Origin of the sequence: Niallia tiangongensis (assembly GCF_044704065.1) — a bacterium.
Taxonomy (GTDB): domain Bacteria; phylum Bacillota; class Bacilli; order Bacillales; family Cytobacillaceae; genus Niallia; species Niallia tiangongensis.
On sequence record NZ_CP162613.1, the window covers coordinates 1,149,556 to 1,380,241 of the forward strand.

Below are 230,686 nucleotides of genomic sequence, written 5' to 3' on the forward strand. Positions count from 1 at the left end.
ATTATATATTGGAATTATGGCTCATATGTATGAATAGTTGAATTATAGATCTACTTAATTAGCATATAAAAAAGATTTTGTTCTAGTTATAAAAAAAACAACAAAAAGGAGTGTATTCCATTTTAAAAAGGAAGCACTCCTATACAGTAACCAATAGCGGCAAAAAAGGTATATTTTGATAGATTCATGCCAGAAACGCCTGAAAAGGAGGAGGTTAATCTTCTGACACCTGGGATGAAATTAGCAATGACAATCGTCCAGGGACCATATTGATCGAACCATTTTTCAACTCGTTCTAATTTTGCAGGGGTAAGCTTTACCCATTTTCCGTGTGTGAGCAGAAATGGTTTTCCTATTTTCCTGCCTAATGTGTAATTAATGACCATGGCACTAAGAGCACCAATAAAGCAAATGATATCTGCAAGAAGAAAATTCATCATGGATATGGAGGTAAGATAGCCTACAAAGGTTAATAAGGCTTCATCTGGTACAGGAATACCAAGACCGCTTAATGCAAAAAGAACGAATATGGCAATATAACCATACTGAGATATGAATTGAATAGATGGACTCATTTATTTACTCCATTCTTTATTTCTAGAAAACTAGCAAATTATAACTGTATAAAGATTTTAAAACTCAAGCGAGTTTCAGAGCATTCAATTGTTTACCTTTTTAAGAAAAATACAGTAATTATAGTAGTTAAATTCAAAAAAAGCACTTATTTATAGGACAAAAGTAGTTAAGATGTTTTGCGCATTTTTTATCATACAGGGAAATAAATAAAAATGGGAGTATTTTTTAATAAATAGCTGATTGGAATTAATAGTTAAGAATAAGATAGCTAATTACAATGAAAACAAGAATCAATGACTGTGTCCAGATTACTTTATTGCTTAGGCCAGCTTTTTTTCTAGAAAGAAAATATAGCCGTTCATGAAGGTTATTCCTAAAATAAGAATTGATATGGAAAATGGACGATAATCGGAAAAGAGAGCATTTGCGATAAATAGGAACACTATAAGCATCCCGATGGAACCAAATACTAGTTCAAGATATAATTTTCTTTTTTCCTCCAAATTAAAACCCCTCCAATATAAAAAAACACCATTATTTATATATCTAAGCATATCATAAATATGTTGGCACTAGTGGAGAAACTACTCTCGTATGATTTGACTTTACGCTTTATTTGGATTACTTTAATCACAAATAGAAAAGTAGTCTAAGGGAAAATGAATTATTCTAGAAAGAATATAAGGAGGTTTTCGGAGGATGAGAACAACAATTGAAAAAGCACTTTCCTTAGGTTTAGGTTTAGCGATTGCAGGTAAAGAACAAGTAGAGAAAACAGTGGAAGAGTTAGTTAAAAAAGGAGAGGTAAGCAAAAATGAGTCAAAGGATTTAATCAATCATTTGATTCAAAAGGGAGAGGAAATGAAGAGCCAGCTGGAAGCAGTTGCGAAAGAAAAGGTTAATGCGGCATATGGAGAATTGAAGTTAGCCACTTTAGAAGATGTGAAGAAATTAGAAAAAAGAATAGAGGCATTAGAAAGAAAAAATCTCGACGAATAAAGTGGGTTTGTAAATGGGTGTAAGTAAACGTATTAGACAGATGAAACGATATCGGAAAATTACGTCTATTCTCGCCCGAAACGGAATAGGCTTTTTTTCCAATAAAATAGGATTAGAGGAGAAGTTTTTTTTTCATAAAGAACATCCTCCAAAAAGTACGGGACGTCGCATACGCTTAGTTCTAGAAGAATTGGGAACGACCTTTATTAAGCTTGGGCAAATTGCCAGCACACGTCCAGATTTGATTCCCCCAGAAATAATAAATGAGCTTAAGGAGTTGCAAGATCAAGTTCCGCAGTTTACCTATGATGAGGCTGTTCAGATATTAGAAGAAGAATTAGGAAATTCCATTGATAATCTGTTCCGGCAATTTTCTGAAACTCCAATAGCAGCAGCTTCCATTGGTCAAGTGCATAAAGCAATTCTTCAAGATGGCACAAAGGTTGCTGTAAAGATTCAACGTCCTAATATTTATGCCTTGATTGAGACGGATTTAGAAATTATCGCTGATTTAGCTCGTATTGCGGAAAATACTTGGGCTTGGGCGAAGCAATATCATCTTCGGGAAATAGTGGATGAACTAGCAAAAGGGCTGCTTACAGAATTAAATTATGGAATAGAAGCAAGAAATATGGAGCGCTTTTTCGAGCATAATAAAGCTTTAGGGTATGTTGTCATTCCCTCTGTTTATTGGGATTATTCCACAAAGAAAGTGTTGACGATGGATTATATAGAGGGAATAAAGCTATCCGATCATCAGCGCCTAGATGAGGCAGGGATTGATCGTGAATTATTGGCTGAAAGATTAGCCTATACTATTTTCTATCAAATTTTAGAAGTTGGCCATTTTCATGCAGATCCTCATCCGGGAAATGTACTAGCTTTGCAGGATGGAAGAATCGTTTTATTAGATTTTGGAATGGTGGGGCAGCTTTCTTCCTATACGAAAAAGAATTTTACTTCCTTCGTAATTGCTCTTCGAAATAAAAGCACAAAAGGAATCATTCGAGCTATATCTGATTTAGGAATGATTCCAGAGAATGTTGATATAAAAAAATTAACGGCAGATGTGGAAGAAATGCGCGATAAATATTACGATATTCCCTTAAAGGAAGTGAGCGTTGGGGAAGTGATTAATGATTTATTTATCATTGCATTTCGTCATAATATTAGAATTCCATCCGAGCTAACGCTTTTAGGAAAATCGTTAATGACAATGGAAGGGGTTGTCGTTTCCTTAGACCCTAGTTTCAGTGTATTTGATGTTGCTGAGCCTTTTGGAAGAAAGCTGTTTTTAGACAAGCTTAAGCCTTGGAAAATAGTCAAAAGCGTAGCAGAGGAAATACCAGAGTATTTCGCTTCTATAAAAGACATTCCATTGACAGTTAAACAGTTTATGGGAATCATTCGAAAAGGAAAAGTAGAGGTAGAATTTACATCACCACAATTGGACTTATTAATCAAAAAGATGGATCGATTTAGTAACCAGATAGCTTTTAGCATTGTTTTACTTGCTTTAAGTATTGTTATGGTTGGTTTGATTATTGGAGTTGCTCTCAGTGGGGTACAAACGGTTCTCTGGAAATTTCCGATTATTGAAATCGGTTTTTCGATTGCAATGCTAATGGTTGCTTGGCTTATTTACTCGATTTTTCGGTCGGGCAGGTTTTAGCTATGAGAACCTTACCATTTATAATAAATTAAAAAGTGCCAAAAACTCTTTAAAGAGTTTTTGACACTTTTCTTATGGATGAAAGGAAGTGTTTCTCTACCTAAACGGATACCATTCGTTTTTCTTAATAGTTATCCTTTTTCATGGCGATAAATAAGAAGATAACTACCTCCACCAAGTATTAATAATAAGAATCCAAACAGTAAGAGGGAATAATTAGTTGTTGCTGTATCAGGTAGTCGGTTTCCTGTTGCTTGAACCTCTAAAGAATCATTAGTAGCGTCATTACCTTGGGAATCTTCAGGGGAATTTATCGCATCGTCTGCAACATTTTCATTATTCTTACCTGGTACGACTTCCGAATTTCCCTCATCTTCATCTATTGATTCAGCTGGCAATTCTTCCATATTGTTGTCGTCAGGTGTATCTACTGGTGTTTCTTCTTCAGCTACTTGTTTCTCGTTTATAGTAATACTTGCTTCGATTCGATTTTTGGTATCTTTTGTTTCTACTAGTATAGATGCTGATCCTTTTGCTCTTCCAGTTACTAACCCATCTGCATTTACGGTAGCGACATCTGTATTAGAGCTAGTCCAAATTAGTTCTTTGCTATCCGTAGTATTCTCTGGCAGAATGGATGCTTCTAACTGGAAGGTCTGTCCAACTTCTATGCTGATAGTTGTTTGATTCAGTTCAATCGACTCGATTGGAATCAAAGGATCAACTTGGTATTCATTAACAGCAACCGTACCACTCACTTCATTCCCAACTAATACCAATGGTTTCTTAGTGGGGCTTTCTTCTGCCGGAATAAAGGCAAGGCCTTCTGGACTAACGTCACCACTGATAGCATTTGAAAAATCTCTTGTATTAATATAATTAGCGAATGTTGCATTTGATGGATTTGTGATATTGTACGTCATGACACCACTAATACGTTCTAAGCCAATAAATGCATAAAGCTCGTTGCCAATAGTACCTACTTTTACCTCTTCTGGTTCAGGGCCTTTTTTGGCACTTCTTTTTTCAAATACATCATCATCGTTTGACCAGTTGAAGTAGTCTGGATATCGCTCTGCTGTAATCTTTTCGAATTCACTTCCACTATCAAATACTAGTTCCATTGTGTCAGCATTCCAAATCGAGAAAGACCGTCCACCTAGAGTATAGATTGCATCGTTTCCGCGGTCTGTCAGTACTTCTAATTTGTCATAATCACCAGAGTTTTTCATCTGTTCAAATGCTGCTTCTGCCTCTTCTATAGTAAATCCTTTAAATAGAGAAGAATCTAGTTGGATTGAATCTTTGACCTTTTTGAAATCTTCTATGTTAACAAATTCTTCCCATTCTGTTGCATCGCCTTCATTTGCTGTCAATAAATAAGTAATGCCATCCTTTTCAACTACCTCAATCGAATCTGGCATATACACGCCTAATATTGGCAAGGATTCGACTTCAATTTTATCGTTTCTTGCTGCATCCAAACCATTTTCCGGTAATGAATGATCTTTGAATCCTAATGACTTTACAGAAAGAACTTTACCTGTTTCTACATTAATTCTTGCGATGGCATTATTTTCTTGGAGAGAAACGAATGCTGTTTTTCCATCTGTGGTAAGTCCGATATATTCAGGTTCTAAATCACGAACTGCATCAGCTAAAGTACCATTGTTTCGGATATGTACATCTGAGTCTATTACAGTAGTATCATCAAATAGAATGGTATTTGCTTGTTTCGTTTCATAGTTAATGATTGTAACAGAGCCTTCTGGATCAACACCGTTTTCTAAGCCTAATCTTGGTTCTCCTTCATTTGCAGATAGAATATAGTTGCCGTCTTTTGATATAACGACATTATCAGGCTGAATCCCAGCTTCAAATGTATGTAGAATATTCCCATCATAATCCATGATAACGATACGTCCATTTTGGGAATAATTTTCATCTTGAACTGTAGCTGCGACAATTTGTTTCTCCGTATTAATGTCAATGCTAGTTAAATCCCCATATTGAAAGCTATCACTGTTAAGTAGTTCTGCTATATTAATAGATTTCTCTTTGGACAAATGTTGAAGTGTATTGGATTCTAAAGATGATAAATCTACAATATCGATTGTTTGTAGCTTTCCATTAATAACGTAGAATTTATGAATTTCTGGGTTATACTTTACGATTTCCGCTACACCACCATCTTTATCTGATAAGCCAGTACTGTAAGAGGCAATTTTACTAACATTGATTGAATCTGAAAAGGTTGCAGCGCTTACAGATGATGGTGCAGCGACATAGTTAGACAATCCAAGTAAGCATGTAACTGATAAAGCACTAATCGTTTTTGTGAATGTATTCTTCATTTTCTCCTCCTCATAAATTGTAGATATTTGTAAAACATACTTTGTATAGTAAAGGGTAATTTTTTGATGTTGATGTCAGAATTGTAATTTTCTTGTTTAGAATATGTAAAGATAATAAGGATTATCCGGAAATATTTGGATGTTTGCTGTGTGCGTTCAGATTGGTATAGGTAAACAATTTAAAAAACAGGAGGAGTGTGCAAATGAAAGCTGTCACTTTTCAAGGAACAAAGGATGTTCAAGTTAAACAAGTGGAAGATGCAAAGCTCCAAAAGAAAGACGATATAGTTGTGCGAATTACCTCAACAGCTATTTGTGGTTCAGATTTACATATATATCAAGGAGCTTTACCTACTGAAAAAGACTATGTAATCGGACATGAGCCAATGGGGATTGTAGAAGAGGTAGGTCCGGAAGTAACGAGAGTTAAAAAAGGAGATCGCGTAGTTCTACCGTTTAATATTTCTTGTGGACATTGCTACTATTGTGAGCATGATATGGAAAGTCAGTGTGATAATGCGAATCCAAATAAGGATATTGCCGATACTGGAGCCTATTTTGGTTTTACAGAGCGATATGGTGATTATCAAGGAGGACAAGCTGAATTATTACGTGTCCCATACGGGAATTTTGTGCCCTTTGTTATCCCAGAGTCCTGTGAATTAGAGGATGAAGCCCTGTTATTTATGTCTGATGTTCTTCCAACTGCTTATTGGAGTGTTGAAAATTCAGGGGTAAAGGATGGCGATACTGTTGTTGTATTGGGCTGTGGTCCTGTTGGGTTAATGACCCAAAAATTTGCTTGGATGAAAGGAGCGAAGCGGGTCATTACCGTCGATAACATTCCTTACCGCTTAAACCATGCACAAAAAATGAATCAAGTAGAAATTGTTAATTTTGATAATCATGAGGATACAGGTAACTATATAAAGGAATTATCTTCTGGTGGTGCAGATGTAGTAATAGATTGTGTAGGAATGGACGGAAAGAAAACTCCTATGGAAGCAATCGGGCAAAAATTGAAGCTTCAAGGAGGAACACTTAGTGCGATTGAAATTGGTATGAATGCAGTGCGCAAGTTCGGCACTATACAATTAACAGGAGTTTATGGCTCGAAGTATAATATGTTTCCATTGGGTAATATTTTTGAGCGAAACATTACAGTAAAGACTGGGCAGGCGCCAGTTATTCATTATATGCCAATGCTATTTGATTGGATTACGAGTGGAAAAATTGATCCAACGGAAATCATTACACATCGCATTTCTTTGGATGACGCAAGTAATGCCTACCAGATGTTTAATGATCATGAGGATGAAGTTATTAAGGTTGTTCTAAAACCTTAATTGTGAGTATGCTATCGAACGAGTTCGATGGCTTTTATATGTTTAGCTGCTGACTAAACATATGGCAATTTATCGACGATTTGTCTCTATCCATATGTTTCTACTATAAAAACCTTTATAATAAAAATGTATATTAGCTGATAGAGAGGGAAGTTTTCGATGAGAAAATACTCTAAGATGATAAAATCCTTTGATATTATAATGGTCGTTATCCTCCTAGTCATTTCATTTGTCCCAATGGCTGTATTTGCGATGAATCAAAGTAAGGAAGACGAAGGAAATAAAATCATCGCCATTATTACACAGGACGGTAAAGTCATTCGTGAAGTAGAATTAACTGGCCATACGGAAAATGAGCAATTCATGATTAAAGGAAAAGGCAAACAATATAATCTAATTGAAGTGGAAAACGAGCAAATTAGAATTAAAGAAGATAATAGTCCAGACCAGATTGGAGTGAAAATGGGTTGGAAGGGTATGCCTGGACAAACCATTATTTGCTTGCCGCATAAAGTATTAATAGAAATTGTCGCAGAAAAACCAGAAGAGATGGAAGAGGATGGATTGATCTTATCTCATTGATTATCAATCATATTTTCATTAATATTGTTTTTATAAAAAGAGCATGGAAAATTGTTTTCAACAAATAATTTCCATGCTCTTTATCATTTTTCCATTTCATTTACCTTATCTAAAATAGTAATGGTATCAATTAAATGATTGTTAAAGATTTTTTTTGCAACAGAGAGAAGTTCAATGATTGCTGGGTCTCTTAGAGAATAAATGACTCGATTGCCTTCTTTGTTCCCAATAACAATATTTTTAGAGCGCAGGATACTTAATTGTTGTGACACTGCTGAACCTTCTAGCTCTAAAAGCTCGAGAATTTCATTCACACTTTTATCGCCTTGTGCTAGAATTTCTAATATTTTGATTCGTAAAGGATGGGCTAGTGCTTTAAAAAAATCTGCTTTAAATTGTTGAATATCTAAATTCAAATGCCTTCCTCCTTTTCTTACCTTACTTCAAAGCTATCGCTGTTTTCTTCTTTATTCCCTGTTCTTGTTGATTGGAAAATGTTTCGCATTCTTGAAAAGCAAAATGTTTGCAGCCATCGCATTGCTGCTTATTTACAAGGAGTAAGCTATAGTCAATCGCTTCACCTGTGTGCATAAAGAAATGATTTACTCCAATTTTTTCATATAATCCGGTTTTCCGAAGGATGCTTTCTGGTTGAGGATTAATTCCACAGATTAGAACCTTGCCATGCTTGGAAAAGCTTTGAATGATATTGGCGAAATAAGCCTCTCCAGTTAAATCCATGAATGGAACCTTTCCCATCCGAAGAATTAATATCTCAGGCTTGCGATGAATGGAGCGCAATAGGGTTTGTTCAAATGCTTGGGCAGCACCAAAAAATAATGGTCCCTCTACATCGAAAATACTAATTTGCGGACAGCCATGCGAGCGTTTTTTATCGATTTTTTCTAATTTGTTCAAATGACTAGGCAGCACTTGAGATGTTTTCATTATATCACTCATACGTTTAGTAAAGATAATAATAGCTAAAAATAAGCCTATTTCTACTGCAGTTGTTAAGTCGAAAAAGACTGTTAGCAGAAAAGTAACGCTTAAAACAAGGGAATCTCCTGTTTTTGTTTGAAGAATTGTACGAAATGATTTTTGTTCACTCATATTCCACGCTACTACCATTAATAAGGGAGCCATGCTTGCGAGTGGGATTTTTCCTGCAAAAGGTGCAAGAACCAATAAAATTACAAGGACTACGATACCATGAATGATTCCAGAAAGAGGGGAAACGGCACCGCTCTTTATATTTGTGGCAGTACGGGCAATTGCGCCTGTAGCTGGAATACCGCCAAATAAAGGTGCAATCATATTAGCGATTCCTTGGCCAATTAATTCTTTATTGCTATTATGCTTGCTGTTTGTCATACCATCTGCCACAACAGCAGATAACAGGGACTCAATGGCACCAAGAATTGCAATGACAAAAGCCGGTTGAATTAATAATGTAATCCTGTCCCAAGTTATAGCAGGAAGATGGAAGGATGGTAATGTATTCGGAATGCCACCATACATCGAATCTATAGTCGCAATTTCACTAGGATAAAAAATGGCTGCAATAATGGTGGAAATAATTAACCCCATTAATGGTCCAGGAAGTTTTGGAAACAATTTGGGTGACAATAGAATGATCACAAGGCAAATAACAGCTGTAAAAATACTATAGGGACTAATTGTCTCGAAATGCTGGAATATTTCTCTCATATTACTAAGAAAGGCTTCGTGTTTTTCTATATCCTTCATGCCTAAAAAATTGGGAATCTGGCCAGTAAAAATGATTACCGCGATTCCTGAAGTAAAGCCGATGGTTACAGATCTAGGAATATATTTAATAAGGGAACCAAGTTTAAATACGCCAAATAAAATTAAAATAATACCAGCTAGGAAACCCGCAATTAACAGATTTTCAAATCCATAACTGAGTACGATGCCAAGCACGATAGGGATAAAAGCACCAGTGGGACCGCCAATTTGAAACTTAGATCCTCCTAATAAGGAAATAAGAATGCCTGCGATTATTGTTGTATAAATTCCATATTCAGGCTTTACACCTGATGCAATCGCAAAAGCCATCCCTAAAGGAATTGCAATAATACCAACAATGATGCCAGAATTAATATCTTTTCTTAAAGATGCAAACGAGTAGTGAGCAAATCGATTGTCAACCAAACTCCATTTCATAATAACCCTTCTTCTTTTGAATATTTGTATATCTGATTATTTGAATATACTATTAAAATTTACGCTTTGTCTGGGAAAAAGTCAAAATGAATTTTTTTGTGTTTTATGAGGGGTGATTTTTTTTAGTTGAAGGGGTGGGTTTGGATCATAAATGCGAATTTTGGATCATAAGGGTCTTGTTTTGGATCATAAATGAAAAGTTTGGATCATAAGTGCCTTGTTTTGGATCATAAATATAAAATTTGGATTATATGTGTGATGGGGGCATTAAATTCAACTATATTACGTACTACCACTCCATTAAAAAAGTCCTAAATATTAAAATTACATATGTACTAATACCAAAATCAAGCCAAAAAACCGATACAACACATGGGATGCATCGGTTTTTTGTATTTTTCTTATTCTTCATCCATAAATGGTTTGTTTACGTAATAGTACATTACGCCCATGAATCCGACTCCGCCTATTAAATTTCCTAATGTTACGGGAATTAAGTTGCGAATAATTGCTGGAATCGTAATTGCTGGGTTTTGATCTAGTACATAAGAAATAGAGAATGTTGCCATATTGGCAATGCTATGCTCATAGCCTGAGATAAAGAAACAGAACACGAATAAAATCATGACTGTAATTTTTGCAATATCTTCTTTTAAAGACATAGGGATAAAGAAAGCTAAACAGACAAGCCAGTTACATAAAATACCTCGAAAGAAAAGCTCGCTTATTGGTGCTTCCAATTTAGCTTCTGCAGCATGGAGCAAAAAGTCATTTACACTAGGAGACTTAAATAATCCAGTTAACAAGATAAATATGGCAAAGAAAATGGCTCCAATAATGTTCCCTGCATAGCTTGTTCCCCAAATTTTTAAGACATCTGACCATTTGATTTTTTTTCTTAGTGCTGCGTAAGTATAATAAAAGGTATTTCCTGTAAATAAATCTCCACCACCATAGGCGATAAGAATAATTGCTGCCCCGAATACTAAAGCTGCCATTGGATAGGCAAGCGGTGATTCCACTGCATAAAAGAAATTCCCGGTTTTAAATGCAACAATTACACCAAAGCCAATAAACATACTTGCGACAACGGCACGCATAAAAAAGCGAAACTTACTTTTTTTATAAATTTTTAATTTTTTTAAGGCTAATTTTTCTACTTCATAAAGAGATGCGCCTTCCATAGTTAACCCTCCTGAACAAGGTTTTCTTATTTGCCACTGTAGTTATGTTTCTTACCCTGTTATTATCATGTTGATTCTTTATTAGGTCAATAATATTTTGTGAAAAAATCACAATAAAAATGTTTGTTCGAAATTTGTTCACAATTTAATCATGCTTCCAGTTATTTCTTTAGTATTCCCAAAAGTATCACTTTAAAATATACAAATATCATGCAAAATTTTTCTGAAAATACAGTTAATAATAGATTATTATGTATAGGAAAAGCAGATAATAACGCATGATAACAGCATGGAATAATTTGTCGAAGAATTCATGTTATATTTTCTTACAAATGTATAGACTTTATATTTATTCAATCATAAAATAGAAGATGGAAACTAACAAGGGAGTGAAGAGCTCATGACTTCAGCATATCGCATTTCGATGCTTGTAAACGATCAGCCGGGAGTTCTGGCTCGTATATCCAGCTTATTTGGAACGCATCATGTAAATATTGAAGATATAAAAACCAAAAAATATAAAAGAGAGGCAACAACAAGAATACAAATTTCTAGCTCTGCAGAAGAAAAGCAAGTACAAACTCTCGTATTTGGATTACAGGGATTAATGGATGTAGTAGAAGTAGATGCAGATGCTATCCATAAATCTGCTTTTCAACAAAAGCTGATTCAAAGTACGGATACGATTCAGGTACTAAGAGAGCAAAAAACATTAAGCAAAAAACTATCTTACTGGCTGGTAGCCTGCAGTTTGTTTTTAACCTTATTTGGAACGAACATACCAGCTTCTCTTTATTCGCTTTATCGCATGGAATGGGGACTTACATCGGGGATGATTACCCTTGTGTTTGCAATTTATGCTTTTACAGTTATCCCAGCAATTATCATTGCCGGACAATTATCTGATCAGATTGGGAAAAAGAAAGTGTTAATTCCAGGGATTTTCTTCTCCTTGATAGGAACATTTTGTTTTACTATTGCAAATGGTTTGGGAATGCTTCTTATCGGTCGATTATTCCAAGGATTGTCGGTTGGTATTTTAAATGGAGTAGCGGTAGCTGCTTTAACGGAACTTGATGAGAAGAAAAATACGAAAAAAACCGCCTTAATATGTGCCCTTGCCGTCACACTCGGTAATGCATTTGGGCCAATTCTCTCCGGATTACTAGGGGATTTTGCACCACTCCCATTAAGATTATCTTACTATGTGCATTTATTATTTATTATTCCGTGCTTTATCCTACTTTTTTTCATAAATGAAAACATTAGACCAGGTTTGAAGCCTGTTCAATTAAAGAAGCCATTTGTTCCAAAAGAAATCATGAAGCCTTTCTTATTAGCTTCCTTTACTTCTTTTGTTGCTTGGTCGATTATAAGTATGTTTATGTCTTTAATCCCATCTAATCTGTCTAGTTTTACAACAGTTACTAGTTTAACGATATCAGGAATTGTCGTAGCACTTGGATTAATTGCTGCAGCATTAAATCAAATTTTATTAAAACAACTATCATTAATGAAATTGATTTCAATCGGTTATGTCTTTCTTGCAGTGGGGCTTGTGCTTCTAGTTATAACGATTTATACACAATCCCTAACATTATTGCTGATTTCTGCCGTACTTATTGGGGGTGGGAATGGACCCGCATATGCGGGAAGCTTAGCGCTAGTAAATGAAGTTGCCCCAAGTAAAACAAAAGGAAATATTGTCTCTACCTTCTTTGTCATTACTTATCTTGGCGTGAGCCTTCCAGTAATCGGTCTCGGGTATTTATCACAGGAGTTTGGAGTTGCAGGGACAGTAACCACGTATGTACTAATCATGGGAGCACTCATATTGCTTATCTCAGGCTTTGCTTGGAAAGAAAGAAAAACCATTTTTACAAAATAAATTTTGTCTAAAGATCAGTATTCCCTTTTTGAAAGGAAGGCTGATCTTTTTTTGTTGATGAAGAAATGAAGGAAAGTAAAATAAATGTAAAGAAACAAAAAAGTAATAATAAATATTAGACAATTGAATACAATGGTGATGTAGTATTTTTAAAAAGAAGTCTTTGGGAAGGGAATCTGCTTAGATATTTCCATAGATACTAAATTGGAAGGCCCCGTAGACAGAGACGATCTAGGAGGCTAAAGTGAACATGTATAAAAAGAAAGTAGATTCCCTAAACCAATGAAAAAGTGAACACTTAGAGTGATAGAATGAACAAAATAAAAAAAATGTCGAAAAGAGGTTGCTTTTTTTACACTATGGTTATATAATAAAAAACGTGTTAAAAATAAGTAAAAAAACAGTTAAGAAAAATTAATAAATGCGGGTGTAGTTTAATGGTAAAACCTCAGCCTTCCAAGCTGATGTCGTGGGTTCGATTCCCATCACCCGCTCCATACATAAGCTCACAACGCAGTGTTTCGTTTCATTAAGAACGAAGCATTGCGTTTTTTATATTTTACGAGAAAATAATATAGCAATAGGTAGGAGAGGATCTATATTAGAAACTCTCCTGCTAGGTTTATTCTACAATGGAAAACGATGCTTCTCCTCCATGAACTTGCACAAACATGTTAAGTAATGATTCCACCATTTGCTCTGCTTTTTCTCTTTCAATGGATGGGGAAAGATAAACAATTTGAATGGCGTTTTTCGTAGATGATTGGACAGGAGCTCTATCTGAATCGACAAATGGGCTGCCAAATGGACCGAGTTTATCTTCTGATACGATTAAATTTTCGATAGAATTCATTCTTCCATTAAGTCCAGCATATTGTTCGCCTTCTTTTCCGATACGGATGTTTATATTTCCTTGAAGATTGGCACAATCATAAATACCGATCGGAACACTGTATTGAAGGGAAAAGAAGTTGTTAATATCAATACTGCTATTAATAGGCTGTAAGTAATTTTGTTTTTTGATTCGTCTAAGAAGACTTTCCGCTGAATGGCGATAGCGATTTGGATCTTTGCCTGTTTTTTTGAAGATGGCTCTCCATTCCTTTACAGAAGGAATATCGGTTATATTGCTATCTTCCAAATCAAAAAAAATAGACTCTTGAAAAAGTTGCATGCGCCCTTTAATCATTTGGGGCGTGTCCATTACTTCCATTCCTTGATAGTGAATGAAGCCAATTTTAAAATTAGGGATTAATTGTTTAATCTGTTCTGATATAGAAATATCCAATATATGCACCTCCACTATAGTTGTTGTCTATGTTATTCTATATTTTAGCGTAATCTATATGAAAAACCAATGAAAAGAAGGGAGGGAGACCTTATGGATTATCATGCATTAAAGAAAGATATTATAGACTATAGTAAAACAATCGGGATCGACAAAATTGGATTTACAAGTGCTAGCACCTTTGAAGAAATGAAAGTACGTTTAATAAGACAGCAAGAATTAAACTATCAATCGGGCTTTGAAGAGAAGGATATTGAGAAGCGAGTAGACCCCTCCCTTCTATTAGATCAGCCGAAATCGATTATTTCCATCGCTCTTGCTTATCCTTCTAAAATGAAGGAAAGAGTTGTTAGCAAAAAAGGAGAGCGCAGAGGTATTTTTTGTCGTGCTTCCTGGGGAACGGATTATCATATTGTTTTAAAAGATCGCTTGCAGAAGCTTGAGGAATATATACAAGAGCGAATGCCAGATGCATTGTGTAAATCAATGGTAGATACTGGTGAGTTAGTAGATCGCGCTGTGGCACAGCGAGCGGGGTTAGGCTGGTCTGGAAAAAATTGTGCTATTATTACACCGGAATTTGGTTCTTATGTTTATTTAGGAGAGATGATTACCAATCTACCTTTAGAACCTGATAAGCCAATGGAAGATCAATGCGGCACATGTAATAAATGCATTGATGTTTGTCCAACAGGTGCCCTTATTCAAGGTGGGCAGTTAAATGCCCAGAGATGTATCGCTTTTCAAACACAGACAAAAGGATTTCTGGCAGAAGAATTTAGAGAAAAGCTCGGTAACCGAATATACGGCTGTGATACATGCCAAACCGTCTGTCCGAAAAATAAAGGAATTGATTTTCACAATCATCCAGAAATGGAGCCAAATCCAGAAATCGCAAAACCATTGCTTCAGCCCCTACTTTTTATCAGCAATAAGGAATTTAAAGAAAAGTATGGTCATATTTCTGGTTCTTGGCGTGGAAAAAAACCAATTCAGCGTAATGCCATCATTGCACTTGCTCATTTTAAAGAAGAAGGAGCAGTTGGTGATTTAATTATGGTGATGAAAAAAGACCCGAGACCAGTCATTAGAGGAACGGCTGCTTGGGCATTAGGGAAAATTGGCGGCGATGACTCAAAGACTGCCCTACAAACAGCAACACAACAAGAAGACGATCAAGAGGTTTTACAAGAAATTGAAGATGCGTTACAACGATTATCGCATTCATTATAAGATTGTGGTGGATGAACACTTGTTTTGTGTGGTAAGAGGAAAGTGGTTTTCATCGGGAGAAAGAACGCCACATTTTCGTAGAGGAAGAGGGAAAGTGGTTTTCATTGGGAGAAAGAACGCCACTTTTTCATGGAGTAAGAGGGAAAGTGGTTTTCATCGGGAGAAAGAACGCCACATTTTCGTAGAGGAAGAGGGAAAGTGGTTTTCATCAGATGAATGAACGCTAATATTTCTCCGAGATTAAGGGGGAATTGCTTTCATCCAATGGATAAGCACACCTAAGTTACCATCATGCTTGAAAAAAATGTTTTTCATCATGTTTTTAATAATTAATACGAGACAAAAAGAAGGAAATTCATCGCCTTCTTTTTTTTGTACAGTTCTCCTCCTTTTAAACATATTTATTAAGGAAGGGAGTAGATGGAATGAAACAACAATTAATGGAGCTCATCGAAAAAAGGATTCAGCAGTGTGTTGCAAAAGAGCGAACAATTATAGAAGATGAAAAGTTTGCGCGAAAAAGAGAATGTTTCCATAGAAGAAATGCTGAAATCATTCATGTGAAGGCAAAAGGGAAAATTGAAGATATTCAGAAAAAGGCGGATGAGACGGAGGAATTGGTTTATACGGTTCATCTTCAATATTTCATTAAGCAAGGAGAGTTATTTTTCGTAGAAGAAGAAGTGGAAAATAGAAAGGGGATTTTCTATAAAGGAGTCTTAATTGAGGATAAAGAGATTGCTCCTGCCTATCCAGAATATAGAGTACATCCTTTGTCTGAAGAATTTGGGAACACGACAGAAGGATGGAGCAGATATACGTATGATCGCCTTAAAGCCGTTCAATATGCGGAAAAATGGTGGAATAGCTATAATCCGAAATACCATCAATTTGAAGTGGATTGCACCAATTATATTTCGCAATGTGTTCATGAAGGAGGAGCTCCGATGCGAGGTTATCCTAATCGCAATAAGGGCTGGTGGATGCAAAATAATAATTGGAGCTACAGTTGGTCAGTTGCCAATGCCTTTCCAAGATATTTAGAAACCTCTACAACCGGATTGCGTGCCAAACAAGTAAATAGTGCAATCGAGCTAAAGCTTGGGGATGTCATTTGCTATGATTTTGAAGGCGATGGGAAATATAATCATACAACTATAGTTACAGGGAAGGATGCGAATGGAGAACCGTTAGTAAATGCCCATACGTATAATAGTCGAATGCGCTACTGGAAATATGAAGATTCAACTGCCTATACTCCAAATATTAAATATAAATTTTTTACGATTATTGATGGCTGAAAAGCAAGAAATAACTCCTTCGCAATTCCCTTAGAGTAAGTGTATAATGGAACGGAAAGTAATAGTTAGAGGTGACAAACTTGGCAATACATATCGTCCTATACCAACCACAAATCCCTTCCAATACAGGCAATATTGCAAGAACATGTGCAGGAACAGACACTGTTCTTCATTTAATCCGTCCGTTTGGATTCTCCACAGATGATAAAGCGTTAAAGAGAGCAGGCCTAGATTACTGGGAATTTGTAGAGATCCATTATTATGACTCTTTAGATGAATTTTATGAAAAAAATGAAGGCGGAGCGTTTTACTATATTACGAAGTCTGGGAAAACTCCTTATGCCTCCTTCGATTACAGTGATAGGAACAAAGAGCATTACTTTATATTTGGAAGTGAGACGACAGGTCTTCCTCCAAAGGTTATCCAGAATAATATAGATAGAACTGTACGAATTCCAATGACGGATAATATTCGTGCTTTTAATCTTTCGAATACTGTGGCCATTCTCATTTATGAGGCATTAAGGCAACAAAATTTTGGGCATTTAAAAAAATAACACTGAAACAATAACAGAGTGTAAATCGTAATAGATTTATACTCTTTTTTTAGAGGGAATAAAGGGAAGTGAATGAGAAATGGTATTCACTATATCAAAAGATTTCATATTTTTATTAAGCTTTTTACTCCTTCTTTTTGGAACGGAAGGCTACTTAAGAAAAAAGCTAGGATTTCCAAATAAAAAGGAAAAAAAGGTCCATTCACTACAAAAATGGCTAGATATGATAGTGGTACCTATTGCCATCATTTTATTATTTATTTTAGATGGACCAATAGTAAGTATGTGTATATTGATCTGTCACAGCCTTTTTCAATCGTATGTAGAGTGGAGATATAATAAAAGGTCAAAAGAATTTATTATTTACTTAGCAACCGGGCTAATTCTTTTTGTCATGACGATTATTGGTATATTATTAGGCTATAGTCATTATCAGTAATAGTTCAGCTGTTAAATGGGACAATAATAATAACTTTAAAGGAGAGATTATCCATGAATCAAACAATTGAAACAATACTCAATCATCGATCTGTAAGAAAATTTACAGATAAGGAATTAACGCAAGAACAAATTCGTCTTCTTGTGGAAGCTGCCCAAAGTGCTTCTACTTCTAGCTTTGTACAAGCATATAGTATTATTGGCGTAAAAGATAAGGAAAAAAAGAAAAAATTATCAGAATTAGCAGGGAATCAGCAATATGTGGAAAACAATGGGCATTTGTTTGTTTTCTGTGCAGATTTATATCGGCACACTGTTGCTTCAGAAATGGAAGGGAAAAAGGAATCAGCACAGGATTCCATTGAGAGCACGGAAAAATTTATGGTTAGTCTTATCGATGTAGCCTTAGCATCGCAAAATATGGCAATTGCTGCTGAGTCATTAGGACTGGGTATTTGTTACATAGGCGGAATTCGCAATAATTTAGTTGGCGTGAGTCAATTATTAAAAACTCCAGATCATGTTTTACCAGTATTTGCTTTAGTCGTAGGTTATCCAGACCAACAAACAGAGAAAAAACCACGAGCTCCTTTTCAGCATATTTATCACGAAAATGAATATGAGCAAGATGTGGAAAAATATAAACAAGAGCTACAGGAATATAATAACGAAATAACTGCTTATTATCAGGAAAGAACAAATGGGAAAAGAACAGATACATGGACAGCTCAGATGGCTGGTAATTTTGAGGGGAAATCACGTATGTATATGAAAGAGTTTGTGAAACAGAAGAAATTTGATTTGAAATAACTCAAAAATGAGACTGGGACATAATTAGCTTCAAATGTGATAAGGTGAGTTTGAGTTTACTCGAATTCACCTTTTCTATTTTTGTTATAAAATCTGTCACTACTGTAGGAACCATATAGTTTTTCTTTTGAATGTTGCACTCTTACATATTGTCCCTAATACTCATTAAACTTCGCAAACGTCCAGCTGTATCAGGAGAAGCTGTATAAATCATAATCTTTAAATGTGGGTCAGTTGGCGATTTTAAGGTTAAATGTTCAAACTCCATCTCTCCGATAAGGGGGTCATATCTCCGCTTGTGTCGTTCTGTTTCGACTTGAACATCGTGTAGCGGCCATAACTCACGAAACAGCTGACTATTCTGCATAAATTCCTCAATTAGTTCTTTAAACTTAGCGTCATTAGGGAAGTGTGCGTAGTCTGCACGAAACTGTGCAATCATGATTCGTGCTCTGGCATCCCAATCTTTTATGCTTGAGCTTAGTTTGTCCCCTATCAAAAGATGCCTTATCCAATTGGGCTTCTGCTGCATATTATTAGAAAAAGGCGGTAAATGGAAAACTAACTCAGCTGCTTGGTTCCATAATAATAAATCCCAGGATTTTCCAATCACGAAAGCTGGATTCGGTTCAAGTGCCTTAATTGTTTGTACCAACCCTAAATTTAATGGCTGATCTTTTACCTGATTCTGTTCCACCGGTCTTGCAAGAAGGTGGAGATGTTGCCGTTCATCTTCATTTAATCTCAGTGCTTTTGCGATATTATTTAGTACATCCTCCGAGGGATTGACATTTCTGCCTTGTTCCAAAGAGGTATACCATGATGTTCCAATATGGGCAAGTTGGGCCACTTCCTCCCTTCGAAGACCCGTCGTCCGTCGTCGTCCAAATGACACTAAGCCTACATCTTCTGGAGTGAGACGGTTTCGACGTGTACGTAAAAATTCACCTAATGACATATTAGTAAGATTCTTGTCCATTTATATCGACTCCTTATCCTGACACTTCCAAACATACGATAAACAAAGGAAGGAAGCCACTTGTACATTCTGTCATACTGCAAGTATAGCTTACATTATATAAAAAATTAAGGAGGATTTTAAATGAATGTTTTTGTAACAGGAGCTACAGGGAAAGTGGGAAGTCGGTTTGTTCCACGATTACTTCAACGTGGGTATAAAGTTAAATTATTAGTTAGAGATAGTTCAAAGGCGGACTGGCTTCGCCAACTTGGCGCTGAACTCGTAATAGGTGATCTTTTGGAACAAGATAATTATATTGAAGCTCTCGAAGGCACTGATGTTGTGGTTCACTTGGCTGCTCAGTTTCGTGGAGTAGATGAGGAGACCACCAGGATATCAAACGTTGATGGCAGTATAGCTTTAGCTCAAGCTGCCTTGAAGGCTGAAGTACCAAGGTTTGTTTTTGCAAGTACCAATAATGTTTATGGTGCTGGTAATTATTCCAGACCGAACCATGAGGATGATGAAGTAAGACCAGCCTTTCCTTATCCTCAAACAAAGGCTGAAGCTGAAGCTGCACTGCTACGACTTCATCACGAACAGGGGTTAGGACTTCGCATAATAAGGTTTCCGTTTATTTATGGAGATCAAGATCCGCATATCACAGAAATCCTTCCAATATTGCGTAGCTGGAATCCAGCTAAACGAATCCATATGGTACACCATGCTGATATATGTCAAGCCCTGATTCTTGCTGCTTCTACACAAGGTATTGATGGTCGAATTTACAATGTTGCTGATGATGCTCCGATCTCTGTTGCTGAATTGCTTCAACTTTATAATAGTGAAATTTCATCAGAGGGGCAGCAACAGGAATACAATCCATGGGATATGGTTGTCGATACTATGCGTATAAGAGAAGAATTACATTATCGACCTATTTTTCCGTCCTTCTATACTGCAAGAGATGCAGGTGCTATTTAATAAAATTTGAAATTTTACCTTCAAGGGATAAAAGGGTACTTCTTCTATTCAGTTTTACTCTCTAATAAGCTACACAAAAAATTGCTGCCTTGAAATGGAAAACAAATAACTTGTGATAAAGGGGGATGAAATCAACTATAATTTCATCCCCCTTTATATATACTTAATATTTCCCCCTATTTAGCGAATTCGATAGAAATAAAAGGTGTTTTTTATGTAAATAAAGAAAACAGGCTGTTCGGTGAATAAGCATCTGCAAAACATGAAAATATTTCCTATTTAATAATAATTGTTATTCTATAGCGGTTCGACGTGCTAAAGATGGAGTTTTCTCCCTAATTGTTTAGCTTCTCTAAAAAAACTATTCTTTCTTTTAAGCATGTTCGCATTCGCTGGTGCATAGATTATATTAATCGTCTCTGATAATGTGACAGGGGAGGTCCATATGAATATATTAAAGAAAATCGAGATGTATAGACAAGAAGAAGAGTTGTTGAAGTGGGAAGGGACTTTTGGAGAATACTTAGAAATTTTGAAGGAAAAGCCATGGGTAGGTCAGTCCGCGCATTCTAGGGTATATAACATGATTAAAGATGCTGGCATTGATGAAGTAAATGGGAAAAAGCAATACAAATTTTTCTCTGATCAGCTCTTCGGATTAGAAGAGCCGTTAGAAAAGCTAGTAGAAGAATATTTCCATCCAGCTGCTAAACGTCTAGATGTAAGAAAACGTATTTTATTACTTATGGGTCCAGTCAGCGGTGGTAAATCCACTTTAGTAACGATGCTGAAAAGAGGATTAGAAGCATATACCTACACGGAACGTGGGGCTGTATATGCGATCAAAGGTTGCCCAATGCATGAGGATCCGCTTCATATGATTCCACATAGTCTAAGAAAAGATTTCTTTGATGAATATGGAATTCGCATTGAAGGCAACTTATCGCCACTTAATATGATGAGACTGCAAGAAGAATATAATGGAAGAATTGAAGATGTGATGGTAGAAAGGGTATTTTTCTCAGAAGATAAACGAACTGGGATTGGAACCTTTAGTCCATCTGATCCGAAATCACAGGATATTGCAGATTTAACAGGAAGCATTGATTTCTCTACTATTGCTGAATATGGATCGGAATCTGATCCTCGGGCCTATCGTTTTGATGGGGAGTTAAATAAAGCGAACCGAGGCATGATGGAGTTCCAAGAGATGTTAAAATGTGATGAGAAGTTCTTATGGCATTTATTATCCTTAACACAAGAAGGAAACTTTAAGGCAGGAAGATTCGCCCTTATATCTGCAGATGAGTTAATTGTTGCTCATACGAATGAAACGGAGTATCGCTCTTTTATTTCCAATAAAAAGAACGAAGCATTGCATTCCCGTATCATTGTAATGCCGGTTCCATATAATTTAAAAGCATCAGAAGAGGAAAGAATCTATGAAAAAATGATTCGAGAAAGCGACGTTTCGAACGTGCATATTGCGCCACACACATTAAAAATTGCCGCTATTTTTACGATTTTAACTAGATTGAAAGAACCGAAAAAAGGAGATATTGATTTAGTGAAGAAAATGCGTTTATACGATGGTGAAAGTGTAGAAGGCTTTAGTTCTGCTGATTTAAAAGAACTTCAAAATGAATATGGCGATGAAGGAATGAGTGGTATTGATCCTCGTTATGTGATTAACCGTATTTCATCTACGATTATTCGTAAAGATGTAACAAGCATTAATGCACTTGATGTGCTTTTATCCATAAAAGAAGGATTAGATCAGCATTCTTCTATCACCAATGAACTAAAAGAAAAGTACTTAAACTGCATTTCTTTAGCGCGAAAAGAGTACGACGAAATTGCCAAGAAAGAAGTACAAAAGGCATTTGTTTATTCCTATGAAGAGTCTGCTAAAACGTTAATGGATAATTACTTAGATAATGTTGAAGCGTATTGCAATAAAAATAAGCTTCGTGACCCATTAACTGGTGAGCCGATCAATCCAGACGAAAAACTAATGCGTTCCATTGAAGAACAAATTGGAATTTCCGAAAATGCGAAGAAGTCATTCCGTGAAGAAATTTTAATTCGTATTTCTGCTTATGCGAGAAAAGGAAAACGATTTGATTATAATTCTCACGATCGCTTACGTGAAGCTATCCAGAAGAAGTTATTCGCAGATTTAAAAGATGTCGTTAAAATCACTACTTCAACGAAAACTCCAGATGAGCAGCAATTGAAGAAAGTCAACGAAGTGGTTGCACGTTTAATTGATGAACATGGTTATAATTCCACTTCTGCCAACGAGTTATTACGTTATGTAGGCAGCTTATTGAATCGTTAAATAAATTGGTCAAGGGAGGAACAGGCTAAATGGCGTCTGTTCCTCTTTTGCCTAATAAGAAAAGTAAAGGGTGAATAATGTGCCATGGAATAGGAACGCATTAAACAACCCTTTTTCTAAAAAAAGTAAAATTATCGAAATTATTAGTAAATTATTCTGTCCATTTGCATATGATAGAGTAATCACTTTATTTAGGTATAGCGATACCCAAATTAGTGTATGCGAAAATCACTTCATACGTGCACAAAAGGATAAAAAAACTTTTTAGGAGGGGTAAGATGACGGAAAAACCAAATAAGCATCAGTTTGTAATATCCCAGGAAAATTGGTCCCTCCATCGCAAAGGCCATGATGATCAGCAGCGTCATCAAGAAAAAGTGCAGGAAGCCATTAAAAATAACCTACCTGATTTAATTACAGAAGAAAACATCGTCATGTCAAATGGTAGAGAAGTTGTGAAAATTCCCATTCGTTCATTAGACGAATACAAAATTCGATATAATTATGATAAAAACAAACATGTAGGGCAAGGAAATGGAGATAGTCAGGTTGGCGATGTGGTCGCACGCGATGGATCTGGAAATCAAAAGGGCCCAGGAAAAGGGCAAGGAGCAGGAGATCAGGCCGGAGAAGATTACTTTGAAGCAGAAGTATCTTTAATGGAATTAGAAGAAGCTTTATTTAAACAATTAGAATTGCCGAATTTAAAACGAAAAGAACAGGATCAAATTGTCGTGGAGAATATTGAATTTAATGATATTAGAAAAGTAGGATTAATGGGGAATATTGATAAGAAAAAGACAATGATTTCTGCATTTAAGCGTAATGCAATGACAGGAGTACCAGGCTTTCACCCAATTTATCCAGAGGATTTAAAATTCAAAACTTGGAATGAAGTCCAAAAGCCAGAATCAAAGGCAGTCGTACTTGCGATGATGGATACGAGTGGTTCGATGGGCTTATGGGAAAAGTATATGGCAAGAAGCTTTTTCTTCTGGATGACAAGATTTCTTCGTACGAAATATGAAACGGTAGAAATTGAATTCATTGCCCATCATACAGAAGCAAAAGTTGTTTCGGAAGAAGATTTCTTTTCTAAAGGAGAAAGCGGTGGTACGATTTGTTCCTCCGTATATAGAAAAGCATTAGAACTGATTGACGATAAATACGATCCAAGCCGATTTAATATATACCCATTCCATTTCTCAGACGGAGACAATTTAACTTCCGATAATGCTAGATGTGTAAAATTAGTAGAAGAGCTGATGGAAGTTTCCAATATGTTCGGCTATGGGGAAGTCAACCAATACAACCGGCACAGTACGCTAATGTCCGCCTACAAAAACATTCAAGATGAAAAATTCCGCTACTACTTACTGAGACAAAAAGCGGATGTGTTTAATGCGATGACAAGTTTCTTCCGGAAAGAGGAAGAAGGACAGATGTATGCATAAAGGATGAATGCACAACTCATTATGTGGGTTGTGTTTTTTTGTGGCTTCACAATATATTCGAATAAAAAGGATTTATTTTTTTCTGAATACCTTGTATTATAAGGTATTTTGTATTGTGATTTAATTTAAACTTGCATTATTAAGTATAAAAATAAAAGAGAATTTGGTGATAAGTTTGGAAATAAACAAGGGAATTTTAAAAGGGCATATTGATACGCTCATTCTCTCACTGTTAAAAAGAAAGGATATGTATGGATATGAAACAGCGAAGTTGGTAAGAGAGAAGACGGAAAATAGTTTTGAATTAATGGAAGGAACATTGTATTTGTCATTAGAAAAGATATTAGTGCTAAATTTACTTTTTCAACTTATTAAGAATTAAAAAGAGGCTGGGACATAAGTATTCCAGCCATAAACAAACACGAACAACCATAAGATATTTACATATGATTGTTCGTGTTTGTTTCGGTTTATAAAAGGCTGTTTCCGTAAAGATGGTGTTATTATCCGCAGCCTGAATACACTTCGCTTTCCATGGGGCGAGCGCCGAGCCGCTTCGTCACTTAAGTTCCTGCAGGGTCTCGGACTTTCTCGCAGCTCCCATAGGAGTCTACGTGTATTCAGGCTGCTCCGTCTTTCCAATTAATTAATTTTTTCTATTTCCATAATAGTTATAGAAAAACAATCTTAAAAAACGAATTAGTTTTTACACTGACTATATTTAAAATCATAAATAACTAGCATGAAAAAGTAGCCTTTATTTAAGTGCTAAATTAAGGATGGTTCGTCTTTACAGATTGGCTATTTAGTTTTGTACCAGCCTCTTTTTAATTCCCATATTTTTATGACTGTCAAAGATACTAGGCTAATTGCAATAATACCTAATAAAATATTTGTAGTTGCTAGAGTTTTTCCTAAAGAATGCGTTATTTCATTTGTGAAAAAATAAAATCCGTTATATATATCATCACCAATATCTCTCATAGTATTTTTTAAATCTTGTTCCATAATTATCCACCTTATGTTTTTCTTTTTTTATATTATTCTATAAAAACCATAATATTCCTTCTTTGTTTTATAAAAAAATAGAAAAAATTAGAAAAAATGGCAATAACACATTGAAAAGGTTTTCGTAATGCTTATATAATGGTAATGACTATTTCAATACATTAGGACGATGATATTTTTGAAACATTTGCTAACATTAAGTTTTTTAGTTGTTTTTGGTAGTCTATTTTTTGCTACTAATGTTGGAGCTGAAGAGCCATCTACTAGTTCTTTTAAAGAAGAAGTAAATAGTATTTATGTAGAAATTCCATATGATGAAGATGAAGTTATTGTTGAAAAAACTGAAATTCCTAGCGATAAAGAAGAAATTGTAAGAGTATATGATGCTGATACTAAAAATTTATTAGAGGAATACAGTGTAGAAGAAAATCCAGTATTTAAAGCTAAATCTATTGTTAGTAAAGCAGCTGCTAAAGACGATAATTATTCTTCTTATACTGTAAAAAAAGCAGTAAAAGAAAATGTAGGTAGTATAATAAATACTTTATACGCTGATTTATGGGTTTATACTACTGGATCATTCCGTCAAATCAATTCTAATTCTGTAGATGATACATATTGGAGAGCAGGTAGTGAATCTCATACATTGCAGGATAAAATCGCTAGAACAAATCTAAAACAAACAAGTGGCCAACTACTAGTGTAGAAGTTTCTGGTAGTGCAACAATTGAAAGAGCAATCAATTTGTCAGCACAAGTTTCTTATGAAAAAGCTGGTTTTGGTGTAAGTGGCTCTGTTGGTGGTTCATATTATGCTAGAAAAGATATTAGTGCTAAATTTACTTTTTCAACTAACTAATAACTGAAAAAGTAAATGGCATGGATGTATCAAAAGAACAAGAGGAATTAGTAAGAAAATCTTTAGAGGGACATATTTCAGATGAAGATTTTCTAAAGCAATTAAAGGAAATAGCTGATAAAAAATAAGGTGGTGGAGATTTTATGTTAATGCTTCATGAAATTTTAGGAACAGATAAACTGGTTTTTAAAGAGAAACAAGCAGAGCATTTTTTCTATGAGGACTTGTTAGCATTGAACGAAAAACCTTCACAATATAAGATTACTGGCTATGTGGAAGTAAGAAAAAATAAGCAATTATTTTTCAAGCAAGTGTATAGCTGGGTATGAAATGAAACATAAAGAATGGGCTTTTGTAAGAAATCTTATTGATACTTTTATAAAAGGAGAAGACGAGATTGAAAAAAATCGATGAATTTGTAGATGCGTTTTATATAAATGTTAAAGGAGAAAAAAAGGAAATTTTAGAATTGAAGGAAGAAATGAAAAATCATTTATACGAAGCCGTTACGGAATTAAAGAATTCCGGCAAAAATGAAGAAGAATCTATAAAGACTGCTATAGAACGATTCGGTGGGGAGGAAGAAATACGTAGTGTGCTAGGTGGATTGTTTAGAGTTCAAAAATTATTTGCAAAGAGAGTTTTATTCACAGCATTAACATTCTTAATTATTCCTGGATTATTTTATTTATATTATTTCAACATAGAAAAAGACTACTATATGGAAACAGAAAATACATACCGCTCTCTATTAAATATTTTAGGTAGTGAAGATACGATAACAACAGATATGAAGAATAGGTTGGAGACAGTACTAGAGAAAAAAGATTTTATCTACCAGGTAGAATTTTTAAAATCAGCAGAGCTATTTTCAGATGAATTCGACGTTGACCCTGATCCTATCTATAAATATGAAAGAAATTTGGATTTCTTCCATCAATTTATTCGTAATAGGAATTTAGGAGAAGGTGGTTTTGGGGGTGGTAATGATACTTGGTATATGCGGATGGATATAAAATCATATGATGAAATGTTCTCAAATTATATAATACCGAGAGCTATTATTATTTATTGGGTACTGTTTGCTATATGGGGGATTATAAATGTTTATCATAAAAAGAGATTAAATGTCGGATGGATCCTCGCTATTAGTTTACTTAACTTTATAGGATTTTTTATATTTATACTATTTGATAAAATCAAAAGTAGAACAGAAAATATATGATATATAAAGTCCGATTTAATGATAGATATGTCTTTTACTTGCATATATATCTATTTTTTTCCAAAAGACATGTGTATTTGTTATTGCACAGCTTTTTTCTTCTTCTTTTCAAGATAAGACAAGATAGTTGTTTTCATAGAAGCATAGAAACCAACCGCAGAATAACCGTAAAACCAGCCCATAAATAAACCGGCAACGAGACTATCTCTATGACTGGTAAAAACAGAGATAATTAACCCTAAAGCTAAGGAAATGGTTGGGACATATTTTTTTGTATCTTAAAAAAAATCTTTAGTAATTGTGTAATAATCATAACCACAGGAACTGCGATTACTGTGTCCCAAAAATTTGATTGAATGGTAGGGGAATTTGCATACATCACCCTTTAAGGTTTAGTATTCCATGACCTTTTGTGACTAATACATAAATTAAAGCATGGAATAAACCGCTTAAGGAAGTGCATATTAATGCAGAGGTGGTCCATTCATGGAAAAAAATAAAATGGAGAAACGGTTTTTAAGAGGATTATTTATTGGGAATTTATTGATCCTTCTGCCGATTTTATATAGAAAGCCCCCAATTAGAGATTGGATTATTGTTTTTGTGTATAATGCTATTACCAATGGTTTGCTTGATATGCTCTTAACATCTCATAAAGTAATTAGATATCCAGTTCGTTTTCTGCCCAAGAAATTTAAAATACATATATTATTTGACTTCTTAATTTATCCTACATTTACTGTTTTCTACAACGAATTAACGAAGAGAGATAAACTTTTTGCTGTTTTCTATAAATTGATTTTATTTACGATTCCATTCTATATTATTGAATTATGGGCAGAAAGAAAAACAAAGCTAATTAAATGGAAAAAGGGTTGGAAATGGTACTATTCTTTTTTAGGCATTATCCTTAAATCGCTTATAACAAGATTAGTTATCGAAGTACTAAGGAAAATGAATTTCTTAACAAGATGACAAGTGTGCTCCCTTTATAGTTTATGAACCTACTAACAAGGGGAAAATAGTTGATGTAGATTCATTCTTTCTACCCTATTTTAAAAGAATACATAGTTATTTCCTTTTTTTTATTGTAAAATAGCGAAGTAGAATAGTGTAACACGGATTGTTTCATCCATTAATTTTTAATACATATTGTACGTGAATAGGATAGGAATGTTGATCCTAAGAAAGGAAAGCAAATGACGAAAATCATAAATATTATTCTTTTAATTAATGTCATCGGAATTGTTCTTTATGCCGCGGGAGTGCTTAATACGGATATCTTCCGAGTGGAGTTTTTATCTTCTGGTGTTATTATGCTTCTTTTTGGTCTAAGAGATGTTGTTAGAGGTGCGAAAAGAAAAAGACGTTAGAGGGAATTGACAGTTAACTCTCCTTAAAATGGGGAGGAAGGGAGCAAATGATGAAGCCTATTTATAGATGGTTGTATATTTTTCTAGGTACTGTCTTTTTGGTTTTGGGAATAATTGGAGCTTTTTTACCCTTGTTGCCTACTACACCTTTTCTATTACTAACATCTTTTTTCTATACACGAGGTTCTGAGCGTATTAATAAATGGTTTCATTCTACAACGTTTTACCATGAGTATGTGAAAGGATTTCGAAAAGGAGAGTTGACGAGAAAGCAAAAAATCAAAATAATTATCACTTGCTATATTTGCTTAACTATTAGCGCCATCCTTGTAGACCATTTATATACTCGGATTATCTTAGGATGTATTGCGATAGTTCAAGCGATCTCGATGTTTATCATAAAGACAAAAAAGGAGAATCCAGAAGTAACCATAAAAGAATAGGATCAAACAAACTATGGATGACCTGTTATAAGGCCTCCTTTTTTTATGTTGATTTTCTAGAAATAACTTTATATATAGGGAGCCTAAACGATACTGTTCTAATAAGAGGAGTGAATCTAATGCCGAATATATGGGATCCAGAATACACTATTTCAAAGGAACTGGCTTCTCAATTGATAGAGGAACAGTTTTCGATCGATGTCCAATCTATTACAGAATTAGGAAAAGGGTTTGATAACACGATTTTTTTGGTGAATAATAGTTACACTTTTCGGTTTCCGCGAAGAGAAATTGCCGTAAAGCTACTAAAAAGTGAATGGGAGCTATTACTAGTAATAGTTGATAAATTGCCACTTTCCATTCCAAAACCTTTATATTTAGGTAAAGTAAGCAATGATTTTCCACGAACTTTTATCGGATATGAGTATTTAGCTGGAAATACTCCACAAGGGTTAACCTATCAAGAAAGAATAAAGATGGCAAAACCACTAGCCTTGTTTTTGAAAAAATTGCATTCCTTTTCTATAGAGGAATTTCAAACTATTCCATATGATGAATTTGATCGACTTCATATCGAAAAAAGAAAATCCCGTTTAATTGATTCGATTCAGCAGTTGCGGAAAAATGAGCATCTCTCTTTATTCCAGTTAGCTGAAGACTATGCAATGAAAGTCACTCATAAACCAGTCCCAACTGTTCATGTGCTAACCCATGGGGATTTGCACATTCGGAATATGCTAGTAAATGAAGAGAAAGAGTTAACTGGAATTATTGATTGGGGAGATACGCATATTGGCCATCCAGCTGTTGATTTATCAATCGTTTATAGTATATTGCCACAAGAAGGTAGAAAGCAATTCTTCTCTATTTATGGAGAAGTAGATGAAGTAACAGGCTCACTAGCACAGTTTAAAGCAATATTTACGATCGTTTCCTTGCTTGGCTATAGTATTGATAAAAAGGATAAAGCCCTTTATGAAGATGGGAAAGCAAGTTTGTCGCTTGCTTTATTGGGAAAATAGGGTTCATGCTATAAATGAAAATTATTTTCGTCTATAAAAAATAACGGGCATATCGAATGAATGGGTATACCCAGTTAAAGACATTATATTTAGGCAAATCCAAGTACTGGATGGGGAACATAAGGCTCTTCTAAGCTAGCAATTTCATCTTGTGACAATTCTAAAGAAAGCGCAGCAACTGCATCTTCAAGATGGTGGAGCTTAGTCGCGCCAATAATAGGTGCAGTAATAGGTTCTTTTTGTAATACCCATGCAAGTGCAACTTGTGCACGTGGCACGCCGCGTTTTTCTGCTATTGCTTTCACTCGCTCTACTACTTGGCGGTCCGCTTCTTCTGTATGGGAATATAACGTTTTTCCGAATTCATCGGTCTCTTTGCGATTACTTGTTTCTTCCCAATCTCTAGTTAAACGGCCACGTGCCATAGGACTCCATGGAATAACCCCAATTCCTTCTTCTTTACAGAGGGGCAGCATTTCTCGTTCTTCCTCACGATAGAGAAGGTTTAAGTAATTTTGCATGGATACGAAACGTGTCCATCCATGTTTTTCAGCAGTATAATTTGCTTTTAGAAATTGCCATGCATACATGGATGAAGCACCAATATAGCGGGCCTTTCCAGCTTTGACTACATCGTGTAAAGCCTCCATTGTTTCTTCAATCGGAGTTTCATAATCCCATCTATGTATCTGATAGAGATCGACATAATCAGTACCAAGCCTTTTTAAACTATTGTCAATTTCACTCATAATTGCTTTTCGGGAAAGACCAGCACCATTGGCACCTTGACGCATTCTCCCATTTACCTTTGTAGCAAGAACCACATCATCACGATTTGTAAAATCACGCAATGCACGTCCTACAATTTCTTCACTTGACCCATCAGAGTAGACATTTGCAGTATCAAAAAAATTAATGCCGAGTTCTAACGCTTTTTTGATAAATGGACGACTTTCGCTTTCTGTTAATGTCCATGCATGTCCACCACGATCGGGCTCACCATAACTCATACAACCAAGGCAAAGACGAGAGACTTTTAAACCAGTAGAACCTAATTTAATATAATCCATTTGTTACTCCTCCTTTTGGTTTTATTATAAAGTCCGTTTAGTAATAATGTGAAGAATATGGATTGTGCTTTTGATAGAGTTTTCATTTATTTTGATATGTAAAATATTTTCTCAATTTGAATTTAAAGGCTATGTTAATTAACTCTGTTGATATTTGTTAAAAGCAAACGAATGTTCTATAGTATAAGAAAGAATATTCGTTTGGAGGGTTTGGAATGACGTTAAGAGAGTTAATAGCAGAAATTAAAAAATGGAATTCCGCAGAACAGCATCGTTTAAAAGAATTCTTTATCAATTCTATTGCGTCATTTTCAGCCAGTGAACCAGTATTTCAAGAAGTGACTGAACGTAAAAATAAAGATGGATATACTTGCGTACATTGCAGTTCTAAACAAGTGGTTCGTTTCGGTAAATATAAAGTGAAATTTGGTCTTAAAGAAGTTGAACGCAAACGATACCGTTGTAAAGATTGCAGAAAAACATTTACAGATGTAACCGCAACGCCTCTGTACCGAACTCATAAGCCTGATAAATGGTTAGATTTCATTAAATGTATGTTGGAAGGCTATTCTCTTCGCAAATCGGCATACCTTATTGGTGATGTTCATTTCGTTACACTTTTTTATTGGAGACATAAGGTATTGTCTGCATTAAAGCAAATAGACTTTAATGCATTTTCAGGGATTGTAGAGATGGATGAAACCTATTTTTTGTATTCTGAAAAAGGTAAAAGAAACATTGAAGGGCGTAATTCTCGCAAACGTGGTGGCTCCTCAAGATTTCGTGGGATTAGTCACGAACAGGTTTGTGTCCTAATTGCACGAGACCGACAAAAAGCAACTTTTTTAGGGGTTCTTGGTACTGGTCGTATTATCAAAACTCAATTGGATAAGGCTATTGGCTCAAAATTGTCTTCGGACAATACACTTTGTACCGATGCTTGGAGAGCATTTTCTACCTATGCAAAAAGCAAAGGGTTGGAACATTATCGCTTTAAATCAGATGGTTCAGAGCGTGTTAAAGGGCTTTATCATATACAAAATGTCAATAACTATCACAGCCGATTAAAAGGTTGGATACAAAGATTTAATGGCGTGTCTACAAAATACCTCGATAATTATTTGAGCTGGTTTCACTTCTTAGATGTGGTTAAACATCGTAGCGATAACGAAACAGTGAGTAAAATGATTGTAGAAAGCTCACTATTTTCAACCATTGAAACGTATAAAAGTCTAAGAATAATGAAATTTAAACAAACTGCTTAATTTCACAATAATCTGAGGAGTTGTTTTTTTATGAAGAGAGGTATTAGCTTTGAAATTCCAAATGAATATGGAACCTTACTTGGAGAAGTGCTAAAGCCAATTGACACAACTGTTTTCAGTTGGAGAATTGGTAACGGTGAGTCATATATAGTAGTTGATGATGAATTAGATGAAGAACTTTTCACAGAAGATAAAAAAGCAATTGAAGGTGCAGAACTCAAAAACCTATTAGAAAACAATATGTATTATATTATTTCCGCTGACTTACAAGCATATTCAAAAGGCGAATTTTCTGATATTGAGACCTATGAAGAATTTATTGAAAGTCAATGTGAGCTTGTTCTATTAGTGGTCGATAGCTGTTATATCACCATCTATTGCAAAAATAAGGAAACAATCGAATTACTATACAAGAATGCAACAGAATGTGGATTTGAAGATGTTAAATATATTACAGACGAAAACGATACAAGAACAAGGCTATCTGCGTAGTAATGACAAAAAAGACCTTCACGCATAAAGGTCTTTAAAATCAACATTATTGTTTAACATAGCCAATTTAAAAGAACGTGACAATATTATTGCCGCAGCAGATGTATCGAAAGACGCACAAGTTGAGAACAATGTAAGCCGAACAGTTGAGAAATAAGTATTCCTGATAGAACCGCGGGAAACTGTATTTTTTGTGTAATTAGCAGGGAAGGATTCCTATAACTTTTCCTTATGTCATAATCATCACAGATTAGCGGAAGAGTATAAATTAGTCTTTGTTCATCAATCGAGAAATAAAATACTTTATAAATTATCAGAAATAATCAATCTTTTTAATTGAGAATAATTATCATTTGTTGTATATTAGATAGTACGATACAAATAATGGAGTAAGGAGAATATACAATGCAAATATACTGGACTAAGATAAATAAGATTATTGAGGAAACGCCTGAGGTTAAAACGTACCTGCTCGACTGTCCGAAAGACTTTACATGGGAAGAAGGTTCCCATACTCATTTCGCACTGAAAGGTTTCAATGCCGGAGACAAACCAAATCGCAGCCTGATTCGCCATATGTCAATCTCCTCTTTACCGCATGAAAATGCAATTGGTATCACAACACGCATCAGAGAGCAGTGCTCTGAGTTTAAATCGATTTTACGAAATCTTGAAGTCGGCAATGAAGTTGCAATATTTAAAACGCATTCGAATTTACCGCTTAAAAGAGAAGACAAAAACGTTTACCTGCTGTCATCAGGTGTCGGTCTAGCAACTTTCAGACCACTTGTACTTGAATATTTCGAACGCGCTGACAATGTCAATCAAATTCATTCCCTGAATATCGATTCATCAAAAGCTTTCTTATTCACCAATATTTTTAAATCTGCACCTGACAAGAAGTTCAACGCTCAGTTCACCGATAACCGTAAAGACTATTATGAAGAAGTGAAAAATCTTGCTGCAGACAAGGATGGCCTCTTCTATGTTGTTGGCAGCGACGACTTCCTTGTGCAGAACATTGCAGTACTGCGTGAGCATGGTATAAAGTCAGAACAGATTATGCTCGATAAGCGTGAAAATGAACTGCCTAAGTTTTTTATCAATTAAATTAGAATTGTATTGTTATGTAGTTGATACTTCTGTGGTACAGCTACATTTATCATTCTTAAACATTGCGATCGGGAACAAAAATTAAAAAAGGACTGCCACCCAGTCCTTTTCTATTTAAACCATCCTTTTTCTTTAAATCTGGTGATAGCTTCTATTCGGTTTTTTACTTCCAGTTTATCGAGTATCATGCTGATATAGTTTCGCACTGTACCTGTTTTAATAGATAGCTCTTGGGCGATTTCTTTTGTGTTTTTGCCATTTGCAACAAGAGTAAGAACTTCTTTTTCCCGTTCGGTTAGGGGATTTTCTTCTTTGTATACATCATCGACCAATTCTGGAGCGTAAATTCTTCTTCCTTCCATCACACTGCGAATGCTATTTGCCAAATCGTCGCTTGGACTGTCCTTGAGCAAATAAGCCGATACGCCAGCTTTCAATGCACGCTGGAAATAGCCAGATCTGGCAAAGGTAGTTAAAATAATGACTTTGCATGGATGGCTCATGAGTTCTTCCGCTGCTTCTAATCCTGTTTTAGCAGGCATCTCTATATCCATTATACAAATATCAGGATTTTTTTCCTTGACTAGCTGAATGGCTTCTTCTCCATTGTTTGCTTTGCCGACAACCGTGATATCTTCTTCTAGATCAAGTAATGATCCCAATGCACCTAAAAGAAGGCGCTGGTCTTCGGCAATAACAATCCGGATCATATTAAGTCCTCCCTTTCTATTATTTTTCCATCACGTGGAACGGCTATGTTTACTATCGTTCCCGCGTTCGCAGTAATCTCTATCGTACCGTTGATAAAATCCAGTCTTTCTCTCATGCCCGCTAATCCGTTTCCTTTGTGAGCATCTTCTTCCTTAAAAGGACTGGTTCCATTGTCCTTAATCACCATGATTGTTTCTTTTTTGTTCTGGCTGATGCTTATGTAGCAAGCGTTGGCATGGCTATGGCGAACTACATTTGTAACAGCTTCTTTTAAGCACATGCTGATAATGTTTTCTGCAATGGATGAAACTCTTAGATTAGAAGCAATGTCGCAAGTTAGGCTTATTTCAGCCGCTTCTAATATTTTTTGGACGAGGAGGAGCTCGTCTTTTAATTTTATGCCGCGCATTTCAGAGACCATTTTTCTAACTTCGTTTAGTGCTGTTCTAGAAGCATGCTGAATATCTTTCAATTCTAAGCGGGCTTGTTCGGGATCCTTATAGACTAATTTTCTGGCTAAATCACTTTTTAAGCCAATAAGGGAAAGTTTTTGACCAAGTGTATCATGAAGGTCTCTGGCAATTCGCTGTCTTTCCTCTAATTTAACTAAATGAGAAATGCGCTTATTCGCATCTTCCAGTTGTTCCTGCAGCTGACCTTTCTCTTTACGATTTTGGATGGTCAATGGCAATAAAATAACGCCAAACCAGATAATCAGCACAAAGGGAAGCTGCTTTAACAGCAAGGAATCACCTATTATAATTTTGAAGTAAATGGCAAATGTTGTAACCGCCAAGTGTATGAAGTAAAGGATAAAATATGGAATCCGTTTTTTTATATTTCCGATAAAATAGGAAAGGAAAAAAGAAAAATAAACATAGCTGTATGCATAAATGGCGAAAGTGGATATTCCAATTAATAAGGAAGGCCATAAATAGATTGTCCAGCCTTTTGAAAGATAAGCTATTCTGTAAAATAGAAAAAATAAAATGGTAAGGATGATGCCAGATATTACATCAACTGCTGAAGAGGCGTGAAATATAAAATAAAATGGCAAAATAGTAAGCAATGTCCAAATATAAGGAGAAATGCCGGTGCTTTTTTTTAAAATCTCTAATCTTTTTATCATCAGTTTCTAACCTCGTTATTTATTGGCTGTCATTCCTATATTTTAACATATTCAAGCAGCGATTAATGGTATAAAACTTTATAATTGCTGCTCGGAGATTTGCTTAAGACAAGTGAGTTACCTTCCTGCCTTATCCCGTATTAACGGGCAGCAGTTTGCCCTCCACTTCTTTAGGTGGGGGCACCGCCCGTAAAAGTCCGATTGGTTTCAATACCAATCAGCGGTAAGAAAAAAATCCTACTTATTGAAGCTTCACTTTATGACATATCGGATCTTGCAGACACGGAAAGGGATTTCTTTTGTTTTTTCCATTCATAAAAACTGATAAACTTTTTGTCTTTTTCGTCCCACAATCGGAATTTTAATGAACGAAGACTGCTTGCAAGTGTTATGGTTGGAACATTTTGTAGGGGCTCCGTCTGTTTATGGACCTGCTCTAAGTTGTAATTAGGAACCCTTGGACTTAAATGATGCACATGGTGGTAGCCAATATTGCCAGTCAGCCATTGCATCCATTTTGGAAGGTGATAGAAGGAGCTTCCTTCTACAGCAGCCTTTACATAATCCCAATTTTTATCTTCCTCAAAGTAAGTGTCTTCAAAAGTATGCTGTACGTAAAACAGCCATACTCCAACAGATCCGGATATTAGAAAAATCGGCAGCTGTACGAGCAAGAAAGAAGACCAGCCAAGTGTACTTCCAAGGAGAACAGCCAATAACACAATGGAAATATTCGTTATATACGTATTTAGCCTTTCTTTTGATCTAGCCCCTTTACGGTTGAATCGATTAGCTAAAAGAAATTCATAAATAGGTCCTAATATAAACATAATGAATGGATTGCGGTACAAGCGATATTTGATTTTTAGCAACAAAGAGGCATTTTCATACTCCTCTATCGTCATCATCCATAGATCGCCGACTCCTCGCTTATCCAAGTTGCTGCTTGTTGCATGATGAATAGAGTGGCTATGCTGCCATTTACTGTAGGGGAATAATGTTAAGATTCCCGTGATCGTTCCTAAAATCTTATTGGCTTTACGGTTCTTAAAGAAAGAAAAGTGACAGCAATCATGAAAAATGATAAAAATCCTTACCAAAAATCCTGCTGCCGCTATTGCAATCACAAAGGATAATATATAAGAAATACTTAAGCTTTTGTATGCTGCAAACCAGAGTATAACAAAGGGCAGTATAGTATTGGCGAGCTGCCAGACACTTATCTTTACAGTGGATTTCTCAAAAGGCGCAACAGCAGTTCTCAATTGTTTTAAGTTTTTTATATTCATTTTTAGTTTCCCTTCTCTTAATGGATATCTACAGTATAAATATAAACCAAACATATTGGCAGACATACATGTCATGTTGGTTATATGACATTTGTCATATAGTGATATTCTTGCTTAAAAAAGTCCTGTAAATGTAAATTAAGTTCAACTAACCATTAAGGACAGTTGATTTCCCACCTATCTTCCTCGAATTCTCATAAAGCTTGCAGGGGAGAGTCTTACTGTCCGTCAAGTGTGGGATAAAGGGGAGAGCGTAAGGCGATCAATATAAATATTTTCTTAGCGAATACATATAATGAAAATAGAGGTTGCATAATTTTCCATCCTGTAATAGAATATTAAAAAATTGATTATTAAAAGCTTTGACAAGGACATGAGCTACTATTTCGGTTTCCAGAGAGGGGAGAATTGCTGAAAACTTCCTAACGCAGAACAAGTATCTTACCACCTTTGAGCTGTATTGGGGAACCTATTAGTATCCAATTCCGTAGACGCAAACGTTATTGCACCAAGCCATGAGATAACCACTATGTGTTTTTCGTGGGAATTTGGGTGGAACCACGGGTAAACGCACTCGTCCCTTTCTTTAGGGATGAGTGCGTTTTTTTGTTTGCAATTCCATAATCAAGCGATGAAAAGGACATGAATTATTTTTACTGTTATCAGAGAGGGAAGAACAGGTGCGAGCTTCCTAGCGAAGGAAAATAATTTACCACCTTTGAGCTATATTGGTGAACTAGAAGTAATCAATATCGTTTATGCAGCGTTACTGCACCAAGCCATAAGAAAACCACTGTGTTTTTTCATGGGAATTTGGGTGGAACCACGGGTGAAAACACTCGTCCCTTTCTTTAGGGACGAGTGTTTTTTTGTACCAAAAAATAAAAGGAGTGAACAAAATGATTAAGGTAGTATTAGCAAACGGAAATAGCAAGGATTTTCCGAAAGGGAGTGCTGTAGCGGAAATTGCTGAGTCTATTAGTGTAAGTTTGAAGAAAAAAGCAGTAGGTGCAAAGTTAAATGACGAATGGATCGTGGATATGGGTCATCGCATAGAGGAAGATGTACATTTGTCTATTTTAACAATAGATTCCGATGTAGGTGTATCTATTATGCGTCATTCCAGCGCCCATGTAATGGCACAAGCGGTGAAAAGATTGTATCCGAATGTTCAGCTAGCAATCGGACCAATTGTAGAGGACGGCTTTTATTATGATTTGAAGCTCGACCATAGCTTAACTGCCAATGATTTAGAAGCTATTGAAAAAGAGATGAAAAAAATCATCAAGGAAAACCTTCCTTTTATTCGAAAAGAGGTTTCGTACGAGGAAGCAAACAAGCTTTTTCAAGCGAAAGAAGAGAAATTTAAACTGGAGCTTTTAGAGGCAATACCAAACAATGAACCGATTTCCCTCTATCAACAAGGAGAGTTTATTGATTTATGCCGTGGTACTCATCTTCCTTCGACAGGTTTTATTAAAGCATTTAAATTAATTCGTGTATCTGGTGCTTACTGGCGAGGGGATAGTAAGAACGAAGTATTGCAGCGAGTATATGGAGTTGCTTTTTCGAGTCAGCAAGAGTTAGCGGAATACTTGGAGATGTTAGAAGAAGCTGCTAAAAGGGATCATCGCAAGTTAGGAAAGCAATTGGAGCTGTTTATGTTTTCAGAAGAAGCACCTGGCATGCCGTTTTATTTACCGAAAGGACAAATCATTCGCAATGAATTAGAGCAATTCTCTAGAGAACTTCAGGGCGAGGCGGATTATGAAGAAGTAAGGACTCCTTTGATGATGAATGAGCGAATGTGGAAGCAATCAGGGCATTGGGATCATTATCATGAAAATATGTATTTTTCCGAAGTAGATGAGCAAAAATTTGCGTTAAAGCCAATGAATTGCCTGGGACATATGCTTGTTTTTAAAAATAGTCTCTATTCTTATCGCGAATTGCCCATTCGATTATCTGAATTCGGTCAAGTACATCGTCATGAATATAGTGGTGCATTAAACGGGATGCTTCGTGTTCGGACATTTTGCCAAGATGATGCCCATCTATTTGTAAGAGAAGACCAAATTGAAGCGGAGATAAAAAGCATCTTTCAATTAATTGATAAAGTCTATCGTACTTTTGGATTTAAATACACTGTGGAACTCTCTACTAGACCAGAAGATTCATTGGAAGGGGACGACATCTGGGAATTAGCAGAAGGTGCATTAAGAAATGTTATAGAGCATCTAGAAATAGACTATATTCTGAATGAAGGAGACGGTGCATTTTACGGTCCGAAAATTGATTTTCATATAAAGGATGCATTGAAAAGAAGTCATCAATGTGCAACAATTCAGCTGGATTTTCAAATGCCAAAGCTTTTCAACCTAGCTTATATAAAGAGAACAATGAAAAAGTCTGTCCCGTCGTTATTCACCGTGCTATATATGGGTCGATTGATCGATTCTTTGGAATTCTAATTGAACATTTTGCAGGTGCTTTTCCGGTTTGGCTTGCCCCAATACAGGTCGAAATTATTCCTGTATCCAGTGTCCATCTAGAATATTGCCTAGAAGTTCAATCTACTTTAAAAGAAGCAGGGATAAGAGTGAAGATAGACGACAGCAACGAAAAATTAGGGTATAAAATCAGAACAGCACAAATGCAAAAGATACCATATTTATTAGTCCTCGGTGATAAAGAAAAGGAACAAAATAAAGTGAATATAAGAAAGTATGGAGAAGCGGTTTCTGAAGGAATATCTTTAGAAGCATTCAAACATATGATAGAAAAGCAAATAAAAGAGAGAAGTCTGTAAATAGGTAGAGGCTGGGATATAAGTATTCCAGCCAAAAATAAACCCGAACAACCATACGATACTTGATATGATTGTTCGGGTTTATATTGGTTTTTAAAAGGCTGTTTCCGTAAAGATGGTGTTATTATCCGCAGCCTGAATACACTTCGCTTTCCATGGGGCGAGCGCCAAGCCTCCTCGTCGCTAGCTCCTGCGGGGTCTCGGACTTTCTTGCAGCTCCCATAGGAGTCTACGTGTATTCAGGCTGCTCCGTCTTTCCAATTAATAAATTTTTTCTATTTCCATAATAGTTATAGAAAAACAATCTTTAAAAACGAATTAGTTTTTACACTGACTATATTTAAAATCATAAATAACTAGCATGAAAAAGTAGCCTTTATTTAAGAGCTAAATTAAGGATTGTTCGTCTTTACAGACTGGCTATTTAGTTTTGTCCCAGCCTCTATGCATTATCTATTAAAGGCTTCGATTATATTGATACTTCTTCCATTGGAATCGGATAAAACAGCCAATGCAAAATCCGAGGATTGCAACTATAGAAGCAAGCCCAACCATAATCGTAAAGATGTAGCCGACAATAGTCCAGTTAAGGAAAAATGAAATGGAACCAACAGCCAAACAAACTACAGCAATTATTTGGTTAAACTGCTGTTGATCCCAGTCTTCTTGACGGTATTCCTTCCTTGGCTTTTTGAGAAACAAACTTGCCAGCTTCATAATAGGATTCCATTGAAACAATAATCCACCTAATCCTGCTAAAAGAGGAATAAGCATAATCCAGTATTGCTGAAAGAATAAACTAAGTAAAACGGAAAGAAAAATAACCCATTGATTAATACGCACTAATGGCTGTGGAATTGTTTTCGCTAGATTAGTCATGAAAACCAACCTTTCTTATAAGAATTATATATATTATACGCTCTTATAAGAAATTTGTTAAGAATAATGAAAAACTTATAAGGATAAAAATTCTTACAAGTTTTTATTCTGCTTCTCTTCTTCTAAAAAACTCCATAGTCTATACAGCTGAAGAACTGTTTTTTCTGGGTCATTTATTAAATGGTCATAAAGGGTTGGGTATTTCTGTAATTGAGTAAGGATTGTAGCTTCCTTTATTGTAATCTCTTTTTCCATCGTTTTACTATGATAGGTAGCTCTTGTTTCTTTTGTCTCCGAGCGGCCAAGGAGATAATCAATGCTTACATCAAAATAATCCGCAAGTTTTTGTAATGTGTCTGTGTCAGGTTTTCGATTACCCGTTTCATATCCTGAGATAGATACCTTGGTCACGTTCATTGCATTCCCAAGCGTTTGTTGAGAAATTTTTGCAGACTTACGTAAATATCTCAATCTTTCTGGAAAATTCATCTGAACCAGCTCCTAATTTCGATATCTCTATTATAAGTTAACAAATAGCTAACAGTAAATAATGAATATTTGTTAACAAATACGGAATTTTATATTGAAGTAAACTACTTGTTTACGTATAATTTTAATAAAGGAAGGCTGTTTTCTAAAAGATTGTTGCTTTCTCAATAGAAAAAATCAATTAATGAGGAAATCTGAGCAGCCTGAATACACGTAGACTCCTGTGGGATTAGCGAGACAGCCTGAGACCCTGCAGGCCAAAGGCCGAAGCGGCTCAGCGCGAGCCCCACGGAAAGCGGAGTGTATTCAGGCTGCGGGTCATAGCAACAAACTTTACGAAAACAGCCTAAAGGAAAAAAGATGATAGGAAGATGGGGTGTAAAAATGCATCGGAATAAACTGCGTATCATAAGAAAGCAATATGGCTATACCTATCAAATGATGGCTGATAAGCTAGGCATTACAAAGTCTTATTATTGGCAGATTGAGAATGGCAAAAGAGGATTATCTTATGAACAAGCAGTACAGATATCCAGTATTTTTTCGAAAACGCCAGACGAAATTTTTCTTCCAGATTATATAAAATAATATTCCTATGGATGAAGGCAACCCAAAGGATAAGAAACTAAAAGATAGAAAAGCCTTGTGCTAATCGTTAATTATTTCGGTCTTAGGTTGGATAGGTTGATTTTCTTCTCGTACTATGTAAGAGTAAAGAGACTAACGAGAGAGGAAGATCAGATTGGAAAAAAGAAAAGTTGGTTTTATCGGGTGTGGAAAAATGGCCCAAGCGATGGTAAACGGAATGCTTCAATCTTCTTTTTCACAGCGAGAAGATATTTTGGCAAGTACAAAGTCAGTAAAAAGCGCAGAAATTGTTAAGGAAGCTTTTCATATAGAAACTATCTTAGATAATAAACAAGTAGCTAGGTTTGCTGATGTCTTAATTATTGCAGTGAAGCCACATCTATATGGAGAGGTTTTACAAGAAATCAGTTCATATGTGAAGGAAGAAACAATCATTATTACGATTGCAGCTGGTATTGATTTAACATACATAGAATCTCAGATGTCCGAAAAAACAAAGGTTATTCGCTCGATGCCAAATACTCCTTCTCTAGTAGGAGAAGGGATGACCGTATTTTGTGCGAATGACAGGATCAACGAGGAAGAGATTGCTTTTATAAAAGAAATGTTTGCATCATTTGGACAAGTGGAAATGGTAGACGAAAGTTTAATGGATTATATTCCGGCTATTAGCGGTTCTTCTCCAGCATATGTGTATATGTTTATTGAAGCATTGGCAGATGGCGGTGTCCGAAGTGGGATACCAAGAGAAAAAGCTTATAAATTAGCTGCCCAATCGGTTTTAGGGGCGGCAAAAATGGTTTTAGAAACAGGCAAGCATCCAGGTATATTGAAAGATGAAGTATGCACACCTGGCGGAGCAACGATTGAAGCAATAACTACGTTGGAACAGCATCAATTTAGAGGGACAATATTAGCAGCAATGGAAAGCTGTGACCGAAAAAATCGTAAAATGCAAAAACAAGATTAAAAAGTATTAATTTCATAAAAATTAGATAGAAAGTTTCTCTATCCAATTCAGTATTCTTTTTATATAATGAAAGTAGTTTCTGATAAAATAAGAAAAATGTACTAGTAATCTAGGCATAAATAATTATTTGTCAAAAAAATGATATAGTGTATGAATCAGGCCAGTCTCTTGGTCTTTTTTGTGCGCTTCTTTTTAATTTTCTAATAAATGAATCGTAATAGCAAAGTTTAATTATTTTTTATATGTTGGGGAAAATAGCAAAATGGTCTTTACAAAAGAAGCCGTTCTAGTAAAAGGGAGAGGAAGAAGTGTTGGATAAATATAAAGCAATCTTTATTACGAGGATGACGCAGCAGTTAAAAAATTTATTGAACAAAACAGAGACAGAGATTATAAAAAATGAAGAAGTGTATGGCTTGTTGCATACTATCAAAGGTACTTCAGGTACTTTAGACTTGGACTTATTATTTCAATTAGTTTCAGGTTTAATGACAAAAGTCGAACAACGAAAGGTAGATTGGACACTTTCTGAACTTAAGGGCTTTTTAAGTGAATTACTAGATATATGTGAAGAATATGAGCATTTTCATGAAGAAATTAATCGAATTCCAGACTTTAGGGATACAGAAGTACCACTTATACAGTTAATTGATGATGATATCTCCTTATTAATTTTTTTAAAGGATATGATGGAACGTAAAGGTTGGATGGTAATAGCTAATTCAAATGCAGAACATGCGATTGAACAATTTTATAGCATGCAGCCAGATTGTATCATTATTGATATTAATCTTCCTATTAAAACAGGTTTAGATGTTCTTGATGATATTCAGAAGCACACAAAGCACTCCTTTGTCCCAAAAATCATATGCAGTATAGATAGCTCAAGAGAAAAAAGAATAGCTGCATATAAAAAAGGGGCAGATGATTATATTGAAAAGCCGCTTGATATGGAAGAGTTTTTGATTCGAATTGAGAGACATATTGAAAGAAAAAAGATATTTGATCAGTCTGTCTTAATTGATGAATTAACAGAAGTATATAATCGGAAATTTTTAAAGGATTCGTATAATCGATTTATTAATGATGTAATCCGGACGAAAACATCTGGAACCATTGCTATTATAGATATTGATCATTTTAAAAAAGTAAATGATAAGTATGGACATGTAGTAGGTGATAAAATATTAAAAGAATTTGCGAATTTTTTAAAAACTAATATTAGAAGCACAGATACCTTGTTTCGTTATGGTGGAGAAGAATTCGTTATCCTTTTTCAACGAGCAATAGAATCTGATGTTGCAGATGTTTTAAATAGAATGCTGAAGTGCTATTCTGAAATGACTTTTGAAGTGGATGATGGGGAGCAATTTTCTCTTGCTTTTTCTGCGGGGATATTTGAAATTGCTTCAGGGGATGTCCCTCTGAAAAAAGCATTAGAGATAGCAGATGAGGCGCTATATTTAGCGAAGGAAAATGGACGCGCGTGTATCAAAAGTGCTAATAAGATGAAGGAAACACCAAATAAAAAGCTTTTGAATATTTCAATTGTGGATGATGATTCTCTTATTCGTTCTATCCTAAATAATATTTTAGATTCAATCGAAATAAATAACCTTACTATCGATATAACAGAATATGAAGATGGGATTCAATTTTTGGAATCAAATCGTCTGCAAGAGAATGGTATGCATTTTCTTATTTTAGATGGAATTATGCCAGTGATGGATGGGCTAGAACTACTGCAAATTGTTAAAAAGACTGTTTATAAGCACAATGCTCATATTCTCATGTTGACTGGTAGAAAGAGTGAACATGATATTGCAGAAGCATTAAGGTTAGGTGCAGATGATTATGTAACAAAACCATTTAGCATTAAAGAGCTGCAAGCTAGAATTATAAGGCTAATAACGAGGATGATTTAATTTGGAACAAGAGATAAAGGTTTTACAAATCGTTAGTATCATTCTAATTGTCCTTTTAGTATGTTTATTAGTCTATTTAATTATTAGGAAAACGGTAGAAAATAGACAAAATAAAAAGGTAATCGATAAGAAAAAGAAGCTAATAGGAACGGTTTTTGAACATCTAAGGGATGGAAAGGAAATTCCTAAGAATATAATGCAAACGCGAATAGATAAACAGGCATTAGAAGAAGTGCTCACTGATTTCTCTGAAAGAATGGAAGGAGAACAGGAGGAAAAACGACTTCATGAATTAGCTGCTTTCTATTTGAGAGATAGCTATGTGAAAGAATTAAAAGCAAGGAATTGGAGTAGCCGTATGAATGTCCTCTATAAAATCGAGGATTTTCATTTGCATGAAATGGAAAGGCATGTCATTAGCCGGTTGTATAATAAGAATTGTACAAGCGATGAAAAAATCCAGATTTATCGTATCTTAGCAGCTTTTCAGTACGAAAAAATTTGGTCGATTATTAATGAAGATATGGAGCTTTCTGAGAAAAATTACCGTAGTATATTGCTCCGAATAAAATCAGCAATATTTGAGGAGTTTATTCGGCCATTTTATTATTGTAGAGAGGAATTACAATTAGCTATTTTAGATGTAATAAGTATGAAAAGGAAAGTAGAATATCTTGTATTTTTGGAATCTGTTTTTGAGAAATACGATGGAGAGATTAAATTAAGAGCTTTGAAGGCTATTTCCTCAATCGGTTATGTGAAAAATATAGAAGATTATCTATTTTTAGCTAAGTCTAAAGTATGGGAGAAGCGAATGATGATAGCCAAACTATTAGGCTCTAGTGAAGAGAAATATCTTCCTTTATTAATAATGCTTTTACATGATTCGTCTTGGTGGGTTCGATCTCAGGCAGCCGAATCCATTATGAGCTTTAAAAAGGGGAGAGTAATTTTACTAGAAATTGTAAAGCTCTCCAAAGATAAATTTGCACAAGATATGGCCAGGGAATGGCTAAATAAAGGAGTTCATTAGATGGTATATCATTGGTGGTCATCTGCTGTTCAAATCTTTGCTTCGTTCATTTCTATTTATATGGTAATCATTATTTTGTTTTACTCCGTTATTCTTTTTATTTCCATGCTTCAATTGCGGAAGGAATATAAATTAAACAGAGAGGAAGCCTTTGATGATATTTCAAATGAATGGTATACCAAACCAGTATCGATTATTGTTCCGGCATATAATGAGGAGGCAGGAATCATACCATGTGTACGCTCCTTATTAAGTGTTAATTACCCTCAATTTGAAATTATTGTTGTTAATGATGGATCGAAAGACCAAACTTTGCAAAAAATGATTGAACAGTATGAAATGGTTAAAATAGAAAAGGTTGTTAGGAAACAGATAGCAACTAAGCCTATTAAAGGCATTTATCAATCCCAATTGTTACCGAAATTATATTTGATTGATAAAGAAAATGGAGGAAAAGCAGATGCTTTAAATGTTGGCTTAAATTTCTCCCATTATCCTTATATCTGTTCCTTAGATGGCGATTCCGTTTTAGAGAGAGATGCTTTCTTAAAGGTGATGAAACCTATTATGGATAGCAGTGAAGAGGTTGTTGCATCTAGTGGCAGTATTCGTATTGCAAATGGATGCACGATAAAGAATGGACAAGTGTTGAATATAGGATTGCCCCATAATCCTCTTGTGATTTTACAAATAATAGAATATTTAAGAGCATTTCTCATGGGGAGAATTGGATTAAGCAGACATAATCTATTATTAATTATTTCAGGAGCCTTTGGTGTCTTTTCGAAAAAATGGGTTATGAAAGCAGGGGGCTACCAAACAAACACAGTTGGAGAGGACATGGAGCTTGTTATTCGACTTCATCGATTGATTAAGGAATCAAAAGAAAAAAAGACAATCGTTTATGTTCCTGATCCAGTTTGCTGGACAGAGGTTCCAGAAGAAATGAAGTTTTTAAGAAGACAACGAAGAAGATGGCAACGAGGACTATTCGAAAGTCTGTGGAGCCACCGAAAGTTAATGTTAAATCCCAAATACGGCAATATTGGCTTAATTTCTTTTCCTTATTTTTGGATTATTGAATTTCTGGGACCTATTGTAGAATTATTGGGATACATATATACCGTTATTGCCCTATTTTTTGGAGGAATCTATTTAGAATTTGCTATCTTAATTTTTTTATTATCTTGCATTTATGGATCGATTTTTTCCATGGCTGCCGTATTATTAGAGGAATGGAGCTTGCGTAAATTTCCAAAAGTTTCTCATATTATTTATTTGTTCTTCTTTTCGTTAACAGAAACTCTTTGGTATCGTCCATTAACTGTTTTTTGGCGATGTGAGGGGATATGGCAATTAATTAGTGGTGATAAAAGTTGGGGAGACATGAAGCGAAAAGGAGTATCCAAATGAAATGGAATAAATCGATTGTTTTCTTTTTACTCATTATCTTTTTTATAGGACTTATAGCAAGTCCTTTTTGGATTTGGAAGTTTAAGGATAACAAGGAGTTAAATGTGCTGATTATGGATAAAACCGTTCCGGATTCGTCCTATCGTGAGCATGAAGGGCTAGTATGGGTCTTAAACAATCAAAAGTTTGAAAAAAGCACACATGATTCCTATATTAAGCAAAAGGATTATGTAGGTTTTAAACCAGATGCAAACAAAAATGTCCGGGTAACAAATTTACCAGAGGATTTATCAAAATACGATGTGATATACATCACCGACCAATATGGTGTTTATGAAGAGGAATATTATGGAACGAATAATCTTGGGAAAAGATCAGAGAAAATTTATGGTGGGTTAGAATTGGAAGACATCTCAAAAGTGGAGGATGCATTGTTTGAGCACAATAATAAAACGCTGATTGCTGAATTTAACACCTTTGCTAGTCCAACTAGTGATGAAGCGCGTGAAAAAATTACGAATCTTCTACATGTTTCATGGAGTGGTTGGATAGGAAGATATTTTTCTGACATGAATAGTACTGAAGTTCCTATTTGGGTTAAAGAGAATTATGAGAGTATCTATAAGAATAAATGGACATTCAAAGGGTTTGGAATGGTGTTTATTAATAAAGAGGATCATGTAGTTGTATTGTCAGGAGAAGAGCTTGTTGGGGGGAAGGTGCAATTTTCCACTACAGATAGAGGCGAAAAAATATTTGATGAGTCTATTACTTCAAAATATGGCTATTGGTTTGATATTGTGGAAGCAAAGGAAACGAACGATGTTCTAGCTACTTATACACTTCCAGTCAGTAAAAAAGGAAAAGCAATCTTAGATAAATATGGTTTGCCTAGTAAGTTTCCTGCGATTATTCAAAATAGTAATCAACAATACACGTCTTATTATTTTGCAGGTGATTACGCAGATGAAGCTGAAGTACCTGCTATTTATGAAACTGTAGGGCTTGATCATTGGAAAAGATATGTTACTTACCGTAACTCGTTTTATTGGAATAGTTATGTACCTATTATGAAACATATTTTAAATGAAGGGTTACATGTTGATAATAAGGAAAAGAATCTAGTAGAAACTACTACTATTAATAATTTAGAAGTGAATACGAAAACAGATGATACGTATATCCAAGTATTAAAGGATGATAAATGGACGAATTTTCTTGTTAAAGGGGTTAATATGGGAATCTCTAAGCCAGGAGCTTTTCCTGGAGAGACAGCTATAACAAAGGATGAGTATTTACGTTGGTTTAAAGATATAGGTGCCATGCATGCAAATACAATTCGGGTTTATACATTGCATCCACCAGCGTTTTATCAAGCGTTGTATGAATATAATCAATTGGCAGAAGAACCTTTATATCTCTTTCATGGTGCATGGATAAATGAAGAAATACTTATCGAGAAACAGAATGCATATGCAAAAGCGGTACAGAACGATTTTAATCGAGAACTGACGAATATGATTGATATTATTCATGGAAATGCCTCCATACCGGAAAGCCCAGGGCATGCCTCAGGAGAATATGCGTATGATATATCGAAATACGTATTAGGAATTATGCTTGGAATCGAGTGGGATCCTGAAATTGTAAAGAATACGAATGAACAAAATAAAGAAATAAAGTCCTATCAAGGAACGTACTTTAAAACAAAGGATGCTTCTCCTTTTGAAAGCTGGCTTGCTTTAAAAATGGATGAAACGGCAAAATATGAGGCTGATAAATATGGGTGGCAACATACAATGAGCTTCACCAATTGGGTTACAACCGATTTGCTTGAACATCCATATGAACCAGATTCACAAGAAGATATGTCTGTGGTAGATCCAAATCATATTGGAGCAACAAAGAATTTTCAGGCGGGATTGGTTGCTTCGTATCATGTATATCCGTATTATCCTGATTTCCTAAATTATGAGCCAAAGTACAAAAGCTATATTAATAAACAAGGGAAGCAAAGTAATTATGGAGCCTATTTACAGGATTTACGAGAGGCTCATAATATGCCAGTATTAATTGCAGAATTTGGTGTGCCATCTTCAAGAGGAAAAACCCATGATAATATAAATGGAATGACGCAAGGATATCTTTCCGAACAAGAACAAGGAACATTTGATAAAGAAATGTTTCAAATGATTGTAGATGAAGATTATGCTGGTGGATTAGTATTTACATGGCAGGATGAATGGTTTAAGCGGACATGGAATACGATGGAATACGATAACCCTGATAGAAGGCCATTTTGGTCCAATATCCAAACAAATGAGCAGCATTTTGGGCTATTGAGTTTTGATGCAGGTAAATATGAGCCGGCCATCTATATAGATGGCAATCTAAAGGACTGGGAAAAGTTGCAGATTCCGCCTTTGTATTCAAATGTATCTTCAGAAGAAGGAATGCAATCTATCTATGTAAGTAGTGATGAACAACAATTAAATTTGCGAATTGACTATCACCAGCCGATAGACTTACAAAAGGATGCTACCTATTTACTGCTAAATACGATAAATGACCAGGGGCAAGAAGCGATATCCTTAAGAAATCAAAAGATAAAATCAGATTTTGGCGTGGACTTTCTAATCAAAATCGCCGATGAGGAAAATTCAGAAATAGTAGTAGACAGTTATTATGATTCTTTCCATTATCAATATGGATCTTTGTTACATATGGTTAAAGAAGAATCGTATGCAAATAAAAAGAATAATGGCGTTTTTCATCCTATACGCTTAACCTTAAATAAGGAATTAAACATTCCAGGTGCTAAAATTCCATTTCAATCTTATGTGACAGGTCAACTTCTATTTGGGAATGGCAATCCTGAAAATGAAAATTTTAATAGCTTAACTGATATCAGTGTGAGCGAAGATAGAAAAACGGTTGAAATTCGTATACCTTGGGCTTTGTTGAATATAAAAGACCCAAGTCAGAAAGAAGCTATGGCTGACTTATGGAAAAAAGGTTTAGATGGAAGCGAATATATTAAGGGAATTCAAATAGCGGCAGTATTGGAAAAAGAGAATAAATTAATATCCTCCTTACCAGCATTAACAAAAGATGGTAGGATATCATCTGATTCTTCTGAATGGTATACCTGGGATGAATGGGAGACGCCAGCCTATCATGAACGTTTAAAAGCTTCTTATTATATATTGCAGGATGCTTTTTCAGAAATAAATTGAGGTGGAACGGATTTGAAGCGAATTTTATTAGCAGAAGATGAAGAGGTATTAAGAATGTTAATAGTTGATACATTAGAAGATGACTATTTGGTAGATGAGGCTCGGGATGGAGAAGAGGCATTCCGATTAATTCAGGAAAATCAATATGACTTACTTATACTTGATTATATGATGCCAATTATAACAGGACTAGAAGTAATTGAAAAAGTAAGAACAGATAAAGAAAGAGAGCATCTGAAAATTATGATGCTCTCAGCTAAAAGTCAAGCGAACGAGCAACAAGAAATTATTGAAGCTGGAGCTGATTATTTTATGGCAAAACCATTTAGTCCACTTGCTTTATTAGATAAAGTAGGGGAAATATTGGATGAAAATTAGAGCATATTTAAGAAAGAGCATTTCAAGGCAGTTTGTTGCTTTGATGTGTTTTTTTAGTCTGCTATTTCTTATTGGATGTTTATTTCTTGCAATTGGTCAGAAGAAATTGAATGACCAGTATGCAGAAGAAAGAGCAGCGATACTAGAAAAGACATCAATTATTAGAGAGCTGGAAGATAAACTAGAAAATGCGTTGCTAGATGCAAGAGGATATTTTGCATTTAATAATACAGCTATGAAATCATCTGCTTTAAAAATGGATGCCGAGACGCATGAGCTTATTGAACAATTTAAAACAGTCTCTAAAACAGATGAAGATAAATTATTAGCGGAAGAGTTGGTAAATTTCCATTCCTATTATTTCAAAGAAATATTGCCACAAGCATTAATATACTTTGAAGAAGGAGAATTGGAGAAAGTTGTAAAAATCTCCGACGATGGTGGAGCAAATCAAATTAGTCATATAAAAGATTCGCTAAGTAGCTTTTTAGGCTCCATGACTAATCAGCTAAATAGTAAGGTAAAAGAATTAAATAAAAATAATACGATATTGGAACTAAGCTTTCTTGTTTATATTATTTTAATTATGACCATTATTTATTTAATCGGGAGAATGGGGATTAAAAAAATTGGGAAACCTTTATCTGATTTATCACATGCTGCAAATGAAATTGCAAAGGGAAATGATGCGCAAATAAGAGTGGATACAAAACGAGTAGATGAGATAGGAACCCTTTCGATTGCATTTAATCATATGTATCAAAGTGTACAGGATAAAGAGCAGGATTTAATGGCGCAAAACGAGGAGTTAATTGCCCAGCAGGATGAACTGCATGCGCAGCAGATAGAGCTAGAAGAGGTAGTAGAAACAGTTCAAGCAAATAAGGAATCATTAAAGCGAAGAAATGAATTAATTAATAGTATCTCTAATTCTTTGTATAAGGATGAAGTGCTAGAAAGTATTATTAGTCATCTAGCAGCAATCCTACAGGCAGACAGAGGAATTATATTATTACTAAAGGATCAAGCTTATGCATCCTACGGAATTGTGGAAGAAGGGGCTACACAATTTAAGAACCATGTATTTAAAGGAATGCTTGATCGATTGAAAAAGGAGAAAGAACCATTTATTATCACAAGAGAAATGGTATTGTCTGAAAAAGGCTATCACCTTGAAAAAGGATTTACGCATGATTTGTATATCCCTGTCTATAATTCAGATAATGAAATAACAGCAGTGATGATGCTAAGTCGCTTTTGTGATCCTTTCTCCGTATTCGATAAGGCAGAATTTATAGCATTAGCAAAACAAATTAGTATTTCACTAGATAAAATTGAATTATTTGAGCAAACAGAGAATGACCGTGAATTAAATCTCGATATATTAAACTCGCTACAAGAAGGTGTTCAGGTAGTGTGTGATATAGGTGAAATAATTCTTGTGAATAGAAAGTTTGAAGAAATTGTCGGAGAATCGAATGAAACCATTTTTAATCCAGGTAGTGCGTGGGATAAATGGAAACATCATTTAAAAGCTCACTTTACGGATGCAGAAGGATTGTTGAATTACATCCAAGCTTCAATGAAGGAAAATCAAAATAATGCTTATATCAGTTTTATGAAAGATGGCCGAGTAATTAATACTTATTCGGAAGAACTTTATAGAAGAAATGAAAAGTTTGGGACAATATTTGTATATAGGGATATAACCAAGGAATATGAAGTTGATAAAATGAAGTCGGAGTTTGTAAGCACTGTAAGCCATGAACTCCGTACACCGTTAGCAAGTATTCTCGGATTTACAGAATTGATGATAAATCGCGATTTAAAGGTCGAAAAACAGAAAAAATACTTACAGACGATATATGGAGAAGCTAAAAGATTAACTTCCTTAATAAATGATTTTCTGGATATTCAAAGAATGGAAGCAGGGAAACAAACATATGAAAAGAAGTACATTGATCTTTTAACAATTGTAGAAAGAGTCAAAGGGAATTTATCCATTCATACAACCTCTCATCAAATAGAAATTAATCAAATGGTAGAAGAAACCATCGTAATGGGAGATAAGGCGAAGATAGAACAGGTTATAGAGAATCTTCTTAGTAATTCTATTAAATATTCTCCAAATGGAGGAAAAATAGAAATAAATTTATATAAAAAGAATCAGGAGCTATTTGTTGCCTTTAAGGATGAAGGGTTAGGTATACCAGCATCTGCAATGGATAAATTATTTTCAAAATTTTATCGAGTGGATAATACAGATCGAAGGAAAATTGGCGGAACTGGCTTAGGACTATCAATTGTGCAAGAAATAATGCATGCACATGATGGGAAAGTGACAGTTGAATCGGAATTTGGGAAAGGAAGTACCTTTACATTAGTTTTTCCAACTATCCATACAAGTAATATGTTAAGCCTCGAGGAATCTATAGAAAATAAGCAATTGTACTCCGTCATGGTAATTGAGGATGATATTAGCTTGGGAGAATTAATTGTTCATGAGTTAAAGGACAATGGTTTTCAGGTCGTCTATTATAAAACAGGACAAGAAGCTATCCAGATGTTAGAAAAACATCCAACCGATGCCTTGGTACTTGATATTATGCTGGAAGATAAAAATTTAGATGGCTGGGAAATTATGAAATGTATGAAGGAATCAGATAACCTAAAAAACATTCCCATCATTATTTCATCAGCACTTGATGAGAAAGAAAAAGGCTTATCACTAGGAGCGATGGATTACTTAGTAAAGCCTTATCCACCGAGTGAGCTTTCAAAAACGATTATGCAGACCTTATTAAAGATGGGAAAAGTAGGACAAGTCTTAATTCCGAAAAAAGATTAAAAATAGACGGAAGGTAGCTTACTTTTCGAGATGAAAATAGAAATATGTATTAATAGGAGAGGCAAACAAATGCCTTTCCTATTAAATTTAGATGGAAATCTTTTTTTTCGATAATAAAGTCGTAAAGATAGCGACACAAAAAATAGTCATAAAAGAAGCTATAAGAGTAGGAAGACCAACAATTTTATAGCCACTTAATAACACAATACCGTCTATTAAAAAGATGATGATTCCCACTTGAATGGATAGGATATTTGCTAGAACTTGAGCAAGTAGGTCTGTACCGCCAGTGCTTGTCTCAAAACGAAGCATAAGACCAATCCCAACCCCAATAATCACTCCGCCAACAATAGCACTTAATAATAGATTCAAGGAAAATAATTCTCGCAAAAAAGAAAGTACATCAATGGAAAAAGAAGAAATAAGAAACCCGATAATTCCATAAAAAAAATATTCCTTATTATAAAACCAAATGAGTATATATAATGGAATACTTAAAATAATCATCGAAAGACCTGTTGGAATCTCATAGTGATAATGAAGGATAAGTCCAATTCCAATAATACCACCGTCTAGAAGATGATGTGGTACTAAAAATCCATTAACCCCAATGCCTATTAGTAAGCTCCCGACAAAAATGGCAGCGATTTTTTCCATCAATAAACATCATCCTAACTTTACCTTTTCCACTTTACTAATACCTATGTGAAAAAGAAGAAAAATAGAATGGTTTATGAGGAAGGGAAAAAATAATTTAATAAGCGAGTTTACTATTCTAAAGAATTATTTGAATAGACAGAAAAATAGGTTGTCAGATAGGAAGAATAGCAATAAACTTAAAACTAAAAGAAAAACCAGGGGATGAAGGCATGTATAATCAATTGGCATCTTTAACGACGGAACAGCAAGTGGAATTTTTAACGAAACGACTCACTAAAATGCAAAGTTATAATGGTACTGCTGGAGAATTAGATAAAGCTAACTATTTATATAAAATTATCGAATCCTTTCCTTATTTTCAAGCATACCCGGATTTTGTTTGGAAGCAGGAAATAGATGAGGATAAACGGATAAATGTATTGGCTTTTTTACAAGGCAATTCGGATAAAAAGGAAACGGTCATTTATCATGCACATGTGGATACAGTAGGGATAGAGGATTATGGAAATCTAAAGGATATTGCTCATCAGCCGGAAAAGTTAGCTGAATTTTTTCAAAGCTACGAAGGAGATGAGGAGGCTAGAGAAGATGCACGAAGTGGAGAATGGATGTTTGGGAGAGGCTCCCTTGATATGCAAAGTGGAATAAGCATTCATCTAGTGAATCTTCTCTATTATATGAACCATCGAGAAAAATTAGAAGGAAATATTCTACTCTTACTTAATGTTGATGAAGAGAACCAGCATGTAGGAATTAGAGGTGCCTTAAAGGAGCTAATACGCCTTCAGCAAGAAAAAGGATTATCATATGTGGCAGCTATAAATAATGATTTTATTTCTCCTTTATATAATGGTGATGTAGCAAAATATGTATATTGTGGGGGAGCAGGTAAGCTATTGCCATGTTTTTCTATTACTGGAAGAGAGGCGCATGTTGGTGAAAGCCTGCTTGGTATTGATCCAACATTGATTGCTTCCGAGATCAATCGAAGCATAAATCAAAATTTTTCTCTCGCTGAAAACCTAGAAAATGAATTAGTGTTACCCCCTAGTTGCTTGTTTATGAAAGAGAATAAGCAAAGCTATAATGTTCAAACACCTGTTAGTATCAGAATGTATTTTAATTATTTTATCTATAAAAAAACGCCAAGTGATGTATTAGAAACCTTAAAAAAGATTGCCCAAGCAGCGTGTACAAAGGTAGAGAATGAGTTAGCGGATAACTACTTGGCGTATCGTGAAGCGAATAAGCTTCCAGGCAGGTCTATTAATTGGAAAACAGAAGTGATGACTATTCAAGAATATATGGAATATTTAAAAGCAATTGGAAAGGAACCAGAAAAGCACTTAGATAGGCTTCTTGCAAATTTACCGGAAGATTTAGATGATCGGTTAAAAGCATTTGAACTAGTAGAAGCCTTACAGCAAGTAGATCCAGGCAAGAAGCCACGAGTGATTCTCTTTTTTGCTACACCATTTTTACCATCCAATACATTACAAGAGGATGAAAAGTCTGTTTTTCTAAAAGAGGCTTTGAAAGAAGTATTACAGGAGTCGGAAGAGAAATACAAGGAGGTATTTCCGTTAAGAGGATATTTCCCTTATTTATGTGACGGAAGCTTTTTAGCTTTTCATGGTGATCAAGCCGAGATTGAAACAGTGGAGGCAAATTTTCCAGGAATGAATACACTATTTCCATTAGATCTTGAAAAAATGAGTAGTTTAAATATTCCTGCGTTAAATATTGGTGTCTATGGGAAAGGGGGGCATAAATGGACGGAAAGAGTATATAAACCCTATACTTTTCAAACCTTGCCAATACTTATAAGAAAGGTTACAGAGAGATTTCTTACACTTTAAAATAATAAAAAAGGCATCTTTCCCTGATTGGGTAAAGATGCCTTTGTGTATGGTTAATTGCACCAGACCTATATTAAAAAAAGAAATGAAGAATATAGTAACAAATTGCAGCGATACTTGCTGAAATTGGTAAGGTAATTACCCATGTAATAAGCATTCTCTGTGCTGTACCCCATTTAACTCCTTTTAAACGATGTGCTGAACCAACACCAAGAATAGAAGAAGAAATAACATGGGTTGTACTAACTGGTAGATGAATTAAAGTTGATCCAAAAATGATCATTGCTCCTGTTATATCAGCAGCCACTCCATTTACTGGACGAATCTTCATAATATTGCCACCGACTGTTTTTATAATTCTCCATCCACCAACAGATGTTCCAAGTCCCATTGCTGTAGCACAAGCAAACTGCACCCAAAATGGCACATCACCTGTGGAAACATAATTATTAGCTAATAATGCCATGGTGATAATCCCCATGGCTTTTTGAGCATCATTTGTACCATGTGTAAAAGATTGCAATGCGGCCGTAAATATTTGAAAATAACGGAATCGCCTATTTGTTTTTGTTAAATTTAAATCCCTAAAGAAGAATTTAAAGATGGAGTAAATGATAAATCCAACGATAAAGGCAAGGATTGGTGAAATAATCAATGCCTGAATAATCTTAATAAAGCCGTTGTAATTAAGAGATGCAAACCCTGAAGAAGCTATGGCTGCCCCAGCGATTGATCCAATAATTGCATGGGATGAACTACTTGGTATCCCAAAATACCATGTAACTAAATTCCAGATAATAGCGGAAATCAATGCAGCAAGGATAACGAGAGAACCATTTGTTAATTCAAAAGGATCTACGATACCCTTTGTAATTGTCTTTGCAACACCAGTAAAAGTCATGGCACCAACAAAGTTCATACATGCTGCCATAATAATGGCGTGCTTTGGCTTTAACGCTTTTGTCGATACTGCAGTAGCAATAGCATTGGCTGTATCATGAAAGCCGTTGATAAAATCAAATGCTAATGCAAAGACAACGATTAATATAGTAAGTATTAGTAATGTATTCATTGGAAAAAGACTCCTTACGCGTTCTTCATAATAATACTTTCAAGTGTGTTTGCGACACTTTGACAGTAGTCTGCAATATCCTCAAGATTTTCGTACACTTCTTTATATTGGATAATGCGAATAGGATCTTTTTCTACGGAGAATAAGTTTTTAATCGATTGACGTAAAATACCATCACATTTTGATTCATGGTCTTTAATTCTAATCGCGTATTCTCTAATTTTAGGTAATTTTTTTGTTGTAAGCAGATCTACTGCTTTATCAATTTCAACTGCACAATTCTTGATTTCTTCCACAAAGCGAAGCATATATTCATCAGCGCTAATAATATTGTACATTTCAAATAGTGCTGCTGTGTGTTCTAAACCATCTAATACATCATCCATACTCATCGTTAGAGCAAGAATGTCTTCTCTTTCAATCGGTGTAATAAAGGCTTTATTTAATTCAGTGATTACTTCATGAACATATGTATCACCTTTTGTTTCGGTTTCTTTCATTGTTTCAGAAAAAGTTTTTAAATCGCTAACATTTGTCAATTTATAGTCAGCAAAAAAGTCTGCTCCTTCTTTTAAATTTGAAGCGATATTTTTTAACATAACAGCAAACTTATCTTGTTTTTTAAAAACCATTGCGGTTACCTCCATTAATATATAACAAATTATGACTAAGCCTTACATATTTTATAGGAAACTTGTCGAATAGCCTAGTATTTTATTTATAAATTTACAAAATCTTAATATTTGATTTACGAAATTTTAAGAAAACAACATTACTTATTTACAAAGTTTGCATTAATTTAACATTTATCACTGGTTAGAGTGACGATGATGCTTACTAACTTCCTTTGCCCCTTCCCATCCAAACGTGACCAATTTCTTATTCCAGAATAAAGTAATAATATAATGGCTAAGGAAGGAGGAGGTACAGTGTTAATGGATGACACAATTATTATGCGAAAAACACTAGAGACAGAATTGACTTATGTGAGAAAAACAGAAAAAGACCCTACTAATAGTCCCTATATATTACAATGGTCCTTACAGGAACATAAAAGGGCGCTTACTGATAATCCGAATATCTTGCATTTACTTGTTGTCGAAATATCATCGAATAAACCGGTTGGTTATGTTCTTATAAATGGATTAGAAGATGAAAATGATAGCATAGAAATAAAAAGAATCGCTTTTTCTGAAAAAGGAAAAGGCTATGGAAGAAAAATGCTACAGTTAATAAAAAAATGGGCTTTTATTGAAAAGAAAGCAAATCGATTATGGCTGCAGGTAGTAGATCATAACTTCCGTGCAAAATCGCTATATGAATCAGAGGGATTTAAGATAGAGGGATTACAACGAGAAGCGATAAAAATAAATAATAACTATCAATCAATCTATATGATGTCCATATTAAGTAGGGAATATCAGTGAAATGGTTAAGTATCTAACGAATAATGGATCTAATATAAATGAAGGAAAAGGTGAAAAAGTGGAGAAACAAGTAGTCTTAATAACAGGAGCAAACGGTGGATTTGGCCAATTGATGGCATTAGAATTTGCAAAAGAAGATTATACTGTTTTAGCATCGATGAGAGATACGAAGAAAGGGAAACAATTAATCGATATAGCAACTGATATGGAAGTAATATCCAATATCGAAATTATTTCTTTGGATATTACTTCTGCCCAATCTATAGAAAATTTAAAAATAATTTTGCAGAATATTGGACAAGTCGATTTATTGATAAATAATGCTGGGTATGCAGGAGCTGGTTTTTCGGAGGAAATTCCAATCGAAGAGTATCAGCTCCAAATGGAAACAAATTTTTTTGGGGCAATTCGAGTGACTCAATGTGTACTCCCTTTAATGAGAAAGAAAGGGAAAGGAATGATTATTAATATGAGTAGTATAAGTGGAGAAATTGGATTTCCAGGTTTATCACCATACGTCTCCTCTAAGTTTGCCTTAGAAGGATGGAGTGAGGGCTTAAGATTAGAATTGGCTCCTTTTTCTATTCCGGTAATTCTTGTAGAACCTGGCTCTTTTCAAACAAATATTTGGACAACAGGGAAGAAGGTAACGGTAAAATCTACCTTGTCTTCATCTCCGTATTTTTCATACATGAAACAATTGGATACATATTTACAAAGAAATAGAAAAAAGGATGGAGATCCAATCAAAGTGGCAAAAAAAGTAGTTGAAATCGCTCAAACAAAGCATCCAAAATTGCGTTATGTAATTGGGAAAGGAACGAGAAGTACAATCCTATTAAAGAACATGCTGCCCTGGAAGTGGTGGGAGAAAATCGTTCTATTTATCTTAAAATGAAAATATATTAAGAAGTAGCCGTTTTGTTGTCAGAGGAAAAGAAGAGGTTATATTTATGAGGACACTGAATAAATATAGTTATCCAGTTTAAATTAGGATTTAGGTCTTGAAAGTGAATAATAGCTAGCAGTTTTTCAGTTCCTGTATATTTTTCGAGGAATTTTTTGAAAAAGGTTAAATCAAATTTATAGAGAAGTATTCAAATAAGTGTTATTATATGGATAATTCTGATTTTGGAGGTGTTTTGTTTGGTCAATAGCATCGAACATAAAGTGAAGCTACATAACGGAGTGGAGATACCTCAATTAGGTATCGGAGTCTTTAAAGTAGAAGAAGGAGATACAGTAATCCAAACAGTAAAAGCAGCTTTGGAGCTTGGTTATCGTTCTATTGATACTGCCGCCATTTATAAGAATGAAGAAGGGGTAGGCAGAGCGATAAAAGAAAGCGCTGTCTCTAGGGATTCTCTATTTATCACCACAAAAGTTTGGAATGAAGACCAAGGATATGATTCTACTCTACGTGCATTTGAGACGAGTTTAAAGAAGTTGGATTTAGATTATCTTGATTTATATTTAATTCATTGGCCAGGAAAAGATAAATACGTAGAAACATGGAAAGCATTTGAAAGACTGTATGACGAAGGAGTCGTTAAAGCGATTGGTGTAAGTAATTTTCAGGAACATCATTTAGATCATTTGCTTGCAAGTGCGAATGATGTTCCAACCGTTAATCAGATTGAACTCCATCCACGGCTATCTCAAGAGAAATTAAGAGAGTACTGTCAGAAAAAAGAGATAAAAATTGAAGCTTGGTCACCGATTGCAAAAGGTCGCTTAGTAAATGAACCAACCCTTAACTATATTGCAAAAAAACACGACAAGACACCAGTACAAGTTATTTTACGCTGGCATCTACAAAATGGGATTATAATTATTCCAAAATCGATTCATCCGGAAAGAATAAAAGAAAATGCAGAGATATTTGATTTTCAACTTAGCTTAGTAGAAATGGATCAAATAGATCGATTAAATATGAATGAAAGACTTGGAAGTAATCCAGATGAAGTGATTTTTTAATTTCTTACATCGCTTGGTTTAATAGAAAAGAACAAAAGATCTATGCCCAATTATTAAAGGGTATAGATCTTTTTTTGAAATGTTATTATCGAAATATTCTTAACAAAATGAATGTTATTGTTAGGTTTAAAAGAATCAAAGGGTGGTAAATATAAGTACAAGCAGATAGTGAAAAAAACCGTACGGGGTAAATGATAAGCTGCAGCATGATTCTTCACTATCTCATTAAAAAAATAAACACTATAATAAAAGGAGTGTTATATATGGGATTTCTATGGTCATTAATTATAGGTGGTATTATAGGATGGTTAGCAGGATTAATCGTTGGTAAAGATATTCCCGGTGGTGTGATTGGAAATATCATTGCAGGTTTTGTTGGTGCATGGTTAGGATCATTAATTCTTGGAGATTGGGGTCCAACAATTGCAGACTTTGCTCTAATTCCAAGTATTATTGGGGCAGTTATTTTAGTCTTTATATTAAGTCTAATCATGCGCGGTATGCGAAAAACCACATAAAGAAGGATAAAAGTAGCCTGGGACATAAGTGTTCCAGACAAGGGTAAATCCAAACAATCATACCAAATTCGTATGATTGTTTGGATTTTTTTATTAGCTTTTAAAAAGTCTTTTCAATAAAGTTGTTTTTATAACTCGCAGCCTGAATGAGGAGGCTCAGCTTCCTCCCCGGCGCATCGTGTGTCGTAGCGCAATGGAACGAATTAGTTTTTACTCTTGACTATATATAGTTAGTCTCTTATTTTGTCTCCTTTAATGACTCTTCCCAGTTTTCATCAGGGAAAATTGGCTGTCTGTCCAATGGAGGAGCGTAGACAGTAACATCTTCCATTGAGATAGGATGGGTGAATTGTATCTTTACCGCATGTAGTGCTTGTCGATCAAAAATCGGTTTTCCGCCATATAGTACATCTCCAGCAAGGGGATGATGAATGGAGCTTAAATGAACTCTTATCTGATGCGTTCTCCCTGTATCCAAGGTACAAGAGATAAGTGTTAATCCCTCATTTGGTAATTGTTTCATTCGTTTAAAATGAGTGATTGCCGTCTGTCCTGTTTCTGATATTCTTCTCCGGCTTCCGTGGTGCCTATCCTTTCCTATTGGTTTATTAATCGTTCCTTTTTTTTGTGATAAGGATCCTTGAATAAGAGCGATATAGGTTCTATTAATTTTTCGTTCCCGTAACATATGATCAAGCATGTTTGCGACTAAATCGTGTTTTGCGAACAGAACACAGCCAGTTGTATCTCGATCCAAGCGATGAATATGCTTTAACGGTCTTTCTTCTCCATTCATAAGCAAATGATAGGCAACTCCATTTAATAAAGAAGAAGCATCTTCTGAAGAATGTGGATGTGTATCAATAGAAGCTGGCTTATTAACAACTAGCAGAAAATCATCTTCATAAAGGATAGATAGATCCATATAGGTTGGAATTATGTTATTTGGCTGTGGCTGAAATAGTTTTATTTTTAAAATATCTTCCTGCGTAAGCATCGTATTCCAAGGAACATTTTGGTTATTAAACTGGACTTTTTTCTCCATTTTAAACAGATGAATTTGTTTTTTTGATGCCAACAAAACCTCTGAAAAGAATGCTTCAATTGATAATCCTTCCCATTGTAAAGGGATTTTAAGCAGAAGCCAGTCTCCCTTTTTTTCAAATATCATATAAAATCTCCTTTACTTCTCTATAAGTATAAATTAAAAAATAGTCTTAAATTTAACATAGTCATCATATCATGGTTTTAATTACCACAGAAATGGTTTTGTGGGATATGGTAGACTAATGGTAATACTTTATGTAGTGTAAATTTATCATAGAAACAAAGAGGGTGTCTCATTTCATGAAAGTAGTTTTTGCATCAACACCAACACAAGAGGAAAGAATTGATGAACTGATTCAGACCTTTTACTCGAAGATATTTCCTTTCTATTTTTCAGATAAGGAAATAAATAAGTTTGAACGATTAAAGGTTCTTGTTATCACTTCAGAAAAAGCACAGCAATTAAGTACATTAAAAACATCTTATCAAGTAATTGCAAGTCTTCAAACCCTTGTGAATATTTTGGAAGCTCCAGAAGATAAACATAAATATAAACATCTATTTGCAAAAAATGTTCGGATTTTAGAGGACTTGGATATCTTCTTCCCATTTGATTTAGACAATTTTACAATCAATGATGATGGAAGTTCCTTCAATCAATCAAATTTTAGTATATATGCAGAGGCAACTAATCAGTATTTAGTATAAACTTTTTGCCTGCACTTATTATTCCTAATCGGAATAATAATAAGCCATCGTTTTTTACTGTAAACCGATTCGTTTTGAGGTGCATATTTTAAATGTGCACTGTAATGATTATTGTATTGGCATCATTATTGGTATATAAAAAGGGAAAACTCGCCGTAGTAATTGGCGAGTTTCTTCACTAGGAATATAAAACCTCACTCACAGGGGATATGGTTCATCGTAATCTTATGTATTCTCCTTTACCTAAGAACCGAGAAAGTAAAATTAGCGGAGTTTTTCCACTAGCATTGCAAAAATATCCACAAGGGTATATCATGGTTACTTTATATGGGTTTTAAGTATAATTTTCCTATACCGATTTCTTGGTTCTGAGCCAAAAAGTCAAGGGGGTTGTAATTGAACCAAGTTATCTAAAAAATTGGATATTATTTTCTTTTTTTCTTATATTTTGCCATCGAGCTAGTACTTACCCCCACTGGTTTTACCATGGCCACCCCTACATCGCCGGGATCCGTTACCACAATCCGAGTATGTAGCTTCACGCAATTACTATGCTTTGTAAAATACGTCCATTATCCTAATGTAGGTCCAAGAAGCAGCAGAGAAGAAGAATCTACGAGATGAAGACGACCCAAAGAAGGGAGCCCTTTTTTGCTACTCGTCAGCTTATTCAATTGACTAACAGCGGCAAGAAATAACTGCCGTGGGAGGATTGAAGGTAAAGCATTGACTCGACGACAAAGTTGAGAAGCACTAATGCTAGTAAGGCTAAACAGTTCCTCTGTCCCTTCCATAGCACGAATACGTTCTTCTGTTTCCTCGTAGGATTTCCAATTTCCCAATTGCATGGCGACACAAATCCTCATTAGATTAGCGGTGGTCAGTTTTTTAACACCGTTGTCTAAGAACGAACACTTAAATGTTTCAAACGGTAAGAAAGATAGGTATTTACTAAATACAGTCTGATTTGATATGATGTTATCCATGAAAGTCTCCTTTAGTAGCAGTCACGGATAACGTGGGTTCAGCTTCTACTTTAAGGGACTTTTTTACTTTCGTCCATAAAACAGGAGGCTAGGACAAAACTAAATAGCCAGTCTGTAAAGACGAACCATCCTTAATGTAGCTCTTAAATATAGGCTACTTTTTCATGCTAGTTATTTATGATTTTAAATATAGTCAGTGTAAAATTAATTCGTTTTTAAAGATTGTTTTTTCTATAACTATTATGGAAATAGAAAAAATAATTAATTGGAAAGACGGAGCAGCCTGAATACACGTAGACTCCTATGGGAGCTGCGAGAAAGTCCGAGACCCTGCAGGAGCGTGAGCGACGAAGCGGCTCGGCGCTCGCCCTATGGAAGGCGAAGTGTATTCAGGCTGCGGATAATAACACCATCTTTACTGAAACAGCCTTTTGTAATCCAATATAAAATCGAACAATCAAGTATCGTATGGCTGTTCGGGTTTATTTATGGCTGGAATACTTATGTCCCAGCCTCGTGTTTAAATTTATTTTTTGATCTGTGGATACATATGCAATGCTAGCGGAATTTTTACGTTTATTATCAGCTCTGATGCTTAAGCGGATCTCCCAGCCAATCAGTGGCAGACCCTCTCCATCCCAGATGAGGGCTTTTTATCGACCACCTTATTAAAAGCAATAAAATTGGTACTCAAAACAGCACTGTGTCTTTTTAAATTGTACAATACATATTGTCCATCATAATAATGATGTCAATTGCTATGTCAAATCTAAAGAAATTCCGCAGAAACCTTGATAAATAAAGAAAAGACGTATGCCAATTCATACGTCTTTTCTCGTGTCATTTAGTAAGAATGCACCCGAAAAGGAACCCTTTACTTTTAACTGCGGCGGCTTTTTTATTTCGTAACACTATATTCTTCTAGCCATTGTCTAAATACTTCAGGTTCTCTATAGCCGTTGATTCTACCTACTTCTTCTCCATTTTTGTACTGGACAATTGTTGGTGTGGAATCGATATTGTATTTATCCCAGCCTTCTTCAAATTCCCATAGGTTATATTGATCAATCGATACATCTAATTCCTCTGCAAGGGGCATTAATTCTGGTGTCGTCTGTTTACAATACACACAATTTGAACTAAAGAAGTATACGGTAACATCTTCTTCTGTTTTTAATTTCTCCTCGAGTGCATCAGGAACAATAATATTTTGGTAATTCGGATCATCTAATATTTCCATTGTTTCAGGTTCCAAATTCTCTTTTTTATATAAATTCCCTTCTACTGCTTTTTCTTTTTGCATATTAGATAGAAAGGCTACCCCTGCAAATAAAATAATAATAAAAACTAAGAAAAAAATTACTTTTTTCATTCATTCATCTCCTTTGTTTTTTTCCAAATGATTAGGCTACAAGTAAAGATCATAATAAATCCAACAAGTGCCATAAAGGGAATGGTTATAAAGCCTAACCAATTTATGTATTCGCCTGTGCAAGGAACTGGTCCACAAGAGGCAGAGCTTTCAAAGATGCTAGCTAATTTTTGTTTGGAATAATGATAGATGGAAATGCATGCGCCGAATCCAGAAAGAATCATTGTGTAAAAGGTGATTTTATAATCTTTTCGTATCACAGCAATCCCTAGAATAATCACAAAGGGGTACATTAATATCCGTTGATACCAGCATAATGTGCAAGGAACAAACTCTCTAATTTCTGAAAAGTATAAGCTGCCGAACATGCTGAGGACAGATGCCATCCAAGCTAAGTATAAGAGATGCTCTCGGGAATCTTTCTGCTTTGTTTTTTCTTCCATACGATTCTCCTTTATTGTCTTTATCCACAAAAATCAAAATAATTAAAAGTATATTCACTATAGAAAAAGTATAAAGGTATTCGGAAATGATGTAAACAAACTAGTTTTCATAAATGATCGAGATTATATCTAAAAAAAATGGGGAAATGTAGAAATAGTATATAGAATGTAAAATTATCTTAAAAAAAGAAACATACAAAAGGGAGTCAAAGATTATGCCGAAATTGGATTTATCAAAATTTGAAAAGAAATTAATCATTCGTAACACGCAAAATCAAGATATTGATAAAATCATGAAACTTCAAGCACAGTGCTTTCCAGGGATGGATCCTTGGAAAAAGGAGCAATTACAAAGTCACATTGATATCTTTCAGGAAGGTCAATTTGTGGCTGAATATGACGGTGAAATCATTGGTTCTTGCTCGAGCTTGATTATTAACTTCGACGAATATGATGCACGACATACTTGGGATGAAGTGACAGATGGTGGATACATCACAAATCATAATCCAGATGGCTATAATCTTTATGGGATTGAAGTAATGGTGGATCCAGCTTTTCGGAGAATGAAAATAGGTCACCGACTTTATGAAGCAAGAAAAGAGCTAGTTCGGCAATTAAATATACAAAGTATTATTATTGGCGGCAGAATCCCGAATTATTATAAGTATGAAGATCAAATGACAGCTAGAGAATATGTGCAGGAAGTGCTGCATCATAAAATATATGATCCTGTTTTGTCCTTTCAGCTAATTAATGGCTTTACGTTAATGCGTATTAATACAAACTATTTGCCAGATGATGCACAATCGAAAAGCTATGCGACAATTATGGAATGGAATAATGTAGAATATATGCCAAAATCAAAGCGCTTTTTCACAAGCAGCTATCCGGTGCGGATTTGTGTTGTTCAATATATGATGAGACAAATATATAGCTTTGAGGATTTCGCCAATCAAGTAGAATATTATACAGATGTCGCATCCAATGCTGAATCAGATTTTGTTGTGTTTCCAGAGCTGCTTACCTCTCAATTGATGTCGTTTATGGATGAACGTGTTCCAAGTACTGCCATTAGAAAAGTTACGGAATATACGGAGCAATATATTGAGCTTTTTACAAATTTAGCGATTCGATATAATATCAACATCATTGGCGGCTCGCATTTTGTGAAGGAAGATGATGATGAAATTTATAATATTGCTTATCTTTTTAGACGAGATGGGACCATTGAAAAACAATATAAACTACATATAACACCGAATGAGCGAAAATGGTGGGGGATAAGACGAGGAGATGCTGTAAGGGTTTTTGATACAGATTGCGGGAAAATTGCGATACAAATTTGCTATGATATCGAATTCCCGGAGCTTGCTAGAATTGCGACAGATATGGGAGCAAAAATTATTTTTACTCCATTCTGTACAGAAGATCGCCAAGGCTATTTGCGGGTACGCTATTGTGCACAAGCAAGAGCTGTCGAAAATCAAATTTATACCGTTATTGCAGGGACCGTTGGAAATTTACCGCAAACGGAAAATATGGATATTCAATATGCCCAATCGGCTATTTTTGCCCCATCCGATTTTGAATTCGCAAGAGACGGAATCGTCGGCGAAACAAACCCGAACATCGAAATGGTTATGATTGGTGACGTAGACTTAGAAATCCTAAGACGACAACGCCAAGGAGGAACAGTCCGCCAATTAAAAGACAGAAGATTTGACGTATATCGAATTGAGTATAAGAAGTAAGACAAGGAATTATGTGCAGAGTAAAACCACGGCCCTAAGCCGTGGTTTTTTTGGTGGAATTCTTTTGAATTACATAGTAGTTGTGTGAATCCAGTCATCTTCCGCTAAATCGTTGGCGTGGTCGATATAGCGCAATAATGAATATAAATGTTTTTCTATGACAGAATAATCATGTTCAAAGTTATAGGCGTGTAAAAATTGTTCAATTTTTTTTGAGAGAAAGTTATCCTGGGTTCTTACCATTAATATAAGAAGATTATCCCATTCTGATCGATGAGTGTAGTAAAGGGCTCGATCATAATCTGTATTATTCATTTTAATGCCTCCTTTGTGGGAAGGAGATGATTATAGTATATGAAGGAAGGTTAGAATGTTACCCACTAAAAGTTGGCTATATTGATTTAAAAGGGTTATCTATTTTTACCTGTATAATTTCTCGTGGCAGAAAAGTGAGAAATTTTCTTTAAAGTGAATAAGTAATAACATACATCCACAATATAAAGAAAAAAGGAGTTATTATGAAAAGGCGACTCATTATTTTATTGGCAATATTCTTATTTCTTTATGCTTATCCAAAGGAATATAGTGCTGAATCAATTATTGATGCAAACAATGAATATACATACGAGGACTATCAAGAAGACATTTGGATTTTGAAAAGTAAATACAAAAAGCAATTACAAGTGCATACGATTGGGAAATCAGAATTCGGCAGAAAAATTTATGCCATTCAAATAGGAAAAGGAGAGAATAGCGTCCTCCTTTCTGGCGCTCATCACGGCAGAGAATGGATAACCTCTTTGTTAACAATGAAAATGGCAGAGGATATCGCGGTTAACATGAAAAAAGGCGAAAATTATCTTAGTTCGTATTCGATTTGGATTGTCCCGATGATTAATCCAGACGGAGTGACGATTCAGCAAGGAAAAATAAATAAATTCCCGTTTTTTTCAAAAAGAAAAATAAAGAAAATGAATGACGGGTTAGAAGATTTTACACGTTGGAAGAGTAACGGATTAGGTGTGGATTTAAATCGACAATATCCTGCTGGATGGGAAAATTTAAAGAATTCAAAAAAAGAGCCATCCTTTAAAAATTATAAGGGTAAAGCACCGTTTGAAGCAGAGGAAGTACAAGCGATAGTTGAGTTGACAGAAAAAATAAAGCCAACCATTGCAGTTGCTTATCATTCGTCTGGTCAGGAGATTTTTTGGCAATATAATAATGGTGTGCATGAGGAAAGAGATCGTACGATTGCAGAAGTACTTGCACAAGCAACAGGATATAAGCTTGGAACTCCACCAAAAGATGCAATTGGAGGAGGATACACAGATTGGTTTATCAATACGTATCATTTGCCTGCGTTTACAATCGAAATATGTCCATTAGTGGATGAGCAGAATCCATCCTTAACTAATTTTCCAGAAGCATGGGAAAGAAATAAAACCATTCCAAGAACATTAATCGAGGAAGCAAAAAAAATCGATGCGATACATAAAAAAATGCTGGGGGATAAATAATAGTAAAAAAATATTGGAGGTATTTATGAAAACGCGATCCTTATCGATTCTTATTGTTAGCGTCACGGTATTAATTATGGCGTTTATGTTTCCATCCCATAATGTTGCTGTTCAGGAATTAGATTATAAAAAATTCGGTTCTATAGCGATTGCCGTAGTAAAAGCGGATTATCCAGAGGAGTCTGTGACAGATTATAAATACTTAGGAAGAAAGAAAATCTCCGCACAAGAAGAGCAAGATTCCTTTCAATTTATTGTAAAAGAGAATGGGAAAGAAAAAACAGTGGTTGTCACTGTTAATCACAGAACACAAGATGATAAATTTATTTCTTTAGTAGTAGAAGAAGCGAAGTCATAAAAAAAGACCGGAAAGGTCTTTTTTTATGACTTCTATTAATAAATATCTTTCTTCGTAAACACAAGGAAAGAGATAATAACTCCAGCGACTCCCCAAATAGTAAGAACAATGAGAGAAAAAGGAAGGGACATTCCTTCAATTGGTGGAATATTTCCTTGTAAATAGTCTGTTAATCGTAGATTCACCATAAAAAAGTACTTGGCGGATTCCCAAGAAGATGCAATCGAACTAATGATGGTTCCAGAAATTAAGAATGCAAGCATTGCTCCCATTCCAGCAGCTGTACTTTTAATAAGTACGGAAAACATAAAGGAAAGTGTACCTACTACAACAGACACAAACCAACCAAGCCCAAAAATCATTAAAATATATTGCCATTGTGGTACTAAATGGACATTGGCAGTATTTAATTCACCAGCTTCTACAGTAAAACCAGTTAATATGGGAGCGGTCCAACCAGCATATCCAAAGAATAGACCAGAAATAAGATAAGAAAATAATCCAAACATAAATAATATAAAGGAAACGGAAAGAATTAGTGTTATATATTTACTTAAAAGGATCTTCCAACGCCTTACCGGTCTTGTCAGCAAAAGCTTAATGGTACCAAGACTTTTTTCTGATGAAACGAGATCGGCTGAAATAATCATTACCATTAAAGGAAGAAGGAGCTGGATGGAATTATCAAGAAACACGCGCAAAAAGGTGGGAGCCCCTGGTTCTTGTGGATTTATATTATTATCGAGATAATACTGGCTTTGATCAATCCGTACCTTTAATTGAGAGCGAAATTCTTCAGAAATCCCACTAGAACCAATTCTATTTTGCATATCTACGATGGATTGCTGTAAAGTGACTCGCCAATCAGCATCCCCTATTCTCTTTTTGACATTTTCCATTTCGCGATACTGTGCATAAGTAAACATCGTAATCATTATTCCGATGATAATTGTTACAACTAATAGACGCTTGCTTTTGACCAATTTTAGCATCTCATTATATATAAGTTTATTCAAAAGAGGAGTCACCTCCTGTAAGCTCCAAGAAGAGATGCTCAAGAGATGGGATTTGTCGATTCATTTCTTTAATATCTACATGTGACTCCATCAATACTCGACTCCAATTTGCGACTTCTTCCTCTAAATAGGGGGTGATTACGTAATCCCCTTGAAAATGGACAGAAGGAGCAAGCTTTGTCAAGATTTCTATCCCTTTTTCTAAAGGAGTAAAACGCCAAATTAATTTCTCCTTTTGAGTTAGTAAGGTATGTACCGATTCGGTATGTATAATTTTTCCGTCTAAAATAATCGATACACGATCACATAGTAGTTGAATCTCGCTTAATAAATGGCTGGACACTAGTACACTTAGTCCTTCTTCCTTTGCGAGAAAGCGAATGAATTGCCGCATTTCTCTGATTCCAGAAGGATCTAATCCATTGGTTGGCTCATCAAGTATTAATACTTTGGGCCTGCTTAATAGTGCTTGTCCAATCCCTAGTCGCTGCCGCATACCAAGGGAATATGTTTTTACCTTGTCATGAATGCGATCGGTTAATCCTACTAATTTTACAACTTCAGTAATCCGTTTATCATCCGCATTTGTTAACATTCGCGCAAAATATTGGAGGTTTTCCCAGCCCGTTAAATAAGGATATAATTCTGGATTTTCGACAATACAGCCTAAACGCTCCATTGCCTTTGAAAAATCCTTTATTACATCGTAGCCACAAATGGATATTTGACCAGATGTTGGTTTAATTAAGCCAACCAGCATACGTATTGTAGTCGTTTTCCCAGCCCCGTTTGGTCCAAGGAATCCAAATACTTCTCCACTTTTTAATTCAAAGCAAATGTCTTTAATAATGTTCCTGTTCCCAATTCTTTTCGTTAAATGTTGAACAGATAATGTTATATCATTCATTTTCATTTACCTCCCATGAGATAAGAGATGCTACACGTTCAGCCATCAGCTGATAGCCCTTTTTATTAGGATGGAAATGATCCGAATATAAATACTGCTGAACATTCTGCTGGAAAATGTCATAGGTTGGCACAAATATCGTTTGGGCATAATTGGCGCATATCTCTGCTGTAGCATTGTTCCAAGCTCGAACTACTTGAGAAGTTAATGCACTATCGTCTAAATCGTTAAATGGATTATATAATCCCATTAAATAAATGGGTGCATCTTTGTTGACAGAGCGGATGGTAGTTAATATGGTATGTAAATGGTTGGAATAGGTTTGCATTAATTTACTTATTGATTCTTCATCAATTTCTGTGAGGAATTGTCCTCCTTGAAAAAGATCATTGCCCCCTATTGTAATAAAGAGAATGTCAGCTTTTGCCGCTTGTCTTTGTATTTCCTGCTCTGTTAATTGCTCGGCTAATTTATCGGTTGTTAATCCTTTTATTCCATAGTTAGTAATCGTGATTTCCTCTTCCGTTTTTTCAGATAGAGCTTCCTTTAAATACCCAATGTACCCCTTGCCAGAATCATCACCAGTACCGCGAGTAAGCGAATCACCTAAAGCTAAGAGCTGTACACCATTTGCTTCGCTTTCTTTTTGTAGTTCTTGACCCGTTGTTTGAAGATTATTATTTGGATGATTGTAATAGTCAACTAACACCCATCCTAAGCCAATTAACCATAGCAAACAAACGATTGTGGATAATGTTAAAATGGAAACGGTTATGTTTTTTCGCAAATTTGAACCTCCTAACAAATGAAATTTTTCACAAAAACAAAGAGAAATAAACCTATCCATTGTAATTCTTTGGCTGTTTTCGTAAAGTTTGTTGCTATTCCCTGCAGCCGGAATACCCGTGGGGCTCGCGCTAAAGCCGCGGTCTGCTTCCACCTTCAGGGTCTCAGGCTGTCTCGCTAATCCCACCCGAGTTTACGTCTATTCCGGCTGCTCTATTTTTCCAACTAATTTTTTTCCTATAGAAAAAACAACAATCTTTTAGAAAACAGCCAATTCCTTTTATATCCAAGCTTTAAAAAACCAAATAGAAGCAGGAATAGTAATTTAGAAAAGGATAAAGGAACGAAGTTAGAAAGAGGTGGCTAAAAGACGAGTTGAAGCTTGTTTTTTAGGTAAGGAGGCAGAAAAAAGAATTAATGAATGTCTTTTTTCTTAAATCTTCCGCCACGAACTTCGGAAATATTCGCTACTGCTAGAAATGCTGTCTGGTCTAATTCTTCTACAATCGTTTTTAGCTTTGCCTCTTCTAAACGGTTAATGACACAAAAAATGACTTTCTTTGTATCCCCTGTATAAGCGCCTTCTCCTTTTAGATACGTGACGCCACGTCCGAGTCTAGCTAATATCGTTTCTCCTATGATTTCTGATTGATCACTAATAATCCATACTGATTTTGATTCATCCAAGCCAGCTATAACAATGTCAATTACTTTAAAAGCAATAAAATAGGCGATTAATGAATACATAGCCCGATTCCAGGAAAAAACAAAACCTGCACTTATAAAGATAAAGACATTAAAAAACATAATGATTTCACCAACAGAAAAAGGAATTTTTTTACTAAATAGGAGAGCTAATACTTCTGTTCCATCAAGGGAGCCTCCAAAACGGAGGACAATTCCAACCCCAATTCCGAGGATGATACCACCGAAAACAGTTGCGAGAAGTAAGTCAGACGTGAAAACCGGTACATCATGCAATAAAATAGTAGTTATAGAAAGAACGCTAATTCCTAGCATAGTGGATAGGGTAAAGGTTTTACCAATTTGCTTGTATCCAATGTAGAAGAAGGGAATATTAAGTAGAAAGATAAAATAGCCTAGCTTTGCGCCAGATAAGTGAGAGAGAATAATGGAGATGCCAACAATTCCTCCATCCAATATTTGATTTGGAACAAGAAATTCTTCAATCCCAACCCCCATTAAAATACTACCAATAATAATGAAAAATATCCTGCTCGCTAAAACTCTTTTTGGCATAATCTTATGCTGTGGTTTTTCTAGAAAAGCCTCTGTTTGTATATTTGATGACTCCATCATCAATCCCCCCCTATATTAGAAATTCTATGTAAAAATCGTGTGAAAAAACTAATAGACAGATAATTCTATTTTATCATATTAGTTTAGAAATAGATGCATCAAAGCTTCGTGTTAACTAATATAATCAGTAACTTAAAAGGAAAAAACTATGGCTTTACTTAAACCACCCTTTTCTTTTGAACAATATAAACATTCCTATTACTATAATTGCCATAAGAAACAAAAGCCCAAAGTATCCATATTTCCAATGAAGTTCAGGGATATTTATAAAGTTCATCCCATATAATCCTGCTAAAAAGCTAAGTGGCATAAAAATCGTTGTTATGACGGTAAGGATTTGCATAATTCTATTTGAATGATGGGAATTGTATGAGAGATAACTATCTCTTATATCTGTCGTCAATTCTCGATTTGATTCAATCAGTTCACTGATTTTTAATAAGTGATCATAAATATCAGAATAATATTCTCTTTTCATTAAGAGAGCAGATAATTTATCGGTATTAATCATTTTATATACCAAATCTTTCATCGGAACGACCGTATGACGTAAGGAGAGAAGCTGATGCCTAGTTGAAAATAATTCATCAAGCAATGCTTCCATTGTTTTTTTGTCAGGGTTTTCATCAATTTCGGCTAAAGAATCCTCAATCTCATAGACAATGGGAAAATAATTATCTACAAGATGATCTAATAGCTGATAAAGAACCGTATATTGTGTCCAAGTGCCAATAGCATCACTTGCTAACATTTCATTTACAGCATTGACTTCAACGGAAGCATGATGATGGAAGGTGACGATAAAATTTTCCCCTAAGAAAATATTGAGTTCGTCTTTTTTAATTGTTTTTGGATTTAAACAATGGGTGACAAAAAAGGTATATGAGTCAAAATAGTCAATTTTAGGGCGTTGTAAATTATGGAGACAATCTTCTATCGATAAAGGATGAAATTCAAATGGATGATGTAATTTCTCGATTTCCTTATCGATGGGTTGATCAAAATCAACCCAAAACCATTTATAATCTCCGTCTAAGATTTCTTCTATTGTCAGATTAGAGATTAGCTCATTGTTCTTTGTTATAGCTAGGGAATGAATCATATCAATAACTCCTTTATAATTGGTGTTATTAAATAGGATAGTTTATTACATTAGTTTATTACAAATGAAAAGATTTTTATGCAGATTTGCCAAGGATTTGTTTTTTCTTCTTAATAGCTATGAGGATATGAAAGTTGCTAACAACATCTGTTATAATAGATATAAAATAAAGGACGCTAGTAAATAGGAAGTGTTAGGATGAAAATACTCGTAATCGAAGATAATGAAAGTGTTTGCTCCATGCTAGAGATGTTTTTTCTAAAGGAAGGATATGAAGGGAAATTCATTCATAATGGAAAAGAAGCATTAGACTTTTTCATGGAAAATCAGAACTGGGATATTATCATTATTGATTGGATGTTACCAGGAATGGAAGGTGTTACGATTTGTAGAAGGATAAGAGAGGTCAGCTCTGTTCCGATTATCATGCTCACTGCAAAAGACAGCGAGTCAGATCAAGTACTTGGACTAGAGATGGGTGCAGACGATTATGTGACAAAACCATTTAGCCCTTTAACGCTTATGGCCCGTATTAAAGCCGTGACTAGAAGATATCAAAAAGATACAACAAATAAAGTGGATGAAAAATTTCTTGCGACAGAGCATTTTAAAATTAGTAAGGAAACGAGAGAAGTTATATACAATAATCAAGTCCTTACCAATTTGACACCGAAAGAATTTGATTTGCTCTATTATCTAATCAGTAACCCAAAACAGGTTTTTACAAGGGAGCAGTTACTGGATCGAGTTTGGGGCTATCAGTTCTATGGTGATGAAAGAACGGTAGATGTGCATATCAAGCGTTTAAGAAATAAAATTGGCACGAAAGATCAGCCATTTATCCATACTATCTGGGGTGTTGGCTATAAATTTGATGAATCAATGGTGAATGATTAAAGTAAGAGAGCTTCCATGCTTTTTTGCTTAATGATTCAAACATTTTAGATTTTGAACGAAAAATGTAGCCTTTACCGGTTTTTTTGGTAAAGGCTACATTTATATTATGATACAATCTCTGCTTCTGATGAAGGAGAAGGAAGAGCTTGCTTCATTGTAATATGTTTTGTTTGTTGTTGTTCGATCGCTGCGGCTATTTTTTTTACCTCCACATATTTAATATGATGATCTTCCATTTCTATAATCTTAAAGGAATAAGACTCATAGTTAATGGTATCCCCTTCAGATGCTTCATAATTGGAAGTGAGAATCCAGCCACCCAATGTGTCGATTACTTCATCATCTATGCTTATTTGGAGTAAAGAATTTACTTCATTTATTAAGACTTTAGCATCCAATATATAGTGATTTTCTTTTATCGTCTGAATGGTAGGGAGTTCATCACTATCAAATTCATCCCAAATATCTCCAACAATTTCCTCTAGTATATCTTCCACTGTAACTAGCCCAGATGTTCCGCCATATTCATCCATTAATATCGCCATATGAATACGATCTTTTTGCATTTTTAATAATAAATCTTGAATGGGATATGTTTCAATGACTCGAATTACTGGCCTTATATAAGGTTCCAAAGTTCTTGTTGTTAAATTACTGGTTTTTAATAGTTCTGTCATAATTTCTTTTACATTTATCATACCGATTATATGGTCCTTATCCCCATCAGTAATGGGATATCTAGTAAATTGCTCTTTCTGTATAAGATGAAGCAATTCATCTAAGGTACTTGATTGTTCGATTGAAATAATTTCTGTTCGTGGCACCATAATTTCTTTGGAAATGCGATTATCAAAGTCAAAAATATTATTTACATATTTAAATTCGGATTGATTAATCTCACCATTTTTATAACTCTCCGATACAATGATGCGAAGTTCTTCTTCCGTGTGTGTTAATTCATGTTCGGAAACAGGCTTTAGTCCAAACATTTTTGTGATGACTCTAGATGAACCATTTAAAGTCCATATAAAGGGATACAGCACTTTATAAAATAGGTTTAAAGGCTTTGCTGCCCATAATGTAATTTTTTCTGCCTTATGAATAGCGAATGTTTTTGGAGCCAGTTCACCAACTACAACATGTAAAAATGTAATAAACGTGAATGCTAAAGAGAAGGATAAGACGGTTATGGCTGTTTCAGGAACATGGATGATTTGTAGCAAAGGTGATAAAAAATGCTGTAAAGTTTCTTCTCCAATCCAGCCGATTCCAAGTGCGGTAACGGTTATGCCAAGTTGGCAAGCAGATAAATATTCATCAAGATTGCTAGTAACTTTTTTGGCGGAAAGGGCATTTTTATAGCCTTCCTCTATAAGCTGATCAATCCTTGAACTACGAACTCTAATAATAGCAAACTCTGAAGCTACAAAAAAAGCAGTCAAAGCAATTAAAATGGCTATTATAACCAAGTTAAATATGTCCAAATAAATTTCCTTATCTCGTTTACCGAGTAAGGAGTCACCTCCTGATTAATTCAGATTGAAAGGATCTAAATCTACATTAAGTAAGCCACTTTTTGAAGTGTTGTCTATTTTTCTTAATAAACGAGGTCTGGTGTATGAGTTAGTATAATAATCGTTTGAAAGAAAGAATTGGCATTAAGTTCTTCATTTAGATAAACAATCCCATTATACCACCTCACATTTGGTTAATTTTATAAATAATTATACGGCAAGCCAAACTATCTAGTCAAACAATGATAACGTTAACTTTTTTAAATTTTCTGTCTATATAAAAATATATGAAGAAAAGGGGAGATTCATGTTCTCTATCTACTTAATCCTGTTAGATACAGAAGTAGAAATAGTAAGTATTACGATGAAACATCTTTCATTGAGTATGTTTCATCGTAATGGTTAAGGTGATGTTTCCGATTAAGGAAAGTGAATTATTTTTCTAAAGATAGGTGTGAAGGTATTTTTTGAACATCAAAGGTGAAAATATGCTGCCGAATCATTTTGTCAATTTTAAATATATATCCATTATATTCGATGGTTTCCCCTTTTTTAATGTTGGGGTTTTGAAACAAAATCCAGCCACCAAGCGTGTGAATTTCCTCTCTATCGATGGAGAGTGATAGCAATTTATTTACTTCTGTTAAGGATAGCTTGGAATCAAGGATATAGTGATGGTCATTTATTTTTTGAATAAGAGGTGTTTCCTCTTCGTCAAACTCATCCCGAATTTCACCAACAATTTCCTCTAATATATCTTCTGCTGTAATCAGACCAGCAGTTCCACCAAATTCATCATAAAGAATGGCAATGGAGGTTCTTTCTTTTTGCATCTTTAAAAAAACAGCTTGTATCGGTGTTGATTCAATTATATGAATAATTGGTTGAGCATAGTCCGATAATGATTTATTTTCATTTCCATTTTTTATCCAATCAGTGAGAAGCTGTTTTATATGGATAAAACCAATGATGCTATCTTTATCCTCATTTTTAGTAAGTGGGTATCTAGTATATCGTTCTGTTTGAATGATATTTACGGCGTCTTTAATTGTTAAGTTATCAGATAATGTCACCATTTCTGTCCGTGGAATCATAATTTCGTTTGCCAATCGGTTATCAAATTCAAAAATGCGATTAACATAGTTATATTCAGAAAGACTAATTTCCCCATTTTTATAGCTATCTTTTAAAACAATTTGCAGCTCTTCTTCAGATAGTGCGTCATTATTGGCAGTTGGATCCGAGATTCCCCATAATTTTGCTACTTGTCGTGACGATTTATTAAGGAGCCAAATAAAGGGATACATAATGTTGTAAAACCAGATAAGTGGTTTGCTTACTAATAAGGAAGTTTTTTCCGTAAGAATAATAGCGACAGACTTTGGAAAAAGCTCCCCAATAACCACATTAATGTATGTAATAATCGAAAAAGAGATAGCAAATGCTAAACCTTGGGATAGAGCAGCTGGAACATCCCAATTTACCATCAAGGGCTGAATCAACTTTAAAATGGTAGGTTGTCCTAACCAGCCTAGTCCTAAAGAGGTAATGGTTATCCCTAATTGGCAGGCAGATAGATAGCTATCAATATTTTCAATGATCTTTTTTACAGTAAGGGCATTTTTATGTCCTTCTTCTACAAGTTGTTCAATCCTTGCAGGCCTTACACGAACGATAGAAAATTCTGTTGCCACAAAAAAAGCAGAAAAAGCAGTTAGTATGACAATTAACAATAGTTGCATTCCAATCATTATTTCTTTCATCACCAATCATTTGTTATCAAAGAAGTATTATCATAAATCTTTTATTTTCTTATTTTATACCTTTTCTTTCATAAAATAAAATAAAGAGAGGAGAGGATTTAAACAATTTATGTTATTATCCTCATTTAATGTACAGAAGTGGATAAATTAATCCTTTGCTGCCCATTCTCTTGCCAGCATGCTGTAAGAATATAAATCGTGAAAATGATCATAAAGGAATTCGCCATCTCTTATAATTCCCTCTTTCTTAAAGAAGAGTTTTTCTGGAATTGCTTGGCTTTTTATATTTCTTACACCGCATTGTATTTCAATCCGATTTAGTTTTAAATAGTAAAAAGCATAATTCAATATAGCAGCTACAGACTTCGCCATGATGCCATGACCTTGGGCATCTTCAGCTAAAAAATAACCAATACTTGCTTTGCGGCTTGCCCAATCAATTTGTTGTAAGGTAATCATTCCTACTAGCTTTTCATTAAAAAAAATGCCTGCATTTAGTTCCGTTTGCTCAGTAAAAAGTTTATTCCATAATGGAATAATTGTTTGATACTGAAAGGGAGAAGTTATTTGATCTACCCATGGAAGCCATTCTCTTAAATGCTTCCTATTTTGATTAACTATTTGAAAAAGTTCATTCGAATCCTTTAATTCTAAAAGTCGTAATCTAATCTGTTGGTCTACGAAAATATTAAACAACATCATTCATCCTTTCTAATTTTCTAAGAAGGAGATATCGTTGTATTTTATGCGAAGAAAAATTTTTGGCTCGTAAACTTTGAAATCTTATGCAATCTGAGTGGAAATTAGGCGTTTTAAAAACCAGACAGTAATTTTTATAAAATATTGTAAAAACATACTAAAAAATAGGTAGAATGTACCGATATTAAAGATATAGAGACATAACTATGGCATTTTCTGATGGAAACGCTATTATGAGCGAAAGCGTTTTTATATATCAGTGTTTGCTTAGAAATGGCCCCTGAATATGGACGGCGGAAGAGAGGATGTTTCGTAATGAAAAAGAAAAATAGTTTTAAAGTAAAAACGCTCATTATAATGAATATGCTTATCCTAATAACTACATTAATTAGTACATTTGTTGGCTTTTATGTGGCCAAAAATGAGAATTCAGAAACAGCAATAATCTTTATTGGCGCAGTAGTTATCATTACTGTATTAAGCTCTTTTGTTTTTTATGTTCTAATGAAAGGCAAATTTAAGGCAATCTCCCGCCTGAATGAAAAAGTAAATATGGTATTACAGGGACAGCCATCTGTCGAATATAGCTACAAGTCGAAAGATGAAATTGGTCAATTAAGCCATTCTATCGATCAATTACAGGAGAAATATTCTTTTTTAGTATCCAGTTTAAAAACGGTGAATGAAAATGGGTTGAATCAAGCAAATGATGTTTCGGTTATCGCAGAGGAAACATTGGCAAGTTCAGAAGAAATTGGTAGAGCAATGGCTGAAATTGCGGAAGGAGCCGTAAGCCAAGCGTCCGAATTGGAAGAAGTGAAAAGAGAGATTGATAGTCTTACTAATTCGATCGATAATATGGAAGGAAAAAATCAAATCATTAAACAAGCGACTGAAAATGCGCAAGAAGCATCCCATAATGGACAAAAGACGATTAATTCTCTGAAAATATGTAACGAGAATGCAAGTAAGTCTACAAACGATGTAAGTATTGGCATTAGCAGTCTCTATCAAAAAGTGCTAGATATTTCAAAAATTACTTCCACTATTAATAGAATTGCAGAACAAACAAATCTTCTCGCTTTAAATGCAAGCATTGAGGCTGCAAGAGCTGGCGAACATGGAAAAGGCTTCTCTGTTGTTGCAAATGAGGTTCGGAATTTAGCCGAAGAGACAAACTCTGCTACAAAACAAATTCAAGATATGATCCAAAATATTGAAAAAGAAATGGAAAGTACGGTCATGTCGATATATGAAACGACAAACCAAACAGCAGAATTAGACACAGCAGTGAAGGATACAGAAAAAGAATTTACTGCGATTGCAGAAGCTGTTATTAATAGTATTGCAGCAGTTAAAGAAATGACAGGTGAACTTAACCGTGTTGTTGAACAAAATAATCATATTTCCCGTTCCATTGCAATGGTTTCAGAAGTATCAGAGTCTGTAGCTGCAGCAGTTGAACAAATTGCTTCTAGTACAGATGAGCAAACATCTGCTATTGGAAATATGGCCAAAACAGCAGAAGTAATGAAGAGTAGTAATGAGGAATTGAAGGATTCCTTGGTAAAATTTAATCTATTATAAAGGAAAAGCCTTTGCTTGGAAGCAAAGGCTTTTTTGTGTGCCGGGCATGTTCACTAGCTTGGTGGTGAAAGTCCACTATGGGCGTTGGGATATGCGAACCATTAGTCGAAGGCAAGGGTGTCCGTGGTGACGCGGAATCTGAAGGAAGCCCTAGACAAATCCTCGGTCTGAGGTACACGAATCACATTTGAGGTTTCCATTTCAGGATGAGTTTGCAAAACAAAACAAAGTCCAAAATATCCACAGATGAAATGGGAATAAATGTGGCAGATATATGAGGAGAAAGCGAGTGAACTTACCCCGGGAGATCTCTTGAAAACCCTACTAGGAACCTATCTAGCGATAGATAGCTGAATCAAGAGAAGTCAGCAGAAGTCATAGTATCAAATTTTCGAATTTGAGAAGGACGGAACGAAAGGAGAGACCGTGTTAGAGTTATTTATAAGGAAACAAGGAAACAGCCAACATAATGACTATATGGGAAAGAAGGCTCGGAAAGCTGGTGAGTTCCATATAGAGTGTAGTTATCCTTATGCAATCTCCAAAACACGGAAACAATATGAAATCAAATTCAGATATAAGTTTAATGGAAAAAATAGTAGAACTAGATAATCTAAATAAAGCTTTCAAGAAGGTCAAAAGTAACAAAGGAGCAGCAGGAGTCGATGCGAAAGATGTAGAAGCTACTCACCTTCACTTGAAAGAAGAAGGTCAAAAGATTATCGGACTTATGAAGGAAGGAAAATATAAACCGCAAGCAGTAAGAAGGGTTGATATTCCCAAACCAAATGGAGGGAAACGGAAGCTAGGAATCCCTACAGTGACAGACAGAGTAATCCAACAAGCCCTTGTACAGAAGCTTACCCCTATTTTTGAAAGACAGTTTAGTCCTTATAGTTACGGATTTAGACCAAATAAAAGTGCTCATCAAGCGATAGAACAAGCAAGGCAATTTATCGAAGATGGATACAACTTCGTAGTAGACATAGACCTAGAGAAATTTTTCGACCGAGTTAACCATGATAAACTCATGTCTCTAATAGCTAAGACCATAACAGACAAACCTACCTTGAAATTAATCAGAAGATATCTTCAAGCAGGAGTTATGGAGAACGGACTAGTTAAACCGAATACAGAAGGGACACCTCAAGGAGGCCCGCTAAGTCCGTTACTAAGCAATATCATGCTTAATGAACTAGATAAAGAACTGGAAAAGCGAGGACACAAATTCGTGAGATACGCAGATGACTGCAACATCTTTGTCAAAAGTATGAAATCAGGAGAACGAGTAAAAGAAGGTATTACTCAATTCATCGAAAGAAAATTAAAACTGAAGGTGAATGAGGAGAAAAGCGCTGTGGGAAAGCCGATAGCACGGATATTTTTAGGGGTAAGTTTTTACCAGAATAGAAGCAAGACTAGAGTATTCGTGCCAAAAGAGAGAAAGAAAAGGTTTGAAGAAAAACTAAAGAAACTAACGAACCGAAACTGGGGAGTAAGTATGGAATTACGTATCGCGAAAATAAACCAACTAATACAAGGCTGGGGAAACTACTTTAAAATTGCGGACATCAAGAAATATGCCCGTGAAACAGACAGTCATATTAGGAGAAGATTAAGAGCTTGTAGATGGAAAGAGTGGAAAAAGGTCAAAACGAAATACAAAAACCTGAGAAAGCTTGGAATATCCATCGATGAAGCAAGAAGAAACGCCAACTCCCGAAAGGGATATTGGCGCCTATCATACAATCCTATCTTACATCTTGCCCTAAATAATCAATATTGGCAAGAGCGAGGTTTAAAATCCTTAATGAAGGTGATTTCATAAACTTTCGAACCGCCGTATACCGAACGGTACGTACGGTGGTGTGAGAGGTCGGCACGGTAACGTGCCTCCTACTCGATTATGGTTTCGAAAAAAATAAAGAAAGCAATTATCAAAAGCTAGTTTCCTAGATAAAGATGCCATTTCAATATGTTCGAAGAAGTCCTAGAGTTTTAACTAAAAGCCTTCAGTAAAACAATTCATCTCAGTGGGGAGTGGACAAATGCATTAATTTCTAAAATTCATTGAATTGTCACAATTATCCGTATAAAGCAGATTGAATACTGTTGTTGTGATTGATATAACTATCATATAAGAGAAAGATAATCATTCTCAATTAAGGAAAAGAGGTGAAGTAAGGTGGAAGTTAGTGTTGGACAAAGATTAAAAATAAATAAAGTAGAAGAAGGAAATTCTATGCTACAAAGAAGATTACTTGATTTTGGATTAATGGAGGGTGCTGTAATAACTATCCAGCAAATTTTGCCATTTGAAGGACCATGCATTTTGGAATATGAAGGTACATTAATTGGGATGAGAAAAAGAGATATGAAAATTTTGCAAATGGAGAGGGTATAGGATGGAATTAGCACTTTTGGGAAATCCGAATACTGGAAAGACGTCTTTATTTAACCATCTAACGGGAACATATGAATATGTTGGAAACTGGAATGGAGTGACGGTAGAGAAAAAGATTGGTACTTTAAAAAATAAAAAGGCAATTTTAGTAGATTTGCCAGGTGTTTATTCTTTAACACCCATCTCTGAAGAAGAAGCTGTAGTCACAAAGTATTTATTAGAAGGAAAGATGAGTCGGATTGTCAATATCATTGATGCCTCTCAGTTAAAGCGAAATTTATTATTATCAATCCAATTAATAGAATACGGTAAACCAGTTATTTTTGCCTTAAATATGATAGACATTGCAAAAAGAAATGGGAAGAGTATTGATTATCATTTGTTAGCAACCTATTTAGGAGCAACTACTATTGCAATAAGTGCAAGAAAAGGGAATGGTTGTGAGGAGTTATCACGAGCATCCACTATTAAACAGGCGATGGAGAATGAAGAACACACGCTATCTATTCATTATGGAGAAATAATAGAAGAGGCAATAGAAAAAATGACCCTCATGCTTCAAGAAAAAACAGACCTTTCAATAAGATGGATTACAATCCAATTACTTGATGGAAATGGAGCAATTCGTTCCTTTCTAACTAATCTTTTGACAAAACAAGAGATAGACTCATTGATTGATTATGTAACAATAGAATGTGAAAAAATAGGAAAAAAGCCAGAACAAGTAATCTATCTTAAACGGAGAGAAGTGGTTGACCAAATTGTACAAAGAGTCGAAGTAATAGCAGATAAAAAGCGAATGCCAATCTCGGATAATTTAGATTATCTTGTAACAAATAAATATTTAGGTTTTCCTATTTTTATAGTCTTTATGTATATATTATTTATGATGACTTTTGATTGGTTTGGAACACCGTTATCTGATTTGCTAGATTATTTTATTTCTGGTTTATTAACGAATGGAGTAACAAGTCTTTTAACAAGTTTGCAAGCTACAGGCTTTATAAAATCCCTTGTTATTGATGGAATTATTGCAGGGGTAGGTGGGGTTTTAGTTTTCGTTCCGCAAATTTTTATTTTGTTTTTTTGTATTTCCTTTTTAGAGGACTCGGGCTATATGTCTAGAGTAGCACTAGTAATGGATAAATGGTTAGAAAATGTAGGATTGAATGGGAAAGCCTTTATCCCAATGATCATTGGGTTTGGCTGCAATGTTCCTGGGGTTATGGCGGCAAGAACTATCGAAACAAAGAAGGAGAGATTATTAACGATTTTATTGTTACCATTAATGAGTTGCTCGGCAAGATTTCCTGTTTATGCATTATTCATAGGAGCTTTCTTTGGAAAAAATGGAGCGATAATAGTGTTATCTCTCTATATTTTAAGTATTGTAATGGCCTTATTACTTGCTAAACTATTTTCCTCCACTATTTTAAAAGGAGAAAAATCTATCTTTCTAATCGAACTCCCACCATATCGATTACCTAGTATAAAGGTATTATGGAAAAGTACGTGGGATAAAGGAAAAGGATTTTTAAAGAAGGCAGGTACTTTTATCTTCGCTGGTTCTGTTTTCATCTGGTTATTAACTTATTTAGGCCCAGGGGGATTAGATGTAAAAATGGACCAAAGCTTTTTAGCGTTAATTGGTTCTGTGATGGCACCAGTTCTTGCACCACTTGGTTTTGGAACATGGGAAGCAGGAGCATCCTTATTAACTGGATTTCTTGCAAAAGAAGCAATTATTTCTGCTATGAATATCATATATGCCGTTCCTGATACAAGAAGCCTGCAACATTTAATAAGTGAAGTCTATACGCCACTAGCCTCTTATAGTTTTATGGTGTTTATTTTATTATATATACCTTGCCTAGCAACACTTGCTACAATCTATAAAGAAACAGGATCAAAAAAATGGTCAGCTTTTTCTGTTGGTTATGCACTTATTCTCGCATATCTTATTTCTTTTGTAATTTATCAACTCGGAAAATGGATCGGTTTAAATTAAAGGAGTGAATAGAATGTTGATTAGCATTTTACTCGGCTTTCTGATTTTTAGTTACGCAAGTTATGGGTTATTCCGTCACATTCAACAATCGAAAAAGGGAAGATGTGCAGCGTGTTCCTTAAAGAAAGCTTGTGAACAAAAATGTGAAGTATTGAACAAAAATAATTAATAGGATATCTCATAGTTTTAAATTGATATTTATGCAAAGGAAGCTTATAATATTAGTAATGGTGTAAAATTACACATAACTAATAAGGGAATGAAGAAACTTTGACAAGAGAAGAAATTATTGAGAGTGTATCAGAAAAAATGAGATTAATACGCACAGAAGCGGGATATACCCAAGATAAGATGGCCGAGGTTATTGGTTTATCAAAAAAGACCTTGGTGCAAATTGAGAAAGGTAGACTATATGCAGGTTGGTCTACTGTAGTAGCTGTTTGCGCGCTTTTTAGAGAAACAGAAACAGTTCGCTTTTTATTTGGTAATGAACCGTTAGAGGTATTAGAAACCGTTGCCCGTGATGGAATGGATTATCGCAAAGAGAAAACCATGGGTGGAAAAGTATGGTGGAGAGAATTAGAAAAAAAGAACGGATTCATTCTTCAACAGAATATTATTAGTCAGCATTTTCGAATTATTGATGAAGATCATTTCCGGATTTATTCTAGCTTTGAAGAAAAAGAATCGAAAAATCGTTTTAAGGAACTTACAGGCGAATAAATAATGCATAAATTAGGCTATTCTATTCTGAGTTAGTCATTCTATTTAAGACTAATTTTCCGAATAAGGGCAGTCTATTTTTTTGCTATTTTAATGAAAAGCCTGACTGTATGAAAATATGTTTCTCTATAATTCAAAATAGTATTGTTCCAATGGAGTGGAAATGGTTACTTGTTGGGTGATAAAATGAGTTCCCGTTTCAGCATCAGACAAGAGCAAAAGAGGCTGGGACAAAACTAAATAGCAAATCTGTAAAGACGAACAATCTCTAATTTACTATTAAATAACCGTTATGCTATCATATTCTTGGTTATTTGTGTTTTTAAATATAGTTAAGTGTAAGAACTAGTTCGTTCCATTGCGCTACAGACACACGATGCGCCGGGGAGAAAGCTGAGCCTCGTTGCACTGCGGGTTCTAAAGCGTCCTCTATTACCCGCAGGAGTCGAGTGTCCTGCGGGTAATAACAACAGACTTTGAAACCTTCTTTCTAAACCTCAAAAAAACGAACTATTATACATTTTTTTGTATAATAGTTCGTATTTATCACGGGATGTAATGCTTATGTCCCAGCCTCATTTCAACTTTAATCAAGGAGCCAGGCTCTATTTCACAAAGAAGACAATTCGGTATCGGGCTTAATAATGGAATTTCATTCCGTCTATAGACCGAATGAGAAACCATCGCATGAATGTTCATTATCTATAGGAAGAAAGATAGAATAAACTCATCAACTAAAGGATGAGGGATAAGAAATGGAAAAATTCACAGAAATTTTCAAAAACAAGAGCTTCACCAGACTATTTATTGCCAATGTTACATCACAAATGGGGAGTGTTATTGGTTTAACTGCTTTTATGTTTTATATTCTCGATCGTTTCTCTGAGCAGCCAGCTTATGCCACGATAACGGAATTAATGTTCTCCTTGCCAACGTTAGCAGTGTTTTTTCTTGTTGGAGTAGTGGCTGATCGACTGGATCGCCAGAAGATTGCTTACCATTGTGAGATGATTGCAGCAGCCATGTCGCTATGCTTATTAGGGGCAGTTTCTACTGGCTGGATGCCACTTATCTTTCTAACATTATTTATTAGAAGTGCTGTTCAGAAATTCTTTTTCCCAGCGGAACAAGGCATTCTTCAAGGGGTATTAAGAAAAGAGGACTATACAACTGCAGCAGGACTTAATCAATTCGTTAATAGTGTCTTTATGCTATTCGGTAATGCGATTGGTATATTCGTATATTGGACATTGGGGATTTATGGAGCGATAGTAGTTGATATTGTTACTTTAACGATAAGCGGGCTTCTGATTAAGTCAATGAAGCTGAGTGAAGAAATTCGACAGCCAAATGGCAGCCACTCGTTAAAAGATTTAAATATTCGATTTATATGGAGTGACTTTATGATTGGTTTAAAGTACATTCTCTCTAATAAATTATTATTAGCTTTAATTTATGGATTTATTGCATTTGGGGTTGTAAATGGCGGATTTAGTGTGATGCAAGTATTCATTTTGAAATATAAATTAGCTCCTGATAATTATGAACAAGTGTCTATTTATTTCGGAATTGTCTTTGGAGCAGGAGTAATGATTGGAAGCTTCCTTTCTTCTCTTCTTACACAAAAGGTAAAATTATTTAAGCTGATTATAATCGGAGCATTTTATATTGCTGTTATGACAATTCTAGCGTCATATGCAACAAATGTCATTTTCTTTTTAACGATTTGTTTCTTATTAGCATTGGGGTTACCGATGATTAATATTGCAATTGGTGGATGGATGCCAACAATTATAGAGCCGAAAATGATGGGAAGGGTACAAGGCTGGATTACCCCGCTAATGATGCTGTCACAGTCCATTACGCTCGGGATTATCTCAATCGGCTATCCTAAATGGTTCTCTATAGAGATTATTTATTGGTTTGTTGGCATATGTTTCCTTATTGTTGGTGGCTATTACAGTTTAGTATTGCCAAGATTAGCAAGAGAAAAGGAAGCAAAAGAAAAGTTAGCAGGGAAAAAAGAGGTTCAACTGAATTATTAAATTCTTTTGATTTTCGAAATATTTGCAATTGACTTTATAAAAACTACGTGTTAATCTCATTTATATTGGAAAATAAATGTAGAGAAAGGATGGTTACTGATGAAAAGATTAAATAGACATTACTCCATTAAAACTTCATACATTGGTAACCTTATTCTTTCTTATCGATAATTTTTTGCAAGAAAAAGCTGGTTGCCATTATAGGTAACCTGTGTATTTTTCTATCATCCAGAGATGGGTCGCATGGTTGCGGTCTGTCTCTTTTTTTTGTGGGAAAATATGGAATGCGAAAAGGGCAAAGCGTTTATTTTCTAATGAATAGTAAAGGAGGAAAAGTCGATGATTGTATCAGTAAAAGAGGCGAGAAATGAGTTAAAGGATTTAGAAAGTGGCTAGTCAGCAAAGAAGAGAGACAGGGGATGAGTGAATGTTTTCGATATTTTTTAAATTAAAATGGTTTTTTAAAGAGCATTGGAAAAGTTATACGATAGCTATAATTCTGTTAATTATTGTTGGATTTATTGAGGTATTGCCACCAAGAATTTTAGGATTGTTTATCGATGAACTAACGATTGGAACACTAACGAGCAATAAAACAATGATGTATATATTTGTTGTATCAGGAATCACAATCAGTACGTATATCATCACCTATTTTTGGATGTATAAGTTATTTGGTGGAGCAAATATCTTAGAATTGAAACTAAGAAGCAAATTTATGAATCACTTATTAAAAATGACGCCAACCTTTTTTGAAAAAAATAAAACCGGAGATTTAATGGCAAGAGCAACCAATGATTTAAAGGCAGTGTCGGTTACTGCTGGGTTTGGGATTTTAACATTGGTCGATTCCACGGTATTTATGCTGACCATTTTAATTACGATGATCATAACAGTAAGCTGGAAGTTAACGCTTGCAGCAATTCTTCCACTTCCTATAATGGCAGTAATCATGAAAATATATGGGGAAAGAATCCATAAGCGCTTTATGGAAGCACAGGATGCCTTTGGTGATATGAATGATAGTGTCTTGCAGTCTGTTTCAGGAGTACGAGTGATTCGTGCGTATGTTTTAGAAAAAGAAGAGGAAAAGCAATTTCATCATTTCACTGAAGATGTGTTCAAAAAGAATTTACATGTTGCTAAAATAGATTCTTTATTCGATCCTACTATACGGATTCTTGTTGGGTTAAGCTATTTAATTGGACTTGGTTATGGAGCTTATCTAGTATTTCAGCAACAGTTAACGATTGGGCAGCTTGTTACATTTAATGTGTATTTAGGAATGATTGTTTGGCCAATGTTTGCAGTAGGGGAATTAATGAATATCATGCAGCGCGGGAATGCTTCTTTAGATCGGGTGCAGGAAACATTAAATTACAAAGCGGATGTCATCAGTCCGGAAAGCGGAAATGAAGTGGGTATTCCAGAAATTATCCAGTTAAAGGATGTGCAATTTCAATACCCATCATCTAAACAAGAAAATCTTCATGATATTTATTTAACAATCAGAAGAGGCGAAACCGTTGGCATTGTTGGTAAAACAGGCAGCGGGAAAACGACAATTATAAAGCAGCTCCTTAGAGAATATCCAAAAGGGGAAGGGAAGCTTGAGATTAACGGGAATAGCATTGATTCGATTGATTTATATACGTTAAGAGGTTGGATTGGCTATGTTCCCCAAGATCATGTACTTTTTTCAAAAACAGTGAAAGAAAATATCTTATTTGGAAAAGAAAATGCTACGGAAAAAGAATTGGAGGAAGCAATTAACATTGCCTCTTTTAAACAGGATATTGAAATGCTTCCAGAAGGGTTAGAGACACTCGTTGGCGAAAAAGGAGTCGCATTGTCTGGAGGACAAAAGCAGCGTATATCGATTGCCAGAGCCCTTATCCGTAATCCAGAAATTTTAATATTAGATGATTCTTTATCAGCAGTAGATGCAAAAACGGAGCAAAGGATAATTACGAATATAAAGCAGGAACGTCAAGCAAAAACAACGATTATTACAACACATCGAATGACAGCTGTGCAGCATGCTGACCATATTATTGTAATGGAAGATGGTCATATCACAGAGCATGGAAAGCATGAAGAACTAATGGATTTGAATGGCTGGTATAAAGAACAGTATATTACGCAACAGACGAAAGCAAAGACTGAGGAAGTGGAGGTGCAAGCATGACTACCGGACAACGTTTATTTCGATATGCATTAAGCTTTAAAGGAATTATTCTAACTGCGCTACTCATGCTGACAATTGCTGTTATCGCTGACCTTGCAGGACCGTTTGTTGCAAAAAAAGTAATTGATGATCATATAACAGGGATTGAGTCCCTTTGGTATCAAACAGAAGCAACTAGCGATACAGTAGCATATAACGGGAATTTTTATAAAAAAGCTGAATATCTTGAATCTGATGAAGAAATGCTTGCAGAAGCTAGAATACTTCAGGTTGGAAGACAGTTTCTTTTTGTTGATGGTACTATTTCATTTGATGGAAGTAGACAATTTGCGGATGGCACACTGACAATCAGTAGAGAGGGGGAAATGGCAACCTATCCTGCTACTGCTTTAACTCGTTCTGAAGTATTTGATTTTTATAAGCCAGAGATTACGCCCATTTTAAAGCTTTTATCCTTTTATTTTGGATTAGTTATTATTTCTGCTATTTTCCAATATGGCCAGCATTATTTATTACAAAAATCAGCAAACCGGATTATTCAAAAAATGCGGGAAGACGTATTTGCTCAAATTCAGCGGTTGCCGATCAAATACTTTGATAATCTTCCTGCTGGTAAAGTAGTTGCCAGAGTAACAAATGATACTGAGGCGATTAGGGAGCTATATGTAACAGTGCTCTCAAATTTCTTTTCAAGTGGAATCAACATTATCGGAATTTATATTGCCCTATTTATTTTGAATCCGCCACTTGCAGCGATATGTTTAATTCTTCTTCCAATTTTATATATATGGATGATTGGCTATCGCAAATTTGCTTCCCGTTATAATCATGTTATTCGTGCAAAAATCAGTGATATTAATGGAATGGTTAATGAATCTATTCAAGGGATGCATATCATTCAGGCCTTTGGTAAAGAAAAGCAAACAAGAGAAGACTTTGAGGATTTAAATAAGGAGCATTTTCGCTTTCAAAATAAGATGCTCCATTTAAATAGTCTCACCTCCCATAATTTGGTGAATGTATTAAGAAACATTGTATTTGTTGTGTTTATCTGGTATATTGCAGGTCAATCTTTAAATGCATCAACGGCGCTTTCTCTTGGGATGCTCTATGCATTTGTTGACTATATTAATCGTCTTTTTCAGCCGGTTCAAGGGATTGTCAATCAACTAGCTAATTTAGAGCAAGCTCTTGTTGCAGGGGAACGAGTATTTGAATTATTAGATGAATCTGGATTAGATGTGAAGGATGTTACACTGGAACGTTATAAAGGGAATGTAACGTTTGATCAAGTAAACTTTGCCTATAAAGATAATGATTATGTATTGAAAAATATCTCTTTTAAAGCAAAGCAAGGAGAAACAGTCGCTTTAGTTGGACATACTGGATCTGGAAAAAGCTCTATCATGAATCTGTTATTCCGCTTCTATGATATTCAATCAGGGAAGATTACGATAGATGGAAAAGATATCCTGTCTATTTCCAAGCAGGATCTTCGCAAATATATGGGGATTGTTCTTCAGGATCCGTTTCTCTTTACTGGTACAATCGCCTCAAATGTAACTTTAAATGATCCTTCTATATCAAGAGCAACCGTGGAGAAAGCATTAAAGGATGTAGGGGCAGATAGGGTATTAAAGCATTTAGAAAAAGGCTACGATGAACCAGTCATTGAAAAGGGGAGTACGCTTTCCAGCGGGCAAAGACAGCTAATTTCCTTTGCCAGAGCACTTGCCTTTGATCCAGCGATTCTTATTTTAGATGAAGCAACAAGCAGTATTGATACCGAAACAGAACAAATCATTCAACATGCGATGGAAGTACTGAAAGAAGGTAGAACAACTTTTATCATTGCTCACCGACTATCAACGATTCGCAATGCTGATCAAATTATCGTACTTGATCATGGAGAGATAATCGAAAAAGGCAACCATGATGAATTGATGGGATTAAAAGGGAAATATTATCAGATGTATCAGTTGCAGCAAGGGGAGAGTTTAGCAGGATAACTATAACTTCTCTTCCATTTAAAGATAAATAAGCAAGCCCTCCTAAAAATAGGAGGGCTTTAGCCATTATATAAAATTTTTATTAACCTTGAAATCCACCTAGTTGCTTTTCCGCCATTTGTACTAAGCGTTTTGTAATTTCTCCACCAACAGATCCGTTAGCGCGAGAAGTAGTTTCTGCACCTAGGTTTACACCGAATTCAGATGCAATTTCGTATTTCATTTGGTCTAGAGCTTGAGATACTCCTGGTACTAAAAGTTGATTTGAAGAATTGTTGTTTGCCATTGTGTTCCAGCTCCTTCTAGTTGTTTTTTTGGTTGGGTTAACTGGAATTGCACCAGTTTGTAAGAAATTTCTTACTACCACTAGGTATAACCCATTAATAGAATGTAACACTTGTTGTTTAGTTATTGCCTTGGTTGTTGCTTGTACTATTATTATGGTTGGATTTCTTGTTCTTATTCCACAAAAAAGGAAGGAAATTAATTCCTTTTACAACAGTTGGATAGTATCTATTTCAATACAGAAACTAAAGGCAGAGATAAAGTGGAATTTCCATCAGGTAAGGAGTTATTGTCCATGATTGCTGAATAAAGGAAGGTGGATATCAAGTGGGCTCTATATGTCCGATTTGTAATGGTATGGAAAACTTAGAAAAGACTTGTACTAATTGTGGATATCAAGTAGAAGACAAGGGGAGAGTGATGGATTACTATGATGATTATAGTGCATATATGCCAATTGATCAGATGAAACTAGAAGATGGCTATCAGGATTTATCTACGCATTTATGCCCTCATTTTGTACAGTGTCCCCATTGTGGGCAGGAAGAAATTTTATTAATAAAGGAATAAAGGGAAGAGGGGAACACTTTCTCAAATATTTCAAAAAGCTTACCAAGCATATAGCAAGGTAAGCTTATTAGTAGAATGAATTTAACGAATACGAAGTTCCGATTCTTTATCAAAGAAGTGACTTTTATTCATATCAAACGCTAATTTAACAGTTTGACCAGCTTGAAGATCTGCTCTGGAATCTAAACGAGCAACAAATTCTTTTCCAGATAGAGTAGAGTATACAAGGCTTTCTGCACCTGTTAATTCAAATACTTCTACTTTTGCATCAAAACTTGTATTTTCTGAACTGCTTATAAATACTAATTCATCATGGATGTCTTCTGGACGAATACCGAAGATAACTTCTTTTCCAACAAAATTTTGCTCGCGCAATGTCTTTAATTTTCCTTCTGGAATGATGAAAGAAGTATCGCCAATCACTAATTTATTGTCGACTACTTTTCCTTCAAAGAAGTTCATTGCTGGTGAACCAATGAATCCGCCTACAAAAACATTTTCGGGTTTTTCGTATACTTCTTTTGGAGCACCAACTTGTTGGATGATTCCATCCTTCATAACAACAAGTCTTGAAGCCATTGTCATCGCTTCTGTTTGGTCATGCGTTACATAAATAGTAGTTGTTTGTAGTCTTTGGTGAAGCTTAGAAATTTCAGCACGCATTTGTACACGTAATTTAGCATCTAAGTTTGATAATGGCTCATCCATTAAGAATACTTTTGCATCACGAACAATGGCACGGCCTAGTGCAACCCTTTGACGTTGTCCACCGGATAATGCTTTTGGCTTTCTTTTTAAATATTCTTCTAATCCTAGAATTCTTGCAGCGTTATTTACTCTTTCTTCAATTTCTGCTTTAGGGAATTTACGAAGTTTTAAACCGAATGCCATATTATCATAAACAGTCATATGTGGATATAGTGCATAGTTTTGGAAAACCATCGCGATATCGCGATCTTTTGGAGCAACATCGTTAACACGTAAATCATCAATAAAGAAATCACCTTTTGAAATATCTTCAAGCCCTGCAATCATACGAAGAGTTGTTGACTTACCGCAACCAGAAGGACCAACAAATACGATAAATTCTTTATCTTGAATGTGTAAATTAAAATCTCTAACCGCTTCTACTTTTTCATCATAAATTTTATAAATATTCTTTAACACTAGTTCTGCCATTTTGTTCTCCCCCTACTATTTTATAGTTATACTTTAACATTTTTGATACCGTTTTCAAATCGGCGAAATGCATGAAAAACGCTTACAAATTTTTGAGCAAAATGCCTAAGAACTTGTTTGATCAGGGAATTTTGGTAGTTTTTATAGCGGAAATCTATTTATTTAATTCATTTAGTGGAGGATAGAGCTGATGCCAAAGAAAAAAGCCACTGATGGCTTTTGAAAGAGCTATCTACCACTTGTATAATATAAGCAAGCAAGATAGGTAGTAATGTAGCTATGATAATTTTTTAAGTCAAATCCTGTTTTTTCTGTAAATTTATCAAGGCGGTATTGTAATGTATTGCGGTGGATAAATAATTGCTTGGCCGTATTAGTGCTGTGTCCATTGTTTTCAATAAATGTCTTAATGGTAAGCAGAAGTTCTTTATCTTCATCAAAAATCGAAAACCATTCTTTAAATAAATGAAGTTCGTCTTCTCTTAGTCGGCTGATTAAGAGGTTTGGAAGGATCGTTTTCATACTAAGTACATTTGATTTTGGCATAAATGCCAAGCCTTTTGAAAATAGGTTTCTTTCTTGTCCAAAAATAGTGGGGATTGGACTACTTGGATTCATTTCTTTTCCTAAATAAAAACAAATAGAAAAAAAGAAATCGGATTGTAAGGCTTGCGCAAGAGCAATAAAATCTTCCTCTTCTAAATATTGTGCATTTTGCTCAATGACCACACCTTCATTTAAGCCATTCCATATAATAAGACTATTTGCATGAATAAAACCCTTAAAAGCAGACTCAATTAATTTTTTTTCAAGAGAAACAGAATCTCCTTTAATTTGAAACTGGATGAAACGTAAGGTTTCAATATTTTTAAAGGCGGGCTGCTCTCCATTGAAATAAAGATATTGATTCCAGGTATACTCGTCTTTTTTTAATGTTTCATCAGGCTCAAAAAAATCATAGCATGCTTTTAATAATTCTAGCTGAGATTCATCCATCTCCTGCTTTGGTATGCCAATCCAATCATCTTGAAAATTAGTCTTGAACCAATGATAATCGGAAAGCTGTGAGGGGGCTGGAGGCGTTGATTGCTCCAAGCTATGTTTATAATAGGCTAATAATTTATGCTTCAATTGATGGCTACCTCCGAAATAGTAAAAACATTTTCATAAGTATATTTTATAACTTTTTATAGAAAAGGAGCAAGTGTTGTTGGTGGGGAGAGAGGTTTAGTTGAAAAACAAAAATAGAGACTGGGACAAAACTAAATAGCCAACCTGTAAAGACGAACAATCCTTAATTTAGCTCTTAAATAAAGGCTACTTTTTCATGCTAGTTATTTATGATTTTAAATATAGTCAGTGTAAAAACTAATTCTTTTTTAAAGATTGTTTTTCTATAAACTATTATGGAAATAGAAAAAATTAATTAATTGGAAAGATGGAGCATCCTGAATACACGTAGACTCCTATGGGAGCTGCGAGAAAGTCCGAGACCCCGCAGGAACGTGAGTTGTGAAGAGGATTGGCGCTCGCCCCATGGAAAGCGAAGAGTGTTCAGGCTGCGGATAATAACACCATCTTTACTGAAACAGCCTTTTATAAACCAATATAAACCCGAACAATCACACGCGGAACTATCGTATGGTAGTTCGGGTTTATTATGGCTGAAATACTTATGTCCCAGCCTCGCATTTACGGCTATTCTTCTATATGAGGAGGTTCTTCTTCAGGCAGCTCTCTTGTTTCCTCGATATTAGTATTATCTTTTCTATTGATAACCGTACCGCCAGCTAATCCTTCATTAATCATGCGGTCGATATCTAAATAAACTTCGTCCTTGCCTTCAAATTCAAGATCTCTATTTGCTCTTTTCATGATAATCCCTCCTATCATTTAGGATGGGTTATCTCATTAGAATTATGCTTGAAGGGAAAATTAGTCAATGTATAAAAGAGCTTTATTAGTTGTTGACAGCGTTTTTCTTCAATTTCTTCCTCATCAAATAACATCGGTTTTGCATTAATTTCAAAAAGATAATAATGTCCGTTTTTATCTACACAGGCATCTATAGAAAATTCACCAATGAAACCATATTTTTTGGATAAAATATCTCCACAGTGGTTGACGAGTCTTTCGAAAAATAGATCATGCTCTTTTTGTTGCACTTCGCGATAGGCAAGAAGTTTTCCTCCTGATGGAATATGAGTCGTTACATCTTGTTGATGAGATTGTCTTACTCCAACTCCTGTTAGGACATAGCGATTTTCATCAAAAGTAACTAGCAAGCGAAAATCAAAGCGTCTTCCATTGTATAATGCTCCGTCAATTTCTTCTTGGATAAGATATTTCTTTTGGAGCCATTCTTGATGATACTGGTTCCATAGTTCTTCTAAAGTAGAGAAAAAAGCTGTTCCCTCTGTTGTACTGACACAGATGGAATGATCATTTTCTAGTCTTATACGGTAAATATTTTTTCCTTTGAAGCCCTCGACTGGTTTTAAGTAAATATTATTATGGGTAAGAAAAAACTCAACGAAATTCTCTTTTTCCTCTAGGAGGGAGGTTTTCGGTATGTGCTCGTTCAACAAAGGGTGCTCGCTAAATAGTTCATGAAGTTCCCATTTATTTACAAAGGAAGAATTAAAAAAAGGGATTTCTTTTTCCTTTAGGAAAGATACTGCTTTTTGGAAGCCTTCTTGCTTTTCTGTCTTTCGAAAAGGTACCCGGTTATAGACTACGTCTGGCAATGGTGTAATGGCCTTTAGCCATTTGTTTTGATTCGAACAATAAGTAAATCCAGTCAGTGTATCTTTTTGTAAATTTTCAGGAGGAAAGATAATGATAATCCCTCCCGAATGCTGCTGTAGTTGCTTTAGAAGCCGCTTAAAGAGCGCACCATTCCCTATTAATTTGTTATGCTTATTTCTTGCGACCATTATGCCAATTAAAGGACCAATCTTATTTCCGTTTTTGACAATTGGAAAAGCTGCATGATTAGGATGTGGATTTGAGATGGATAAAGTTTTTTGTGATGTCCCAAAAAAGTAATGGACGGTTGAAGCGGTATACCAGCATTCTTTTTCGGAATCATAATAAATATTCATTGATAAATATCCTCAAGACTATGGATGCTTTGTTCCATTAGAAAGACTGCGTACTCTAAGGATTTTCGGCGTGTTTCCAGATCGGATTTTCTTAGGGAAGGATGTTTAAAGATGCTTCTTCCAGGTTTAGCGTTTGCCTCAAACAACCATACACGCCCTTTTCGATCCAATCCTAAGTCGAATCCGATTTCGCCGATATATCCTTCCATCTGCTTTTCCAGAGCTTTACTTATTTGCAAGGATGCCTTAGTAAGTTTGTTTATCATTTCTTCGCTTTTAAGATCTGTATCCGCCAATTCGTCGAGCGCTTTAACGATGCCTCCATTATTAAGATGTGTAGTCACACTACCTGCACCGGCAATTTTTGCGGCAATCGCAGTCATTTCCCAATAGCCATCTTTATTTTTATTCGTATGAACCCGAAAATCGATTGACTTTTTTTCAGAGCGAATTAAGTGAATGCCTTGTTGGACGATATAATGAGATAAATTTTGCTTATCGAATAAATGATTCATTAATGCTTCTAAATGGTCAAATCTCATTAGCCGATTGCCTTGGTCTATATCTTTAAAGCGTGTATAGTAATAGCCATCTTTTTTATCATATAATACCTGGTAGATACCTTTTCCAAGGCTCCCATTTTTCGGTTTAATATACACATTGCCAAAGTTCGAGAGCATTCTTTCGATGACGGAAAAATTAGTAAGTGCATGGGTCTCTGGCAAATAATCGGAAATACTATCATCCTGCAGTAATCGTTCATAAATATCCAATTTATTAAAGAAGCCTGGATTATACCAGGGAATCGAATATTCCTTTTGTAATCTGTTTTTAACAGCTTGAATTTTGTTTAGATTTTCAATTCTGCGATTAGGTATGCGGTCATAAATAACAGTTGGGAAAGGAACCTCTACTGATTTCCAGCCATCCTCATAAAATAGTCCATTAATTGTACCTGTTTCCCAATTAATATGTTGCTCCCCAAATAGGAAGGCGATGACACCAACTGTTTTTTGTACAGAAAGAAGCTTTGAAAATAAAATGGAACGATCTCCGATTGGACGTACTTTTATTGTTGAAAAGCCGGATGTGAATATTCCTACTAGTGGTCCTGCATATAACGTCTCATCAACTGCAAATAAATGAATATTAGAAGTAGACGATGGGAAAAGCAAGTCATTAAAAAGATCGGAACTAATTCCCACTGTATTTCTTGATTTTTTATGTTTTTTAATCGTTGCTTCCTTACTTGCAGCTCCAAAAGCAAGTATCTTTAAATCTGTGTTAGCTTCAAAGTCAGTTGGTAAGTAGACTGTATTTTCGCTATTATTTATTATTTCGATTGGATATAGCTTTTTCATCTAGATTCCTCCTTTTATCATCAGCTAATTTAGCAGCATAAAGGACAGGAGCTTTATAAAGTTTCTCACTTAGATGAGGATAGGCTTGCATGATTACTTTTCTGCCTGGCTTTGAATTTACGTCAAGAATCCATAAAGAACCATTTGGGGTAATGCCGATATCTACGCCGATTTCAAATAAAGGAGAGAAAGAATCTTCTAATATGGAAGGAAGGAGAGTAAATATTTCCTCGATTTCGTGTTTTAGAAAGCTTTTTAACTTAACAGGAATGGACTGAAACCAATCATCAAAGGCAACAATCGATGCACCAGCGCTTAAATTAGAAATAATCCTCCCTTTTTCTCCAATGCGGACTCCTTTTTCAATGACTTCCCATTCTTCTTTCACGTTTTTTTGCAAAAGAGCACGAATATCAAATGGTTGTTCCTCTTTATTTGAAAGTGGGAGATATGCTTGCATTAAATAAGAATTTCTTTTTAAAAGCTGATTAAGCCATTTATTAAAAGTCATCCGATCAGAAAACAACTTTTCTACTGTTTTTTCTTTTTTATCGGTTCTGACCAAAATTCCTTCTTTTTGTTTCTTTATAAAAAAGAGTCCATTTCCTTGGGAGCCGTTTATCGGCTTTAAGATAACTGGATTTAAGCTCTGAAAATTGACTTGATTTGCCGATTGTAAGAGAAAAGTTTCTGGGATATATGCAGCAAGCTTTGATTCCCGCAATACTTGATATAACTGCCATTTATTTGGCAATCCATTGCCGATAAAGGTGATATTAGGCTGTTTTTTTAGCCATTGAATAATATTTTTGCATTGGATAGAATGGGAATCATCATGATAAAAACAACGATCATATAAAATAGTAGGAACTGGGAATTCTGATTCTATCCATGTGTCTGATTCTGACCTATATTCTTTTCCTTTTACAGTATGTGTAAAGGGATGGTAGGTGGATGGGACAAAGTGATAGATAGTTAAGTTATTATCGCGTCCATATTTTGCTATTTCGTGAATATAATTGTTTTCATGCTCTAAGGATAATGACATAATTCCAAATTTATTCATCTTCTGATATCTCCTTTAAACAAGGGGAAAAGGAAAGTGCAATAAAATATTCAAGCAAAGCTTTCGTAGATGGCCTTGTTTTTTCAATATGATCCTCTAATTTCTTAGAAGGCTTAGAATTTACTTCTATAACCCACAGGTGACCTTGTTTATCCATGCCAATATCGATACCTAATTCTCCTAAGTATCCATCTGTATTTTCACTAAGGATACCTGCTATCTCTAAAGCTAATGCTTTTAACTCTTCTAATTTCTGTCCTGTTTTTTCTGTAGTCAGTAATTCATGTAAAACAGCTTTTGCTGGCTTCATTTCTGCACCTTGGGCAAGATTTGCAACGATTGCTTTCTTTTGAGCAATTCTTGCAACAATGGAGGTAATGGTCCAGTTGCCTTGGTAATTTTTATGACAAAGAATACGAAAGTCAAGAGAGCGCTCTTGTGATTTGAGAAAATCAATTCCTTGCTGACAAATATAGCTTCTTCGCTTGGCATAACCTTCTAGCCATTTCCATAGTTTTTCTTCATCTGAAAATAGCTGCGTTTTTCCTTTCCTTTTTCCAGAAGAAATAGTTGCAATAAATCGATTGTCTAATTTTTCAATATGAATGATATTTCTTCCTTGGCTTCCATGTACAGGTTTAACATAAAGAAGTGGAAATTTTAGCATGGAGATAAAATTTTGGTAAGTTAGTTGCTTTGTTAAAGGCAAATGCTCATTCATAGTTGGATTTTTGATTAGAAGCTGATATGTTTCATCTTTTGAAAAAAATCTGCTATTGAAAATAGGAATTTCTTTTTCCTCAAGCAATTTTTTAAGCTTTAAAAAGGCAGTGCTGGAATCTGCTTTTCGAGAATGCAGTCGATTATAAATAACATTAGGATATGAGAAGTGTCGCTTAGTCCAAGTGTTATTATCAAAAAAATATCCGTTAATTTTATCCTCTTGAATATTTTGTAGTCCAAAGAGATAAAAAAATCCACCTATTTGAGCTAATTCTTCCGTTAATTCTTTGCATAAATGTTGAATAGCGGGAAAGGTTATGTCTTCCTTATCGTCGTTAACCTCTGTTAATATGCCAATCACTGGTCCTAAATGGAATAGTTGATTTTTATTAAAATAAGGGATAAGGAAAGTGTTTGTTTCCTTTGGAAGCAGTAACCTCTTTTCTAAATCAGAGCTAAAAACAATAGCTTGCTTTTCAAGAGAATGTGTTTGAACAGCTACTTGAACATTCCTTTTAGCAACACATACATACACAGGATCATTCAAATTTATGTTTAAAAATTTAAGCAAAGTGGGACTGATAGCAATAGATAATCCTTCTAAAGCTTCTTGAAAATCGTCTTTTTTAAATAGTTGTAAAAATTTAAGTGTCATTCAGATTCCCCATTTGTTTTTTCAATATAGGAAGAGCGATACTGACATTCGCCTATTTTGGTGCTGATATATCGTATGAAAGAATAGCTAAGTTGTGATAACTAAAAAAAGATTTCGCTTCTATTGATTGGCTTCCGCGCTATGCTGTTTGAAGGGTTACTAGAAATAGATGCTTTTCCTATATTTCTGAAATTGAGGTATTTCTGGTATTATGATGCATAGTTTGTTATAGTGGAGACAATTGTTAAATAAAGGAGTTGTTTTAATGGCAGTAAATTTACATGATCCTGCTTATGCTTTAGAGAAAGCGATTCGTCAAAGTGATGAATATACAGAATTGAAAACAATGTATGATACAGTAAATGGAGATCCTTCCGCAAAAGCGATGTTTGATAATTTCCGTAATATTCAATTACAGCTTCAGCAAAAGCAAATGTCAGGTCAAGAAATTACCCAAGAAGAAGTAGAACAAGCACAAAAAACAGTGGCACTTGTTCAACAACATGAAAGTATTTCAAAGCTAATGGCTGCAGAACAACGTATGAGTGTGTTAATTGGTGAATTAAATCAAATTATCATGAAGCCATTAGAAGAGCTTTATGGACCAGCTCAACAGCAATAAGAAAGAAACTCTACTATTTTAAAATAGTGGAGTTTTTTTGAGGAGAGCATGGAACGGTTCGATCTCTGAAAAGCCAATTTACTGATTATTGATAGTAGCCAAAACTTTCAAATGAAGATGTAGTATTTGTTTTCCGCTTCGGCTGTGTCAGCTCAGCACAGTCTCGGACTTTCTCGCAGCTTCCATAGTCGAGCAGACGCCTCTCCAAACCAAGCTTATTTTCATTTTCAAATATTCTATCTCCTAATTTTCATTCGAAAAAAAGACTTTTTCAGTACTTTCTGGCGGTTCAACTGATACCTTCTGCTAATAAATGTAGGAGGATGGCAAAACGCCATCCTCCTAAAGCCATATCTATTTAATTAAAATAATTTGTTTCAATTAAAATTTGCTTCCGCCAAGTTGTTGCTCAGCCATTTGTACTAGTCTTTTAGTGATTTCGCCACCTACTGAACCGTTAGCACGAGCAGTAGTTTCAGCACCAAGGTTTACTCCAAACTCTGATGCAATTTCATATTTCATTTGATCCAATGCTTGTGATACTCCTGGAACTAATAATTGATTTGATGAATTGTTATTTGCCATGATGAATGTTTCCTCCTTGAGTGATTTAATTTGTGTTACGTTTATTATTTTAAAAAAAATCACGTTTTTTATGCAAAAAAGTATAAAGTAATTTTTTCCATAGGATGGTCTTAAAAAATAACCAAACCTCTGAGAAGAAGTTCCCTAACTACAACAGAATCTATTCAAAAATGAAAAGGTTTGGAACAGATTCGTTCCATTACGCTACAGACAGTTGCTTTCCGCGGGGAGGAAGCTGAGCCTCCTCGGCACGCCTGCGGGGTCTCAGCCTTTCCTCTATTTCCCGCAGGAGTCAACTGTCTTCCCCTCCATTCCACTATTGCTTTAAAATATATTTTAGAAGTACTAAGTTAAAAAACAACAATGCCCTTTTAGAAATAACCACAATAAATCGCTATATCTTCTGTTAATCTTCCGTCAAAAGTTCTAATATGCTTGTTTCTCACATAAATGATATATAAAGACAATACATCTACATCGAAGAAATGGGGGATTTTATGATTTATCGCTTATTAGCTTTAAATATCGATGGTACTCTCCTTCAATCAAATGGGCGTCTAACAAAATCGACGAAAGAAGCAGTTGAATATGTTCAGCAAAAAGGAATTTATGTGACGCTTGTAACCGCTAGGAGCTTGCCATCTGCTAAAAAGGTAGCTAAGGCGCTAAAATTGGATAGTTATATCGTTGTACATGAAGGAGCATTGGTTTCCAATAATGAGGACGATACAATTTTTGTTAAACGAATAGCAGAAGATCTAACAGCAGATATTGTTCGATTTTTAGAAGGGTTTATCTGCCAAATTCGCTTAGTTCATGAAAAATTCTCACTAGCTAATAAATCAAAGCTCCATCATAATATGCTTGCAAAAACGGTCTTGTCTTCCGGAGATCCTGTCTTTTATTCCCACCAATTTGTCGATGTTTTAAGTGACGTTTTATTAGAGGAACCAGTTAGTCCACCTAAAATGGAAGTGTATTTTGAAGAGAAAAAAGATTGTCGGGACGCAAAGGAAGTGCTTGAAAAGATGTTTGATGATATTAACGTTGTTCAGCATAATGAGTTACGCTTAGATATTTTGCCAGCTGGCGTGTCGAAGCTTAATGGCTTGTTATATTTAGGGGAGAAACTTGGAATAAAGAGTAGTGAAATGGTTGCTATAGGGGATGGCTTGGACGATTTAGATGTAATTGAAGCAGTTGGTCTTGGCGTAGCAATGGGGAATGCATCAAATCAGTTGAAAATCGCTGCAGATTGGGTAACGAGATCTAATAATCAAGACGGGGTTGCTTATATGGTAAAAGAACATTTCCGCAAACAGCAACCAATTGAATTTTTACGGAAGATGAATATTATAAAATAGCCATTATTTAATTTTTTACGGAAGGAGAAGTCATTACTGGACTTCTCCTTTTATCTTCTCTTGAAAATGGAAAATACAGAAAGTCTTTTGACCTTTCTAGTTATTTTTTTTAGACTAAAGTATAATTGGATAAATAAAGCGTAATTATACTTCAGAATAAAAAGGTGAGTTGAAAAATTATCATGAAAGTTATATATATACAGGGAATAACGGATGAACGTTATAAAAGGCCATTAGAGCATATAGGCAATTTATTTTTTGAAGATACAAAGATTTTATATAGCGAAGCGGAAGAAAAAGCAGATCTTCATGTCCATTTCGATACAGACATAGTTGAAGAAGAATTTACTGTAAAAGGGAAGCTTGAGGAGCTAGAAGAAGGAAAATCATTTGATAGTAACGCAGATCTCAGTGGTTTAACGGAAAAAGAAATATTTAAGCAAATGAAAAAATCCATTTCAAAAAGCTTTTTATTGCTACTGCAAGAATATACGGGAATGGTGCAAAAATGGGGTATTCTAACAGGGATTCGCCCAACAAAGCTACTCCATCGTCATATGCAAAATCAGACTCCAAAGGAAGAGGCGCATCAATCTCTTCATGAGGAATATTTAATGTCAGATGAAAAAATCCATTTAATGCAGAAAATCATCGATCGGCAATTAGCGGTGATTCCAGATTTATATGATTTAAAAAAAGAAGTAAGCATCTATATTGGAATTCCGTTTTGTCCGACAAAATGTGCGTATTGTACGTTCCCAGCCTATGCAATTAATGGACGACAAGGTTCTGTTTCGTCCTTTTTAGGTGGGCTTCATTATGAAATGGAAAAAATCGGTGAGTGGCTGAAAGAGAAAAATATTAATATTACAACCGTCTATTATGGTGGCGGTACACCAACTAGTATTACGGCAGAAGAAATGGACATGCTTTATGAGCGCATGCATGCTTCTTTTCCAAATGTAGAAAACATTCGTGAAATCACGGTTGAAGCAGGAAGACCAGATACGATAACGCCAGAAAAGCTTGAAGTTCTAAATAAATATAATATTGATCGCATTAGTATTAATCCACAATCGTATACGCAACAAACGTTAAAAGCCATTGGTAGACATCATACAGTGGAGGAAACAATTGATAAGTATCATTTAGCGCGTAAGCACGGAATGAATAATATTAATATGGATTTAATAATTGGTCTTCCTGGTGAAGGAATAGAGGAGTTTAAGTATTCTCTTGATAAGACCGAAGAGTTAATGCCTGAATCATTGACTGTTCATACCCTTTCTTTTAAACGTGCATCTGAAATGACTCGCAATAAATTGAGATATAAGGTTGCAGATCGAGACGAAATACAGGAAATGATGAAGATGGCAGAGGATTGGACAGAATTCCATGACTACGTACCTTACTATCTGTATCGCCAGAAAAATATTCTGGGGAATTTAGAGAATGTCGGCTATTCAAAGAAAAACCAAGAAAGTATCTATAATATTATGATGATGGAAGAATTGCAGACGGTAATTGGTGTAGGCTGTGGTGCATCCAGTAAATTTATCCACCCTGTTACTGGGAAGATTACACAATTTTCTAATCCAAAGCATCCAAAAACGTATAATGAAAGCTTCGAGGAATATACAGATAAAAAAATAGCCTTGTTAAACGAGCATTTTTCGTTAGAAGCTTCTAAATAAGGATTTAAAATTTTTTCTGATTCAAAATGAATATCTGTGTTGTTTTTTCTTGGACAGCGGAATAAATAAAAATCTATTAGAACAATTTCTGTTCTGGTAGATTTTTTTCTATGTTCCCGTCGTTATTTTTGTATGGAAAAAATCGCTAGTGTTAAACTAATAAATGCTTTTCACTAACTCGACATATATTTATCAAGAAAAATAGTTGCTTTTTGCAGTAAAAACGAATAACATAGAAAATGTTGTTTTTAAATGTTCGTTTTTTGGAGGTTTTTTCATGTTTAAGTTAAAGCAAAATAATACGACCGTGAGAACGGAGTTAATGGCTGGATTGACAACTTTTTTAACAATAGTTTATATAGTAGTTGTCAATCCCGGTATTTTATCACAAGCAGGAATTCCATTTGATCAAGTATTCCTAGCAACCATAATTGCGGCTGCTTTAGGGACATTATGGATGGCGCTGTTTGCGAATTATCCTATCGCCATTGCACCAGGTATGGGGTTGAACGCTTACTTCGCCTTTTCGGTTGTCGGAAATAATAATGTAGATTATACTGTTGCGCTATCAGCGGTATTTGTTGCTGGGGTTATTTTTGTTATTTTATCGCTAACACCATTTAGAGAAAAATTAATTCTTGCTATTCCGGATAACTTAAAACACGGAATAACGGCAGGTATTGGACTATTTATAGCATTTATCGGTTTAAGACAAACTGGAATTATTGTTGCACATCCAGAAAATCTGGTAGGACTAGGTGATCTTCAGTCTCCTACTGTCATTATCGCCCTTGTTGGTTTAGCAATTACTATTGTTCTTTTTAGTTTGAATATTAAAGGGGCATTATTCATAGGGATGATTGTAACAAGTATTATCGCTTATTTTACTGGTTACTTATCATTTGAAAATGGAATTATGGCAAGCCCACATTTACCTGAAGGACTTATCATTAGCAATCCATTTTCAGCGTTTGGCGATGTTATTCAACATGGATTATATGCTGTTGTATTTTCCTTTTTATTGGTAACGATTTTTGATACAACTGGTACGATGATTGGTGTAGCAGAGCAAGCTGGATTAATAAAAAACAATAAGTTACCTAAAGCGAGACAGGCACTTCTTGCTGATTCACTTGGAACATCTGTTGGAGCGATGTTTGGGACAAGCCCTACAACTGCCTTTATCGAATCGACATCAGGTGTTGCAGCAGGTGGACGTACGGGATTAACAGGTGTTACTGTTGCTATTCTGTTTATCATTTCTGCTTTTTTTGCTCCTTTAGTTAGCAGCATTTCAGGTTTATCTGCCATTACAGCTCCTGCACTTATAATTGTAGGAAGCTTGATGATGGGAGCAATAAGTGATGTAAAATGGTCAGAGTTTGATGAAGCATTCCCAGCATTTTTAGTTATTCTAAGCATGCCACTTACATCAAGCATCGCAACAGGAATTGCCCTAGGGTTTATCTCCTATCCATTATTAAAGCTAGTAAAAGGAAAAGGAAAAACCGTTCATCCACTAGTATACGTGTTTGCTGTTTTATTCCTTTATCAATTAGTGTTTTTACCACATTAATAAAAAGCTGCTGTTAGACTCAATAGAGCTGATCAGCAGCTTTTTTTATATTAAGACTAATCCAGATTCGCTTCCTTGTGCATCAGACAGAAGGTTCGCCTCTGTATTCTAAAGCGTCCTCTTCTTCTTGCGGGAGTCACCTGTCTTCCGCTCCATTCCACTCTGGGTTAATAATTATCGGCATATTTACTAATAATAGTAGCAACATCAATTGAAACCTTTTACAATTCTAATCGTATAAAAGAATGAGGAGGGGATTTTGTGTCTTTAGAGTTAAGGAATGTGACAAAAAAATTTGGTTCGTTCACTGCAGTGGATGATTTATCCATTTCGATTCCTGAAAATGAAATGTTCGGCTTTTTAGGAGGAAATGGGGCAGGAAAGACGACAACTTTTCGCATGATTCTAGGAATCTTGGAAAGTACAGCTGGACAAATAACATGGGATGATAAACCGATTAATTATTCTACCAGTCCGTATATTGGATATCTGCCAGAAGAAAGAGGACTATACCCAAAGTTAAAAGTACGGGATCAGCTTATCTATTTAGCCAGGCTAAGAGGAATGGAAAAAAAAGCTGCTTTAAAGGAGCTTGAATATTGGCTTGATCGTTTTAAAGTTCCAGAATATATGGATAAGAAAGTCGAGGAGCTTTCAAAAGGAAATCAGCAAAAAATCCAATTTATCAGTGCTGTTTTACATAAGCCGAAACTATTAATTCTTGATGAGCCATTCAGCGGGTTAGACCCAGTAAATGTGGAGCAATTAAAAAGTGCAGTCGTTGATTTAAAAAATAATGGAACGAGTATTGTTTTCTCAAGTCACCGAATGGAGCATGTGGAGGAATTATGTCAGCATTTGTGCATCATGCATAAAGGAAAGCCCGTTGTTCATGGTTCACTTAAAGAAATTAAAAGAAGCTTTGGAAGGAAAAATGTAACCATCCATGCAGATTTTGATTTGACTCATTTAATCCGTTATCCGGGCGTATTAAAATTAAAGGAAAAAGCAGAGGGTGTTTCTCTTCAAATTGAGGGAGAGGAAATTGCAGAGAGAATTTTGAAAGATATTGTTGGAAAAGGCTTTATCCGTAAATTTGCATTAGAAGAGCCTTCTTTAAACGATATTTTTATCGAAAAGGTAGGTGCTTCTCTTGAATAGTTTTTGGATTATCTTATTTCATACATTTTTAAGCAAGTTTAAAACAAAATCTTTTCTCATCACAACAGCCATCACAATCTTATTTGTTGTTGCACTTACAAATCTTTCTACCATTATTGAAACCTTTTCTGGTGAAGACGAAAAAACAGAAGTGGCAGTAATCGACCAGAGTGCCTCATTATTACCTGTCATTCAAGAGGCAGCGGAGACATTGAATGAGGACGTCAAACTTGTTCCATATAAAGATGGTGAAGAATCAGCTAAAAAAGAAGTCGAAGAAGGCAACTATAGTGGAGTGCTGATTGTAGATGTTGATTCGAGTAATTTACCAATAGCTACTTATTATACGATGGATATTGCAGAATCATCCATTTCTGGTAATTTATCAAATAGTATTCAACTGGTTAAAAGTCAATTAGCAGCTAATCAGCTTAATTTAACAAATGAGCAGCTCGCCAAATTGAATGAGCCAGTTTCCTTTGAGAAAATTGCCCTTGAGAAAGATGCGAAGACAGAGGAAGAATTAAATCAGGCTAGAGGGTTAGTTTATGTTCTCTTATTTTTAATTTATTTTGCTGTTATTTTGTATGCCAATATGATAGCGACAGAAGTAGCGACTGAAAAATCGTCACGTGTGATGGAGATCTTAATTTCAAGTGTGTCTCCAATTAAGCATATGTTTGCGAAAATTCTTGGTATTGGACTACTAAGCTTAACGCAGTTAGCCTTATTAATGGCTGTGGGCTACTTTTCATTAACTAGCAATGAAAGCCTAAGCTCGATGGAAGGGTTCCTAGGATTTAGCGAAGTACCTGTTAGCACGATTATTTATGCAGCAATCTTCTTTATTTTAGGCTATTTCCTATATGCTACTCTTGCTGCATTACTCGGCTCGCTTGTAAGCAGAATTGAAGATGTCCAGCAAATGATTACACCAATGACATTATTAATTGTTGCAGGATTTATGATTGCTATGTTCGGACTAAGTGCACCAGACACCACGTTTGTAACCATTACATCATATATCCCATTCTTCACTCCGATGCTAATGTTTATGAGAGTAGGAATGTTGAATCTACCCGTTTGGGAGCCAATTTTAGGAATCATTATTTTAGTTGCCACTATTATGATTCTTGCAATATTTGGTGCTAGAGTATATAAAGGCGGCGTGCTGATGTATGGAAAATCAAATTCTTATAAAGATATAAAAAAAGCTCTGCAGCTTACGAAAAAAGAATAAACTTGTAAAAAAAGTCTCATGAATAGTGAGACTTTTTTTGTGGAGTAATTTAGTGGAACTAAAAAATGGCTGTTCTATCAAAATACTCACCAATTATAGATAAGAACGTGCATTCGTATTTTTGACATGGTAAAATAGAAGGAAATAGTTATAGGACGTGAGAGTATGGAAATATCCTTTATACATTGTGCGGATTTACATTTAGACAGTCCAATGGTTGGGTTGAAAAATTTGCCAACATCTATACATAACAAGCTGAAGGAAAGTACATTTATTGCATTTAAAAAAGTAATCGATACCGCTATAAATAAAAAAGTTGATTTTGTGATAATTGCTGGAGATATTTATGATGGGGAAGACAGGAGTATTAGAGCGCAGATTCGATTTCGAGAAGAAATGCTGCGTCTAAAAGAAAACCAAATCGAGGTTTATCTTGTCCATGGAAATCATGATCATTTAAATGGCAGCTGGATAAACATTGACTTGCCTGATAATGTTCAGGTTTTTCCATCTATGGTTACGATAAAGCAGTTTATAAAAAATAATGTATCCGTTAATTTATATGGTTTTAGTTATGAAACAAGACATGTGAAAGAGAGAAAGATTGATGAATATATTCGAAGTGAGGGTGCTAATTTTCATATCGGAATACTGCATGGTAATTTAGAAGGATCCACTGACCATCGTGCGTATGCGCCTTTTCAGGTGAAAGATTTACTTGCAAAAAAAATGGATTATTGGGCTTTAGGTCATATTCACAAGCGTGAATTGTTAGAAACGATTCCTCCTATTGTGTATCCAGGAAATACCCAAGGGCGCCATAAAAAGGAAACGGAAGAAAAGGGCTGCTATTTTGTAGAATTAAGTGAGAAGGATGCTCGATTAGAATTTATCCCTACATCTGAAGTGGTTTGGGAGTCATTGAAAATAGATGCAAGCAATGTAAAAACATTTGACGAGCTATATAGGCTTTGTCGGAAAAAAATCGATGAAAGAAGAGATGGAAGCTATTCGTTTATTGTCTCCTTCGAGATTGAACAATTGCAAATGGAAGATTCTTTTCTCGATTCCGATTTATTAGAAATCCTTCAGCAGGATGAAGGAGATTCTGAATCCTTTGTGTGGGTTACTTCCATAAAGATACAGGAAAATACGGAATGGTTAAAAGATAATCTGCTGAAAGAATCGGCATTTTATGAAGAATTATTTGCTGTTACGAAGGAAAACGAGGCAGTGGATGATGCAGTTTTCTCTTTATACCAACACCCAAAAGCATATCGTTTCCTAGAAGAGCTGACAGCTGATGAAAAACGAGATTTAGCGAAAGAAGCAGAAGAATTATTGCTTTCAATGCTAGTTAATTACGGGAGGTGATCGGATATGGAATTAAAGAAAATAACTATTTATGGCTATGGGAAATTAGAAAATAAAACTTTTTCCATCCATTCTCCTATTCATGTGTTTTATGGGGAAAATGAGGCTGGTAAATCGACGATAATGAGTTTTATTCATAGTATTTTATTTGGATTCCCAACAAAACAACAGGCGGAATTAAGATATGAACCGAAGCTGCAGCATAAATATGGCGGCCAACTAGAAATACTCTTCCCTGAGATTGGACTAGCAACAATAGAAAGAGTAAAAGGTAAAGCGTCTGGTGATGTAACAGTCACTTTGGAGGATGGAAGAAGAGGTCAAGAAGAGCTTTTAAATGAACTATTAGCAGGAATGGATAAAGGTCTTTATCAATCCATTTTTTCCTTTAATTTACACGGATTGCAAAACGTGCAGCAACTAAAGGGAGAAGAACTAGGAAGGTTTTTGTTTTCAACAGGAGCGGTCGGTTCTGATAGGCTATTAAAAGTAGAAAATGACTTACAGAAGGAATTAGATTCACGCTATAAGCCTAGTGGAAAAAAGCCTGTCTTAAACGAAAAGCTCCAAGATTTACGAGAACGGCATCGCCAATTAAAAATAGAAGAGAAAGATAATAATAAATATGAGCAATTGCTTGCAGAGAAAGATCGGTTAGAAAAAGAAAGATTGCAGACGGAAGAAACAATAAAAATGGAGGAACAGGAATATAGGCTATTGGAAGAATGGACCAAAATAAAAAAGATTGTCCAAGAAAAGGAAGTAATTGAACAAAAATTAGAAGCCTATAAGGAGTTTACTTTCCCGCAGAATGGGTTAACTAGATGGGAATCGATAAAAGAAAAAATACTTTCTGTCGAAGCAGAAATCCGACATGTGGAAATGAAAACGATGGAAATAGAAAAAGAAGTGGCAAGTTGTACTATCCAAGAAAAACTCCTTGCTGCTGAAAATGAGATATTGTTTGCTGTTGAAAAATTGCCAGTCTATGAACAATTACAGAATCGGCAAACGCAAGTGCAAAATCAATTAAAAAATATAGAAATAGAAATCGATAGCTTAAAAAGCAAATTGCATCTGCCAATGGAAGAAGAAATTTTACTAAAGGAAAGTAATACAAGCATATTTTTAAAAGAGCAATGCGCACAGGCTGCTTCTAAACAACGGAGATTAAAGGAGCAGAAAGAAGAGCTGGATGAGCGATTAAAGGAGGAGCAAACTACTTTAGAAGCGTTAGAAGAGACGGTAAAGGTAGAGAAGAAAAAGCTACTGCCAAAAGCTGATCGATCTAGATTAGAAGAACGTGTGAAAAGCGATAATCAAGTTCAATGGAACAAAGAAAAGGCTGCTTTACTATTAAGGGAAATCAATCAATTAGAAGAACAGGTAAAGGTAGAAGAGAAGCGCTTTAAGCAGAGCGCCATGGTAACAGGTGTTCTATCAATATTTTTGTTGCTAGTTGGAGGAGGAGCTTTATTTTTTGAGCAATGGTTCCTCGCGTTTGTTAGCTTTACTGTTTGCATTGTATATTTTTTCGTCTTCATGTCGGAAAAAAAACTTGCTAAAAGTGAACTCAGAAAAAAATCCAAAAGAATAGTGCTTATAAAAGAAGAACGCGATCATTTGCTTTCGGTCTTTGAAAAAGGAGAGGGAGTTTCTCTCCTTGATGAACAGAAGCTAGAAGAAGATGCAAAACGGAGAGATACATTGACGCAGCTTCAGTTTAAATTAGACCAGCAAAATGAGAGCTATGAAAGAGTATTACAAGGATTTGAAAAGTGGGAAGCAGATTTTCTTTCCCATCAAAAGCTATTGAGACAATTGGCAAACGAGCTCCAAATTCCTTATGAATTGGCAACTCAGCATATATATGATGCATTTTTATTAATAGAAGAATGGAAAACGAGAGATAGGGAAATATTATCTCTGCATCAAGAAATCAAGGAAATTCATCAAGAGAAGGAACAAATTTCAAATACAATCATTCATCTTTTCCAAACGTTTATCGGAGAAGAGGAAGAAACAATTGCAAATAGGTGCTATCGATTAAAAAAGGCATTAACGGAAGAGAAATTGAAAAAAGATACCGTGAAAGCTTATCGACGAAAGCAAGCTGATATAACAGAAAATATGGATAGATATCAAACGGAGTATGGCCGTTATTTAGAAGAAAAGATAGCACTATTTTCGATTGCTGGAGTAGAGGAAGAAGAGGCTTTTCGTGAAAAGGCGGCACTTGAAATAGAAAGAGAAAGATATACGGATCGACTTTCTACGGTTAATTTACAATTAGACATGGCGAATATCTCAAAAGGACAAATTCCTTTGTATCAAAGAATTCAAGATCCAGAGCTACAGTTAAAAGAAAAACAAGCAAACATGGAACGATTAGCGTCTCGTTTAAATGAGGTTATAGAGGAGAGTGCTGCGATTAACTTTACGCTTTCGAGAATTGAAAGTGGAGGTACATACACCGATTTATTGCATACATTTAAACAGTCACAGTCGGAATTCAAAGAAGACGCGAGAGAATGGGCAAAATTTGCCGTTGCAAAACAGCTATTAGCCAAAACCGTTGAGCAATATAAACAAAAACAATTGCCTGCTATGCTTCAGAAGGCAGAGGAAAATCTAGCTTTTCTGACAGAAGGGAAATATATTCGGATACTGCCAAAGGAAGAGGGAGCGGGATTTTTAGTAGAGAGCCATCAACATGTTTTTTATGAGGCAAAGGAATTAAGTCAGGGAACGACTGAACAATTATATTTATCAATTCGAATTGCCTTAGCGCAAACATTTTATCAAAATTATTTTATTCCATTTATCATCGATGATAGCTTTGTTAATTTTGATGAAAAGCGAACGGAAAAAGTGATTCAATTATTAAAGAATTGCGAGCGAAATCAGCTAATATTCTTTACTTGTCATCGCCATCTATTAAAATATTTTCCAGAAGATAGTTTGAATCTATTACCAACAGAGGAAAGAGAAACAAGCTTATAAAGATGGAATGACTTCATGCTATACTTAAATAAAGAGATAGATAAAGGAGAGAGAATGTGTTGGACAAAAAAGGAGTACTTCAATATGAGGTTGGGGAACAATTTGAATCCTATTTATTAATAAAGAATGCTACAAAAGCTATTGCAAGCAATGGAAAGCCGTTTATGACGCTTATTTTTCAAGATAAAACGGGTGAAATTGAAGCAAAGCTTTGGGATGCTACGGAAGTCGATGAGCAGAGCTATCGCCCGGAAACGATTGTAAAAGTGAATGGGGATATCCAAAGTTATCGTGGAAAGCTTCAATTAAGAATTCGTCAAATTAAGGTTGCTACAGGTGAAGAAGGCATTCGATTGGCTGATTTCCTGGAAACAGCTCCCCTTACAACGGATGAGATGTTAAGTAAAATAACTCATTATATTTTTGAAATGCAAAATCCCAATATCCAAAGAATTACAAGGCATTTAGTAAAGAAGCATCAAGAGGCATTTTTGCAATTTCCAGCAGCAACGAAAAACCATCATGAGTTTGTTTCTGGATTAGCGTATCACGTTGTAAGTATGCTAGATTTGGCAAAGGCAATAGCAAGCCTTTACCCTAGCTTGGATAAAGATTTGCTATACGGAGGGATTATCCTTCATGACCTTGGAAAAGTAATCGAATTATCTGGACCAATTTCCACTTCTTATACATTGGAAGGGAATTTACTTGGACATATTTCGATCATGATTAATGAAATAGGAAAAGCAGCTGATGAGTTAGGGATAAGAGGAGAAGAAGTGGTCATTCTTCAGCATTTAGTATTGTCCCATCATGGCAAGCCAGAATGGGGAAGCCCGAAAGCTCCGTTAATTAAAGAAGCAGAAATCTTACATTATATTGATAACTTAGACGCTAAAATGAATATGCTAGATCGCGTGTTGGAAAGAGCGAAACCAGGTGAATTTACGGAAAGAGTGTTCCCGTTAGAAAACCGTTCCTTCTATAAGCCGACATTTCATAAATAAAGACTAAGGAGGAGTTCCCATGGGTTCTCTTCCTTTTTTGTGTTTTAGAAGTTTGTATTAAAGATAACTTCTTTCTGGAAAAATCTGCGTTCAAGGGAATAATCTAGTTTTTCTAGCATAGGATGAAATAAAAGATAGAAATTACTAGAAAGGGGTAATTTTCAATGCTAGGAATTCCACTTTGGGTTATTTTTGTATTAGGAGGAATTGCAATTAGTGCGTTTATGGCCGTTAAAACTGGAAGAGAGGATAGGGTTGCAGAAAATGAAATAATTGAACGGGAAGGAGAGATATATATGAAAAGGTTAGAAGAAGAGAAAAAGCGCAAAAATGGAGAAGAGAGAGGATATGAGAATTAAGAAGTTTGATTAAGCTTCCTATCTTCCGGATAATGAAGGAATTTCTTCTTACAATTTATTTCGTACAAAGGATCGAATGCTATAAATTTCATTCCTAAACAATGTTCTCCGTTTATGGAAATGTCCTTTTATAGGTTGGCTCCTTTGTTTTTTTTGTTTTTCGGCTTTCATGAAGTGTTAGCCTTTGCTAAGCATTCAGAATGCCGTTATAAAATAAGTTACTCTATAAACTCTCTTTTTTACTCTCCGTTTCCTTATAAAAAAATGGGTATATGTCCTGTTCCGAATTTAGGGCAAATACATATGATAAATTGAGCTTGAAAAAGAGCTCTAAGAATTCGCATTAAGCAAATTCAACAGGTTGTTACGGTTTACGTAGTAAAAAATGAACTTAGGGTGGTAGTACTGTACAAAATAATATAAATAACAGCAAATTCTTTTATGGAGGATCTGATTACGATCGATGGCTAACAAGTGACTCCTGACACATACAATGGGTCATGGGTTTGGGGTGTAAGGAATAAAGGAAGCCATTAAATAAAAGAAAGCAGAAAAACCGAAACACCATAAGCTTATTTAACAAATGGTAGCAACCTTAAAGGAGGTGTTACTATGGGTAACGTTTACGGCGGAGGTTTTGCTTTAATCGTTGTATTGTTTATCTTATTAGTTATCGTTGGCGCTGCGTGGCTGTAAGCTATAATAGCGTATAAAGGCAATCTTACTAGGGTGAGGGTCTATTATGCGCCAAAGAACAACTGGAACGTTAGAGAGAGGAGGAATCTTCATGTCTGGTGGAGGAGTTTACGGTGGAGGCTTTGCTTTATTAGTAGTACTATTCATCTTATTAGTAATCATCGGAGCAGCTTGGCTATAAGTTGATCTGAGGCATATAAAAAGAAGCAATATAATAGTCGGTATGTCGACTATTACATTGCTTCTTTTCTACATATCTCTGTTTAGATGTCAGAGTCTGTTTAGTTAAAAAAATCTTAAAAAAGCATATCCATATAGGAAGAAATCAAAAGAATAGTGATAAGAACATTTATTGTTCGAAAAACTTTTGGTTGTTTTTCTTCAGGAATTTCTTTTTGTAAACATAGGGCATTTGTTAGTCTATTAATATTATATAAAATAAAAATAGCTAAAATAATGAAAATGGAGATCATCATTGATTCCCTCCTTATAAGCAGAATTTATTGTATGATATTTACATTATCAAATTACAGGACAAAAAGATAGTATTATCAACTATTTTAGACAGTAAACTTAGCTTTTTCGTTAATCAATAGCTTGGAAGCTCTTTAGCCTCCTTGTAATCTATCTTTGTAGGAAGCTAGATTGCAAGTTTTATATCATTATATGTTTGGTAAAACAGTAATAGTATCCATTTAAGATATTTCCCTTACATTATTTATTAATATCTCAAATCCATCCTCGTTTTCTTCTACATAGCAAGAACGTGGAGATCTCCAGAGATTTTTCATCCGAATGAAATCTGGAACACATATACCTGTATGATAAGCGAAAATCATTAAAAAATAATGAACATAGCTTGTGAAAAGGAAGCAAGATACCAATAATAGTCCACTAATGATTACAAAAGGGATAATTAGTGCGAATTGAAATTGAAATTTTCCAATTGGTTCTTTTACTTGAATGTGAAGAACAGGTAAAAATTGTAAATGTTTATTCCACGTTTTCTTAATTTTATCCCCTAAATGAATCATTGGTAATAAGTGCAATAATTTGTGTAAAGGATATATAAACAATATCGTTGTCATAAATAATAAAAAGTAATCGTCAGAAAGGTTGTTATGCGCAAAATAGGTTGTTATTGGTACATATAGGAAAAGAAAACAACCAATCATTGTCATAGAAGACAAAATAAAAAGGCGCTGCGCTCCATATTTTTTATGGAAGTTGACAGTCTTCCAACAGTTCATGTTAATGCCCTCCATAGGGAGAAATTTTTAGCTACTTTTAATAATAATTTCTTGCTTGAATAACTAATAATTGGAAGAATATCTTTTCTTTGCCTTATCTTGCGTTTAATCAAGCGAACTTACCTTGATACTTTACGACGAATAGAGTAAAAAATCAATAGGCTCTTTATATAAATTTATGACATTTAGTAAAATTATTATTCGCGAACAGAGAAATATCATTCTTAATATGTATTTTACTTGCGTTTGTAAAACTTATTGAAATTTTCCGAAAAAAAGACAAGAAAGCAACCTGCTCACTTATCTTTTTTAACACAGGTCTAGAATGTCCTAAACCTAGAGTCCTTTTCCCCAATTTTCGTTTCTCTATTTAGTATATACTGGATCCTTTTTCTTTAGATGCCCTTCATCATCTTCAAAAATATTGTCAAGATTAGTAAAGGATTTTTCAAAAATTTCAATAAAATCGTCTCCATAAATATGCTTAACGATTGTCATCATTTCTAAAAGCTCTGGAAACTTTCCATATAGATTTCTGATTGGCAAGGAGGCGGATAATGCTGAGCTATTACTAGGATTATAATCTTCCATAATTTGAACAAATACTTCTTTTCCTTTATCTGTTAGGCAAATATAGGTATTTCTCTTGTCATTTTCTTTTTTCGAGAATTGTAGTAGTCCTCTTTCTTCTAATTTCTTCGAAAAATTAAATGCTGTTGAGACATGCATTACCCCGAAATTTGCTACATCTGAAATAGATGCCCCGTTTAGCTGGTAAGCAATCCAAAGTATGTGGTGCTCATTAATGTTCAAATCATACGGCTTAATCCAATTTTGCCAATCCTTCTCGATTGCCTTCCATAATGCTTTGCTAAGTTGTCCAATTCTTTGAGTAAAGAGTAAAGCATCCTTCATTGAGATCTGACTTTCATTCATCCACAAATCACCTACTTTTCTGTTATCTATAAACATTATGCCAATAAAACAAAAATTAATAAAGATAAAAATTAACAAAATTTTTAGAAATAAGAATTTTTATTTAAAGTAAGCGCTTTATTGAATAGATATGTAAAAACTTAAATAAAAATTCAGTTGTTTGTCTATACATATTTTAGGGAATGAAGAGAGAGAACGGGTAGAAAAAAATGAAAAAAGGAGAAATTATCTGTTTAAAAAAGACTGTTTTCGTATTGATTGTTGCTCAATACAAAGGATTTAATTGGCGTTTTGTGATAATATTAGATGGAGATAGCTGCTTCACCAAACCGAAAAAAGGAGTCTGTTATAGTGGCAAATAAACGTTTTGAGGATGTTTATACGCAAGGGAAAATGGAAGTTACTAAAATAATTCGTGATAATGAGACAGGAGTCCTATATATGTTTCGTTATGGCGGTCCTACTTCTGGATTAACTGTTATGGTTGATAAAGATGGAAAACCTTTAGTTGATAAAGATTTTATACCTGAGTCTGGGACTTCAGTTGAATAATGCGTCGGCCACTTCCTTATGGAGGTGGCTTTTTCACACTTATCGCATATATTTAACTGATATTAAATTGAAAATCTGAATGCACTTAAAACCATTTGGTTCATTCTTTTTTTGGTCGCAAAGAGTTTCATCAAAATAGCATAATAAATAAGAAAACAGCCTTAAAAAAATGATGGATTAGCAAAAAGGGAGTAAGAAGTTTTTTAGAGAGTGAATAAAAAATTAATTATCAAAAAAGCGAAGCAAAAGAATGGAAAGTAAGAATTGGTTGGAAAAGGATAAAAAAAATTATATGCGAATAAAGATTTAACATCATTATGTTAGAAAAATTAACATTGTGAAGATGGCTTGGAATAGAAAAAAATGGAGGGGGTCCTTGTTAGAAATCCTCCATTTTTTATAGTCTAATCAAAAGAATGTTATTCCCAGTTATAAAAAGGACTAAATGGTTATTTTAAATCATTTTCTAATTCATTAATGGTTGATTGTAATTCATCTAGCTCCTGTTGAAGTAATTCTTGATGTGGCTTAATTTCTTCTTTCCACGTATCAAGGGATAGTTTAAGTTCTTCAATAAAGGCACTTAAAACTGTTTTTCCTTCTACAGTAACAGTTTTAACGGAGTCTTTTATTTCGTTTAAGTCGATTTTTAATTCTTGAATATGTTGTAGAAAAGCTTTTCCATTATCGCTGCAGACTCTTCTAACTTCTTTTCCTGAGTAAGGAGTTGTCAGTAAGGTTGTGATTCCAGCTGCAATTCCTCCAATTAAAAATCCTGATAAGAATGATTTTGCGCTCATTTGCTAACACCTCGCTCTTTTTCAATATTATAACGTAATCAAGTATTCATTACTATTTTTAAGGATACTTCGTATTTTGCGCATTTTTTATAGATGACTGTTTTGAAAATCCTTCATAAATTTAGCTAGTTCGACAACATGGTCAAGTGGAACAGCATTGTAGATAGAAGCACGGCAGCCTCCAATAGATCGATGACCATTTAGACCAACAAATCCTGCTTCCTTTGCTTCCTGTAAGAAGGCCTTTGTAAGATTTTCTGACGGCAAGGTAAAGGTTACGTTCATTTTGGAACGGCTCTTTTCTTCCGCATGCCCTCGGTAAAAACCATTACTTTGATCAATAACATCATATAGTTGCTGTGCCTTTTCCTTATTTATGGAAGCAATTCCTTCGATACCGCCTTGCTGTTTCCCCCATTTTAATACCAGAGATAAAAGATAAATACCTAAAGTAGGTGGTGTATTGAATAATGAATTATTTTTAGCGTGTGTATGATAACTTAACATAGTTGGCAAGTTGGTATCTTCTTTTATTAAATCTTTTCGAATGATAACGACGGTTACTCCAGAAGGTCCTAGATTTTTTTGGGCACCAGCATAAATAACGCCAAATTGTGATACATCAATTGGTGTACTTAAAATATCACTGGACATATCAGCGATTAAAGGTACAGACAAACTCGTTGGATAGTTATTCCATTGAGTTCCATAAATCGTATTGTTGCTTGTAATATGAAGATAAGCAGCATCCTTTGGCAATTCAATTTTTTGTGGATCAGGAATATTTGTATAATTATCGTCTTTACTAGAAACTGAAATTGCCGTATTGCCAAGTTTTGCAGCTTCTTTGATTGCTTTTTCTGACCATACGCCAGTAAGTGCGTAATAGGCAGTTTGATTTTCCGGAAGCAAATTCATTGGTACCATCGTAAATTGAAGACTTGCTCCTCCTTGTAAAAAAAGAATGTCATAATTATCTGGTATGGAAAGTAGAGACGTAAGGAGCTCTTTTGCTTCATTATGTACAGCCTCATAGTCTTTGCTACGATGGCTTAATTCCATTAAAGACATTCCTGTATCATTAAAATTCAGCCAATGCTCCTTTGCCTCTTGTAGAACCCATTCAGGTAAAGCAGCAGGACCTGCGTTAAAGTTATATGCTCTTTTCAACGTTCTTTCCTCCTAAATTAACTTTTTCAACTAGTAGTAATACGGTAAAGACAAAAAGATTACCCTTATACTAACAAATTCCACTGATTTGTACAGATTAAAAAAACACCTTTTTTGAAAAAATGAGAATTTTTCAAAAGGGTGTTTTGTCGTTTTGTGCTATTAAAAAAGTATTTACCCCAGCTTCCAAAATGTTTGATGGTTGATACGATAGGGGGAAGGGATCAAAGAGATGAAATGGAAACTATTATCATATAGCTTTTGGAAAAAATGAATTTTTTAAGAAAAATCTTTACTTCCTGTAACTTTCGTCTCTTTATTTCACTTTTTCTTTAATTTTATCCGCGATTTCTGTCAATTCTTCATTTGAATATCCATCAAAATTTGTTTTCCAAACTGCGCCAAATCCATCACCTTTCCCGTAACGTGGGATAAGATGCATATGATAATGGAAAACGGATTGTCCCGCTTTTTCGCCATTATTATTTAAAAGGTTTAAACCAATTGGTTCATACGCCTCTTTAATTGCTGATGCAATACTGGGCACTACTTCAAACAGATTGCTTGCAATTTCAGGTGTTAATTCGTAAATATCTTTCGCATGTTTTTTTGGTATAACCAATGTATGTCCCTTGGTTATCTGGCTAATATCTAAGAAAGCCATGACATGTTCATTTTCAAAAACTTTTTTAGATGGAATTTCTCCAGCGATTATTTTGCAAAAAATGCAGTCACTCATAAAAAAACCTTCCTTCATTATGTATTACCAATATTTTAACACAGGAGCTATTTTAATGAACACCAAAAGGAAAGAGGGTGCCTTGTAAGGATCCTCTTACCATGAATGCTCCAAGTGAGAAGTTTAAGTAAACTCCTTTAACATGGAAATACATGATAAGAATACCTTTAAGGACACCCTCTTTTTTGAAGGAGAGAACTTCTGCTTTATCGTTTAGGGTTCTTCTCTTTGATAAACACCTCATTTAAATATGAATTGTTTTACTTTATGAGAAAAATCGATCATTGTTCAAACGAACCATCCCCTTAAATGTCTTTATATGTTTATCAACGTATAAAGATTGGATGACAGTCTGCGACAAACACCTCATTTCAAAGTGGAAATGATTTATAAGGCTGCTTTTGATAGAAAGCAACTTGGTGTTACTGATCTTATGTTTATATCTTGCTTATGCAAGGCAAACATCCCCTTTTAAAAACGAATGGAAGTTTCTTTTAAAAGATCTCTATAGAATCTTTTGCAAACACCTCATTTAATATTGGAGTTTATACTGCAATATTTCATTGGTGCTCCCCTTCAATAAATAGAATGTCCTGATTAAGAAATTTATATACAAAAGAATTAATAGTTTTTCTGTGCAATCATTTTTAATTAACGGAGAATGTTGTTAAACTATAGATAATACATATTGGAGGTACAATATATGGCGTTGTTAGAAATAAAGAATGTTACTGGAGGCTATACAAAGAATCCTGTTCTAAAAGATATTTCTTTTTCAATCAATAGAAATGAAATGGTTGGTTTAATTGGGTTAAATGGTGCAGGGAAAAGTACTACTATTCGTCATATTATCGGTTTAATGGAATCCCATAAAGGAGAAATATTCATTAATGAAAAGACGTTTGAAGGGGACAAAGAGGCGTATCGAAAAGAATTTACCTTTGTGCCAGAAACACCAATATTATATGATGAATTAACATTGGAAGAGCATTTGAAAATAACTGCGATGGCATATGGATTATCTCAATCTGACTATCAAAAGCGGATGGAAGTATTATTAAAAGAGTTTCGAATGGAAAAAAGACTAAAATGGTTTCCTGCTCATTTTTCTAAAGGAATGAAGCAAAAGGTAATGATTATGTGTGCTTTTCTAGTGGAACCATCCCTTTATATTGTTGATGAACCATTTGTTGGGTTGGATCCACTTGGTATCCAGTCTCTACTTGATCAACTTAAGAAAATGAAGGAAAAGGGTGCAGGGATTTTAATGTCCACTCATATTCTTGCTACTGCGGAAAGATATTGTGATCGGATTATTATTATTCATGAAGGAAAAATAAAGTGTCAGGGAACGATGGAGGAATTAAGGGCAGCCTTTAATATGCCAGGTGCTACACTGGACGATTTATATATCCTTCTAACAAAGGAAGAAGAACATGTTTGAATTTAATGAAAAGCAATTGTGGAAAGAGAGAGCTGGCCAAACAGCAAAAGAATATGGTCAATATTTAAAGTATATATTCAATGGACATCTTGTCATTGTTTTAGTGTTTTTGTTAGGAACTGCTGCCTTTTACTATCAAGCCTGGCTGAAAACGATTCCTAATGATTTTCCAGTGGCACTTATTATGAGTATTATCCTTACCTTTTTTCTGACAAATAGTCCTACCTATACCTTTTTAAAGGATGCCGATCGGATCTTTTTAATTGCTGTTGAGACGAAAATGAAGAAATATTTTCTAAAGTCAATGGTGGTTAGCTTTGTTGTCCAAGGATATTTACTGTTGATCCTTCTGGCAGCGCTAATGCCGTTGTATGCACAAGTACATGGTGGGGATTTTAGTCGTTTTTGGTATTTACTAATTGTGCTATTGATAAGTAAAGGTGCTAATTTGCTTATTCGCTGGCATATTCAATACTATGTAAATGTTCGCTATCATTACATGGATACAGTGGTGCGATTCTTCGTTAATTTAGCCATTCTTTATTTATTATTTGCGGATTCATCTCCATTATTTATTCTTGTTTTGCTCTTTATCATGGCGTTCTTGCTTATTTATTTTCAGAAGGCGACAAGCAATAAAGGAGTAAAATGGGAATATTTAATCGAACAGGATGAAAAAAGACTAGCCTCTTTTTATCGTTTTGCGAATATGTTTACAGAGGTACCTAAGTTAAGAAATCGTATTAAAAGAAGACGTTTACTAGATTTGTTGTTTAGTCGAATCCCTTATGCGAAAGAAAAAGTGTTTACCCATTTATATTGGAGAACCTATATACGTGCAGGTGATTATTTTGGATTAACACTACGGTTAACAGTGATAAGTGGAATTTTTATTTTTTTCTTATCTTTTGGACCAGGCCAAGTTTTCATTAGTGTTTTATTTGTTTTCTTAACTGGTTTGCAGTTATTGCCACTTTGGCATGCTTATGATAACAAACTGTGGATCATTATATATCCGGTAGAATCCTCTTATAGAGAAAAATCTTTTAAGCAAATAATGGCCTCTATTTTAGGCTGCCAAGGAATTGTTTTAACGTTTATTATTGCACTTAAAGGGGACTTTCTATATGCATTGATTTCTTTAATAGTCAATGGAGCCTTTATTGCCTTTTTTGTTTTATTGTACATAAATAAAAAAGTGAAACATTCATGATGGAAAGGAGCTTAAGCCTTTATTAACTAAGGTTTAAGCTCCTTTTCTATATCTGAATTCGATTAGTAGGAAGGAAAAAAGGGAACTATTTCTTATTGTAAACGTAAGAATAAGCATAAGGAGGAAGGCAGATGAATGAATATGAACAAAGAGCATTAGTAGAAGTCGAGGAGTGGAAACGTAAACTGCAAAAACGTTCTTCGATTTTAAATAGAGCATCCAAGAAGGCACAGAATAAAATAAATTCTTATATACCAGATAAAATTCAGCAAACAATTACCGAAGCGATCAAACAGATGATTCAAGCCACGCTGGCGGGTAGCAATATTTTAAAGAAAAAGAATCCAGCTCTATTTCACACTTTACAGGGAAAAGATGAGGAGTTAACGAAAAAGATAGGTCAATATAAAAAAGTGGCTGTTGTAGAAGGTGCTGGAACAGGTGCCGGTGGGATTCTGCTTGGATTGGCCGATTTTCCACTATTACTTTCTATTAAAATGAATTTTTTAATGGAAACGGCAACGATCTATGGTTATGATACGGACAAATTAGAGGAAAGAATTTATTTGCTCTATATCTTTCAGTTAGCTTTTTCTAGTGAAGGCAAACGAAGGGAAGTTTTAGAGATAATAGAGAGTTGGAAAGAAGAAAAGCATAAAGTTGCTGGTCTTAATTGGCAGGAGCTGCAACAAGAATATCGTGATTTTATTGATTTTGTGAAAATGCTCCAACTTGTACCAGGTATTGGAGCAGCAGTCGGTGCTTACGCAAACTATAATTTATTAGATCAATTGGGAGAGACTGCTAGGAATGTATATCGCTGGCGCTATTTTCAAGAACAGGAAAAAATGAAATAATAGGAGGCTGGGACAAAACGAAATAGCCAATCTGTAAAGACGAACAATCTCTAATTTAGCTCTTAAATAAAGGCTACTTTTTCATATTAGTTATTTATGGTTTTAAATATATTCAAGTGTAAAAACCAATTCGTTCCATTGCGCTACGGACACTCTATGCGCCGGGGGGGAAGCTGAGCCTCCTCGGCGCGCCTGCGGGGTCTAAAGCGTCCTCTACTTCCCGCAGGAGTTGAGTGTCCTCCGCTCCATTCCACTTCGTTTTTAAAAGCTATTTCCTAAAAAATATTGTTTTCCCAAGAAAAAATAAATTAGTTGGAAGAACGGAGCAGCCTGAATACACGTAGACGCCACGGGGATTAGCGAGACAGTCTGAGACCCTGCAGGCGGAAGCAGACCGCGGCTTTAGCGCGAGCCCCACGGAAAGCGAAGTGTATTCAGGCTGCGGGTAATAGCAACAAACTTCATGGAACATCCATTTTAAAACGAATAAAAAAGCCCAAATGATTATACGAACCTTTCATTGGCAGCTTCGTATAATCATTCGGGTTTATTTTAAGCTGGAATACTTATGTCCCAGCCTTTTGATTCTGGAATTTACGATATTTTAATTGTATTCGTTTCTTCTTCAGAAAAGGTAAGATTGTAATTAACTGCAACAGACCCAAGTGTTTTTGCTGCAATGAGCATTGCTTTTTCGTTAATATCGAATCTTGGATGATGATGGGGATAAGTAAGGCCATTTGTATCAGGCATTGCACCTGTAAAGAAAAAAGTTCCTTTTACATGCTGAAGGTAATAGGAAAAGTCCTCGCCTGTTAATTCTGGTTCTCCTTCTTGCACAAGCACTCCTGGGATGTTTTCAGCACATCGAGCTAAAAAGGAAGTTTCTTCTGAATGATTGACAACAGCTGGATATCCATCATCATATTCAAATTCATACGTACTATTTGCTGTATAGCAGGTTCCCTTTATCACTCTTTCAAGCTCTTCTTTAATAAGTGCTTGAGTTTCTAAATTAAATGTTCGAACCGTTCCCCCAATTGTTGCTGTATCAGCAATTACATTAAAAGCATTACCAGATTCAAAGTAGCCTACTGTTAAAACAGCATTGTGAATAGGATTAACTTTTCTGCTGACGATTTGTTGGAGATTAATGACGAGCTGGGAAGCAGTAACAAGAGAATCTTTCGTCTTATGGGGCTGTGCTCCATGTCCACCTTGTCCTTGAATCTTGACTTTAAATTCATCGGCAGCAGCCATCATTGGACCTGATTTATAGGAAACAGTACCTGTAGGAAGCGTCACCCATAAATGAGTACCGAATATAGCATCCACATTTTCCAAACAGCCTGCTTCTATCATCGCTTTTGCTCCACCAGGGTTTGATTCCTCTGCGTGCTGGTGAATGAAAACGAAATTTCCTGACAAATCTTCTTTATATTCATTTATTACTTTAGCGAGGATTAATAATGTCGCTGTATGTCCATCATGACCACAGGCATGCATAACACCTGGAACCTTTGATTTATAATCAACTTCTTTTTCATCCTGTATCGGAAGGGCATCAAAATCTGCACGTAAAGCAACTGTCTTGCCTGGTTTTCCTCCAGTGATTTTTGCTACTACTCCATTTCCGCCGACGTTTCCAGTAACCTGAATACCTAATTTTTCATAGAAAGAGATGATATACTGAGCTGTTTTATACTCTTTAAATGATAATTCTGGACGTTGATGAAGGTATCTTCGTATTTCGACCATTTCGTCATAATAGTTTTCTAATTGTTCCCATATTTTTTGTAGCATCTCTTTCACCTCGTTTTACTATTTAGAATATTTTTATTATAGCATGGAATAAGTAAGAGGATAGGAGAAAGGTAGATGGAAATGGAATTAGTTCCGAATTTTCCCCTATCCTAATGAAGGGAATGTTGTTAAAATAAGGTTGGAATGGAATATCATATAGGAGGAAAATATGGATATTAGAAAATCAAAAATGGCTTGGGGGCTGTTAATCCTTTCGTTCTTATTTTTTATACTTCTTATTATTGGTGTATCTGGTCAGGAGAAATTGGCCTTTGATACGGCAATAACCGATTTTATACATATGCTTTTTTCAACTAGCTTAAATCCTTTTTGGGAAGGAGTATCTTATTTAGGAGATAAGATTGGGATTGGAATTATTGCCTTACTTTTTATTCTTTTTCTGTGGTGGAAAAAGAAAGATTATGCTGGCATTGCCGCATTTGTTTTATGTGTGGGAATAGGAAATGAATTAAATAAATGGATAAAGGATCTGGTAGCAAGACCTAGACCGATAACAGCTGATGCAATAGAGGTAGACAGTTTGAGTTTTCCTAGTGGGCATGCAATGGTAGGTTTGCTTCTCTACTTGTTTATTGCCCATCTTATCGCAAAGGATATAAAAGCAAATGCAGGGAAGCTAATTTTGGCAGGTGCTGCCTTTGTATTAATTCTGCTAATCGGGATAAGCAGAATTGCTTTAGGGGCTCACTATCCAACCGATGTTATTGGAGGCTATTTATTAGGTGGAATCTGGTTATTTGTATGGGTAGGTTTGTATGAAACTTTTAAACATCGACTTAATAGACGTGAGAAAGAGGCTGGGATATAAGCATTTCAATTAGTAATAAACACGAATATCAATGCAATGTAGACGCATTATTGTTCGTGTTTTTTTATTTTAGAAAGAAGGTTTCAAAAAAGTCTGTTGCTATTACCCGCAGTCTGAATACACTTCGCTTTCCATGGCTCCTGCGGGGTCTCGGACTTTCTCGCAGCTCCCATAAGAGTCTACGTGTATTCAGACTGCTCAGTTCTTCCATATAATTAAATTTTTCTATTAAAAAAATTTTAGCAAAGACTTTAAAAAACGAAGAAATGGAGCGGAGGGCGCTCGACTCCTGCAGGAAATAGAGGACGCTTTAGACCCCGCAGCTCAGCGAGTAGGCTCAGCTTCCTCCCCGGAGCATCGTGCGTCTGTAGTGCAATGGAACGACTTAGTTTTTACACTTGACTATATTTAAAAACATAGATAACCATCATGAGAAAGTAGCTTTATTTAAGATCTGAATTAGATATTGATCGTCTTTACAGATTGGCTATTTCGTTTTGTCCCAGCCTCTTTTCATTGGATTTTGTTGCTTTTTTGAAAATGAAGCTCAATACCTTGGTATTTCATTGCAATCAGTCGGCTTCCTATTTTAGATAAGAAATATTGCGAAAATTGTGGTAACCACTAATCCAATACAAACTGGAAGAAGATTTCGTCTGGCTAATTCAAATGGATCGACATTACAGATTGCAGCAGCAGGGATTAACGCCCAAGGCACTAAAGTTCCTCCGCCAACCCAAATTGCAGCAATTTGCCCCAAAGCAGTTAAGGTGCTTATGCCGCTGCCAATCGCATGGGCAAACAAACCAGCAATGGAGCCGGCTAAAGAAATTCCTGAGAAACCAGAACCGTCTAAGCCTGTAATAACACCTACAGCTGTTAATGTGACTGCTCCAATTTCTTTTGTTAATGGAACAGTGGAAGCTAAAGCAACTCCGAGGTCATTTACGATTCCATGGGATTCTTTTGGAAGAAAGTCTCCGATAATCGTACTAAAGCCCGAGTCACCTAAATAAAAGAATGCGGCAATTGGAATAACTGGACCAAAAACTTTAAAGCCAAATTGAAATCCTTCAATTAAATAACTGGTTGTTTTTTCTAATCCTTTGTTTTTATAGCTTACTAATGTAATTAAAAGAAGAATAAAAATGGATGTTCCTCCAACTAGTGCAGTAGCATCTCCCCCTTGTAAATCTAGAAGAAACATTGCAACGACATCGAGAATAAAGAGAATCGGAATAAGAATAGCAAATAAGTTCTTTTGGGTCCTGCTAAGAAGTAATCGATTAACTTGAGGGAGAAGGTCTGATGTACTGGAAGACTTGATGCCGGTCGAATAAGTTAATGTTCCTCTTTTCATATCACGTTTAATAAAATAGAAAGCCGAAATAGTGGTCACAAGCCCCATAACGATTACAAGGGGAATACTTGCATGCATAACATCTTGCACAGGGATTCCCGCAGCGTCTGCAGTAAGCTTTGGAGCGGCCTGGATAATATAGTCTCCTGATAGAGCGATGCCATGCCCAAATAAGTTCATAGCCATGGCAACGGCAATTCCAGGCAAACCGACACGCAGAGCAACTGGTAATAAAACAGCACCAATTAATGCTACTGCAGGGGAAGGCCAAAAAAAGAAAGAAATCAACATCATGACAATACCTATCGTCCAATAAGCTAGACTTGGTGAACGAATTAGTTTGGAAAAGGGAGAAATCATCACATCATTAATACCTGTTTTGGTCAAGATTTTGCTCATTGCTACTATTATAGAAATAACAACTATAGTAGGTAACAATTCTGTAATCGCAAAGATAAAGCTATTAAAAATACTGCTAATTGACGTGCTCAATGAGCCCGTTGCTGTGATTGCTAAAAGAAAGATTCCGACAATACAAATAAAGGTAGTATCTCTTCTCATAACCATAAATCCGATAATAAAGACAATAAATAATACATATATCCAATGAAGTGCTGTTAATTCAATTCCCATTTAATACAGCTCCTTTCCCGATTTAAGGTCAATAATGCTATAGGCATTTATCACAATTCGGTTAATACAGACTATGTGGCTGCATGTAAAAGGTGATTGGTCATTTAACGAAAAAATGGGGGAGCCCGTTTTAGTAGATCGTAATTTCTAAAGCTCAAAATAAAGAAAAAAGAGAAGTGGAGGAAACAATGAAAATAAGGGCTATCTATCAAAGAAATAATGACTCCTTCTTAAGTCGGAGAAAAAATCTTCGATAGAAGGAGCAAAAATGTTCGAAAGGATAGTACAATATGTTTATATTCCAGTTTGCAGACAAAAAGATTTTATTAAGTTAAATTGAATTTTCGTGCGTTGCTTAGAGCGGATAGGTAAGAGTCCTTTGAGTTCAGTCGAGCCCAAAGGAAAGCAAATTTCTGTAGCGGAAAGAAACATATCCTGTTCAAAGGGATTAATTAACATACTAGAAATAAACTTCCGTTTCTAAAATTTAGGAGTTTAGATACAAACTGAAATTCTTGTATTACTTTTTGAAATTGTCCGAAGTAGAGGGAAGAAATAATCATCCTAAGTATAAATGTTTAAAGAAAGAAGGGAAGTCTTTGAAGAAATCTATCCCCAAAACAATGTTTTCCATTACTTTGCTTATTCTAGGAGTTATCCTTTTACTCGTTAATATAGGTGTCATTTCCTTGGAAATAAAAAAAATATTTGTCATAATATATCCGTTTTTGTTGCTTATTTATGGAATTCTATCTCTTTATCAAATTTCTTTAAAGAGAAAAAATAATTTATTTTCCACTTTATTTATTCTTACTTTTTCCATTTTATTAATATTAGATCGTTTCCAACTATTGGAATTTGTTTTTATGGATTTTTGGAGACTGTGGCCGTTAGTAATTATTCTTATGGCATTAGGGCTTATTAGTCCAAAGAAATTTTCCTTTGAATATGATAGTGGAGGAAACCGCTATACAAAGAAATCATTTCGAATCGGTGATGTGAAATATAATACTGACAACTGGTCTGTTGAACCAATGCATATATCTCATGGGATAGGGGATGTCTATATCGATTTTAGCAAAGCCTTTATTCCAGAAGGGGAAACCGAACTATTTATACATGCTAGAATTGGCGATATAAAAATAATTGTTCCAGATGATTTAGCGATTAATATCACTGCAGAAGCGAAAATTGGAGAAGTACGCATACTCCAATCGATTAGAGATGGGCTTGGAAATAGCCTGGAGTATGTAACTCCCGATTATCAAGAGGCAATAAAAAAAATCAAATTAAATATTTTGATTAATATAGGCGATATAGCTGTGCAAAAGGTATAGGAGGAAACATGAAGCAGACAAGTAGCCGTTATGGATATTACCGAAATGTAGCTTTAACAAGTATGATTAGTGCTTTATTACTATTTATAAGTATACAAATTTATTTGTATTTGTTTTCTGTGTTTGTTATGAATGCTATAGAAAGCTTTATTTTAGCAGTTATTTGGTTTTTCCTAACTTCTATAATTGGCTTTTATTTCGCTTTTAAATGGAATAGCACGATTAAGAAGCAATTAGATGAGGTGTTTTGGTTTACATCGTCTTTGCGGAGAGGGAAAATACCAGGGAAAATGCAGCTATCTAAAAATGAGTATGTACACGGTGTGAAAGAAGAGCTCAATCAACTTGCTGACTATCAACAAGAACAAGTCCATTCCTTGCAAAGATTAGCAAATGAAAAAATAACACTCGGACAAACTGCTCATAATGCTGCAGTAATAGAAGAAAGGCAAAGACTGGCAAGAGATTTGCATGATGTTGTCAGTCAACAATTATTTGCTTTAAATATGATGTCTTCTGCTGCTTATAAAATTTTTGACAGTAATCCGGCTCTGGCAAAAGAACAGTTAAAAGAAATTGTTTCGATTGCGGGAAAAGCACAAGGAGAAATGCGAGCGTTATTGCTTCATTTAAGACCAGTTGAATTAAGTAATGATACATTGTGTGATGGAATTATTAAACTAATTCAAGAGTTGAAAGGGAAAACAACGCTACATTTTTCTGCAAGTATAGATGAAATTGAAAGTTTAACTACGGCTGGACAAGAGCATTTATTTCGAATCGTACAGGAAGCTTTATCCAATGTGCTTCGTCATTCCCATGCAGATAAAGTAAGAATTATTTTGGAAGAGCGTGAGAATTATGCTCATTTACATATTGGGGATAATGGAAAAGGCTTCGATCCAACTGTAGAAAGAATTGCTTCCTATGGATTAAAAACGATGAGAGAGCGTTGTGAAGAAATTGGTGGCGTAATGGAAATTCGTTCAAAAATCGGCGAAGGTACTTATATCGATATTAGAGTTCCGACAAAGGGGTGGGGAAATGATTAAAGTAGTAGTAGTTGATGACCATGAGATGGTCCGGAAAGGGATTATTTCTTATTTAATGACAGAGTCGAATATTCAAATTGTAGGAGAAGCCAATAGTGGTCATACGGCTGTTCAACTTGTCTTAAAAGAAAAGCCAGATATTGTGCTGATGGATTTATTGATGGAAAACGGTAATGGAATCGAAGCAACGAAAGCCATTCTAACAGAATATCCTAGCTGCAAAATCATTATCATTACTAGTTTTTATGATGAAGCTCAAGTAATTCCGGCGATAGAGGCAGGTGCTTTTAGCTATTTATTAAAAACAGCAAGTGCACTTGAGGTTGTTCAGGCTATTAATAAAGCAATTAGTGGTGAAGCAGTTATTGAGCCTAAAGTTGCGAACGTAATGGTGAAAAAGTTACGAGCAACGGAAAGAAAACCCCATGATGATTTGACAGAAAGAGAATTGGAAGTGCTAATGTGTATTGGCGAGGGGATGACAAATCAAGCGATTAGTGAGGAATTATACATAGGAATAAAAACGGTAAAAACCCATGTAAGTAATATTTTATCCAAACTAGGTGTAGCCGACCGAACACAAGCAGCCGTGTATGCAAATCGAAATGGCGTTATTATGACAAGGTAGTTACTTGTTCAGTAGGCTACAGGGATTATTTACGATTAATCTTCCTCTGGAATAGTAAATTGCATGAAGTACGGTTTGCCATTAAAGATAGAATGCTGCAAACTATTCCAGTTTTTTTCACCATTTTTTCCGATTGGTGCATGTGCATTTTCTGGCTGCTGCATCCACTTAATATAGCTTGCTTTTTCTTCCCATAGACAAAAGATAATATAAGTATCTCCCTTTTTAGGACGGAGGAATCGAATAGCTTGCATCTCCCTATTTGTATTAGATGTAAAATATTTCATCATATTATGCTCGTAAACAGGTTTATTTTCTTCACTTACAGGTATATGATTCATCGTAATAAAGCCGTTGTTTTCTAATATTCCATGGGTAAATAAAATGTCATAGCTTCTTGGTTCCTTGAAAAAAGAAGGATTCTGACTTTCGTGAAGCAGTATCGCCCTGTCACTATTTGTATCTTGCATTAACAATAAGGTTTTTTTTGAAAATTCATTCTCGTATTTTTTCCATAGATAATCATATGTTCCGCTAGTAAGATAGATATTCATTATTCTTCCTCCTATCCTATGTGACAAGATATTTTTAGCTGAGATATAAAAGAGAAAAGTGGCATTATAAGAATTTGGTAATGAAAGCCCTCAGCCTTTTATACAAAACTCCCTTAGGTTTTCCTCATGACTAATTGTATCATCGATTTTGTTCATACTATAAGTATAGCTTAACATTAGTTTGTTCTGTTTAATCTATTTATGTTTTCAGCAAATAAAAATATTTCAGGTGTAATATTTGTTTCTTTCGGGTAAAAATGTCTAAATTGTGACAATGTGATAAGTTATCTATGCAAAGGTAGTGAAAAAGATATATTATTAAAATATATGCATGATTGAGAATGGATATTTTTACATAAAGGAAGGCGAAAGAGTGGAGTGTCAAGGTTAGGACATTCCTTTTTATCCCACTCTTAAAATTTAGTAAGACTTTTACCTCTTACTAATGAAATTCGAGGGAGATAGGTAGGAGATTAACTGGCCGTAAAGGTCTGATTAGTCCACTAACCAACAGTGGGATGAGGCAGACCACTGACGGAGGTTTCACTTTATTCTGAATGGATAATACTTGTGAGAAAAGAATAGGAACGTTATTTAAATATTTCCCCACTAAGTAATCCTTTTTACTTGCATATTGTTTATAAATATTATAACTTAATAATGATTATAAATAAAATAAATGTAACGATTAATATAGATAGAATTACATTACATACCTTTGAAGGGTGGACATATAGAGGATGAGCAAACAAGTGAAAGATACATTTATTAAAGCGGCAAAAGGACAGCCGACTGATTATGTTCCGGTATGGTATATGCGACAGGCTGGTCGTTCCCAACCTGAATACCGAGCAATAAAAGAAAAATATTCTTTATTTGAAATAACACATCAGCCAGAATTATGTGCGTATGTTACGAAATTACCGGTTGATCAGTATGATGTCGATGCAGCCGTACTTTATAAAGATATTATGACACCACTTCCGGCAATCGGTGTTGATGTTGAAATAAAATCAGGAATTGGACCAGTGATAGAGAATCCCATTCAATCAATGGATGATGTTTCAAAACTTGGTATGTTACATCCTGAACAAGATATTAAGTATGTCCTTGACACGATAAAATTACTAACAACCGAGCAATTAGATGTTCCTTTAATTGGTTTTTCAGGTGCACCATTTACCCTTGCTAGTTATATGATTGAAGGTGGTCCATCGAAAAATTATCATAAAACAAAAGCATTTATGTATGCTAAGCCAGAAGCATGGACTACTCTTATGGAAAAGCTTGGCGATATGGTTATTACCTATGTGAAGGCACAGATTCAGGCGGGAGCAAGTGCTATTCAAATTTTTGACTCCTGGGTTGGCGCATTGAATGTGGAAGACTACCGTATTTTTATTAAGCCTGTGATGGAAAGAATTTTTTCAGAGTTAAAGGAAGAAAATGTACCACTAATTATGCATGGAGTAGGTGCAAGTCATTTAGCTCTAGAATGGAATGACCTTCCCCTTGATGTAGTTGGTCTAGATTGGAGATTACCTATATCTGAGGCAAGAAAAATGGGGATAACGAAAGCGGTTCAAGGGAATTTGGATCCTGCAGTTCTGCTTGCACCATGGAGCGTCATTGAAGAAAGAACGAAAGCAATTATTCAGCAAGGTATTCAAACTCCTGGCTTTATCTTTAATTTAGGACATGGTGTATTCCCGGATGTAGATCCAGCTGTGTTGAAAAGACTGACTGGATTTATTCATGACTATTCTGGTGATTTATTAAGCAAGCGTGAAGGTAAATAAAAATCATTTTAAAAGGATACAGAAAGAACTAAAGATACAAAATAATAGGAAAGAAGAGAGGTAATGAAATGAGTCGTAAAAAAATGGGTATTCTAGTTATGGCATACGGAACTCCATATAAAGAAGAGGATATTGAAAGATACTATACGGATATTAGACATGGAAGAAAGCCGACAGATGAAATGCTTCAAGATTTAAAGAGTCGCTATGAAGCAATTGGAGGAATTTCTCCATTAGCAAAAATTACGATGGAACAAGCAAAAGGCTTGGAAGCACATCTTAATGAAATTCAAGATGATATTGAATTTAAAATGTACTTGGGCTTAAAGCATATCGAACCATTTGTAGAAGATGCTGTAAAGATGATGCATGATGATGGAATAAAAGAAGCGGTAAGTATTGTACTAGCTCCTCATTATTCTACATTTAGCATTAAATCTTATAACAATCGTGCAAAAGCAGAAGCGGATAAGCTAGGCGGCTTAACCATTCATAGTATTGAAAGTTGGTATAAGGAGCCTAAGTTTATTAACTATTGGGTGAATCAATTAAAAGAGACATATGGTAAAATGTCTCAAGAAGAAAGAGAAAATGCAGCTTTAATCGTATCTGCACATAGCTTGCCAGAAAAAATTCTTCAATATGGAGACCCTTATCCAGAGCAATTAAAGGAAACAGCAGATTTAATTGCAAAAGGGGCAGGAATTTCTACTTATTATCTAGGTTGGCAAAGTGCAGGTAATACACCAGATCCTTGGCTTGGACCAGATGTTCAGGATTTAACAAGAGATTTACACGATAAATATGGATATAAAGCATTTGTTTATGTTCCAGTTGGATTTGTTGCAGAACATTTAGAGGTTTTATATGACAATGACTATGAATGCCTGGTAGTTACGGAAGAAGTTGGTGCAAGTTATTATCGACCAAAAATGCCGAACGCACAGCCAGAATTTATTGATGTATTAGCAACAGCGGTATTAAAAGAAATTACTTTACCTATTAAAGGATAAGTCAAAAATATATTTTTTCTTGACATTATTATATTGTAAACGGAACCAAGTGATTTTTACGAAAATCGCTTGGTTTCTTTTGTTGCAAGCAGCTTAACACTGTGATATATTCTTCTTTGTACTAAATGACCGGAATGTTATTTCGGTCAGTTTTGTGATATAGGTGGTCTTCATAAAAATATTTTTGCTTATTATTTATGATCAGAGCGCAATGGAGAATAGATAAAGTCAATTAATAATGAAAAGAAAAAGACTGGTGCTTTGTTTTCTTCTTACATATGGAAAATAGCGCTATTAAGAAAGAGGTGGGATATATGACTGTTGATCGTAGGAAGCTTATTTTAGAAGCAGCAACAAAGTCATTTTCTATGTTCGGCTATAAAGCAACTACCATGGATCATGTCGCTAAAATCGCAAACGTAGGAAAAGGAACAATCTATACTTTTTTTAAGAATAAGGAAGAGCTTTTTTACGAAATCATTAATGATTTGATAGCAGAAATGAAGGAACGAGCAGATGAATCATTTGATCCATCCTCTACGTTTATGGAAAATGTCCATCGTGCATTGATGAATATGCTTGAGTACCGTAAAGAACATCAATTGACGGTTAAACTTTTTCAAGAGCAACGAGAAATCGGTACTTTAGAAGTAAAGGAAGTTATTAGCCATTTAGAAAATGCCATATTAAATTATATGAAAATACGTGTGCAAGAGGCAGTAGATAAAGGGGAAATTCAAATAAAGGATGCGGAATTGACTTCCTTTATCATCTTTAAAGTATACTTAGCGTTAATTTTTGAGTGGGAGAAAAATCACCCGCCTCTAAGCGCAGAGGAAATAGCTTCTAGTTTAGAAATGCATTTATTTTATGGATTATCAGGCAATTCCCTAGATTCTAAGTAAAGGGGATTTGAAAGTAAATGAAAAGAGTAATGGAGTTATTGAAAAAATGGAGGGGAATAACATGAAAGAAAGTTTATTAAAGGCAGAGCTGTCCTCTATTTTTAAAAATAAAATGATGCTGGTCTCTGTTATTGCTATTGTATTTATTCCAATATTATATGCTGGCATCTACTTATGGGCGTTCTGGGATCCTTATGGAAACTTAGATAAATTGCCTGTTGCAGTCGTTAATGAAGATACTGGGACAGAAATGAACGGGAAATCATTAGATATTGGTAACGATTTAGTGGAAAATTTGAAGGACAGCGAAGATTTTAATTTTATTTTTGTCGATAAAAAAACGGCTTATCAAAATTTAGAAAAGCAAAAGTATTATATGCTGATAGAGATACCAAAGGGTTTTTCGAAAAATGCGACGACCTTGCTTGAAGATAATCCACAGAAATTAGATTTGAAATATGTCTCTAATCCAGGCTATAACTTTATTTCTTCTCAAATAGGGAACTCTGCAATTGAAAAAATAAAGCAAGGTGTAAGTAAAGAAGTGACGGAAACCTATGCTGAATCTATTTTTGAAAACATTACAGAAATGTCAGATGGCTTAAAAACGGCAAGCTCTGGTGCGAAGGATTTAGAAGAAGGAACCGATAAAATTAAATCTGGCACAGAAGAAGTTTATAAAAACTTAGAAACACTTGCTGAAAAGTCAATTCAATTTTCTGATGGTGTAAATAGTGCAAATGATGGAGTGAAAGAGCTAGCAGATGGTGCTGGGGATTTGAATAAAGGGTTATCTGAGCTGCAATCCGCACAAGGGGATTTAAGTACTGCGGCACAGAAATTGCGAGCAGGGGATCAATCCATTCTGGATGGCGTTTCTCAAACGAAGGATGGAATCAATACAGTTAAAGCGAATATACCTTCCCTAATAGAAGGGGCAAATCAGCTTCAAACAGGTTCAGATACTTTATCGCAAGGTTTAGCTGAATGGAGTGATAAATCAGAACAATTAGCTGCTGGTGCAAATCAATGGAGTGAAGGTGCTAAAACCTTACAGGAAACAATAAATTCGATTATGCCGATGCTACAAGGATTACCGGAAGAAAATCAGCAGCAGTTAATAGCAGCAATTCAAGGCTTGGTGGACGGTAGTTCGTCTATTGCTACAAATACAGAGGCTTTGAGCCAAGCAGCAGTCCAGCTGGCAGAAGGTGGAGTAAGCCTTTCAAATGGTCTTACTGAATTAAACGAAGGTCAAAAACAGCTTCAAACAGGTGTCAGTCAGTTAAGTGATGGTAGCTCCAAGCTGGAAAATGGGGTAAAGCAGCAGGTAGCTGGTCAAGAACAATTTGTATCTGGAATGAATCAGTATGCCTCAGAATTCTCAAAAGCTGTCGATGGGTCTTCTAATTTAGCTGAAGGTGCGAATACATTACTAACAGGAATGAATACACTTGCAACAGGCTCGACGGCTTTATCAGATGGAACCAATTTGCTGAAAAACGGTTCAAAGGAATTGGTAAACGGAACTTCTTCCTTATTGGGTGGTAGTAAAGAGCTTTTTTCTAAATTATCCGATGGAGCGGAGGAAGCAAGTTCGATTCATTCGGATGAAAAAACCTATGATATGATTGCGGAGCCAATTTTAGTTGATCAAGAAAAGGTATCAGATGTTCCAAACTATGGAACGGGATTAGCTCCATATTTTATCTCACTTGGACTATTTGTTGGTGCCTTAATGTTATCTATCGTCTTCTCCTTTGCAGAACCAGAAGGCCAACCAAAAAGTGGTATTCGTTGGTTTTTAAGCAAAACAATCATTCTAGTAGGAGTGGGTGTCTTGCAGGCGCTAGTAGCTTCCTTTGTATTGCTCGTTATTTTGGGTATGGAAGTTCAAAGCGTGCCGTTGTTTATCTTATTTACAGTTCTAACTGGTTTAGTATTTTTCTCGATTATCCAATTCTTCGTTACTTTGTTTGGAAATCCTGGACGGTTTATAATTGTAATAATCATGATTTTCCAATTAACAACAAGTGCGGGAACATTCCCGTTAGAGTTAATACCAAACGTTTTACAACATATCCACAATCTATTACCAATGTCTTATTCAGTAGCTGGCTTAAAAGCGGTTATATCTACTGGTGATTTTGGCTATATGTGGTATAATGCAGAGATTCTTGGTATTTATCCAATATTGTTCTTTGTTGGTACAGCTGTTTACTTTATTTTTAAATACAAACGTCATTATATAAATAATGACATGGAAGTTACTGCGGAATAATAAGAAAGCTGCTGCTTTGTATCTTCATAGAAAATCTATTGTACGTGTATATGATAGAAATTCTTGAAGCTGCCAAATAGCAGCTTTTTGATTGTGCATCTTATCTGTCTTTAAATAAACTTTGCCAATTCTATGAAAAAAGTACAAATGAAGTGATTATTTCATGTTTTTTCGTTATAGTATAAAAGGGCAATTAAATTCGGGAAAATAGGATATAATTCTACAAAATTATAAGGGGTGTCTTTTTATGCTATTTATAGATAATAAAGGGATTACAGATCCGCGTATTAATCTAGCAATAGAAGAATATGCTTTGAAAAATCTAGACATAAATGAAACTTTTCTTTTATTTTATATAAATGAACCTTCTATCATTATTGGGAAAAACCAAAATACGATAGAAGAAATTAATACCGATTATGTAGAATCAAAAGGCATACATGTCGTCAGAAGATTGTCTGGTGGCGGTGCTGTTTATCATGATTTAGGCAACTTAAATTATAGCTTTATTACAAAGGATGACGGGGATAGCTTCCATAATTTTAGAAAATTCACCGAGCCTGTTGTTCAAGCGCTTAAAAGCATGGGAGTAAATGCTGAATTAAGTGGTCGTAATGATCTTATTGCAGAAGGTAGAAAAATTTCTGGTAATGCCCAATTTTCTACAAGAGGAAGAATGTTTACACATGGTACCTTGTTATTTGATTCTGAAATGGATCATATTGTGTCCGCATTAAAAGTGAAAAAAGACAAAATTGAATCAAAAGGGATTAAATCTGTAAGAAGTAGAGTGGCGAACATTACTGAATTTCTTCCAGAAAGAATAGCGGTGGAAGAATTTCGTCGTCTGCTATTAGTCTATCTTTTTGATGGGGAAGAGAATATTCAAGAATATGTATTAACAGCAGAAGATTGGGAGAAAATTCATCAATTATCAAAAGAAAGATACCAAAATTGGGATTGGAATTATGGAAAATCACCTAAATTCAATCTGCAACATTCTCATCGTTTCCCAGTTGGTCAAATTGATGTGAGATTTGATGTAGCAAAAGGAATTGTAAAAAACTGTAAAATTTATGGTGACTTCTTTGGTGTTGGCGATGTAGTGGATATTGAAAAACGCCTTATTGGTGTCCGCTATGACCGATCCGAATTAGAAAAAGCATTAGAGGATATTTCCATTAAGCATTATTTTGGAAATGTCACAAAAGAAGATTTTTTGCAATTGATTTATTAATAATAGAGAAAAATATTTTTTAGGCATCTAAAATGATAGTGGTTATCCTATTATTTAGGATGCTTTTTTACGTTCTTTCAATGATAATATTTCTTTAATTTAAAAGTGAGAGTAGAATGGGGCGGAGACAGTTGACTCCTGCGGGAAATAGAGGAAAGGCTGAGACCCCACAGGCGAAGCCGAGGAGGCTCAGCTTCCTCCCCGCGGAAAGCAACTGTCTGGGGCGTAATGGAACGGACAAATTTTTACGTTTAACTGATAAAACAGTGTTACACAGATGTCGATTCCAACGACTAATAAGATAAACAAAATAAATAGCAAAAAATACTCCTTTTAGTTCTAAAAATTCTTTTTTGGACTACTTATTAATAATAGGTTGTACTAGGCAGGAGGGAGATTATGACTAGAAAAATTGGTTTTTATGCAGTAGTTGCCTATGTGTTATACGGCTTGTTTTTTTATTGGTATTTATTTCAATACACTAGTCCAACTTTGCCATTTGAATTTCAGGGGTCTAAAGCCGATCCAAGTACTTTTCTAAATAGCAGAGAATTGGTATTAAGTGAGGAATATTCACGGGTAAGAAATTTCTTGTTTTTTATTTCTACACCATTTGAATGGCTTCTATACTTATTTATTTTGTTATTTGGTTTTTCAAAAACATTTAAAAAATGGGGAGAGTCGTCAGCTAAATATAAGCCGCTGCAAACAGCAATTTATTTATTTTGGCTGAATTTAACAGCATTTTTTATGACATTTCCTCTTGGTTATATCAGTTATTCCTTATCAAAAACCTATCATATATCTACACAAAGCTTTCCTTCTTGGATGAAGGATGAATTGATTGATTTTTGGGTGAATTATGTTATTTTGTATCTCATTGTCATCGTCTTATATTGGCTTATGAGAAAAAGTCAAAAGAAATGGTGGCTTTATGCATGGCTTTTATCTATTCCGTTTACATTATTTCTCACATTTATCCAGCCGGTCGTTATTGATCCGCTCTATAATGATTTCACACCTTTAAAGGATAAAGCATTAGAGGCTGAAATATTGAAGCTAGCGAGTGCATCGAATATACCTGCCAATCATGTTTTTGAAGTGAATATGTCAGATAAAACTAGTGCACTAAATGCATATGTTACAGGGATTGGAAGCAATGCGAGAATTGTACTATGGGATACGAGTTTAAAGGAGTTAGAGAATGATGAGATTTTGTTTGTCATGGCACATGAAATGGCTCACTATGTAGAAAAACACATTTATATTGGAATAGGTATTTCCTTATTCTTTTCTTTGTTTGGTTTATATTTTGTTTATAAATTAATGCACTGGATTGTGCATAGATGGGGTCATGCACTTAAAATATCGAAAGTAGAGGATATCCATTCCCTTCCTCTAGTACTTTTATTAATTTCCATGTTGCTGTTTACTGTAAATCCAGTTACTAATTTAATTTCAAGATATGAGGAAAAAAGGGCGGATAACTATGCCGTCCAATTAACAGAAGATCCAGAAGCTGGTATTGTTACTTTTCAAAAGTTAGCAAAAACGGGGCTGAGTGAAGTAAACCCACCTTTATTAGTGAAAATATTCCGTTATAGCCATCCGACAATGCTAGAAAGAATCAGTAAGCTAGAAGAGGAAAGCATACGTTTGCAGAATCAGCAGCAATAATGATGGTCTACATGCGGGGTACTAACCGAACCAGTATCCTGAATACGGCGAATCTTCTTTGTCCAGCTAATCCAAATGCGAGTCTGTATGTATTCATCTGCTCAGCAATACTAATAATTCTAAAGAGGCTGGGACATAAGTATTCCATCTAAATATAAACCCGAACAACCATGCGATAGTTGATTGTTCTTCTTTACAGGTTGGCTATTTAGTTTTGTCCCAGCCTCTTTAGAAAAAGCGACCCAAAAGATAAAGGATGTCTCAAAGAGCTTAACTCAGCTAGCTGGTTAGGCTCTTTGAGACATCCTTAAATTATTAGGGACTCGTTATCATCATGTACCGAAGCGCTTACATAATAAGTTGAATTTAATACTTAGTTCGTTAAATTTTTCTTTATCTCGTTCATCAATGGCTTTATCGATCAAGGACATCAAACTTGCTTTTTCATTGTTTAATTGAATTTCAGAAAGCAGTATTTCAATGTAGAGGTCTTTTACATAAGTTTCTGTGTTTTTTTTCAGGCCACTTAACTTTGTAAACTCAGTGTAGGACTTATCATTCATTGTCTTTCCCTCCTGATGCCTTTTTAATATTATATGGTAGAATTTGATAATTATCAATTTATTTTTAAAAAATTTAGAAATTTGATTATAAAGTATGTCTATGTTCTGAAAATTTAGAAAACACGAGGGCTAATTAGGTAAAAAGTGCTATTATTAGGTGAGCTTACTAAATAAAAGGAGTGATTTATTGATGGAAGAAAAATATGTAATAGTAGATAATTATGGTATTAATTATCACACGCGCGCAGTGCTGCCTTATAAGTTAGCTAACGGTGATATCTATTCAAAGATATATGAACAGAATAATGTGTTCTTATGCAAGCTTAGCCCGCTAATGATAGTTAAAAATACCTGTAGTTATCTGGGAAGCTCCTATGAAGGAAGGAGAGAGGGAACACGTCGATTAATGACCTACTACCATAAGGTTCCAATTGTAATTGATCAATATAATTCTGTTTATTTTTTTCCTACTCATTCTCCGAGAAATCAAAACTGTGCATGGATTTCACTTCATCATATTCTTGATATTAAAAAAATAGAAGCGTCCAAAGTAAGAATCACCTTCCAAAATTCGCAAAAGATTGAAATCGGGATTTCTATCTATACTCTGAGAAATCAAATACGGAGGACAAATTCGTATAAAACTTTGCAACATTATAATTATGAAGCAAGTATGAATCCTAAGCTCACGTATAAAAGTGGAATGGATAAACAGATAGAACTGGCAGAAAACCAAATGAAATATAAAAAGAAATGGAGTAAATCGGATAGCAATTGAAAAGGAGTTTTATTTATATACTTTTGTTAACTGATAGTAAACCTTTTGTATAAATAATATTCTAATAGTTCCTGAACTTTATTGCGAAGACGTGGGTTAAAGTAATTATGATATTCCTCATAACCGTTGTAAATAAACAAAAACATGGTAAATGCTTCATCACGATTTACTTCTTGAATCTTCATAGCATGCTTATACATATAATTCTTCGTATTTTTCAACTCCGATTGTACTGCATTCATTGTATTTTCTATAAGGTCTATATAAGGTTGTTTTAATTTAAAATTACTTATTTTGATGACCTGCAGATCCCGATTAAGTATAGTTAAAAGCATAGGAAGATAAATAGCCTTTTCCATAATATCCCTTTCTGTTTCAGGAATTCGAGTCATAATCTTTACCCCTTCTTTATTATAAAATGGAACAATTGTTCTTATTTGATAATACCTGTTTTGGCTGCTATTTTCAAGTTGATCATTGTATTTTTCACGGTAACTGGAAGGGATATTAAATGTAAATTTAGAAAGCTGGATTTAAATGCTGTATTCTGAAAAAATTTTTTAGAAGAAAAAAGACAGAGAAAGAGGGGAAAGTATTTCAGTTGTCGAAATATATAGTTACTTTAAATAGGGAAGGAAGATGGAAATGAAAGAAAGTAAAAGAATAGATGCTGAAGCTTTGTATGAATTAAAATCTGTGGTCGATCCTCAGGTCAATGAAAAAGGACAAGGATGTTTATATGTACTCACCTCCATTTGTAAAGAGACCGATAAGTATTATTCCAATATTTTTTATAAGGATCTAGATACACTTGAGACCACTCAATGGACATTTGGGAAAAATCGAAACCATTCGCCAAGATGGTCACCAAATGGAGAACAAGTTGCCTTTATTTCTAATCGATCTGGGAAAAATCAATTATTTTTATTAAGCAAGCAAGGTGGGGAAGCAAAACAACTTACGTATTTAGCGAATGGAGTAAGTAATCCAGTTTGGTCCCCCGATGGCAAGGACATTGCTTTTCAATGTAATTTGAAAACTGGAGAAACAGTAGAAGACAAAGAAAATGTAAGGGAAGAGAAAGAGGAAAAGGTAACTGCGTTAGAAGTAACTAATATGAAGTATAAATCGGATGGGAAGGGCTTTTGGGATGGAAGCTATGATCATATTGCTATATTAAATATAGAAAGTGGCGATATGGAGCAACTTACATCAGGAGAAAATAATTATTATTTGCAAAGCTGGTCACCTGATGGACAATACATAGCAATTAGTGCAGATGAAAGTAATGAAAAGGATTTTAGCTTTATCGCTGATATTTATCTATATAATAGAAAAGAAGAGAGCTGGAAGAAGGTTACAGAAAGCAATGGCTCATATGGAAAAGTAACTTGGACACCTGATAGCAAAAGATTAGGTTTGATAGGAAGTGGTAGAGAATACGAGAATGCCACTCTGTCAAAAATATGGGTATATGATTTAGAATCTGATTTTCTACAATGCTTGACACCAGAATGGGATGTAAATGTTGGGGATTATGCAATCGGAGATTTTCAACAGGGATCCGTAACACCTGGCATACTATGGGGAGAAGATAATGAAAGCTTTACTTTTTTAGGAACTGACCATGGAAATACCGTTGTTTATTTTGGGAATATTTCAGGTGCAATCTATCCGTCCCTTATTGATAATTATCATGTATACGGGTTATCAACTGGAGGAAGTTTAAAAAGAGCGGTTGTAGCCATTAGTACACCTACACATCCAGGAGATTTATACACGCTGAATTTAGAGACAGGAGTGGTTCAGCAAATTACCGATGTAAATAAAGTATTTGCTGAAACACATGCATTTTCAGAAGCTGAGCCATTACAATTTAATTCTCGAGATGGCTGGGAGCTGCATGGGTGGTTAATGAAGCCACAAGACTTTAAAGAGGGCGAAAAATATCCAATGGTATTAGAGATTCATGGGGGACCCCATGCGATGTATGCTAATTCTTATTTCCATGAATTCCAAACACTAACTTCCAATGGCTTTGCGGTATTATTTATTAATCCGAGAGGAAGTCATGGCTATGGACAGCAATTTGTAGATGCTGTACGTGGAGATTATGGAGGCAAGGATTATGAAGACATTATGGATGCTGTGGATTATTGCTTAGAGACATTTGACTTTATCGATGCTTCTCGTTTAGGTGTTACAGGAGGGAGCTATGGCGGCTTCATGACAAACTGGATTGTCGGGCATACGGATCGTTTCAAGGCAGCAGTTACACAGCGCTCCATTTCAAATTGGATTAGTTTTTATGGGGTTAGTGATATAGGCTATTACTTTACTGATTGGCAAATAAAAGCAGACTTAAATGATATAGAAACATTGTGGAAGCACTCTCCATTAGCCTATGTAAATAATATTCAAACACCGCTGCTTATATTGCATGGTGAAAAGGATTATCGTTGTCCAATTGAACAGGCTGAGCAATTATTCATTGCCTTAAAGGTTCAGAAAAAAGAAACGAAATTTGTCCGTTTTCCAGAATCGAATCATGAACTTTCAAGAGGTGGAAAACCTACACTGAGAATAGAAAGACTAACCTATATTAACAATTGGTTTTTGGAATACGTATAAGGAATCAGGAATCAATGAAAGAGGGTGCCATCTGTTATAAACTGGTACCCTCTTTTTTTTTGAATATTATTCTAAAAACGGAGAGTGGCAAGGAAATGTCTGAAGCGAAATGGAACGCCTCATTTTTAAGATTAACCTTGAAAAATAGTGAAGTGTGAGGAGGTGAATAAACAGAAAAAGTACAATGTTACCCTGTAATGTAATTTTAAGCAAGAAAAAAATGTAGAAAAGAACTTTTTTTGATATGATAGTAAAAAGAAAGTTAACCATTAAGAAATTAAGGAGTTCGATAGCGAGCAGGATTTTACATAGAAAAGGAAGGTCTATATTTTTATACAAAGGTTACACTTGATAGTAATGAAAATCAGAAAAATAAACAAGATTTTGGATAAGGAAAGGATTAAAAGAAATGGGGAGAGCGGAATATAGAAAAGGAAAGAAAAGAAGGAAATTACGCAAAGGAAGAGTCTTCTTTCTATTCCTAATTCTATTTATATTATTTGCAGGCGGGTATAGTATTTTTCAATTTAAGCAAGGAGAAAAGCAGTCGTTGGGGAAGATAGGCGTAGACGAGATTAAATATGAATTTAATGGGGAAAAGGATAGTAGCGGTGGAACAAATATTCTTTTACTTGGAAGTGACCAGCGCAAAGGAGAAAAGCAGTCTAGAACAGATACAATAATGATTGCCCAATATCATCCTGATAAAGGTACATATAAGATCGTATCTTTAATGCGAGATATGTATGTGGATATACCCGGATATAGTCAAGGCAGAATTAATACCGCTTATACTCTCGGAGGTCCTGAGCTTTTAAGGCAAACAATCAAACAAAATTTTGATATAGATTTGCAATATTATGCGATTATCAATTTTGAAGGATTTGAAGCGGTAATTGATGAAGCATTTCCTAAGGGTGTGGAAATCGATGTGGAAAAGCAAATGTCTAAAAATATTGGCGTTACGTTAGAGCCGGGATTGCAACGTTTAAATGGAAAGCAGTTATTAGGATATGTCCGTTTCCGCCATGATGCAGAATCTGATTTCGGAAGAGTAGCAAGACAACAAAAAACATTGCAAGCACTTGCTAATCAAGTTTCTGCTGTACAGACATTTGCTAAGCTGCCAAAACTTGCAGGGGTAATAATGCCTTACATTAATACGAGCATGGAAACAGGGGATATGCTGTTTATCGGGAAAGAATTATTGACTTCAAAAAATCATGAGGTAGAGTCGTTAAGAGTTCCGATAGATGGAAGTTTCCAAGATATGCGAGTTAATGGAGCTGCCGTCTTATCTGTCGATTTAGAAGCGAATAAAACAGCGATAAAAGAATTTTTAGCACAATAAATGGAATGTTTTTTAACATATGCTTTATATTTCCGCAGTAATACATGAATTAAAATGGAATAGTCAGATGGATTTTTTTGCTGAGCAAATGCTATAAGCAAAATTTATTCTAATATAAGGGGAATGGTATTAAGGCTCCTTGTGTTTTAAGTGGATTCATCGAAAACAGTCGTAATTAAAAAGAATACACATACGAAAAGATGCGTAAGTTATACAAGGGGTTTTGTGCTCATGGATATGAACTTAATTAAAGAATGGTTTACGCTTGAAAATATAATGGAATTAATTGACAGTTATCGCTCTTTCGGACCATTGCCAGGGATTTTATTGCCAATGATAGAGGCGTTTATCCCTTTTTTGCCACTTTTTGTTTTTATTATGGCTAATGTAAATGCATTTGGATTTTGGCTGGGATTTTTATATTCATGGGCTGGAACAATCTTAGGTGCATTGCTAGTTTTTTCGATTATCCGAAAATATGGAAAAAAAAGACTGCTTAGCTTTTTAAGAAAACATAAAAAGGTGCAGAAACCAATAATCTGGATTGAGAGACATGGATTTGGTCCGTTGTTCTTATTACTATGTTTTCCGTTTACACCTTCTGCACTAGTAAATATAGTGGCCGGTTTATCTAGAATTAGTACGAGCCAATATGTGCTTGCAGTTATTGCAGGTAAACTAGTTATGATTATTACGATTAGCTTTATTGGCTATGACTTGAAATCAATGATTACGCAGCCATTACGTACAATACCTGTTGTGATAACCATCTTTATTCTTTGGTTTATTGGGAAACGAATCGAGATAAAAATGAATAATGCAGGAATTGATGAGAAAGAGAGAAGCCATTAGAAAAGATGGTCTGTAAATTTTGTTTGGAGGAGATAGAGGTTGAAAGAAGCTATAAAGAAAGAAAGCATAGAATGGTTAAAGGCATTTGCTATCGGGATTATCATCTTTGTTATAATTCGTGCTTTTTTCTTCTCCAATTATGTAGTGGAAGGCGAATCGATGATGCCTACATTACAGGACGGAAACAAATTAGTTGTTAATAAAGTTGGTTATAAAATGACTGATTTTGATCACTTTGATATTATTGTTTTTCATGCAAATGAAAATGATGATTATGTGAAACGAGTAATTGGCATCCCTGGAGATAAAGTAGAATATAGAGATGACCATCTATTTATAAATGGGAAGAAGTATGAGGAGCCATTCCTAAATGATTATCGGAAACAAGTTTCATCCGGAAGGCTAACCGGGAATTTTACGTTAGAAGAAATCACTGGGGAGGCTACGGTTCCAAAAGGGAAATTATTTGTATTAGGGGATAATCGATTAGGAAGTTGGGATAGTCGCCATTTCGGGTTCATTTCCATTGATCAAGTAGTTGGAAAAGTTAGCTTGCGTTATTGGCCATTTAATGAAATTCAATTTTCCTTTTAGGTTTGGTGGATGAAATGAGAACTCAAAGTTGGGTTCTTTTTTTCGTTATGTTGTTTCCAGTTGTTAAAAAGTCAGGTGATCGCAGCACACGGACACATGATTTGATGAGGAGTAATGAGGATTTTTGGCTTGACTGTGTGATTTCCACATTCCTCATTTCCTCACGAGTCCAGTGTATCGTGATTACTAAAGGAAGAGAAAAATTATCCAGTAGCGCTTTTCTATGGAAACGTGTGTTTCTATGATATGATGTTATGTACATATAAAGAATTAGGAAGAAAGGGAGGGATTGGATGACTGTTCGCTTATTAGCAGGTCGATCTGGTACCGGAAAAACAACGTTCTGTATAGAAGAAATCCAAGCAAAGCTTGCCGCACATCCGGAAGGCAATCCCATTATTTATATTGTCCCAGATCAGATGACCTTTTTATCCGATCAGCGATTACTATCTGGGTCCGAGGTTCAAGGAATGTTTCGGGCACAAGTATACAGTTTTACTCGTCTTGCTTGGAGAGTACTGCAAGAGACTGGTGGAATTAGTCGCTACCATATAAATAGTATTGGTGTTAATATGCTCATTCGCAAGATTATTGAAGAAAATAAAAATGAACTAACTCTTTTTAAAAAGGTTGCCGATAAAAATGGATTTATAGAGCAGGTTGAACAACTAGTAACTGAGTTTAGGAGATACACTGTTACTCCTGAAGAACTGCTAACTACAAAAGAGCAAATAGAGGACAGCCAAGAATCAGCAAAGGCATTAATGGATAAAATCAGTGATCTTGAATTAATATATGAAAAATTCGAACAAAGATTGGTCGGTAAATACATCGATGGGGAGGATTATTTTCGTTTACTCGCAGAAAAGATTAGTGAATCCTCCTATTTGAAAAGCGCGGAAATTTATATCGATGGTTTTTATAGCTTTACTCCCCAAGAATATTTGATTATTCAGCAGTTACTGCATCTTTGTGAAAATGTAACAATTACCAATACATTAGATCCTTCATCTTCACAAAATGATGACCTAAGCTTATTCCGAATGTCGACAGAATCTTTCCAAACTATTCACTCGATGGCCAAACAATTAGGAGTTGGGGTCGATATTATAGAGTTTACGGAGTATAAAAAAAATAGCCATCCGTCATTAATGCATATAGAAAATCATTTTGATAGCAGACCAGTTCAAGCCTATAAAGAAGAAACTACAATCAAATTTGCTGAAAGCATTAATCCGCGCGCAGAAATAGAAGGGATTGCGCGGGAAATTGTGAAGCTTGTTAGAGATAAGCATTATCGCTATCGAGAGATAAGTTTATTGTCGCGTAATTTGTCTACGTATCAGAATATAATTGAAACTGTTTTCAGAGATTACGATATTCCGTTCTTTATTGATCAGAAAAGCAGGATGCATGATCATCCTTTAGTAGAGCTAATTCGTTCTTCTTTAGAAATTTTTGAAACGAATTGGCGTTATGAGCCTGTATTTCGTTCAATAAAGACAGAATTACTTTTTCCACTCCATGAACGCAAAAATAATATTCGGGAAAAGGTAGACAGGCTAGAAAATTATTGCCTTGCTTATGGAATAAAGGGAAACAAGTGGACTTCCAAAGAGCGCTGGAAATATAGAAGAATCCAAGGATTAGAATGGGAGCAAGGGGTTCAGACAGATGCAGAAAAAGAATTCGAGCAAGAATTAAATGCGCTGCGTTTGTCTTTAACTGCACCGTTAATTCGCCTTCAAAACCGTTTAAAAAGAGGGAAAACAGGACGCGCCAAATGTGAAGCGTTATATCTATTTTTAGAGGAACTTGAAGTACCGATGAAAATGGAATACTGGAAGAATGAGTTAGAGGAAAAAGGAGAGCTAGTCAAAGCTGGAGAACATGATCAAGCATGGAATAGCATGGTGGAACTGCTTGATCAATTTGTAGAAATACTAGGAGAAGAGGAATTTTCAACGAAACAATTTGCCACAGTTGTTAATGCAGGCTTAGATATTTTGAAATTTTCCCTCGTTCCTCCAGCCTTGGATCAGATTTTAATCGCAGATTTAGAGCAATCTCGTTTAAATGATATAAAAGTTGCTTTTGTCATCGGTCTAAATGAAGGTGTTTTTCCATCGAAATTTCAGGATGAAGGAATACTTGCAGACACGGATAGAGAAGCTTTGCAACAAAAAGGAATGAAGTTAGCTCCTACAAGTAAAACGAGACTGTTAGATGAAGAATTTCTTGCATACAAAGCATTTACTACGCCATCTGATTATCTTTATTTAACCTATCCGTTAGCAAATGATGAAGGTAAATCTATTTTGGCATCTACTTATATCAAAAGAATGCGAGATTTATTTCCTAAAGCAACTACCATCTTCTACATGTCAGATCCAAAAGAACTGTCGGAAGAAGGGCAGCTGGATTATGTTGTCCATTTTCAAACGACCTTGTCTTATTTAACAGGACAGCTTTATTTAAAGAAAAGAGAGTATCCTATCTATGAATTCTGGTGGGATGTTTACAATGAATATATGGAGAGTACAAATTGGCGAGAACCTGCCAAAAAAGTATTCTCTAGTTTAACCTATCAAAATCAAACAGAAAAATTATCGGAACGAACGAGCAGCGAATTATATGGGGAAACTATTTCAGCAAGTGTTTCCAGAATGGAATTATTTCACGCTTGTCCATTTTCGCATTTCGCTACCCATGGATTAAAGCTTCGAGAACGGCAAGTATATCGCTTAGAGGCACCGGCAATCGGTGACTTATTTCATGCGGCCTTAAAATATATTGCCGAAACAGTTATGAATAAGGAGCTAATGTGGTCTAGTTTAACAAGGGAGCAATGTGAGCGACTAGCAAAAGACGCCGTAGATATGCTAGCACCAAAACTGCAGAATGAAATATTGCTTAGCACGAATAGACACCATTATATAAAGAGAAAGCTAGAGCAAATCATTAGCAGAGCTTCCCTTATTTTAAGTGAGCATGCGAAGCATAGTGGATTCTCGCCAATTGATTTAGAATTAGAATTTGGTCCAAAAGGGAAGCTTCCATCCATTTCTTTTCCGTTGAAAAACGGAACAAATATGAATTTGATTGGAAGAATCGATCGTGTCGATAAAGCAGTTGTTGGAGAAGAAGTCTATTTAAGAGTCATCGACTATAAATCAAGTGGCCAAGAATTGAACATGAATGAAGTATATTATGGCTTATCCTTACAGATGCTTACTTATTTAGATTTAATTATTACAAATAGTACGATTTTAGTAGATAAGGAAGCGAGTCCAGCCGGCGTATTATATTTTCATGTACACAATCCGATGATTTCGAGTAAAAAAATATTAACATTAGATGAAATCGAAGAAGAACTATTAAAGAAATTTAAAATGAATGGGCTAATGCTTGGGGAAGAACGAGTCATTCACTTAATGGATGAAACGTTGGAAAAAGGGAATTCTCCGATTGTACCAGCAGGTCTTAAAACAGATGGAACCCTTACGAAAGCTTCTAAAGTAGCAACAAAAGAAGACTTTAATGAATTGCAGAAATTTGTTCGTCACAAATATAGGGATTCAGGAAATAAGATTATTAGTGGGGAAGTAGGTATAGAGCCGTATCGTTTAAATGATAAAAAGCCATGTACTTTCTGTTCCTTTAAATCTGTTTGCCAATTTGATGAAGCATTAGAAACCAACCAATATAGACAATTGCCAGCCTATTCAAAGGATGAGGTACTACAATTAATCCGGGAGGAGGCCAATACGAATGAAAGAAATTAGTATACCGGACAAGCCAGCAGATGTTACCTGGACAGATGATCAATGGAAAGCGATTATGTCTAGCGGGCAGGACATTTTAGTTGCAGCAGCAGCAGGATCTGGCAAAACAGCTGTTTTAGTAGAAAGGATGATTCGGAAAATTGTATCCGACCAGCCGATAAATGTCGATGAATTGCTTGTTGTTACGTTTACGAATGCGTCGGCAGCTGAAATGAAGCACCGGATTGGTGAAGTATTAGAAAAGGAAATTAATGCGAATCCAACATCTCAGCATTTAAAAAGACAATTAGCGCTTCTAAATAAAGCCCATATTTCTACAATCCATTCTTTTTGCTTAGAGGTTATTCGAAAATATTATTATGTCATTGACCTGGATCCAGGCTTTAGAATTGCTGATGAAACAGAAGGGCAATTATTAAGAGATGAATGTTTAGAAGATCTGTTTGAAGAAGAATATGGAAAGGAAAATAATGTAGCATTTTTTGATTTAGTAGATGCTTTTACGAATGATCGCAGTGATGATGCTTTGCAGCGGATGATTCAAGAAATATATGATTTTTCTCGTGCTAATCCGTTCCCTTCTGCTTATTTACAGTCTTTGATCAAGATGTATGCTATCGGGGAAGATACAGCATTAACGGAATTACCGTTCATGAAGCATTTAATCGATGATGTGGACCTACAACTAGAAGGAGTAAGGAAGCTGCTTGAGTATGGCTATGAATTGACAAAGCTTCCGGGAGGTCCAGCGCCGCGTGCAAGCAATTTCCTAGAGGATTTGGACTTAGTGTCTATTCTTGAAAAAGCAAAGGGTCAATCTTGGGAAACGTTATATGAGGCAATGCAGTCACTGAAATTTTCTCGGGCAAAGCCTTGTAAAGGAGAGGAATATGATCCTGCCCTTGTAGAAGAAGGACAGAGAATAAGAGACCGTGCGAAAAAAATATTGCAAGAACTGCAAAGTGAGCTTTTTACAAGAAAGCCACAGAGCTTTTTAAAGGATATGGCTGAGATGAGGCAACATGTTGAGACACTTGTTTATCTTGTCGAAGCTTTTGGAGAAAGGTTTCAACAAATAAAAATCGATAAAGGATTAGTGGACTTTGCTGATTTAGAGCATTATTGTCTAGCAATTCTAAGTCGTTCAGAAGAAAAAGAACTAATTCCATCAGAAGCCGCATTATTTTATCGAGCTCAATTTAAAGAAGTCCTTATAGATGAGTACCAGGACGTAAATTTAGTTCAGGAATCTATTCTAAAACTAGTGACAAAGGATAGCGAAGCAGAAGGAAATCTTTTTATGGTTGGGGACGTAAAACAAAGTATATATCGGTTTCGATTAGCGGAACCAAACTTATTTTTAGCCAAATATCTTCGTTTTCAAGAGCGGGAGGATGCTGGCTTTAAAATCGATTTAGCGAAAAACTTTCGAAGTAGAAAAGAAGTGTTAGAAGGAACGAACTTTCTCTTTAAGCAAATTATGGGAGTGAAGGTAGGCGAAATTGAATACGATGAAAGTGCTGAATTAAAGCTAGGTGCGAGTTATCCAGAAGAAAAACCTTATCCGATTGAAGTTGCATTAGTAAATCAAAGCGCTGATTCTAGTGAAGATAGTGAAATGGATGGAGAGTCAACTGGTATCAATGCAGCAGAACTGGAGCAATCACAATTGGAGGCAAGAGTTATTGCCGAAAAGGTTAAAGAGTTATTTGAAACAAACCAAGAGGTATATGACGCAAAACAAAAAGCATATCGACCAATTCGTTATAAGGATATGGTCATTTTACTACGATCCATGACATGGGCTCCGCAAATTATGGAAGAATTAAAGCAGTATAATATACCGACCTATGCTAATTTAACAACCGGCTATTTTGAATCAACAGAAGTGGATATCATGATGTCTTTACTAAAGGTGATAGATAATCCGTATCAAGATATTCCCCTTGCATCGGTTCTTCGCTCCCCGATTGTTGGGTTATCGGAAGAGGAGTTAAGTAAATTGCGAATTGCGAAAAAGCAAGGAGCTTTTTATGAAGCTATTCAGGCGTATATCCATATGAACAGGATGAAAGAAGAAGCGCTATATGAAAAAATCAGACCGTTTTTTGATAAATTGGCTGATTGGCGTTCGGAGGCAAGAAGAGGAGCCTTATCGGAACTGATTTGGAAGCTGTATCGTGAAACGTATTTTTATGATTTTGTTGGGGGATTACCAGCAGGAAATCAACGTCAGGCGAATTTGCGTGCACTTTATGATAGAGCTCGTCAATATGAAGAGACGTCGTTTCGTGGTTTATTCCGCTTTCTTCGCTTCGTTGAAAGAATGAGAGATCGAGGTAATGATTTAGGTGCTGCAAGAGCCTTAACGGAACAAGAAGATGTTATTCGAATTATGACCATTCATAGCAGTAAAGGCTTAGAATTCCCATTTGTTTTTATGGCAGGCATGGGGCGCAATTTCAATACAATGGATTTAAGAAAAAACTTTTTACTAGATAAGGATTTAGGCTTTGCTACGAAATATATTGATGCGAAAAAGCGGATATCCTACCCATCCCTTCCTCAAATTGCGTTTGCAAAAAAGAAAAAAATGGAGCTGCTTGCAGAAGAAATGCGCGTATTATATGTAGCTTTAACTCGAGCAAAGGAAAAGCTGATTTTAATAGGTGCAGTAAAGGATATCGAGAAGGCAAAACAGAAATGGTCACAGATTGCAGGACATTCGAATTGGCTTTTAAATGAATTTGATCGTGCACAAGCTAAGTCTTATTTAGATTGGATTGGTCCAGCATTAGTCAGACATCGGGACAATACATGGATCCATTTAGAAAGCTGGAGTGAAAAAGACGGAATTTCTTACCATCCATCCAATTGGGAAGTGAAAGTATTGCAAAAAGAAGCGCTTTTAACCCGATCCGTTGAGGAAGAGGAAAAGGAAGAGGCATGGTTAAATAAAATAGTAGAGGGCAAAAGAATAGAAAGTTCTTCTGCTTATAAGGAAGAACTAAAAGAAACATTTGCATGGTCTTATTCTACAAAAGAAAGTACGTCTCATCGCTCTAAGCAGTCTGTTTCTGAATTAAAACGCCAAGGGGAACTGCGAGATGCCCAGAGTGGAACAGAGCTTGTAAAGGCATGGAAGCAAACCGTGTGGAATCGACCGAAGTTTATGCAGGAAAAAAAATTAAGCCCAGCAGAAATCGGAACCGCTATGCATATGGTTATGCAGCATATAGATATAAAGGCGGAAGTTACGGAAGCTAGCCTGAAGCAATTATTAGAAGATATGGTCAGAAAGGAACTATTAACGAGTGAGCAAGTAGAAGTTATTGATATTTCCTCTATCCTATCTTTTTTCCAGTCTCCTTTAGGAAAAAGAATGCAACAAGCACCAAAGCTTGTACGAGAAATTCCGTTTAATATTGCCTATCCAGCGAGTCGAGTATATGCTGACTGGGAGGGAGAAGAAGAGCCAGTTCTCGTACAGGGGATTATTGATGTATTCTTTGAAGATGAGTTAGGCACTGTGTTGCTTGATTATAAAACAGACACGATATCAGCTCGATATAAAGGTGGATACGACGAAGCAAAACCGATATTAGAATCGCGCTATCAAGTACAAATAGAGCTTTATACAGAGGCATTGGGAAAAATATTAAAGCGAAAAATAGAAGAGAAATATTTATTTTTCTTTGATGGTGCACATGTGTTGAAACTATAAAATATTTAAAACAATAATGGAGTAAAAGAGGCTGGGATATAAGTATTCCAGCTTAAAATAAACCCGAATGATTATACGAAGATGCCAATGAAAGGCTCGTATAATCGTTTGGGCTTTTTTATTCGTTATAAAAAGGATGTTCCATGAAGTTTGTTGCTATTCCCCGCAGCCTGAATATACTTTGCTTTCCGTGGGGCTCGCGCTAAAGCAGCGGTCTGCTTCCGCCTGCAGGGTCTCAGGCTGTCTCGCTAATCCCCGTGGCGTCTACGTGTATTCAGGCTGCGGATAATAACACCATCTTTACTGAAACAGCCTTTTATAAACCAATATAAACCCGAATAATCATACGGAACTATCGTATGGTTGTTCGGGTTTATCTATGGCTGGAATACTTATGTCCCAGCCACTTTTATGCTAGTTATTACCGGCTATAGGTTGGTCAACGCCGCTGCCATCTGTATAGTTGCTGGAATTGACTGCGTTATTTGTTATAATAAATGCTCCATTATTTCCAGTCCCTGAGCCTATTGTTGCTTTTGAATTGTCTTTAGGGGAGATAAAAAGGGAATCACCGAATTGCACAATTCCTGCTCCTGTATTGACAATTTGAATCGGACCTATTATTGCAGGCATGATTCTATCCTCCTTGTAAGAAAAAATGTCAATGGAAAGATGGGTGAAACAACGATAAATTTAGTTATTTGCAACAACTGGTTGATCAAGTAAACTAGTGTCTATATAGTTACTGGCGTTCAATCCGTTGTTTGTAATGATAAAAGCTCCAGTATTGGAGGTTCCCGAGCCTAAGGTTGCTTTGGAATTTCCTTTAGGAGAAATAAACAACGAATCCCCAAATTGAACAATACCTTCCCCTACGTTAACAATTTGTACCGGACCTACGATTGCAGGCATTTTTTTACCTCCTTGTTTCGTATCATTATAGTTTGGATAGCCCTTCATTAATGAGGAGAAAGTAAGCCCCCCTCTTGTTTAAGTTTCACTTTATTGTTCCTGCTCTGGTTCAACATTGGAAAAAGGCGCCCCTGTAATATCTGTACCGGTAACAGAAACGGGACTTTCGGAGGTTGGAATATCTAATTGGCTTGGATCATTCAATTGAATCAAGTTATTCCCAACTTCTGTCGCAATAGTTTGCTCGATTTGGCGAATATGCTTAATTCTTGTTTCTGCATACATATGCCGACAATTTCCTATTTGCAATAAAGAGCAGGAAGATATTCCCGTAATATTTATATGATGAACTTTAATAATGGGTTTCATATTTTCAAAATGGCATTCTACATTTTCAGTAATTGGAATTAATGGAATAGGTTCTTTAAAGACAGCGTAGTCTTCGTAAGCTCCTTCATTTCCATAAAAGAGTTCCTTTTGCCTTTGAACGGCTAGAGCCCGAGAAATGGCTTGAAAGTAAGTAGCGTCACCAATCTCTACAATCGAAGAAAAGGATACTGTACTGACCTTGATTAAATCGACAACAGATGTACGCTGTAACATGATTAGATTTTCGGATGCATTGGAACAAAGGGACCAATTATTAGAGATTCAGCGGGTGTATCGAATGTAGAGGCTAATTGAATGGTTTCGGCATCGCCTACCAAGCAAATAGAGGAGCTTGCAACCCCAATGATATTAATATTTCCTACTTGAAGCTCTCGGTTATATACTTGAAAATTCATTCTTTTCCACTTCCCTTCATGTTATCTGGTATATGGCTTAAAAATAAATGGATTCCATTTTCCATTTCTTCTTTTAAAGCATGGATAATCGCTTCATTGGATAAATTGCCTCCGTTTTGCTTGCGATTGGCACCTTGCTGTAAATAATATTGGATTCTCGTTGGTAATTGCTTTGTGATATCCTCTTGAATAAAAGAAATATATGATTCCTCTTCGGGCATTTTTAGTTCTACTTGCTTCTTTCGAATAATCTCTGGCAGTTCTAATTGAATAAATTGATGCATTTCTTCTTCTATATCCATGGAACGATTCATCATTTGCTTTGGATCAATTGGTGGATAGAAAGGGCCATGCGGCTGATTTACTGGTCCACTTGGATTAATGGCAAGCTCTTCGATGTTGCTTAAATCTTCAGGATTAAGACCGATATTTAATGTTCCTTCCAACGTCTCCACTTTTAATTGGTCAAAGCTGTAGTCTATCCGGTCAATATGGACACTTGGTTTTTCTTTCATAGTCGTAACATCAATGGATAGTGCTGCGACTTGCTTTTCTAAATCCTTGATTCTTTTTTCAAGCAGCTGTAAGTAATTGCGCATTTTTTCACTGTATTGGTAAAAATCATAAGACATTTCTATCCCCCCTTTTTTCCTTATTATAAATCTTTTCTATTTTCGAGGAGACTGCAAGGGAACTGCAGGCGAGAAAACTGCACCTTCATCTGCTACGTCCAGTCCAGGTTCTTCTGGTTTTAGTTCGGGAGCAGATTCCGTGAATCCCCCTGTATTATATAAATACGAGGCAGGTTTAATAATGCCTGCACTGCCTATCTGTAATACGGAGGAGTTGGAAATACCTCCAATTTTAATCGTATTTATGACTATGGATTGTTGGATAAAATAATTCATTTACACATCACCTTTTAGTCTTCTTACGCATTTGCTGCGATTGGCTGATCCAGTCCATCGTTATCATACGTATTAGTAGAACTGCGATAATTAGTAACCTTTAATCCATCACCTGTATTAAAAGAGCCTGATCCAGAAAAAGTTTTAGCATTAGAGATAGGCATCATTTTGTACACATCGCCAATATTAAAAATAGAGCTACCTCCCACTGAAATAACTTGAGCTACTCCAACAATTGCTGGCATATTCAACATCCTTTATACAATATTCTTATACATACTATGGAATTTAACAGAATGGGTGATACATTTACCTAGATAGATAAATTCTTCTCCTAATTAACTTATTCTTATGAATGGTTGTACTATGACAAGAAATCTGTCCCATAAGCAAGAGGGAAATAACTGCGCTAGTAGATAGTTAATAATCTTGAGAAATTGTCTATTTTTCTATTTGGAAAAAACATTTAGAAAGTTTATAATTTTCTTAAATGATAGTAATGAAAATGGGGGGAAAGAAATGAAGATTGCAACGGTTGCGTTAGATGACAAAGTATTTATAGGTATAGTAGAGGAAATGGGGATACTAGCTTTAAATGATGTAGAGGAAAAGCGTACGGGAAGACGATCATATGGAGAAGACCTTGTTACATGCATAGAACAAGAAGGATTCTTGGAAAAGGTGAAAGATTTAATTCATTGGGTAGAAGAACAAAATGATAAAGCTAATTTTTATATCCCAATGGAAAAGGTGACGTTTCTAGCACCTATTCCTAGACCAAGAAAAAATATCTTTTGTATTGGAAAAAATTATGTGGAACATGCCATTGAAATGGGAAGTAAAGAGGACATTCCAGAGCATGTAATGGTCTTTACGAAAGCTCCTACAACCGTTATTGGACATATGGATGGCATTCTGGAGCATAATGAAGTAACGGAACAACTTGATTATGAGGGTGAACTTGCTGTTGTGATTGGAAAAAGAGGGAAAGGAATTGAGCAAGAGGAGGCATTAGATTACATATTTGGTTATACGATTTTAAATGATATTACCGCTAGAGATTTGCAGAAGAAACATAAGCAATTTTTTATTGGGAAAAGTTTAGATACGAGTGCTCCGACAGGACCATGGATTGTGACAAGTGACAGTATTCCAAATCCGAATGAATTAAATATTACTACAAAGGTAAATGGAGAAATTAGACAGCAATCTAATACAAAACATTTTATATTCCCAGTGGAAGAGGTAATCAGTGTATTGTCTAAAGGAATGACTTTAGAGCCTGGTGATATTATTGCAACAGGAACACCTGCTGGAGTGGGGAAAGGATTTAATCCGCCACGTTTTTTAAAAGGTGGGGATTCGATTGAAATTGCAGTTGAAGGAATCGGCACCCTTTTTAATAAAGTAATAAAGGACGTATGATGTTTCGCGAATAGAAGGAAGATTACGATATGTGTTAAAATAATGGAGAAAAGGAGGGAGATATATGAGTTCTACAGATGCTCATGTACTGACATGGATTATCGGACTAGTTCTATTTGCCATATCATTCGGTTTACATAAAGCTGGAAAAGAAAAGGGAAGTAAAATCCTCCATATGGTGTTGCGTGTCGTATACATTCTGATTATTGGTTCCGGAATTGGCTTACTTGCAAAAACAGGCATGGATTTCATGCACACGATAAAAATGCTAGTCGGCATTTGGGTGATTGGGATGCTTGAAATGGTTCTTATTCGCACAAAAAAAGGCGAAAATACGAAAACGCTGTGGATTTTATTGGTTATTTCCTTTATTCTCGTGTTGGTAATAGGATATAGTATTTAATGCTTTAGAGTCTTAAGAGGTTGGGACGTAAGTATTTCAAACAATAGTAAAAACGAACATTAATACGCATTAATGTTCGTTTTTATATTATTGAAAGAAGGTTTAAAAAAGTCTTTTGTTATTACCCGCAGTCTGAATACACTTCGCTTTCCATGAGGCTACGCTTACCTCCTCGGCTTGGGAGTGACCCCAAAAAAATCTTTAGAAAAAACTTTAAGAAACGAAGTGAAATGCAGCGGAGGACGCTCGACTCCTGCGGGAAATAGAGGAAAGGATGAGACCCCGCAGCGCAGCGAGGAGGCTCAGCTTCCTCCCCGGCACATCGTGCGTCTGTAGCGCAATGGAACGACATAGTTTTACACTTGACTATATTTAAAAACATAGATAACCATCATGAGAAAGTAGCTTTATTTAAGAGTGAAATTAGAGATTGTTCGTCTTTGCAGTTTGGTTATTTAGTTTCGTCCCGGCCTCTTTTTTCAAAAAATATTAATACTGCTCAGCGTTAAAAAGTATTGGGAGAAATGGAGGCAATACATGAAGGTACTTACCATGAATATTGGAATACTTCTACTCCTTTGTATAGGAGCTTTATATCAAGCCTTTAGAACAGATGCATGGAATTTTGCTATGCTATTATTTCTTTTCGCAATTATTCTTGGATTCTATTTTCTTGTACCTGTGTTTAAAAGAAAAAGCATTCCCTTTTTATTCATTTTGATTCTTCTTGATATAACGCTGCTTGCAACAGAAGTTGAGCTACACGGCTATCTCTTTCTATTATTGCTTTATTTTACGATGGAAGTTGGTAGATACGTATCAACAAATTTTTTCCGTATGATTATTTGCTCATTGTTTTTGATAAATAACGCAATAGGAATTATTATATCATCCTATCCCCCTTTTATTTGGATCACTCTTTTTCTGTTGATCTCCTATTTACTCATTCGTTTAAACGAGCTAGATAAAGATTATCAACAAATCAGAGATACATATGAATCTTTATTAAATGATTATCGTATACAAAAAAGACAATCCTATCATAATGAACATGCGGCAAGAGTGGAGGAAAGAAATCTCATTGCTAGAGAAATGCATGATTCCGTCGGTCATAAGCTGACAGCATTAATGATGCAAATTGAGCAATTTTTGATTAAAGAGAAAAAGGAACAATATGTGATTTTAAAGAATATGACAGAGGAATGCTTAGAAGAAACAAGAAAAGCGGTTCGACTATTACAAGTGGAGGAACCTGGTGGAATTGCTTCTATTATTGCACTTATTAAAAAATTGGAAAGCGAAAACAATATTTACGTGCACTTTACAACGAAACAAGGAGTACTTCAAGTTAATCTAAGTAATAAACAAAGTGCTGTTCTCTACCGCACTATTCAGGAAGGTATAACTAATGCCATGAAATATGGAAGCTCGAAGGCTGTCCATATAACGTTAGGTGTTTCTCCAATTGGATATCTAACTTTTGAGATTAAAAATCCATATATTCATAAGCACCCGTTTCATTATGGTTTTGGCTTAGAAAACATGACAAAAAGAATAGAAGAGGAACAAGGGAAATTAGAGGTTCTTCAATTAGACGGAGAATTTATCCTGCAAGGAAAAATTCCTGCTGGGGGGAAGAAAAATGATTCGCGTGTTAATTGCTGAGGATCAAGCAATAGTCAGAAATGGATTAAAGATGATTATTGAGCAAGACGAAGAAATCCAAGTTGTTGCGGAAGCAGAAAACGGAAAAGAAGTATTGTCTTTATTAGAAAAAACAATTGTGGATATTGTCCTTATGGATATTCGAATGCCGATTATGGATGGTATGGAAGCAACGAAACGAATTCGCCAGCGATATCAGCAAATAAAAATACTTATCCTTACTACTTTTAACGATGAGGAATATGCAATACAGGCTTTTCAAGAAGGAGCCAATGGATTCCTGCTCAAGACGACAGATAGCGTTACCTTAGTAAATAGCATAAAGAGCTGTTTATTAGGTGGAATTTCGATACATGACCAAGTAGCAGCCAAATTAATGCCTAAGCTTTTAAAGAAAGAGGCCAATCAGGAGAAGGTGTTAAGCAACAATCAGATCATTCCTTTGACGAAGCGAGAAATAGATATTGTGAAAAGGATTGGACAAGGAAAAACCAATAAAGAAATTTCCAGTGAATTATTACTATCCGTTGGAACAATAAAAAATCACATTACCCAAATTTTAGCTAAATTAGAATTAAGGGATCGCACCCAATTAGCAATCTTTGCAGTGAGGAATGATTTTATTTAATAGCTGATGCTAATTCGAATAAAAGGCGTGTCCAGTATTCAACCAATTACCATCATGGTGATTACTGACACGCTTTTTTTACGATTGTTTTAACGGATATTCCTCTTCGATTATTTTCGTTACTTTGACTTCGCTAATTCGCCGATCCACAATCTCTTCTACCTGGAATTCAAAGTTCTTGAAAGAAATAGTTGGTTTTTCCTGTTCATTCGGAATATAACCAATCTTGCTGATCAGAAAACCACTCAACGTGTCATAAATTTCAATCGGTAAAGTGATTTTTAATAGCTCCTGTACATCATCTAGACTAATAGTCCCTTGGAGGATATAGATGTGTTCACCAATAATTTTAATCTCAGGAGGCTTCGGTTCATCGTATTCATCAAAGATATTTCCAACGATTTCCTCAATTAAATCCTCCATTGTAACAATTCCGTCCGTTCCACCATATTCATCGACGACAATGGCAAATAGGATGTTGTTTTTTTGCATCTGTATAAATAATTCATCTGTTCTCTTCGATTCCAATACGAAGTAAGGATTGCGAATAATATCACTCAATTGAAAGGAGACATTTTCTTTGCCTACATAGGCTAAAAGATCTTTTGAATGAAGAATACCAATAATATTATCCATATTCTCTTCGTATACTGGGTAGCGTGTATACATTTCACGATTTACGAGAGCAGTAATCTCCTTTAACGTATAATCAGAAGGAATCGCTACCATATTAGAACGATGGGTCATAATATCTGTGACATTTTTATTATCAAATTCAAAAATATTATGAATCATCATTCGTTCATCTTCGTCAATATTTCCTTTTTCATTTCCTACATCAATCATCATTTTTATATCTTCTTCTGTTACTTCCTCGTCCTCATCATCTGGCCTAACTCCAAATAAACGAGCTACCGTGTTGGTAGAGAAGGTTAAAAAAGCGACAAAAGGTGCTGTTATTTTGGAAAGTACCGTTAATGGACTTGCAGCGAACATAGCAATTCCTTCTGCTTTTCTCAAAGCAACTCGTTTAGGAACTAATTCACCAAAGACAAGGGTGAAATAGGATAGCAGTAAAGTAATTACAATGACAGAAATAGAATCAAGCAATCTTTGTGAGAGAGGAACTCCCATTGTTATAAATAAATCTGATAATTGACCTGCAAAGCTGTCAGCAGCAAAAGCACTAGCGAGAAAGCCAGCCAGCGTAATCCCGATTTGGATGGTAGCTAAAAATTTACTTGGCTCTGATAGGAGATTATAAACTATTTTAGCCTTCTTATGACCTGTATCAGCCATATGTTTTATTTTATTATCATTTAAGGAAATGAGCGCAATTTCTGCTGCGGCAAAGAAAGCATTTAAAGCAATTAAGATGACTAGGACTAAAATGCCCAAATTCTTCAGCTCCTTTCCAACGGCTTGTTTCCTATTTGTTTTACCCTTTATTATGGAAAGTATGCTTTTGTAAAAGGATTTGATTTATCAGAAGCAATTTAAAAATCAATTATGACTAGAGTCATTTTATTTTTGAAAAGAAATGACCTTTAGGTATAGGAATCGCTGTGTTTTTTCATTATTCTGTATATAGAAAGGATGATGAGCATTGTTAGAAATCATGAATCTATCTAAATCTTATAAACAGAAGCAAGTGGTGAATTCCGTTAATTTATATTTAGAGAAAGGAGAAATTGTTGGATTACTTGGACCGAATGGTGCTGGAAAATCTACGACTATTTCCATGATATCCTCTTTAATTTCCCCTGAAGTTGGAGATGTACGGCTTAATAATGAAAGCATATTAAAAACACCCCAGAAGTTACGAAAGATACTTGGAGTCGTTCCACAGGAAATTGCCGTTTATATGGATCTATCAGCACGGGAAAATCTCCTGTTCTTCGGAAAAATGCATCGGATACCTAGAAAAATTTTACAAAAGAGAGTGGATGAAGTTCTCGATATTATCGGTTTAAAGGAACGAGAAAAGGATTTAGTTAAAACCTTTTCAGGTGGAATGAAAAGGAGATTAAACATTGGAGTTGCTCTCATACATGAACCAGAGATCATCATTATGGATGAACCAACCGTCGGGATTGACCCGCAATCAAGAAATTATATATTAGAAACAGTTAAAAGACTAAATAAAGAAAAACAAATGACGGTACTCTACACGAGTCACTATATGGAAGAAGTGGAATTTCTATGTAATCGGATTTACATTATGGATCATGGGGAGATTATTGCTTCCGGAACAAAAGAGGAGATTAAAAACATTCTATCTGCAGAAACCGCGATAAATATTAGGGTGGAAATGGTAAAACACGAATTTGCAGAAGCACTCCGTCAGCATGAAAATATTAAAAACATCTCTATTCAACAATCCGTGATTACGGTTATCGTACCAAGACAAGTAAATTTATTAAAAGATCTATTACGAATTGCCGAAGAGCAGAAGACAAATGTACTCTCTGTAAATATTGAGACACCAACATTAGAAGATGTTTTCTTGCACTTAACAGGGCGTCAATTAAGAGATTAGGAGGGTGCTCTCATGCTTTGGCAAATGATAAAGAAAGAACTATTGATGATTTGGAGAAGACCTAGGGAGCTTATTGTTTTATTGCTCATGCCTTTTGTGCTTATTACTATACTTGGTAGTGCGTTAGGGGCATTGGATAATAACGGCGAAGTGGAAGTGCATGCAAAGCTTGCTGTTGTAGTGGAGGATGAAGCAAATCAAGGGCAGCAAGAAGCGATAGATTTAGTGAACCAATCAAATAGAAGTGAACAGGAAAAGAGAGAGAAAACAGCACTTATTCAATCCCTTCAACCAATTAAGACATTTATTAATGAAGTAGGTGAAAATCCAGAATTAAAGAACATTCTATCTATTACGGAATATAGTGACCGGACAAAGGTAAAGGAAAAGGATTTTGATGGTGTGCTGGTTATTCCAGAAGGATTCACTGCTGAATTTTATGCAAATATGTTAAAGGAAGAGGCAAATATTCCTGCTTGGACATTAATGACAAAGGAAAAGCAATCCCTTCAGGTAACCATTATTCAGGATATTATCACTAATTATCAAAAAGAGTGGGTATATCTAAAAACTGCCCAAGAGCTTCAATTGGATTATTCAGCATTAGTAAATATAAAGACAGACGAACAAATTAAAAATTTCGAAAAGAAAAAAGAAATTAGTGCATTTGCTTACTATGGAGTGGGAATGTGTGTGATGTTTGTATTTTATATTTCTACAACCGTAGCAGGTCTCGCTTATCAGCAAAAGGAAGAGCTTATGTATGAGCGAATAATACTAGCAAATGTTCCAAAAATCGTATTTTTTGCAGGGGTTTTTATCGCAGCATTTATTCTATCCTTTTTACAGCTAACTATTTTGTTTAGTTTGACAGCTTCTATTTACGGAATAGTTTTTCCTAGTATCCTGAACCATTTAGTGGTTACCCTGACTGTAAATGTAATGGCTGCAACATTTTCAACATTTGCAACAGCGATTTCATTTGCTGTCAATTCGCGAAATGTGGAAAGTATTCTATCTTCCTTAATTGTTCCTATCATCGCCTTTATCGGAGGGAGCTTTTTTGATGTAAGTGCAATTGGTGGGTTTATGGAGACATTGGGAGAATATTCTCCAGGAGGAGCAGCGATTACTGCTTATTTAAAGGTATATCAAGGCTATTCCCTAGTAGATTTATGGGGGCAGATTAAGGCTATCTTACTGTTTTCTGTTACATTGCTCTTGATTAGTGTCATTATCTTGAAGAAAAGAGGGGGAATTCGATGAATGCTGTACTATGGGGGAAATGCAAAACATTTATGAGAAAACCAGGTGGATTTATTATAACCTCCCTAATATGTATCGTATTTGCTTATTTAGTCGGCATTTCTTCCTTTACAAAAGTAGAGGTACCAATTTATACAGATCGGTCGGAAAAAGCAACGGATATTGTAAAAGCATTAAATAAAAGTGAGACTTATTCGTTTGTTCCCTATTCAAAAGAAGAAGTAGAGGAACAGTTAGCTGAAGGAAAAACGGATGTAGGAGTATCCCTAAATGAAGGTACCTATACGATTTTCAGAGTAGCCGAAACCTCCAATATATTAATGGTCCAAAATTATCTACACACCTATTATACTAATATGCTTAAGGAACAAGCGTTAATAAATGGAGCGGCGAATAAAGAAGACGCAGAAAGAGTGCTCGCTAGTAATAAAGAAAACCCAATAATTCCCGTGTCAAATGAACAAGCACTAACAGAAGAAGAGACTAGTTACAGTCAGTCACTGCAGGCATTATTTGGATTTACTTTATTTTTTTGCATATATACTGTCTCTTTTACGGTAATAGAAATATTGAGAGATAAGCAAAATGGGATATGGGATCGATTCATTTTGTCATCTACATCAAAAGCTCAAATCTATTTTGGACATTTATTATTCAGCTTTTTAGTAGGCTATGTACAAATAGTAATGATCTTTCTTCTCTTTAGATATGGGTTAAATATTGATTTTAATGGACAGTTTTATTTGGTGTATGTATTAATCATTCCCTATTTATTTTCGATTGTGGCATTAACGATTCTTCTTACAGGCTTAGTGAAAACAGCAAGTCAGTTCAATGCTGTTATTCCATTGGTGTCGGTCAGTTTCGCTATGCTTGGAGGAGCTTATTGGCCAATCGAAATCGTTACATCGAAAATAATGATTCTTTTATCTAAATTTATTCCAATCACTTATGGTATGGAATTATTAAAAAAAGGCATTATCGAAAGTGCATCTTGGATTGAAATTCTCGTACCTGCAGGAATTCTCTGTTTAATGGGGACTGTTATGTTAGGAATAGGTATTCAGCTAATTGAAAAAAGACATGTGTAGATGTGTAGGAAGAGGATGAGAAAGAATATTTCGAAAAAATAATAAATAGTGTATAATAAAAGGAAATAAATAACATTTATTAAAAGGAGCTGAAACATTTGCTGAAAAAAATAGTTAAAGCATATTTATATGTTGTCGTTCTTCCTGTTACGTTATTAATCTCTGTAATTTTTGAACCAAGTGGTAATCTCGTTCAGTTAACGAATGACACAATTAGAGATATGTAACAGCAAATGATAGATGTTTTTTATAAGTGTCTGTCCATAAAGGCAGATGCTTATTTCTTTAAAAGATACCATTTTCTCTATCAAAACGCAGACTTTCCAATCATAAATTAGTAATAAGCAAAGGATTATTAAGGAGATTGCATGAAAAATATATATATCATTTTAGTAACATTTACAATAGAAACAGTGATAATTTGGGTCGTATCATTAATATTAGGATGGAAATTTATCGACACCATATTTTTAGGCAGTTTATTGCTTTTTGGAATTGTTTATCTCATCCGCTTATATATTCATCAAACGAATACAGCCTTTAACGCAAATATAGCAGGCTGGACATGGGAGGAAGCAGGAATTGGTCCTTTTCGTTTCCGCGTTTCTCCAATTATTCTTGGATTTATTTTATATATAGTTGTTAGTTTTTGGTCACTTTGATAACTTATCATTCTTATTTTTTTTAGCAAAGAAAAAAGTTGAGCGAGTTTAATATGGATATTTAGCAAATAAATAGTACAGGAAGCGGAAAGAATGATGACTTTAGAACATGAAATATATAACTGTTATTGCAGAGGACCTCCAACTAGTTTTTTTGATAAATAACTAAATAGAGGAGGAATAAAAATGTTAGAGACAAGGTTTTACAGATACTTAGAAGAGCTAAATGAGAAGTTTGCTGGATGGATTTTTCTAGCATCCATGATAAAGGCAGAATCCAAACCAGTTTGCTTTCCTGGTCTTATGAGGCTGGGACAAAATTAAATAGCCAACCTGTAAAGACGAACCATCCTTAATTTAGCTCTTATGACAGAAAATTCACATGGCTATTAGGAGGTTTTTTCCTTTTTTTCTAGAATGGTAGAAAAAGAGATGAGTAGGAAGGAGTGATTTAAATGGTCGGTGAAGAAATCGTTACGATAAAAGATTTACGGAAAAATTATGGAGAGAAGGAAGTACTAAAAGGAGTTGATCTTCATGTGTATCGAGGAGAGATTATTGGATATATAGGTCCAAATGGTGCGGGCAAGAGTACTACCGTTAAAATTATCCTTGGTATTGAAGGGAATTATCATGGAGAGGTAAGACTGTTTGGGAAAAATATTAATGAAGATTCTATTGAATATAAGCGCAAAATCGGTTATGTACCGGAAATAGCAGAGGTATACGATAATCTAACTGCGTATGAGTATTTAACCTTTATCGGTCAGCTATATGGAATGAGTGCTGATTTTATTGATCATAAGGCGAAGAGATTAATGGAACTGTTTGGAATAGGAGAGGTATATCATTCGCGAATCTCCTCTTATTCAAAAGGGATGCGTCAAAAGCTGTTAATTATATCAAGTGTTTTGCATAATCCAGATATTCTTTTTTTAGACGAGCCAATCAATGGACTTGATGCGAATAGCGTGATGGTGTTTAAGGAGATTCTTGCCCAGTTTGCATCAAGTGGAAAAACAATATTTTATTCGTCACACATAATGGACGTAGTAGAAAAAATAAGCAGTAGAATCATTTTATTGAACGATGGAAAGATTGTGGTAGATGGAAGCTTCAAAGAGTTGCAAACACAAAATGAACAGGGTAGCTTGGAAGGAATCTTTAATCAACTAACTGGGTTTAACAACCATAAAGAAATAGGCGAATTCTTTGTATCCATTGTGCAAGAGGTACAATCATGACGGAATTTACTATATTAAAGTTCTTTGACCGTTTTGAGGGTTTATTTTTGAAAATAGGTATCGATTATTCCGTGTTAAGAACGATTTTACAAGTGAAATTGACAATGGATCAACGTAAGCTTCCAACCATCTTCTCCCAATCTAATCAGAAAAAAGAAAAGAAAGAAGATAAATATGCCTATATAAAATCGTTATGGCTGTATGCTTTTATGGGGTTGATTCTTATTCCATTGATGGCCTTCGGTGATAATTACTTATTTCAAATGAGCATTTCTTTCGGAATTATTTTATTTCTGGTCATGACCTCGATGATTTCTGATTTTTCAGGTGTTTTGTTAGATGTTCGGGATAAACATATACTACATACGAAACCAATTAATAGGCGCACAATTAATGCAGCAAAAGTGTTGCACATTATGATTTATCTCTCTCAATTGACGATAACTATTACACTTATTCCGTTAGTTGTAAGTCTCATTAAACAAGGATTTATCTTTTTTCTTATGACGGTTGTTTTACTTATTTTAGCAAATTTATTTATTGTTGTTATTACGGCATTACTATACGTGGCTATCCTTCGATTTTTTGATGGAGAAAAGCTAAAGGATATGATTAATTACGTACAGATTGGTTTGTCTATTGTCATTATGATAGGGTACCAGGTTGTCATTCGAAGCTTTGAATTAGTTGATTTAAATATTGTGTATCAAGTACACTGGTGGCATGTTTTCATTGTTCCAATGTGGTTTGCAGCACCATATGAGTGGATATTGAATGGCAATTTCGAGACGATGATTATTGTGCTTGCCGCTCTTGCGATGATTTTACCTATTGTTGCGATTATCATTTATGGAAAGCTTATTCCTAGCTTTGAGAAAAATTTAGAAAAGCTAACTAGTCAAAGTAAAGCGAAAAAGAGCAATGTCTCAAAACTGGGAGAACTGCTATTACCACTTCTTTTTAACAACAGGGAAGAAAAAGCATTCTACCAATTTACTGGGCAAATGATTAGCCAAGAAAGAGATTTTAAATTAAAGGTATATCCATCATTAGGTTTTTCGATTGTTATTCCCTTTTTATTTCTTTATAGTGGAACGAATTTGGAAGACATTTCATTTTCAACAAGTTCCTCGTATTTAACGATTTATTTTACGATGATCAATATTCCGACCATTATTTTTATGATGAGGTATTCAGGGAAATTTAAAGGTGCATGGATTTTTACGATTCTTCCAATCTCAGATTTTTCTTTGTATTACAAAGGAGCGTTAAAAGCGCTAATTATTAAATTGTATTTACCCATCTATTTTTTATTAAGCATTGTATTTTTGTTTTTGTTTGGCATTCGAATTATTCCTGATTTGTTAGTGGTTTTTATCTCTGCTTTTCTCTATTCGGTTATTTGTTACGGATTGCTAGATAAAGAAGTGCCTTTTTCCATGTCTTTCGATTCAGGGGCGAACCAGCAAAGCTGGAGGTTGTTTATGCTGTTACTGCCGATACCTATTTTTGCAGGAATTCATTATATTAGTATATCTCTTCCGTTTGGTGTTTATATATATGGGGTACTGCTTTTCTTTGTTAATCTTATCTTTTGGAAGAAGATACAAAGGAAAGGAAGTACTTATTCGAAGACAGTCTATTAGTAAAATGCTGGCATTGTAAAAATGGAATATAACAATTAGGACTATTTTGCTTAGAAAAAATAGCAGAGGAGCATAACATCATGGAAGAGGAACAACTAAAAATATTTGATGAAAACAGAACACCAATCGGGACTGCTGCCCGTAGCGAAATACATAAAAAGGGTTTATGGCATGAGACCTTTCATTGTTGGATTGTATCTGAACAAGATGGACAAGCATACCTTTATTTGCAAATTAGAAGTCCTTTAAAAAAGGATTATCCAAATCTTTTAGATATAACGGCTGCAGGGCACCTACTAGCACATGAAGAGGCTAAAGATGGTGTAAGAGAGATGGAAGAAGAAATTGGCATCCGAGTAGAAATGGATGAGTTAATCTACTTAGGTGTTTTCCATTATGAAATGAATAATGGAGATATTTTGGATAAGGAATTTGCCCATACTTTTTTATATAAAAGGACTATAGATTTTCAGGATTTTCGTTTGCAAGAAGAGGAAGTAGCGGGCATTGTATCCACTAAACTAGCTGATTTTTATGATTTGTGGAAGGGTGGAAAAGAATTAATTGAAGTGAATGGATTTGAAGTAAATGAAAGGGGAGAAAGAATCACGATTCATCGTAAAGTTGGGCGAGAAAGTTTTGCTCCTCATCCAATTTCTTATTACAAGCGATTAATTCAAGTCTTTAAAGAGATTGTGTAAGATTTGAGCCAATTATATATCACCGAATGCAAAATAGAGCGAATAAACACTTCCATCCTCATCAATATGGGGAGGGTAGGAATCAATTAAAATAAGCTAGGGGAAACAGAAAACCAGTTTCTCCTAGCTTATAAATTGAGTTAGCCTCTTACAAATAATACACTTTGAACATGATATCCTGTGGATGATTCCCGAATTTCTTTCCAAAAAGGGTGGCGCCACCTACACATTCAGCATCTTCTTTCACTTCAATGCGAAACGTCCAGCGATCACAATTGTCATCCAGATCATTGATGGTTACAGATGAAATAGGGTCTCCATCAATATACGTACCATGGTTTGTGATTCGAAGTGTTTTAAGAAGTCCATATTGGTTTAGATTATGTGGCCACCATTCTGGGGTAAGCTTACCTCTTGTATCTGCAAAGTCTCCAGGACTTCTCCATGTCCCTAGTTCCAGCCCATTTAAGGAAAAGGTAATATCGGAAGGCCAATTGTCATTAGAGAATGGAAATTCAGAACACATCTCTAAACTAATTTCAAATTGCTGAATGTTTTCTTCCTTTTTTAAAAAGTTAGGAATTGTGTATTGGATAAAGCCTTGGGTAAACCACAGAATTTCTGCTTCCACTCTTTTCGGATCCATAAATAGCTTCGGTTCGTCCACTCTGCCAATAAAATCCTTATCAGAAGCCAATCCACATGTTGGCTTTAAATCATAATCTGTGTAATGACCGATTGGAACAGAGGTCTCATAAGAAGCGAAAGAATGATAGATTTTCTTCGGAAAGTTGATTTCGATATGGTCCACCTTCAACATGGAAATCTTCTGTAAACCTGATTTACCTGGTACTTTTTCTGTTTTTATCAATCCAGCAGCCTCTAATTTTTTTACATGTTTTGTTACAATGGCACTGCTGATGCCCAATTCCTTGGCAAGTTCTTTTATATTCATTTTATTTTTAGACAGTAACTGAATAATTGTCATGCGAACTTCACTTGCTAAAGCTTCATACACTACTAAAGAGGATTTATCGATCCCCAATTGCATATAGACCCCTTCTTTCAGAATGTTTGGTTAACTATAAAGTTTCCTTCTTGTACAAAAGATAACATGGAAATTAATCTCTGTAAATAATTTCTTTCCAAATAAAAATTGATTAACAAATAAGTTAATATTTTGTTTAAAAAATAAATAAGGTTTATACAGTTATTATCTTAAACGATATCGAATTATCTATTTTTTAATATGTCCTCCTAAAGAATTACTCATCTTTAAAACTATGATTGGCTGTAATTTGTGAGAAACGTTTAATTATATTTCTTTATATGGAATTTTCCAATAATTTGATAAAATGGTTATAGGTTAATGTGGACAGGATGGTGACAATTTTGAATACAAGTAAAACGATTTACCTTATTCGCCATTGTGAGGCATATGGTCAACAAGCGGAAGCTCCATTAACTGCTAGCGGGAAGAGACAAGCGAATGACTTAGCGAATTTTTTAAAAGAGGAAGGCATTCAATTGATCCTCTCTAGTACGTCTCTTCGTGCATATGAATCCGCTAAGCCATTAGCTGAAAGACTCCAAATACCGATTCAAAATGAGGAGCGCTTGATAGAAAGAAAGCTTAGTAGTCGTAATTTAAATAATTGGCAATCTTTATTGGAGCAGTCTTTTACAGATTTAGAGATTGCATACGAAGGTGGAGAATCCAGTAGACAAGCGATGACAAGAGCAACAGACATTATGAAGGAGTGTCTTCAAAGACAAGAGAATAGGTTTGCGATGGTGACACATGGGAATTTGCTTGCATTAATGTGGAAATATGTTGATCCTTCAGTCGGTTTTATAGAATGGAGCAAGCTTTCGAATCCTGATGTCATTCAAATTAATTACCATTCAGATAGGGTATCAGTTAAACGAATATGGGGGGATAACGATTGAAGGAAGAGAGGAAGTGCCATCGACCATTTGGAGTCTATGGAATTCTTGTAGAAAAGGATAGATTGCTAGTTATACATAAGAAGAGGGGGCCATATGCCAATCGTTTTGATTTACCTGGTGGGAGTTTGGAGCAAGGAGAAAGTTTAGCGATGGCAATGAGAAGAGAGTTCTTAGAAGAGACAGGGATAGAAATAGAAATACAGAAGCAAATTGGGATGGCTGATTTTATGTTCCCTTGTAACTGGAGGGAATTTACACATATTTACCATATCGCTGCATTTTACACAGCTAGAAAAATAGGTGGGAAAATTACAGTTCCAGAGCAATTTGATGGGCAAGATTCGTTAGGAGCTGAATGGGTTTCTTTAGAAAATATATCTATCTATAACGCATCGCCACTTGTATTAAAGGCTGTAGAATGGATACAAACAGGATCACTCGGATTAGAGGTAACATGCTTTGCAGAATGGGAGGTAAAAAAAACTTCCATATAGAAAGGAGAGAGTACATATGAACATAAGAAAAGCAAAAAGTGAGGATGCCAAAGGAATTGCAAAAGTACATGTAGATAGTTGGAGAACAACCTATAGGGGGATAGTTCCGGATACCTATTTGAAGGCACTTAATTATGAGGAAAAAGAAAAAATCTGGAAAAGGGCTATCCCGACAGGTAGTGTCTTTGTTGCTGAAAATGAAGAGGGTCAGATTGTTGGGTTTGCAAATGGTGGAAAAGAAAGAAGTGGACAGTATACAGGTTATGAGGGAGAGTTATACGCCATTTATCTTTTGGAAGCCTATCAAGGAAAAGGAATTGGCAGCTCCCTCGCGAAAAAAGTTTTCGAATATTTAAAAGAAATAGGGTTTAATAGCATGATTATTCGTGCTTTAGAGGAAAATCCAGCTTGTAAGTTTTATGGAGCCATTGGTGGAAAAAGAATGGGGACAGAAGAGATAGAAATTGGTGGCAAAGAGTTTGCCGAAGTCGTATTCGGATGGAATCTGGAGTAGTGTGATAAGACATTTACGTGAAGTTTGGTGTACTAAAAGTATTTATCATTAGATAATTTAAATCCTAAAGGCAATTTTCATTAGGATAAATAAGGCTATAAGCCATTTTAAAGCAAAAAAATATTAGTTTCCCGAGGTGTCCTACTCGTAAAAGGAGAAGGAAGCGGGCGCCTCGGAAAACCAATTCACTTTCTGTATTTTTGCATGATGCTACTATTTTAGGTTTTTCTAAAGGGATAACTATTTAAGACGATAGCTTCTCCACAATCATTCGCTTTCCAGTATTTAAGGTAAACTCAAAGCGGTCGGTATTTTTTTCATTATAGATAAAATGGTGATTCACACTGCAAAGGTCTTCCTCATTATCAAAAATCATCATATTAACGCCACTCTTGCGCTTTTCGTCTTTTAAAAAAGTAAGATGATTATAACAGTATATACAATCATAAATAGAGAACTTCATCGAATTTAAAGTAGTAATAAATTGATAAAAGCTATCATCACTTAAATCGTCTAATAATTCTTCCAAAGCAAACACAAGATGCTTTCTTATCCGAATAGGATCTTCATGCTTTAAAAAATGGATCGATCCAGAGATATTTACTTTGCCATCCTCTAGAAGAATTCCTTTTCTCCAACGATTTAAGGAATGAATCTCCATTTCTTGATGCAAATATTCATCAAGCATCGATGCATCCTCTGTTTCTTCATCAAAAAAAATCCATTGATTATTTATATATTCGACTGTACCTTTCGTAAAGGCACGTGTTTGAAATTCAATAAGTTTTGATCTATGCTGATTGTTCATTGTAAACCTCCCAAAGATTACACGCCCATAAATTCTTTTTAGACAGATAAACAAAATTTTATAACTACTCTTTCTTTTTCCTTCATTAAAATATTGAAAACGATTAATTTATCCTTTTTGAGTGGATCATGAGATAAACCTGGTATGGACAAATAACCATTCTTATTTTGATGCATAGAATACCTCATACTGATTGATTGGTATCTAATCATAAGTTCCACGAAAGAAAGGATGATAATCATGTGTGGAATAACAGGTTGGGTTGATTACAAAAAAGATTTAAGAAACGAGTCGGTAATTTTATCCGCTATGGCAGAAACATTGGCAAAAAGAGGACCAGATGATACAAATGTTTGGACTGCTCTACATGCAGGATTCGGACATAAACGCTTAGTGGTGGTAGATCCGTTAAATGGTATTCAACCAATGACAAAAGAAAAACAAGGCTTTCATTACACTATTTGCTACAATGGTGAATTGTATAATACAGAAGACATAAGAAAAGAATTACTAATAAAAGGATATTCATTCCAAGGTCATTCTGATACAGAAGTTTTACTTACTTCCTATATAGAGTGGGGAGAAGAATGTCTGCAGTACTTAAATGGGATATTTGCTTTTGCTGTTTGGGATGAGAAGCGAAATTCCTTATTTATTGGAAGAGATCGCTTAGGAGTTAAACCGTTATTTTACACCGAAGTCGGAACAAGCTTAATCTTTGGTTCCGAATTGAAAGCATTGCTTGCTCATCCAAATGTGAAGACTGAGCTGGATAGAGAAGGGCTAGCAGAAGTTTTTGCACTTGGACCTTCCCATACACCAGGAAGTGGTATCTTTAAAGGGATTAAAGAGCTTCGACCAGGGCATGCATTAAAGTTTACACAGGATGGACTTAAAGTATGGCGTTATTGGAATGTGCAAAGTGAGGAGCATTCTGATTCGTTTGATGAAACAGTTGAAAAAGTTCGTTTCCTTTTTAAAGATGCGGTTACTAGACAATTAGTATCAGATGTGCCATTAAGTACCTTTCTTTCCGGTGGAGTCGATTCCAGTGCCATTACAGCAATTGCTTCTATGGAATATGCGAAAAATGGGAAAGGACCTCTTCACACCTATTCAATCGATTATGAAGGAAATGATAAGTACTTTAAAGCAAATGAATTCCAGCCGAATTCAGATGGTGTTTATATAAAAAAAATGACAGATACATTTGGAACCATCCATCATAATTGTGTTATCACCCAAGAAACATTGGCCGACTTTTTACATGAAGCAGTAACGGTAAGAGATGTACCTGGAATGGCTGACGTTGATTCCTCCCTATTATGGTTCTGTCGAGAAATAAAGAAGGATTTTGTCGTAAGCTTATCTGGGGAATGTGCAGACGAAATCTTCGGAGGATATCCATGGTTTAGAAGAGAGGCTGATTTGCAAAGAGCAGGCTTCCCATGGATGAGATCGATTGAAGAACGACAAAACTTATTGAAAGATTCATGGAGTAATAAGTTGCAATTAAAAGAGTATATGATGGATAAATATAATCAAACTATTGCGGAAACACCTAAATTAGCTGGCGAAAGTAAAGAAGATGCAAAACGGAGAGAATTATTCTATCTTAATCAGCTATGGTTCATGACCACATTATTAGAGCGTAAGGACAGAATGAGTATGGGAGCAAGCTTAGAGGTGCGTGTGCCGTTTGCCGACCATCGCTTAGTAGAATATGTGTGGAATGTACCATGGGAAATGAAGAATTACAAAGGAAGAGAAAAAGGATTGCTGCGAAAAGCATTAGAAGGAATTCTACCAGATGAAGTTCTTTATCGTAAGAAAAGTCCGTATCCTAAGACGCATAATCCGATTTACACAAAAACAGTAACAGATATGCTAAAGAGTGCACTGACAGATAAAAGCTCGGCTTTATATGAATTCTTTGATAAAGAACGACTATCAGAAATTATCGAAACAGAAGGCTCTGCATTTAAAGAACCATGGTTTGGCCAACTAATGACTGGACCACAGCTGCTTGCACACTTAGTACAAATCCACCATTGGTTTAAAGATTATAATATTAATATTGTAGAATAAGAAATATATTGACCATTAAATCGAAGCCTATCAAAAACCCCTAGAATGACGATGTTATCGTGCTATCTAGGGGTTTTTATATGGTTTATCCTTTGATGGAGAGTGGCCTTTATTTTTAACCTTCTTGATCAGAAGCACAAATAAAAGGAAGCACGGGAAAGCAAATTGTAACGGATAATATAGGAGATATGGAACAACTACTGCTCCTTCTCGAACGTGGTCATTTATGTCCATGCTAATGAAAATAGAAAACATTGCAATAATACAGACGATAGGGATAACAAAGTATCGATATTGGTAATTAAAAATATATTCTAAGCCCTTTAAGCCCGAATAGATAAAAATCGAGCTTTTGATAACAATTCCTAACATAATAATAAAAACAGCAAGAGCATCTATTCTTTCAAGGAAGTTCCCAATAGAAATTAGTCTCGTCGTGCTCAGAAGTGGAAATGTAGCTCTTGAAGCAGTAGTTATTCCTAATGATGCAGTAATGATTAATGTAGCAATAGTGAGCAATATTCCAGAAAAAGCTACAGAAAATAGAACTGATTTCTTACGCATTTTTAAATTCGAAATGTGAGGGAAAATGCAGGTCATAACAATCATTTCCCCATATGGTCTGCTTACTTCAATCGGAAACATTGCCTCGATTACTGGTAGGATGCCTCTTGCCAATACTGGCTGGATTTTAGTAATAGAAATATTTTGACTTGCGAATAATAAAATAATGAGTAGGAAAAGAAATAGAGCTGAATAGGGTGTAAATATTTCAGTTGTTCGTCCTAAGATTTCAATTCCTAAATACAATATATAGCCAATTATAAACATTAAGGCAATAATAATGATTTCAATTGGAGTCAACGGGAGGATAAAGGCAGATGTTAATTCGCCAAAATCCCTAATTGTTCTAGCCGCCAGATAAAAAAAATAAAGAGAATAGACAAGCGTAATTGGAATGGCAAAAAATCGATTGAACCCAAACTCAATAATCTCAAACAAATTCTTTGAAGGTGCTAACTCATTTAAATTAAGAAAAAAAGAGGCAATGATTAAGCCTGTAAAGGTCGAGAGAAGTACGGTAATCCAAGCATCCTCTTTTGCGGTAATACCAAGAACCACAACAAGCGTAGTACCTAGGTTAAAACCAATAATAATAGCAAATAACTGACTTAACGATAGATTTTCTTTTAGCATGAAAAGGAATCTCCTAATTGGAAATATGTATATGCTTAAAGTAGTATTTGTTTTATTTACCAGTAATATGCAAGAAAAAGGATGTTTACGTAATGATAATTTAAGAAAGGCTATTCTCTGGGATTGATGGTAAATGGAATTTAATCAGAGTAAAGAAAAAATCAGTGGTTCAGGCCCCACTGATTGAAAGTTATTTAATACAAATAGGTATCAATCTAACCAATTGGTTTTTCTTGGGTAATTGCAGTTTTAGGCTGCTTTTGCAGTAAGAAAAAGAATACACCAAACAAAACAAGGATACCACCTAAGATTTGAGATAGGATCAATCGTTCATTTAAAAGTAGTACAGCCAAAAGGGTAGCACCAACCGGTTCTCCTAAAATACTCATAGAAATAGTTGTTGCATTGACATAATTAAGTAACCAATTGTTGATAACATGAGCAAGTGACGGAACAATTGCAAGCAATACAAAAATACCCCATTCTCTGCCAGAGTAGCCAGTTAATGCTTCACCAGCGATTAGATTATAGACGGTTAACAAACAGGCAGCGAAAAAGAAAACCGTAAATGTATAAATCCAATGAGTCATTTTCTTAATAATGTTTTGACCAATTAATAAATAGCCAACAACTGCAATCACGCTCAAGAAAGAAAGAACATCTCCTAAAATTGCATTGCTGTCTAGTCCAACATCTCCCCAGCCAATCATCATCGCACCAATGATCGCAATGCCCATTGTCATAATAGCAGTAGAATTAGTTCTTTCTCGAAAGAAAATAAATCCGCCAAGAAGCGAGACGATAGGCTGAAGTGCCAAGATAATCGTAGAACTAGCTACAGTAGTAAACTTTAGAGAACTGAACCAAAGAGCAAAATGCAATGCTAAAAATGAGCCCGAAAAAAATAAGAACGACCAATCTTTTCTTGATAGTTTTTTAAAATCATTTCTGTGTATGTATACCATGGGAATCATAATAAGACATGCGAGCCACATTCGATACATGCTTAATATAGTGGCAGGTGCCTCCGACCATTTCACGAAAATCGCAGAAAAGGAGATTGCGATAATAGAGATAAGTAAGGGAACCCCAATTGATTTTGATGATGCTTGCTGATTCATTTTATTTCCTCCTGACAATTCAAACAATTCAATCTAATAGTAAATATAGTACGTTCAACGCCAGGAAACAATCATTATTTTTCATTTCTTGGAAAAAAGCTTATCGAAGAGGCATGAGAAGGTGTCCATGAGGAATTTCATTACACATGAACACCTTTTTATATAAAAACGCACTTTATCTTACATGGATATATTCATAGTTCATATTAAAACGAAGGATACTGGATTCATATGGTCCGAGTATTACTGCTAGATCGTCTGATTCAGCTGCATATTCTTCTTCTGTTAACAACAGAGAGATTTTTTTCCCTCGCAATGGAAAGGGGAGCAGAAATTGTGCTTCCGTGTCACTTTTATTAATAACTGTTAGAATGATTTCTTCCTCTTTCTTTGTATAATATGCTAAACAAGAATCTACATTTGTCAAAAAGAAGAAACAGCCGTTATTTATGAGAACGGAGCTTTGCTTACGGACTTGAATTAATCGTTTAACAAATTCTTTTAGCTCTTCATCGTGCTCTCCTGGATTCCAAGGCATACATTTTCGACATCCAGGGTCGCCGCTTCCTCCTAAGCCAATTTCGTCTCCATAGTAAATGCAAGGAGTGCCAGGGTAGGTAAAGAGAAAGGTGAATAAGAGCTTCACTCGTTCTTTTCGATAACTACATTCATGAAGTATCCTTGGTGTATCATGGCTTCCGATAATATTAAATAATACGTTATTCACCGTATCTGGGTATGCATGTATCGTTGTCGTCATATCCTCCATAAATTGTTGGGCAGATATCATGTCATAGGCGAAAAATTGAAGTGCTTTCGTTAGTAAAGGGTAATTCATTACCGAGTCAAATTGATCTCCTCGAAGCCATGGAAGCGAATCATGCCAAATTTCACCCAATATAAAAAGGTCTGGTTTTAATTCTTTCACGGCTGTGCGGAAGGATCTCCAGAAATCATGATCAATTTCATTGGCAACATCCAAGCGCCAGCCGTCGATATCACATTCTGTTATCCAGTATTTTGCTACATGTAAAAGGTACTCTTTAACTTCTTGATTGGCTGTATTAAATTTGGGCATTGCTTCAAAAAAGCCAAATGTTTCATAATTTATCGTGTTATCTTCTTTTAAAGGAAATTTATGTATATGAAACCAGTCTTTATAGCGCGAATTCTCTTCGTTTTTTAGAACATCTTGAAATGGTGGGAAGTGATAACCGCAATGATTAAATACAGCATCAAGCATGACTCGAATCCCACGATTGTGACATTCTCTTACAAGCGTTTTAAGCAATTCTGTATCGCCAAATTGCGGATCCACTTCTAAATAGTTAATGGTATCGTATTTATGATTGCTTTTTGCATGAAAAATAGGAGTAAGATAAATGCCAGTTATTCCAAGGTCGGAAAGATAGTCTAGAGAATCAATAATTCCCCGGAAATCGCCTCCAAAGAAATTCCATAAGCCAGGTTCCTCTTGACCCCATGGAGCAGTGTCATTCGGATTTAAGGAACTATCTCCATTTCGAAATCTTTCTGGAAAAATTTGATACCAAATAGTGGTAGACACCCATGAAGGAGGAGTGAAAACGTCTTTTTGGTGAAGATAGGGCAAGCAAAAATAATAGCCGGCATCTTCTGGAATAAAGGGAAAGAAGCCTTTTTCGGTATAAGTTATTTGTTGTTCATTACCTCTTATGATAAAGCCATAACGAATTCTTTTTTTATTTGAAATGGTGCAATGCCAATAATCAAAAAGAGAATCAGTTCCGCTTTTATCCATCATCATTCGGTGGGATCTCCAATGATAGTCAATCATTTCGTATTGATCACCGTAAATTATTTCGATTTCATTAACATTTGCTCTTTTTGTCCGAATTCGGATATGGAGGGTATCCCCATTTTGTAAATAACAGTAATTATCGTCACTTCGATGATAGATTGAAGCCAAATCAATCATTTTTCACACTCCCTTTACGTTCTTTCTATATCTTTTTGCCACTAGTGTTGACAGAATAGAAAGTTTTTAAAAGGAAAAATGAAAATACCGCTCGCTAATTGGTGCGAGCGGTAGTGTTTTCTCTTGTACTGCTAGAGGATAAGTTGATTTATCCGTTAACGATACTTCCACCATTGACATGAAGAACTTGTCCAGTAACATAGGTGGAATCATTACTAGCCAAATATACATAGGCAGGAGCAAGCTCACAAGGCTGACCTGCACGTTTGAAAGGAGTATTCGCACCAAAGGATGCCACTTGTTCACTGTCAAAGGTAGAGGGAATGAGCGGTGTCCAAATTGGTCCTGGAGCTACTCCATTCACGCGAATGCCTTGTCCAGCAAGAGACTGTGATAAGGAACGTGTGAAAGCGGTAATCGCTCCCTTCGTAGATGAATAATCTATTAATGTTTCATTCCCTTTATAGGCAGTGATTGATGTCGTATTGATAATCGTATCTCCTGTTTCTAAATGGGGAAGGGTCGCTTTTGTTAAGTAGAACATAGAGAAAATATTTGTTCGGAATGTTTTTTCTAATTGTGCGGCAGTTATATCCAGCAAACTTTGCTGTGGATGCTGTTCAGCTGCATTATTCACTAAAATATTTACTTTTCCAAATTCAGAAACAGTTTTTTCTACAATTGTTTTACAGAAGCTTTCATCACCAACATCTCCAGCAAGCAATAAGCATTTTACTCCTTCTGCTTCCACTAGCTCTTTTGTCTTTTGGGCGTCATCATGCTCGTTTAAATATACTACTGTTATGTCAGCACCTTCTTTTGCATAATAAATCGCAACAGATCGGCCAATTCCACTATCGCCACCTGTAATGATCGCTGTCTTCCCTTTTAATTTTTCTGAACCTTTGTAAGAGGGATCTACATCTTTAGGCAGAGGATTCATTTCTGTCTGAATGCCTGGTTGCTGATCCTGATGCTGTGGGGGAAAGGTTTGTTGTAATTGTTCATTATTACTATTACTCATATCAATCACTCCTTCTATCTTTTGTCCATGTTTACTTATTTTTCCCAAATCTGCATATATAAACATGGAAAAAATAGGGTTGGTTGAAAAGAAGGGGTTCAAAAAAAAGATGGCGCCAAACTTGGCTGCCATCCTACTAGTTAGCGATAATTGACAAACTGCACATCAATCGTAATTTTTGATTCGTCTTTCACAGCTGCAATAATCTTTTGTAAATCATCACGGCTTTTAGCAGTGACACGGATTTGATCGTCTTGCTGTTGTGTTTTCACTTTTAATCCACTGTTTTTAATTAACGCATTTATTATTTTAGCATTATCTTTATCAATGCCCTGGATTAATTTCGCTCTTTGGCGAACCGTTCCGCCTGAAGCTCCTTCTATTTTGCCATAATCTAAGTTTTTAATGGGAATGCCGCGTTTAAACATTTTACTGATAAGGACATCTTTCAGCTGCTCTAATTTATATTCATCATCCGAAACAAGCACTAATTCTTCTTTGTCCAATGTAACATTACTCTTGCTTCCTTTAAAATCATAACGGTTTTGAATTTCCTTCATTGCTAGCTGTACTGCATTCGTTACTTCAGAAAAATCTACCTTCGATACAATATCAAATGAGCTTTCTTTCGCCATAATTACCTCCTGATTTTTGGAACTTTACACTATTTCTAAGTATATCTAGCGCTAATCCCATTTCTTTTATGCTTGTATTATAGTAAAATATAGCAGTTGTAACAACTTTAGGCATGAAATATTCACTAAATAGGGAATAATTATGATAAAAGAATATAGATGAAAAGTTGAATAGACAAGAAATAAAGGAGGAAAACAAATGTCGTTAAGAGATTATATGGGACGTGTGGAAATATTAACGGTTGCAAGAATAGCATCTTTCGGTTATTTTTTGACAATCGAAGAGGAAGACGAAGATGTGCTTTTACATTTTAGTGAAACAGATCAAAAATTCGAAGAAGGCGATGAAGTACCCGTTTTTATTTACAGCGATTCACAAGGAAGAGCATGCTCCAGCACATTTATCCCGTCTATTGCGGTTGGTAAATATGATTGGGTAAAAGTAACGGATCGTAAAGAGGGAATCGGCTGTTTTTTTGATATTGGCTTGAAAAAGGACATGCTATTAGGCGAAGATGACTTACCGGTTCATGAAGAGGTTTGGCCAGAAGTTGGAGACATGCTTTATATTACGTTAAAGGTAAATAAAAATAATTATTTATATGTAAAACCTGCTACGGATCCAATTATTGAAGAGATGTCAACTAAGGCAACAAGAGCAGATTTTAATAAAAACATTCATGGCTATATTTATCGAACAGCGAAAGTTGGAAGCTGGATTTATACAGCAGAAGGTTTTAAAGGATTTATTCACGAATCAGAGAGAGGCCAAGAACCAAGATTAGGGGAAAAAGTGAGTGGTCGTATTATCGACGTTAAGCTAGATGGCACAGTAAATGTATCTTTATTACCAAGAAAAGAAGAAGCGCTCGATAAGGATGCCCAACAAATTTTGGATTATTTAATTATGCGTAAAGGTGCAATGCCTTATGGAGATAAGAGCATGCCTGAGGATATTAAAGAGCGTTTTAATTTAAGCAAAGGATCGTTTAAACGTGCGCTTGGAAAGTTAATGAAAGAAAATAAAGTGTATCAAGAAGAAGGCTGGACGTATTTAAAGGAAGACAGTGAAAAGTAATCGATTATAAATGAGATAGGTGCATTCCAAAATTTGGGATGCACTTTTTATATGTATAAATAAAGATCTGAAATCCTTTATTTGGGAGGACAAGCATGAAGGGGAGCTCAGTGCTCTATTTGGGAAAAATCCGCATGGAAAGGAAACAGAGGAGCGTTCTCTAAGCCCATCAGAGCAGAAATCCGCATGAAAAGGAAACGGAGGAACGTTCTCTAAGCCCATCAGAGCAGAAATCCGCAACGAAAGGTAACAGAGGAAGGCTCTCTAAGCCCTTCAGAACAAAAATCCGCAACGAAAGGTAACAGAGGAAGGCTCTCTAAGCCCTTCAGAACAAAAATCCGCAACGAAAGGTAACAGAGAAGCACTCTCTAAGCCCATCAGAGCAGAAATCCGCAACGAAAGGTAACAGAGGAAGGCTCTCTAAGCCCTTCAGAACAAAAATCCGCAACGAAAGGTAACAGAGGAAGGCTCTCTAAGCCCTTCAGAACAAAAATCCGCAACGAAAGGTAACAGAGAAGCACTCTCTAAGCCGTTCAAAGCAAAAATCCGCAACGAAAGGAAACAGAGAATCGTTCTCTAAGCCCTTCAGAACAAAAATCCGCATGGAAAGGAAACAGAGAAGCACTCTCTAAGCCCTTCAAAGCAAAAATCCGCAACGAAAGGTAACAGAGGAAGGCTCTCTAAGCCCTTCAGAACAAAAATCCGCATAGAAAGGTAATAGAGAATCGCTCTCTAAGCCCTTCAGAACAAAAATCCACATGGAAAGGAAACAGAGAAGCACTCTCTAAGCCCTTCAAAGCAAAAATCCGCAACGAAAGGTAACAGAGGAAGGCTCTCTAAGCCCTTCAGAACAAAAATCCGCAACGAAAGGAAACAGAGAAGCACTCTCTAAGCCGTTCAAAGCAAAAATCCGCATAGAAAGGTAACAAATATAGAAACCATAAATCCCACACCAACAACAAAACCAAAAAAAGAGCTGCCAATCCCAGTGACAGCCCCTCCATAACACATAACACATTATAAATGATCTGTTTTTTTGCTGTATTGATATTTACCATTTTTGCGATTTTTGTCACGCATCATGTTCTTTTCATGACGCAATGCATTATTGTCTTTTGCTTTTTTATCATTATCAGAAGTATGTGGCATAAAAAATACTCCTTTCAGTATCATCTTTTGTTCCATAGAACATTGATAGTATTAGTGAAAGGAGTAAACTTTATTCTATTTAAAGCTGTTATTCCGAAACTTTATTTAAGAAGAAAATAGCGATCGTTCCAGCACCAGTATGCGAACCAACAGATGCACCAATGGAAGAAATGAATACTTCTTTTGGATGGAATTTTTCTACTATCATTTCTTTCACTTCTAAAGCTGTTGCTTCATCATCTGCGTGGCTTATGGCAAACACTTGTTGATCTAACTTATCGCCCCGTTCACCTATTAGTTCGATCATTCTGCGCAGGAGTTTCTTTTTGCCACGAATTTTTTCAAGAGGAACCAGTTTTCCATCTTCTACATGAAGTAAAGGCTTTATATTTAGTAATCCGCCGAGAAATGCAGAGGCTTTTGACACACGTCCACCTTTTGCTAAATATTCTAGATCCTCGACTGTAAATAAGTGTTCCATATGCTCGCATAAGAACTTTAGTCGTGGTATAATTTCACTTATGTCTTTACCTTGATCGCGTAGTTTCACCGCTTCTTGAACAACTAAACCAGCACCTAATGATGCGCATTTGCTATCGATGATTGTGAAATCAAAATTAGGATATTCTTCCTTTACTTGCTCCGAAATCATTACTGCTGTTTGGTACGTTCCAGATAATTGCGAAGAAAATGCAATATATACAGCTTTTTCGTTATTTTGAGCTAATGCTGTAAAAACATCTTTAAATAATGCTGGAGATACTTGTGATGTTTTTGGAACTTGTCCACTGCGAATAGCATTATAGACAGTGGTTGGTTCAATTGTTTTTAAATCCTCGTATTCTTTACCGTCTAAATTAACTTTTAGCGGTAATAGTGTAACCTCATGTTTCTCATAATAGGATAGAGGTAAGTCACTTGCACTATCTGCTAGGATTTTAAAAGTCATATTCATTCCACTTCTTTCTATTTTTTATAAAACATATGGTAATTGGAGTACAGTTATGATAAATAACAATAATCTCTGTGAAAATGCCTTGTTTTTGATAACAAGGCATACTTATTTGTAGTTTATAAAACTTTAAGAGAAAAAACAATGAATAGTAAATGCAAAAATAGTAAAAATTACTATATATCGTAATGGAGGATACATATGTATTGGTTATTAACAAAAAAATTAGTTGTTGTTATTTTTGGAGCATTATTAAATGCTATTGCCATGAATTTTTTTCTGATACCTGCTGATGTGTATGCAAGCGGCTTTGCAGGTGTAGCTCAACTTGTATCAAAAGTAACACCAATTTCTACTGGGATACTATTATTTATTCTCAATGTTCCAATTGCTATACTTGGCTGGATAAAGGTAGGGAGATCATTTACCTGTTTTAGCTTTTTAAGCGTAGTTTTTATGTCTTTGTTTATGGAAATCATTCCAGTGACAAGCTATTCACATGATATTTTGTTAAATGCTGTTTTTGGTGGTGTAATTGCTGCTGTTGGAGTGGGTTTGACGTTAAAATGGGGAGCATCTACTGGCGGAATGGATATTATCGCTATGATTCTTTCGCGTGTGCAAGATAAGCCAGTCGGTACTTATTTCTTTATATTAAATGGAGCAATTATCATAACAGCTGGTGCCATGTTCGGTTGGGAAAAAGCCCTATATACGTTAGTAAATCTCTACGCCGCAACAAAGGTGATTGATACGATACATACAGCACATCAAAAATTAACGGTGATGATTATAACAAAGAAAACGGCGGAGCTAAAGGTTGCCATCCATGAAAAATTAGTTAGGGGCATTACAATCCTGCCAGCGCGGGGGGCATTTTCCAATGAACCAAAGGAAATGCTAATGATTGTTGTGACTCGGTATGAACTATATGATATAGAACGAGTCATTAAGGAAGTTGATCCACATGCATTTACCAATGTTGTGCAGACAACAGCGGTACTCGGCTTCTTTAGAAAAGCATAACGGAGGTTGTTCGTTTTGAAGAAAATTATGACGGTTGTTTTATGTGTTATTATAAGTGGGTTTATTCCATATATGTCAACTGTATCAGCAAATTCTAATAAAGAACAAGTGACTATTCAGGATCTATCTGTTAATGGGACAAATGGAAATTATGTAATTAAAGGGATCATTCCTGAAGGTAAAGAAGTCTATTACACAGTTGAGGATGGTCACAATGAATTAATTGCGAAAAAGAAAGTACCATTAAGCAATCACAAATTTTTGCTGGAAATTCATTTGAATAAGAAAGAGCTTCCTGCGAATGGAACGGTTATTTTATACTTTTCAGAAGAGGGAAAAGAGCCATATTCAGTAGTGTTAGAAACATTTTCTTGAATTTACTGAGATCTTTTTCCCAGTGCAGATTTGTTAATGGCTAAGAAAATATAACTGTTAATTGCAAAAGTGTTAGAAGCTTTCCTCTAGTAAAGTTCGGTGATCTTTGCTGAAGGAAGGCTTCTTTAATTATTGCGAGATTATTCTTTAAAATAAACATAAAAAAGCTGCCCAATAAAGGCATATCTCCCAAGCGTTTTCTTTTTGTATGCTTGTGAAGAGTAACTTTATTTGGACAGCTTTCCTTCATTAGTGTGTTTTAATTTGATCTAGTTCTTGTTGTAATTCTGCTAATTGCTGCTGTTCGGCTGTAGTTGTGTTCGCATAGGCAGAGCTAATTGCATTCTTTGCTTTATCAACTAAGCCTTCCATATCTTTGCCATCAGCATATTTAGCTACTTCAACTGCTTGTCTGGCTTCTTGAAAAAGTCTATTTCCCATTTATTCTAATCCTCCATGAGATTGTCTTTCATTTGACATTTTATAGCTCTCAGCTTCCGCATATGTCATATGATAAGGGATACGTTCGGAATGCTTTGATACGGAGTCTACTCCTTGTTGTACGAAGCGTTTCGATTTATTTCGTTTTCCCATTCATGATCCCTCCGAGTGTTAGAGTATAATTGGAAAGACAAAGAAGTGTTTCATTATCAAGCGAAACAGTAAATTACTGCTTCAATTATAGTATGGTCAAAAGTACAACCTTTAAAGACGGTAAAGATACCCAACTTTTAAAGCACACGAAGGTTTAAAGCCTCATTTAAATAAACAGCTATTCCATCCTCTTCATTTGATAAGGTAATGTCATTAGCAAGCGCTTTTAACTCATCAATTCCATTTCCCATTGCTACACCTTTTCCGGCATATTTAATCATTTCAAAGTCATTATCTTCATCGCCAAATGCAATGATATTTTTTTGCGGGATTTGATAATAATCAGAAACCTTTTGCAATCCAATCGATTTATTTATTCCTGTTTTGACAATTTCAATGACATGAAATGGATCTGCCCAACGTCGATGGTCAATTAAATCTGCATGGACTTCAGATAAATGCTTGCGGATTGCAGGAACATGCTCTTCTTCCGAGTGAATTAGGATAGAAGTAGGAGCACTTTCTAGAAATTCCAGTAGATTTCCAACCGTTACTTTTGGATTTCCTAAGGAAAAAATATCGATTAATTTTTCATCATGATAATGATAGTAAACATCATCCATCACTTCTGCGATAATGTTGTGAAAAGGATAATCATTGCATGCAACAACGATATCACGCGCTGTTTTTATATCAAGCGGGGAATGATAAAAGCCCCAATTTGTATCCTTTGGATGATGAATAAAAGCTCCATTAAAGTTAACGATAGGAGTATGTAAGTTTAATTCATGATAAATCGCTTCGCTCGCGCGGAATGGTCGCCCAGTTGCAATCATCACTTCATGACCATCATCCATCGCTTTTCGAATGACTTTTTTTGTAAGGGGAGAAATGGTTTTATCATCTTTTAATAAAGTTCCGTCAAGGTCTAATGCAATTAGGTGTTTTTCTGTCATAGTGTCTCCTTTAGTGTCAATATAGTAATTTTAATTCCATCTTGGAGGGGCGTAATTTTCGAAAAAAATGCCACTTCATGTTACACTTACTAATACATATAGAATATTATTACACTTTATTCGTTAATTCTACTTTTAGCTTGTTAAGTTATGTAAAATCAATGAAATAGAAGATATATTCCCTTTCTATTGTTAACAGTTGATTCCACTCTTAACGGACAGTAAGACTCTCCCCTGCAAGTTTTATGAGATCCGAGGAAACTAGGTGGGAGAATAACTATCCGTAAAGGTCCGATTGGTTCAACAACCCATAAGTGGGGGAGGAAGTTTCCCTTTATTTTACATGAATCATTTATTTTTTCCAAAAAAGGAGGGGCGAGAGATGATTCTGGTTGAAAAATTACATATAGAAGAAATTCCTGTTTTGCATATTGTAAAAAAAGACCACTATGATCAAAAACGACCATATATTCAATTTACACATGGCTTTACCAGTGCAAAGGAGCACAATCTCCATTTTGCCTATCACTTAGCAGAGAAGGGATTTCGTGTAGTTCTGCCTGATAGTATGTATCATGGGGAACGAGAACAAGGATTGTCTGCTATGGAATTAAATCTTCATTTCTGGAATATAGTAATGAAAACGATTGATGAAATGGAAGAAATAAAAAATTATTTTAGCAAGAAAAATCTTATCGATGAACAACATATTGGTATAGTTGGAACAAGTATGGGGGGGATTGTTACATTAGGTGCATTAAGAAAGTATTCTTGGATTAACACGGCAGTAAGCTTAATGGGCATGCCATATTATGAGAAATTTGCTCACTATACCATTTCTGAAGTGAAAAAAAGAGGATACGAGCTTCCACTTAGTGATAGTGAAATTGAAGCATTAATTATGCAATTAGAAGAACTAGATCTAAGTAAGGCACCAGAAAAATTACAGCATCGCCCCCTTATGTTCTGGCATGGCAAGAAGGATGAAGTCGTACCATATGCTTATTCTCATCAGTTCTATGAACATATAAAACCTTTATATGAGGAAGTGCCAGATCGATTAGTATATCTTTCGGAAGAAAATACAGGTCATAAAGTAAGTAGAAGCGCTATGCTGAAAACAGTGGAATGGTTTGAAAAACATTTAGAAGCTGGCTTGTAAAAAGAGTGATTCAAATCCTTTTTTCAAACCATAATTATTTGTTATAGTGTAAATATAAAGATAAAGTTTCACTTGAAGAAGATACTAAATATGCTTGAAATTAAATAAATATAAGGGGTGCCTTCACATGAATGAAGAACTAAAAGATAGTATTATGGGTGCACTAGAGCTTGTTATTGATCCAGAACTCGGTGTCGATATTGTTAACTTAGGATTAGTTTACGATTTGGAGCTTAAAGAAGATGGATTATTGGAAGTAACAATGACGTTAACAGCAATGGGATGCCCGCTTGCAGGTGTCATTGTTGATCAAGTAAAAGCAGCTTTAACAGATATTCCAGAAGTAAAGGAAACAGAAGTAAATATTGTTTGGTCACCAGCTTGGACAAAAGATAGAATGTCTAGATATGCAAAAATTGCTTTAGGTGTGAGATAAGCAGCTATTATAAAGAAGAAGGGAAACCTTCTTTTTTTCTTTGTTTTTAATATACTGTATATTGCGAAAAATGGTATGATAAAACGATACAAGTGAAACTTTTGTGAATGTTTAGTAAAAAGGAGTGAGATTGAATATGAAGGATCAGCTAAAAAGACCACTAAGGGATTTACGCATCAGTGTTATTGATCGCTGTAATTTACGGTGTCAATATTGTATGCCTAAAGAAATTTTTGGTCCAGATTATCCCTTTCTTCCTCCAAGTGAATTATTAACTTTTGAAGAGATAGAAAGAATTGCAAAACAGTTTGTTCAATTAGGCGTCGAAAAAATTAGATTGACTGGCGGAGAGCCATTGTTACGAAAGGATTTGCCCGCGCTAATTGAAAGACTTGTCCAAATAGAGGGTGTTCATGATATTGCTTTAACTACGAATGGGATTTTTCTTCCAAAATATGCGGATGATTTGAAGATGGCTGGTCTCAAGCGAGTTAATATTAGCTTGGATAGCATTAATGATGAATTATTTGGGACTATGAATGGTAGAAATGTAGGCGTCACTCCTGTTAAAAAAGGAATAGAAGCAGCTAAAAAAGCTGGCTTAGGAATTAAAATAAACATGGTAGTAAAAAAAGGGATGAATGATTCAGAAATAATTCCGATGGCAGCCTATTGTAAAGAAAATGAATTAGAGCTTCGGTTTATTGAATACATGGATGTTGGTAGTACGAATGGATGGAAGATGAAGGACGTCATTACAAAGAAAGAAATCTATATGAAATTGCAAGAATCCTTTGAATTGGAGCCGGTAGAGGCTGATTACTTTGGAGAAGTAGCCAAAAAGTATCAATACAAAGACTCCAATGTGCTTGTAGGCTTTATTACCTCCGTTTCCGAATCCTTTTGCTCCAGCTGCACAAGAGCGAGGCTATCTGCTAATGGTCAGTTATACACATGCCTTTTTAATGAAAATGGTCATAGTATTCGGGACTTTATTAGACAAGGGGTAGATGATTCAGCATTGTCAGCTGTTATTAAAAACATCTGGGAACAACGAACAGACCGTTATTCAGATGAAAGAACGGAAGAAACAGCAAAGCAACGAAAAAACATAGAAATGTCCTATATTGGTGGATGAAGTTTAATCCAATAATAAATACTTTTCAAAGGTGATAAAAGTGGTGGAAAAAAGAATTCCGATATCTGTAAAAGAAGCTGTTACTAGAGTAATGCAATTCGAAAAAGAGGGAAAAAAAGAAGAAGTATCTATTTATGAATGCAATGGACGGTTTTTATGTGAAGATATTGTAGCGAATCATGATGTCCCTTCCTTTGATCGTTCTGCATATGATGGTTTTGCCATTCGTTCTGTTGATTTGAAAGGGGCAAGCAAGGAAAATCCAATTACCTTATCAGTCATTGATGAAATAGGTGCAGGTCAAGTCTGTCAAAAAAGAATTGGCGAATATGAGGCTGTGCGAATTATGACAGGCGCCATGCTTCCTAGTGATTGTGATGCAGTAGTAATGTTTGAAGTAGTAATCGAAGGCAGTGAAAATACCCAGCCCTATATAATAATTGATCATGAAGTGGAAACAGGAACCAATCTTTCTTTTCAGGGAGAAGACGTGAAAAAGGGTAAAACACTAGTGGAAAAAGGAACAAAAATTAATCCGGGTATTATGGCACTCCTAGCTACATTTGGCTATGCGAAAGTTCCTGTTGCAAAAAAGCCAATTGTCGGTATCTTTGCTACAGGAACGGAATTATTAGAAGTCGACGAGCCATTAGAAAAAGGAAAAATCAGAAACAGTAATGCCTATATGGTAATGGCGCAAATAGAAAGAGCAGGGGCAACACCTGTCTATTTTGGAAAATTACAAGATGTATTTACAGAAAGCTATGAAGCGATGAAGGAAAAGCTTGAATCGGTAGACGTGTTAATTACAACCGGTGGAGTTTCGGTTGGCGATTATGATTTGCTGCCAGCTATTTATAGGAAACTTGGGGCTGAAGTGCTTTTTAACAAAGTGGCGATGAGACCTGGGAGTGTGACAACGGTTGCTCATCTAGATGGCAAACTATTATATGGTTTATCAGGGAATCCGTCAGCTTGCTATGTTGGATTTGAAATTTTTACAAAACCAATCATTAGAAGATATCTATTTTCTTCCAAACCGCATTTGCAATCTGCATCTGCAATATTAGGAGAAGATTTTTTAACAGCGAATGCTTTCACTCGTTTTTTCCGTAGTACGGTGAGTTGGAAAGAGGATGGATTATTACATACGGTACCAAGCGGGGTGGATAAATCGAATATAGTAACAAGTCTTGCCTTTGCCAATGCATTAACGATACTTCCTAGTAATTCTACAGGTTATCAAAAGGGAGAGCGTGTTAATGTTCTATTATTGGAAGAGGAAGCAGGATCTGAATGGCCATGGAATTAACAAAGCAGGGGTAGGAATCAGATAAAAGGCAATTTTCCATTTAAAGGAGGTGAATGGATGGAATTTAAGCAAATAAAACCGAAAAAGATTTACGAAGAAGTAGCAGATGCTCTGTATGAAGCAATAAAAAAGGGACAATTTAAGTGTGGAGAAAAATTAGCCTCTGTTCAACAATTAGCTGATAACTTTCAGGTTAGTCGTTCCGCAATTAGAGAAGCGTTAACCGCTTTAAAAGCAAAGGGATTAATTGAACTAAAGCAAGGGGAAGGAACATTTGTAAAAACATTTCATCCAGAGGAAGTAGTGTTTTCTTTTCCACAGGCCGTTCTTATGAATAAGAAGGATGTTATGAACTTATTAGAAGTAAGAAGAATGATTGAAACAGGAACTGCAAAAGCTGCTTCAAGAAATCGAACAGAGCAGGACTTAATAGGAATGGAAGCAGCGTTAGAAAAAATGCAAGAGGCAAATGGGGGAGAGGAATTAGGAGAAACTGCCGATTTGGAATTTCATCTTGCTGTAGCTAAAGCAACTAATAATGCATTGCTTGTAAATCTATTGATGAATGTATCCGAACTAATGCAAGAAACAATGAAAGAAACAAGGCGGATTTGGCTATATTCCAGGCAGACAACGATGGCTCAGCTTTATAATGAACATTTGCTCATCTACCAAGCTATTTTCCATCAAGAGGAAGAAAAAGCAGTTAGTGCCATGCATCAGCATCTAGAAAATGTTGAGAGTATTTTAATCAAATATTTTGCGAAAGAGGAAAAGGTGACATAAAGAATAGCAGAGAAAAGGTTATTTTATCATGGTATTTGGAGTTTATCCTATTAGTTAATAGATTTGTATTTTTTTGAAACCGCTTAATATATGTTTTGGTAAGTCATCAGATGACCTGTTCATTAGATAATTTACTTTGGATTTTGAAAACCGATAAGAGAATGCTAGTTCTAGGAAAAATGAAGAAGTATAGATTATGAATAGAAAGTGGGGGATTTAGAATGAAAGTGACATTATTTGCTACATGTCTTGTCGATATGTTTCAAAGTGATGTTGGGAAAGCAACGGTTGAACTATTAGAAAGATTAGGATGCGAAATAGATTTTCCAACAACACAAATATGCTGTGGGCAGCCATCCTATAATAGTGGCTATGTAAAGGAAACGAAGGAAGCGATGAAAACAATGATGAAGACCTTTCAGAATGCAGAATATATTGTATGTCCGTCTGGTTCTTGTGCCTATATGTTTCATGAATATGAGCATATTTTCAAAGGGGATCCGGTATGGGAGCCAATTGCAAAGGAGCTTGCCACAAAGACATTTGAATTAACGCAATTTATTGTGGATGTCTTAAAAATAGAAGATGTTGGGGCAACTTTTCACGGGAAGGTTACCTATCATACATCCTGTCATATGACGAGATTGCTAGGGGTTAAAGAAGCTCCTATTAAGCTTTTAAAAAATGTTCGAGGGGTAGAATATACCGAATTGCCATTAAAGGAGAATTGCTGTGGGTTTGGGGGGACTTTTTCGGTAAAAATGAGGCAAATTTCAGAACAGATGGTGGATGAAAAGGTTGCTTGTGTTGAATCAACCAATGTTGAATATATAGTTAGTGCAGATGCAGGCTGTTTGATGAATATTGGAGGGAGAATGGATCGAAAGGGCAAAGCAATAAAAGCTTTACATATAGCAGAGGTATTAAATAGTCGAGCATAAAAAGGGGGGATGAATAGCGATGTCGATGAAAACAAGCTCACAAAAATTTAAGGATAGAGTTTCAACAGAACTCGACAACGAATTTATGCGCGGTGCCGTATCAAAAGCACAGCAAACCATTCAGGCAAGAAAAAATAATGTAACGGAGGCAATGGGGAATTGGGAGGAATGGCGGTCCCATGGAGAAGAAATTCGCCAGCATGTATTAGAAAATCTAGATTACTATTTATTCGAACTAAGTGAACAGGTAGCAATACGAGGAGGTCACGTCTTTTTTGCGAAAACCGCTGAAGAGGCAAGTGATTATATTGAACAAGTAGCTATAGAAAAAGAGGTGAAAAAGGTCGTAAAAGCAAAATCGATGGTAACAGAAGAAATCTCCTTAAACAAAAAGTTAGAGGAGGCTGGATGTGAGGTCATTGAAACGGATTTAGGTGAATATATTTTGCAGGTGGATGATCATAATCCTCCTTCCCATATCGTTGTACCAGCCTTGCATAAAAACAAAGAACAAATCCGTGACGTGTTTACAAAAAAATTAAACTACACCAATACGGAAAAACCAGAAGAATTAGCATGGCATGCAAGACAGGTGCTTCGTAATGAGTACCTAACAGCGGATATGGGGATTACTGGCTGCAATTTTGCTGTGGCAGAAACAGGATCAATTACGCTTGTAACGAATGAAGGAAATGCGGATTTGGTAGCAGCTCTCCCAAAAACACAAGTCGTCGTCATGGGAATGGAACGCATAGTCCCTACTTTTTCCGAAATGGAAGTATTGGTTGGAATGCTAACGAGAAGTGCTGTTGGGCAAAAATTAACTAGCTATGTAACAACGTTAACTGGCCCAAGAGAAGATGGGGATGTGGACGGACCGGAGGATTTTCATTTAGTTATTGTGGATAATGGTCGCTCGGATATTCTTGGAGGAGAGTTTCAATCTGTCCTGCAATGTATACGTTGTGCAGCCTGTGTAAATGTTTGTCCTGTATACAGACATGTTGGTGGGCATTCCTACGGTTCTATTTACTCTGGACCAATTGGGGCAGTTCTTTCTCCCTTGTTAGGTGGCTATGAGGAGTATAAGGATCTACCATATGCTTCTACTCTCTGTGGGGCATGTACAGATGCATGTCCAGTTAAAATTCCACTGCATGAACTGTTGCATAAGCATAGACAAGTAATTGTGGAAAAGGAAGGAAAAGCGCCAATCTCTGAAAAAATGATATTTAAAGCGTTTGGTATCGGAGCATCTTCACCAAAACTATATAATATTGGATCTAAAATTGCCCCTGCAGTGACAAAGCCATTAGCAAAAGGAGATAAAATTACAAAAGGTGTTGGCATGTTAAAGGAATGGACAGATATTCGCGATCTTCCTGCACCAAATAAAGAAAGATTCCGTGATTGGTTCAAGAATCGAGAGAAAGGGGAAGATAAAAAATGACGGGGATTATCCAAAACAGGGAAGCTTTTCTTGAATCAATTGCTTCTAGATTAGGCAGACAAAGAAAAACAAAGCTAGAAAAACCTCGTTGGGCCTATCATCCACAAGAAGAGGTACTTAAAGAGGCAACGAAGGATGAATTGGTGAAGGTTTTAAAATCGCAATGTGCGCTTATTCATACAGATTTGATTATTACTTCTCATAAGGAACTCACCGATACACTGCATCAATTAATCAAAGGGTATGGTGGAGGGAATATTGTTACATGGAAGGATACTCGTTATCAACAATATGGACTCGAAGAACTATTTAAGGTAGTGTTACCCAAAGAAAATATCGAGGTATTTGAGTGGGACGCTTCATTAGCAAAAGAAAATATTACAAAAGCGGAACAGGCGAATATTGGGATTACCATAAGTGAAATTACTTTAGCAGAATCAGGTACTGTTGTTGTTTATAGCGGAAAGAATCGTGGAAGAACGGTCAGTTTTTTACCTATAAACAGCGTGGTTATTGTTCCAAAAAGCACCATTGTTCCAAGGATGACGCAAGCTGCAAAAATCTTACGAGAAAAAGTACAAAACGGAGAAGTGCTTCCGTCTTGCATTAACTATATTACAGGACCAAGTAACTCTGCTGATATTGAAATGGATTTAGTTGTCGGTGTCCATGGACCAGTAAAAGCTGCTTATATAGTGGTAGAAGATTTGTAGATGAGCTATTTGTGAAAATTTCTGACACCACTAGATAAATGCCTCATATGATGTTGATGGTGAATGATGAATTCTCTATCTTTATGGCTTAATGATGCGGAATTTTTCCATGAAGATAGAGGATTAAGGTTTTCTTGAGAAGAATGAATAACAGCAAAAAATTATATATTGTCCAAAGCACAGGAGAAATGATTGAAAATTAACGGATATGATCCAAAGCAAAGGAGATATGCTCCAAACCACAAAAGATTTAATCGAAAAATAGCATATATGATCCAAACACATTCCAACAATCGTCATCTAAAATAGAACTATTCCAATCATCTAATTAATTTCATCGACCTATTACTTGGTTTATTGTCAGAAAAATAAGAAAACTATCACTTTTATGAAAAAGTGTTGATTTTATGTGCAGTAGTTTTTATAATAAGAGAATCTTAGATTAATAATTATAAATAAAAATGATTAAATATACATTCGTTTCAATCGAAAGGAGGAAGTCATGAAGGCGGCTATAATTGGTACAACTGGCTATGGTGGTGCAGAATTAATTAGAATTTTGCATAGTCATCCATTATTTACAATTAAGTCTGTACATACAACAAGAGATGAAGTCCCAGTATGGAATGAATATCCCCATCTATTTAACATTATGGAGAACAAACTAGAACAAATTAATCCAGAAAAAATAGCAAAAGAATGCGATATTGTTTTTTTTGCTACTCCTACAGGTGTATCCGGAAAGTTGGTTCAAGAATTCGTAGATAAAGAGATACAAATGGTCGATTTATCTGGGGATCTTCGATTAAGGAATACAGATGATTATCAAAAATGGTATAAAAAAGAGCCTGTTTCAGCTGAGCTTGTCAATAGCTTTGTATATGGGCTTTCCGAATGGAATAAGGAAAATATCGCTACTAGTAAGAGAATTTCGAACCCAGGGTGTTATCCCACTGCAACTCTCTTAGGATTAGCACCAGTAGTGAAGGAAAATATGATTTTACCAAATAGTATCATTGTTGATGCTAAATCTGGTATCTCTGGAGCGGGAAGGAGTCCGTCCAGGGCTAATATGTTCGCTGAAATGAGTGAAAATTTTAAAATTTATAAAGTGAATCAACATCAGCATATTCCAGAAATAGAGCAACAATTAACTGATTGGAATTCCGAGATGCAAGCTATTACTTTTTCTACCCATCTATTGCCGACAAGCAGAGGGATAATGGCAACTATATACGCTACATTAAATAAAAGTGTAACAAATGAACAAATGCATGAGTTGTATACGGAAATGTATAAAAACAGTCCTTTTGTACGGGTAAGACCACTTCATACCTACCCTTCGATAAAAGAAGTAACAGGCTCCAATTATTGCGATATTGGAATAAATGTGGATGAACGTACAGGAAGGTTAACGATTGTATCCGTTATTGATAATTTAATGAAAGGGGCTGCGGGTCAGGCCATTCAAAATGCAAATGTGATGAATGGCTATGAAGAAACAACTGGATTACAGTTTCTGCCGCTTTACCCATAAGGAGGAGCCTACGTGCAGGTTATTAACAATATTCATGAACATTCATCACATATTGAAGTAATAAAGGATGGGAGTATCGTCACCCCAATTGGCTTTAAAGCTGCTGGAGTGCACGCTGGACTTCGATATAACAAAAAAGATATTGGCGCAATTATAAGTGAGGTTCCAGCAAATTGTGCTGCTGTATATACAACAAGTCATTTTCAAGCTGCACCTTTAAAAGTAACGCAAGAATCTATTGCAAAGGAAAAGCAAATACAGGCCGTGGTAGTTAATAGTGCATGTGCAAATGCATGTACAGGAGAGAAAGGCTTAAAGGATGCCTACCAAATGAGAAAAATAATGGCAGACTATCTTCAAATCAAGGAAGAATATGTTGCTGTTTCATCTACAGGTGTAATTGGTGAATATTTACAAATGGATAAAATTGAAAAAGGTATTAATAACTTTATTTTTGATGCCACGCTGAAAAATGCGGAAGCCTTTCAAGAGGCAATTCTGACTACTGATACAGTAATGAAGAAATGCTGTTACGCCGCTAGTATTAATGGGGTTACTGTAACAATGGGAGGAACAGCAAAAGGATCGGGAATGATTCATCCTAATATGGCAACAATGCTTGGGTTTATTACGACAGATGTAAATATTTCGTCTGAAGTTTTACAAAGCGCTTTAAGTAAAGTAATTCCAACAACTTTTAATCAAATTACAGTGGATGGAGATACATCTACAAATGATACGGTGTTAGTTATGGCAAATGGGATGGCGAAAAATGAAGCACTTACAGAAGATCATCCTGATTACCCGATCTTTTTGGAGCTTCTTTCTACTACATGTGAGAGTCTTGCTAAGCAGATTGCTAAAGATGGAGAAGGGGCAACGAAGCTAATAGAGGTAAAGGTTTCAGGAAGTAATAATGACGAGGAAGCACGCGTTATTGCTAAACAAATTGTTGGATCCAATTTAGTGAAAACAGCAATTTATGGATCAGATGCTAACTGGGGAAGAATTATCACTGCTATCGGTCAAACCAAAACAGCAGTTAATCCTGCAAGAGTAGACATAGCGATTGGGGATATCATCATGCTGAAGGAAAGTGAGCCACAGTCCTTTTCAGAGCAAGCTGCAATCGATTACCTAAATCAGGATTTTATTCAGATATTTGTAGATTTGCATAATGGAGATGGCCAAGGAAAAGCATGGGGCTGCGATTTATCTTATGATTATGTCAAGATAAATGCTAGCTACAGAACCTGAGGTGATAATCGATGAAAACCATTGTTATAAAATGTGGTGGAAGTGTAATCGATCAACTAACTTCAGAATTTTTTACTAGCTTAAAAAAGCTGAAGAATAATGGCTACCAGTTAGTATTTGTACATGGTGGCGGTCCAGACATTAATGAAATGCTTGATCATTTTCAAGTGAAAGCAACATTTCATAATGGGCTTCGTAAAACAACAAAAGAGGCACTAGAAATTGTAGAGATGGTTCTTTCTGGAAAAACAAATCGCAAATTGGTTCAGTTGTTAAGGGAGAACGGCTTAATTGGCATTGGTCTTAATGGAACAGACGATAATTGTATAAATGCTTCTATTATTGATGAAGAAATGCTTGGTTTAGTAGGGGCTGTTTCGAAAGTGAATACAAGGCTGATTTCATCCTTATTAGAGGAAGACTTAATTCCAATTATAACCCCTATAGGGATTACAGAGGATGGAAGGAAACTAAATATAAATGCAGATTATGTTGCCTCAGCAGTTGCTAAGTATTTACATGCGGAACAATGTCTCTTTGTTACAGATGTAGCAGGAATCCTAATAGATGGAAGGCTTCAATCCATAATGGCACATGAGGAAATTAATCATTTTATCGAAACTGGTCAGATTAGTGGTGGAATGATTCCAAAGGTCACATCTGCCATAGCTGCCTTAGAAAGTGGTTTAAATAGTGTAATGATTGTATCAGGAAAAAAACAATTTTTTGATGGGGAAGAATTACTTGGAACAAAAATCGTTATGAAAGAAGGGATTGTAGAATGAGTCATTTATTCCCAACCTATTCAAAATGGGAAATTGAGCCTGAATCAGCTAAAGGAAGCTATTTATATAGTAAGGATGGTGGCGTTTATTTAGATTTTACTTCAGGCATTGGTGTCTGTAATTTAGGTCATTGCCATCCGGAAGTAAAACAGTCTGTGGAACAACAATTAAGTAAGTTTTGGCATGTTTCAAATCTTTTTCCAATAGAATTGCAGGAAAAGGCAGCAGAACTGCTAACAAATGCGTCAGGTTTAGATCTTGTTTTCTTTGCAAATAGTGGGGCAGAAGCAAATGAGGCAGCTATTAAGCTAGCCAGAAAGGCAACGGGAAAAACAAAAATTCTTACGTTCATGCAATCCTTTCATGGCAGAACATTTGCAACAATGTCAGCAACGGGTCAAGATAAAATCAAGCAGGGATTTGGTCCAATGCTAGATAAATTTGAATATGTTCCTTTTAATGATTTAGAAGCATTAGAACTACAGTTAACAGAGGATGTTGCGGCAGTGATGCTTGAGGTAGTTCAGGGAGAAGGCGGAATTTTTGTAGCTTCGAAAGATTTCTTACAAGGAGTAGAAACTCTTTGCAAAGAAAAGGGTGTTTTGCTAATAATTGATGAAATTCAAACAGGAATTGGCAGAACAGGAAAAGCATTTGCTTTTCAGCATTTTGGAATTAAACCAGATATCATCAGTGTTGCAAAAGGGATGGCAAATGGTATACCAACAGGTGCTATTGTTGCAGATGGAAAGCTAAAAGAATTTTTCGGACCAGGTAGTCATGGAACAACATTTGGAGGAAATCCATTGGCAATGGCAGCAGCGGCGAAAACAATGGAAATCATATTTCAGCAATCCTTTTTAGAAGATGTTCAAAAGAAAAGTGAATGGGTTATTAGCCTTCTAAAAGAAAAGCTAGCTGGAAATCAACTGGTGAAGGATATTCGTGGATTAGGATTAATGATTGGCATTGAATTGGATATGCCAGTAGCTTCGATTTTAGGAGAATTAAGAAAAGAAGGATTAATCGTTTTAAATGCTGGAGAAAAGGTTATACGATTATTACCAAGTCTTAATACTCTACAGGAAGATTTCGAAAAAGCAATGGAGATATTAGAGAAAAATTTATATATTCATGCAAAAATAACAATCTGATATGTATTTTTTTGCATGATGATGTATAATTATAAGAAATAAAGAGTAACTATACATTCATTATCGAGGTGTAAACACAATGGAAGGTTATCTGCACTTAAGCAATGGTATGAAATATAAAGGCGATTTTGCCATAGATGGAAAAGTCAAAGAGGTAAAAGGAGAAATTGTTTTTTTTACTGGAATGACGGGTTATCAGGAAGTATTAACTGACCCTTCTTATAAGGATCAAATAATCGTCTTTACGTACCCGCTGATCGGAAACTATGGTATCAATGTTGAAGATTTTGAGAGTAAGCAGCCACATGTAGCAGGTGTTATTGTTTATGAATCGAATAGGGAGGCTTACCATTATCAGGCTGAATATTCTTTACAAGATTATTTAAACAAATGGGATATACCGATGCTAACACATGTGGATACTCGATCTATTGTAAAAAATATAAGACAATCGGGTTCCATGCCTGCAGTGATGACAGCAGAAAGAGAGATTACTAGTAATACCTTTTCTTTAAAGGAAGATGGGAAAGTAGCAAAAGTTTCTGATATGAATTTTAAAACATATGGACAGGGTGAATATCATATTGTCCTCGTTGATTTTGGAAAAAAGGAGAGTATGTTAACTGCATTATTAGAACGTGATTGTAAAGTGACAGTAGTCCCATATAATACAGAATTTACACGTATAAAATCAATGCAGCCTGATGGAGTTCTTCTTTCCAATGGACCGGGTGATCCGAAGGAATTATTGGGGATTTTGCCAACTATTAAAGCCTTGATTACGCATTATCCAACACTTGGTATTTGCTTAGGACATCAGCTTGCAGCATTAGCGCTAGGTGCAGAAACTACCAAACTATCATTTGGTCATAGAGGAGCCAATCATCCAGTGATGGATCGAAAGAAAAAGAGGGTGATTATGTCCTCACAAAATCATAGCTATGTAGTGAAAGAAGACAGTTTATCTGCTACGGGCTGTAAAGCAAGATTTTATAATCTTCACGATGGATCGGTAGAGGGACTGTCTCATAGCATTTATCCATTACAAACCGTACAGTTTCATCCAGAGGCAAATCCAGGTCCTTCTGAAGGTTGTTATATATTTGATGAATTTATAGAAAACGTTAAAGCGAATAATGGGAGAGTTTTTGCATATGCCTAAAGACATGACGATAAAAACGATACTTGTAATAGGATCAGGACCAATTGTAATTGGTCAGGCAGCAGAATTTGATTATGCTGGTACACAAGCATGCATGGCTTTGAAGGAAGAAGGATATAAAGTCATACTTGTTAATAATAATCCAGCTACGATTATGACAGATGAAACATTTGCAGATTCGATTTATTTTGAACCATTGACAGTAGATGTCTTAGAAATGATTATTCAAAAAGAAAAGCCTGACGGAATCCTTGCAACTTTAGGGGGCCAAACAGGATTAAATCTAGCATTTCAACTTAGTGAGCATGGCATTTTAGAAAAGTATCAAGTGAAATTACTAGGAAGCTCTATCGAATCGATTAAAAAAGGAGAAGATAGAGAAGCGTTTAGAGAATTAATGTATCAATTAAACGAGCCTGTGCCAGAAAGTAAAATTGTTCATAAAGTCGAAGAAGCTGTAGATTTTGCAAATGAAATAGGCTTCCCCATCATTGTACGCCCTGCATATACGCTAGGGGGAACAGGTGGTGGTATTGCTGAAAATATGGAAGATTTCACTAGTCTTGTAGCTGGTGGTTTGAAAGAAAGTGCAATTGGTCAATGCTTAGTGGAAAGAAGTATTGCTGGCTTTAAGGAAGTAGAATATGAGGTAATGCGCGATAGCATGAATACATGTATTACCATTTGCAATATGGAAAATATCGATCCAGTTGGAATCCACACTGGTGACAGCATTGTTATTGCTCCATCGCAAACGTTGACAGATGTAGAATATCAAATGCTCCGTTCTGCTTCTATTAAAATCATTTCTGCTTTAGGAATAATTGGCGGATGCAATATTCAATTTGCATTAGATCCGAACAGTAAGAAATATTATTTAATTGAAGTAAATCCAAGAGTGAGCAGATCATCAGCCCTAGCTTCTAAAGCTACTGGCTATCCGATTGCAAGAATGGCTGCAAAATTGGCAGTTGGTTACACACTAAATGAACTGATAAATCCAGTTACTGGCGACACATTTGCAAGTTTTGAACCTGCATTAGATTATGTAGTGGTAAAGATTCCTAAATGGCCATTTGATAAATTTCCAGCTGTTTCAAGAAAACTAGGAACACAAATGAAGGCAACTGGAGAAGTAATGGGGATAGATCGGAATATGGAGCGGGCTTTATTAAAAGCAATTCGTTCCCTTGAAATAAAAGGAAACGATTTAACGCTACCTGGATTAAACGAAATGACAGTTGAAGCGTTATATGCAAAAATGCTGGAACAAACCGATGAAAGATTTTTTGTAATTCTCGAACTTATTAGAAAGTCAGAGTCCGTTACTAAAATCCATGATTTAACGAAAATCGACTTGTTTTTCCTGCATATTTTTAAAAGATTAATAGAGATGGAAAAAGAAATAATCAGTTCTTCACTCCAAACAGTAACAAAAGAAGCTTTATGGAAGTGGAAAGAAAAAGGGTTTAGTGATGCCTTTTTAGCCAGTGCTTGGAATTGCTCAGAAAAAGAGGTTCGAGAAAAGCGTAAGCAATTTGCTGTGCTTCCTATTTATAAAATGGTGGATACATGTGCTGCTGAGTTTGAAGCAAAAACAAATTATTATTATTCCAGCTTCTATGGAGAAAATGAACAAAAGAAAAGCGACCAACGAAAAGTGCTTGTTATTGGTAGTGGACCAATAAGAATTGGGCAGGGAATTGAATTTGATTATTGCTCCGTTCATGGAGTATTTGCTTTAAAAGAAGAAGGAATTGAAACCATTATTATTAATAATAATCCTGAGACCGTTAGTACGGATTTTGCGACTGCAGATCGCCTGTATTTTGAGCCATTAGTAGTAGAGGATATTATGAATGTAATCGAATCAGAAGGTATTAAGGATGTCATTGTCCAATTAGGTGGTCAAACAGCACTTAATGTTGCAAAAGAGCTAGAAGCATATGGTGTTCATATTCTGGGATCAAACAGCAGTACCATTGATGTGTTAGAAGATCGGGATTTATTTTATAAGCTTTTAGAAGAAGAAGATATTCCGCATATTCAAGGAGATATAGCGGAAAGTGAAGCGCAGATTGTAGAATCAGTCAAGAATATAGGTTTTCCAGTTCTAATCCGTCCATCTTACGTTATTGGTGGCAAAGGAATGGAACGTATAAATGATGAAGAAGCTTTACAATTATATTTGCAAACAGATGTACCATACCCAGTTCTTGTTGATCAATTTATGGAGGCATCTGAGGCAGAATTGGATTTGGCTACTGATGGAGTCGATATTTGTGTTCCAACTATTATGGAGCATATTGAGAAAACAGGTGTACATTCAGGAGATAGTCTATCTTTATTGCCTGCTAGAAATTTATCGTTAAACATAAAAGAAAAAATGATTACTTATGCTAAAAAAATTGTAAGACATACAGGATATAAGGGGTTAATGAATATCCAATATATTATTAATAAAGAAGAGGTTTATGTTCTAGAAGTTAATCCTCGTGCTAGTCGAACGGTTCCGATTGTAAGTAAAGTAACTGGGGTACCATTAGTACAAATTGCGACAAAAATATTGCTTGGGAAATATACCTTCACTGAAGAAGAAAAGGTATTTACCGATGATATTGAATTTACTTGTATTAAGTATCCTGTTTATTCCAATTATGCTTTAAAGGGCTTAGATTCTAAAGTAGGACCAGAAATGCGTTCAACAGGTGAGGGGATTGCACTTGCTTCCACTGTTGAAGAGGCATTGAAAAAAGTCTTTCATCCTACCTTAAAGAAAATCCCGAAATTTGAGATGAAAGTAGTTGTAAAATCGACAGAAGATTTAGAGGCGATTTATAAAGTGGCTGAACAGGTACAGCTTTCTGTTGAAATTGCTGATAATAATACCGTTGAATCGTTATTAGCGGATAAGAGAACAGTTGCCTTTTATAATCCAACAAATTTAAAAGAAGATAAACTATCTCGTGAATTAGCGACAAGAAATCGGATTATTACTTTTACTCAAAAGGAAAGCTTAGAGGCATTTATTACCTCCTTCAAAGGAAATGAATTAACTGTTCATTCTATTCAGGAATGGCATGAAAATATAAGAAAAGGAGTGAGTACAGTATGATGATTGCATCAGATCTGAATTTAAAGGGAAAAGATTTATTAACATTAGCTGATTATTCAAAAGAAACGATTCTTGAATTACTCGATAAGGCGAAGACAATAAAGGAAGCACACGTAAATGGAGAATTATTTGCTCCTCTTAAAGGGAAAACATTGGGAATGATATTTGAGAAATCATCTACGAGAACAAGAGTATCCTTTGAAGCAGGAATGCATCAGCTAGGAGGTCATGCCCTTTATCTAAATAGTCGTGACCTTCAAATCGGCAGAGGAGAAACTATTTCTGATACCGCAAAAGTACTATCACAATATGTGGATGCGATTATGATTCGCACATTTTCTCACACAATTGTGGAAGAATTAGCAGAACATGCAACAATCCCAGTTATTAATGGGCTAACGGATTTATACCATCCTTGTCAGGCATTGGCAGACCTCCTTACTATATTAGAAGTAAAAGGGACTTTAAAAGGTTTAAAGCTTGCATACATTGGTGATGGAAATAATGTTGCCCATTCCTTGCTCGTAGCATGCTCAAAAGTAGGGCTTGATATTTCCATTGCTACGCCACAAAATTATGAAGTAGATGCAAAGGTGGCCGAATTAGCCCATTCTTTTGCTGAAGCAAGTGGCAGTAAGATTGTACTTACAAATGATCCAGTGGAAGCTGTCCAAAAAGCAGATGCAATTTACTCGGATGTATGGACTAGCATGGGACAGGAAGAGGAAAACGAACAGCGTTTAAAGGATTTCCAAGGTTTTCAAATTAATGGAGAATTAGTGAAGCATGCAAAAGCTGATTATATCTTCTTACACTGTTTACCAGCCCATCGAGAAGAAGAAGTAACAACGGAAATTATTGACGGGAATCATTCATATGTCTTTCAACAGGCAGGAAATAGATTGCACGCTCAAAAAGCACTATTAGTTGAAATATTAAAATAAATTGTAAAGAGAAAATCCTATTTCTTAAAAGGCTGTTAACAAATGTAGTATTCGTTAACAGCCTTTTTTTATGTTGTTTACGTATTCATGTAATAGCATGCTCTAATAATGAAAAAGTATTTACGCTTACCAGTTATTATTTTCCGTAATGTTCATGCTAAAAAGGGCAATAATAATAACCAGTTAAGTAATACGTATTTCTGTTCGTATTTACTTAACTTCTGAATTGGTAATGGATAGCTAAAGGAGGAGTTTATTTTGGGTCAAAATAGACAGTTTCGTCCAGGGCAAAAGGCACCAAACAATGGTTTATATATAGAAATTGGTGAAACAGGAAGTAACGTAAATAACCCTCAAATGTTAAAAATGAAAGCAGGAGATCGCTTTCCAGAAACATCTAACCATAATCGATTATGGACATACCAAAGAAAACCTTAATAAGGGATTTTCTTATGAATAGGTAATTTGTTGGTTTCATTTGGGCAAGTCAAGATTAGCTTGAATTTTAGACACTTTGTTGATTGGAACGGAGATCAACAAAACAGTTAAACGGTTTTAATAAAAGGGATTTCTCTAAAAGAGTAAGCTTCATGGTAAATATCTCCCCAGAGATATCACTATCTTGAATATAACTCTTTGTATAAGAGAGATCCCTTTACATATGGATAATTTATACTATAATAAAAACAAAGGTCAAAAAAGGTCAAAAAGGAGTCTTGTAAAATGAATGTAGAACAGATGACAGAACGAGTCCAATTAGCAATAACAGAAGCGCAATCCCTTGCAATTAAGGAAAGTCATCAAGAAATAGATGATATCCATTTGTTTTTGGCTATTCTTCATCAGCAGGATAATTTATTGACTTCCATACTACACAAACTACAAATAGAACCGAATAGGATTCTGGATAAATTAACGGAAGAATTAAAGAAAAAGCCACAAGTATCTTTAAGTGGTTCCGAGCCCGGAACGGTCTATATAACTGCTGGTTTGCAACAGCTTCTAACGAAAGCAGAAGAAGAGATGACTGCATTGGATGATGAGTATTTGTCAGTAGAGCATCTAATTCTCGCCACATATAAAGTAAAACAATCAACAGTAGGAATGATTTTCAAAACAGAACATATTCCATTTGAAAAAATAAAAAATTCAATAAAAGAGATAAGGGGGACACAGAGAGTGACTAGCAAAAATCCCGAAGTAACATATGAAGTACTTAGTAAATATGGTCGAGATCTCGTGGATGAAGTAAAGCTGGGGAAGCTTGACCCAGTAATTGGGCGAGATAATGAAATCCGGAATGTAATCCGAATTTTATCAAGAAAAACTAAAAACAATCCCGTTTTAATTGGTGAACCTGGTGTGGGCAAAACAGCTATTGTGGAAGGGCTGGCACAACGAATTGTCCGAAAGGATGTTCCAGAAGGATTAAAGGATAAAACGATATTTTCTTTAGATATGGGGGCATTAGTGGCAGGAGCTAAATTTAGAGGAGAATTTGAGGAGCGTTTAAAGGCTGTTTTACAAGAAGTGAAAAATAGTGATGGACGTATCATTTTATTTATTGATGAATTGCATACGATTGTTGGGGCTGGTAAAACAGATGGAGCAATGGATGCAGGAAATATGCTTAAACCGATGCTGGCAAGAGGGGAGCTTCATTGTATTGGTGCCACAACATTAGATGAACATCGCCAGTATATTGAAAAAGATCCTGCACTAGAGCGTCGTTTTCAGCAGGTTCTTGTTTCGGAGCCAACAGTTGAAGATACGATTGCTATTTTAAGAGGGCTAAAAGAAAGATTTGAAATCCATCACGGTGTGAATATTCAAGACCGTTCCATTATTGCAGCAGCAACTTTATCTGATCGATATATAACAGAACGCTTCTTGCCAGATAAAGCCATTGATTTAATTGATGAAGCATGTGCGATGATTCGTACAGAGATAGACTCCATGCCGATTGAAATTGATGAACTTACAAGAAAAATCATGCAGCTCGAAATTGAAGAAGCGGCATTACATGGGGAAGAAGATATCCAAAGTAAAGAGAGACTGGCTGTTATTGCAAAAGAACTAGCCAATTTAAGGGACCGTTCCAATGCATTAAAGGCTAAATGGCAACGTGAAAAAGATGCTTTGCAATCCATTCAGGAGAAAAAAGAACAGCTCGAACGGAAAAAGAGAGAGTTGGAGGATGCAGAAAATAACTATGATTTAAATAAAGCGGCTGAGTTAAGACATGGAAGTATTCCAAAATTGGAAAAAGAAATTAAGGAAATGGAAGAACAAGCGAAACAAGAGCAGGAAAATCGTCTTCTTCGAGAAGAAGTTACAGAAGAGGAAATCGCTAATATAGTTGCTAGATGGACAGGTATTCCTGTATCCAAATTAGTAGAGAAAGAACGAGAAAAGCTTTTACGCTTAGAAGCCATTCTGCAAGAAAGAGTGGTTGGGCAATCAGAGGCTGTAGAGCTAGTCAGTGATGCTGTATTAAGAGCAAGAGCAGGAATAAAGGATCCGAATAGACCAATTGGCTCCTTCTTATTTTTAGGACCTACTGGGGTTGGGAAAACAGAACTAGCCAAAACATTAGCAGCAACCCTTTTTGATAGTGAGGAGCAAATGATCCGTATTGATATGTCTGAGTATATGGAGAAACATGCTGTATCTCGTTTAATTGGAGCTCCTCCAGGATATATAGGGTATGAAGAGGGTGGTCAGTTAACGGAAGCGATTAGAAGAAAGCCTTATTCTGTTGTTCTATTAGACGAGGTGGAGAAAGCACATCCAGAGGTATTCAATATTTTGCTTCAAGTTCTTGATGATGGAAGAATTACAGATTCAAGGGGGAGGACGGTTGATTTTAAAAATACCGTAATTATCATGACATCTAATATTGGTTCCCATTTATTATTAGAAACTGGAGAAGCAAATGAGATTCCGGAAGAAATAAGAGATGGAGTCATGGCACAATTAAATGGTCATTTTAGACCAGAGTTTTTAAACAGAATTGATGAAGTTATCTTATTTAAGCCTTTAACATTAGCGAACATTAAAGACATTGTTTCTAAGCTTATTGTTCAGCTACAAGCACGACTTACTGATCAGCATATCACCATTGAAATGACAGAAAAGGCGAAAGAATTTGTGGCGAAAAATGGCTTTGACCCTAAATTTGGAGCAAGGCCACTTAGAAGATTTTTGCAAAAGACGATTGAAACATTGTTAGCGAAAGATATAATTGGAGGGGAAATAAAAGAAAAGGATCATGTTCAGATTGATGAAGAAAATGAACATATTGTTATAAAACGTATGGAATAAAGTGTTTTCCCTAGTCAAAGCAGCCTAAATATAGTAAGAAAACCATTATTTAGGCTGCTTTTTACAATTGAAAAAACATAGGTTTTCTGATTTGCGTCTAGCACCTAGCACTTATCTTATTTGTTAGAATACTAAAAAAGGTGTATAAATAAAATACACGAACAAGGGAATAATTCCGCTATTTGTGTATATTATTTAAACACCATTTACTCTTTCAATGACATGCCCTTAATGGGAACCTTCTTCATGAGTAGGTTCATCTGGAATAAGTGCTGATAGAATGAAAACTAATACGGAAAAGACAGCCGTTAGAATCAGCCCCATTGAAAAGTTAAAAGGAACCCCATTCATCGAACCAACAACATAAACTAACATTTGAGCAAGTAAAAATGTCCAAAAAATTGTCATTATGTAACGCAACCGAAATCACCTCTTTATAGCTTGCTTATCATACTCATCTTACCACATAGTAGATAAATAATAAATGTGAATGATATAGCTTTCTTAAATTCTTCACTATTTCATTATATAAATAGTCTTTCCACCTATGCAATGTCCATTCTTCAGGGTGTAAGATGAGAAAAATCAATGTCATTTGGTCATGTAACTCCGCATTTCTTCTTGGAATATAGGCAAACTCCCTTACATTTTAATAAAAGAGACATACATTATTAAAAGGAAAATGCTAAAAAGGAGTTTTTAAGATGGAGAACCGGAACTTCCAGTTAGATACCGAATGGAACATGATACACTATCCTCATCGACCTAATGGTTTCGGTATCTTAATTATTGGAGACGAAAGGAATTTTGTAACAGATACAAATAGCTTTTGGAACCAAAATGAGGGGAAGAGAACCTTAATTGAATCATTACGGAATAATGGGTATACCATTTTTTATTCCAATTTATATGGGAAAAATTGGGGAAGTGAAAAAGCTTTACAGTTGGCTAAAAGACTATATGAACATATTATTCGTACAGAAATACTGAATCACAGAATTCATATTATTGCAGAAGGAATGGGAGCATTAACTGCTATTCGCTTGATGATGGAAATGAAGGATAATATTCGTTCTGTTGTTTTGTTAAACCCTATTCTATCTTTAAAAGAACATTTAGAAAGGGAAAAAGAGCATAAGTTTTTTATTAAGAAATTAACAAATGAAATCAGTATTGCTTTTAATACAAATAAGCATGAATTATTGGATTTATTAAAGGATAAGAAGGAGTACCAGTTAGAAGAGACAGACACACCAACAAAAATTATTCAAATCTTGCATAATGGTAGATCCTATTATCAATCCCATGCTTTAAAAAAAGCATCTGTTATTTGGGAAGAAAAAAATCTGCCCATTTTCGTATCCTATGTTTTACCAGAAAAACGAAGTGCGATGCCGAAACAAATAGCCTCATTTTTTAGAAAGTATGAAAAAAGACTTTGAAAGAAAAGATGTTGTTCAAACAGCATATGCTAATTGAATAACATCTTTAGTTTTTTCTAATCGAAAATTAGTAATCTGGCGTATGAATAAGTTGAATATACGTTTCTTAAGGTACTTCGAAATATTTATCTTTTTAAATGCATATGAATACATTAAGTAATTTTAATGGGAGGCTGTTTAATGAAGAATGCAGTAGTAGTCGGTGCATATCAATTCCTCGGTTTTCACATATGTGGAGCTCTGTTAGAGGAGGGAGAGGAGATAATAGGTGTATCTTTTCCAAACATAAATATAGGTGATATAGAAGATAAAAGAATGGAAATAGGCAGAAATGCAAATTTTAGTGAAAAAAGCTGGAATCAACTGGGGTCTATACTCCAAGATCCAAACATAGATTATCTTTTTTTTGACCTATACACAATAGAAGGCCTACAATCCTTGTATAGTACGATTAAAAGTCGAATTTTTGACTGTAGTAATAAAGAATTGCCTATTAATAAAAGACTTGTTTTCTTAGTAAATATTATGGCTGTAGAAAAAGATAGGGAACTATTCTCTTCAATGAAAGAAGACCTAGGTGATTATACGATTCAGATGATACATATGCCTACGTTATATGGACCATGGCAGCCAAGTGATTTTTTGTTTCAACAGCTAGTAGAAGGAAAAGAGCAGGAAGCTGTTCGCATAGGTTTACGAGAATGTCCTACAGATGCAATTTTTATCGAAGATGCCGTATTGGAAGTAGTAAAACAGACAAAAAAAGGACAAAATAATGATATTCTATTAAAAAGTAATGTAACAAACCATTGGCAAAGATGCTTAGAACATTTAAAATGGAATGTACCCGAAAATGTTCGTGAATATATAGAATATTCAAAAGGTTTAGAAGAGGTAATGGTAATAAATAAATGCAGCATTTCAGAGAACTTAGATAAACAGAAAAAGCATCATTTATTATATAGAATTTAATAGTGTTATAGGAGCAAAAATAATGAAAAGAGCATTAATGAACATCCGAAAAAAAACAATTAGGGGAAAGAGTTTTATTATCCTTCCTCTAATTATATGTGTTCTTTTTCTTTTCCTTTTTTTGAATGGATCTATTGGTAAAAAAGGAAAGATTGAAAAAGTAGGGCTCCTGGTCAGTGGTACAGTAAGTGATCAAGTCTGGGGAACAAAAGGATATAAAGGATTGTTAAATATTCATACTAAGCTAGGTGTGGATGTCTTTTATAAAGAGTCAATTGATTCTTATACCATAACGGAGAGAGCAGTAAAAGAATTTGAAGCGAAAGGTGTTAATTTGATTTTTGGACATGGTGGGGATTTTGTTCAGTATTTTAATATCCTTTCATCTAAGTACCCCTCCATTCATTTTGTAAGTTTAAATGGGAGAGAGCCTGCGACAAAAGATAATACAACCAATATTAAGTTTGAAAATTATCCGATGGGGTTCTTTGGTGGAATGGTAGCTGGACAGGTGACAAAAACAAATATTATTGGTGTAATCGGTGCCTATGAATGGCAAGAAGAAGTAAGTGGATTTGAGGATGGAGTCAACTATGTCAATAAAAATGCAAAAGTCATAAAAGAATTTGTAAATGATTGGGATGATCGAGAAAAGGCGATGAACTTATTAGATGATCAAATAAGTAAGAATGTGGACATTGTTTATCCGGTAGGAGATGGCTTTAATGTGGAAATCATTGAGAATATTAAAGAAAAAGGACTATACGCAGTTGGTTATATTTCTGATCAATCAAATTTAGGAAAGTATACGATGCTAACAAGTACGGTTCAAGATATCCCTAAGCTTTATGAACAGATTGCCACAGCATTTGATGAAGGGGAACTTCACTCTGGTACTCAATTCTGTGGAATTAGAGAGGGGACCATTTATTTAGGGAAATTTAGTCCAAGTATCGATAATGATATTGTTGAATCCATACAGAAAGATGTGAATCGGTATAAAAAGACTGGAAAGCTGCCAAATGAGGAATAGAAAGAAATGGCTTCCGAATAAAGTTATTGGTGCTGTTTCTTTTTTATTTTTAGGAAAAACCTGTCCTTTAGTGAGGAAAAGTATAAGAGTTTAATACCCTGCTACTATGCAAAAGATGATTTTCAATGTGTGTTGTAAGTAGATCATATAGAATCCATAAAAATGGGGATGGACTAACAGGTAATCTTTTTTACTAAGTTAATCCATCCATTTTTTTATGAAGGGGGTTATTTTTTTGAATATAGGCTTTAAATCATTAGCTGAGGTCATAAACATATCTACATTCTTCATAAGGAGTTCAAGGTCAATCTGGTTTAAGAAGTTTGCAATCGCATCAAAGTTTGCACTTTCTTCATTTTCCTCATTCTCCTCCACCTGATTGGGCTTCCCGTTACCCCTACCAAGAATCCAATCATCTCCTTTAACGCCTCTCCTGATGGAAGGCTCCTCGTCAATTAGTTGGGAATGCTCTCGTTTCTCCTTTTTTCTTATGGAACGACTGTTTGTACCAAACATAAATAGAGAGAGGTGATCAATTTCTGTTTCTTCTTTTGTTATAACATCCTTTTTTTCTTTCTCATCAGCGAGTTCATCTTTATACTCCTCCACTTTTCTTCCTCCTATAACACATTCTTAGATTATGCTCTTAATATGCTATGAAAAACATCGGTAAATGCTTAGACCAATGTAATGGAAAACAAAATATGTTGCAAAAGAGAGGAGGAATTTGTTAAAATTAGTACCAAGTCATAATAATTGATAATAATATATTACTGTAATAATGCAATTTTTTCCTTCCTATTTAGACCATATTGGACAATTTAGGGTAAACTAAGAGAAATATCACATCCTTATTTGTTATTAGATTACCGAGGGCTGAATACATGACAATTTTGTGGGATAAGGAAAAACGATTAGGAAGGTTAAGACACACATCAATGATAAGTGAATCGTATTCAGAGTACCATTTAATTAGCCATTTTATTAAATGAGTATGAGGAAAAAACGTTTTAACCAAAAAAGAGAGACATACCGGGTAACCGGTGAATATAAAGGAGCTGAAAGCTTTGGGTACAGGAATAATTGGTATTGGCCGTGAACTTCCAGAAAAAATATTAACAAACCTTGATTTAGAAAAAATGGTCGATACAAATGATGAATGGATTAGAACTAGAACAGGCATAGAAGAACGAAGAATTGCAGACGACAATACCAATACATCGGATATTGCATTAGCAGCAGCAAAGAAAGCAATTGACGATGCTGGTATTAATCCAGAAGATATTGATATGATTATGGTCGCAACGGTTACACCAGATCAGTCATTTCCCTCTGTTGCATGTATGATTCAAGAAAAATTAGGTGCAAAAAAAGCTGCTGCAATGGATTTAAGTGCTGCATGTGCAGGCTTTATGTATGGTATGGTGACAGCAAAGCAATTTATTGATACAGGTGTTTATAAATATGTACTAGTTGTTGGCGTAGAGAAGCTTTCCAAAATTACAAATTGGGAAGACCGTAATACAGCTGTTCTATTTGGTGATGGAGCTGGAGCTGCTGTACTAGGTAAAGTTTCAGAAGGAAGAGGAATTCTTTCTTTCGAATTAGGAGCAGATGGTTCTGGTGGGAAACATCTTTATTTAGATGATCAAGACTATATTTACATGAATGGTAGAGAAGTCTTTAAATTTGCCGTTCGTCAAATGGGAGAAAGCAGTGAAAATGTGTTGGTAAAAGCAGGATTGTCCAAGGAAGATGTAGATTTCCTTATCCCGCACCAAGCGAACATTCGCATCATGGAAGCGTCAAGACAAAGATTGGATTTACCAGAAGAGAAATTATCCAAAACAGTTCACAAATATGGAAATACAAGTGCTGCATCTATTCCTATTTCATTAGTGGAAGAATTAGAGGCAGGCAAAATTAAAGAAGATGATGTCCTTGTAATGGTCGGTTTCGGTGGAGGCTTGACTTGGGGTGCGATTGCTATCCGTTGGGGAAAATAAAAAATCCCTCGATTTGTAATAATAAAACTAACTATATATTAGATGATAAATATAGGAAAAAAGGAGAATAGGTCATGAGTACGAATAGAAGAGTAGTTGTTACTGGTATTGGAGCTGTAACGCCCCTTGGTAATGATGCAATAACTACCTGGGATAATATTACAGCTGGAGTTTCGGGAATTGGACCACTCACAAGAATTAATGCCGATGAATATCCAGCAAAGGTAGCAGCGGAAGTGAAAGATTTTAATCCGGAAGATTTTATGGATAAAAAAGATGCTAGAAAAATGGATCGTTTTACACAATATGCAGTTGCAGCATCCTTAATGGCTGTAAAGGATGCTAATTTACAAATAACGGATGAAAATGCTCCTCGTATTGGAGTTTGGATTGGTTCAGGGATTGGCGGAATGGAAACTTTCGAAAATCAATATGAAATGTTCCAAAAAAGAGGATATAAACGAGTAAGTCCTTTCTTTGTACCGATGTTAATTCCAGATATGGCATCTGGACAAGTTTCGATAACATTAGGTGCAAGAGGAGTAAATTCTTGTACTGTTACTGCATGTGCAACTGGAACAAACTCTATTGGAGATGCATTTAAAGTTATTCAGCGTGGAGATGCAGATGCGATGGTTACTGGTGGAGCAGAGGCGCCGATTACAAAGATGTCCGTAGCTGGTTTCTGTGCAAATACGGCTTTATCCTTTAATCCAGATCCGAAAACAGCAAGTAGACCATTTGATGCGAATCGTGATGGATTTGTAATTGGAGAAGGTGCAGGAATTGTTGTGCTAGAAGAATTAGAGCATGCTTTAGCAAGAGGTGCTAACATCTATGCAGAAATAGTTGGATATGGTTCCACAGGTGATGCGTATCATATTACTTCCCCTGCACCAGGAGGCGAAGGTGGAGCAAGAGCTATGAAAATGGCAATTAATGATGCAGGACTTGCACCAGAAGATGTTTCTTATATTAACGCACATGGAACAAGCACAGCATATAATGATAAGTTTGAAACAATGGCTGTTAAAGAAGTCTTTGGAGAGTATGCTTATAAGGTCCCAATGAGTTCAACAAAATCTATGACTGGTCATTTGCTTGGAGCAGCAGGTGGAGTGGAAGCTATTTTTAGCGTCTTGGCAATTAGAGATAGCATTCTTCCACCAACGATTAATTTTGAAACAGCAGATCCAGATTGTGATTTGGATTATGTAATTAATTCCCATAGGAAACAAGAAGTAAATGTAGCAATGAGTAATTCCCTAGGCTTCGGCGGCCATAACGCTACTATTGTGTTTAAAAAATATCAATAAATACATCGGTAATTTATGCAATTAATTGTAGGTTTTAAAATAAAATGAAGTTTTTTATCATGAGTTGATTGGAGGTGTAGGTGCGAGACTCCTGTGGGAATAGCGGGACAGGGGTCAGTTTAAAGCCGAGGAGGCTCACCGCTCGCCCCATGGAAAGCGAAGTGTATTCTGGGCTGCGGGTTATAGCAACAAACTTTACGAAAACAGCCTAAAAAAATAAGTCATTCATTAAAACTGCTAGGGTTCGTTTATAAATCGAATCTTAGCAGTTTTTTTATTGCAAAAATGAAACCAATCAATATTAATTTATAATAATTTTAAATTAATATTGACTATTATTATAAAGTATATATAATTAAGACTATAATACTATTATTTAAGGTATAAATTCGGAAATAATCAACACTTAAAGAAAACGCTTTCTTTAGAGAATGACTTAATATTTAAGGAGATATTACGTAGAAAGGAAGAATTCTATGCTTAGTATAGAAAAGGCTAAAAACCTGTTGAAAGATAAAAATGTTCGTCTCACGCCACAAAGGCTAGAATTAATTAACATATTATCTAAAGACAATAAGCATTGGACAGTAGATGAAATTTATCATGTCCTAAATGAGAATATGCCATCGGTAAGTATTACTACTGTTTATAATAATATCCATTTATTCATAGAATTAGAGCTATTGAAAGAGATACAATTTGGCGAAGGATTAAGTAAATATGAATGGAAAAAAGAAGAACATTATCATATTGTATGCAGTGATTGCGGTGAGATAGTGGATATTTGGTATCCTACATTAAGGGAGGTAGAATCATTTGCTAAATCCATATCTAAATTTAATATCAGCTCCCATAGTCTCCAGTTTTACGGAACCTGTGAACAGTGTTCTAAAGGCTAAGCGAAAAAGGGAGATCATTTGTCTAGAGTGTAAACAGCCAATCAAAAAATTGAAGCACTCTATTATTTGTGGATGCGGAAGTAGAATCATGAAAGAAACACATAGATAATTTATAAAAAGGGATGTGGGAAAAGTACTTTTGCCATATCCCTTTTTTAATTGTCCCAGCCTCTTTATGCTATTTCAAAAGTAGAGATTGGTTGTTTTGGAACACCATCAATTCAAAATTCATATACTGGTTAAATGAACAGAATAAAATGAAATGAATTAGAGGGGAAATATTGGTGGGGATAATCGATACAAAGAAATGGCTAGAAGATCATTTTTATGAGCCGACTTCTATATGTGAAAACATGAAAGCATCCTTTGACGGAGATGATTCTCAAAATATATATCGATATTTAAGTGGATTTGGAATGTATAAACCATCAAGACGTTCTAAACAGACTTTTGAGAAGATGAAAGAATTAGAAACATGGAGTAAAATAGAGAGCGTTTATAAAAAGTATAAGAAAAAATGGGATGGACCAGATGTACCTATTTATCTTTTTCCTTTTCAGATGACTTGGAGAGGAGAGGAAAATAAATCAGGTGTATCATTTCCTAATCTGCTATTTTTATTTATTGGGGAAGTAACAGACGATAAAGAATTAGAGGCTCTGTTTATTCACGAATATCATCATGTATGCCGCATACATTCACAAAAAAAGGCAATAGAGGATTATACCTTATTAGATTCCATCATTATGGAAGGATTAGCAGAGCTTGCTGTTAAAGAAAACTGTGGAGAGGTCTATAATGCAAGCTGGTGCCACCTGTATGATGGAGAAAAAATTAAGCAATTTTGGGATAAAGAGCTAAAGGAACATCTAGATGTAAAAAAAACAGAGGAGAAACATGATCAACTCTTGTATGGACATGGACGCTATCCACGAATGATTGGTTATAATACAGGATTTCATCTTGTTAATTTATATTATGAAAAGAAAAAAATAACAGAAAAGATGCAGTTTACGATAAAAAGTGAAGCATTTTTATAAAGATTTAAAAGACGAGTATAGAAAACTGCTCGTCTATTTCATATCTACTAGAACAAGCTAATTGGAAAAAGGCAGGAAAATTAGATTGAAACGAAATAAAAAGACATGTAAAGGAAAGTTTGTACATATTATGATAATAGGTTCAGTAAGAAAATATCTTCTGCTTATCATTCGCCTTAGTATAAGAAGAGAAATACCTAGCAAAGAGAATACACGAAAGATAGATTTTTTTCATATTAAATAGAGGATTATTAAATAATCCTTTGAAAATAGGAATAAATTTACTACGCTCTGCCAATACTTATGGACAAACAGTTGTTGAAGTGAGGGATAAAATATGCAGTATCTTCATGATGTTTGGGTAAATTGGTTTGAAGGAGAAGAAAACGGATATAATGTTTGTCACTTTCATGAATGGAGAAAAGATGATGGTGTTGAATTATTAGATCAAGTTCCGCTATTAAAAGTAGACTCTTGTTTATTCCATTACATAGAAAACGATTTGGCGGAACTACCACGACAATTATTAGAAGAAATTTATCAAAAAGCATATCTACGAAAAAATCATGAACGAATTCAATTAGATTATTGTTTTGTAGTTTCTGATGGAATTGGTCTATTAGTAGTAGATACAATTGGATATTCTGTTCCAATTCGAAAAAGTCGAATGATACCTAGACAAGAACAATTGGCCTATGAATTACTTGAAAATCAAGAAACGATTTATTATAACTTTCAAAACAATGAAGAAAAGAAAGAATTCCATATTTTATCACCTGAGCCTCATGTGATGAATGGATTAACAAGAAAAGAAAGACAATTAAAGCAATTATTGTTTATGGCATTAGATCAACTGTATTCTTCTGAAAATGTTGCAGAGGTTCGTTATTGGTACACAGAATGGAGTCCAGAACGTTACTTTGAGATTCAGCATTTAGATTTTGAACATGCCTGGAATGAACTATATGAATGTACAAAATATGGTTGGTCTAAAAAGCATGAGCATTTTTGTGAAAATATTATAAAAGGTCAGCAGTTTTTTGAAAAGCTATGGGAAATGGAGCATGGTCCGAAGGTAAATTAAGAGTTGTCAGTTTTGAAATAGTAATAAAAAATGGAGATTTATGAATAGTTTTCCTACAGTCTAAAGAGGCTAGGACAAAACTAAATAGCCAATCTGTAAAGACGAACAATCCTTAATTTAGCTCTTAAATAAAGGCTACTTTTTCATGCTAGTTATTTATGATTTTAAATATAGTCAGTGTAAAAACTAATTCGTTTTTAAAGATAGTTTTTCTATAAACAATTATGGAATAGACAAAATTAATTAATTGGAAAGACAGAGCAGCCTGAATACACGTAGACTACTATGGGAGCTGCGAGAAAGTCCGAGACCCTGCAGGAGCATGAGTTGTGAGGAGGCTTGGCGCTCGCCCCATGGAAAGCGAAGTGAAGTGGATTCAGGCTGCGGATAATAACACCATCTTTACTGAAACAGCCTTTTATAAACCAATATAAACCCGAATAATCATATGGAAGTATCGTATGGCTGTTCGGGTTTATTTATGGCTGGAATACTTATGTCCCAGCCTCTTAAAGCCCGATGATAATTCATCGGGCTTTTCCATTTTCGACAAGAATTAATTAACGTCGTTTACGACCTAATCCCATCGCATTTTCCATCTTCTTAATCATTTTACCAGCTACTTTATTAGCTTTTTCCGCACCTTCGTCTAAAATATCATCTAATTCAGTCGAATTCATTAATTGGTTATATTTCTCTTGAATAGGCTTTAATGCATCAACAACAACATTTGCTAAATCTGACTTGAAATCACCGTATCCTTTTCCTTCGTATTTTGCTTCCAGACTCTCCACGCTTTCTCCAGAGAGGATAGAATAAATCGATAGCAAGTTAGAAACTCCTGGCTTATTTTCTCGATCGAATTTAACAACACCTTCTGAATCTGTAACGGCACTTTTGATTTTCTTAATAATCTGTGCTGGCTCGTCTAATAATGTAATGGTTGCTTTGTTGTTTGTATCGGATTTACTCATTTTTTTCGTAGGATCCTGAAGAGACATGATTCGTGCCCCTACTTTTGGAATTCTCACTTCAGGAATTGTCAAAATATCATTGTATTTTTTATTAAATCTCTCTGCGAGATCACGAGTCAATTCAAGATGCTGCTTTTGGTCTTCTCCAACTGGAACGATATCTGTACTATATAGAAGAATATCCGCCGCCATTAATGGTGGATATGTTAATAACGCAGCAGAAACAGCATCTTTACCAGTCGATTTGTCCTTGAATTGCGTCATTCGCTCTAATTCTCCAATATAAGAGATACATTGCATTAACCATGCTCCTTGGGTGTGGGCAGGTACTTCAGATTGAATGAATAGAGTAGCTTTATTAGGATCGATACCCACTGCTAAGTAAAGTGCAGCTAAACTGCGGATATTTTTTCTTAGTACCATCCGATCTTGAGGTACCGTAATAGCATGTTGATCGACGATACAGAAGAAACAATTATATTCATCTTGTAGCTCGACAAATTGACTTAAGGCACCAATATAATTTCCTAATGTAATAGTACCGCTTGGTTGAATCCCAGAAAAGATAGTTTTCATAATAATACTTCCTCCAATATGTATTCTAGACACGAATGTTTAGCTGAAAGCATCATCTAAACAAACTGTTCATTTATTTACTAGGCTTCTATCAGCTGTTTGTAACGTTCTTTAGTGAAGTGCACTTTCGAATCAGAAAGCAACTTATTAGTTAACAGAGCAAAAAGAGAGAACCCAGAAACTACATTATAATCATTATTATATCCATTTTAGCATGATTAGTTGATATTCAAAGGCTGTTTTCTCAAAGTTTGTCGTTTTTAATAGAAAAAATAAATGGAATTCTATTTTTTGAGGTTGTTTCTATAGGAGAAATGTTAAAAAAATACGACTTATAAATTGAATCAAGTGCAGGCGAGGCAGATTAGAAACAGAGCAGTCAGTAAGTGAGGAAACGTAAGAATGGCAAACAGATGTAAAAGGAAAAATGATTCATCAAAAGGAAGATGACGAAGAATAGAATGCTTATATGTAATTTATGAATTATAACAATTCGAATAAATTTATATTAATATAATTATTCAGTAGATTTACATATTTCTGATTAGTTTTTTATTCTACAAAATTCTACATAATTCTTGCGTAAAAAATATTCCAACTATATAATTGTCATTACGAATGGATTAGGTAGTGATATTTCAGACTATTTAAAACACATAAGAATACATAAAAAGATTGAACTAGCGAAATAGTTATTTTAGAATAATGATTTTATGTGCTATGTATGGGGGTTTTTATTTAAATCGTTTTATACAATAATAGTCGTTTATTATAATTAACTGACTATTTAGGAAATGATTACTTGTGTATTCTAAGGTTTAGAATGGGAAAGCTATTTTCGAAGTTCCATTTGAGGAAAATTATTTAGGGGGTAATTACATGAGAAAAAGATTGCTTGTACTAATGAGCTTAGTGCTTGTACTAAGTGCTTTTCTTGCTGCATGTGGTAATGATAAGGGTGGCAGTGATAAAGCATCATCACAAAACTTACGTCTGAATATTGTTTCAGAACCGCCAACATTACATCCAGCATTAGCTACAGATTCAACATCAGGTGGAGTGTTAATTCAAACATTTGAAGGCTTAACTCGTATTGATAAAGATGGAGTGCCTCAGCCAGCTATGGCCGAAGATATTCAGGTTTCAGATGATCAATTAACCTATACATTCAAAATTCGTGAAGATGCGAACTGGACGAACGGTGATCCTGTAACCGCAGCAGATTTTGAATATGCATGGAAATGGGCTATTGATCCTCAAAATCAATCACAATATGCATATCAATTGTATTCCATAAAAGGTGCTGAAGCAGCTAATAATGGTGAAGGTAATCTTGATAATGTTGCTATTAAAGCAGTGGATGAAAAGACTTTAGAAGTAACTTTAGTAAATCCAACACCTTATTTCTTACAATTACTAGCTTTCTATACTTATTTCCCAGTGAATAAAAATGTAGCAGAAGCAAATCCAGATTGGTATAAAGATGCTGGAGATGATTATGTTACAAATGGTCCTTTCAAAATGACAGAGTGGAATCATAGTGAGTCTATTCTTTTAGAAAAGAATGAAGATTATTGGGATGCTGACACGGTTAAATTAGAAACAGTAGAAATGACAATGGTAGAAGACCCAACAACAGAATTAAGTATGTTTGATAACGATGAGTTAGATTGGGCTGGTTTACCATTTGGTTCGTTACCTACAGATGCGATTAAAGCATTAAAAGACAATGGGGACCTAAATATTAAAGCAATAGCAGGAACTTATTGGTATAAATTTAATACAGAAGAAAAGCCATTTAACAATGAAAATATTCGTAAAGCATTAACATATGCAATTGATCGTAAAGCGATTGTTGAGCAAATTACACAAGGTGGACAAATTCCTGCTATGGCAGTTGTTCCTCCAACAATGTTTTCTGAAAACGAAAAAGGTTACTTTAAAGATAATGACATCGAAGCAGCAAAAGCAGCTCTTGAGAAAGGCTTGAAAGAGGAAGGCTATGCTAGTGTAGAAGATTTACCAAAAATCACATTATCTTATAATACAAGTGAAGCACATGCTAAAATTGCGCAAGCGGTTCAAGACATGTGGAAAAAGAACCTTGGAATTAATGTAGAATTAGACAACGAAGAATGGCAAGTTTATTTAGAAAAAATTGATTCTGGTGATTATCAGATTGGACGTATGTCATGGTCTGGTGACTACAATGACGCATTTAATTTCCTAGAATTGTATCGTGATGCAAACGGAGGAAATAATGACACTGGTTGGGAAAATCCAGAATACAAAAAACTTCTTAAAGCTTCACAAAAAGAAACAGATGAAGCAAAACGTAAACAATTATTACAAGATGCAGAAGCTATTTTAATGAATGAACTTCCAATTGCACCTGTGTATTTCTATACAAACACTTGGGTGCAAAAAAAGAACCTTAAAGATGTAGTGATTTCAGGTTTAGGGGAAGCACAGTTAAAATGGGCGCATTTTGAATAATTAAAGAAATAACTTTGTTATTATAGGTAATTCGAAGCCTAATCGCAACTGGGAATAGTATATTCTAGGAGAAGTATTATTAAGTTGTTTAAGAATTAGGACAAGAAGAAACTATCCATGTACGTACAAAGTTAAAAGAGATAAAAAAGATAAAAGAGATAAAAGAGGCTGTCTTATTTAACGAGTGATACTTTAAAAGTAAGCTCGTTCCCTAAGACATCCTCTTCCTTTCTAATTGCGTAGTATTAGAAAAAAACGGAGGTAAAACCATGATAAAGTACTTGACAAAACGTTTGCTGTTTATGGCGCTGTCCCTATGGTTAATCATTACAGCTACGTTTTTCTTCATGAGGATGGCACCGGGTAACCCATTTACATCGGAAAAGAAAATGCCACCTGCAATTGAAGCAAATTTAAATGCCCATTATGGTCTTGATCAGCCTTGGTATGTTCAATATGGAGAATATTTGCTAAGAGTCGTTCAATGGGATTTTGGTCCATCTTTTAAATATAAAAGTCAGACTGTTAATCAATTAATTAATGAAGGTTTCCCAGTTTCATTAGTATTGGGAATCGAAGCCATTTTCATTGCTTTAGCAATTGGGGTTACATTAGGTGTAATTGCAGCCTTAAGACATAATAAATGGCAAGATTATTTAGCCATGATCGTTGCTGTATTAGGAATATCCGTACCTTCCTTTATAATGGCAGCTTTTTTACAATATATTTTTGCGATGAAGCTAGGCATTTTCCCTGTAGCAAGATGGGGAACATTTATGCAAAGTGTTCTGCCAGCAATAGCGTTAGCAGCTGGTCCAACGGCATTTATTGCCCGTTTAACTAGATCTTCTATGTTAGAAGTATTAAGCAATGATTATATTAAAACAGCAAAAGCTAAGGGGATTAGTGGCTTTAATATTACTGTAAAGCATGCAATCCGTAATGCGATTCTTCCAGTTGTTTCATACATGGGACCATTATCTGCGGGAATTGTTACAGGAAGTTTTGTTATTGAGAAAATCTTCGGTATTCCAGGACTTGGATCACAGTTTGTAAAAAGTATAAACAATCGTGATTATACAGCTATTATGGGAGTTACTGTTTTCTATAGTATTATCCTGTTAGTATCTGTTCTTCTTGTCGACTTATTGTACGGATTAATAGATCCTCGAATTAAATTAGCGGGCGGGAAGAAAGGAGAGTAAAGATGCAAGAAATTTCGAAAGATAAATTTGAAATAGTAGGCAATAGCAGCGTTGAATCGGAAAAGATTTCAAAGACAAGTCTGTCTTTTTGGAAAGATGTATTTACTCGTTTTAAAAAAAATAAACTTGCAGTATTTGGACTTGTACTATTAATTCTTTTAATCGTCTTGGCATTTGTTGGGCCACTACTCACACCATACAATTATTATGAAAATGATTTATCAAAAACAAATCAACCACCAAGTGCAGAGCATTATTTTGGAACAGATGAATTGGGGCGTGATATGTTTGAGCGTATTTGGTATGGTGCAAAAATATCCCTATTTATTGGAATTGCTGCTGCATTTATCGACTTAGTGATTGGGGTAATCTGGGGAGGAATTGCAGGTTATAAAGGTGGTAAGACCGATGAAGTGATGATGCGTATAGCAGACGTATTATATGGAATTCCTTACCTTTTACTTGTAATCCTTCTAATGGTTGTGCTTGGACAAGGAATTTGGACAATGATTTTAGCCATGAGTATTACCGGTTGGATTAATATGGCCCGTATGGTTCGAGGACAAGTATTATCTTTAAAGAGTCAAGAATATATACTCGCATCAAGAACGTTAGGAGCAGGAGTATCAAGAATTATGGGCAAGCATTTAATTCCAAATGCAATGGGACCTATTCTTGTTACTTTAACACTAACAGTGCCAAACGCTATTTTTACAGAAGCATTTTTAAGCTATCTTGGGCTAGGTTTAACGCCTCCATTAGCTAGTTGGGGAACAATGGCTAACGACGGAATCGGAGCGATGCAATATTATCCATGGCGTTTATTTTTCCCAGCAATGTTTATTTGTTTAACTATCTTTGCATTTAATGTTATTGGCGATGGAATTCGAGATGCGCTTGATCCAAGATTACGTAAGTAAGGAGTGAGATAAATGGAAAAATTATTAGAAGTAAAGGATTTACAAGTCTCATTCCATACGTATGGAGGAGAAGTACAGGCAGTTCGTGGAGTATCCTTTGATTTATATAAAGGAGAAACATTAGCAATTGTTGGTGAATCCGGTTCAGGAAAAAGTGTTACTTCCCAAACATTAATGAAATTAATCCCTATGCCTCCAGGTCATATTAAAGGCGGAAAAATTTTATTTAATGGAGAAGATATTGTACAAAAAACAGATAAAGAGATGGAAAGCATCCGTGGAAAAGAAATGAGTATGATTTTCCAAGATCCAATGACCTCTTTGAATCCTACAATGCGTATTGGAACACAAATAATGGAAGTGCTGATCAAACATCAGCAAATGAACAAAGAAAAAGCAAAAAAGAAAGCCATTGAGCTTTTAAGCTTAGTAGGTATTCCAAAACCAGAAAAAAGAGTGGATCAATATCCACACGAATTTTCTGGAGGAATGAGACAGCGCGCGATGATTGCTATTGCATTAGCGGCAAATCCTCATTTGTTAATTGCAGATGAACCAACAACAGCATTAGATGTTACGATTCAAGCACAAATTTTGGATTTAATGAAAGATTTACAAGAGAAAATGGATACAAGTATTATCTTTATTACCCATGACTTAGGGGTTGTTGCAAATGTAGCGGATCGTGTTGCTGTTATGTATGCAGGACAAATTGTAGAGATGGGTACAGTGGATGAGATATTCTACGATCCAAGACATCCGTATACTTGGGGACTCCTTGCGTCTATGCCAAGCTTAGATAATGATAATGAAGATGAGCTTGCAGCTATTCCTGGAACACCGCCGGATTTAACAAATCCTCCAGTTGGAGATGCGTTTGCAGCTAGAAATCCGTATGCATTAGCAATTGATTTTGAACAGGAACCACCTTTATATCAAGTTTCAGAAACACATTTTGTAAAATCGTGGTTATTACATCCTAATGCGCCGGCAGTGGAACCACCTGCTTCTGTTAAAGAGAGAATAAGAACGCTACCCTCTAACTTTGAAACACCAGTATTAGTAAAGGGGGAGAAATAAGTGGCTGAAAAATTATTAGAAATAAAAAATCTTAAGCAATATTTTAATGTGGGCACTCCTAACGTAGTAAAAGCAGTAGATGATGTAACCTTTGATATTTTCAAAGGAGAAACGCTTGGACTAGTGGGAGAATCTGGTTGTGGAAAATCTACAACTGGTAGAACGATCATCCGACTATATGATGCAACCGGCGGACAAGTTCTTTTTGATGGAGAAGATGTGCATGGAAGAAAATCAAGAGGGGATTTAAAGAAATTCAATCGTAAAATGCAAATGATTTTCCAGGATCCATATGCTTCATTAAATCCAAGAATGACTGTTGCGGATATTATTGCAGAAGGTATTGATATTCACGGTTTAGCGCAGAACAGAAAAGAAAGAATGGAAAAGGTATACGAGCTGCTTCATACAGTTGGTTTAAATAAAGAGCATGCTAATCGTTATCCTCATGAGTTCTCAGGTGGTCAGAGACAAAGAATCGGCATTGCCCGTGCTTTAGCTGTAGATCCTGACTTTATCATTGCTGATGAACCCATTTCTGCATTAGATGTTTCGATCCAAGCACAGGTTGTTAATTTGATGAAGAAGCTTCAAAAGGAAAAAGGATTAACGTATTTATTTATTGCCCATGATTTATCCATGGTTAAATATATAAGTGACCGTATTGGGGTAATGTATTTCGGGAAATTAGTGGAAATTGCTCCTGCAGATGAGCTATATAATAACCCGATTCATCCATATACACAGTCCTTATTATCTGCAATTCCTCTTCCAGATCCAGAAACAGAGCGCACAAGAAAAAGAACGGTTTATGATCCTGTAGTTCATCAATATCAAGATGGTGAAGAACTTAAAATGCGAGAAGTAAAGCCTGGTCATTTTGTTTATTGCTCTGAAAGGGAATATACTAAATATAAACAGCAAATGAATCAATAAAGATTTCAAAAAAGTCGACAATCTCAGAAGCATTGGGAGGATGTCGACTTTTTTATTTATACTAATACTGTTTCCATAAAGGAAAAAACAGTAATAGATTAAGTTTGTTTGAGTTGTTACAATAAAAGGAATACATAATTTATACCAAGTTAGCAGATAATGGTTACTGTACATAGATGGGAGTTATCACTATGAATAAAAAACTAATATCCTTCGGGTTAAGTATATCTTTATTACTCCCCAATGTTGCTTTTGCTAAGGGGGAGAATGTCATTCCTAAACAGCCAATAAAACAAATGGAAATTATGAGAAAACAATTGCCGACTACTTTGCCAAGATTGAAAATTAATTCCTTTTCCTTTTCCTATCCTGATGCGGTAAGAGGGATATATGTAAATGCTCACTCGATTGGAGGGAGCAAGTGGAATCAATTAATCAATTTAGTGAAAAATACGGATTTAAATGCAATGGTAATTGATTATAAAGAAGACTATGGAAATTTGACCTTTATGCCGGAAGAAAGTTCTCCTTATCGGAAAATTGGGAGTCATTCTATCAAGAATATGACGGCTTTATTGGAACAGCTTGAAAAAGAGAAAATTTATCCGATTGCACGCATTGTTGTTTTCAAGGATTCAGTACTGGCAGAGGAAAAACCAGAATGGTCTTTTGGGCAAGGGGAAAAGGTCTGGACAAATGGAAGAGGAGAGGCTTTTGTGAATCCTTTTGAAAAAAAGGTCTGGGATTATAATGTCAATCTAGCGATGGAAGCAGCTAAAATGGGCTTTCAAGAGATACAGTTTGATTACGTTCGTTTTCCAGAAGGGTTTGAAAATAAGGGAGATAAATTAAGCTATACGAAAGGTGATTATGAGAAATTAGATAAAACAGAAGGAGAAAAAAGAGTACAAGCTGTTACAGATTTTGTTCAATATGCAAAAAGAAAACTAGAACCATATGATGTGAAGGTTTCTGTTGATATATTTGGATACACAGCAACCTTAGACGAAGCTCCAGGCATTGGACAAAATTTTTCGAGAATAAGTAATCATGTTGATGTTATTTCATCTATGATTTATCCAAGTCATTGGTCTACCTATTTCGGCATTGAAAAACCAGACCTCCATCCTTATGAACTTGTAAGCGAGTATATTAAAGTAGAAAAGCAAAAGCTAAATCAACTAGAGAATCCTCCTATTTCAAGACCGTGGCTCCAGGACTTCACAGCTACGTGGCTTGGTAAAGATAATTATCAAGTATATGGACAAGAAGAGATTCAAAAGCAGATAAAAGCTTTAAATGATCAAGGGGTTTCCGAGTTTTTATTATGGAATGCT

210 protein-coding genes, 1 tRNA gene, 3 pseudogenes and 1 other annotated feature (1 of these 215 cut by a window edge) are annotated in these 230,686 nt (G+C 35.3%); of the genes and pseudogenes, 138 read left to right on the plus strand and 76 right to left on the minus strand.

All coding sequences use genetic code 11. The features are described from left to right. Positions 1-122: 122 nt before the first annotated feature. Both AB3U99_RS05560 and AB3U99_RS05565 read right to left on the minus strand, forming a co-directional pair. Positions 123-575, minus strand: a complete 453-nt coding sequence (locus AB3U99_RS05560; RefSeq protein WP_400246162.1) for a DedA family protein — start codon at positions 573-575, stop codon at positions 123-125. Between the two features lie 321 nt (positions 576-896). Beyond that, a complete protein-coding gene (locus tag AB3U99_RS05565) occupies positions 897-1,079 on the minus strand; it encodes a hypothetical protein (protein ID WP_400246164.1) in 183 nt (60 codons plus the stop codon). Between the two features lie 196 nt (positions 1,080-1,275). Here AB3U99_RS05565 and AB3U99_RS05570 point away from each other — a divergent pair, with 196 nt between their 5' ends. Then, complete coding sequence (locus tag AB3U99_RS05570) at positions 1,276-1,575, plus strand: phasin family protein (protein WP_400246166.1); 300 nt, start codon at positions 1,276-1,278, stop codon at positions 1,573-1,575. A 13-nt stretch (positions 1,576-1,588) separates the two neighbouring features. Continuing rightward, positions 1,589-3,247: an ABC1 kinase family protein gene (locus AB3U99_RS05575; protein WP_400246167.1), complete on the plus strand. Its 1,659-nt coding sequence runs from the start codon at positions 1,589-1,591 to the stop codon at positions 3,245-3,247. 131 nt (positions 3,248-3,378) lie between these two features. Here the strand turns inward: AB3U99_RS05575 and AB3U99_RS05580 are convergent, their stop codons facing one another. Beyond that, positions 3,379-5,601: a choice-of-anchor I family protein gene (locus tag AB3U99_RS05580; RefSeq protein WP_400246169.1), complete on the minus strand. Its 2,223-nt coding sequence runs from the start codon at positions 5,599-5,601 to the stop codon at positions 3,379-3,381. Between the two features lie 203 nt (positions 5,602-5,804). On the opposite strand from AB3U99_RS05580, the gene AB3U99_RS05585 reads away from it, so the two are divergent. Then, positions 5,805-6,947 carry a zinc-dependent alcohol dehydrogenase gene (locus AB3U99_RS05585; protein ID WP_400246170.1) on the plus strand — a complete coding sequence of 381 codons (1,143 nt, stop codon included), beginning with the start codon at positions 5,805-5,807 and terminating at the stop codon, positions 6,945-6,947. Positions 6,948-7,106: 159 nt separating this feature from the next. Next, a complete protein-coding gene (locus tag AB3U99_RS05590; RefSeq protein ID WP_400246172.1) occupies positions 7,107-7,529 on the plus strand; it encodes a NusG domain II-containing protein in 423 nt (140 codons plus the stop codon). 83 nt (positions 7,530-7,612) lie between these two features. On the opposite strand, the gene AB3U99_RS05595 is transcribed toward AB3U99_RS05590, so the two are convergent. The 3 genes from AB3U99_RS05595 to AB3U99_RS05605 form a co-directional block, all read right to left on the minus strand. Continuing rightward, positions 7,613-7,945, minus strand: coding sequence for an ArsR/SmtB family transcription factor (locus AB3U99_RS05595; RefSeq protein ID WP_400246174.1), 333 nt, complete (start codon positions 7,943-7,945; stop codon positions 7,613-7,615). Positions 7,946-7,967: 22 nt separating this feature from the next. Then, positions 7,968-9,716 (minus strand): SulP family inorganic anion transporter, encoded by a 1,749-nt coding sequence (locus AB3U99_RS05600; protein WP_400246176.1) that lies wholly within the window; start codon positions 9,714-9,716, stop codon positions 7,968-7,970. Between the two features lie 401 nt (positions 9,717-10,117). Next, entirely contained in the window at positions 10,118-10,900 is a 783-nt protein-coding gene (locus AB3U99_RS05605) for a formate/nitrite transporter family protein (RefSeq protein WP_400246178.1), read from the minus strand. 400 nt (positions 10,901-11,300) lie between these two features. Here AB3U99_RS05605 and AB3U99_RS05610 point away from each other — a divergent pair, with 400 nt between their 5' ends. Together AB3U99_RS05610 and AB3U99_RS05615 are read left to right on the plus strand one after the other, a co-directional pair. Further along, a complete protein-coding gene (locus tag AB3U99_RS05610) occupies positions 11,301-12,788 on the plus strand; it encodes an MFS transporter (protein ID WP_400246180.1) in 1,488 nt (495 codons plus the stop codon). 423 nt (positions 12,789-13,211) lie between these two features. Continuing rightward, a tRNA-Gly gene (locus tag AB3U99_RS05615) sits at positions 13,212-13,285 on the plus strand. Between the two features lie 125 nt (positions 13,286-13,410). Here the strand turns inward: AB3U99_RS05615 and AB3U99_RS05620 are convergent. Then, positions 13,411-14,076, minus strand: a complete 666-nt coding sequence (locus AB3U99_RS05620) for a B3/4 domain-containing protein (RefSeq protein ID WP_400246182.1) — start codon at positions 14,074-14,076, stop codon at positions 13,411-13,413. Between the two features lie 93 nt (positions 14,077-14,169). Between AB3U99_RS05620 and queG the strand changes: the two genes are divergently transcribed. From queG to nfsA, 5 genes are all read left to right on the plus strand, one after another. Further along, entirely contained in the window at positions 14,170-15,309 is a 1,140-nt protein-coding gene (gene queG, locus AB3U99_RS05625) for a tRNA epoxyqueuosine(34) reductase QueG (protein ID WP_400246184.1), read from the plus strand. 425 nt (positions 15,310-15,734) lie between these two features. Further along, complete coding sequence (locus AB3U99_RS05630; protein WP_400246186.1) at positions 15,735-16,610, plus strand: amidase domain-containing protein; 876 nt, start codon at positions 15,735-15,737, stop codon at positions 16,608-16,610. 80 nt (positions 16,611-16,690) lie between these two features. Then, positions 16,691-17,167, plus strand: a complete 477-nt coding sequence (trmL, locus tag AB3U99_RS05635) for a tRNA (uridine(34)/cytosine(34)/5-carboxymethylaminomethyluridine(34)-2'-O)-methyltransferase TrmL (RefSeq protein WP_400246188.1) — start codon at positions 16,691-16,693, stop codon at positions 17,165-17,167. 79 nt (positions 17,168-17,246) lie between these two features. Beyond that, entirely contained in the window at positions 17,247-17,606 is a 360-nt protein-coding gene (locus AB3U99_RS05640; protein WP_400246190.1) for a DUF4181 domain-containing protein, read from the plus strand. 53 nt (positions 17,607-17,659) lie between these two features. Further along, on the plus strand, positions 17,660-18,415 hold the full coding sequence (nfsA, locus tag AB3U99_RS05645) for an oxygen-insensitive NADPH nitroreductase (protein WP_400246192.1): 756 nt from the start codon (positions 17,660-17,662) through the stop codon (positions 18,413-18,415). A 142-nt stretch (positions 18,416-18,557) separates the two neighbouring features. Here the strand turns inward: nfsA and AB3U99_RS05650 are convergent, their stop codons facing one another. Beyond that, complete coding sequence (locus AB3U99_RS05650) at positions 18,558-19,394, minus strand: helix-turn-helix transcriptional regulator (RefSeq protein ID WP_400246194.1); 837 nt, start codon at positions 19,392-19,394, stop codon at positions 18,558-18,560. A gap of 123 nt (positions 19,395-19,517) precedes the next feature. Between AB3U99_RS05650 and AB3U99_RS05655 the strand changes: the two genes are divergently transcribed. From AB3U99_RS05655 to AB3U99_RS05670, 4 genes and pseudogenes are all read left to right on the plus strand, one after another. Beyond that, positions 19,518-20,360: an NAD-dependent epimerase/dehydratase family protein gene (locus tag AB3U99_RS05655; protein WP_400246196.1), complete on the plus strand. Its 843-nt coding sequence runs from the start codon at positions 19,518-19,520 to the stop codon at positions 20,358-20,360. A 445-nt stretch (positions 20,361-20,805) separates the two neighbouring features. Further along, the gene (locus AB3U99_RS05660; protein ID WP_400246198.1) at positions 20,806-22,701 is read left to right on the plus strand and encodes a PrkA family serine protein kinase; all 1,896 of its coding nucleotides are present in this window, start codon (positions 20,806-20,808) and stop codon (positions 22,699-22,701) included. A 278-nt stretch (positions 22,702-22,979) separates the two neighbouring features. Then, entirely contained in the window at positions 22,980-24,155 is a 1,176-nt protein-coding gene (gene yhbH, locus AB3U99_RS05665; RefSeq protein ID WP_400246200.1) for a sporulation protein YhbH, read from the plus strand. Between the two features lie 175 nt (positions 24,156-24,330). After that, positions 24,331-24,498 (plus strand): annotated as a pseudogene (locus AB3U99_RS05670) (PadR family transcriptional regulator); the annotation flags it as partial. 458 nt (positions 24,499-24,956) lie between these two features. Here the strand turns inward: AB3U99_RS05670 and AB3U99_RS05675 are convergent. Next, on the minus strand, positions 24,957-25,163 hold the full coding sequence (locus AB3U99_RS05675; protein WP_400246202.1) for a hypothetical protein: 207 nt from the start codon (positions 25,161-25,163) through the stop codon (positions 24,957-24,959). 178 nt (positions 25,164-25,341) lie between these two features. Here AB3U99_RS05675 and AB3U99_RS05680 point away from each other — a divergent pair, with 178 nt between their 5' ends. The 3 genes from AB3U99_RS05680 (at position 25,342) to AB3U99_RS05690 (ending at position 27,246) form a co-directional block, all read left to right on the plus strand. Continuing rightward, positions 25,342-25,869: a hypothetical protein gene (locus AB3U99_RS05680; protein WP_400246204.1), complete on the plus strand. Its 528-nt coding sequence runs from the start codon at positions 25,342-25,344 to the stop codon at positions 25,867-25,869. A gap of 295 nt (positions 25,870-26,164) precedes the next feature. Beyond that, on the plus strand, positions 26,165-26,350 hold the full coding sequence (locus AB3U99_RS05685) for a hypothetical protein (RefSeq protein WP_400246206.1): 186 nt from the start codon (positions 26,165-26,167) through the stop codon (positions 26,348-26,350). Positions 26,351-26,418: 68 nt separating this feature from the next. Beyond that, on the plus strand, positions 26,419-27,246 hold the full coding sequence (locus AB3U99_RS05690) for a permease prefix domain 1-containing protein (RefSeq protein ID WP_400246208.1): 828 nt from the start codon (positions 26,419-26,421) through the stop codon (positions 27,244-27,246). Positions 27,247-27,326: 80 nt separating this feature from the next. Here the strand turns inward: AB3U99_RS05690 and AB3U99_RS05695 are convergent. After that, a pseudogene (locus AB3U99_RS05695) lies at positions 27,327-27,625 on the minus strand (hypothetical protein). Positions 27,626-27,732: 107 nt separating this feature from the next. On the opposite strand from AB3U99_RS05695, the gene AB3U99_RS05700 reads away from it, so the two are divergent. The 4 genes from AB3U99_RS05700 (at position 27,733) to AB3U99_RS05715 (ending at position 30,084) form a co-directional block, all read left to right on the plus strand. Beyond that, positions 27,733-28,221, plus strand: coding sequence for a CBO0543 family protein (locus tag AB3U99_RS05700; protein WP_400246209.1), 489 nt, complete (start codon positions 27,733-27,735; stop codon positions 28,219-28,221). Between the two features lie 224 nt (positions 28,222-28,445). Next, a complete protein-coding gene (locus tag AB3U99_RS05705; protein ID WP_400246211.1) occupies positions 28,446-28,619 on the plus strand; it encodes a hypothetical protein in 174 nt (57 codons plus the stop codon). A gap of 47 nt (positions 28,620-28,666) precedes the next feature. Then, positions 28,667-29,062 carry a YbaN family protein gene (locus tag AB3U99_RS05710; protein ID WP_400246213.1) on the plus strand — a complete coding sequence of 132 codons (396 nt, stop codon included), beginning with the start codon at positions 28,667-28,669 and terminating at the stop codon, positions 29,060-29,062. 119 nt (positions 29,063-29,181) lie between these two features. Next, positions 29,182-30,084, plus strand: coding sequence for a phosphotransferase (locus tag AB3U99_RS05715; RefSeq protein ID WP_400246215.1), 903 nt, complete (start codon positions 29,182-29,184; stop codon positions 30,082-30,084). An 89-nt stretch (positions 30,085-30,173) separates the two neighbouring features. Here AB3U99_RS05715 and AB3U99_RS05720 read toward each other — a convergent pair whose 3' ends face one another. Further along, positions 30,174-31,154, minus strand: a complete 981-nt coding sequence (locus tag AB3U99_RS05720) for an aldo/keto reductase (RefSeq protein WP_400246217.1) — start codon at positions 31,152-31,154, stop codon at positions 30,174-30,176. A gap of 215 nt (positions 31,155-31,369) precedes the next feature. Between AB3U99_RS05720 and AB3U99_RS05725 the strand changes: the two genes are divergently transcribed. The 3 genes from AB3U99_RS05725 (at position 31,370) to AB3U99_RS05735 (ending at position 34,021) form a co-directional block, all read left to right on the plus strand. Then, positions 31,370-32,419, plus strand: a complete 1,050-nt coding sequence (locus AB3U99_RS05725) for an IS1595 family transposase (protein ID WP_400246219.1) — start codon at positions 31,370-31,372, stop codon at positions 32,417-32,419. Between the two features lie 30 nt (positions 32,420-32,449). Then, complete coding sequence (locus tag AB3U99_RS05730; protein WP_400246221.1) at positions 32,450-32,911, plus strand: DUF2691 family protein; 462 nt, start codon at positions 32,450-32,452, stop codon at positions 32,909-32,911. Between the two features lie 405 nt (positions 32,912-33,316). Continuing rightward, entirely contained in the window at positions 33,317-34,021 is a 705-nt protein-coding gene (locus AB3U99_RS05735) for a dihydropteridine reductase (RefSeq protein ID WP_400246223.1), read from the plus strand. Between the two features lie 113 nt (positions 34,022-34,134). Here AB3U99_RS05735 and AB3U99_RS05740 read toward each other — a convergent pair whose 3' ends face one another. The 3 genes from AB3U99_RS05740 to AB3U99_RS05750 all read right to left on the minus strand — a co-directional run bounded on the left by AB3U99_RS05740 (position 34,135) and on the right by AB3U99_RS05750 (position 37,153). Next, positions 34,135-34,734, minus strand: a complete 600-nt coding sequence (locus tag AB3U99_RS05740) for a response regulator (RefSeq protein ID WP_400246225.1) — start codon at positions 34,732-34,734, stop codon at positions 34,135-34,137. Continuing rightward, a complete protein-coding gene (locus AB3U99_RS05745) occupies positions 34,731-35,864 on the minus strand; it encodes a sensor histidine kinase (RefSeq protein ID WP_400246226.1) in 1,134 nt (377 codons plus the stop codon). The genes AB3U99_RS05740 and AB3U99_RS05745 overlap by 4 nt, the downstream gene beginning before the upstream one ends. Positions 35,865-36,121: 257 nt before the next feature. Beyond that, entirely contained in the window at positions 36,122-37,153 is a 1,032-nt protein-coding gene (locus tag AB3U99_RS05750) for a fatty acid desaturase (protein ID WP_400246228.1), read from the minus strand. 622 nt (positions 37,154-37,775) lie between these two features. Continuing rightward, positions 37,776-38,003 (plus strand) — a binding site (T-box leader). A gap of 40 nt (positions 38,004-38,043) precedes the next feature. Here AB3U99_RS05750 and thrS point away from each other — a divergent pair. Continuing rightward, positions 38,044-39,962 (plus strand): annotated as a pseudogene (thrS, locus tag AB3U99_RS05755) (threonine--tRNA ligase). A gap of 456 nt (positions 39,963-40,418) precedes the next feature. Here the strand turns inward: thrS and AB3U99_RS05760 are convergent. Both AB3U99_RS05760 and AB3U99_RS05765 read right to left on the minus strand, forming a co-directional pair. After that, positions 40,419-40,841 (minus strand): DUF4395 domain-containing protein, encoded by a 423-nt coding sequence (locus AB3U99_RS05760; RefSeq protein ID WP_400246230.1) that lies wholly within the window; start codon positions 40,839-40,841, stop codon positions 40,419-40,421. Between the two features lie 93 nt (positions 40,842-40,934). Beyond that, on the minus strand, positions 40,935-41,330 hold the full coding sequence (locus AB3U99_RS05765) for a helix-turn-helix domain-containing protein (RefSeq protein ID WP_400246232.1): 396 nt from the start codon (positions 41,328-41,330) through the stop codon (positions 40,935-40,937). 360 nt (positions 41,331-41,690) lie between these two features. Between AB3U99_RS05765 and AB3U99_RS05770 the strand changes: the two genes are divergently transcribed. The 8 genes from AB3U99_RS05770 (at position 41,691) to AB3U99_RS05805 (ending at position 53,721) form a co-directional block, all read left to right on the plus strand. Next, positions 41,691-41,918, plus strand: coding sequence for a helix-turn-helix transcriptional regulator (locus tag AB3U99_RS05770; RefSeq protein ID WP_400246234.1), 228 nt, complete (start codon positions 41,691-41,693; stop codon positions 41,916-41,918). A 154-nt stretch (positions 41,919-42,072) separates the two neighbouring features. Then, entirely contained in the window at positions 42,073-42,888 is an 816-nt protein-coding gene (gene proC / locus AB3U99_RS05775) for a pyrroline-5-carboxylate reductase (RefSeq protein WP_400246236.1), read from the plus strand. A gap of 308 nt (positions 42,889-43,196) precedes the next feature. Continuing rightward, the gene (locus AB3U99_RS05780) at positions 43,197-44,813 is read left to right on the plus strand and encodes a diguanylate cyclase (RefSeq protein WP_400246238.1); all 1,617 of its coding nucleotides are present in this window, start codon (positions 43,197-43,199) and stop codon (positions 44,811-44,813) included. 1 nt (position 44,814) lies between these two features. After that, entirely contained in the window at positions 44,815-45,846 is a 1,032-nt protein-coding gene (locus AB3U99_RS05785; protein WP_400246240.1) for a HEAT repeat domain-containing protein, read from the plus strand. After that, positions 45,847-47,259 carry a glycosyltransferase gene (locus tag AB3U99_RS05790; RefSeq protein WP_400246242.1) on the plus strand — a complete coding sequence of 471 codons (1,413 nt, stop codon included), beginning with the start codon at positions 45,847-45,849 and terminating at the stop codon, positions 47,257-47,259. Beyond that, complete coding sequence (locus AB3U99_RS05795; protein ID WP_400246244.1) at positions 47,256-50,495, plus strand: hypothetical protein; 3,240 nt, start codon at positions 47,256-47,258, stop codon at positions 50,493-50,495. The genes AB3U99_RS05790 and AB3U99_RS05795 overlap by 4 nt, the downstream gene beginning before the upstream one ends. A 12-nt stretch (positions 50,496-50,507) precedes the next feature. Next, positions 50,508-50,873 (plus strand): response regulator transcription factor, encoded by a 366-nt coding sequence (locus tag AB3U99_RS05800; RefSeq protein ID WP_400246246.1) that lies wholly within the window; start codon positions 50,508-50,510, stop codon positions 50,871-50,873. Then, positions 50,863-53,721: an ATP-binding protein gene (locus AB3U99_RS05805; RefSeq protein ID WP_400246248.1), complete on the plus strand. Its 2,859-nt coding sequence runs from the start codon at positions 50,863-50,865 to the stop codon at positions 53,719-53,721. Before AB3U99_RS05800 ends, AB3U99_RS05805 begins: the two co-directional genes overlap by 11 nt. Positions 53,722-53,808: 87 nt before the next feature. Here the strand turns inward: AB3U99_RS05805 and AB3U99_RS05810 are convergent, their stop codons facing one another. Beyond that, the gene (locus AB3U99_RS05810; RefSeq protein ID WP_400246250.1) at positions 53,809-54,381 is read right to left on the minus strand and encodes a YitT family protein; all 573 of its coding nucleotides are present in this window, start codon (positions 54,379-54,381) and stop codon (positions 53,809-53,811) included. Positions 54,382-54,590: 209 nt separating this feature from the next. On the opposite strand from AB3U99_RS05810, the gene AB3U99_RS05815 reads away from it, so the two are divergent. Further along, a complete protein-coding gene (locus AB3U99_RS05815; RefSeq protein ID WP_400246252.1) occupies positions 54,591-56,240 on the plus strand; it encodes a M20/M25/M40 family metallo-hydrolase in 1,650 nt (549 codons plus the stop codon). Positions 56,241-56,313: 73 nt separating this feature from the next. Here AB3U99_RS05815 and AB3U99_RS05820 read toward each other — a convergent pair whose 3' ends face one another. Next, positions 56,314-57,312 carry an anion permease gene (locus AB3U99_RS05820; protein WP_400246254.1) on the minus strand — a complete coding sequence of 333 codons (999 nt, stop codon included), beginning with the start codon at positions 57,310-57,312 and terminating at the stop codon, positions 56,314-56,316. A gap of 14 nt (positions 57,313-57,326) precedes the next feature. After that, on the minus strand, positions 57,327-57,944 hold the full coding sequence (locus AB3U99_RS05825; RefSeq protein ID WP_400246256.1) for a DUF47 domain-containing protein: 618 nt from the start codon (positions 57,942-57,944) through the stop codon (positions 57,327-57,329). Between the two features lie 303 nt (positions 57,945-58,247). Here AB3U99_RS05825 and AB3U99_RS05830 point away from each other — a divergent pair, with 303 nt between their 5' ends. The 4 genes from AB3U99_RS05830 (at position 58,248) to AB3U99_RS05845 (ending at position 61,234) form a co-directional block, all read left to right on the plus strand. Next, positions 58,248-58,739, plus strand: coding sequence for a GNAT family N-acetyltransferase (locus tag AB3U99_RS05830; RefSeq protein WP_400246258.1), 492 nt, complete (start codon positions 58,248-58,250; stop codon positions 58,737-58,739). Positions 58,740-58,797: 58 nt separating this feature from the next. Beyond that, positions 58,798-59,637, plus strand: a complete 840-nt coding sequence (locus AB3U99_RS05835) for an SDR family oxidoreductase (RefSeq protein ID WP_400247968.1) — start codon at positions 58,798-58,800, stop codon at positions 59,635-59,637. Positions 59,638-59,885: 248 nt separating this feature from the next. Beyond that, positions 59,886-60,716 carry an aldo/keto reductase gene (locus AB3U99_RS05840; RefSeq protein WP_400246260.1) on the plus strand — a complete coding sequence of 277 codons (831 nt, stop codon included), beginning with the start codon at positions 59,886-59,888 and terminating at the stop codon, positions 60,714-60,716. A gap of 263 nt (positions 60,717-60,979) precedes the next feature. Beyond that, positions 60,980-61,234 carry a GlsB/YeaQ/YmgE family stress response membrane protein gene (locus AB3U99_RS05845; RefSeq protein ID WP_312099476.1) on the plus strand — a complete coding sequence of 85 codons (255 nt, stop codon included), beginning with the start codon at positions 60,980-60,982 and terminating at the stop codon, positions 61,232-61,234. A gap of 238 nt (positions 61,235-61,472) precedes the next feature. Here the strand turns inward: AB3U99_RS05845 and AB3U99_RS05850 are convergent, their stop codons facing one another. Further along, positions 61,473-62,405, minus strand: coding sequence for an RluA family pseudouridine synthase (locus AB3U99_RS05850; RefSeq protein WP_400246262.1), 933 nt, complete (start codon positions 62,403-62,405; stop codon positions 61,473-61,475). A gap of 176 nt (positions 62,406-62,581) precedes the next feature. Here AB3U99_RS05850 and AB3U99_RS05855 point away from each other — a divergent pair, with 176 nt between their 5' ends. After that, positions 62,582-62,989 (plus strand): DUF5365 family protein, encoded by a 408-nt coding sequence (locus AB3U99_RS05855; RefSeq protein ID WP_400246264.1) that lies wholly within the window; start codon positions 62,582-62,584, stop codon positions 62,987-62,989. A 572-nt stretch (positions 62,990-63,561) separates the two neighbouring features. Here the strand turns inward: AB3U99_RS05855 and AB3U99_RS05860 are convergent. The 3 genes from AB3U99_RS05860 to AB3U99_RS05870 all read right to left on the minus strand — a co-directional run bounded on the left by AB3U99_RS05860 (position 63,562) and on the right by AB3U99_RS05870 (position 65,790). Beyond that, entirely contained in the window at positions 63,562-63,975 is a 414-nt protein-coding gene (locus AB3U99_RS05860) for a hypothetical protein (protein WP_400246266.1), read from the minus strand. 898 nt (positions 63,976-64,873) lie between these two features. Continuing rightward, positions 64,874-65,347, minus strand: a complete 474-nt coding sequence (locus tag AB3U99_RS05865; protein WP_400246268.1) for a thioredoxin family protein — start codon at positions 65,345-65,347, stop codon at positions 64,874-64,876. After that, positions 65,344-65,790, minus strand: a complete 447-nt coding sequence (locus AB3U99_RS05870) for a disulfide oxidoreductase (protein ID WP_400246270.1) — start codon at positions 65,788-65,790, stop codon at positions 65,344-65,346. Before AB3U99_RS05870 ends, AB3U99_RS05865 begins: the two co-directional genes overlap by 4 nt. A 212-nt stretch (positions 65,791-66,002) precedes the next feature. On the opposite strand from AB3U99_RS05870, the gene AB3U99_RS05875 reads away from it, so the two are divergent. Continuing rightward, entirely contained in the window at positions 66,003-67,544 is a 1,542-nt protein-coding gene (locus AB3U99_RS05875) for a GNAT family N-acetyltransferase (RefSeq protein ID WP_400247970.1), read from the plus strand. 69 nt (positions 67,545-67,613) lie between these two features. On the opposite strand, the gene AB3U99_RS05880 is transcribed toward AB3U99_RS05875, so the two are convergent. Continuing rightward, positions 67,614-67,859 (minus strand): YhdB family protein, encoded by a 246-nt coding sequence (locus AB3U99_RS05880; protein WP_400246272.1) that lies wholly within the window; start codon positions 67,857-67,859, stop codon positions 67,614-67,616. A 203-nt stretch (positions 67,860-68,062) separates the two neighbouring features. Here AB3U99_RS05880 and AB3U99_RS05885 point away from each other — a divergent pair, with 203 nt between their 5' ends. After that, positions 68,063-69,064: a M14 family zinc carboxypeptidase gene (locus AB3U99_RS05885; RefSeq protein WP_400246273.1), complete on the plus strand. Its 1,002-nt coding sequence runs from the start codon at positions 68,063-68,065 to the stop codon at positions 69,062-69,064. Between the two features lie 25 nt (positions 69,065-69,089). Further along, positions 69,090-69,422 (plus strand): DUF3889 domain-containing protein, encoded by a 333-nt coding sequence (locus AB3U99_RS05890; protein WP_400246275.1) that lies wholly within the window; start codon positions 69,090-69,092, stop codon positions 69,420-69,422. Between the two features lie 35 nt (positions 69,423-69,457). On the opposite strand, the gene AB3U99_RS05895 is transcribed toward AB3U99_RS05890, so the two are convergent. The 5 genes from AB3U99_RS05895 to corA all read right to left on the minus strand — a co-directional run bounded on the left by AB3U99_RS05895 (position 69,458) and on the right by corA (position 74,553). Next, on the minus strand, positions 69,458-70,438 hold the full coding sequence (locus AB3U99_RS05895) for an ABC transporter permease (protein WP_400246277.1): 981 nt from the start codon (positions 70,436-70,438) through the stop codon (positions 69,458-69,460). Further along, positions 70,431-71,345: an ABC transporter ATP-binding protein gene (locus AB3U99_RS05900; protein WP_400246279.1), complete on the minus strand. Its 915-nt coding sequence runs from the start codon at positions 71,343-71,345 to the stop codon at positions 70,431-70,433. The genes AB3U99_RS05895 and AB3U99_RS05900 overlap by 8 nt, the downstream gene beginning before the upstream one ends. Beyond that, positions 71,338-72,132, minus strand: coding sequence for an SGNH/GDSL hydrolase family protein (locus AB3U99_RS05905; RefSeq protein ID WP_400246281.1), 795 nt, complete (start codon positions 72,130-72,132; stop codon positions 71,338-71,340). The genes AB3U99_RS05900 and AB3U99_RS05905 overlap by 8 nt, the downstream gene beginning before the upstream one ends. Positions 72,133-72,545: 413 nt before the next feature. Next, entirely contained in the window at positions 72,546-73,391 is an 846-nt protein-coding gene (locus AB3U99_RS05910) for a YitT family protein (protein ID WP_400247971.1), read from the minus strand. 214 nt (positions 73,392-73,605) lie between these two features. Further along, complete coding sequence (corA, locus tag AB3U99_RS05915; RefSeq protein WP_400246283.1) at positions 73,606-74,553, minus strand: magnesium/cobalt transporter CorA; 948 nt, start codon at positions 74,551-74,553, stop codon at positions 73,606-73,608. A gap of 198 nt (positions 74,554-74,751) precedes the next feature. Between corA and AB3U99_RS05920 the strand changes: the two genes are divergently transcribed. Beyond that, complete coding sequence (locus AB3U99_RS05920; RefSeq protein WP_400246284.1) at positions 74,752-75,450, plus strand: winged helix-turn-helix domain-containing protein; 699 nt, start codon at positions 74,752-74,754, stop codon at positions 75,448-75,450. 104 nt (positions 75,451-75,554) lie between these two features. Here the strand turns inward: AB3U99_RS05920 and AB3U99_RS05925 are convergent, their stop codons facing one another. The 3 genes from AB3U99_RS05925 to AB3U99_RS05935 form a co-directional block, all read right to left on the minus strand. Next, on the minus strand, positions 75,555-76,934 hold the full coding sequence (locus AB3U99_RS05925; protein WP_400246286.1) for a hemolysin family protein: 1,380 nt from the start codon (positions 76,932-76,934) through the stop codon (positions 75,555-75,557). Between the two features lie 464 nt (positions 76,935-77,398). Next, the gene (locus AB3U99_RS05930) at positions 77,399-78,715 is read right to left on the minus strand and encodes a hemolysin family protein (RefSeq protein ID WP_400246288.1); all 1,317 of its coding nucleotides are present in this window, start codon (positions 78,713-78,715) and stop codon (positions 77,399-77,401) included. 159 nt (positions 78,716-78,874) lie between these two features. Further along, a complete protein-coding gene (locus tag AB3U99_RS05935; protein WP_400246290.1) occupies positions 78,875-79,423 on the minus strand; it encodes a GNAT family N-acetyltransferase in 549 nt (182 codons plus the stop codon). 318 nt (positions 79,424-79,741) lie between these two features. Here AB3U99_RS05935 and AB3U99_RS05940 point away from each other — a divergent pair, with 318 nt between their 5' ends. From AB3U99_RS05940 to AB3U99_RS05980, 9 genes are all read left to right on the plus strand, one after another. Further along, complete coding sequence (locus AB3U99_RS05940) at positions 79,742-81,013, plus strand: methyl-accepting chemotaxis protein (protein WP_400246291.1); 1,272 nt, start codon at positions 79,742-79,744, stop codon at positions 81,011-81,013. A 532-nt stretch (positions 81,014-81,545) separates the two neighbouring features. Then, positions 81,546-82,841: a group II intron reverse transcriptase/maturase gene (gene ltrA, locus AB3U99_RS05945; protein WP_400243428.1), complete on the plus strand. Its 1,296-nt coding sequence runs from the start codon at positions 81,546-81,548 to the stop codon at positions 82,839-82,841. 357 nt (positions 82,842-83,198) lie between these two features. Continuing rightward, the gene (locus tag AB3U99_RS05950) at positions 83,199-83,417 is read left to right on the plus strand and encodes a FeoA family protein (protein ID WP_400246293.1); all 219 of its coding nucleotides are present in this window, start codon (positions 83,199-83,201) and stop codon (positions 83,415-83,417) included. A gap of 1 nt (position 83,418) precedes the next feature. After that, a complete protein-coding gene (gene feoB / locus AB3U99_RS05955) occupies positions 83,419-85,425 on the plus strand; it encodes a ferrous iron transport protein B (protein ID WP_400246295.1) in 2,007 nt (668 codons plus the stop codon). A 13-nt stretch (positions 85,426-85,438) separates the two neighbouring features. Then, positions 85,439-85,594 carry a FeoB-associated Cys-rich membrane protein gene (locus tag AB3U99_RS05960; protein ID WP_400246297.1) on the plus strand — a complete coding sequence of 52 codons (156 nt, stop codon included), beginning with the start codon at positions 85,439-85,441 and terminating at the stop codon, positions 85,592-85,594. A gap of 101 nt (positions 85,595-85,695) precedes the next feature. Next, the gene (locus tag AB3U99_RS05965) at positions 85,696-86,148 is read left to right on the plus strand and encodes a helix-turn-helix transcriptional regulator (RefSeq protein ID WP_400246299.1); all 453 of its coding nucleotides are present in this window, start codon (positions 85,696-85,698) and stop codon (positions 86,146-86,148) included. Between the two features lie 755 nt (positions 86,149-86,903). Next, complete coding sequence (locus AB3U99_RS05970) at positions 86,904-88,193, plus strand: MFS transporter (RefSeq protein ID WP_400246301.1); 1,290 nt, start codon at positions 86,904-86,906, stop codon at positions 88,191-88,193. A 427-nt stretch (positions 88,194-88,620) separates the two neighbouring features. Then, positions 88,621-90,381 carry an ABC transporter ATP-binding protein gene (locus tag AB3U99_RS05975; protein ID WP_400246303.1) on the plus strand — a complete coding sequence of 587 codons (1,761 nt, stop codon included), beginning with the start codon at positions 88,621-88,623 and terminating at the stop codon, positions 90,379-90,381. After that, the gene (locus AB3U99_RS05980) at positions 90,378-92,390 is read left to right on the plus strand and encodes an ABC transporter ATP-binding protein (RefSeq protein ID WP_400246305.1); all 2,013 of its coding nucleotides are present in this window, start codon (positions 90,378-90,380) and stop codon (positions 92,388-92,390) included. Before AB3U99_RS05975 ends, AB3U99_RS05980 begins: the two co-directional genes overlap by 4 nt. A gap of 82 nt (positions 92,391-92,472) precedes the next feature. Here AB3U99_RS05980 and AB3U99_RS05985 read toward each other — a convergent pair whose 3' ends face one another. Next, entirely contained in the window at positions 92,473-92,676 is a 204-nt protein-coding gene (locus tag AB3U99_RS05985; RefSeq protein ID WP_031535675.1) for an alpha/beta-type small acid-soluble spore protein, read from the minus strand. 326 nt (positions 92,677-93,002) lie between these two features. On the opposite strand from AB3U99_RS05985, the gene AB3U99_RS05990 reads away from it, so the two are divergent. After that, positions 93,003-93,245, plus strand: coding sequence for a hypothetical protein (locus AB3U99_RS05990; protein ID WP_400246307.1), 243 nt, complete (start codon positions 93,003-93,005; stop codon positions 93,243-93,245). Between the two features lie 81 nt (positions 93,246-93,326). Here AB3U99_RS05990 and AB3U99_RS05995 read toward each other — a convergent pair whose 3' ends face one another. The 7 genes from AB3U99_RS05995 to AB3U99_RS06025 form a co-directional block, all read right to left on the minus strand. Further along, positions 93,327-94,424: an ABC transporter ATP-binding protein gene (locus AB3U99_RS05995; protein WP_400246309.1), complete on the minus strand. Its 1,098-nt coding sequence runs from the start codon at positions 94,422-94,424 to the stop codon at positions 93,327-93,329. Positions 94,425-94,652: 228 nt separating this feature from the next. Beyond that, on the minus strand, positions 94,653-95,555 hold the full coding sequence (locus tag AB3U99_RS06000; protein ID WP_400246311.1) for a PucR family transcriptional regulator: 903 nt from the start codon (positions 95,553-95,555) through the stop codon (positions 94,653-94,655). A gap of 567 nt (positions 95,556-96,122) precedes the next feature. Beyond that, positions 96,123-96,299 carry a hypothetical protein gene (locus AB3U99_RS06005; RefSeq protein ID WP_400246313.1) on the minus strand — a complete coding sequence of 59 codons (177 nt, stop codon included), beginning with the start codon at positions 96,297-96,299 and terminating at the stop codon, positions 96,123-96,125. 14 nt (positions 96,300-96,313) lie between these two features. Continuing rightward, the gene (locus AB3U99_RS06010) at positions 96,314-97,528 is read right to left on the minus strand and encodes a YheC/YheD family protein (protein ID WP_400246315.1); all 1,215 of its coding nucleotides are present in this window, start codon (positions 97,526-97,528) and stop codon (positions 96,314-96,316) included. Then, the gene (locus AB3U99_RS06015) at positions 97,525-98,889 is read right to left on the minus strand and encodes a YheC/YheD family protein (protein ID WP_400246317.1); all 1,365 of its coding nucleotides are present in this window, start codon (positions 98,887-98,889) and stop codon (positions 97,525-97,527) included. Before AB3U99_RS06015 ends, AB3U99_RS06010 begins: the two co-directional genes overlap by 4 nt. After that, positions 98,855-99,955: a YheC/YheD family protein gene (locus tag AB3U99_RS06020; RefSeq protein WP_400246319.1), complete on the minus strand. Its 1,101-nt coding sequence runs from the start codon at positions 99,953-99,955 to the stop codon at positions 98,855-98,857. Before AB3U99_RS06020 ends, AB3U99_RS06015 begins: the two co-directional genes overlap by 35 nt. Continuing rightward, positions 99,948-101,333, minus strand: a complete 1,386-nt coding sequence (locus AB3U99_RS06025) for a YheC/YheD family protein (RefSeq protein WP_400246321.1) — start codon at positions 101,331-101,333, stop codon at positions 99,948-99,950. Before AB3U99_RS06025 ends, AB3U99_RS06020 begins: the two co-directional genes overlap by 8 nt. A 265-nt stretch (positions 101,334-101,598) precedes the next feature. On the opposite strand from AB3U99_RS06025, the gene AB3U99_RS06030 reads away from it, so the two are divergent. Then, the gene (locus tag AB3U99_RS06030) at positions 101,599-101,955 is read left to right on the plus strand and encodes a YlbF family regulator (RefSeq protein ID WP_400246323.1); all 357 of its coding nucleotides are present in this window, start codon (positions 101,599-101,601) and stop codon (positions 101,953-101,955) included. 381 nt (positions 101,956-102,336) lie between these two features. Here the strand turns inward: AB3U99_RS06030 and AB3U99_RS06035 are convergent, their stop codons facing one another. Continuing rightward, positions 102,337-102,540, minus strand: coding sequence for an alpha/beta-type small acid-soluble spore protein (locus AB3U99_RS06035; RefSeq protein ID WP_016201934.1), 204 nt, complete (start codon positions 102,538-102,540; stop codon positions 102,337-102,339). A 497-nt stretch (positions 102,541-103,037) separates the two neighbouring features. Between AB3U99_RS06035 and AB3U99_RS06040 the strand changes: the two genes are divergently transcribed. From AB3U99_RS06040 to AB3U99_RS06090, 11 genes are all read left to right on the plus strand, one after another. After that, positions 103,038-103,904, plus strand: a complete 867-nt coding sequence (locus tag AB3U99_RS06040) for a Cof-type HAD-IIB family hydrolase (protein ID WP_400246326.1) — start codon at positions 103,038-103,040, stop codon at positions 103,902-103,904. Between the two features lie 182 nt (positions 103,905-104,086). Next, entirely contained in the window at positions 104,087-105,598 is a 1,512-nt protein-coding gene (locus tag AB3U99_RS06045) for a coproporphyrinogen III oxidase (RefSeq protein ID WP_400246328.1), read from the plus strand. A gap of 277 nt (positions 105,599-105,875) precedes the next feature. Then, positions 105,876-107,174, plus strand: a complete 1,299-nt coding sequence (locus AB3U99_RS06050) for an NCS2 family permease (protein WP_400246330.1) — start codon at positions 105,876-105,878, stop codon at positions 107,172-107,174. 261 nt (positions 107,175-107,435) lie between these two features. Then, complete coding sequence (locus AB3U99_RS06055) at positions 107,436-108,335, plus strand: ABC transporter ATP-binding protein (RefSeq protein WP_400246332.1); 900 nt, start codon at positions 107,436-107,438, stop codon at positions 108,333-108,335. Beyond that, positions 108,328-109,575, plus strand: a complete 1,248-nt coding sequence (locus tag AB3U99_RS06060) for an ABC transporter permease (RefSeq protein ID WP_400246334.1) — start codon at positions 108,328-108,330, stop codon at positions 109,573-109,575. Before AB3U99_RS06055 ends, AB3U99_RS06060 begins: the two co-directional genes overlap by 8 nt. A 165-nt stretch (positions 109,576-109,740) precedes the next feature. Further along, positions 109,741-110,949 carry an exonuclease SbcCD subunit D gene (locus AB3U99_RS06065; protein WP_400246336.1) on the plus strand — a complete coding sequence of 403 codons (1,209 nt, stop codon included), beginning with the start codon at positions 109,741-109,743 and terminating at the stop codon, positions 110,947-110,949. Positions 110,950-110,955: 6 nt separating this feature from the next. Then, positions 110,956-113,952, plus strand: a complete 2,997-nt coding sequence (locus tag AB3U99_RS06070; protein ID WP_400246338.1) for an AAA family ATPase — start codon at positions 110,956-110,958, stop codon at positions 113,950-113,952. Positions 113,953-114,008: 56 nt separating this feature from the next. Then, positions 114,009-114,959 (plus strand): 3'-5' exoribonuclease YhaM, encoded by a 951-nt coding sequence (gene yhaM, locus AB3U99_RS06075; RefSeq protein WP_400246340.1) that lies wholly within the window; start codon positions 114,009-114,011, stop codon positions 114,957-114,959. A gap of 164 nt (positions 114,960-115,123) precedes the next feature. Continuing rightward, positions 115,124-115,318, plus strand: coding sequence for a sporulation YhaL family protein (locus AB3U99_RS06080; protein ID WP_400246342.1), 195 nt, complete (start codon positions 115,124-115,126; stop codon positions 115,316-115,318). Positions 115,319-115,930: 612 nt separating this feature from the next. Beyond that, a complete protein-coding gene (locus AB3U99_RS06085; RefSeq protein ID WP_035416275.1) occupies positions 115,931-116,014 on the plus strand; it encodes a YjcZ family sporulation protein in 84 nt (27 codons plus the stop codon). A 91-nt stretch (positions 116,015-116,105) separates the two neighbouring features. After that, positions 116,106-116,195 carry a YjcZ family sporulation protein gene (locus tag AB3U99_RS06090; RefSeq protein WP_035416274.1) on the plus strand — a complete coding sequence of 30 codons (90 nt, stop codon included), beginning with the start codon at positions 116,106-116,108 and terminating at the stop codon, positions 116,193-116,195. Between the two features lie 115 nt (positions 116,196-116,310). On the opposite strand, the gene AB3U99_RS06095 is transcribed toward AB3U99_RS06090, so the two are convergent. The 3 genes from AB3U99_RS06095 to AB3U99_RS06105 all read right to left on the minus strand — a co-directional run bounded on the left by AB3U99_RS06095 (position 116,311) and on the right by AB3U99_RS06105 (position 118,200). Then, positions 116,311-116,490, minus strand: coding sequence for a hypothetical protein (locus tag AB3U99_RS06095; protein ID WP_400248180.1), 180 nt, complete (start codon positions 116,488-116,490; stop codon positions 116,311-116,313). Positions 116,491-116,709: 219 nt separating this feature from the next. Beyond that, positions 116,710-117,264: a DUF3267 domain-containing protein gene (locus AB3U99_RS06100; RefSeq protein WP_400246344.1), complete on the minus strand. Its 555-nt coding sequence runs from the start codon at positions 117,262-117,264 to the stop codon at positions 116,710-116,712. A gap of 366 nt (positions 117,265-117,630) precedes the next feature. Beyond that, complete coding sequence (locus tag AB3U99_RS06105; protein WP_400246346.1) at positions 117,631-118,200, minus strand: HTH-type transcriptional regulator Hpr; 570 nt, start codon at positions 118,198-118,200, stop codon at positions 117,631-117,633. Positions 118,201-118,551: 351 nt separating this feature from the next. Here AB3U99_RS06105 and AB3U99_RS06110 point away from each other — a divergent pair, with 351 nt between their 5' ends. Next, a complete protein-coding gene (locus tag AB3U99_RS06110; protein WP_400246348.1) occupies positions 118,552-118,752 on the plus strand; it encodes a DUF6440 family protein in 201 nt (66 codons plus the stop codon). A 449-nt stretch (positions 118,753-119,201) separates the two neighbouring features. Here AB3U99_RS06110 and AB3U99_RS06115 read toward each other — a convergent pair whose 3' ends face one another. From AB3U99_RS06115 to AB3U99_RS06125, 3 genes are all read right to left on the minus strand, one after another. Then, positions 119,202-119,552 carry a YtxH domain-containing protein gene (locus AB3U99_RS06115; protein ID WP_400246350.1) on the minus strand — a complete coding sequence of 117 codons (351 nt, stop codon included), beginning with the start codon at positions 119,550-119,552 and terminating at the stop codon, positions 119,202-119,204. Between the two features lie 87 nt (positions 119,553-119,639). Next, positions 119,640-120,722 (minus strand): 3-phosphoserine/phosphohydroxythreonine transaminase, encoded by a 1,083-nt coding sequence (serC, locus tag AB3U99_RS06120; protein WP_400246352.1) that lies wholly within the window; start codon positions 120,720-120,722, stop codon positions 119,640-119,642. Positions 120,723-121,038: 316 nt separating this feature from the next. Further along, the gene (locus AB3U99_RS06125) at positions 121,039-121,461 is read right to left on the minus strand and encodes an HIT family protein (RefSeq protein ID WP_400246354.1); all 423 of its coding nucleotides are present in this window, start codon (positions 121,459-121,461) and stop codon (positions 121,039-121,041) included. 703 nt (positions 121,462-122,164) lie between these two features. On the opposite strand from AB3U99_RS06125, the gene AB3U99_RS06130 reads away from it, so the two are divergent. From AB3U99_RS06130 to AB3U99_RS06140, 3 genes are all read left to right on the plus strand, one after another. After that, positions 122,165-122,905, plus strand: a complete 741-nt coding sequence (locus AB3U99_RS06130; RefSeq protein WP_400246356.1) for an ABC transporter ATP-binding protein — start codon at positions 122,165-122,167, stop codon at positions 122,903-122,905. Further along, a complete protein-coding gene (locus AB3U99_RS06135) occupies positions 122,898-124,118 on the plus strand; it encodes an ABC transporter permease (protein WP_400246357.1) in 1,221 nt (406 codons plus the stop codon). Before AB3U99_RS06130 ends, AB3U99_RS06135 begins: the two co-directional genes overlap by 8 nt. A 131-nt stretch (positions 124,119-124,249) precedes the next feature. Then, on the plus strand, positions 124,250-124,975 hold the full coding sequence (locus tag AB3U99_RS06140) for an EcsC family protein (RefSeq protein ID WP_400246359.1): 726 nt from the start codon (positions 124,250-124,252) through the stop codon (positions 124,973-124,975). A gap of 594 nt (positions 124,976-125,569) precedes the next feature. Here AB3U99_RS06140 and AB3U99_RS06145 read toward each other — a convergent pair. Then, positions 125,570-126,778 carry a M20 family metallopeptidase gene (locus AB3U99_RS06145; protein WP_400246361.1) on the minus strand — a complete coding sequence of 403 codons (1,209 nt, stop codon included), beginning with the start codon at positions 126,776-126,778 and terminating at the stop codon, positions 125,570-125,572. Between the two features lie 169 nt (positions 126,779-126,947). On the opposite strand from AB3U99_RS06145, the gene AB3U99_RS06150 reads away from it, so the two are divergent. Further along, positions 126,948-127,607 (plus strand): phosphatase PAP2 family protein, encoded by a 660-nt coding sequence (locus AB3U99_RS06150; protein ID WP_400246363.1) that lies wholly within the window; start codon positions 126,948-126,950, stop codon positions 127,605-127,607. Positions 127,608-128,196: 589 nt separating this feature from the next. Here the strand turns inward: AB3U99_RS06150 and AB3U99_RS06155 are convergent. Further along, entirely contained in the window at positions 128,197-129,600 is a 1,404-nt protein-coding gene (locus tag AB3U99_RS06155; RefSeq protein WP_400246365.1) for a hypothetical protein, read from the minus strand. 599 nt (positions 129,601-130,199) lie between these two features. Between AB3U99_RS06155 and liaF the strand changes: the two genes are divergently transcribed. From liaF to AB3U99_RS06170, 3 genes are read left to right on the plus strand one after another with little or no spacing between them, the layout of a single operon-like run. Beyond that, complete coding sequence (gene liaF, locus AB3U99_RS06160) at positions 130,200-130,937, plus strand: cell wall-active antibiotics response protein LiaF (protein ID WP_400246366.1); 738 nt, start codon at positions 130,200-130,202, stop codon at positions 130,935-130,937. Between the two features lie 8 nt (positions 130,938-130,945). Then, positions 130,946-131,989, plus strand: a complete 1,044-nt coding sequence (locus AB3U99_RS06165) for a histidine kinase (RefSeq protein ID WP_400246367.1) — start codon at positions 130,946-130,948, stop codon at positions 131,987-131,989. Further along, entirely contained in the window at positions 131,982-132,617 is a 636-nt protein-coding gene (locus AB3U99_RS06170; RefSeq protein ID WP_400246369.1) for a response regulator, read from the plus strand. Before AB3U99_RS06165 ends, AB3U99_RS06170 begins: the two co-directional genes overlap by 8 nt. 35 nt (positions 132,618-132,652) lie before the next feature. Here AB3U99_RS06170 and AB3U99_RS06175 read toward each other — a convergent pair whose 3' ends face one another. Continuing rightward, positions 132,653-133,171, minus strand: a complete 519-nt coding sequence (locus AB3U99_RS06175; protein WP_400246371.1) for an antibiotic biosynthesis monooxygenase — start codon at positions 133,169-133,171, stop codon at positions 132,653-132,655. Positions 133,172-133,911: 740 nt separating this feature from the next. Here AB3U99_RS06175 and hemE point away from each other — a divergent pair. The 6 genes from hemE (at position 133,912) to AB3U99_RS06205 (ending at position 142,083) form a co-directional block, all read left to right on the plus strand. Continuing rightward, entirely contained in the window at positions 133,912-134,970 is a 1,059-nt protein-coding gene (gene hemE / locus AB3U99_RS06180; protein WP_400246373.1) for a uroporphyrinogen decarboxylase, read from the plus strand. A 68-nt stretch (positions 134,971-135,038) separates the two neighbouring features. Beyond that, positions 135,039-135,983, plus strand: a complete 945-nt coding sequence (gene hemH, locus AB3U99_RS06185; protein ID WP_400246375.1) for a ferrochelatase — start codon at positions 135,039-135,041, stop codon at positions 135,981-135,983. Between the two features lie 314 nt (positions 135,984-136,297). Beyond that, the gene (locus tag AB3U99_RS06190) at positions 136,298-136,888 is read left to right on the plus strand and encodes a TetR/AcrR family transcriptional regulator (RefSeq protein ID WP_400246377.1); all 591 of its coding nucleotides are present in this window, start codon (positions 136,298-136,300) and stop codon (positions 136,886-136,888) included. Between the two features lie 61 nt (positions 136,889-136,949). Beyond that, positions 136,950-139,169, plus strand: coding sequence for a YhgE/Pip family protein (locus tag AB3U99_RS06195; RefSeq protein WP_400246379.1), 2,220 nt, complete (start codon positions 136,950-136,952; stop codon positions 139,167-139,169). Positions 139,170-139,416: 247 nt separating this feature from the next. Then, entirely contained in the window at positions 139,417-140,406 is a 990-nt protein-coding gene (locus AB3U99_RS06200) for a lipoate--protein ligase (RefSeq protein ID WP_400246381.1), read from the plus strand. Between the two features lie 399 nt (positions 140,407-140,805). Next, positions 140,806-142,083 carry a M48 family metallopeptidase gene (locus tag AB3U99_RS06205; protein ID WP_400246383.1) on the plus strand — a complete coding sequence of 426 codons (1,278 nt, stop codon included), beginning with the start codon at positions 140,806-140,808 and terminating at the stop codon, positions 142,081-142,083. 332 nt (positions 142,084-142,415) lie between these two features. On the opposite strand, the gene AB3U99_RS06210 is transcribed toward AB3U99_RS06205, so the two are convergent. Further along, positions 142,416-142,646, minus strand: a complete 231-nt coding sequence (locus AB3U99_RS06210) for an IDEAL domain-containing protein (RefSeq protein WP_400246384.1) — start codon at positions 142,644-142,646, stop codon at positions 142,416-142,418. Between the two features lie 190 nt (positions 142,647-142,836). Here AB3U99_RS06210 and AB3U99_RS06215 point away from each other — a divergent pair, with 190 nt between their 5' ends. Further along, on the plus strand, positions 142,837-143,424 hold the full coding sequence (locus AB3U99_RS06215) for a competence protein ComK (RefSeq protein WP_400246386.1): 588 nt from the start codon (positions 142,837-142,839) through the stop codon (positions 143,422-143,424). A gap of 26 nt (positions 143,425-143,450) precedes the next feature. Here AB3U99_RS06215 and AB3U99_RS06220 read toward each other — a convergent pair whose 3' ends face one another. Further along, entirely contained in the window at positions 143,451-143,816 is a 366-nt protein-coding gene (locus AB3U99_RS06220; RefSeq protein WP_400246387.1) for a hypothetical protein, read from the minus strand. Positions 143,817-144,069: 253 nt separating this feature from the next. Here AB3U99_RS06220 and AB3U99_RS06225 point away from each other — a divergent pair, with 253 nt between their 5' ends. From AB3U99_RS06225 to addA, 6 genes are all read left to right on the plus strand, one after another. Continuing rightward, on the plus strand, positions 144,070-146,055 hold the full coding sequence (locus AB3U99_RS06225; protein WP_400246389.1) for a S9 family peptidase: 1,986 nt from the start codon (positions 144,070-144,072) through the stop codon (positions 146,053-146,055). Positions 146,056-146,464: 409 nt separating this feature from the next. Further along, positions 146,465-147,406, plus strand: coding sequence for an LCP family protein (locus AB3U99_RS06230; RefSeq protein WP_400246391.1), 942 nt, complete (start codon positions 146,465-146,467; stop codon positions 147,404-147,406). A gap of 231 nt (positions 147,407-147,637) precedes the next feature. Beyond that, positions 147,638-148,258 carry a TVP38/TMEM64 family protein gene (locus AB3U99_RS06235; protein ID WP_400246393.1) on the plus strand — a complete coding sequence of 207 codons (621 nt, stop codon included), beginning with the start codon at positions 147,638-147,640 and terminating at the stop codon, positions 148,256-148,258. A 39-nt stretch (positions 148,259-148,297) separates the two neighbouring features. Continuing rightward, positions 148,298-148,852 carry a signal peptidase I gene (lepB, locus tag AB3U99_RS06240; protein WP_400246395.1) on the plus strand — a complete coding sequence of 185 codons (555 nt, stop codon included), beginning with the start codon at positions 148,298-148,300 and terminating at the stop codon, positions 148,850-148,852. 293 nt (positions 148,853-149,145) lie between these two features. Then, positions 149,146-152,637, plus strand: a complete 3,492-nt coding sequence (gene addB, locus AB3U99_RS06245) for a helicase-exonuclease AddAB subunit AddB (RefSeq protein ID WP_400246397.1) — start codon at positions 149,146-149,148, stop codon at positions 152,635-152,637. Further along, positions 152,624-156,361: a helicase-exonuclease AddAB subunit AddA gene (gene addA / locus AB3U99_RS06250; RefSeq protein ID WP_400246399.1), complete on the plus strand. Its 3,738-nt coding sequence runs from the start codon at positions 152,624-152,626 to the stop codon at positions 156,359-156,361. Before addB ends, addA begins: the two co-directional genes overlap by 14 nt. Before the next feature lie 414 nt (positions 156,362-156,775). Here addA and AB3U99_RS06255 read toward each other — a convergent pair whose 3' ends face one another. From AB3U99_RS06255 to AB3U99_RS06285, 7 genes are all read right to left on the minus strand, one after another. Next, positions 156,776-156,994, minus strand: a complete 219-nt coding sequence (locus AB3U99_RS06255) for a spore germination protein (RefSeq protein WP_400246401.1) — start codon at positions 156,992-156,994, stop codon at positions 156,776-156,778. A gap of 60 nt (positions 156,995-157,054) precedes the next feature. Continuing rightward, positions 157,055-157,273 carry a spore germination protein gene (locus AB3U99_RS06260; protein WP_047943094.1) on the minus strand — a complete coding sequence of 73 codons (219 nt, stop codon included), beginning with the start codon at positions 157,271-157,273 and terminating at the stop codon, positions 157,055-157,057. Between the two features lie 90 nt (positions 157,274-157,363). Then, entirely contained in the window at positions 157,364-157,876 is a 513-nt protein-coding gene (locus AB3U99_RS06265) for a spore germination protein GerPE (protein WP_400246403.1), read from the minus strand. 2 nt (positions 157,877-157,878) lie between these two features. Further along, the gene (locus AB3U99_RS06270; RefSeq protein WP_400246405.1) at positions 157,879-158,058 is read right to left on the minus strand and encodes a spore gernimation protein GerPD; all 180 of its coding nucleotides are present in this window, start codon (positions 158,056-158,058) and stop codon (positions 157,879-157,881) included. Then, complete coding sequence (gene gerPC, locus AB3U99_RS06275; protein ID WP_400246407.1) at positions 158,055-158,690, minus strand: spore germination protein GerPC; 636 nt, start codon at positions 158,688-158,690, stop codon at positions 158,055-158,057. The genes AB3U99_RS06270 and gerPC overlap by 4 nt, the downstream gene beginning before the upstream one ends. A gap of 36 nt (positions 158,691-158,726) precedes the next feature. Beyond that, positions 158,727-158,966, minus strand: a complete 240-nt coding sequence (locus tag AB3U99_RS06280) for a spore germination protein GerPB (protein WP_400246409.1) — start codon at positions 158,964-158,966, stop codon at positions 158,727-158,729. Positions 158,967-158,989: 23 nt separating this feature from the next. Continuing rightward, positions 158,990-159,211, minus strand: coding sequence for a spore germination protein (locus AB3U99_RS06285; RefSeq protein ID WP_312096385.1), 222 nt, complete (start codon positions 159,209-159,211; stop codon positions 158,990-158,992). 274 nt (positions 159,212-159,485) lie between these two features. Here AB3U99_RS06285 and AB3U99_RS06290 point away from each other — a divergent pair, with 274 nt between their 5' ends. The 4 genes from AB3U99_RS06290 (at position 159,486) to AB3U99_RS06305 (ending at position 163,087) form a co-directional block, all read left to right on the plus strand. Then, on the plus strand, positions 159,486-160,391 hold the full coding sequence (locus tag AB3U99_RS06290; RefSeq protein WP_400246411.1) for a fumarylacetoacetate hydrolase family protein: 906 nt from the start codon (positions 159,486-159,488) through the stop codon (positions 160,389-160,391). A 64-nt stretch (positions 160,392-160,455) separates the two neighbouring features. Further along, positions 160,456-160,794 (plus strand): YisL family protein, encoded by a 339-nt coding sequence (locus tag AB3U99_RS06295; RefSeq protein ID WP_031536629.1) that lies wholly within the window; start codon positions 160,456-160,458, stop codon positions 160,792-160,794. 537 nt (positions 160,795-161,331) lie between these two features. Beyond that, positions 161,332-162,459 carry a sensor histidine kinase gene (locus tag AB3U99_RS06300; protein WP_400246413.1) on the plus strand — a complete coding sequence of 376 codons (1,128 nt, stop codon included), beginning with the start codon at positions 161,332-161,334 and terminating at the stop codon, positions 162,457-162,459. Continuing rightward, entirely contained in the window at positions 162,437-163,087 is a 651-nt protein-coding gene (locus AB3U99_RS06305) for a response regulator (protein ID WP_400246415.1), read from the plus strand. Before AB3U99_RS06300 ends, AB3U99_RS06305 begins: the two co-directional genes overlap by 23 nt. Before the next feature lie 78 nt (positions 163,088-163,165). On the opposite strand, the gene AB3U99_RS06310 is transcribed toward AB3U99_RS06305, so the two are convergent. Beyond that, positions 163,166-164,485 carry a hemolysin family protein gene (locus AB3U99_RS06310; protein WP_400246417.1) on the minus strand — a complete coding sequence of 440 codons (1,320 nt, stop codon included), beginning with the start codon at positions 164,483-164,485 and terminating at the stop codon, positions 163,166-163,168. Positions 164,486-164,693: 208 nt separating this feature from the next. Between AB3U99_RS06310 and AB3U99_RS06315 the strand changes: the two genes are divergently transcribed. The 9 genes from AB3U99_RS06315 (at position 164,694) to AB3U99_RS06355 (ending at position 172,236) form a co-directional block, all read left to right on the plus strand. Continuing rightward, positions 164,694-165,626, plus strand: a complete 933-nt coding sequence (locus AB3U99_RS06315; RefSeq protein WP_400246419.1) for an ATP-binding cassette domain-containing protein — start codon at positions 164,694-164,696, stop codon at positions 165,624-165,626. Between the two features lie 12 nt (positions 165,627-165,638). Then, positions 165,639-166,892 (plus strand): ABC transporter permease, encoded by a 1,254-nt coding sequence (locus AB3U99_RS06320; RefSeq protein WP_400246421.1) that lies wholly within the window; start codon positions 165,639-165,641, stop codon positions 166,890-166,892. Beyond that, positions 166,889-167,983 carry an ABC transporter permease gene (locus AB3U99_RS06325; protein ID WP_400246423.1) on the plus strand — a complete coding sequence of 365 codons (1,095 nt, stop codon included), beginning with the start codon at positions 166,889-166,891 and terminating at the stop codon, positions 167,981-167,983. The genes AB3U99_RS06320 and AB3U99_RS06325 overlap by 4 nt, the downstream gene beginning before the upstream one ends. Before the next feature lie 98 nt (positions 167,984-168,081). Continuing rightward, positions 168,082-168,210, plus strand: coding sequence for a hypothetical protein (locus AB3U99_RS06330; protein WP_400246424.1), 129 nt, complete (start codon positions 168,082-168,084; stop codon positions 168,208-168,210). Between the two features lie 141 nt (positions 168,211-168,351). After that, positions 168,352-168,645: a hypothetical protein gene (locus AB3U99_RS06335; RefSeq protein WP_400246426.1), complete on the plus strand. Its 294-nt coding sequence runs from the start codon at positions 168,352-168,354 to the stop codon at positions 168,643-168,645. Between the two features lie 186 nt (positions 168,646-168,831). Next, entirely contained in the window at positions 168,832-168,969 is a 138-nt protein-coding gene (locus AB3U99_RS06340) for a hypothetical protein (protein WP_400246428.1), read from the plus strand. Positions 168,970-169,100: 131 nt separating this feature from the next. Next, positions 169,101-169,889, plus strand: coding sequence for an ABC transporter ATP-binding protein (locus AB3U99_RS06345; protein WP_400246430.1), 789 nt, complete (start codon positions 169,101-169,103; stop codon positions 169,887-169,889). Next, positions 169,886-171,535: a hypothetical protein gene (locus AB3U99_RS06350; protein WP_400246432.1), complete on the plus strand. Its 1,650-nt coding sequence runs from the start codon at positions 169,886-169,888 to the stop codon at positions 171,533-171,535. Before AB3U99_RS06345 ends, AB3U99_RS06350 begins: the two co-directional genes overlap by 4 nt. Positions 171,536-171,615: 80 nt before the next feature. Continuing rightward, a complete protein-coding gene (locus AB3U99_RS06355) occupies positions 171,616-172,236 on the plus strand; it encodes an NUDIX domain-containing protein (protein ID WP_400246434.1) in 621 nt (206 codons plus the stop codon). Positions 172,237-172,384: 148 nt separating this feature from the next. On the opposite strand, the gene AB3U99_RS06360 is transcribed toward AB3U99_RS06355, so the two are convergent. Further along, complete coding sequence (locus AB3U99_RS06360; RefSeq protein WP_400246436.1) at positions 172,385-173,287, minus strand: ArsR/SmtB family transcription factor; 903 nt, start codon at positions 173,285-173,287, stop codon at positions 172,385-172,387. A gap of 341 nt (positions 173,288-173,628) precedes the next feature. On the opposite strand from AB3U99_RS06360, the gene AB3U99_RS06365 reads away from it, so the two are divergent. From AB3U99_RS06365 to AB3U99_RS06375, 3 genes are read left to right on the plus strand one after another with little or no spacing between them, the layout of a single operon-like run. Then, positions 173,629-174,186, plus strand: coding sequence for a histidine phosphatase family protein (locus AB3U99_RS06365; protein WP_400246438.1), 558 nt, complete (start codon positions 173,629-173,631; stop codon positions 174,184-174,186). Next, a complete protein-coding gene (locus tag AB3U99_RS06370) occupies positions 174,183-174,680 on the plus strand; it encodes an NUDIX hydrolase (protein WP_400246440.1) in 498 nt (165 codons plus the stop codon). The genes AB3U99_RS06365 and AB3U99_RS06370 overlap by 4 nt, the downstream gene beginning before the upstream one ends. A gap of 16 nt (positions 174,681-174,696) precedes the next feature. Then, on the plus strand, positions 174,697-175,194 hold the full coding sequence (locus AB3U99_RS06375) for a GNAT family N-acetyltransferase (protein WP_400246442.1): 498 nt from the start codon (positions 174,697-174,699) through the stop codon (positions 175,192-175,194). A 244-nt stretch (positions 175,195-175,438) separates the two neighbouring features. On the opposite strand, the gene AB3U99_RS06380 is transcribed toward AB3U99_RS06375, so the two are convergent. Continuing rightward, entirely contained in the window at positions 175,439-176,002 is a 564-nt protein-coding gene (locus AB3U99_RS06380) for a DUF2777 domain-containing protein (protein ID WP_400246444.1), read from the minus strand. A 38-nt stretch (positions 176,003-176,040) separates the two neighbouring features. Continuing rightward, a complete protein-coding gene (locus AB3U99_RS06385) occupies positions 176,041-176,178 on the minus strand; it encodes a hypothetical protein (RefSeq protein WP_400246446.1) in 138 nt (45 codons plus the stop codon). Positions 176,179-176,242: 64 nt separating this feature from the next. On the opposite strand from AB3U99_RS06385, the gene asnB reads away from it, so the two are divergent. Beyond that, positions 176,243-178,090 carry an asparagine synthase (glutamine-hydrolyzing) gene (asnB, locus tag AB3U99_RS06390; protein WP_400246448.1) on the plus strand — a complete coding sequence of 616 codons (1,848 nt, stop codon included), beginning with the start codon at positions 176,243-176,245 and terminating at the stop codon, positions 178,088-178,090. Positions 178,091-178,156: 66 nt separating this feature from the next. Here the strand turns inward: asnB and AB3U99_RS06395 are convergent, their stop codons facing one another. The 5 genes from AB3U99_RS06395 to AB3U99_RS06415 form a co-directional block, all read right to left on the minus strand. Beyond that, entirely contained in the window at positions 178,157-179,287 is a 1,131-nt protein-coding gene (locus tag AB3U99_RS06395; RefSeq protein ID WP_400246450.1) for a GerAB/ArcD/ProY family transporter, read from the minus strand. A 215-nt stretch (positions 179,288-179,502) separates the two neighbouring features. Beyond that, on the minus strand, positions 179,503-180,408 hold the full coding sequence (locus tag AB3U99_RS06400) for a DMT family transporter (protein WP_400246452.1): 906 nt from the start codon (positions 180,406-180,408) through the stop codon (positions 179,503-179,505). 175 nt (positions 180,409-180,583) lie between these two features. Beyond that, on the minus strand, positions 180,584-182,365 hold the full coding sequence (locus tag AB3U99_RS06405; protein ID WP_400246454.1) for a glycoside hydrolase family 13 protein: 1,782 nt from the start codon (positions 182,363-182,365) through the stop codon (positions 180,584-180,586). 148 nt (positions 182,366-182,513) lie between these two features. Continuing rightward, positions 182,514-183,389, minus strand: coding sequence for an SDR family oxidoreductase (locus tag AB3U99_RS06410; RefSeq protein WP_400246456.1), 876 nt, complete (start codon positions 183,387-183,389; stop codon positions 182,514-182,516). A 140-nt stretch (positions 183,390-183,529) separates the two neighbouring features. Continuing rightward, entirely contained in the window at positions 183,530-184,024 is a 495-nt protein-coding gene (locus tag AB3U99_RS06415) for a YajQ family cyclic di-GMP-binding protein (RefSeq protein ID WP_341192164.1), read from the minus strand. A 199-nt stretch (positions 184,025-184,223) separates the two neighbouring features. On the opposite strand from AB3U99_RS06415, the gene AB3U99_RS06420 reads away from it, so the two are divergent. Then, complete coding sequence (locus tag AB3U99_RS06420; RefSeq protein WP_400246458.1) at positions 184,224-185,102, plus strand: S1 RNA-binding domain-containing protein; 879 nt, start codon at positions 184,224-184,226, stop codon at positions 185,100-185,102. A gap of 1,017 nt (positions 185,103-186,119) precedes the next feature. Here the strand turns inward: AB3U99_RS06420 and AB3U99_RS06425 are convergent. Continuing rightward, the gene (locus AB3U99_RS06425; protein ID WP_400246460.1) at positions 186,120-186,251 is read right to left on the minus strand and encodes a DUF3941 domain-containing protein; all 132 of its coding nucleotides are present in this window, start codon (positions 186,249-186,251) and stop codon (positions 186,120-186,122) included. A gap of 88 nt (positions 186,252-186,339) precedes the next feature. Continuing rightward, the gene (locus tag AB3U99_RS06430; RefSeq protein WP_400246461.1) at positions 186,340-187,200 is read right to left on the minus strand and encodes a DegV family protein; all 861 of its coding nucleotides are present in this window, start codon (positions 187,198-187,200) and stop codon (positions 186,340-186,342) included. A 204-nt stretch (positions 187,201-187,404) separates the two neighbouring features. Between AB3U99_RS06430 and AB3U99_RS06435 the strand changes: the two genes are divergently transcribed. Next, positions 187,405-188,229, plus strand: coding sequence for a YitT family protein (locus AB3U99_RS06435; RefSeq protein ID WP_400246463.1), 825 nt, complete (start codon positions 187,405-187,407; stop codon positions 188,227-188,229). Between the two features lie 15 nt (positions 188,230-188,244). Beyond that, positions 188,245-188,604 carry a hypothetical protein gene (locus AB3U99_RS06440; protein ID WP_400246465.1) on the plus strand — a complete coding sequence of 120 codons (360 nt, stop codon included), beginning with the start codon at positions 188,245-188,247 and terminating at the stop codon, positions 188,602-188,604. Between the two features lie 249 nt (positions 188,605-188,853). Here the strand turns inward: AB3U99_RS06440 and AB3U99_RS06445 are convergent, their stop codons facing one another. The 3 genes from AB3U99_RS06445 to AB3U99_RS06455 all read right to left on the minus strand — a co-directional run bounded on the left by AB3U99_RS06445 (position 188,854) and on the right by AB3U99_RS06455 (position 190,154). Continuing rightward, positions 188,854-189,045, minus strand: coding sequence for a DUF3813 domain-containing protein (locus AB3U99_RS06445; protein ID WP_400246466.1), 192 nt, complete (start codon positions 189,043-189,045; stop codon positions 188,854-188,856). Further along, positions 189,046-189,198 carry a hypothetical protein gene (locus tag AB3U99_RS06450; RefSeq protein ID WP_162837581.1) on the minus strand — a complete coding sequence of 51 codons (153 nt, stop codon included), beginning with the start codon at positions 189,196-189,198 and terminating at the stop codon, positions 189,046-189,048. It abuts the gene before it with no gap. Between the two features lie 137 nt (positions 189,199-189,335). After that, entirely contained in the window at positions 189,336-190,154 is an 819-nt protein-coding gene (locus tag AB3U99_RS06455) for a Cof-type HAD-IIB family hydrolase (RefSeq protein ID WP_400246469.1), read from the minus strand. A gap of 382 nt (positions 190,155-190,536) precedes the next feature. Here AB3U99_RS06455 and AB3U99_RS06460 point away from each other — a divergent pair, with 382 nt between their 5' ends. The 17 genes from AB3U99_RS06460 to clpB all read left to right on the plus strand — a co-directional run bounded on the left by AB3U99_RS06460 (position 190,537) and on the right by clpB (position 211,370). Beyond that, positions 190,537-191,316, plus strand: a complete 780-nt coding sequence (locus AB3U99_RS06460; protein ID WP_400246471.1) for an alpha/beta fold hydrolase — start codon at positions 190,537-190,539, stop codon at positions 191,314-191,316. A 127-nt stretch (positions 191,317-191,443) separates the two neighbouring features. Continuing rightward, positions 191,444-191,752: a metal-sulfur cluster assembly factor gene (locus AB3U99_RS06465; protein ID WP_341192174.1), complete on the plus strand. Its 309-nt coding sequence runs from the start codon at positions 191,444-191,446 to the stop codon at positions 191,750-191,752. A 136-nt stretch (positions 191,753-191,888) separates the two neighbouring features. Further along, positions 191,889-192,890, plus strand: a complete 1,002-nt coding sequence (moaA, locus tag AB3U99_RS06470; RefSeq protein WP_400246473.1) for a GTP 3',8-cyclase MoaA — start codon at positions 191,889-191,891, stop codon at positions 192,888-192,890. 40 nt (positions 192,891-192,930) lie between these two features. Continuing rightward, positions 192,931-194,202, plus strand: coding sequence for a gephyrin-like molybdotransferase Glp (glp, locus tag AB3U99_RS06475; RefSeq protein WP_400246475.1), 1,272 nt, complete (start codon positions 192,931-192,933; stop codon positions 194,200-194,202). A gap of 57 nt (positions 194,203-194,259) precedes the next feature. Continuing rightward, positions 194,260-194,988 carry a FadR/GntR family transcriptional regulator gene (locus AB3U99_RS06480; protein ID WP_400246477.1) on the plus strand — a complete coding sequence of 243 codons (729 nt, stop codon included), beginning with the start codon at positions 194,260-194,262 and terminating at the stop codon, positions 194,986-194,988. Between the two features lie 221 nt (positions 194,989-195,209). Continuing rightward, positions 195,210-195,929 carry a (Fe-S)-binding protein gene (locus tag AB3U99_RS06485; protein ID WP_400246479.1) on the plus strand — a complete coding sequence of 240 codons (720 nt, stop codon included), beginning with the start codon at positions 195,210-195,212 and terminating at the stop codon, positions 195,927-195,929. A gap of 19 nt (positions 195,930-195,948) precedes the next feature. Beyond that, positions 195,949-197,379: a LutB/LldF family L-lactate oxidation iron-sulfur protein gene (locus AB3U99_RS06490; RefSeq protein ID WP_400246481.1), complete on the plus strand. Its 1,431-nt coding sequence runs from the start codon at positions 195,949-195,951 to the stop codon at positions 197,377-197,379. Beyond that, positions 197,376-198,092 carry a lactate utilization protein C gene (locus AB3U99_RS06495; protein WP_400246483.1) on the plus strand — a complete coding sequence of 239 codons (717 nt, stop codon included), beginning with the start codon at positions 197,376-197,378 and terminating at the stop codon, positions 198,090-198,092. Before AB3U99_RS06490 ends, AB3U99_RS06495 begins: the two co-directional genes overlap by 4 nt. A 502-nt stretch (positions 198,093-198,594) precedes the next feature. Further along, complete coding sequence (argC, locus tag AB3U99_RS06500) at positions 198,595-199,629, plus strand: N-acetyl-gamma-glutamyl-phosphate reductase (protein ID WP_400246485.1); 1,035 nt, start codon at positions 198,595-198,597, stop codon at positions 199,627-199,629. A 12-nt stretch (positions 199,630-199,641) separates the two neighbouring features. Then, positions 199,642-200,886: a bifunctional ornithine acetyltransferase/N-acetylglutamate synthase gene (gene argJ / locus AB3U99_RS06505; protein ID WP_400246487.1), complete on the plus strand. Its 1,245-nt coding sequence runs from the start codon at positions 199,642-199,644 to the stop codon at positions 200,884-200,886. Between the two features lie 11 nt (positions 200,887-200,897). Further along, entirely contained in the window at positions 200,898-201,671 is a 774-nt protein-coding gene (argB, locus tag AB3U99_RS06510) for an acetylglutamate kinase (protein ID WP_400246489.1), read from the plus strand. After that, positions 201,668-202,825 (plus strand): acetylornithine transaminase, encoded by a 1,158-nt coding sequence (locus AB3U99_RS06515; protein ID WP_400246491.1) that lies wholly within the window; start codon positions 201,668-201,670, stop codon positions 202,823-202,825. Before argB ends, AB3U99_RS06515 begins: the two co-directional genes overlap by 4 nt. 79 nt (positions 202,826-202,904) lie before the next feature. Next, positions 202,905-203,987, plus strand: coding sequence for a carbamoyl phosphate synthase small subunit (locus AB3U99_RS06520; protein ID WP_400246493.1), 1,083 nt, complete (start codon positions 202,905-202,907; stop codon positions 203,985-203,987). After that, positions 203,980-207,102, plus strand: coding sequence for a carbamoyl phosphate synthase large subunit (locus AB3U99_RS06525; protein WP_400246495.1), 3,123 nt, complete (start codon positions 203,980-203,982; stop codon positions 207,100-207,102). Before AB3U99_RS06520 ends, AB3U99_RS06525 begins: the two co-directional genes overlap by 8 nt. Next, a complete protein-coding gene (argF, locus tag AB3U99_RS06530) occupies positions 207,099-208,046 on the plus strand; it encodes an ornithine carbamoyltransferase (protein WP_400246497.1) in 948 nt (315 codons plus the stop codon). Before AB3U99_RS06525 ends, argF begins: the two co-directional genes overlap by 4 nt. Positions 208,047-208,304: 258 nt before the next feature. Next, entirely contained in the window at positions 208,305-208,484 is a 180-nt protein-coding gene (locus tag AB3U99_RS06535; protein ID WP_400246499.1) for a YjzC family protein, read from the plus strand. 285 nt (positions 208,485-208,769) lie between these two features. Continuing rightward, on the plus strand, positions 208,770-211,370 hold the full coding sequence (gene clpB, locus AB3U99_RS06540) for an ATP-dependent chaperone ClpB (RefSeq protein ID WP_400246501.1): 2,601 nt from the start codon (positions 208,770-208,772) through the stop codon (positions 211,368-211,370). 228 nt (positions 211,371-211,598) lie between these two features. Here clpB and AB3U99_RS06545 read toward each other — a convergent pair whose 3' ends face one another. Next, entirely contained in the window at positions 211,599-211,778 is a 180-nt protein-coding gene (locus tag AB3U99_RS06545; protein WP_400246503.1) for a YjzD family protein, read from the minus strand. Positions 211,779-212,074: 296 nt separating this feature from the next. On the opposite strand from AB3U99_RS06545, the gene AB3U99_RS06550 reads away from it, so the two are divergent. The 3 genes from AB3U99_RS06550 to AB3U99_RS06560 all read left to right on the plus strand — a co-directional run bounded on the left by AB3U99_RS06550 (position 212,075) and on the right by AB3U99_RS06560 (position 214,817). Continuing rightward, positions 212,075-212,812: a hydrolase gene (locus tag AB3U99_RS06550; protein WP_400246505.1), complete on the plus strand. Its 738-nt coding sequence runs from the start codon at positions 212,075-212,077 to the stop codon at positions 212,810-212,812. A 180-nt stretch (positions 212,813-212,992) separates the two neighbouring features. Further along, positions 212,993-213,784: a hypothetical protein gene (locus AB3U99_RS06555; RefSeq protein WP_400246507.1), complete on the plus strand. Its 792-nt coding sequence runs from the start codon at positions 212,993-212,995 to the stop codon at positions 213,782-213,784. A gap of 22 nt (positions 213,785-213,806) precedes the next feature. Then, positions 213,807-214,817: a BMP family ABC transporter substrate-binding protein gene (locus AB3U99_RS06560; RefSeq protein ID WP_400246509.1), complete on the plus strand. Its 1,011-nt coding sequence runs from the start codon at positions 213,807-213,809 to the stop codon at positions 214,815-214,817. Between the two features lie 198 nt (positions 214,818-215,015). Here the strand turns inward: AB3U99_RS06560 and AB3U99_RS06565 are convergent, their stop codons facing one another. Next, positions 215,016-215,426: a hypothetical protein gene (locus tag AB3U99_RS06565; RefSeq protein ID WP_400246511.1), complete on the minus strand. Its 411-nt coding sequence runs from the start codon at positions 215,424-215,426 to the stop codon at positions 215,016-215,018. Positions 215,427-215,884: 458 nt separating this feature from the next. Between AB3U99_RS06565 and AB3U99_RS06570 the strand changes: the two genes are divergently transcribed. From AB3U99_RS06570 to AB3U99_RS06590, 5 genes are all read left to right on the plus strand, one after another. Then, on the plus strand, positions 215,885-216,823 hold the full coding sequence (locus tag AB3U99_RS06570; protein WP_400246513.1) for a beta-ketoacyl-ACP synthase III: 939 nt from the start codon (positions 215,885-215,887) through the stop codon (positions 216,821-216,823). A gap of 74 nt (positions 216,824-216,897) precedes the next feature. Continuing rightward, the gene (gene fabF, locus AB3U99_RS06575; RefSeq protein WP_400246515.1) at positions 216,898-218,139 is read left to right on the plus strand and encodes a beta-ketoacyl-ACP synthase II; all 1,242 of its coding nucleotides are present in this window, start codon (positions 216,898-216,900) and stop codon (positions 218,137-218,139) included. 476 nt (positions 218,140-218,615) lie between these two features. After that, a complete protein-coding gene (locus AB3U99_RS06580) occupies positions 218,616-219,038 on the plus strand; it encodes a Fur family transcriptional regulator (RefSeq protein WP_400246517.1) in 423 nt (140 codons plus the stop codon). Positions 219,039-219,322: 284 nt separating this feature from the next. Further along, complete coding sequence (locus AB3U99_RS06585) at positions 219,323-220,078, plus strand: DUF2268 domain-containing protein (protein WP_400246519.1); 756 nt, start codon at positions 219,323-219,325, stop codon at positions 220,076-220,078. Positions 220,079-220,415: 337 nt separating this feature from the next. Then, positions 220,416-221,162: a YjbA family protein gene (locus AB3U99_RS06590; protein ID WP_400246520.1), complete on the plus strand. Its 747-nt coding sequence runs from the start codon at positions 220,416-220,418 to the stop codon at positions 221,160-221,162. Between the two features lie 560 nt (positions 221,163-221,722). Here the strand turns inward: AB3U99_RS06590 and trpS are convergent. Next, positions 221,723-222,712 (minus strand): tryptophan--tRNA ligase, encoded by a 990-nt coding sequence (trpS, locus tag AB3U99_RS06595; RefSeq protein ID WP_400246522.1) that lies wholly within the window; start codon positions 222,710-222,712, stop codon positions 221,723-221,725. Between the two features lie 879 nt (positions 222,713-223,591). On the opposite strand from trpS, the gene AB3U99_RS06600 reads away from it, so the two are divergent. The 6 genes from AB3U99_RS06600 to AB3U99_RS06625 form a co-directional block, all read left to right on the plus strand. Next, positions 223,592-225,208, plus strand: coding sequence for a peptide ABC transporter substrate-binding protein (locus AB3U99_RS06600; protein ID WP_400246524.1), 1,617 nt, complete (start codon positions 223,592-223,594; stop codon positions 225,206-225,208). Positions 225,209-225,477: 269 nt separating this feature from the next. Further along, positions 225,478-226,413, plus strand: a complete 936-nt coding sequence (locus AB3U99_RS06605) for an ABC transporter permease (protein ID WP_400246526.1) — start codon at positions 225,478-225,480, stop codon at positions 226,411-226,413. A 2-nt stretch (positions 226,414-226,415) separates the two neighbouring features. Continuing rightward, positions 226,416-227,333: an ABC transporter permease gene (locus tag AB3U99_RS06610; protein ID WP_400246528.1), complete on the plus strand. Its 918-nt coding sequence runs from the start codon at positions 226,416-226,418 to the stop codon at positions 227,331-227,333. A 12-nt stretch (positions 227,334-227,345) separates the two neighbouring features. Further along, positions 227,346-228,413 carry an ABC transporter ATP-binding protein gene (locus AB3U99_RS06615; RefSeq protein ID WP_400246530.1) on the plus strand — a complete coding sequence of 356 codons (1,068 nt, stop codon included), beginning with the start codon at positions 227,346-227,348 and terminating at the stop codon, positions 228,411-228,413. After that, a complete protein-coding gene (locus AB3U99_RS06620; protein ID WP_400246532.1) occupies positions 228,414-229,349 on the plus strand; it encodes an ABC transporter ATP-binding protein in 936 nt (311 codons plus the stop codon). It begins immediately after the preceding gene. A gap of 191 nt (positions 229,350-229,540) precedes the next feature. Next, positions 229,541-230,686 carry the 5' portion of a putative glycoside hydrolase gene (locus tag AB3U99_RS06625; RefSeq protein WP_400246533.1) on the plus strand. Its footprint extends 42 nt past the window's final position, so the window shows 1,146 of its 1,188 coding nt (coding positions 1-1,146); its start codon is at positions 229,541-229,543; its stop codon lies off the right edge, out of view.

Coding starts and splice junctions, on each gene's coding strand:
- AB3U99_RS06490 (WP_400246481.1), top strand. CDS start 195,949: ATGTCGATGAAAACAAGCTCACAAAAATTTAAGGATAGAGTTTCAACA.
- AB3U99_RS05685 (WP_400246206.1), top strand. CDS start 26,165: ATGTTAATGCTTCATGAAATTTTAGGAACAGATAAACTGGTTTTTAAA.
- AB3U99_RS06300 (WP_400246413.1), top strand. CDS start 161,332: ATGAAGGTACTTACCATGAATATTGGAATACTTCTACTCCTTTGTATA.
- corA (WP_400246283.1), bottom strand. CDS start 74,553: ATGATTCATTCCCTAGCTATAACAAAGAACAATGAGCTAATCTCTAAT.
- AB3U99_RS05815 (WP_400246252.1), top strand. CDS start 54,591: ATGTATAATCAATTGGCATCTTTAACGACGGAACAGCAAGTGGAATTT.
- AB3U99_RS06165 (WP_400246367.1), top strand. CDS start 130,946: ATGAAGCAGACAAGTAGCCGTTATGGATATTACCGAAATGTAGCTTTA.
- AB3U99_RS05610 (WP_400246180.1), top strand. CDS start 11,301: ATGACTTCAGCATATCGCATTTCGATGCTTGTAAACGATCAGCCGGGA.
- AB3U99_RS06425 (WP_400246460.1), bottom strand. CDS start 186,251: ATGCCACATACTTCTGATAATGATAAAAAAGCAAAAGACAATAATGCA.
- fabF (WP_400246515.1), top strand. CDS start 216,898: ATGAGTACGAATAGAAGAGTAGTTGTTACTGGTATTGGAGCTGTAACG.
- AB3U99_RS05960 (WP_400246297.1), top strand. CDS start 85,439: ATGTTGATTAGCATTTTACTCGGCTTTCTGATTTTTAGTTACGCAAGT.
- AB3U99_RS05700 (WP_400246209.1), top strand. CDS start 27,733: ATGGAAAAAAATAAAATGGAGAAACGGTTTTTAAGAGGATTATTTATT.
- AB3U99_RS06010 (WP_400246315.1), bottom strand. CDS start 97,528: ATGAATATTTATTATGATTCCGAAAAAGAATGCTGGTATACCGCTTCA.
- AB3U99_RS06085 (WP_035416275.1), top strand. CDS start 115,931: ATGGGTAACGTTTACGGCGGAGGTTTTGCTTTAATCGTTGTATTGTTT.
- AB3U99_RS06555 (WP_400246507.1), top strand. CDS start 212,993: ATGAAGAATGCAGTAGTAGTCGGTGCATATCAATTCCTCGGTTTTCAC.
- clpB (WP_400246501.1), top strand. CDS start 208,770: ATGAATGTAGAACAGATGACAGAACGAGTCCAATTAGCAATAACAGAA.
- AB3U99_RS06350 (WP_400246432.1), top strand. CDS start 169,886: ATGACGGAATTTACTATATTAAAGTTCTTTGACCGTTTTGAGGGTTTA.
- AB3U99_RS06590 (WP_400246520.1), top strand. CDS start 220,416: ATGCAGTATCTTCATGATGTTTGGGTAAATTGGTTTGAAGGAGAAGAA.
- AB3U99_RS06465 (WP_341192174.1), top strand. CDS start 191,444: ATGAATGAAGAACTAAAAGATAGTATTATGGGTGCACTAGAGCTTGTT.
- AB3U99_RS06090 (WP_035416274.1), top strand. CDS start 116,106: ATGTCTGGTGGAGGAGTTTACGGTGGAGGCTTTGCTTTATTAGTAGTA.
- AB3U99_RS05765 (WP_400246232.1), bottom strand. CDS start 41,330: ATGAATTTTCCAGAAAGATTGAGATATTTACGTAAGTCTGCAAAAATT.
- AB3U99_RS06100 (WP_400246344.1), bottom strand. CDS start 117,264: ATGAACTGTTGGAAGACTGTCAACTTCCATAAAAAATATGGAGCGCAG.
- AB3U99_RS06290 (WP_400246411.1), top strand. CDS start 159,486: ATGAAGATTGCAACGGTTGCGTTAGATGACAAAGTATTTATAGGTATA.
- AB3U99_RS05820 (WP_400246254.1), bottom strand. CDS start 57,312: ATGAATACATTACTAATACTTACTATATTAATCGTTGTCTTTGCATTA.
- AB3U99_RS06035 (WP_016201934.1), bottom strand. CDS start 102,540: ATGGCAAATAACAATTCATCAAATCAATTATTAGTTCCAGGAGTATCA.
- AB3U99_RS05845 (WP_312099476.1), top strand. CDS start 60,980: ATGGGATTTCTATGGTCATTAATTATAGGTGGTATTATAGGATGGTTA.
- AB3U99_RS05825 (WP_400246256.1), bottom strand. CDS start 57,944: ATGGTTTTTAAAAAACAAGATAAGTTTGCTGTTATGTTAAAAAATATC.
- AB3U99_RS06400 (WP_400246452.1), bottom strand. CDS start 180,408: ATGAATCAGCAAGCATCATCAAAATCAATTGGGGTTCCCTTACTTATC.
- AB3U99_RS06600 (WP_400246524.1), top strand. CDS start 223,592: ATGAGAAAAAGATTGCTTGTACTAATGAGCTTAGTGCTTGTACTAAGT.
- AB3U99_RS06435 (WP_400246463.1), top strand. CDS start 187,405: ATGTATTGGTTATTAACAAAAAAATTAGTTGTTGTTATTTTTGGAGCA.
- AB3U99_RS05760 (WP_400246230.1), bottom strand. CDS start 40,841: ATGACTAATCTAGCGAAAACAATTCCACAGCCATTAGTGCGTATTAAT.
- AB3U99_RS05930 (WP_400246288.1), bottom strand. CDS start 78,715: ATGATTGGAATGCAACTATTGTTAATTGTCATACTAACTGCTTTTTCT.
- AB3U99_RS06220 (WP_400246387.1), bottom strand. CDS start 143,816: ATGACTCGAATTCCTGAAACAGAAAGGGATATTATGGAAAAGGCTATT.
- AB3U99_RS06265 (WP_400246403.1), bottom strand. CDS start 157,876: ATGTTACAGCGTACATCTGTTGTCGATTTAATCAAGGTCAGTACAGTA.
- AB3U99_RS05880 (WP_400246272.1), bottom strand. CDS start 67,859: ATGAATAATACAGATTATGATCGAGCCCTTTACTACACTCATCGATCA.
- nfsA (WP_400246192.1), top strand. CDS start 17,660: ATGAATCAAACAATTGAAACAATACTCAATCATCGATCTGTAAGAAAA.
- AB3U99_RS06025 (WP_400246321.1), bottom strand. CDS start 101,333: ATGACACTTAAATTTTTACAACTATTTAAAAAAGACGATTTTCAAGAA.
- AB3U99_RS06345 (WP_400246430.1), top strand. CDS start 169,101: ATGGTCGGTGAAGAAATCGTTACGATAAAAGATTTACGGAAAAATTAT.
- AB3U99_RS05605 (WP_400246178.1), bottom strand. CDS start 10,900: ATGGAAGGCGCATCTCTTTATGAAGTAGAAAAATTAGCCTTAAAAAAA.
- AB3U99_RS06520 (WP_400246493.1), top strand. CDS start 202,905: ATGGAAGGTTATCTGCACTTAAGCAATGGTATGAAATATAAAGGCGAT.
- AB3U99_RS06320 (WP_400246421.1), top strand. CDS start 165,639: ATGCTTTGGCAAATGATAAAGAAAGAACTATTGATGATTTGGAGAAGA.
- AB3U99_RS06015 (WP_400246317.1), bottom strand. CDS start 98,889: ATGAAAAAGCTATATCCAATCGAAATAATAAATAATAGCGAAAATACA.
- AB3U99_RS06205 (WP_400246383.1), top strand. CDS start 140,806: ATGACTAGAAAAATTGGTTTTTATGCAGTAGTTGCCTATGTGTTATAC.
- AB3U99_RS06260 (WP_047943094.1), bottom strand. CDS start 157,273: ATGCCTGCAATCGTAGGTCCGGTACAAATTGTTAACGTAGGGGAAGGT.
- AB3U99_RS06295 (WP_031536629.1), top strand. CDS start 160,456: ATGAGTTCTACAGATGCTCATGTACTGACATGGATTATCGGACTAGTT.
- AB3U99_RS06130 (WP_400246356.1), top strand. CDS start 122,165: ATGGCGTTGTTAGAAATAAAGAATGTTACTGGAGGCTATACAAAGAAT.
- AB3U99_RS05850 (WP_400246262.1), bottom strand. CDS start 62,405: ATGATATTTGAAAAAAAGGGAGACTGGCTTCTGCTTAAAATCCCTTTA.
- AB3U99_RS06005 (WP_400246313.1), bottom strand. CDS start 96,299: ATGAAAAGAGCAAATAGAGATCTTGAATTTGAAGGCAAGGACGAAGTT.
- AB3U99_RS06410 (WP_400246456.1), bottom strand. CDS start 183,389: ATGAGTAATAGTAATAATGAACAATTACAACAAACCTTTCCCCCACAG.
- AB3U99_RS05675 (WP_400246202.1), bottom strand. CDS start 25,163: ATGGAACAAGATTTAAAAAATACTATGAGAGATATTGGTGATGATATA.
- AB3U99_RS05715 (WP_400246215.1), top strand. CDS start 29,182: ATGCCGAATATATGGGATCCAGAATACACTATTTCAAAGGAACTGGCT.
- feoB (WP_400246295.1), top strand. CDS start 83,419: ATGGAATTAGCACTTTTGGGAAATCCGAATACTGGAAAGACGTCTTTA.
- AB3U99_RS05560 (WP_400246162.1), bottom strand. CDS start 575: ATGAGTCCATCTATTCAATTCATATCTCAGTATGGTTATATTGCCATA.
- AB3U99_RS06580 (WP_400246517.1), top strand. CDS start 218,616: ATGCTTAGTATAGAAAAGGCTAAAAACCTGTTGAAAGATAAAAATGTT.
- AB3U99_RS06280 (WP_400246409.1), bottom strand. CDS start 158,966: ATGAATTATTTTATCCAACAATCCATAGTCATAAATACGATTAAAATT.
- AB3U99_RS06360 (WP_400246436.1), bottom strand. CDS start 173,287: ATGCAATTGGGGATCGATAAATCCTCTTTAGTAGTGTATGAAGCTTTA.
- AB3U99_RS06095 (WP_400248180.1), bottom strand. CDS start 116,490: ATGATGATCTCCATTTTCATTATTTTAGCTATTTTTATTTTATATAAT.
- AB3U99_RS05710 (WP_400246213.1), top strand. CDS start 28,667: ATGATGAAGCCTATTTATAGATGGTTGTATATTTTTCTAGGTACTGTC.
- AB3U99_RS05725 (WP_400246219.1), top strand. CDS start 31,370: ATGACGTTAAGAGAGTTAATAGCAGAAATTAAAAAATGGAATTCCGCA.
- hemE (WP_400246373.1), top strand. CDS start 133,912: ATGAGCAAACAAGTGAAAGATACATTTATTAAAGCGGCAAAAGGACAG.
- AB3U99_RS06190 (WP_400246377.1), top strand. CDS start 136,298: ATGACTGTTGATCGTAGGAAGCTTATTTTAGAAGCAGCAACAAAGTCA.
- AB3U99_RS05890 (WP_400246275.1), top strand. CDS start 69,090: ATGAAAACGCGATCCTTATCGATTCTTATTGTTAGCGTCACGGTATTA.
- AB3U99_RS05655 (WP_400246196.1), top strand. CDS start 19,518: ATGAATGTTTTTGTAACAGGAGCTACAGGGAAAGTGGGAAGTCGGTTT.
- ltrA (WP_400243428.1), top strand. CDS start 81,546: ATGCAATCTCCAAAACACGGAAACAATATGAAATCAAATTCAGATATA.
- AB3U99_RS06235 (WP_400246393.1), top strand. CDS start 147,638: ATGGATATGAACTTAATTAAAGAATGGTTTACGCTTGAAAATATAATG.
- AB3U99_RS05650 (WP_400246194.1), bottom strand. CDS start 19,394: ATGGACAAGAATCTTACTAATATGTCATTAGGTGAATTTTTACGTACA.
- AB3U99_RS06200 (WP_400246381.1), top strand. CDS start 139,417: ATGCTATTTATAGATAATAAAGGGATTACAGATCCGCGTATTAATCTA.
- AB3U99_RS05590 (WP_400246172.1), top strand. CDS start 7,107: ATGAGAAAATACTCTAAGATGATAAAATCCTTTGATATTATAATGGTC.
- argC (WP_400246485.1), top strand. CDS start 198,595: ATGAAGGCGGCTATAATTGGTACAACTGGCTATGGTGGTGCAGAATTA.
- AB3U99_RS06170 (WP_400246369.1), top strand. CDS start 131,982: ATGATTAAAGTAGTAGTAGTTGATGACCATGAGATGGTCCGGAAAGGG.
- AB3U99_RS06230 (WP_400246391.1), top strand. CDS start 146,465: ATGGGGAGAGCGGAATATAGAAAAGGAAAGAAAAGAAGGAAATTACGC.
- AB3U99_RS05600 (WP_400246176.1), bottom strand. CDS start 9,716: ATGAAATGGAGTTTGGTTGACAATCGATTTGCTCACTACTCGTTTGCA.
- AB3U99_RS06270 (WP_400246405.1), bottom strand. CDS start 158,058: ATGAATTTTCAAGTATATAACCGAGAGCTTCAAGTAGGAAATATTAAT.
- AB3U99_RS06560 (WP_400246509.1), top strand. CDS start 213,807: ATGAAAAGAGCATTAATGAACATCCGAAAAAAAACAATTAGGGGAAAG.
- AB3U99_RS05900 (WP_400246279.1), bottom strand. CDS start 71,345: ATGAATGATATAACATTATCTGTTCAACATTTAACGAAAAGAATTGGG.
- AB3U99_RS06050 (WP_400246330.1), top strand. CDS start 105,876: ATGTTTAAGTTAAAGCAAAATAATACGACCGTGAGAACGGAGTTAATG.
- trpS (WP_400246522.1), bottom strand. CDS start 222,712: ATGAAAACTATCTTTTCTGGGATTCAACCAAGCGGTACTATTACATTA.
- hemH (WP_400246375.1), top strand. CDS start 135,039: ATGAGTCGTAAAAAAATGGGTATTCTAGTTATGGCATACGGAACTCCA.
- AB3U99_RS06480 (WP_400246477.1), top strand. CDS start 194,260: ATGGAATTTAAGCAAATAAAACCGAAAAAGATTTACGAAGAAGTAGCA.
- AB3U99_RS05995 (WP_400246309.1), bottom strand. CDS start 94,424: ATGGCAGAACTAGTGTTAAAGAATATTTATAAAATTTATGATGAAAAA.
- AB3U99_RS06385 (WP_400246446.1), bottom strand. CDS start 176,178: ATGCATCAAAATAAGAATGGTTATTTGTCCATACCAGGTTTATCTCAT.
- AB3U99_RS05910 (WP_400247971.1), bottom strand. CDS start 73,391: ATGCCAAAAAGAGTTTTAGCGAGCAGGATATTTTTCATTATTATTGGT.
- AB3U99_RS05705 (WP_400246211.1), top strand. CDS start 28,446: ATGACGAAAATCATAAATATTATTCTTTTAATTAATGTCATCGGAATT.
- AB3U99_RS06325 (WP_400246423.1), top strand. CDS start 166,889: ATGAATGCTGTACTATGGGGGAAATGCAAAACATTTATGAGAAAACCA.
- AB3U99_RS06380 (WP_400246444.1), bottom strand. CDS start 176,002: ATGAACAATCAGCATAGATCAAAACTTATTGAATTTCAAACACGTGCC.
- AB3U99_RS05720 (WP_400246217.1), bottom strand. CDS start 31,154: ATGGATTATATTAAATTAGGTTCTACTGGTTTAAAAGTCTCTCGTCTT.
- AB3U99_RS05660 (WP_400246198.1), top strand. CDS start 20,806: ATGAATATATTAAAGAAAATCGAGATGTATAGACAAGAAGAAGAGTTG.
- AB3U99_RS05865 (WP_400246268.1), bottom strand. CDS start 65,347: ATGAAAAAAGTAATTTTTTTCTTAGTTTTTATTATTATTTTATTTGCA.
- AB3U99_RS05580 (WP_400246169.1), bottom strand. CDS start 5,601: ATGAAGAATACATTCACAAAAACGATTAGTGCTTTATCAGTTACATGC.
- AB3U99_RS06135 (WP_400246357.1), top strand. CDS start 122,898: ATGTTTGAATTTAATGAAAAGCAATTGTGGAAAGAGAGAGCTGGCCAA.
- moaA (WP_400246473.1), top strand. CDS start 191,889: ATGAAGGATCAGCTAAAAAGACCACTAAGGGATTTACGCATCAGTGTT.
- argB (WP_400246489.1), top strand. CDS start 200,898: ATGAAAACCATTGTTATAAAATGTGGTGGAAGTGTAATCGATCAACTA.
- AB3U99_RS06615 (WP_400246530.1), top strand. CDS start 227,346: ATGGAAAAATTATTAGAAGTAAAGGATTTACAAGTCTCATTCCATACG.
- AB3U99_RS05630 (WP_400246186.1), top strand. CDS start 15,735: ATGAAACAACAATTAATGGAGCTCATCGAAAAAAGGATTCAGCAGTGT.
- AB3U99_RS06430 (WP_400246461.1), bottom strand. CDS start 187,200: ATGACTTTTAAAATCCTAGCAGATAGTGCAAGTGACTTACCTCTATCC.
- AB3U99_RS06020 (WP_400246319.1), bottom strand. CDS start 99,955: ATGAATAAATTTGGAATTATGTCATTATCCTTAGAGCATGAAAACAAT.
- AB3U99_RS05795 (WP_400246244.1), top strand. CDS start 47,256: ATGAAATGGAATAAATCGATTGTTTTCTTTTTACTCATTATCTTTTTT.
- AB3U99_RS05855 (WP_400246264.1), top strand. CDS start 62,582: ATGAAAGTAGTTTTTGCATCAACACCAACACAAGAGGAAAGAATTGAT.
- AB3U99_RS06030 (WP_400246323.1), top strand. CDS start 101,599: ATGGCAGTAAATTTACATGATCCTGCTTATGCTTTAGAGAAAGCGATT.
- AB3U99_RS05575 (WP_400246167.1), top strand. CDS start 1,589: ATGGGTGTAAGTAAACGTATTAGACAGATGAAACGATATCGGAAAATT.
- AB3U99_RS06395 (WP_400246450.1), bottom strand. CDS start 179,287: ATGCTAAAAGAAAATCTATCGTTAAGTCAGTTATTTGCTATTATTATT.
- AB3U99_RS05585 (WP_400246170.1), top strand. CDS start 5,805: ATGAAAGCTGTCACTTTTCAAGGAACAAAGGATGTTCAAGTTAAACAA.
- AB3U99_RS06140 (WP_400246359.1), top strand. CDS start 124,250: ATGAATGAATATGAACAAAGAGCATTAGTAGAAGTCGAGGAGTGGAAA.
- AB3U99_RS06485 (WP_400246479.1), top strand. CDS start 195,210: ATGAAAGTGACATTATTTGCTACATGTCTTGTCGATATGTTTCAAAGT.
- AB3U99_RS05640 (WP_400246190.1), top strand. CDS start 17,247: ATGGTATTCACTATATCAAAAGATTTCATATTTTTATTAAGCTTTTTA.
- AB3U99_RS06175 (WP_400246371.1), bottom strand. CDS start 133,171: ATGAATATCTATCTTACTAGCGGAACATATGATTATCTATGGAAAAAA.
- AB3U99_RS05735 (WP_400246223.1), top strand. CDS start 33,317: ATGCAAATATACTGGACTAAGATAAATAAGATTATTGAGGAAACGCCT.
- AB3U99_RS06115 (WP_400246350.1), bottom strand. CDS start 119,552: ATGAGCGCAAAATCATTCTTATCAGGATTTTTAATTGGAGGAATTGCA.
- AB3U99_RS06065 (WP_400246336.1), top strand. CDS start 109,741: ATGGAAATATCCTTTATACATTGTGCGGATTTACATTTAGACAGTCCA.
- AB3U99_RS06450 (WP_162837581.1), bottom strand. CDS start 189,198: ATGGGAAAACGAAATAAATCGAAACGCTTCGTACAACAAGGAGTAGAC.
- AB3U99_RS05975 (WP_400246303.1), top strand. CDS start 88,621: ATGTTTTCGATATTTTTTAAATTAAAATGGTTTTTTAAAGAGCATTGG.
- AB3U99_RS06515 (WP_400246491.1), top strand. CDS start 201,668: ATGAGTCATTTATTCCCAACCTATTCAAAATGGGAAATTGAGCCTGAA.
- argF (WP_400246497.1), top strand. CDS start 207,099: ATGATGATTGCATCAGATCTGAATTTAAAGGGAAAAGATTTATTAACA.
- AB3U99_RS05870 (WP_400246270.1), bottom strand. CDS start 65,790: ATGGAAGAAAAAACAAAGCAGAAAGATTCCCGAGAGCATCTCTTATAC.
- AB3U99_RS06455 (WP_400246469.1), bottom strand. CDS start 190,154: ATGACAGAAAAACACCTAATTGCATTAGACCTTGACGGAACTTTATTA.
- AB3U99_RS05860 (WP_400246266.1), bottom strand. CDS start 63,975: ATGGATAACATCATATCAAATCAGACTGTATTTAGTAAATACCTATCT.
- AB3U99_RS06340 (WP_400246428.1), top strand. CDS start 168,832: ATGTTAGAGACAAGGTTTTACAGATACTTAGAAGAGCTAAATGAGAAG.
- AB3U99_RS06525 (WP_400246495.1), top strand. CDS start 203,980: ATGCCTAAAGACATGACGATAAAAACGATACTTGTAATAGGATCAGGA.
- AB3U99_RS05750 (WP_400246228.1), bottom strand. CDS start 37,153: ATGAATATAAAAAACTTAAAACAATTGAGAACTGCTGTTGCGCCTTTT.
- AB3U99_RS05940 (WP_400246291.1), top strand. CDS start 79,742: ATGAAAAAGAAAAATAGTTTTAAAGTAAAAACGCTCATTATAATGAAT.
- AB3U99_RS06610 (WP_400246528.1), top strand. CDS start 226,416: ATGCAAGAAATTTCGAAAGATAAATTTGAAATAGTAGGCAATAGCAGC.
- AB3U99_RS06215 (WP_400246386.1), top strand. CDS start 142,837: ATGGAAGAAAAATATGTAATAGTAGATAATTATGGTATTAATTATCAC.
- AB3U99_RS06145 (WP_400246361.1), bottom strand. CDS start 126,778: ATGCTACAAAAAATATGGGAACAATTAGAAAACTATTATGACGAAATG.
- AB3U99_RS06285 (WP_312096385.1), bottom strand. CDS start 159,211: ATGCCAGCAATTGTTGGAGTAGCTCAAGTTATTTCAGTGGGAGGTAGC.
- AB3U99_RS06495 (WP_400246483.1), top strand. CDS start 197,376: ATGACGGGGATTATCCAAAACAGGGAAGCTTTTCTTGAATCAATTGCT.
- AB3U99_RS05885 (WP_400246273.1), top strand. CDS start 68,063: ATGAAAAGGCGACTCATTATTTTATTGGCAATATTCTTATTTCTTTAT.
- AB3U99_RS05970 (WP_400246301.1), top strand. CDS start 86,904: ATGGAAAAATTCACAGAAATTTTCAAAAACAAGAGCTTCACCAGACTA.
- AB3U99_RS06305 (WP_400246415.1), top strand. CDS start 162,437: ATGATTCGCGTGTTAATTGCTGAGGATCAAGCAATAGTCAGAAATGGA.
- AB3U99_RS06335 (WP_400246426.1), top strand. CDS start 168,352: ATGAAAAATATATATATCATTTTAGTAACATTTACAATAGAAACAGTG.
- AB3U99_RS05740 (WP_400246225.1), bottom strand. CDS start 34,734: ATGATCCGGATTGTTATTGCCGAAGACCAGCGCCTTCTTTTAGGTGCA.
- gerPC (WP_400246407.1), bottom strand. CDS start 158,690: ATGTCTTATGATTTTTACCAATACAGTGAAAAAATGCGCAATTACTTA.
- AB3U99_RS06080 (WP_400246342.1), top strand. CDS start 115,124: ATGCTAGGAATTCCACTTTGGGTTATTTTTGTATTAGGAGGAATTGCA.
- AB3U99_RS06150 (WP_400246363.1), top strand. CDS start 126,948: ATGGATATTAGAAAATCAAAAATGGCTTGGGGGCTGTTAATCCTTTCG.
- AB3U99_RS06405 (WP_400246454.1), bottom strand. CDS start 182,365: ATGATTGATTTGGCTTCAATCTATCATCGAAGTGACGATAATTACTGT.
- AB3U99_RS05730 (WP_400246221.1), top strand. CDS start 32,450: ATGAAGAGAGGTATTAGCTTTGAAATTCCAAATGAATATGGAACCTTA.
- AB3U99_RS05745 (WP_400246226.1), bottom strand. CDS start 35,864: ATGATAAAAAGATTAGAGATTTTAAAAAAAAGCACCGGCATTTCTCCT.
- AB3U99_RS06105 (WP_400246346.1), bottom strand. CDS start 118,200: ATGAATGAAAGTCAGATCTCAATGAAGGATGCTTTACTCTTTACTCAA.
- AB3U99_RS05770 (WP_400246234.1), top strand. CDS start 41,691: ATGATAGGAAGATGGGGTGTAAAAATGCATCGGAATAAACTGCGTATC.
- AB3U99_RS06550 (WP_400246505.1), top strand. CDS start 212,075: ATGGAGAACCGGAACTTCCAGTTAGATACCGAATGGAACATGATACAC.
- AB3U99_RS06605 (WP_400246526.1), top strand. CDS start 225,478: ATGATAAAGTACTTGACAAAACGTTTGCTGTTTATGGCGCTGTCCCTA.
- AB3U99_RS05570 (WP_400246166.1), top strand. CDS start 1,276: ATGAGAACAACAATTGAAAAAGCACTTTCCTTAGGTTTAGGTTTAGCG.
- AB3U99_RS06420 (WP_400246458.1), top strand. CDS start 184,224: ATGTCGTTAAGAGATTATATGGGACGTGTGGAAATATTAACGGTTGCA.
- asnB (WP_400246448.1), top strand. CDS start 176,243: ATGTGTGGAATAACAGGTTGGGTTGATTACAAAAAAGATTTAAGAAAC.
- addA (WP_400246399.1), top strand. CDS start 152,624: ATGAAAGAAATTAGTATACCGGACAAGCCAGCAGATGTTACCTGGACA.
- addB (WP_400246397.1), top strand. CDS start 149,146: ATGACTGTTCGCTTATTAGCAGGTCGATCTGGTACCGGAAAAACAACG.
- AB3U99_RS06545 (WP_400246503.1), bottom strand. CDS start 211,778: ATGACAATTTTTTGGACATTTTTACTTGCTCAAATGTTAGTTTATGTT.
- queG (WP_400246184.1), top strand. CDS start 14,170: ATGGATTATCATGCATTAAAGAAAGATATTATAGACTATAGTAAAACA.
- AB3U99_RS06125 (WP_400246354.1), bottom strand. CDS start 121,461: ATGAGTGACTGCATTTTTTGCAAAATAATCGCTGGAGAAATTCCATCT.
- AB3U99_RS06195 (WP_400246379.1), top strand. CDS start 136,950: ATGAAAGAAAGTTTATTAAAGGCAGAGCTGTCCTCTATTTTTAAAAAT.
- AB3U99_RS05830 (WP_400246258.1), top strand. CDS start 58,248: ATGGATGACACAATTATTATGCGAAAAACACTAGAGACAGAATTGACT.
- AB3U99_RS06415 (WP_341192164.1), bottom strand. CDS start 184,024: ATGGCGAAAGAAAGCTCATTTGATATTGTATCGAAGGTAGATTTTTCT.
- AB3U99_RS05805 (WP_400246248.1), top strand. CDS start 50,863: ATGAAAATTAGAGCATATTTAAGAAAGAGCATTTCAAGGCAGTTTGTT.
- AB3U99_RS06155 (WP_400246365.1), bottom strand. CDS start 129,600: ATGGGAATTGAATTAACAGCACTTCATTGGATATATGTATTATTTATT.
- AB3U99_RS05790 (WP_400246242.1), top strand. CDS start 45,847: ATGGTATATCATTGGTGGTCATCTGCTGTTCAAATCTTTGCTTCGTTC.
- AB3U99_RS05980 (WP_400246305.1), top strand. CDS start 90,378: ATGACTACCGGACAACGTTTATTTCGATATGCATTAAGCTTTAAAGGA.
- AB3U99_RS06445 (WP_400246466.1), bottom strand. CDS start 189,045: ATGGGAAATAGACTTTTTCAAGAAGCCAGACAAGCAGTTGAAGTAGCT.
- AB3U99_RS05920 (WP_400246284.1), top strand. CDS start 74,752: ATGAAAATACTCGTAATCGAAGATAATGAAAGTGTTTGCTCCATGCTA.
- yhbH (WP_400246200.1), top strand. CDS start 22,980: ATGACGGAAAAACCAAATAAGCATCAGTTTGTAATATCCCAGGAAAAT.
- AB3U99_RS05985 (WP_031535675.1), bottom strand. CDS start 92,676: ATGGCAAACAACAATTCTTCAAATCAACTTTTAGTACCAGGAGTATCT.
- AB3U99_RS06070 (WP_400246338.1), top strand. CDS start 110,956: ATGGAATTAAAGAAAATAACTATTTATGGCTATGGGAAATTAGAAAAT.
- AB3U99_RS06375 (WP_400246442.1), top strand. CDS start 174,697: ATGAACATAAGAAAAGCAAAAAGTGAGGATGCCAAAGGAATTGCAAAA.
- AB3U99_RS06255 (WP_400246401.1), bottom strand. CDS start 156,994: ATGCCTGCAATAATAGGTCCGATTCAAATTGTCAATACAGGAGCAGGA.
- AB3U99_RS06225 (WP_400246389.1), top strand. CDS start 144,070: ATGAAAGAAAGTAAAAGAATAGATGCTGAAGCTTTGTATGAATTAAAA.
- AB3U99_RS06355 (WP_400246434.1), top strand. CDS start 171,616: ATGGAAGAGGAACAACTAAAAATATTTGATGAAAACAGAACACCAATC.
- AB3U99_RS06045 (WP_400246328.1), top strand. CDS start 104,087: ATGAAAGTTATATATATACAGGGAATAACGGATGAACGTTATAAAAGG.
- AB3U99_RS06040 (WP_400246326.1), top strand. CDS start 103,038: ATGATTTATCGCTTATTAGCTTTAAATATCGATGGTACTCTCCTTCAA.
- AB3U99_RS06210 (WP_400246384.1), bottom strand. CDS start 142,646: ATGAATGATAAGTCCTACACTGAGTTTACAAAGTTAAGTGGCCTGAAA.
- AB3U99_RS06460 (WP_400246471.1), top strand. CDS start 190,537: ATGATTCTGGTTGAAAAATTACATATAGAAGAAATTCCTGTTTTGCAT.